At 65.6% G+C, this 178,699-nt stretch carries 156 protein-coding genes, 1 tRNA gene and 1 pseudogene (1 of these 158 only partly in view); 103 read left to right on the forward strand and 55 right to left on the reverse strand.

Annotated elements, in window-relative coordinates; translation table 11 throughout:
• The 3 genes in view from aroC to aroB are tightly spaced (at most 10 nt apart) and all read left to right on the forward strand, a layout consistent with a single transcriptional unit that may run on beyond the window.
• On the forward strand, positions 1-890 hold the 3' portion of the coding sequence (gene aroC, locus ASH04_RS23295) for a chorismate synthase (RefSeq protein ID WP_027496973.1). Its footprint begins 298 nt before the window's first position; 890 of the gene's 1,188 nt are visible here — the last part of the coding sequence; its start codon lies off the left edge, out of view; it ends in the stop codon at positions 888-890.
• Positions 887-1,441 carry a shikimate kinase gene (locus ASH04_RS23300; RefSeq protein ID WP_027496974.1) on the forward strand — a complete coding sequence of 185 codons (555 nt, stop codon included), beginning with the start codon at positions 887-889 and terminating at the stop codon, positions 1,439-1,441. Before aroC ends, ASH04_RS23300 begins: the two co-directional genes overlap by 4 nt.
• 10 nt (positions 1,442-1,451) lie before the next feature.
• Positions 1,452-2,564, forward strand: a complete 1,113-nt coding sequence (gene aroB, locus ASH04_RS23305; protein WP_032365738.1) for a 3-dehydroquinate synthase — start codon at positions 1,452-1,454, stop codon at positions 2,562-2,564.
• Positions 2,565-2,665: 101 nt separating this feature from the next.
• Here aroB and ASH04_RS23310 read toward each other — a convergent pair whose 3' ends face one another.
• Positions 2,666-3,316, reverse strand: coding sequence for a B-4DMT family transporter (locus ASH04_RS23310; protein WP_027496976.1), 651 nt, complete (start codon positions 3,314-3,316; stop codon positions 2,666-2,668).
• A gap of 115 nt (positions 3,317-3,431) precedes the next feature.
• On the opposite strand from ASH04_RS23310, the gene ASH04_RS23315 reads away from it, so the two are divergent.
• The 19 genes from ASH04_RS23315 (at position 3,432) to ASH04_RS23410 (ending at position 24,262) form a co-directional block, all read left to right on the forward strand.
• On the forward strand, positions 3,432-4,523 hold the full coding sequence (locus ASH04_RS23315; protein ID WP_032408286.1) for a M24 family metallopeptidase: 1,092 nt from the start codon (positions 3,432-3,434) through the stop codon (positions 4,521-4,523).
• 76 nt (positions 4,524-4,599) lie between these two features.
• On the forward strand, positions 4,600-5,163 hold the full coding sequence (gene efp, locus ASH04_RS23320; RefSeq protein WP_027496978.1) for an elongation factor P: 564 nt from the start codon (positions 4,600-4,602) through the stop codon (positions 5,161-5,163).
• A 1-nt stretch (position 5,164) separates the two neighbouring features.
• Entirely contained in the window at positions 5,165-5,719 is a 555-nt protein-coding gene (gene nusB / locus ASH04_RS23325) for a transcription antitermination factor NusB (RefSeq protein WP_032365740.1), read from the forward strand.
• A 141-nt stretch (positions 5,720-5,860) separates the two neighbouring features.
• On the forward strand, positions 5,861-6,448 hold the full coding sequence (pyrR, locus tag ASH04_RS23330) for a bifunctional pyr operon transcriptional regulator/uracil phosphoribosyltransferase PyrR (RefSeq protein WP_027496980.1): 588 nt from the start codon (positions 5,861-5,863) through the stop codon (positions 6,446-6,448).
• Positions 6,445-7,413, forward strand: coding sequence for an aspartate carbamoyltransferase catalytic subunit (locus ASH04_RS23335; protein WP_032408284.1), 969 nt, complete (start codon positions 6,445-6,447; stop codon positions 7,411-7,413). The genes pyrR and ASH04_RS23335 overlap by 4 nt, the downstream gene beginning before the upstream one ends.
• Positions 7,410-8,726: a dihydroorotase gene (locus tag ASH04_RS23340; RefSeq protein WP_032408283.1), complete on the forward strand. Its 1,317-nt coding sequence runs from the start codon at positions 7,410-7,412 to the stop codon at positions 8,724-8,726. The genes ASH04_RS23335 and ASH04_RS23340 overlap by 4 nt, the downstream gene beginning before the upstream one ends.
• Positions 8,727-8,730: 4 nt before the next feature.
• The gene (locus ASH04_RS23345; RefSeq protein ID WP_027496983.1) at positions 8,731-9,237 is read left to right on the forward strand and encodes a PH-like domain-containing protein; all 507 of its coding nucleotides are present in this window, start codon (positions 8,731-8,733) and stop codon (positions 9,235-9,237) included.
• Entirely contained in the window at positions 9,123-10,364 is a 1,242-nt protein-coding gene (gene carA / locus ASH04_RS23350) for a glutamine-hydrolyzing carbamoyl-phosphate synthase small subunit (RefSeq protein WP_442971234.1), read from the forward strand. The genes ASH04_RS23345 and carA overlap by 115 nt, the downstream gene beginning before the upstream one ends.
• Complete coding sequence (gene carB, locus ASH04_RS23355) at positions 10,364-13,705, forward strand: carbamoyl-phosphate synthase large subunit (protein ID WP_032365742.1); 3,342 nt, start codon at positions 10,364-10,366, stop codon at positions 13,703-13,705. The genes carA and carB overlap by 1 nt, the downstream gene beginning before the upstream one ends.
• Positions 13,702-14,532 (forward strand): orotidine-5'-phosphate decarboxylase, encoded by an 831-nt coding sequence (gene pyrF / locus ASH04_RS23360; RefSeq protein ID WP_032408281.1) that lies wholly within the window; start codon positions 13,702-13,704, stop codon positions 14,530-14,532. Before carB ends, pyrF begins: the two co-directional genes overlap by 4 nt.
• Positions 14,533-14,737: 205 nt before the next feature.
• Positions 14,738-15,058, forward strand: coding sequence for an integration host factor, actinobacterial type (mihF, locus tag ASH04_RS23365; RefSeq protein ID WP_027496987.1), 321 nt, complete (start codon positions 14,738-14,740; stop codon positions 15,056-15,058).
• 5 nt (positions 15,059-15,063) lie between these two features.
• Positions 15,064-15,675, forward strand: coding sequence for a guanylate kinase (gene gmk, locus ASH04_RS23370; RefSeq protein ID WP_032365744.1), 612 nt, complete (start codon positions 15,064-15,066; stop codon positions 15,673-15,675).
• A gap of 72 nt (positions 15,676-15,747) precedes the next feature.
• Positions 15,748-16,053, forward strand: a complete 306-nt coding sequence (rpoZ, locus tag ASH04_RS23375; protein ID WP_008716576.1) for a DNA-directed RNA polymerase subunit omega — start codon at positions 15,748-15,750, stop codon at positions 16,051-16,053.
• Between the two features lie 23 nt (positions 16,054-16,076).
• Positions 16,077-17,330, forward strand: a complete 1,254-nt coding sequence (coaBC, locus tag ASH04_RS23380) for a bifunctional phosphopantothenoylcysteine decarboxylase/phosphopantothenate--cysteine ligase CoaBC (protein ID WP_032391445.1) — start codon at positions 16,077-16,079, stop codon at positions 17,328-17,330.
• Positions 17,331-17,510: 180 nt separating this feature from the next.
• Complete coding sequence (gene metK / locus ASH04_RS23385) at positions 17,511-18,725, forward strand: methionine adenosyltransferase (protein WP_032365746.1); 1,215 nt, start codon at positions 17,511-17,513, stop codon at positions 18,723-18,725.
• 156 nt (positions 18,726-18,881) lie between these two features.
• Entirely contained in the window at positions 18,882-20,849 is a 1,968-nt protein-coding gene (locus tag ASH04_RS23390) for a primosomal protein N' (RefSeq protein WP_200937362.1), read from the forward strand.
• Positions 20,850-21,365: 516 nt separating this feature from the next.
• Positions 21,366-21,785 carry a PadR family transcriptional regulator gene (locus ASH04_RS27635; RefSeq protein ID WP_032365748.1) on the forward strand — a complete coding sequence of 140 codons (420 nt, stop codon included), beginning with the start codon at positions 21,366-21,368 and terminating at the stop codon, positions 21,783-21,785.
• Positions 21,786-21,872: 87 nt separating this feature from the next.
• Positions 21,873-22,796 carry a methionyl-tRNA formyltransferase gene (gene fmt, locus ASH04_RS23405; protein WP_032372469.1) on the forward strand — a complete coding sequence of 308 codons (924 nt, stop codon included), beginning with the start codon at positions 21,873-21,875 and terminating at the stop codon, positions 22,794-22,796.
• Positions 22,793-24,262 (forward strand): RsmB/NOP family class I SAM-dependent RNA methyltransferase, encoded by a 1,470-nt coding sequence (locus tag ASH04_RS23410; protein ID WP_032388415.1) that lies wholly within the window; start codon positions 22,793-22,795, stop codon positions 24,260-24,262. The genes fmt and ASH04_RS23410 overlap by 4 nt, the downstream gene beginning before the upstream one ends.
• Here ASH04_RS23410 and ASH04_RS23415 read toward each other — a convergent pair whose 3' ends face one another.
• Complete coding sequence (locus tag ASH04_RS23415; protein ID WP_057474691.1) at positions 24,263-24,652, reverse strand: MmcQ/YjbR family DNA-binding protein; 390 nt, start codon at positions 24,650-24,652, stop codon at positions 24,263-24,265.
• 36 nt (positions 24,653-24,688) lie between these two features.
• Here ASH04_RS23415 and rpe point away from each other — a divergent pair, with 36 nt between their 5' ends.
• The 16 genes from rpe to ASH04_RS26725 all read left to right on the forward strand — a co-directional run bounded on the left by rpe (position 24,689) and on the right by ASH04_RS26725 (position 41,136).
• Positions 24,689-25,363 (forward strand): ribulose-phosphate 3-epimerase, encoded by a 675-nt coding sequence (rpe, locus tag ASH04_RS23420; RefSeq protein WP_032365752.1) that lies wholly within the window; start codon positions 24,689-24,691, stop codon positions 25,361-25,363.
• A 38-nt stretch (positions 25,364-25,401) separates the two neighbouring features.
• A complete protein-coding gene (gene ribD, locus ASH04_RS23425) occupies positions 25,402-26,394 on the forward strand; it encodes a bifunctional diaminohydroxyphosphoribosylaminopyrimidine deaminase/5-amino-6-(5-phosphoribosylamino)uracil reductase RibD (protein WP_057474739.1) in 993 nt (330 codons plus the stop codon).
• On the forward strand, positions 26,395-27,006 hold the full coding sequence (locus ASH04_RS23430; protein WP_027496999.1) for a riboflavin synthase: 612 nt from the start codon (positions 26,395-26,397) through the stop codon (positions 27,004-27,006).
• An 87-nt stretch (positions 27,007-27,093) separates the two neighbouring features.
• Positions 27,094-28,416, forward strand: coding sequence for a bifunctional 3,4-dihydroxy-2-butanone-4-phosphate synthase/GTP cyclohydrolase II (locus ASH04_RS23435; protein WP_057474740.1), 1,323 nt, complete (start codon positions 27,094-27,096; stop codon positions 28,414-28,416).
• Complete coding sequence (ribH, locus tag ASH04_RS23440; protein ID WP_032382074.1) at positions 28,413-28,910, forward strand: 6,7-dimethyl-8-ribityllumazine synthase; 498 nt, start codon at positions 28,413-28,415, stop codon at positions 28,908-28,910. Before ASH04_RS23435 ends, ribH begins: the two co-directional genes overlap by 4 nt.
• Positions 28,907-29,380 carry a PH domain-containing protein gene (locus ASH04_RS23445; RefSeq protein ID WP_027497001.1) on the forward strand — a complete coding sequence of 158 codons (474 nt, stop codon included), beginning with the start codon at positions 28,907-28,909 and terminating at the stop codon, positions 29,378-29,380. Before ribH ends, ASH04_RS23445 begins: the two co-directional genes overlap by 4 nt.
• An 80-nt stretch (positions 29,381-29,460) precedes the next feature.
• Positions 29,461-31,554: an excinuclease ABC subunit UvrC gene (gene uvrC / locus ASH04_RS23450; protein WP_048318514.1), complete on the forward strand. Its 2,094-nt coding sequence runs from the start codon at positions 29,461-29,463 to the stop codon at positions 31,552-31,554.
• Between the two features lie 86 nt (positions 31,555-31,640).
• Positions 31,641-32,507, forward strand: a complete 867-nt coding sequence (gene rapZ, locus ASH04_RS23455) for an RNase adapter RapZ (RefSeq protein ID WP_057474741.1) — start codon at positions 31,641-31,643, stop codon at positions 32,505-32,507.
• Positions 32,504-33,532 carry a gluconeogenesis factor YvcK family protein gene (locus ASH04_RS23460; RefSeq protein WP_057474692.1) on the forward strand — a complete coding sequence of 343 codons (1,029 nt, stop codon included), beginning with the start codon at positions 32,504-32,506 and terminating at the stop codon, positions 33,530-33,532. Before rapZ ends, ASH04_RS23460 begins: the two co-directional genes overlap by 4 nt.
• Positions 33,523-34,506, forward strand: coding sequence for a DNA-binding protein WhiA (gene whiA, locus ASH04_RS23465; RefSeq protein WP_027497005.1), 984 nt, complete (start codon positions 33,523-33,525; stop codon positions 34,504-34,506). Before ASH04_RS23460 ends, whiA begins: the two co-directional genes overlap by 10 nt.
• Before the next feature lie 121 nt (positions 34,507-34,627).
• Entirely contained in the window at positions 34,628-35,647 is a 1,020-nt protein-coding gene (gene gap, locus ASH04_RS23470) for a type I glyceraldehyde-3-phosphate dehydrogenase (protein ID WP_008716538.1), read from the forward strand.
• A 5-nt stretch (positions 35,648-35,652) separates the two neighbouring features.
• Positions 35,653-36,864, forward strand: a complete 1,212-nt coding sequence (locus ASH04_RS23475; RefSeq protein ID WP_057474693.1) for a phosphoglycerate kinase — start codon at positions 35,653-35,655, stop codon at positions 36,862-36,864.
• Positions 36,865-36,867: 3 nt separating this feature from the next.
• The gene (gene tpiA / locus ASH04_RS23480; RefSeq protein WP_027497007.1) at positions 36,868-37,653 is read left to right on the forward strand and encodes a triose-phosphate isomerase; all 786 of its coding nucleotides are present in this window, start codon (positions 36,868-36,870) and stop codon (positions 37,651-37,653) included.
• Between the two features lie 119 nt (positions 37,654-37,772).
• The gene (gene secG / locus ASH04_RS23485; protein ID WP_027497008.1) at positions 37,773-38,006 is read left to right on the forward strand and encodes a preprotein translocase subunit SecG; all 234 of its coding nucleotides are present in this window, start codon (positions 37,773-37,775) and stop codon (positions 38,004-38,006) included.
• A 51-nt stretch (positions 38,007-38,057) separates the two neighbouring features.
• Entirely contained in the window at positions 38,058-40,889 is a 2,832-nt protein-coding gene (ppc, locus tag ASH04_RS23490; protein ID WP_057474694.1) for a phosphoenolpyruvate carboxylase, read from the forward strand.
• A gap of 61 nt (positions 40,890-40,950) precedes the next feature.
• On the forward strand, positions 40,951-41,136 hold the full coding sequence (locus ASH04_RS26725) for a hypothetical protein (protein WP_139278435.1): 186 nt from the start codon (positions 40,951-40,953) through the stop codon (positions 41,134-41,136).
• 53 nt (positions 41,137-41,189) lie between these two features.
• Here the strand turns inward: ASH04_RS26725 and pgl are convergent, their stop codons facing one another.
• Genes pgl through tkt form a run of 5 tightly spaced genes read right to left on the reverse strand, consistent with a single transcriptional unit; the run spans position 41,190 to position 47,618 of the window.
• Positions 41,190-41,933: a 6-phosphogluconolactonase gene (pgl, locus tag ASH04_RS23495; RefSeq protein WP_027497010.1), complete on the reverse strand. Its 744-nt coding sequence runs from the start codon at positions 41,931-41,933 to the stop codon at positions 41,190-41,192.
• Entirely contained in the window at positions 41,926-42,834 is a 909-nt protein-coding gene (gene opcA / locus ASH04_RS23500; protein ID WP_027497011.1) for a glucose-6-phosphate dehydrogenase assembly protein OpcA, read from the reverse strand. Before opcA ends, pgl begins: the two co-directional genes overlap by 8 nt.
• The gene (gene zwf, locus ASH04_RS23505) at positions 42,831-44,387 is read right to left on the reverse strand and encodes a glucose-6-phosphate dehydrogenase (RefSeq protein ID WP_027497012.1); all 1,557 of its coding nucleotides are present in this window, start codon (positions 44,385-44,387) and stop codon (positions 42,831-42,833) included. Before zwf ends, opcA begins: the two co-directional genes overlap by 4 nt.
• A gap of 3 nt (positions 44,388-44,390) precedes the next feature.
• Positions 44,391-45,515 carry a transaldolase gene (gene tal, locus ASH04_RS23510; RefSeq protein ID WP_027497013.1) on the reverse strand — a complete coding sequence of 375 codons (1,125 nt, stop codon included), beginning with the start codon at positions 45,513-45,515 and terminating at the stop codon, positions 44,391-44,393.
• Between the two features lie 3 nt (positions 45,516-45,518).
• Complete coding sequence (gene tkt, locus ASH04_RS23515; protein ID WP_057474695.1) at positions 45,519-47,618, reverse strand: transketolase; 2,100 nt, start codon at positions 47,616-47,618, stop codon at positions 45,519-45,521.
• Positions 47,619-48,060: 442 nt separating this feature from the next.
• On the opposite strand from tkt, the gene ASH04_RS23520 reads away from it, so the two are divergent.
• Positions 48,061-49,065: a heme o synthase gene (locus tag ASH04_RS23520; RefSeq protein ID WP_027497015.1), complete on the forward strand. Its 1,005-nt coding sequence runs from the start codon at positions 48,061-48,063 to the stop codon at positions 49,063-49,065.
• A 28-nt stretch (positions 49,066-49,093) separates the two neighbouring features.
• On the opposite strand, the gene ASH04_RS23525 is transcribed toward ASH04_RS23520, so the two are convergent.
• Positions 49,094-50,059, reverse strand: coding sequence for a quinone oxidoreductase family protein (locus tag ASH04_RS23525; protein WP_032372461.1), 966 nt, complete (start codon positions 50,057-50,059; stop codon positions 49,094-49,096).
• A 135-nt stretch (positions 50,060-50,194) separates the two neighbouring features.
• On the opposite strand from ASH04_RS23525, the gene ASH04_RS23530 reads away from it, so the two are divergent.
• Complete coding sequence (locus ASH04_RS23530) at positions 50,195-50,569, forward strand: hypothetical protein (protein ID WP_027497017.1); 375 nt, start codon at positions 50,195-50,197, stop codon at positions 50,567-50,569.
• A gap of 189 nt (positions 50,570-50,758) precedes the next feature.
• On the opposite strand, the gene ASH04_RS23535 is transcribed toward ASH04_RS23530, so the two are convergent.
• The 4 genes from ASH04_RS23535 to mptB all read right to left on the reverse strand — a co-directional run bounded on the left by ASH04_RS23535 (position 50,759) and on the right by mptB (position 55,227).
• Positions 50,759-51,763, reverse strand: coding sequence for a COX15/CtaA family protein (locus ASH04_RS23535; protein ID WP_235580082.1), 1,005 nt, complete (start codon positions 51,761-51,763; stop codon positions 50,759-50,761).
• A gap of 67 nt (positions 51,764-51,830) precedes the next feature.
• A complete protein-coding gene (locus tag ASH04_RS23540; protein ID WP_032365764.1) occupies positions 51,831-52,631 on the reverse strand; it encodes an ABC transporter permease in 801 nt (266 codons plus the stop codon).
• A complete protein-coding gene (locus ASH04_RS23545; protein WP_032365765.1) occupies positions 52,628-53,572 on the reverse strand; it encodes an ABC transporter ATP-binding protein in 945 nt (314 codons plus the stop codon). The genes ASH04_RS23540 and ASH04_RS23545 overlap by 4 nt, the downstream gene beginning before the upstream one ends.
• Complete coding sequence (gene mptB / locus ASH04_RS23550; protein WP_230593504.1) at positions 53,569-55,227, reverse strand: polyprenol phosphomannose-dependent alpha 1,6 mannosyltransferase MptB; 1,659 nt, start codon at positions 55,225-55,227, stop codon at positions 53,569-53,571. Before mptB ends, ASH04_RS23545 begins: the two co-directional genes overlap by 4 nt.
• Positions 55,228-55,399: 172 nt before the next feature.
• Between mptB and ASH04_RS23555 the strand changes: the two genes are divergently transcribed.
• From ASH04_RS23555 to ASH04_RS23585, 7 genes are read left to right on the forward strand one after another with little or no spacing between them, the layout of a single operon-like run.
• Complete coding sequence (locus ASH04_RS23555; RefSeq protein WP_371828537.1) at positions 55,400-56,326, forward strand: helix-turn-helix transcriptional regulator; 927 nt, start codon at positions 55,400-55,402, stop codon at positions 56,324-56,326.
• A complete protein-coding gene (gene sufB / locus ASH04_RS23560; RefSeq protein ID WP_027497021.1) occupies positions 56,323-57,768 on the forward strand; it encodes a Fe-S cluster assembly protein SufB in 1,446 nt (481 codons plus the stop codon). The genes ASH04_RS23555 and sufB overlap by 4 nt, the downstream gene beginning before the upstream one ends.
• A 24-nt stretch (positions 57,769-57,792) precedes the next feature.
• Positions 57,793-58,983 carry a Fe-S cluster assembly protein SufD gene (gene sufD, locus ASH04_RS23565; RefSeq protein WP_156394647.1) on the forward strand — a complete coding sequence of 397 codons (1,191 nt, stop codon included), beginning with the start codon at positions 57,793-57,795 and terminating at the stop codon, positions 58,981-58,983.
• A gap of 39 nt (positions 58,984-59,022) precedes the next feature.
• Positions 59,023-59,799 (forward strand): Fe-S cluster assembly ATPase SufC, encoded by a 777-nt coding sequence (gene sufC, locus ASH04_RS23570; protein ID WP_027497023.1) that lies wholly within the window; start codon positions 59,023-59,025, stop codon positions 59,797-59,799.
• Between the two features lie 2 nt (positions 59,800-59,801).
• Positions 59,802-61,094: a cysteine desulfurase gene (locus tag ASH04_RS23575; RefSeq protein WP_032372457.1), complete on the forward strand. Its 1,293-nt coding sequence runs from the start codon at positions 59,802-59,804 to the stop codon at positions 61,092-61,094.
• The gene (gene sufU / locus ASH04_RS23580) at positions 61,094-61,591 is read left to right on the forward strand and encodes a Fe-S cluster assembly sulfur transfer protein SufU (protein WP_027497025.1); all 498 of its coding nucleotides are present in this window, start codon (positions 61,094-61,096) and stop codon (positions 61,589-61,591) included. The genes ASH04_RS23575 and sufU overlap by 1 nt, the downstream gene beginning before the upstream one ends.
• A complete protein-coding gene (locus ASH04_RS23585) occupies positions 61,588-61,968 on the forward strand; it encodes a metal-sulfur cluster assembly factor (RefSeq protein ID WP_027497026.1) in 381 nt (126 codons plus the stop codon). Before sufU ends, ASH04_RS23585 begins: the two co-directional genes overlap by 4 nt.
• A 21-nt stretch (positions 61,969-61,989) precedes the next feature.
• Here the strand turns inward: ASH04_RS23585 and ku are convergent, their stop codons facing one another.
• From ku to ASH04_RS23600, 3 genes are read right to left on the reverse strand one after another with little or no spacing between them, the layout of a single operon-like run.
• Entirely contained in the window at positions 61,990-62,961 is a 972-nt protein-coding gene (gene ku, locus ASH04_RS23590; protein ID WP_027497027.1) for a non-homologous end joining protein Ku, read from the reverse strand.
• Positions 62,962-63,012: 51 nt separating this feature from the next.
• On the reverse strand, positions 63,013-64,155 hold the full coding sequence (locus tag ASH04_RS23595; protein WP_057474699.1) for a lycopene cyclase family protein: 1,143 nt from the start codon (positions 64,153-64,155) through the stop codon (positions 63,013-63,015).
• Positions 64,152-64,940 (reverse strand): SDR family oxidoreductase, encoded by a 789-nt coding sequence (locus ASH04_RS23600; RefSeq protein ID WP_057474700.1) that lies wholly within the window; start codon positions 64,938-64,940, stop codon positions 64,152-64,154. The genes ASH04_RS23595 and ASH04_RS23600 overlap by 4 nt, the downstream gene beginning before the upstream one ends.
• Positions 64,941-65,096: 156 nt before the next feature.
• Between ASH04_RS23600 and ASH04_RS23605 the strand changes: the two genes are divergently transcribed.
• Complete coding sequence (locus ASH04_RS23605; protein ID WP_027497030.1) at positions 65,097-66,728, forward strand: ABC-F family ATP-binding cassette domain-containing protein; 1,632 nt, start codon at positions 65,097-65,099, stop codon at positions 66,726-66,728.
• Here ASH04_RS23605 and ASH04_RS23610 read toward each other — a convergent pair.
• Entirely contained in the window at positions 66,716-67,297 is a 582-nt protein-coding gene (locus ASH04_RS23610; RefSeq protein WP_027497031.1) for a TetR/AcrR family transcriptional regulator, read from the reverse strand. The genes ASH04_RS23605 and ASH04_RS23610 overlap by 13 nt on opposite strands.
• A 117-nt stretch (positions 67,298-67,414) precedes the next feature.
• Positions 67,415-70,225 carry an aconitate hydratase gene (locus tag ASH04_RS23615; protein WP_027497032.1) on the reverse strand — a complete coding sequence of 937 codons (2,811 nt, stop codon included), beginning with the start codon at positions 70,223-70,225 and terminating at the stop codon, positions 67,415-67,417.
• Between the two features lie 347 nt (positions 70,226-70,572).
• Between ASH04_RS23615 and ASH04_RS23620 the strand changes: the two genes are divergently transcribed.
• From ASH04_RS23620 to ASH04_RS23655, 8 genes are all read left to right on the forward strand, one after another.
• Positions 70,573-71,115: an Rv1476 family membrane protein gene (locus ASH04_RS23620; protein ID WP_057474701.1), complete on the forward strand. Its 543-nt coding sequence runs from the start codon at positions 70,573-70,575 to the stop codon at positions 71,113-71,115.
• 403 nt (positions 71,116-71,518) lie between these two features.
• A complete protein-coding gene (locus tag ASH04_RS23625; protein ID WP_371129002.1) occupies positions 71,519-73,069 on the forward strand; it encodes an NlpC/P60 family protein in 1,551 nt (516 codons plus the stop codon).
• A gap of 266 nt (positions 73,070-73,335) precedes the next feature.
• Positions 73,336-74,673, forward strand: a complete 1,338-nt coding sequence (locus tag ASH04_RS23630; protein ID WP_057474702.1) for an AAA family ATPase — start codon at positions 73,336-73,338, stop codon at positions 74,671-74,673.
• Positions 74,670-75,656: a DUF58 domain-containing protein gene (locus ASH04_RS23635; RefSeq protein ID WP_032365771.1), complete on the forward strand. Its 987-nt coding sequence runs from the start codon at positions 74,670-74,672 to the stop codon at positions 75,654-75,656. Before ASH04_RS23630 ends, ASH04_RS23635 begins: the two co-directional genes overlap by 4 nt.
• Positions 75,653-76,651: a VWA domain-containing protein gene (locus tag ASH04_RS23640; protein WP_027497035.1), complete on the forward strand. Its 999-nt coding sequence runs from the start codon at positions 75,653-75,655 to the stop codon at positions 76,649-76,651. The genes ASH04_RS23635 and ASH04_RS23640 overlap by 4 nt, the downstream gene beginning before the upstream one ends.
• 66 nt (positions 76,652-76,717) lie before the next feature.
• A complete protein-coding gene (gene fabG1, locus ASH04_RS23645) occupies positions 76,718-77,440 on the forward strand; it encodes a 3-oxoacyl-ACP reductase FabG1 (RefSeq protein WP_057474703.1) in 723 nt (240 codons plus the stop codon).
• Between the two features lie 60 nt (positions 77,441-77,500).
• The gene (inhA, locus tag ASH04_RS23650) at positions 77,501-78,325 is read left to right on the forward strand and encodes an NADH-dependent enoyl-ACP reductase InhA (RefSeq protein WP_027497037.1); all 825 of its coding nucleotides are present in this window, start codon (positions 77,501-77,503) and stop codon (positions 78,323-78,325) included.
• Positions 78,326-78,427: 102 nt separating this feature from the next.
• Positions 78,428-79,507: a ferrochelatase gene (locus ASH04_RS23655; RefSeq protein ID WP_032365774.1), complete on the forward strand. Its 1,080-nt coding sequence runs from the start codon at positions 78,428-78,430 to the stop codon at positions 79,505-79,507.
• 63 nt (positions 79,508-79,570) lie between these two features.
• On the opposite strand, the gene ASH04_RS23660 is transcribed toward ASH04_RS23655, so the two are convergent.
• Entirely contained in the window at positions 79,571-80,404 is an 834-nt protein-coding gene (locus ASH04_RS23660; RefSeq protein ID WP_027497039.1) for a hypothetical protein, read from the reverse strand.
• A gap of 76 nt (positions 80,405-80,480) precedes the next feature.
• On the opposite strand from ASH04_RS23660, the gene ASH04_RS23665 reads away from it, so the two are divergent.
• From ASH04_RS23665 to ASH04_RS23675, 3 genes are read left to right on the forward strand one after another with little or no spacing between them, the layout of a single operon-like run.
• Positions 80,481-81,287: a DUF3097 domain-containing protein gene (locus tag ASH04_RS23665; protein ID WP_032365846.1), complete on the forward strand. Its 807-nt coding sequence runs from the start codon at positions 80,481-80,483 to the stop codon at positions 81,285-81,287.
• Between the two features lie 56 nt (positions 81,288-81,343).
• Positions 81,344-81,775 carry an NfeD family protein gene (locus ASH04_RS23670; protein ID WP_027497041.1) on the forward strand — a complete coding sequence of 144 codons (432 nt, stop codon included), beginning with the start codon at positions 81,344-81,346 and terminating at the stop codon, positions 81,773-81,775.
• A gap of 5 nt (positions 81,776-81,780) precedes the next feature.
• A complete protein-coding gene (locus ASH04_RS23675) occupies positions 81,781-82,965 on the forward strand; it encodes an SPFH domain-containing protein (RefSeq protein ID WP_027497042.1) in 1,185 nt (394 codons plus the stop codon).
• Here ASH04_RS23675 and ASH04_RS23680 read toward each other — a convergent pair whose 3' ends face one another.
• The 3 genes from ASH04_RS23680 to ASH04_RS23690 are packed head-to-tail and all read right to left on the reverse strand — an operon-like array spanning position 82,966 to position 84,819.
• On the reverse strand, positions 82,966-83,475 hold the full coding sequence (locus ASH04_RS23680) for a hypothetical protein (RefSeq protein WP_027497043.1): 510 nt from the start codon (positions 83,473-83,475) through the stop codon (positions 82,966-82,968).
• Positions 83,472-84,071 (reverse strand): hypothetical protein, encoded by a 600-nt coding sequence (locus tag ASH04_RS23685; RefSeq protein ID WP_027497044.1) that lies wholly within the window; start codon positions 84,069-84,071, stop codon positions 83,472-83,474. The genes ASH04_RS23680 and ASH04_RS23685 overlap by 4 nt, the downstream gene beginning before the upstream one ends.
• A 31-nt stretch (positions 84,072-84,102) precedes the next feature.
• The gene (locus tag ASH04_RS23690; protein WP_156394641.1) at positions 84,103-84,819 is read right to left on the reverse strand and encodes a TVP38/TMEM64 family protein; all 717 of its coding nucleotides are present in this window, start codon (positions 84,817-84,819) and stop codon (positions 84,103-84,105) included.
• 231 nt (positions 84,820-85,050) lie between these two features.
• Here ASH04_RS23690 and mutA point away from each other — a divergent pair, with 231 nt between their 5' ends.
• From mutA to meaB, 3 genes are read left to right on the forward strand one after another with little or no spacing between them, the layout of a single operon-like run.
• Positions 85,051-86,931, forward strand: a complete 1,881-nt coding sequence (gene mutA, locus ASH04_RS23695; RefSeq protein WP_057474704.1) for a methylmalonyl-CoA mutase small subunit — start codon at positions 85,051-85,053, stop codon at positions 86,929-86,931.
• Positions 86,928-89,198, forward strand: a complete 2,271-nt coding sequence (gene scpA, locus ASH04_RS23700) for a methylmalonyl-CoA mutase (RefSeq protein WP_032365779.1) — start codon at positions 86,928-86,930, stop codon at positions 89,196-89,198. Before mutA ends, scpA begins: the two co-directional genes overlap by 4 nt.
• A gap of 2 nt (positions 89,199-89,200) precedes the next feature.
• On the forward strand, positions 89,201-90,199 hold the full coding sequence (gene meaB, locus ASH04_RS23705) for a methylmalonyl Co-A mutase-associated GTPase MeaB (RefSeq protein WP_032370517.1): 999 nt from the start codon (positions 89,201-89,203) through the stop codon (positions 90,197-90,199).
• A gap of 12 nt (positions 90,200-90,211) precedes the next feature.
• On the opposite strand, the gene ASH04_RS23710 is transcribed toward meaB, so the two are convergent.
• On the reverse strand, positions 90,212-91,249 hold the full coding sequence (locus ASH04_RS23710; RefSeq protein WP_057474705.1) for a nucleoside hydrolase: 1,038 nt from the start codon (positions 91,247-91,249) through the stop codon (positions 90,212-90,214).
• A complete protein-coding gene (locus ASH04_RS23715) occupies positions 91,246-91,716 on the reverse strand; it encodes an OsmC family protein (RefSeq protein ID WP_032370519.1) in 471 nt (156 codons plus the stop codon). The genes ASH04_RS23710 and ASH04_RS23715 overlap by 4 nt, the downstream gene beginning before the upstream one ends.
• A 306-nt stretch (positions 91,717-92,022) precedes the next feature.
• Between ASH04_RS23715 and proP the strand changes: the two genes are divergently transcribed.
• Complete coding sequence (gene proP / locus ASH04_RS23720; protein ID WP_370878783.1) at positions 92,023-93,453, forward strand: glycine betaine/L-proline transporter ProP; 1,431 nt, start codon at positions 92,023-92,025, stop codon at positions 93,451-93,453.
• Here proP and ASH04_RS23725 read toward each other — a convergent pair.
• The 5 genes from ASH04_RS23725 to ASH04_RS23745 form a co-directional block, all read right to left on the reverse strand.
• A complete protein-coding gene (locus ASH04_RS23725; RefSeq protein WP_235580083.1) occupies positions 93,442-94,770 on the reverse strand; it encodes a CoA transferase in 1,329 nt (442 codons plus the stop codon). The genes proP and ASH04_RS23725 overlap by 12 nt on opposite strands.
• 5 nt (positions 94,771-94,775) lie before the next feature.
• Positions 94,776-96,041, reverse strand: a complete 1,266-nt coding sequence (locus ASH04_RS23730; RefSeq protein ID WP_032365784.1) for a saccharopine dehydrogenase family protein — start codon at positions 96,039-96,041, stop codon at positions 94,776-94,778.
• Positions 96,042-96,079: 38 nt separating this feature from the next.
• On the reverse strand, positions 96,080-97,576 hold the full coding sequence (locus ASH04_RS23735) for a glutamate-cysteine ligase family protein (RefSeq protein WP_032370522.1): 1,497 nt from the start codon (positions 97,574-97,576) through the stop codon (positions 96,080-96,082).
• 134 nt (positions 97,577-97,710) lie between these two features.
• On the reverse strand, positions 97,711-99,174 hold the full coding sequence (locus tag ASH04_RS23740; protein WP_032382054.1) for an SDR family NAD(P)-dependent oxidoreductase: 1,464 nt from the start codon (positions 99,172-99,174) through the stop codon (positions 97,711-97,713).
• A 142-nt stretch (positions 99,175-99,316) separates the two neighbouring features.
• Positions 99,317-99,402 (reverse strand) — tRNA-Leu (locus ASH04_RS23745).
• Between the two features lie 193 nt (positions 99,403-99,595).
• Between ASH04_RS23745 and ASH04_RS23750 the strand changes: the two genes are divergently transcribed.
• Positions 99,596-100,954: a M20/M25/M40 family metallo-hydrolase gene (locus ASH04_RS23750; RefSeq protein ID WP_082519407.1), complete on the forward strand. Its 1,359-nt coding sequence runs from the start codon at positions 99,596-99,598 to the stop codon at positions 100,952-100,954.
• A gap of 16 nt (positions 100,955-100,970) precedes the next feature.
• Complete coding sequence (locus tag ASH04_RS23755; protein WP_027497057.1) at positions 100,971-101,498, forward strand: YbhB/YbcL family Raf kinase inhibitor-like protein; 528 nt, start codon at positions 100,971-100,973, stop codon at positions 101,496-101,498.
• Positions 101,499-101,561: 63 nt separating this feature from the next.
• Here ASH04_RS23755 and ASH04_RS23760 read toward each other — a convergent pair whose 3' ends face one another.
• The 3 genes from ASH04_RS23760 to ASH04_RS23770 all read right to left on the reverse strand — a co-directional run bounded on the left by ASH04_RS23760 (position 101,562) and on the right by ASH04_RS23770 (position 104,071).
• Positions 101,562-102,632 carry a quinone-dependent dihydroorotate dehydrogenase gene (locus ASH04_RS23760; protein ID WP_032408488.1) on the reverse strand — a complete coding sequence of 357 codons (1,071 nt, stop codon included), beginning with the start codon at positions 102,630-102,632 and terminating at the stop codon, positions 101,562-101,564.
• A 92-nt stretch (positions 102,633-102,724) separates the two neighbouring features.
• Positions 102,725-102,964 (reverse strand): DUF5703 family protein, encoded by a 240-nt coding sequence (locus ASH04_RS23765; protein WP_027497059.1) that lies wholly within the window; start codon positions 102,962-102,964, stop codon positions 102,725-102,727.
• 81 nt (positions 102,965-103,045) lie between these two features.
• Complete coding sequence (locus ASH04_RS23770; protein ID WP_057474707.1) at positions 103,046-104,071, reverse strand: YncE family protein; 1,026 nt, start codon at positions 104,069-104,071, stop codon at positions 103,046-103,048.
• On the opposite strand from ASH04_RS23770, the gene ASH04_RS23775 reads away from it, so the two are divergent.
• On the forward strand, positions 104,070-104,603 hold the full coding sequence (locus ASH04_RS23775) for a hypothetical protein (protein ID WP_228139215.1): 534 nt from the start codon (positions 104,070-104,072) through the stop codon (positions 104,601-104,603). The two genes, ASH04_RS23770 and ASH04_RS23775, sit on opposite strands and share 2 nt — an antisense overlap.
• A 21-nt stretch (positions 104,604-104,624) precedes the next feature.
• Here ASH04_RS23775 and ASH04_RS23780 read toward each other — a convergent pair whose 3' ends face one another.
• The 4 genes from ASH04_RS23780 to ASH04_RS23795 all read right to left on the reverse strand — a co-directional run bounded on the left by ASH04_RS23780 (position 104,625) and on the right by ASH04_RS23795 (position 108,521).
• Positions 104,625-105,458 (reverse strand): heme ABC transporter ATP-binding protein, encoded by an 834-nt coding sequence (locus ASH04_RS23780; RefSeq protein ID WP_057474708.1) that lies wholly within the window; start codon positions 105,456-105,458, stop codon positions 104,625-104,627.
• A complete protein-coding gene (locus ASH04_RS23785; RefSeq protein WP_057474709.1) occupies positions 105,455-106,522 on the reverse strand; it encodes a FecCD family ABC transporter permease in 1,068 nt (355 codons plus the stop codon). The genes ASH04_RS23780 and ASH04_RS23785 overlap by 4 nt, the downstream gene beginning before the upstream one ends.
• On the reverse strand, positions 106,519-107,484 hold the full coding sequence (locus ASH04_RS23790; protein WP_442971260.1) for a heme/hemin ABC transporter substrate-binding protein: 966 nt from the start codon (positions 107,482-107,484) through the stop codon (positions 106,519-106,521). Before ASH04_RS23790 ends, ASH04_RS23785 begins: the two co-directional genes overlap by 4 nt.
• Positions 107,485-107,588: 104 nt before the next feature.
• Complete coding sequence (locus tag ASH04_RS23795) at positions 107,589-108,521, reverse strand: aldo/keto reductase (RefSeq protein WP_032365792.1); 933 nt, start codon at positions 108,519-108,521, stop codon at positions 107,589-107,591.
• A 244-nt stretch (positions 108,522-108,765) separates the two neighbouring features.
• On the opposite strand from ASH04_RS23795, the gene ASH04_RS23800 reads away from it, so the two are divergent.
• The 5 genes from ASH04_RS23800 (at position 108,766) to mshC (ending at position 113,142) form a co-directional block, all read left to right on the forward strand.
• Entirely contained in the window at positions 108,766-109,596 is an 831-nt protein-coding gene (locus ASH04_RS23800) for an undecaprenyl-diphosphate phosphatase (protein ID WP_057474744.1), read from the forward strand.
• 25 nt (positions 109,597-109,621) lie between these two features.
• Complete coding sequence (locus tag ASH04_RS23805; RefSeq protein WP_027497066.1) at positions 109,622-110,341, forward strand: histidine phosphatase family protein; 720 nt, start codon at positions 109,622-109,624, stop codon at positions 110,339-110,341.
• 135 nt (positions 110,342-110,476) lie between these two features.
• A complete protein-coding gene (locus ASH04_RS23810; protein WP_027497067.1) occupies positions 110,477-111,067 on the forward strand; it encodes a DUF3090 domain-containing protein in 591 nt (196 codons plus the stop codon).
• Positions 111,068-111,102: 35 nt separating this feature from the next.
• Complete coding sequence (locus tag ASH04_RS23815; RefSeq protein WP_167328042.1) at positions 111,103-111,876, forward strand: SCO1664 family protein; 774 nt, start codon at positions 111,103-111,105, stop codon at positions 111,874-111,876.
• A 24-nt stretch (positions 111,877-111,900) separates the two neighbouring features.
• Complete coding sequence (gene mshC, locus ASH04_RS23820) at positions 111,901-113,142, forward strand: cysteine--1-D-myo-inosityl 2-amino-2-deoxy-alpha-D-glucopyranoside ligase (protein ID WP_057474711.1); 1,242 nt, start codon at positions 111,901-111,903, stop codon at positions 113,140-113,142.
• Here mshC and ASH04_RS23825 read toward each other — a convergent pair.
• The 8 genes from ASH04_RS23825 to ASH04_RS23860 all read right to left on the reverse strand — a co-directional run bounded on the left by ASH04_RS23825 (position 113,139) and on the right by ASH04_RS23860 (position 125,880).
• Positions 113,139-114,377, reverse strand: a complete 1,239-nt coding sequence (locus ASH04_RS23825; RefSeq protein ID WP_200937360.1) for a DUF2399 domain-containing protein — start codon at positions 114,375-114,377, stop codon at positions 113,139-113,141. The two genes, mshC and ASH04_RS23825, sit on opposite strands and share 4 nt — an antisense overlap.
• Positions 114,367-118,551 carry a TIGR02680 family protein gene (locus tag ASH04_RS23830; protein ID WP_057474713.1) on the reverse strand — a complete coding sequence of 1,395 codons (4,185 nt, stop codon included), beginning with the start codon at positions 118,549-118,551 and terminating at the stop codon, positions 114,367-114,369. The genes ASH04_RS23825 and ASH04_RS23830 overlap by 11 nt, the downstream gene beginning before the upstream one ends.
• A 4-nt stretch (positions 118,552-118,555) precedes the next feature.
• Positions 118,556-119,971: a DUF2398 family protein gene (locus ASH04_RS23835; RefSeq protein WP_057474714.1), complete on the reverse strand. Its 1,416-nt coding sequence runs from the start codon at positions 119,969-119,971 to the stop codon at positions 118,556-118,558.
• The gene (locus ASH04_RS23840) at positions 119,968-121,443 is read right to left on the reverse strand and encodes a TIGR02677 family protein (protein WP_310181780.1); all 1,476 of its coding nucleotides are present in this window, start codon (positions 121,441-121,443) and stop codon (positions 119,968-119,970) included. The genes ASH04_RS23835 and ASH04_RS23840 overlap by 4 nt, the downstream gene beginning before the upstream one ends.
• Before the next feature lie 222 nt (positions 121,444-121,665).
• Positions 121,666-121,965 carry a Rieske (2Fe-2S) protein gene (locus ASH04_RS23845; RefSeq protein ID WP_048318453.1) on the reverse strand — a complete coding sequence of 100 codons (300 nt, stop codon included), beginning with the start codon at positions 121,963-121,965 and terminating at the stop codon, positions 121,666-121,668.
• Positions 121,962-124,451, reverse strand: coding sequence for a nitrite reductase large subunit NirB (nirB, locus tag ASH04_RS23850; protein ID WP_057474715.1), 2,490 nt, complete (start codon positions 124,449-124,451; stop codon positions 121,962-121,964). The genes ASH04_RS23845 and nirB overlap by 4 nt, the downstream gene beginning before the upstream one ends.
• Positions 124,451-124,798: a hypothetical protein gene (locus ASH04_RS23855; RefSeq protein ID WP_027497076.1), complete on the reverse strand. Its 348-nt coding sequence runs from the start codon at positions 124,796-124,798 to the stop codon at positions 124,451-124,453. The genes nirB and ASH04_RS23855 overlap by 1 nt, the downstream gene beginning before the upstream one ends.
• A gap of 101 nt (positions 124,799-124,899) precedes the next feature.
• Positions 124,900-125,880, reverse strand: a complete 981-nt coding sequence (locus ASH04_RS23860; protein WP_228139408.1) for a PAC2 family protein — start codon at positions 125,878-125,880, stop codon at positions 124,900-124,902.
• Between the two features lie 104 nt (positions 125,881-125,984).
• Here ASH04_RS23860 and metH point away from each other — a divergent pair, with 104 nt between their 5' ends.
• From metH to hisG, 4 genes are read left to right on the forward strand one after another with little or no spacing between them, the layout of a single operon-like run.
• Positions 125,985-129,554: a methionine synthase gene (gene metH, locus ASH04_RS23865; RefSeq protein ID WP_057474716.1), complete on the forward strand. Its 3,570-nt coding sequence runs from the start codon at positions 125,985-125,987 to the stop codon at positions 129,552-129,554.
• Positions 129,547-130,215, forward strand: a complete 669-nt coding sequence (locus ASH04_RS23870; protein WP_032365803.1) for an HAD family hydrolase — start codon at positions 129,547-129,549, stop codon at positions 130,213-130,215. The genes metH and ASH04_RS23870 overlap by 8 nt, the downstream gene beginning before the upstream one ends.
• 59 nt (positions 130,216-130,274) lie before the next feature.
• Positions 130,275-130,538: a phosphoribosyl-ATP diphosphatase gene (locus tag ASH04_RS23875; protein ID WP_027497080.1), complete on the forward strand. Its 264-nt coding sequence runs from the start codon at positions 130,275-130,277 to the stop codon at positions 130,536-130,538.
• Between the two features lie 48 nt (positions 130,539-130,586).
• Entirely contained in the window at positions 130,587-131,438 is an 852-nt protein-coding gene (gene hisG, locus ASH04_RS23880) for an ATP phosphoribosyltransferase (protein WP_048318520.1), read from the forward strand.
• Positions 131,439-131,471: 33 nt separating this feature from the next.
• Here hisG and ASH04_RS23885 read toward each other — a convergent pair whose 3' ends face one another.
• Both ASH04_RS23885 and ASH04_RS23890 read right to left on the reverse strand, forming a co-directional pair.
• The gene (locus ASH04_RS23885; protein WP_048318456.1) at positions 131,472-132,284 is read right to left on the reverse strand and encodes a thioesterase family protein; all 813 of its coding nucleotides are present in this window, start codon (positions 132,282-132,284) and stop codon (positions 131,472-131,474) included.
• Complete coding sequence (locus ASH04_RS23890) at positions 132,281-133,177, reverse strand: RecB family exonuclease (protein WP_371828014.1); 897 nt, start codon at positions 133,175-133,177, stop codon at positions 132,281-132,283. Before ASH04_RS23890 ends, ASH04_RS23885 begins: the two co-directional genes overlap by 4 nt.
• A 357-nt stretch (positions 133,178-133,534) precedes the next feature.
• Here ASH04_RS23890 and ASH04_RS23895 point away from each other — a divergent pair, with 357 nt between their 5' ends.
• Positions 133,535-134,350: a tRNA (adenine-N1)-methyltransferase gene (locus ASH04_RS23895; protein ID WP_045841903.1), complete on the forward strand. Its 816-nt coding sequence runs from the start codon at positions 133,535-133,537 to the stop codon at positions 134,348-134,350.
• 22 nt (positions 134,351-134,372) lie between these two features.
• On the opposite strand, the gene ASH04_RS23900 is transcribed toward ASH04_RS23895, so the two are convergent.
• Positions 134,373-134,858, reverse strand: coding sequence for a hypothetical protein (locus tag ASH04_RS23900; RefSeq protein ID WP_057474717.1), 486 nt, complete (start codon positions 134,856-134,858; stop codon positions 134,373-134,375).
• 184 nt (positions 134,859-135,042) lie between these two features.
• On the opposite strand from ASH04_RS23900, the gene arc reads away from it, so the two are divergent.
• From arc to prcA, 5 genes are all read left to right on the forward strand, one after another.
• Positions 135,043-136,806, forward strand: a complete 1,764-nt coding sequence (arc, locus tag ASH04_RS23905) for a proteasome ATPase (protein WP_032365854.1) — start codon at positions 135,043-135,045, stop codon at positions 136,804-136,806.
• A gap of 81 nt (positions 136,807-136,887) precedes the next feature.
• Positions 136,888-138,387 (forward strand): depupylase/deamidase Dop, encoded by a 1,500-nt coding sequence (gene dop / locus ASH04_RS23910; protein ID WP_027497085.1) that lies wholly within the window; start codon positions 136,888-136,890, stop codon positions 138,385-138,387.
• A gap of 195 nt (positions 138,388-138,582) precedes the next feature.
• On the forward strand, positions 138,583-138,777 hold the full coding sequence (locus ASH04_RS23915) for a ubiquitin-like protein Pup (RefSeq protein ID WP_027497086.1): 195 nt from the start codon (positions 138,583-138,585) through the stop codon (positions 138,775-138,777).
• On the forward strand, positions 138,774-139,715 hold the full coding sequence (gene prcB, locus ASH04_RS23920; protein WP_027497087.1) for a proteasome subunit beta: 942 nt from the start codon (positions 138,774-138,776) through the stop codon (positions 139,713-139,715). Before ASH04_RS23915 ends, prcB begins: the two co-directional genes overlap by 4 nt.
• Complete coding sequence (gene prcA, locus ASH04_RS23925) at positions 139,712-140,485, forward strand: proteasome subunit alpha (protein WP_057474718.1); 774 nt, start codon at positions 139,712-139,714, stop codon at positions 140,483-140,485. The genes prcB and prcA overlap by 4 nt, the downstream gene beginning before the upstream one ends.
• Positions 140,486-140,522: 37 nt before the next feature.
• Here the strand turns inward: prcA and ASH04_RS23930 are convergent, their stop codons facing one another.
• The gene (locus ASH04_RS23930) at positions 140,523-141,992 is read right to left on the reverse strand and encodes a bifunctional phosphatase PAP2/diacylglycerol kinase family protein (protein ID WP_057474719.1); all 1,470 of its coding nucleotides are present in this window, start codon (positions 141,990-141,992) and stop codon (positions 140,523-140,525) included.
• A 76-nt stretch (positions 141,993-142,068) separates the two neighbouring features.
• On the opposite strand from ASH04_RS23930, the gene pafA reads away from it, so the two are divergent.
• From pafA to ASH04_RS23965, 7 genes are all read left to right on the forward strand, one after another.
• Positions 142,069-143,427, forward strand: coding sequence for a Pup--protein ligase (gene pafA / locus ASH04_RS23935; RefSeq protein WP_200937361.1), 1,359 nt, complete (start codon positions 142,069-142,071; stop codon positions 143,425-143,427).
• 93 nt (positions 143,428-143,520) lie between these two features.
• The gene (locus ASH04_RS23940) at positions 143,521-144,513 is read left to right on the forward strand and encodes a helix-turn-helix transcriptional regulator (RefSeq protein ID WP_027497091.1); all 993 of its coding nucleotides are present in this window, start codon (positions 143,521-143,523) and stop codon (positions 144,511-144,513) included.
• Positions 144,510-145,505, forward strand: coding sequence for a helix-turn-helix transcriptional regulator (locus ASH04_RS23945; protein WP_027497092.1), 996 nt, complete (start codon positions 144,510-144,512; stop codon positions 145,503-145,505). Before ASH04_RS23940 ends, ASH04_RS23945 begins: the two co-directional genes overlap by 4 nt.
• A gap of 85 nt (positions 145,506-145,590) precedes the next feature.
• A complete protein-coding gene (tatA, locus tag ASH04_RS23950; protein ID WP_027497093.1) occupies positions 145,591-145,857 on the forward strand; it encodes a Sec-independent protein translocase subunit TatA in 267 nt (88 codons plus the stop codon).
• A 109-nt stretch (positions 145,858-145,966) separates the two neighbouring features.
• Complete coding sequence (gene tatC, locus ASH04_RS23955; RefSeq protein ID WP_027497094.1) at positions 145,967-146,938, forward strand: twin-arginine translocase subunit TatC; 972 nt, start codon at positions 145,967-145,969, stop codon at positions 146,936-146,938.
• 27 nt (positions 146,939-146,965) lie between these two features.
• A complete protein-coding gene (locus tag ASH04_RS23960; protein ID WP_051365148.1) occupies positions 146,966-149,740 on the forward strand; it encodes a DEAD/DEAH box helicase in 2,775 nt (924 codons plus the stop codon).
• A 122-nt stretch (positions 149,741-149,862) separates the two neighbouring features.
• On the forward strand, positions 149,863-150,867 hold the full coding sequence (locus ASH04_RS23965) for a DUF4333 domain-containing protein (RefSeq protein WP_057474721.1): 1,005 nt from the start codon (positions 149,863-149,865) through the stop codon (positions 150,865-150,867).
• 6 nt (positions 150,868-150,873) lie between these two features.
• Here ASH04_RS23965 and ASH04_RS23970 read toward each other — a convergent pair whose 3' ends face one another.
• On the reverse strand, positions 150,874-151,851 hold the full coding sequence (locus ASH04_RS23970; RefSeq protein ID WP_057474745.1) for a 5'-3' exonuclease: 978 nt from the start codon (positions 151,849-151,851) through the stop codon (positions 150,874-150,876).
• Between the two features lie 27 nt (positions 151,852-151,878).
• Between ASH04_RS23970 and ASH04_RS23975 the strand changes: the two genes are divergently transcribed.
• Together ASH04_RS23975 and ASH04_RS23980 are read left to right on the forward strand one after the other, a co-directional pair.
• Complete coding sequence (locus tag ASH04_RS23975; RefSeq protein WP_057474722.1) at positions 151,879-153,009, forward strand: M24 family metallopeptidase; 1,131 nt, start codon at positions 151,879-151,881, stop codon at positions 153,007-153,009.
• A complete protein-coding gene (locus ASH04_RS23980; protein ID WP_057474723.1) occupies positions 153,006-153,593 on the forward strand; it encodes a nucleotidyltransferase family protein in 588 nt (195 codons plus the stop codon). Before ASH04_RS23975 ends, ASH04_RS23980 begins: the two co-directional genes overlap by 4 nt.
• Here the strand turns inward: ASH04_RS23980 and ASH04_RS23985 are convergent.
• Complete coding sequence (locus tag ASH04_RS23985; protein WP_032365855.1) at positions 153,590-154,003, reverse strand: TIGR03618 family F420-dependent PPOX class oxidoreductase; 414 nt, start codon at positions 154,001-154,003, stop codon at positions 153,590-153,592. The two genes, ASH04_RS23980 and ASH04_RS23985, sit on opposite strands and share 4 nt — an antisense overlap.
• 64 nt (positions 154,004-154,067) lie before the next feature.
• Here ASH04_RS23985 and ASH04_RS23990 point away from each other — a divergent pair, with 64 nt between their 5' ends.
• From ASH04_RS23990 to ASH04_RS24000, 3 genes are read left to right on the forward strand one after another with little or no spacing between them, the layout of a single operon-like run.
• Positions 154,068-154,826, forward strand: a complete 759-nt coding sequence (locus tag ASH04_RS23990) for an SDR family NAD(P)-dependent oxidoreductase (RefSeq protein ID WP_057474724.1) — start codon at positions 154,068-154,070, stop codon at positions 154,824-154,826.
• Entirely contained in the window at positions 154,799-156,091 is a 1,293-nt protein-coding gene (gene cbiE, locus ASH04_RS23995; RefSeq protein ID WP_235580084.1) for a precorrin-6y C5,15-methyltransferase (decarboxylating) subunit CbiE, read from the forward strand. Before ASH04_RS23990 ends, cbiE begins: the two co-directional genes overlap by 28 nt.
• Complete coding sequence (locus tag ASH04_RS24000) at positions 156,088-156,834, forward strand: cobalt-precorrin-6A reductase (protein WP_057474725.1); 747 nt, start codon at positions 156,088-156,090, stop codon at positions 156,832-156,834. Before cbiE ends, ASH04_RS24000 begins: the two co-directional genes overlap by 4 nt.
• Here the strand turns inward: ASH04_RS24000 and ASH04_RS24005 are convergent.
• The 3 genes from ASH04_RS24005 to cobG are packed head-to-tail and all read right to left on the reverse strand — an operon-like array spanning position 156,817 to position 160,118.
• A complete protein-coding gene (locus ASH04_RS24005; protein WP_057474726.1) occupies positions 156,817-158,310 on the reverse strand; it encodes a precorrin-2 C(20)-methyltransferase in 1,494 nt (497 codons plus the stop codon). The two genes, ASH04_RS24000 and ASH04_RS24005, sit on opposite strands and share 18 nt — an antisense overlap.
• On the reverse strand, positions 158,307-158,933 hold the full coding sequence (locus tag ASH04_RS24010) for a precorrin-8X methylmutase (protein ID WP_027497104.1): 627 nt from the start codon (positions 158,931-158,933) through the stop codon (positions 158,307-158,309). The genes ASH04_RS24005 and ASH04_RS24010 overlap by 4 nt, the downstream gene beginning before the upstream one ends.
• Positions 158,934-158,987: 54 nt before the next feature.
• On the reverse strand, positions 158,988-160,118 hold the full coding sequence (cobG, locus tag ASH04_RS24015; RefSeq protein WP_057474727.1) for a precorrin-3B synthase: 1,131 nt from the start codon (positions 160,116-160,118) through the stop codon (positions 158,988-158,990).
• A gap of 281 nt (positions 160,119-160,399) precedes the next feature.
• On the opposite strand from cobG, the gene cobN reads away from it, so the two are divergent.
• The 3 genes from cobN to ASH04_RS24030 all read left to right on the forward strand — a co-directional run bounded on the left by cobN (position 160,400) and on the right by ASH04_RS24030 (position 164,918).
• The gene (gene cobN, locus ASH04_RS24020; protein WP_057474728.1) at positions 160,400-164,005 is read left to right on the forward strand and encodes a cobaltochelatase subunit CobN; all 3,606 of its coding nucleotides are present in this window, start codon (positions 160,400-160,402) and stop codon (positions 164,003-164,005) included.
• Between the two features lie 18 nt (positions 164,006-164,023).
• Entirely contained in the window at positions 164,024-164,404 is a 381-nt protein-coding gene (locus ASH04_RS24025) for a PPOX class F420-dependent oxidoreductase (protein WP_027497107.1), read from the forward strand.
• A gap of 88 nt (positions 164,405-164,492) precedes the next feature.
• Positions 164,493-164,918: a VOC family protein gene (locus tag ASH04_RS24030; RefSeq protein ID WP_027497108.1), complete on the forward strand. Its 426-nt coding sequence runs from the start codon at positions 164,493-164,495 to the stop codon at positions 164,916-164,918.
• A 39-nt stretch (positions 164,919-164,957) separates the two neighbouring features.
• Here ASH04_RS24030 and ASH04_RS24035 read toward each other — a convergent pair whose 3' ends face one another.
• The 3 genes from ASH04_RS24035 to ASH04_RS24045 are packed head-to-tail and all read right to left on the reverse strand — an operon-like array spanning position 164,958 to position 168,620.
• The gene (locus ASH04_RS24035) at positions 164,958-166,319 is read right to left on the reverse strand and encodes a metallopeptidase TldD-related protein (protein ID WP_027497109.1); all 1,362 of its coding nucleotides are present in this window, start codon (positions 166,317-166,319) and stop codon (positions 164,958-164,960) included.
• A complete protein-coding gene (locus ASH04_RS24040) occupies positions 166,316-167,842 on the reverse strand; it encodes a TldD/PmbA family protein (RefSeq protein WP_032382028.1) in 1,527 nt (508 codons plus the stop codon). The genes ASH04_RS24035 and ASH04_RS24040 overlap by 4 nt, the downstream gene beginning before the upstream one ends.
• Positions 167,843-167,852: 10 nt before the next feature.
• Positions 167,853-168,620, reverse strand: coding sequence for a TSUP family transporter (locus ASH04_RS24045; RefSeq protein ID WP_032370548.1), 768 nt, complete (start codon positions 168,618-168,620; stop codon positions 167,853-167,855).
• A gap of 17 nt (positions 168,621-168,637) precedes the next feature.
• Between ASH04_RS24045 and ASH04_RS24050 the strand changes: the two genes are divergently transcribed.
• From ASH04_RS24050 to ASH04_RS27645, 7 genes and pseudogenes are all read left to right on the forward strand, one after another.
• A complete protein-coding gene (locus ASH04_RS24050; RefSeq protein ID WP_032370549.1) occupies positions 168,638-169,798 on the forward strand; it encodes a sensor histidine kinase in 1,161 nt (386 codons plus the stop codon).
• A 16-nt stretch (positions 169,799-169,814) separates the two neighbouring features.
• Positions 169,815-170,471: a response regulator gene (locus ASH04_RS24055; RefSeq protein ID WP_027497113.1), complete on the forward strand. Its 657-nt coding sequence runs from the start codon at positions 169,815-169,817 to the stop codon at positions 170,469-170,471.
• An 81-nt stretch (positions 170,472-170,552) separates the two neighbouring features.
• A complete protein-coding gene (locus ASH04_RS24060) occupies positions 170,553-171,089 on the forward strand; it encodes an FxsA family protein (protein ID WP_057474729.1) in 537 nt (178 codons plus the stop codon).
• Positions 171,090-171,106: 17 nt separating this feature from the next.
• On the forward strand, positions 171,107-172,702 hold the full coding sequence (locus ASH04_RS24065; protein ID WP_057474730.1) for an amidohydrolase: 1,596 nt from the start codon (positions 171,107-171,109) through the stop codon (positions 172,700-172,702).
• Complete coding sequence (lnt, locus tag ASH04_RS24070; protein ID WP_057474731.1) at positions 172,692-174,269, forward strand: apolipoprotein N-acyltransferase; 1,578 nt, start codon at positions 172,692-172,694, stop codon at positions 174,267-174,269. The genes ASH04_RS24065 and lnt overlap by 11 nt, the downstream gene beginning before the upstream one ends.
• A gap of 636 nt (positions 174,270-174,905) precedes the next feature.
• Positions 174,906-177,117: condensation domain-containing protein (locus ASH04_RS27640; RefSeq protein ID WP_442971253.1), on the forward strand; the 2,212-nt coding region annotated here is incomplete at its 3' end.
• A 1-nt stretch (position 177,118) separates the two neighbouring features.
• A pseudogene (locus ASH04_RS27645) lies at positions 177,119-178,699 on the forward strand (amino acid adenylation domain-containing protein); the annotation flags it as partial.

A 178,699-nucleotide genomic window follows, 5' to 3' on the forward strand; every position in this document is an offset into this window, starting at 1 on the left:
CCGATCTGGCTCGCAACTCTCCACTGACTCGACCACGACCCGGGCATGCCGACTTCTCCGGGATGCTCAAGTACGGTTTCGACGACGCACGTCCGGTGCTCGAGCGTGCCAGTGCGCGTGAGACCGCGGCGCGGGTGGCGATCGGAACGGTCGCGCGGCTGTTCCTGAAGCAGGCGTTCGGCATCGACGTCGTCTCGCACGTGATCTCCATCGGTGCCTCGGATCCCTACGTCGGCCCGCCGCCCGCGGGCGCGGACATCGATGCCATCGACGAGTCTCCGGTGCGGGCCTTCGACAAGGCCGCCGAGGAGTCCATGATCGCCGAGATCGAAGCCGCCAAGAAAGACGGCGACACCCTCGGCGGCATCGTCGAGGTCGTCGTGCACGGACTGCCGGTCGGCCTCGGCTCGTTCGTCTCGGGTGAACGCAAGCTCGACGCCAGACTGGCGGCTGCGCTGATGGGCATCCAGGCGATCAAGGGTGTCGAGGTGGGCGACGGTTTCGAGACCGCGCGCCGACGCGGCAGTGTCGCACACGACGAGATCAAGCCGGGGCCAGACGGAGTTCTCCGCTCGACGAACCGTGCGGGCGGGATCGAAGGCGGAATGACCAACGGTGAGGCTCTGCGGGTGCGTGCCGCGATGAAGCCCATCTCCACGGTTCCCCGCGCCCTGTCGACGGTGGACATGTCGACCGGCGACGAAGCGGTCGCCATCCACCAGCGCTCGGACGTATGCGCTGTTCCGGCCGCCGGGGTCGTGGCAGAGACGATGGTTGCCCTCGTGCTCGCGCAGGCAGCGTTGGAGAAGTTCGGTGGGGATTCGCTGGCGGAGACGACGAGCAACGTCGACCACTACGTGAAGGGCACCGCCGCCCGACCTCCGCGATGAGCCCGTACGCGGTCCTCGTCGGACCGCCGGGTGCAGGAAAATCGACCATCGGACGGCGACTGGCCCAGGCGTTGAATCTGGATCTGTTCGATACCGACGTGGCCATCGAACGAAAAACCGGGCGAACCATTGCGGATATCTTCTCGCACGACGGTGAGCCTGCATTTCGCGAGATCGAAGAGCGGATCGTCGCCGATGCCCTGGCCTCGCACGACGGCATTCTTTCCCTCGGCGGCGGAGCCGTGTTGTCGGCTGCAACCCGGAAGCTGCTTGCTGCGCACACTGTGGTCTATCTGGAAATCAGTGTGTCGGAGGGGCTTCGGCGAACGGGAGCCAACACGTCTCGGCCACTGCTCGCGGGCCCGGACCCGCGCGCCAAGTACCAGGAATTGATGCGTCACCGCCGCCCCCTCTATCGCTCGGTTGCCACCGTGCGAGTGCGGACGGACAGTCGTAGTCCGGCCCGAGTCGTGAATCAGTTGGTGGCCAAGCTCACTGCTCTCGCACCGGTGCCCGTTCGCGAAGTGAACGACGAAACCCCCAGTAGATGAAGGTGATTCGATGACAGAGCCCGTACGCGTCCAGGTCGAGAGTGCCAACCCGTACCCGGTGATCATCGGCCGAGGCCTGTTGACGGACCTCGTCGACGAGCTCGCCGGAACCGCGACGGTCGCGATCTTCCATCAGCCACCCCTGGCCGAGACGGCCGAAGCAGTGCGAGCAGCATTGGCGGACAAGGGGATCGATGCACACCGCATCGAAATTCCGGACGCCGAGGACGGCAAGGACCTCGCGGTCGCCGGATTCTGCTGGGAGGTGCTGGGACGCATCGGCCTGACCAGAAGTGACGCCATCGTCTCGCTCGGCGGCGGCGCGGCCACCGATCTCGCCGGTTTCGTTGCGGCGACGTGGATGCGCGGCGTTCGAATCGTCCACGTTCCGACGACTCTGCTGGCCATGGTCGATGCCGCCGTCGGTGGAAAGACCGGAATCAACACCGATGCCGGCAAGAACCTGGTCGGCTCGTTCCACGAACCGGCCGCGGTGCTGGTCGACCTCGCGACACTCGAGACAGTGCCGAAGAACGAGATCGTGTCGGGCCTGGCCGAGGTGATCAAGACCGGCTTCATCGCCGACCCGGTGATTCTGGACATCATCGAATCAGACCCCGCTGCGGCGCTCGATCCGACCGGCGACGTACTGCCGGAGCTCATCAGACGGTCCGTGGAAGTCAAGGCCAGGGTTGTGGCCGCCGATCTGCGGGAATCGAATCTACGGGAGATCCTGAACTACGGGCACACCCTCGCCCACGCCATCGAGCGACGCGAGCAGTATCGCTGGCGGCACGGAGCTGCGGTGTCGGTCGGGCTCGTGTTCGCCGCCGAGCTCGGTCGTCTGGCGGGCCGGCTCGACGACGCGACCGCGGACCGCCATCGGGCGATTCTCGAATCGGTCGGGCTGCCGGTGACCTACGACGAGCACGCGTTCGCGGATCTGCTCAAGGGAATGCAGACGGACAAGAAGAACCGCGCAGGTCTGCTTCGATTCGTCGTCCTCGACGGATTGGCCAAGCCCGGTCGACTCGAGGGCCCGGACCCGGCTCTGCTCGTCGCGGCTTTCTCGGCTGTGGGGCGCGAGGCTCCGGCGGCCGGTGGTTCCGCCATCATGTTGTAGATCCAGGTGTTGTACGCCTGCGACACACTTTGAACACACAACGGGCGGTGGTCGATGCATCGGTGCATCGACCACCGCCCGTTGGACGTGTGCCGCGTGGATCAGGAGCCGTCGGCGCTCCCGTGACGGTTGCCGCGCTTGTCCATCCGGGGCTTGCCGTCGGCGTCGACAGCCGAGAACACCTCGGTGTCGGCCTCGCCGTGCTCGGGTGCCCATTGCGGTTCGGCCTGCGACCGTGTGCCCGCCTGGTCCGCCCGCTCGGCCGAGCCCGCGTTCACCAGCTGGCGCTCGTGTGCTCGCTCGGCGTCGGAGGTGGCCAACTTCTTCTTCGCCTCGCGGTTGACGATCTGCCTGCCGACGAACATCGCGATGCTCGCGACGACGAACACCGTCAGGATCGTGAACGCTGCGCCCGAGGTCAGCTCGAAGATCAGTCCGTTCTGGCCCAGGCTGAAGTCGACGAAGAAATCGATGATCCAACTGATCAATCCGGCAAGCAGGCCGCCGACCACAGCAGCCTTCAGCCAGACCATCGTCAGGTCCTCGCCCTTGTCCGGGTCGGGGTTCCTGCGTCGGTCGCGGATCCCGTCGATGCCGGCCCAGACGGCGATGACGAGCACGACGAGGGCATACGCCACCCATCGCAGCGCCGAACCGCTCAGAGGCCACATCGACACCGCTGCCCCCAGCAGCAGTCGAGCGACGACGTTGATCAAAGCCATACCTATGCCACGCACTGCCCACCCAGTCATGCGGCACAGCATATCCGCACGTGGCCGATTGTGTGTCGGGGCCCACAGGTTCGCCGTGGGGGCGGCGCAGCCGAGGCTCCCGATCCGTTGACGGCCGACCAGTAATGTCGGGAACATGTCTGCTGATTTCGGCGCCCGCCGCGGTGCCTTGCGAGAGCTGTTGATCCAGGACGGCCTCGACTCGATTCTGATCACCGACCTGCTCAATGTGCGCTATCTGACCGGCTTCACCGGCTCGAATGCCGCGCTGCTCGTGTCGACCGGAGGTGACGAGCGAACAGTGATCTGCACCGACGGCCGCTACGTCACCCAGGTCGCCGAGCAGGTTCCCGATCTGCGCGCAGAGATCGACCGCGCGTCGGCGCTGCACCTGCTCGGTGCTGGTATTTCCGGTCGCGGCACCCGTGTCGGCTTCGAGAGTCATGTGGTCACGGTCGACGCCCATCGCGCGTGGGCCGAGCTCGACGGCGGCCTCGAACTGGTGCGCGCGCCGGGAGTCGTGGAATCGCTGCGCATGGTCAAGGACGAGTACGAGGTGGGTGTGCTTCGAGACGCGTGCCGCGCCGCCGACGACGCGCTCGCCGAGCTTCTGAGCGGCGGCGGGATTCGCGCGGGCCGGACCGAGCGTGAGGTGGCTCGCGAGCTCGAATCGCTGATGCTCGATCACGGTGCCGACGCCGTCTCGTTCGAGACCATCGTTGCCGCCGGGGCGAACTCCGCGGTGCCGCATCACCGCCCGACCGACGCCGTCCTGGCCGAGGGGGACTTCGTGAAGCTGGACTTCGGCGCGCTGGTGGCCGGGTACCACTCGGATATGACGCGCACCTTCGTCATCGGTGCGCCGGCGCAGTGGCAGCGCGAGCTGTACGACCTGGTGCAGCGGTCGCAGGCTGCAGGCCGAGAGGCGCTGGCACCCGGTATCGAGACCGCTTCGGTCGACGCCGCATCGCGGTCGGTCATCGAGGAGGCAGGGTACGGCGAGTACTTCCTGCACGGGCTCGGTCACGGAGTCGGCCTCGAAATTCACGAAGCGCCGGGAATCGCGAAGTCGAGCACCGGTACACTGCTGAGCGGTGCAGCGGTCACCGTCGAACCGGGTGTCTACTTCTCCGGCCGCGGCGGCGTTCGGATCGAGGACACACTCGTCGTTCGCGACGAGGGTCCGGAACTGCTCACCCTGACAAGCAAGGAACTCACGTCCGTCTAGCGCGCGGGCGGGAGCGAATCCCGCACGTGACCGACGGCGCGTCACGCGCACAAACGATTGAGGAGACGCGAAGCAAGTGGCTTCCACCAGCGATTTCAAGAACGGACTGGTTCTCAACCTGGAGAACCAGCTGTGGTCGATCATCGAATTTCAGCACGTCAAGCCCGGTAAGGGGCCTGCGTTCGTGCGAACCAAGCTCAAGAACGTGCTGTCGGGCAAGGTCGTCGACAAGACGTTCAACGCCGGTGTGAAGGTCGAGACCGCAACGGTCGACCGACGCGACATGACGTACCTCTACCACGACGGTAGCGACTACGTGTTCATGGATGCCGACACCTACGACCAGCTTTCCATCGGTGAGGCGACCGTCGGCGACGGCGCGCGATTCCTGCTCGAGAACCTTCGCGTCCAGGTCGCGATGCACGAGGGCGTCCCGCTGTACGTCGAGCTTCCCGTCACCGTCGAGCTCGAGGTCAAGCACACCGACCCCGGCCTGCAGGGAGACCGCTCGACCGGTGGCACCAAGCCGGCCACGCTCGAGACCGGAGCCGAGATCTCGGTGCCGTTGTTCATCAACACCGGCGACAAGCTCAAGGTCGATTCCCGTGACGGCAACTACCTCGGGCGTGTGAACTCCTAACGTGTCATCGAAGAAGTCGACATCCTCCGGTTCGCAGAACGGCGTCCCCGGCGCGAAGAAGCTGGGTGCGCGCCACAAGGCCCGCAAGCGTGCCGTGGATTTCCTGTTCGAGGCAGAAGCGCGCAACGTCGACCCGGTGAATCTGACCAGCGAACGGATCGAACTCGCGCGCGGCGACGACACGATCGCACCGGTCAGTGAGTACACCTCCACGCTGGTCGAGGGGGTGGCAGAGAACCTGGACCGACTGGACGGCGTGATCGCCGATCATCTCAAGGACTGGACGATCGGTCGCCTGCCCGCAGTCGATCGGGCGATCTTGCGGGTCGCGGTGTGGGAGCTCTTCCACGCCACCGACGTCCCACCGGTCGTTGCTGTCGACGAGGCCGTCGAGCTGGCCAAGCAGCTGTCCACCGACGATTCGCCGGGCTTCGTCAACGGTGTACTCGGCCAGATCGTGCTCGTGGCACCGCAGGTTCGCGCCGCTGCGGCTGCTGTGTCGTCGCGTCCCCAGGCCGCAGGCCCGGACGATGCGACGGTCGACTCCGATCTGTGACACACCCGTCCACGGCAGTGTGACCGAACGCTCTGCGAGCCTGGTGGGTTCGGTTCGCAGAGCGTTGCTAGGCTTTACGCAGTTCTAGTGCCAGACATCCTTTAACGATCCGTCCAGAGAGGCGGAGAAGGAGGTCGTAGTTTGCCTGCGCCCGAAAGTTCATCCGCCGATTCTGCCGTCCGTGAGCTGCTGTCCGCAGCCGATGTAGGTCGGACCATCTCTCGCATGGCTCACCAGATCATCGAGAAGACCGCGCTCGACGCTCCCGACTCGCCGCGTGTCGTGCTACTGGGCATTCCCACTCGCGGTACCACCCTGGCCGAGCGTCTCGCCGAACGTATCGAGGCGTTCTCCGGCGTGCGGCCCCCGCTCGGCTCGCTCGACATCACCCTGTACCGCGACGATCTGCGCAACAAACCGCACCGTCCACTCGAACGCACCTCGGTGCCGACCGGCGGAGTGGACGATGCCCTGGTCGTTCTGGTCGACGACGTGCTGTTCTCCGGCCGTACCGTCCGGTCGGCGCTCGACGCGCTGCGCGATCTCGGACGCCCTCGCGCCGTCCAACTCGCGGTCCTGATCGATCGCGGCCACCGCGAACTTCCCCTCCGGGCGGATTACGTGGGCAAGAACGTGCCCACGGCCCGCTCCGAGGACGTCTCGGTGCTGCTCTCCGAGCACGACGGGCGGGATGGCGTCAGCTTGTCCGAGGGAGGATCGACGCGATGAAACACCTGCTGTCGGTCGCCGACCTCACTGCGGAATCCGCCACCGAACTGCTCGACGAGGCCGAGCGTTTCGAGCAGGCACTGCTCGGTCGCGAGGTCAAGAAGCTGCCGACGTTGCGCGGCCGGACGATCATGACCGTCTTCTTCGAGAACTCCACCCGAACTCGGGTGTCGTTCGAGGTCGCGGGCAAATGGATGAGCGCCGATGTGATCAACGTCAGTGCCAGCAGTTCGTCGGTATCCAAGGGGGAGTCCCTCCGCGACACTGCGATGACCCTGCGCGCGGCCGGTGCCGACGCACTCATCGTTCGCCACCCTGCGTCGGGTGCCGCGCACCAGATCGCCCGGTGGACCGCCGACCAAGGGGCTGGCCTCGATGGTCGTTCCACCGGTGCCGGTCCGGCGGTCATCAATGCGGGCGACGGTACCCACGAACACCCCACACAGGCGTTACTCGATGCCCTGACGGTTCGGCAACGCCTGGGCGATATCTCCGGTCGCCGGATCGCGATCGTCGGCGATGTTCTGCACAGCCGGGTAGCGCGATCGAATGCGATTCTCCTGTCCACCCTCGGAGCCGACGTCGTGCTGGTAGCGCCGCCGACTCTGCTGCCGGTCGGTGTCGAGGGCTGGCCGGTTCGGGTCTCGCACGACATCGACGCCGAGCTACCCGGGTTGGACGCGGTGTTGATGCTTCGGGTGCAGGCCGAGCGGATGAACGGCGGGTTCTTTCCGTCGGCGCGGGAGTACTCGATCACGTACGGACTTTCGCAGCGCCGACTCGACTTGTTGCCCGAGCACGCCGTGGTGCTGCATCCGGGGCCGATGCTGCGCGGTATGGAGATCGCGTCCTCGGTGGCCGACTCACCCAAAACTGCAGTCTTGCAACAGGTTACGAATGGAGTTCACGTGCGGATGGCAGTCCTGTTCCGATTGCTGGTCGGTTCGGACGGGGGAGCATCATGACCGCTCCGGCACCGTCGGTACTGCTGCGTGGAGTCCTGCTGTACGGCGAGGGCCCCGAAACGAACGTCCTGATCACTGGCGAGGAGATCGTCGAGATCGGGCCCGACGTCGACGCCGACGGCGCCGACGTGGTCGAGGCGCGCGGCCAGGTTCTGCTGCCCGGCTTCGTCGACATGCACACCCATCTGCGGGAGCCCGGTCGGGAAGACACCGAGACCATCGAAACCGGCTCCGCCGCAGCCGCTCTGGGTGGGTACACCGCCGTGTTTGCCATGGCCAACACCTCGCCGGTCGCGGATTCGGTCGTCGTGACCGACCATGTGTGGCGCCGCGGACAGGAAGTCGGGCTCGTCGACGTGCACCCCGTCGGGGCCGTCACCGTAGGGCTCGAAGGCAAGCAGTTGGCCGAGATGGCCACGATGGCTGCCGGGGTCGGTCGGGTCAAGATGTTCTCCGACGACGGCCACTGCGTCGACGACCCACTGATCATGCGTCGCGCACTGGAGTACTCGAGTTCGCTCGGAGTGTTGATCGCCCAGCATGCGGAAGAACCGCGATTGACCGTCGGTTCGGTCGCTCACGAGGGTCCCAACGCCGCCCGGCTCGGTCTCACCGGCTGGCCGCGTGCCGCCGAGGAATCGATCGTCGCGCGCGATGCCCTGCTCGCTCGGGACGCGAATGCGCGGGTGCACATCTGCCATGCCTCCACTGCCGGCACCGTCGAGTTGCTGAAATGGGCTCGGGGGCAGGGAATTTCGATCACCGCCGAGGTAACGCCCCATCACCTGCTCCTCGACGACTCGCGTCTGGAGACATACGACGCCGTCAACAAGGTGAACCCGCCGTTGCGCGAGAAGTCCGACGTGGACGCGTTGCGCAAGGGTCTGGCCGACGGCGTGATCGATTGCGTGGCAACCGACCACGCACCGCATGCCGAGCAGGACAAATGCTGTGAGTTCTCCATCGCCCGGCCCGGGATGCTCGGACTGGAGACCGCGCTGTCGATCGTCGTCGACACGATGGTGAACCCGGGTCTGCTGGACTGGCGCGGTGTGGCGAGGGTCATGAGCGAACGTCCGGCCGAGATCGTCGGCCTGGCCGATCAGGGCCGTCCGATCGAGGTGGGCGAAATCGCCAACCTGACGCTGGTCGATCCGAAGGCCGACTGGACGGTGTCGGGCAAGAAGCTCGCCAGCGTCGCACACAACACACCGTTCGAGGACATGAGCTTCTCGTCCAAGGTGACCACCACCGTGTTCCGTGGACGTATCACCGTCCGCGACGGAGTCGTGGCGAACAGGGCAGGGGAGTAGAGCCGTGGACAGAGTTCTCATCGTCATCGGCTTCATCCTGTTCTGGGCGCTGATGATCGCGCTGATCTTCTGGGGTTGGCGCGGGCGTCAGAAGCGTCAGGAAGGACGCATCGGCGAGTTCCCGGCCGTGCCGGACGACCTGGGTGCCAACCGAATCCAGCCGGCCACCGGGCTCTACGTCGGCAGCACCATTGCGCCGAGTTGGCAGGACCGGATCGCCGTGGGCGACATCGGCCACCGCGCCACCGGCGAGCTGTCACGACACGAGAAGGGAATCCTCCTCGATCGGGACGGCGAGTCACCCATCTGGATTCCGAACGAATCGATCCGGGCGATCCGTACCGAGCGCGGACTCGCAGGCAAGGTCATGACCAAGGACGGTCTCCTGGTGATCCGATGGGAGTTGCCGACGGGGACCGAAATAGACACCGGCTTCAGGGCCGACGACAAGCAGATCTACCCGGTGTGGACAGAGGGTTTCACCGGAGAAACCAAGGAGGAAACCGCGTGAGCAGCGCAGTTCTTGTTCTGGAGGACGGCCGGACGTTCCGCGGCACCACGTTCGGGGCCCAGGGGCGCACGCTCGGCGAAGCCGTCTTCTGCACCGGTATGACCGGATACCAGGAGACGCTGACCGATCCGAGCTACCACCGCCAGATCGTGGTGGCCACGGCTCCGCAGATCGGCAACACCGGCTGGAACCAGGAGGACGGCGAGGCGGCCAGTGCCCAGGATCCCAACAAGATCTGGGTCGCCGGTTACGTCGTCCGAGATCCAGCGCGCCGGACGTCGAGCTGGCGCTCGACCGGAACGCTGCAAGACCAGCTCGAGGCGCAGAACGTCGTCGGCATCGCCGGAATCGACACGCGCGCTCTCGTCCGCCACCTGCGTACGCGCGGCTCGATGCGAGCGGGAGTGTTCTCGGGCGACGCACTCGGCACCTCGGACGAGATGCTCGAGCAGGTGACCGGTCAGCGGTCCATGCTCGGCGCGGACCTCGCCGGCGAGGTGACCACCGGTGCCGGGTACACCATCGAACCGACCGGCGACGCTCGATTCACCGTCGTGGCAGTCGATCTCGGCATCAAGACCAACACTCCGCGAATGTTCGCCGAGCGCGGTATCCGCGTGCACGTGGTGCCGTCGAACACCAGCATCGAGCAGGTTCTCGAACTGAACCCGGACGGTGTGTTCCTGTCCAACGGCCCGGGAGACCCGGCCACGGCAGACACGAGTGTCGCGCTGACCAGGCAGGTACTCGAACGAGAGCTGCCGCTGTTCGGCATCTGCTTCGGCAACCAGATCTTCGGGCGGGCACTCGGTCGCGGCACGTACAAGATGAAGTTCGGCCACCGCGGCATGAACATCCCGGTCATCGAGCACACCACCGGTCGCATCGCGATTACCGCGCAGAATCACGGGTTCGCACTCGAAGGTGAAGCAGGCGAGGAATTCGACACCGACTTCGGTCGAGCACGAATCAGCCACACCTGCGCCAACGACGGCACCGTCGAGGGCGTCGAGCTGATCGGCGGCAGCGCCTTCTCGGTGCAGTACCACCCCGAGGCCGCGGCCGGCCCGCACGACGCCGCCTACCTCTTCGACCGTTTCACCAGCGTCCTTCAGGAGAAGAAGTAATGCCACGCCGCACAGACCTGAACCACGTCCTGGTCATCGGATCCGGCCCGATCGTCATCGGCCAGGCCTGCGAGTTCGACTACTCCGGCACCCAGGCGTGTCGAGTGCTTCGTGAGGAAGGACTGCGGGTCAGCCTCGTCAACTCGAACCCGGCCACGATCATGACCGACCCGGAGTTCGCCGACGCGACGTACGTCGAGCCGATCACCGCGGAGTTCATCGAGAAGATCTTCGCTCGCGAGGCCGAGCAGGGCCACCCCATCCAGGCCGTGCTCGCGACCCTGGGCGGACAGACGGCTCTCAATGCAGCTGTCGCTCTGCACGATCAGGGCATTCTCACCAAGTACGGCGTCGAACTGATCGGTGCCGACTTCGACGCGATCCAGCGCGGCGAGGATCGCCAGAAGTTCAAGGACATCGTCGCCAAGGTCGGTGGAGAATCCGCCAAGTCGGCCGTCTGCTACACGATGGACGAGGTACGCGAGACCGTCGCCGAGCTCGGTTTCCCGGTCGTCGTCCGGCCGTCGTTCACGATGGGTGGGCTCGGTTCGGGATTGGCCTACAACGACGAGGATCTGACCCGGATCGCGGGAGGCGGCCTGGCGGCGTCCCCGACGGCCAACGTGCTGATCGAGGAGTCCATCCTCGGCTGGAAGGAATACGAGCTCGAGCTCATGCGTGACGGCCGCGACAACGTGGTCATCGTGTGTTCCATCGAGAACGTGGATCCCGTCGGCGTGCACACCGGCGACTCGGTCACCGTTGCGCCGGCGATGACGCTCACCGACCGCGAGTACCAGAAGATGCGCGACCTCTCCATCGACATCCTGCGTGAGGTGGGCGTCGACACCGGCGGCTGCAACATCCAGTTCGCGATGGATCCGGCCGACGGCCGACTGGTCGTCATCGAGATGAACCCGCGAGTGTCACGCTCGTCGGCTCTGGCGTCCAAGGCCACGGGCTACCCGATCGCCAAGATGGCCGCCAAGCTGGCTATCGGGTACACCCTCGACGAGATCGTCAACGACATCACCAAGGAGACGCCGGCCTGCTTCGAGCCGACGCTGGACTACGTGGTCGTCAAAGCACCGCGATTCGCGTTCGAGAAGTTCCCCGGTGCCGACGGCACACTGACCACGACGATGAAGTCCGTCGGCGAGGCGATGTCCATCGGCCGCAACTTCACCGAGGCCTTCGGCAAGGTGATGCGCTCGCTCGAAACCAAGCGCGCGGGCTACTGGACCGGCCCCGAGGTCGAGGCAGAAAGTCTGGACGCGTTGCTGAAGGACCTGTCCGTACCGCAGGACGGTCGGATGTACGGGATCGAGAAGGCATTCGCTCTCGGTGCCACCCTCGAGCAGCTGTTCGAGGCGACCAAGATCGACCCGTGGTTCCTCGACCAGTTCCAGCAGATCCACGAACTCGGCGTCCAGGTTCGCGAGGCGGCCGAATTCGACGAGGCGCTGCTGCGTCAGGCCAAGTACCACGGTCTGTCCGATCGCCAGATCGCCGCTCTGCGACCCGAACTCGACGGTGAGGACGGAGTGCGGGCGCTGCGCGACGAGCTCGGTGTGCACCCGGTCTACAAGACTGTCGACACCTGTGCGGCGGAGTTCGAGGCCAAGACCCCGTACCACTACGGCACCTACGAGCTCGACCCCGAAGCCGAGACCGAGGTTGCCCCGCAGCCGGACCGGCCCAAGGTCCTGATCCTCGGATCCGGTCCCAACCGCATCGGTCAGGGCATCGAATTCGACTACAGCTGTGTGCATGCGGCGCTGACGCTGTCCGAGGCCGGCTACGAGACGGTCATGGTCAACTGCAACCCCGAGACCGTCTCCACCGACTACGACACCGCCGATCGCCTGTACTTCGAGCCGCTGACGTTCGAGGACGTGCTCGAGGTGTACCGGGCCGAGGCCGCCTCGGGAACGGTGCGCGGGGTCATCGTGCAGCTGGGCGGACAGACCCCGCTCGGTCTGGCGAAGCGACTGAAAGCCGCAGGCGTACCCATCGTCGGAACCTCTCCCGAGGCCATCGACCTCGCCGAGGACCGCGGAGAGTTCGGCAAGGTACTGGACGCGGCAGGACTGCCGGCAGCCAAATACGGCACCGCGACGACGTTCGACGGGGCCCGTGAGATCGCCGCAGGAATCGGTTACCCGGTGCTGGTGCGCCCGTCGTACGTGCTGGGCGGACGCGGTATGGAGATCGTCTACGACGAGGCATCCCTGGCGACCTACATCTCCAATGCGACGGAGATCTCGGACGACCGACCGGTGCTGGTCGACCGGTTCCTGGAAGATGCCGTGGAGATCGACGTCGACGCGCTGTGCGACGGCACCGAGGTGTACATCGGCGGCATCATGGAGCACATCGAGGAGGCCGGCATCCACTCCGGCGACTCCGCATGTGCACTCCCGCCGATCACGCTCGGCAAGACCGACCTGGAGAACGTGCGTCGATCGACCGAAGCCCTCGCGAAGGGAATCGGTGTCCAGGGCCTGCTGAACGTGCAGTACGCCCTCAAGGACGACATTCTGTACGTCCTCGAGGCCAACCCTCGAGCCAGCCGGACGGTGCCGTTCGTGTCCAAGGCGACGGCCGTGCAGCTGGCGAAGGCTTGCGCCCGAGTGATGTTGGGGGAGAGCATCGCCGAACTTCGGACTGCGGGAATCCTGCCGGAGACCGGAGACGGTGGCACCGTCCCGGCGGGTGCGCCCATCGCCGTCAAGGAAGCGGTGTTGCCGTTCAACAGGTTCCGCCGCGCGGACGGAACCGGCGTCGACACACTGCTCAGCCCGGAGATGAAGTCCACCGGTGAGGTGATGGGTATCGACTTCGATTTCGGCACTGCCTTCGCCAAGAGTCAGACCGCCGCGTACGGTTCGCTGCCCGCCGGCGGTGCAGTATTCGTATCGGTGGCGAACAAGGACAAGCGGTCGTTGATCTTCCCGGTGAAACGACTCGCCGATCTCGGGTTCGACATCCTGGCCACCGAAGGAACCGCAGATGTGTTGCGGCGCAACGGAATCAAGTGCGAGCAGGTGTACAAGCAGTCGGGCGAGGATGTCCCGGAGGGTGAGCAGACGATCGTCGACCGAATTCTGGCCGGCGACATCGCGATGGTCATCAATACCCCGTACGGCAACTCCGGTCCCCGCGTCGACGGATACGAGATTCGTAGTGCCGCTGTGGCGCAGAACATTCCGTGCATCACCACGGTGCAGGGTGCGTCGGCCGCAGTGCAGGGCATCGAGGCAGCCATCGCCGGTGGAATCGGTGTTCGTTCCCTGCAGGATCTGCATGCGGGTCTGAAGGAAGGCCTGGTTCTGCCGTGAGTCATCACCACAGTTGGTCGGACCGGCTCCGGGCAGCGGTCGCCGCGCGCGGTCGGCTGTGCGTCGGCATCGATCCGCATCCGGCTCTGCTCCAGGCGTGGGGCCTGCCGCGCTCGGCGGACGGTCTCGAGGTCTTCGCCGAGCTGTGTGTGGAGGCGTTCGTCGGTGAGGTGGCTGTCGTCAAGCCTCAGGTGGCGTTCTTCGAGTCGTACGGTTCGGCCGGCTATGCGGTTCTCGAGCGCACTGTCGGGGTGTTGCGGGACGCAGGCACGTTGGTGATCGCCGATGCCAAGCGCGGCGATATCGGAACGACGATGGATGCGTACGCGCAGGCGTGGCTGGAGCCGGGTTCTCCGTTGTCGTCCGATGCCGTCACGGTGTCGCCGTACCTGGGGTTCGACTCGTTGGGTGCGGCGATCGACCGAGCTGTCGCTCACGACCGCGGTGTGTTCGTCCTTGCCCGGACGTCGAATCCGGAAGGCTCCGCGCTGCAACACGCGTCGATGTCGACGGGTGGGTCCGTTGCGCAGTCGATCGTCGACGCGGCGGCTGCGCGCAACCGTGTCGATGCAGACACGGTCGGCCTGGTGGTCGGGGCCACCCGTGATCACGGCCTCGATCTGTCGGGCTATCGCGGGCCAGTGCTCGCGCCCGGCCTGGGTGCCCAGGGTGCCACGGTGAACGATCTGGCGGAGATCTTCCGTGATTGCCGAGAGCTGCTGTTGCCGAACTCTTCTCGGAGTGTGCTGGCGGCGGGTCCGTCGGTGACGGCGTTGCGTGCGGCGGCGACGCAGTTGCGTGACGAGATCGAAGCGGGTCTCGCATAGTCCATGGTCGCGTCGGCGAGCGTGTGGGGGTGGGTTAGCGGTGAGCGCCCGTCGTCGGTACGGTCGCTAACGCTGCCGACGACAATGCGAATCGACCGGGAATCCCTGCACGGATGGTCCTCGGCAGGCACCTACCGATGAGCGGCGAACCGATCCTGATCGGACCGGTCGCTCGCCCCGAAACGAGAAGACGGAGGAACCGACAGTGGCCCTTCCCCAGTTGACCCCCGAGCAGCGCGCTGCTGCCCTCGAAAAGGCAGCTATCGCCCGCAAGGCTCGCGCCGAGCTCAAGGAGCGCCTCAAGCGCGGCGGCACCGACCTCAAGCAGGTTCTCAAGGACGCCGAGACGGACGAGATTCTCGGCAAGATGAAGGTATCCGCATTGCTCGAGGCGTTGCCGAAGGTGGGCAAGGTCAAGGCCGCGGAGCTGATGACGGAGTTGGAGATCGCGCCCACTCGTCGACTGCGCGGACTCGGGGATCGGCAGCGCAAAGCGCTGTTGACGAAGTTCGATTTCGAGGCCTGACGACGGTGAGTGACACTGCGGCGACGTCCGTGCCGGAGAAGAAGCGGGGCCGGTTGGTGGTGCTGTCCGGCCCTTCCGGCGTCGGCAAGTCCAGTGTCGTTCGGCTCGTGCGCGCGGCGCTACCGGAGCTGGTCTTCAGCGTGTCGGTCACGACGCGATCGCCGCGGCCTGGCGAGGTGGACGGTCAGGACTACCACTTCGTGTCGGCCGAGGAGTTCGACCGGATGATCGCCGACGGCGAGTTGTTGGAGTGGGCGAGTATCCACGGCGGCCTGCAGCGGTCGGGAACTCCTGCTGCCGCAGTGGATGCCGCATTGGAGGCCGGCAGTCCGGTGCTGCTCGAGCTCGACCTGGCCGGGGCACGGGCCGTTCGGGTGTCCAAGCCGGAAGCTCTGCTGGTGTTCATGGCACCGCCGACGTGGGAAGACCTGGTCTCTCGACTGGTCGGTCGAGCGACGGAGGAGAGCGCCGCCACCGAGCGCCGGTTGGAAACGGCAAGGGTGGAATTGGCGGCACAGGACGAGTTCGACACGGTCGTTGTCAATACCGATGTCGACCATTCGTGCGAACAGTTGGTATCCTTGTTGGTCGGTAGGTCGTCGGTCGGTAACAGCTGACCATTTTCACGGCGCACGAGGCCCCGACCAGCTAGTTCGTAGCACCAACGATGCAATTTCAGGAGATCATCAGTGAGCAGCACTTCAGCGGCCGTTTCCGACTTCGACGGACGCAGCGCTCTGCCGGCCTACGACACGCCGCTCGGCATCACCAATCCACCCATCGACGAATTGCTCGCGCGCACCTCGTCGAAGTACGCCCTCGTCATCTACGCGGCAAAGCGTGCACGCCAGATCAACGACTACTACAACCAGCTCGGTGACGGCATCCTCGAATACGTGGGACCGTTGGTCGAGCCCGGTCTGCAGGAAAAGCCGCTGTCCATCGCGCTTCGCGAGATTCACGCAGACCTCCTCGAGCACACCGAAGGCGAATAAGAACCCGACAGGGGACACCTGACGTGCATGTGGTCGTCGGAGTAGGCGGCGGTATCGCCGCCTACAAGAGTTGTGCGCTCATTCGAAAATTCACCGAGAACGGCCATCAGGTTCGAGTGATTCCGACTGCGTCGGCGCTCGAATTCGTCGGCCGCGCAACATTCGAGGCATTGTCCGGCCAGCCGGTGCACACCGGCGTGTTCGCCGATGTGCCCGAGGTGCCGCACGTTCGGCTGGGGCAGGAAGCGGATCTCGTCGTCGTCGCGCCGGCCACCGCGGACCTGATGGCTCGAATCGCGGGCGGGCGGGCGGACGATCTGCTCACCGCGACGTTGCTGACCGCTCGGTGCCCCGTCGTGTTGGCCCCGGCCATGCACACGGAGATGTGGGAACACCCGGCCACTGTTGCGAACGTCACCACGCTCCGATCGCGCGGTACCCAGGTGATCGAGCCTGCGTCCGGCCGGTTGACGGGACGCGACACCGGTTCGGGCCGACTGCCCGAGCCCGAGGAGATCTTCGCTCTCGCCATGCTGCTGACCGAACGTGCGGACGCGATGCCGCGCGATCTCGAGGGACGGCGAATTCTGATCTCGGCCGGTGGTACGCGGGAACCCCTCGATCCCGTTCGTTTTCTGGGGAATCGGAGTTCCGGCAAGCAGGGGTACGCGTTGGCTCGCGTCGCAGCCCAGCGCGGTGCCCACGTGACCTTGATCGCCGGGTACACCAGCGACCTCGAGGCGCCCGCGGCGGTCGATGTGGTCCACGTGAAGACCGCGTCCGATATGCAGGACGCGGTGCGCTCGCATGCGACCGACGTCGACGCAGTGGTGATGGCGGCTGCGGTCGCCGACTTCAGACCCGAGTCCATCGCGAGCAGCAAGATCAAGAAGGGCTCGAACGAACCGTCGTCGATCCCTCTGGTCCGCAACGACGACATCCTCGCCGGTCTCGTGTCGGCTCGGCACAGCGGAGACGTCCGATCGTCGACGGTGATCGTCGGATTCGCCGCCGAGACGGGCGACGCCGACGGTGACGTGCTCACCTACGCGCGAGCCAAGCTCGAACGCAAAGGCTGCGATCTGCTCGTCGTCAATGCGGTGGGTGACGGCAAGGCCTTCGAGGTCGACCACAACGACGGCTGGTTGTTGGGGTCCGACGGCTCCGAGGCCGCGCTGGGGGAGGGCTCGAAAGCTCTGCTCGCCAGCAGGGTGCTGGATTCGGTCGCCCAGATGCTTCGCTCCCGTGATCCGCGGCCCACTTCGGATACCCGCTGATGTCGAGGGTGCACGATCGATGTCGTAGCAGCTAGCGTTCTGGGTACCAGGGCGACAGCGCCGTAAAGGTTTGCGTGGCTCCCACAGGGGCGATAACACCGAGGGAACATCAATTTTCGTGGAGTGCTCGGCCGGCATCAGCCGTCGGGTCGGGCAAGAACATGCGTCGAGAGGAAGTCCGTGAGCAAGTCCGGTAGTCGGCTTTTCACCAGCGAGTCCGTTACAGAAGGTCATCCAGACAAGATCTGTGACGCCATCAGCGATTCCATCCTCGACGCTCTTCTCACCGAGGATCCGCGAGCCCGAGTGGCGGTGGAGACGCTCGTCACCACGGGCCAGGTCCACGTCGCAGGTGAGGTGAACACCACCGCCTACGCCGACATCCCGAAGATCGTGCGCGAGAAGGTGCTCGAGATCGGGTACGACTCGTCCGCCAAGGGATTCGACGGAAACTCCTGTGGTGTGAACGTCGCCATCGGCGCGCAATCACCCGAGATCGCGCAGGGCGTCGACCATTCGCACGAGGCCCGCGTCGAGGGATTGTCCGACGACGAGATCGACCGTCAGGGTGCCGGCGACCAAGGATTGATGTTCGGCTACGCCAACACCGATACACCCGAGTTCATGCCGCTGCCGATTGCGTTGGCACACAGGCTTTCTCGGAGACTGACCGAGGTTCGCAAGAGCGGTGTGCTGCCGTATCTGCGTCCGGACGGCAAGACTCAGGTCACCATCGAGTACGACGGGGACGACGCCGTTCGGCTCGATACCGTCGTGATCTCGACGCAGCATGCAGCAGACATCGACCTCGACAACCTGCTCACTCCCGACATCCGCGAGAAGGTTCTGGGCTCGGTACTCGCAGAGCTGGACGTACCGACTCTCGACACCTCGAACGTCCGGTTGCTGGTCAATCCCACCGGAAAGTTCGTGCTCGGTGGTCCGATGGGAGACGCCGGTCTGACCGGCCGAAAGATCATCGTCGACACGTACGGCGGCATGGCTCGGCACGGCGGCGGAGCATTTTCGGGCAAGGACCCGTCGAAGGTCGACCGCAGCGCCGCATACGCAATGAGGTGGGTCGCCAAGAATGCAGTCGCAGCCGGTCTGGCCGACCGCATCGAGGTGCAGGTGGCCTATGCGATCGGCAAGGCAGCACCGGTCGGTCTGTTCGTCGAGACGTTCGGCACCGAGAAGACCGATCCCGCGCGTATTCAGGCGGCGATCAGCGAGGTCTTCGACCTCCGTCCCGGTGCCATCATCCGCGACCTCGACCTGCTGCGCCCGATCTATGCGCAGACGGCCGCGTACGGTCACTTCGGACGTACCGACATCGATCTTCCGTGGGAATCCACCGATCGCGCCGACAAGCTCCGGGATGCGGCAGGCCTCTAGGTCCCTCCACTCCGGCAGCGATGCTGCCGCACGTACCCTGTTCGCACCGGCTCGGTGCTCCCACGACGAGTGTGGGGTGACGATCGAGAAGGAGGTGCGGTGGCTGGTGTGACGCCGGTAGCGGCAACCGATCTGCCGATCGCGCGCATTCTTCCGATGCTTCCGTTGCCGCACCTCGACCGCGAGTTCGATTACCTCGTTCCCGAGGACGCCAGCGACGATGCCCAGCCCGGTGTGCGGGTACGCGTCCGTTTTGCCGGCCGGCTCGTCGACGGGTTCGTACTCGCCAGGCTGGCCGAGACCGATCATCCCGGTCGTCTCGGCTGGCTCGACCGGGTCGTGTCCGCCGAGCGCGTACTGACTCCCGAGATCGCCGAGTTGGTGTCGGCGGTGGCCGATCGCTACGCAGGAACGCGAGCGGATGTGCTGCGTCTGGCGGTTCCGGCTCGCCACGCACGGGTCGAGGCAGAGCCCCCTCCGGTCGTCGACGAGGCAGCAGAGCCGGTCGTCGATCGCACGGGCTGGGCGGCGTATACCCATGGCTCCAATTTCCTCGATGCCCTCGGCGAGCACCGTGTTCCGCGTGCGGTGTGGCAGGCCCTACCCGGCGAGGTATGGCCCGCTCGATTGGCCGAATTGGCTGCCGTCACCGTGGGGAGCGGACGGTCCGCAGTGGTCGTGGTGCCCGACCAACGGGATCTCGATCGTCTGGAGGGTGCATGCGCCGCGGCAGTCGGGGCCGACCGTGTGGTGGCGCTGTCGGCCGGTTTGGGACCGGCCAAGCGCTACCGGCAGTGGTTGCGCTGTCTGAGGTCGGGCCCCGTTGTCGTGGTGGGCACACGCAGTGCGGTGTTCGCGCCCGTGCCGAACCTCGGCCTGATCGCGATCTGGGACGACGGCGACGACAGTTTCGCCGAACCACGCTCACCGTATCCGCATGCACGTGAGGTGGCGTTGCTCCGCGCGCACGTGTCGGGAGCCGCGGTCGTCGTCGGCGGACATTCCCGGACGGCCGAGGCCGAGGCTCTCGTCGATTCCGGCTGGGCCCACGACCTGGTCGCCCCACGTGAGCTGGTGCGTGAACGGCAACCTCACGTGGTCGCGCTGGCCGACTCGGACCACGCGCTCGCTCGGGATCCGGCAGCCCGGGTCGCGCGGCTACCGGCGATCGCTTTCGAGGCCGCACGTGCGGCGCTGAAAGCGGATACCCCTGTGCTGGTTCAGGTTCCACGCGCCGGTTATGTTCCGTCGCTGGCGTGTGCGAAGTGCCGCCATCCGGCTCGGTGTCGACGCTGCAACGGTCCGCTCGCCCTGCCCTCGGCTCCGGGCAGCGACGGCGCGGGCAGCCCGACGTGTTCCTGGTGCGGAATCGCCGATGCCGCACACCGCTGCACGGTCTGCGGGTCTCGCAACCTGCGCGCCGTGGTGATCGGAGCGGGACGCACGGCCGAGGAGCTCGGCCGCGCCTTCCCTGGCGTGCCGATACACAACTCCGGTGGGGCCACCGTCCTCGATACCGTGCGCCCCGGTGGTTCGCTCGTGGTGTCGACCGTCGGTGCCGAGCCGACCGTGGACGGCGGATACGGCGCCGCGCTGCTGCTCGACGGTTGGGCGCTGCTGGGCCGGGCGGATCTGCGTGCGGCAGAAGAGACACTGCGCCGCTGGATGACGGCTGCGTCGATGGTTCGGCCCGGGGCGGCTGGGGGACGTGTGGTCGTGGTGGCCGAGTCCGAGATCCCCACCGTCCAGGCCCTGGTGCGCTGGGATCCGCTGTGGCACGCGCGCAGTCAGCTGGACGAACGAGTCGAGGTTCGGTTTCCACCGGCCGTTCACGTGGCGGCGATCGACGGGACCACTGACGCGATAACAGCGTTGGTCGACAGTGCAGATCTACCCGAGACGGTCGAGGTACTGGGTCCCGTCGATCTCCCGGACGGTCAACGCGCACCTGCGGGTAGCGGCGAGGACAGGTTGTCCGGAGACGTGCAGCGGCTCCTGATCCGGGTTCCGCGAAGCACCGGAGCAGCGCTGGCGCGAGCGCTGTCGACTGCGCAGGCGTCCCGAAGCGCCAAGAAGCTCGGCGCGGGCGTACGGATTCAGATCGATCCCATTCGGATCGGGTGATGGGCTTTCTCTGTCCTGTTGCGTTCCCGTCGTCCAGATAGAGAGGCAACCTCAGGGCCTTGTCAAAGTTCTATTGCCGATATATCGTCGACTTGTTCAATCGATACGAAGGAGAACGAGATGAACTACGCATTCGAAGGCTTTGCACACGAATTCGGACGCCGCGGAGGTCCCCGAATGGGGTCTTTCGCAGGCAATCGGCACGGAGACCCGCGCCGACGCGGCGCGCCGTTCCAGATGTGGGTTGCGCGGGACGACGAGCACGGCCCGGCAGAAGACGGAGAACCAGACGGCGGAGAACGACACGAGAGAGGTCGGGGAAGGAGAGGTCACGGAGAACACGGCAGACGTCGGGGAGGTCCTGTCGGGCGGGGGCGTGACGGTATGTGGCCCGGTGGTGTCGGGGCCGGCGGTTTCGGGCCGAATGCCGACTTCGGTCGTGGTCGGGGCCGAGGCGGTCGGGGCCGACGTGGCGATGTCCGCGCTGCGATCCTCCTGCTGCTCGAGGACCGGCCGATGCACGGTTACGAACTCATCCAGCAGATCGCCGAGAAGAGCAACGGAACCTGGAAGCCGAGCCCGGGATCGATCTACCCGGCCTTGTCGCAGCTCGAAGACGAGGGCTTGGTGCTGATCGACAAGGTGGCCGGCCGGAAGACGGCAGCACTGACGGCCGAGGGCAGGCGTCATGTCGACGACCATCGAGCAGATCTCGGCAGTCCTTGGGACGACGTAGCCGATTCCGTCGGCATCGATGCGCGTGATCTTCGGGCACTGATCGGACAATTGATGGGAGCGGCCGGTCAGGTGGCCGGAGTCGGAACCGTGCGTCAGGTCGACCAGGCAGCCGAGGTGCTCATCGAGGCACGCCGATCGCTGTATCGCATCCTCGCGGAGGACGCTTCCGACAGTTCCGACAGCACCGACGCGACGTGATCGTCGGTGTGGAATCGTCGCACGCTGCCGTGACTCCCTAGGATGGACAACCGACATCGTTTCGTCCATCCCAGGGAGTTGCCTTCAGTGCGCGTCGTCTTCGCCGGAACACCGGAACCCGCGGTCCCGTCACTCGCGCGACTGGTGGAGTCCGAACGGCACGAGGTGATCGCCGTGGTCACCCGGCCCGACGCCGCAGCCGGCCGTGGACGCAAGACCGTGCGCTCGCCCGTAGGAGTGTTGGCGGACGAGCACGGCATCCCGGTACTCACTCCCGCGAGGCCGTCGGACCCGGAGTTCGTGGCGGCGCTGACCGACCTCGCCCCCGACGTGTGCCCGGTCGTTGCGTACGGCGCGTTGTTGCCGCAACAGGTACTCGACATACCTCGGTACGGCTGGATCAATCTGCACTTCTCACTGTTGCCCGCGTGGCGTGGCGCGGCACCGGTACAGGCCGCGATCGCCGCGGGCGACGACGTCACAGGCGCATCGACGTTCCTTCTCGACGTCGGGATGGACACCGGTCCGGTACTCGGTGTCACCACCGAACGGATTCGGGATTCCGACACCACGGGTGATCTGCTCGGGCGTCTGGCGTCGAGCGGAGCCCACTTGCTCGCCGCGACGTTGGACGCGATCGAGGACGGAACGGCGGCAGCGCTACCGCAATCCGAGGACGGTGTGTCCTACGCGAGCAAAGTGACAGTCGATGCCGCGCGCATCGACTGGACGCGATCCGCGGCATTCGTCGACCGACACATCAGATCTGTCACACCGGCCCCGGGCGCGTGGACGACCATCGGGGATCTCCGCGTCAAGATCGCTCCTGTTCAACTGTCGCCGGACACGTTGGAGCCGGGAACGATCGACGTACGCAAGACCGGTGTACACATCGGAACCGGAACCGGCGCAGTCGTTCTCGGTGATATTCAACCTCAGGGCAAGAAGGTCATGAGGGCACTCGACTGGGCGCGCGGCGCTCGGCTGGACGATACGGCGGTGGCACGATGACAGAGCCCGACAGGCCTCGTAAGCGCGAGTCGAGCCAGCCCCGCAAGTACGTCAAGAAGTCACCGGGGGCACGTGGGCCCAAAGGTAACCGGCCGCCGCAGGGCACCGGACCCCGTGCGGTCGACGCGATCGATCCGGCACGGCGTGCGGCCAGAGACGTGCTCAAAGCGGTGCGGGAGCGCGATGCATACGCGAACCTGGTGCTGCCCGGGTTGCTCCGCGAGCGCAAGTTGGATTCTCGCGATGCCGCGCTGGCCACCGAACTCGCCTACGGCGCATCTCGCGCTCGGGGTGTGCTCGACGCCGTGATCGCACACGCGGCCGGGCGGCCTGCCGCAGAGATCGACGGACCACTGCTCGACATCCTTCGGCTCGGGGCTTATCAGCTGCTGCGCACCCGGGTTGCCCCGCACGCAGCCGTCGCCACGTCGGTGGACCTCGCCCGCTCCGAATTCGGTTCCGGCAAGGCAGGTTTCGTCAATGCCGTGCTGCGACGAGTGTCCGAGCGAACCGCAGCGCAGTGGGTCGACGAGCTGGCACCGGCGACGACGGCGGATCCGGTCGGTCACCTGGCATTCGAATACGCCCATCCCAAGTGGATTGCGCAGGCCTTCGCCGACGCGCTCGGAGCCGATGCCGGCGAACTCGCCGCGGTGCTCGAAGCGGACGACGCGCGTCCCTCGGTCCACCTCGTCGCACGACCGGGAGAGATTTCCGCCGAAGAATTGGCGCTGATCACCGGGGGAGAGGAAGGTCCCTATTCGCCGTACGCGGTGCACCTCGACGGCGGCGACCCCGGCAAGCTCGATGCCGTCCGGGACGGTCTGGCCGGAGTTCAGGACGAGGGCAGTCAGCTCGTCGGCCGCGCGCTGACGTTGGCACCGTTGCTCGGCGACGACGGTGGCAGATGGTTGGACCTGTGCGCCGGTCCGGGCGGCAAGGCCGCCCTGCTCGGTGCCCTGGCGGAGATCGACGGCGCACGGGTCGACGCCGTCGAACCGACCCCGCACCGTGCCGACCTCGTGTCCAAGACCACCAAGGACCTGCCGGTGACGGTGCACATCGTCGACGGCCGCGAGTCCGGACTCGACGCGGGTTACGACCGCGTGCTCGTCGACGCGCCGTGCACCGGTCTAGGAGCGCTGCGTCGTCGCCCCGAAGCGCGGTGGCGTCGCCAACCGTCCGACGTGGCGGCATTGGTCACCCTGCAGAAGGAATTGCTGGCGGCAGCGATCGATCTGGTCCGGCCCGGCGGGGTGGTGCTGTACTCGACGTGCTCGCCGCATCTGTCCGAAACAGCGGCCGTCGTTGCAGACGCCGTACGCCGATACGGCGTCGAACAGCTCGACACCCGCGCGCTCGTGCCGGGAGTACCGCAACTGGGTGACGGCCCGTCGGTGCAACTGTGGCCGCATCGGCACGGTACCGACGCGATGTTCATGGCGGCGCTGCGCAAGCCGGTCTGATCACCCTCCGGCCAGAAACTCCTCGGCCACGTCCGCGGGTGCGTACACCAGCCACCCGTCGACGAGGAGTTCGCGCAGTTCGTCGTCCTCGGCGTTGTCGACGTCGATCAGAACGGCAGAGAACCCGTCGAAGTGCGGGATCGTGAAGCACGAGCGCGGATGTGCGGCGAGGATGGCTTCCTTCTCGTGCAGGTCGGCACTCCTGACGGCCAGGATCGGTCCGCTGGGCGGGGTCTCGTCGCCGAATCGTTTCAGGTCGGCCTTGCTGAACGGTCGTACCCACGCGAACACGTGCTTGCCGATGCCCCAGGCGGGATTCCCGTACCGAACGCTTTCGGTGACTTCGGGCAAATCGGCAAGGACGGCGCTCGCGGAGTCCATGGTGGCCATGTCGGCACGATACCGGCTCGACTAGGCTCACCAGTCGTGGTTTCCCCGATGATCGCTCCCTCGATTCTGTCCGCCGATTTCGCGCGCCTCGCCGCCGAAGCCGATGCCGTCGCGGGGGCCGATTGGCTCCACGTCGACGTCATGGACGCACACTTCGTCCCCAACCTCACCCTCGGGCTACCGGTGGTCGAGAGTCTGCTCAAAGCAACGAGCATTCCCCTCGATTGCCACTTGATGATCGAGGATCCGGCGCGCTGGGCCCCGCCGTATGCCGAGGCCGGGGCATACAACGTCACGTTCCACGCCGAAGCAACGGATGACCCCAGCGCCGTGGCGCGCGACATCAGGGCCGCCGGTGCGAAAGCCGGCCTGTCGGTGAAGCCGGGTACCCCGATCGAGCCCTACCTCGAGATTCTGCGCGATTTCGACACTCTGCTGGTGATGAGTGTGGAGCCCGGTTTCGGCGGGCAGTCGTTCATGCCCGAAGTACTGTCCAAAGCCAAAGCTGTTCGGGCACTTGTCGATTCCGGAGATCTACGCTTGGTGGTCGAGATCGACGGCGGCATCAACTCCGACACCATCGAGCAGGCAGCCGAGGCCGGCATCGATTGCTTCGTGGCCGGTTCGGCCGTGTACAACACCGCCGATCCCGCCGCCGCAGTACGTGATCTCCGCGGCCGTGCCGCCCGTGCATCGCACCACCTGTCGTGACCGACGCCCCGGGCTCGGCCGTGTCGGTCGTCGAGGCGATGGCTCTGGCCGTCGACGCGTCCGAGGCCGCTCGGGGAATCAGCAGCCCCAACCCCGCGGTCGGTGCCGTGATCCTCGACGCCCGCGGCGTCGTCGTGGGCACTGGCTCCACCCGTCCACCCGGCGGTTCGCACGCCGAGATCGTCGCACTCACCGAAGCCGGCGACCGTGCGCGCGGCGGCACCGCGGTGGTGACACTCGAGCCGTGCAACCACACGGGCCGCACCGGACCGTGCTCGCAGGCCCTCGTCGCAGCCGGGGTCGCGTCGGTCGTGTTCGCGGTAGCGGATCCGAACCCGCTCGCGTCCGGCGGGGCAGATGCGCTGCGGAACGCCGGGATTCGCGTCGAACAGGGCGTGGAGACGCGCGAGGTACAGCAGGGGCCACTGCGGGCCTGGCTGCACAAACAACGCACCGGCCGGCCGCACGTCACCTGGAAATACGCCGCGACGCTCGACGGACGCAGCGCGGCTGCCGACGGAACGAGCCAGTGGATCACCGGACCCGAGGCGCGGGCGCACGTGCACGCCGAACGGGCCAAGCTCGACGCCATCGTCGTCGGAACCGGCACCGTACTGGCCGACGATCCACGGCTGACCGCCCGTCGCCCCGACGGCACCCTGGCATCGCATCAACCGGTTCGAGTTGTCGTCGGATCGAGGCCCGTACCGGCGACCGCCGCGATCCGGGGTCCGGAGGCACCGACGGTGTTTCTGGACACACACGACCCGGCTGCGGTGATCGACGCGCTGAGCGAGTACACCGACATCCAGATAGAAGGTGGTCCGACACTGGCCGGCGCGTTCCTCGCCGCCGGTCTCGTGGACCGCGTTGTCGCCTACATCGCACCTGCGGTGTTGGGGACCGGCCCGGCTGCGGTGGAGAATGCGGGGATCGGAACAATTGCCGACGCAATTCGGTTCCGCACGGAGACAGTCACCATGATCGGCAACGACGTTCTTCTGAGTGTCGCGCCCGAAGGAGCGAAGTAGATGTTCACCGGAATCGTCGAAGAGCTGGGCGAGATCGTGGCCAAGGACGAACTGCCCGACGCCGCTCGCTTCACCGTCCGGGGCCCGGTGGTGACCTCCGATGCCGGCCACGGGGATTCCATCGCGGTGAACGGAGTGTGTCTGACCGTCGTCGAAGTACTTCCCGACGGCGGATTCACCGCCGACGTCATGCAGGAGACGTTGAACCGATCGAGCCTCGGCGCTCTGGATGTCGGCAGTCGCGTCAACCTCGAACGCGCAGCGGCACTCGGTAGCAGGCTCGGCGGGCACCTCGTCCAAGGACACGTCGACGGAACCGGCACGGTAGCCGGACGCAGCCCGTCCGAGAACTGGACCGTCGTGCGCATCACGATGCCCACGTCGGTAGCGCGCTACGTCGTCGAGAAAGGATCCATCACGGTCGACGGTGTCTCGCTCACCGTGTCCGGGCTCGGAGTCGACGACGGCGGGCACTGGTTCGAGATCTCGCTGATCCCCACCACCCTCGACCTGACCACACTCGGCACGGCCGAGGTGGGTTCACCGGTCAACCTCGAAGTCGACGTCATCGCCAAGTACGTGGAGCGGCTGCAGGCGATCGACGCACAGTAAGTACTGTTGAAGTGCACGCAGGTAACGGTGCATCGGAGACATTTCCAGGGCGCTGAGCCAGGCCCGAGACCTATGGAGCGCACTTTCGTGACCAGGTTCGACAGTATCGAGCGCGCAGTTGCGGACATCGCTGCGGGCAAAGCAGTGGTGGTCGTCGACGACGAGGACCGCGAGAACGAAGGCGACCTCATCTTCGCCGCCGAGAAGGCCACCCCGGAACTGGTTGCCTTCATGGTCCGCTATACCTCGGGCTACCTCTGTGTCCCGTTGTCCGGTGAGGATTGCGACCGACTCGGCCTGCCGCCGATGTTCGCCACCAACCAGGACAAACACGGAACGGCGTACACCGTCACCGTCGACGCGCGAGAAGGTATCGGAACCGGTATCTCCGCCTCCGACCGAGCAGCCACGATGCGCCTGCTCGCGGACCCCGACACCGGTGCGAACGACTTCACCCGCCCCGGCCATGTCGTCCCGTTGCGCGCCAAGGAAGGCGGCGTACTGCGTCGCCCCGGGCACACCGAGGCGGCCGTGGACCTCGCCCGCATGGCCGACCTCCGCCCCGCCGGAGTCATCTGCGAGATCGTCAGCCAGAAGGACGAGGGAGCGATGGCGCAGACCGACGAGCTGCGGGTGTTCGCCGACGAACACGACCTCGCACTGATCTCGATCGCCGACCTGATCGCGTGGCGTCGTAAGCACGAGAAGCACGTCGTCCGCGTCGCCGACGCGCGAATCCCCACCAGCCACGGCACCTTCCGGGCCGTCGGTTACCAGAGCATCTACGACGAGGTCGAGCACGTCGCGCTGGTGCGCGGCGACATCTCCGGCCCCGACGCCGACGGCAGCGACGTGCTGGTCCGGGTGCACTCCGAATGCCTCACCGGCGACGTCTTCGGATCGCTGCGCTGCGACTGCGGCCCACAGCTCGACGCCGCCCTCGAAATGGTGGCGGCCGAGGACCGGGGAATCGTGCTGTACATGCGAGGACACGAAGGACGCGGAATCGGCCTGCTGCACAAACTCCAGGCCTACCAGCTCCAGGACGCAGGCTCGGACACCGTCGACGCCAACCTGCAGCTCGGTCTGCCCGCAGACTCCCGCGACTACGGAATCGGTGCCCAGATCCTCGTCGACCTCGGGGTCTCGTCCATGCGCCTGCTCACCAACAATCCGGCCAAACGAGTCGGGCTCGACGGCTACGGCCTGCACGTCACCGAACGGGTGCCGATGCCGTTGCGCGCCAACGCCGAGAACCTGACCTACCTGCGCACCAAACGCGACCGCATGGGCCACGACCTGGTCGGCCTGGACGACTTCGAGCAAAACGACTCCACTGGCTCCACTCCTGGTGACAACGGTCATTCCGCAGGCTCCACTCCTGCCCGCGAGAACGGGGTCAACCCATGAGCGGCGACGGCGAACCCACCCTTCAGCTGGCAGGCGCGAGTGATCTGAAGTTGGCTGTCGTGGCCGGTCAGTGGCATCGGACGATCTCCGAGGCGCTGCTCGCCGGTGCGCTCCGCAAAGCCGAGTCCGCCGGGGTACGCGACGTCACGGTCATTCGCGTCGCCGGAGCCATCGAACTACCCGTCGTCGCCCAGGCCCTGGCTCGCACCCACGATGCCGTCGTCGCTCTCGGCGTGGTCATCCGCGGCGGCACACCGCACTTCGAGTACGTCTGCGATGCCGTCACAGCCGGCCTGACACGGGTATCGCTCGACGAGGGCACTCCGGTCACCAACGGGGTGCTCACCACCAACGACGAGCAGCAGGCGCTCGATCGCGCCGGTCTGCCCGACTCGTTCGAGGACAAGGGTGGGCAGGCCACCGCGGCCGCCATCGACACGGCCCTGACCCTCAAGCACCTCCGGCAGCCGTGGACGAATCAGGACTTCCAATGACGCGCGACGAATCCCCGTCCGAATGGGACATGGAAGTGAAGTCCCGTAAGTCGGCCCGGTACGCGATCGCTGCCGCGGTGTTGCTCGTCGTCGCTCACTCGACTGTCGCGGTGCTGCTTCGGGTGTCGCCGACCGGGGTCTATTTCAGGACCGCCGATCAGCTGGCGATGGCGGGAATAGGCGTGTTGCTGGCGGGCCTGGCTCTGCTGCTCACCCGCCCGCGCATTCGCGTCGGTCCGGCAGGTGTGGCGGTCCGAAACGTGTTCTCGGAGCGGATGATCGAGTGGGACCTCGTGCGCGGCCTGTCATTTCCCGACGGGGCGATGTGGGCCAGGGTCGACATCCCCGACGACGAGTTCATCAATGTGATGGCCATCCAGTCCAACGATCGTGAGCACGCCGTCGCGGCCGTCCGAAAGTTCCGTGCGCTCGAGCGCGAGTACGCGCCCGCTCGCGTCGATCAGGACTGACTCTCTGCCGCACGCTCTCGTGCACCGCTGCTGAGCTGGAGATGCGGAGAACGTCGGACCCGACCGCTAACGTGGAAGGCGTGTCCGACCCCGCTACCTATCGTCCGGCCACCGGAACCATCCCGGTGGAACCGGGCGTGTACAAATTCCGCGATCCGCACGGTCGCGTCGTCTACGTAGGCAAGGCCAAGAGCCTGCGCAGTCGCCTCAATTCCTACTTCGCCGACGTGGCCTCGCTGCATCCGAGGACCCGGCAGATGGTCACCACCGCGGCGTCCGTGGAGTGGACGGTGGTCACCACCGAAGTGGAGGCACTCCAGCTCGAGTACAACTGGATCAAGGAATTCGATCCACGCTTCAACGTCCGCTACCGCGACGACAAAAGCTACCCGATGCTCGCGGTGACGATGAACGAGGAATTCCCACGTCTGTTCGTGTACCGCGGACCCCGCCGTAAGGGCGTGCGCTACTTCGGTCCCTACGCTCATGCCTGGGCCATCCGCGAGACGCTCGACCTGCTGCTGCGCGTGTTCCCGGCACGAACGTGCTCGACCGGAGTCTTCAAGCGGCACAACCAGATCGGTCGACCCTGTCTGCTCGGGTACATCGACAAGTGCTCGGCACCGTGCGTGGGACGCGTCAGTGCCGAGGAACACCGCAGTACCGTCGAGGACTTCTGCGACTTCCTGGCCGGCAAGACCGACAAACTCGTGCGACAGCTCGAGAAGAAAATGCAGGCAGCCTCGGAAGATCTCGACTTCGAGACTGCAGCACGGTTACGTGACGACGTGGGCGCGCTGCGTCGGGCGTTGGAGAAGCAGGCCGTGGTGCTCGGTGACGGTACCGACGCAGATCTGGTCGCGTTCGCCACCGACGCCCTCGAAGCCGCCGTTCAGGTCTTCCACGTCCGCGGTGGCCGCGTACGGGGACAGCGCGGGTGGGTGGTCGAGAAGGCGGGTGAGGTGATCGAACGGCAGGACGAGGCCGACCTCCCCGCCCTCGTCGAACAGTTCCTCACCCAGTTCTACGGCGAACAGGCTGCGTTGTCCGCGCAGACCCCGGGCGGCGATGACGGCGGGTCCAACGCGGTTCCGCGTGAGGTACTGGTGCCGGTGTTACCGGACAACGCCGACGAAGTGCAGGTGTGGCTCAGCGAGTTGCGTGGATCCAATGTCACTTTGCGGGTTCCGCAGCGCGGCGACAAGAAGGCACTGGCCGAGACCGTCGAACGCAACGCCAAAGAGGCTCTGCAGCAGCACAAGCTGAAGCGTGCGGGTGATTTCACATCGAGATCTGCTGCGCTGCAAGGTATTCAGGAGGCGCTCGATCTGGATTCGGCACCGCTGAGAATCGAATGCATCGATATCTCGCACGTGCAGGGCACCGATGTGGTCGCGTCACTGGTCGTGTTCGAGGACGGATTGCCGCGCAAGAGCGACTACCGCCACTACGCGATCAAGGAAGCGGCAGGCGACGGGCATTCCGACGACGTCGCCAGCATCGCCGAGGTGACCCGGCGTCGTTTCCTCCGTCATTCTGCAGACGGAGCCAACGCTGTCGGCAGCGGCGGCGATCTGGCTCCCGAAGCCGCGCTCGATCCCCAAACCGGTAGGCCACGCAGGTTCGCTTATCCGCCCAACCTGTTCGTCGTCGACGGCGGTGCACCACAGGTCGCAGCGGCCGCAGCAGTGCTGGACGAACTCGGTGTCACCGACGTCGCCGTCGTCGGGCTCGCCAAACGACTGGAAGAAGTGTGGGTACCGGGGGAGGAGGATCCGGTGATCCTGCCGCGCACGAGTGAATCGCTCTATCTCCTGCAGCGAGTGCGCGACGAGGCGCACCGATTTGCCATCACCTTCCATCGAAGCAAGCGATCGCGCCGTATGACTGCGTCGGCCCTCGACTCGGTGCGCGGTCTCGGCGAGTCGAGGAGAACCGCGCTGGTGGCGCATTTCGGTTCGGTGGCCAATCTCAAGAAGGCAACGGTCGAAGAGATCGTCGAGGTCCCCGGAATCGGCGCGACCACCGCCAAGTCGGTGCTGGCCGCGTTGGGTTCCGACCCGAGCGGGGCCGATGTAGGCGATGATGGCAGCGCAACGGCAACGACACCGGGCGAGAACACGGCCGACCATGCGATCGAACCGCGTGTGGAATCGGCGGGACAGGCTTCGTAGTGAGCGAACACCAGACACAGGCACACCCACCGTCCGAGCCGCACCCCGGAAACCCCGAAGAGCGGGCCGACTCGCCGCACGACGGCATCGAAGTGGCGTTGGTCACGGGCGTGTCCGGCGCCGGGTTGCGCACGGCCGCCAAGATTCTCGAAGATCTGGGTTGGTACGTGGCCGACAACCTGCCGCCCGAGCTCATTTCCAAGATGGTCGATCTCGGGCTGGAGTCGCAGCCCCGTATCGAGCGTCTCGCCTTGGTGATGGACGTGCGCAGCCGCCTGTTCACCGGCGATCTGGGCTGGGTGGTCAAGGAACTCGACTCCAAGGGTGTGCGCAATCGCGTGCTGTTCCTGGATGCGTCCGACGCCGTGCTGGTCCAGCGGTTCGAATCGAATCGGCGCAGTCACCCGTTGCAGAACGACGGCCAGGACGGAACTCTGACCGAGGGGATCACGGCCGAGCGACTACGGCTCGCGCAGGTCAAGGCGGCCGCCGACCTGACCGTCGACACGACCTCGTTGTCGGTGCACCAGCTTCGGCGCAAGATCGAAACGGTCTTCGGGGCCTCCGACACTGTCGGCGTCGGCGTGACGGTCCAGTCCTTCGGCTTCAAGTACGGGCTACCGATGGATGCCGACCTGGTCTGCGACGTGCGTTTTCTGCCCAATCCCCATTGGGTGCCCGAACTGCGCGAACACACCGGTCAGGACGTGGATGTTCGCGACTACGTCCTCGGACAGAACGGGGCGCACGACTACCTGCAGACGTACACGCACCTGTTGAATCTGACCATCGAGGGATACGTGCGGGAAGGCAAGCGATACATGACGGTGGCCGTGGGCTGCACCGGAGGAAAACACCGAAGCGTCGCGATGACGGAGGCCCTGGCCGGTATTCTCGCCGAACAGGGGGACGTATCGGTCCGCGTCCTGCACCGTGATCTGGGCCGCGAATGAGCGATACTCCGCACCGTCCGGTATCGGGTTCGGGTCCCAAGATCGTCGCTCTGGGCGGCGGCCACGGTTTGTACGCGACGCTGTCGGCAGCTCGGCTGCTCAGCAGCGATGTCACTGCGGTCGTGACGGTCGCCGACGACGGCGGGTCCTCGGGTCGTCTGCGGGCAGAACTCGGCGTCATCCCGCCCGGAGATCTGCGGATGGCGCTGGCTGCCCTGGCCCGCTCGGATGCCAGAACCCAGCTGTGGACCGACGTCATTCAGCACCGATTCGGGGGCACCGGTGCCTTGGCCGGCCACTCGGTGGGAAATCTGGTTCTCGCCGGGCTCACCGAAGTACTCGGCGACCCGATAGCCGCCCTCGACGAGATGGTGCACATGCTCGGCATCGACGGACGAGTGCTGCCGATGTCACCGATTGCGCTCGACATCGAAGCCGATGTGTCCGGCCTCGAGGACGACCCACGCGTGAGTCGCGTCATTCGCGGTCAGGTCGCCGTCGCCACGACGCCCGGCAAGGTCCGGCGCGTGCGGCTGTTGCCACCGGATCCGCCTGCGACGCCGCAGGCGCTGGCCGCCATCGCGGCGGCCGACCTGGTCGTGCTCGGTCCCGGATCGTGGTTCTCGAGTGTCATTCCCCACGTTCTGGTGCCGGATCAGCTCGCCGCACTGGCGCACACGAGCGCGCCCAAGGTGCTGGTCCTCAACCTGGCACCGGAGCTGGGGGAGACCACCGGATTCTCCGCCGAGCGCCATGTCCACGTACTCTCCCAACACGCACCTGATTTGGGAATAGACCACGTGTTGGTCGATTCCGCCTCGGTCCCGGAGGGCAGCAACCGCGAGCACGTGGCGCGCGCCGCTGCCCGGCTCGGCGCTGGGGTCGTCTACGTCGACGTTGCCGAAACCGGCACTCACGCACATCATTACGGAAAGCTGGCTGCTGCTCTCGGAGCAATCGTGTCGTCCACCGACGGCTCGGCACCGACAGCGGCGCGCAGAGAGGGGATCGCTTCGTGGCCATGACAGCGGAGGTCAAGGACGAGCTGAGCAGGCTCACCGTCAGTCAGGTCAGCTGCCGCAAGGCCGAGGTGTCCGCCCTGCTGCGTTTCGCCGGCGGGTTGCACATCGTCGCGGGTCGAGTGGTGGTGGAGGCCGAGGTGGATCTCGGCTCCATCGCACGGCGGCTGCGACGCGAGATCTTCGAGCTGTACGGCTACTCCTCGGACGTCCACATGCTCAGTGCCGGAGGCCTGCGCAAGACGTCTCGGTACGTGGTGCGCGTGGCCAAGGACGGTGAGGCTCTGGCCCGCCAGACCGGGCTGCTCGACCTCCGCGGACGTCCCGTGCGTGGCCTGCCCGCTCAGGTCGTGGGCGGCACCGTCGGCGACTCCGAGGCCGCGTGGCGCGGCGCGTTTCTCGCCCACGGCTCGCTCACCGAGCCGGGCCGGTCGTCCGCGCTCGAGATCAGCTGCCCCGGGCCCGAAGCGGCGCTCGCCCTCGTCGGTGCCGCTCGGCGCCTCGGCGTGGCAGCCAAAGCACGTGAGGTGCGCGGCACCGATCGAGTCGTCGTACGAGACGGCGAAGCAATCGGAGCCTTGCTCACGCGCATGGGCGCTCAGGACACCCGGTTGGTGTGGGAGGAGCGCCGGATGCGCCGCGAGGTGCGGGCCACCGCCAACCGTCTGGCCAACTTCGACGACGCCAACCTGCGCCGGTCCGCTCGGGCCGCGGTTGCGGCCGCCGCTCGCGTCGAGCGGGCTCTGCACATTCTCGGCGACGACGTACCCGATCATCTCGCTGCGGCAGGTTCGCTGCGGGTCCAGCACCGCCAGGCCTCGCTGGAGGAACTCGGTCAGTTGGCCGACCCGCCGATGACCAAGGACGCGGTGGCCGGTCGGATCCGGCGTCTGCTGTCCATGGCCGATCGGAAAGCGAAGGAGACCGGGATACCCGACACCGAGTCGGCGGTCACCGCGGAGCTGCTCGACGAGGCGTAGAGCGCCTCGATCGAGTGATGCGCGCGCTCCGCCGGAGCGCACACTAGGGTAGGAACCGCGTGTGGCACCCCGCATGCAGGCACGACCAGACATCTGTTTTCACAACTTTTAGGAGCGAACAGTGACGATCCGGGTAGGCGTCAACGGCTTCGGCCGCATCGGGCGTAACTTCTTCAGGGCTGTCGACGCGCAGAAGGCGCTCGGTACCACCGACATCGAAATCGTTGCTGTCAACGACCTGACCGACAACGCATCGCTCGCACACCTGCTCAAGTACGACTCGATCCTGGGCCGCTTGCCGCACGACGTCTCGCTCGAAGGCGAAGACACCATCGTCGTCGGCGGCCAGAAGATCAAGGCTCTGTCGCTGCGTGAGGGACCGTCCGCACTTCCGTGGGGTGACCTGGGTGTCGACGTCGTCGTCGAGTCCACCGGCATCTTCACCGACGCTGCGAAGGCTCAGGGTCACATCGACGCCGGTGCCAAGAAGGTCATCATCTCCGCGCCTGCCAAGGGCGAGGACATCACCATCGTCATGGGCGTCAACGACGACAAGTACGACGGCAGCCAGAACATCATCTCCAACGCGTCGTGCACCACCAACTGCCTCGGCCCCATCGCCAAGGTTCTCGACGACGAGTTCGGCATCGTCTCGGGTCTCATGACGACCATTCACGCGTACACGCAGGATCAGAACCTGCAGGACGGCCCGCACAGCGATCTGCGTCGTGCACGTGCCGCAGCGCTGAACGTCGTCCCCACCGGTACCGGTGCAGCCAAGGCCATCGGCCTGGTTCTCCCGCAGCTGCTCGGCAAGCTCGACGGCTACGCACTTCGGGTGCCGATCCCCACCGGCTCTGTCACCGACCTGACCGCTCTGCTGAAGAAGAAAGCCAGCGCCGAGGACATCAACGCCGCGATGAAGGCTGCCGCGGAGGGCCCGCTGAAGGGCATCCTGAAGTACAACACCGATCCCATCGTGTCCTCGGACATCGTCACCGATCCGCACTCGTCGATCTTCGACGCGCCGCTGACCAAGGTCATCGACGACCAGGTGAAGATCGTCTCCTGGTACGACAACGAGTGGGGCTACTCCAACCGCCTCGCCGACCTCATCGGTCTCGTCGGCAAGTCCCTCTGACACCGATGGCTGTCAAGACACTGCAGGATCTGCTCGATGCCGGTGTCGAAGGACGTGGCGTCCTCGTGCGATCGGACTTCAACGTCCCGCTCGAGGACGGCACGATCACCGACCCCGGCCGCATCCAGGCGTCGATTCCGACCCTTCGTGCACTGGTCGAAGCCGGTGCGAAGGTCATCGTCACCGCTCACCTCGGTCGCCCCGACGGCAAGCCCGATGCGAAGTACAGTCTGGCTCCGGTCGCTGCCAAGCTCGGCGAACTGCTCGGCCGGCACGTCCAGCTCGCGGGAGACGTGGTGGGTCAGGACGCCGAGGCACGCGCCGAGGGCCTGACCGACGGCGACGTACTGCTGCTCGAGAACATCCGCTTCGATCCGCGTGAGACCAGCAAGGACGAGTCCGAGCGAGCCGCTCTGGCTCGTGCGCTCGTTGCTCTGGCCGGAGACGATGCGGCATTCGTCTCCGACGGATTCGGCGTCGTGCACCGCAAGCAGGCGTCGGTCTACGACGTGGCGCAGCTGCTTCCGCATTACGCGGGCACACTCGTCGCGGCCGAGGTCGAGGTGTTGGCCAAGCTGACCGAGGATGCGGCTCGTCCGTACGCGGTGGTGCTCGGCGGCTCCAAGGTCTCGGACAAGCTCGGCGTCATCGAGGCGTTGGCTCCCAAGGTCGACACCCTCGTCATCGGCGGCGGCATGGCGTTCACTTTCCTTGCCGCCCAGGGTTATTCGGTCGGTAACTCGCTGTTGCAGGAGGATCAGATCGGGGTCTGCAAGGACCTGCTCGAGCGCTTCGGCGACGTGATCCATCTTCCGGTCGACATCGTCGTCGGAGACAAGTTCGCGGCGGACGCCGAGTCCAAGACCGTCAAGGCATCCGAAATTCCGGACGGCTGGATGGGTCTGGACATCGGACCGGATTCGGTCAGTCGTTTCGCCGTCGTGCTGTCCAATGCGAAGACGATCTTCTGGAACGGACCTGCAGGCGTCTTCGAGTTCGACAAGTTCTCGGCCGGTACCAAGGGCATCGCGGAGGCGATCATCGGAGCCACCGAGAAGGGCGCGTTCAGCGTGGTCGGTGGCGGTGATTCCGCGGCTGCGGTACGCACCCTCGGGCTGCCCGATGACGGCTTCTCGCACATCTCCACCGGTGGCGGTGCATCCCTCGAATACCTCGAGGGCAAGCAGCTGCCCGGTCTATCCGTCCTGGAGGCGTAACGCATGGCACGTAAGCCGCTCATCGCGGGCAACTGGAAGATGAACCTCAACCACCTCGAGGCCATCTCGCTGGTGCAGAAGATCGCCTTCTCGCTGCCCGAGAAGTACTTCGACAAGGTGGACGTCACGGTCATTCCGCCGTTCACCGACATCCGCAGCGTCCAGACGCTGATCGAAGGCGACAAGCTCCTGCTCACCTACGGTGCGCAGGACGTCTCCGCCGAGGACAGCGGCGCATTCACGGGCGAGATCAGCGGGTCGATGCTGGCCAAGCTGGGATGCACCTTCGTCGTGGTCGGCCACTCCGAGCGACGCACGTTGCACAGCGAGGACGATGCCGTCGTGCTGGCGAAGACGAAGGCTGCCCTGAAGAACGGGCTCACACCGATCGTGTGCATCGGCGAGGGTCTGAACATTCGTGAGGCCGGTGAGCACGTGGCCTACAACGTGGCTCAGCTCCGCGGTTCGCTCGACGGGCTCTCGGCCGACGACATCGCCAAGGTCGTCATCGCCTACGAGCCGGTATGGGCCATCGGCACGGGACGCGTGGCCTCGGCGTCGGACGCTCAGGAAGTGTGCGGTGCCATTCGGGAGGAATTGAAGGAATTGGCGTCGGCCGAGGTCGCCGCGGGCGTCCGCGTGCTGTACGGCGGTTCGGTCAACGCCAAGAACGTCGGCGAGATCGTCGGTCAGCCCGACGTCGACGGCGCGCTGGTCGGTGGCGCTTCGCTCAAGGCGGACGAGTTCGCCACATTGTCGGCGATTGCCGCAGGCGGACCGTTGCCCTGATCGGCCATCGTCACCGCTGCACAGAACTGGTTTCGGACACCTCGCTTCGGCGGGGTGTCCGAAGTCGTTCGCGGGGCCAGGTAGGCTGCTGAGGGCATCGAATCGAGTTTGAGGTGGACATGGATCTGTTTCTGGATATTCTGCTGGTCATCACCAGCCTGGCGCTGATCTTGCTGATCCTGCTGCATCGCGGCAAGGGTGGCGGTCTGTCCAGCTTGTTCGGTGGCGGCGTGCAGTCCAGCCTGTCCGGCTCCACGGTCGTCGAGAAGAACCTCGACCGCCTCACTGTCTTCACCGGCCTCATCTGGCTCATCGCGATCCTCGGGATCGGTCTCGAGATCAAGTACACCTGATCCGTCCCGGCTCCGAGTGCGAGTTGACGGCCGAGCGACGATACTGGGGGGATGAGCGAATCCTCTTACGAGTCAGTCGGTTCCCCGGCATTCGTCACACCGACAGCTCGCGGGCGAGAGTTGACCGAGCCGCTGCGGGAGGACATCCGCTATCTCGGCGGCATCCTCGGTGAGATCATTCGCGAACACGAGGGCGACGAGGTCTTCGAGCTCATCGAGTCCGCGCGAGTGGAATCCTTCGCAGTGCGCCGCTCGGAGATCGAACGCGACGACTCTGTCGGCCGGTACACCGATGTCGAAGTGGCTCGAGCTGTTCCGTTGATCCGCGCGTTCAGCCACTTCTCGTTGCTCGCGAACCTGGCCGAGGATCTCCACCGCGAGCGTCGACGTGCCATTCATCTGGACAACGGAGACCCGCCGCAGGACAGCAGCCTGGACGCAACGTGGTCGAAGATCGACGCCGCCGCTCCGTCGCGGGAGCAGGTGGCCGCCGCACTGACCGACGCGTTGGTGGCACCGGTCATCACCGCGCACCCCACAGAAACACGTCGTCGAACGGTGTTCGACGTCCAATCGAAGATCACCGCACTGATGCGTCGGCGCGAGGTCGCGTCGGCTGCCCCGGAGGGCAAAGCCGCCGGAGCCGCCAAGGAATTGGCCGCGATCGACGTGCAGATTCGCCGGCAGGTGCTGACTCTGTGGGAAACCGCCCTGATTCGGCTGTCGCGATTGCGCATCCAGGACGAGATCGAGGTGGGTCTCCGCTACTTCGAGTCCTCGCTGTTCGACGTCATGCCCGCCCTCAATGCCGATGTCCGCGCGGCGCTGCGAGCGCGATGGCCGGAGGACGACCTGCTGCCGCGGCCGATACTTCGGCCGGGGTCGTGGATCGGAGGAGACCGCGACGGTAACCCGAACGTCACCGGCGAGGTGGTGCACACGGCCACTCATCAGGCCGGTTACGTGGCGTTCGAGCATTACCTCGACGAACTGGTTGCGCTGGAGAAAGAGTTGTCGATGTCCGCGCGGCTCGTCGCGGTCACCCAGGAACTGGAAGCTCTGGCCGAGGCGTCCGCGGAACCGGACGACCGCCGGGCCGACGAACCGTACCGTGTTGCCGTTGTCGGTATCCGTGCCCGCCTGACAGCAACGGCACGGGCGGTGCTCGACGCGGTTCCGGTGTCCGGAATCGATCTCGGTGCCAACCAGTATGCGAGCCCGCAGGAAGTCCTCGACGATCTCGACACTCTCGACCGCGCGCTCCGGGCCGACGGAGACGGTCTGATCGCCGACGATCGACTGCTTCGACTCCGGCAATCGGTCGAGACGTTCGGATTTCATCTCCAGGCGTTGGACATGCGGCAGAACTCCGAGACCCACGAGGAAGTGGTCGCGGAGCTGTTGGCCTGGGCCGGGGTTCATCAGGACTATCGGTCGCTCGGTGAGGACGAGCGCGTCTCGGTGCTCTCGCACGAACTCGCCACTCGGCGTCCCCTGATCGGGCCCACCGCGCAACTCAGCGACCTCGCTGCGAAGGAACTGGGCATCGTCAGGGCGGCCAAGGAGGCCACCGACCACCTGGGCCCGGACACCGTTCAGAACTACATCATCAGCATGTGTCAGTCCGTCAGTGACATGCTCGAGGCGGCCCTGCTGCTCAAGGAAGCGGGGATCTTCGATCCCGGCGTCGACGGTTCGGCACCCACGTCGACGGTGGGTGTCGTGCCGCTCTTCGAGACAATCGAGGACCTGCAGCAGGGTGCCGCGACGCTGCTCGCCACTCTCGACGTTCCGATCTATCGCGCTCTCGTCGCCGGTCGAGGCATGAACCAGGAGGTCATGCTCGGGTACTCGGACTCGAACAAGGACGGTGGCTATCTCGCGGCCAACTGGGCGCTCTACCGAGCCGAACTCGACCTGCTCGAAGCGTCCCGTAAGACAGGAATTCGGTTGCGGCTCTTCCACGGTCGCGGTGGCACCGTCGGGCGCGGCGGCGGCCCCAGTTACGATGCGATTCTGGCGCAACCGCCCGGCGTGGTGCAGGGATCGCTTCGTCTCACCGAGCAGGGCGAGATCATTGCAGCGAAGTACGCCGAACCGTCGATGGCGCGGCGCAACCTCGAATCGTTGGTCGCGGGCACACTCGAATCGACGCTGCTCGACCTCGAAGGATTGGGTGACGGCGCCGAGGCCGCCTACGACGTTCTGGACGATCTCGCCGCCAAGGCTCGGGCGGCGTACGGTCGGCTGGTGCACGAGGAGCCCGGGTTCGTCGAGTACTTCCGCACGTCCACGCCCGTTGCCGAGGTCGGCGAGCTGAACATCGGGTCGCGTCCGGCGTCGCGCAAGCCGACGAATTCCGTGTACGACCTGCGCGCTATCCCGTGGGTGATGTCGTGGAGTCAGTGCCGCGTCATGCTGCCCGGTTGGTACGGCACCGGATCGGCCTTCGAAGAGTGGGTCGGTGACGACGACTCCAAGCTGGAGGTGCTTGCGGATCTGTATCGGAAGTGGCCGTTCTTCCGCACTGTGCTGTCCAACCTGGCGCAGGTCATGGCCAAGTCCGATCTGGGTATCGCCGCTCGGTATGCGGAACTCGTTCCCGACGCCGACCTCCGCGCACGCATCTTCGGCATGATCGAGGCCGAACACGCCACCACCGTGCGGATGTATCTGAAGATCACCGGTCACAGTCGATTGCTGGAGGACAACCCGGCGCTGGAGCGATCGGTACACAACCGGTTCCCGTACCTGGAACCTCTCAACCAAATGCAGGTCGAGATGTTGCGTCGATACCGCAACGGCGACGACGACGAACGGGTCAAACGAGGAATCCTGCTGACGATGAACGGCCTGGCCACGGCACTACGCAACAGCGGCTAGCACCGTACGTCTCGCTGCGCTGCCGCGGAACCGGTGGCCGACAGTCTGCGTCCAACCGGGTATGAGGACGTGCAGAAACACTCTCGACGCGTGGCGGGACGGGACGGCGTATCGGGTGATCGCTCGATCGCGGTATGCGGACTTCCGAGGCGGACTCGGTGACGACGGCGAGTCCATGCGTGGTTCGGACGGCAGTGCTTCGGACGGCGTCGGTTCGAACGACTACGGCGTCGATTCAGGGGAGTGAATCTCCTGAATCGACGCCGCAGTACGTCTGCTGTCAGCTGTGGCTCGAGCCGATCACCGGTCCAGCTGTGAGGCCGCTGCCTCGTCGACGAACCAGACCGTCGATTCCGCGCCGATGGCACCGGCCGACGGCCAGTCGTCGGACGCTGCTCCGCCGACGGCGGCGGCAACGGCCTCGGCCTTCCCTGCACCGGACACCAGCAACCACACGTGCTTCGCCCTCCGGACAGCGGGCAGGGTGAGTGTGATGCGTACCGGTGGCGGCTTGGGGGAGTCCTCGACGGCCACGACGAAGCGATGTTGCTCGCGCACCGCGTCGGTGTGCGGGAAGAGCGAGTTGATGTGGCCCTCGCCGCCCATGCCCAACAGGTGGATGTCGAAGTCGGGGCATTGACCGTCGTCGGCCCGTGAGTGCAGCGTCTGTGCGTACGCCGCCGCAGCCGTTTCCGGGTCGGAGCCGTAGGCGCCGTCCGACGTCGCCATCGTGAACAGTCGATCCGGGTGCACGTCCACGTGCTTCAGCAGCGCGTCCGATGCCTGGACCTCGTTGCGCTCGGGATCTCCCGAGGGGAGAAAACGCTCGTCACCGAAGTAGATGTCCACCCGTGACCAGTCGATGGCACCGGAATCCGCGCGCAGTGCCTCGAGGAGGGCGATTCCCGTCCCGCCTCCGGTCAACACCACCGACGCGACACCGCGCTCGGCCTGCGCCGCGACGACAACGTCGACGAAGCGAGTGCGGGCGGCATCGACCAGCCCTTGTGCGTCGAGGTATCGGAGGACCGACTGATTACTCATAGCTCACTTTCGACAGACCGTGGAGGGCGAGTTCGTAGATTTCGTCCGTGTCGAGCCGCCGCAGTTCCTCGGCCAGGCACTCGCGGGTGTTGCGACGTGCCAGAGCAACCTGAGCGTCGGGCTGACCGGTACGCCGCAGTGTGGCGGTTTTTCCGGTCTGCGGACGGGTCAGCGAAATACTGCTGTTCTCCCTGGTCAGCTCGACCTTGAGCTCGCCGGCTCGCCGGTAGACCGGCACGTCGAGCTTCGCCGCCAACCAGCCGGCCAGAATGTCGAGTGCCGGCTCCTCTGCCAGTCCCGACACGGTGGCCGAGGTGACGGCCTCGAACGGTGCCTGATCGAGGGCAGTCGCCAGGAGGCCGCGCCAGTAGGTGATTCGGCTCCACGACAGATCCGTATCACCCTCGGTGTAGCTGCTCAGCCGTCCCTTGATCGCTGCGGTGGTATCCGACGAATTGGTGGCATCGGTGATCCGCCTGATCGCCAACCGGCCCAGTGGATCCTTCGCCGGTACCGTCGGTGCCTCGTCCGGCCACCACGCGACGATCGGCGTATCGGGCAGCAGGAAGGGAATGACGACGCTGTGTTCGTGATCGGCGAGCTCGCCGTTCAGTCGTAGTACGACGACCTCGGACGCGCCGGCGTCTCCGCCGACGCGGATCTGGGCGTCGAGACTCGACTCGGCGGACCGATCACCGTGGATGAGGACGATGACGCGACACGGATGTTCCCGGCTCGCCTCGTTCGCGGCATCGATCGCCCGTTCGGCCTTGCTCGCATCACGGCTCGCGACGATCAAGGTCAGCACGCGGCCGATGGTGACCGCGCCACCTGCTTCACGAACCTCGACGAGCTTCTTGCCGACCTCGGCCGTCGTGGTGGCGGGAATGTCGACAATCAAGGCCTTCTCCATTCGCGTCCGGTGCGGTGCATCATCTCGTCACCCGAGGACGGACCCCAGGTGCCGGCCTCGTACGGTTCGGCGGTGCCGCCCGAGGCCCAGTACTCGAGAATCGGGTCGAGAATCTTCCACGACAGTTCCACTTCGGCGTTGACCGGGAACAGTGAGGGCTCACCCAGGAGTACGTCGAGTATCAGTCGCTCGTACGCCTCGGGAGATGACTCGGTGAACGCCTGGCCGTAGCTGAAGTCCATGCTGACGTCGCGCACCTGCATGCTGGACCCGGGAACTTTGGAACCGAAGCGCATCGTGACGCCCTCGTCCGGCTGGACTCGAATGACCAGTGCGTTCTGCCCCAGTTCCTCGGTCATGGTGGCGTCGAACGGCAGATGGGGGGCACGCTTGAACACCATTGCGATCTCGGTGACTCTGCGGCCCAACGCCTTTCCCGTACGCAGATAGAACGGAACTCCACCCCAGCGCCGAGTGTCGACCTCGAGGGTGATGGCGGCGTAGGTTTCGGTGTTCGACTCGGAGTCGAACCCCTCTTCCTCCTTGAGCCCCTTCACTTTCTGGCTGCCCTGCCACCCGGCGGAGTACTGCCCGCGGGCGGACGTGCGATCGAGCGGCTCGGCGAGCTTGGTCGCCGAGAGCACCTTGATCTTCTCGGACTGCAGCTCGGTGGGGTTGAAACTCACCGGCTCCTCCATCGCAGTGATCGCGAGCAACTGGAGGAGATGGTTCTGAATGACGTCGCGGGCTGCCCCGATTCCGTCGTAATAGCCTGCGCGGCCACCCAATCCGATATCCTCGGCCATCGTGATCTGCACGTGGTCCACATAGTGCGCGTTCCAGATCGGATCGAACAACTGGTTGGCGAAGCGCAGCGCGAGAATGTTCTGCACCGTCTCCTTGCCCAGGTAGTGATCGATCCGAAAGACGGTGTCCTCGGGGAACACTCGGTTCACGATCGCGTTGAGCTCCTTCGCGCTCTGCAAATCGTGACCGAACGGCTTCTCGATGACGACGCGTCGCCAGTTGCCGTCCTGCGCCTGGGCCAGTCCGGAGCGTGAAAGTTGTTGCAGTACAACAGGGAACGCGCCGGGTGGGATCGAGAGGTAGAAGGCATGGTTTCCGCCGGTGCCGCGGGTGGTGTCGAGCTCGGTGAGAGTCCGCGACAACTCGTCGAACGCGGCATCGTCGTCGAACGAACCCTGAACGAACCGGAAGCCCTCGGCAAGGGTGTTCCACACCTCTTCGCTGAACGGAGTTCGAGCATGATCGCGTACCGAGTCGTGCACGATCTTCTCGAAATCCTGGTTCTGCCACTCACGGCGAGCGAAGCCGACCAGGGCGAAACCGGGGGGTAGGAGCCCCCGGTTCGCCAGGTCGTACACCGCAGGCATGAGCTTCTTACGCGCGAGGTCACCGGTCACCCCGAAGATGACCATGCTGCACGGCCCGGCGATGCGGGGGAGCCGCTTGTCTCGCGCGTCGCGAAGTGGATTACGCCAGTCCGCGGAATTCAGGTTTTCTGTGTCTGCGGTGGGCACAGGTCAGCTCTTCTGACCTGCTTGGCGGAGCTGCTCCTCGGTAGCTTCGAGCAGCTCGTTCCACGCAGCCTCGAACTTCTGGACGCCCTCGTTCTCCAACGTCAGGAAGACGTCGGTGAGGTCGATTCCCAGGGCGGAGATGCGGTCGAAGATCTCCTGCGACTCCGGTCCCTTACCCGAGACGGTGTCGCCGACGATCTCGCCGTGGTCTGCGACCGCGTCCATGGTCTTCTCCGGCATCGTGTTCACGGTGTTCGGAGAGACGAGCTCGGTGACGTACATGGTGTCCGGGTAGGCGTCGGACTTGACGCCCGTCGAAGCCCACAGTGGCCGCTGCGGACGTGCACCGTTGCCCGCGAGTTCGCGGAACCGAGGAGCCACCTCGAAGACCTGCTGGTACGCCACGTACGCGAGGCGCGCATTGGCCAGCGCGGCCTTGCCCTTGAGGGCCTCGGCGTCGGGGGTGCCGATGGCGTCCAGGCGGGAGTCGATCTCGCTGTCCACGCGGGACACGAAGAACGACGCCACGGAATGGATCTTGTCGAGGTCGTGACCGGCGGCGCGGGCGGCCTCGAGACCCTCGAGGTACGCGTTCATGACCAGCTCGTAGCGCTCGACGGAGAAGATCAGGGTCACGTTGACGCTGATTCCCTCACCGATCACCTTGGCAATGGCGGGGATGCCTTCTTCCGTTGCCGGAATCTTGATGAGGAGATTCGGACGGTCGACGATCTTCCAGAGTTCGACGGCCTGCTCGTACGTCTTGTCCGCGTCGTGCGCCATGCGGGGGTCGACCTCGATCGACACGCGTCCGTCGACGCCCGCGCTGGCCTCGTACTGCGGTACCAGGATGTCGCACGCCTCACGGACGTCGTCGGTGGTGACGGTGCGAATCGTGGTCTCGACATCGGCACCTTCGCCGGCGAGCTTGGTGACCTGCTCGTCGTAAGCATCACCCTTGCTCAATGCGGCCTGGAAGATCGACGGGTTGGTCGTCACGCCGACGACGCTCTTGGTGTCGATCAGGTCCTTGAGGTTGCCCGACCGAATGCGGTCGCGGGACAGGTCGTCCAGCCAGACCGAAATTCCGGCGGCGGACAGCTCGGCAAGGTTTTTGTTCTGGGTCATGAGTTATCCCTTCACGTTGGTGATGGAGCGCTGCGCGGCCGCGACGACGGCGTCGGCCGTGAAGCCGAACTCGCGGAAAAGTGTTGCCGCATCGGCAGATTCGCCGTAGTGCTCGAGCGAGATGATCTCGCCGAAACCGCCGACGATCTTCCACCACGGCATCGCGATGCCGGCCTCGATGGACACCCGCGCCTTGACGGTGGGCGGAACGACCTGGTCGCGGTAGTTCTGGTCCTGGCTCTCGAACCACTCGACACACGGCATCGACACCACGCGTGCCGCGATGCCCTGCGCCTCGAGCAGCTTCTGGGCCTCCACTGCGTACTGCAGTTCGGAACCGGTGCCGATCAGGACGACGTCGGGAGCGGCCTTGGAGGACTCGGAGAGGATGTAGCCACCCTTCGAGACGCCCTCGAAGCTGGTGCCTTCCAGGATCGGGATGCCCTGACGCGTCAGCGCCAGGCCGACGGGCCCGCTGCTGCTCGACCTGGCGAGCACCGACTGCCAGGCGTATGCCGTCTCGTTGGCGTCACCGGGGCGTACGACAGACAGGTTGGGAATCGCACGCAGGGCCGCGAGGTGCTCGACCGGCTGGTGCGTCGGGCCGTCCTCGCCGAGGCCGATGGAGTCGTGGGTCCATACGTAGATGGGATCGATGTCCATCAGCGACGCCAGGCGAACCGACGGCCGCATGTAGTCGCTGAACTGCATGAACGTTCCGCCGTACGCGCGGGTCGGACCGTGCATGACGATGCCCGACAGGATCGCACCCATGGCGTGCTCGCGGATACCAAAGTGCAGCGTGCGGCCGTAGGGCTCGGCGTCCCAGTCGTCGGTGGAGATCGACGTGGGGCCGAAGGACTTCGCACCCTTGATCGTGGTGTTGTTGCTGCCGGCGAGGTCGGCCGAGCCGCCCCACAGTTCCGGAAGAACGGGTCCGACGGCGTTGAGGACCTCGCCCGACGCCGCACGCGTGGCGACGGCCTTGCTGCCGGGCTCCCACGTGGGCAGCACGTCGGTCCAGTTCTCGGGCAGCGTGCCCTGCTGAAGACGGTCGAGCAACTGCTTGCGCTCGGGCTCACGGGCTGCCCAGGCCTCGAACTGCGTCATCCACTCGGTGTGTGCGGCGCGGCCGCGTTCCTGGAGCTTGCGAGTGTGGCCGATGACCTCGTCGCTGACCTCGAACGTCTTGGCCGGGTCGAAGTCCAGGGCCTGCTTGACCTTCGCGACCTCGTCGTCGCCCAGCGCGGCACCGTGGACGGCACCGGTGTTCATCATCGTCGGAGCCGGGAACCCAATGATGGTCCGCAGCACGATGATCGACGGCTTGTCGGTGACGGCCTTGGCGGCCTCGATGGCCTCCTCGATCGCGGTGACGTTCTCGCCGCCCTCGACGACCTGTACGTGCCACCCGTAGGCCTCGTACCGAGCGGCGGTGTTCTCGGACAGGGCGATGTCGGTCGAGTGCTCGATCGAGATCTTGTTGTCGTCGTAGAACAGGATCAGGTTGCCGAGCTGCTGGGTGCCTGCGAGCGACGACGCCTCGGACGTGACGCCTTCTTCGATGTCGCCGTCGGAGGCGATCACGTAGATGAAGTGATCGAACGGGCTCTCGCCGAGCGCAGGTTCGGGATCGAACAGTCCGCGTTCACGGCGCGATGCCATTGCCATTCCCACAGCGGATGCCAGTCCCTGACCGAGAGGGCCGGTGGTGATCTCGACGCCGTCGGTGTGGCGGAACTCGGGGTGCCCCGGGGTCTTGGACTTGTAGGTCCGCAGTGCTTCGATGTCTGCGAGCTCGAGACCGAAACCGCCCAAGTAGAGCTGCAGGTACAGGGTCAGGCTCGAGTGACCGCACGACAGCACGAAACGGTCGCGGCCGATCCAATGGGTGTCGGTGGGGTCGTGGCGCATGGTGCGCTGGAAGAGGGTGTACGCGAGGGGAGCCAAGCTCATCGCGGTTCCGGGGTGGCCGTTGCCGACCTTCTGCACTGCGTCCGCTGCCAGGACACGAACGGTGTCGACCGCCCGGGTGTCCAGGTCCGTCCAGTCGCTGGGGTGGTGCGCCGTGGTGAGGACGTCAATATCGTCTGTGATCGACACGAGCAGAAATCTCCTGACATTCGTTCGAGTTGTGGCTCCGAGGATTCGTCGCTCGGCGGTAACTGCACAGCGCCTGCGTGAGGCGCGAACGTAGTCGATGCCGAAGGACGTCCCCCACCAGCCTAGTTCCGACCGACGCTACTGTCGTGCCTTCCCCCGTCGGAGCACGAACGTGTGTGGCGTCGCCGCATCGTTCTTCGGTTTGGGTGCCCTGCGAATTGGACGTGCAAACCCCGCCGTCTACCATCGTCTGTAGTAGGCGCATGCTCGACGGCTCCCGGGGGCAATTTCCGAACCGGGACCATCCGCGTGCGCGTCGGTGGCCGAGGTCCTCGTGAGGGTTCTCCCAGGATCGGTCGGCCGCCAGGAACGAACCCGCGTGCCCGACGGCGCGTGGCAAGTGGCCGAGCGCCAGAGAACGACAGTCGTGCGAGGAGACGCAGTGCGAATTGGGCAGCAGCCGGGCGGACACGGTTTCGCCGGCGGCCCCGGATTCGGAGCAGACGACCAGGGCGACACCGAACACGCCGCGCCGGCGTCGGCGCCGCGCAGAGCGTGGGCTCTCTTCCTGGCCTATGTCGCGCTGACGAAGCCTCGGGTCATCGAACTACTTCTCGTCACGACCATTCCCGCGATGCTGCTGGCAGATCGCGGTCACGTGGACCCGTGGCTGATTCTCACCACACTGTTCGGTGGAATGCTGGCCGCGGCGAGCGCGAACACCTTGAACATGGTGGTCGACGCAGACATCGACAAGGTGATGAAGCGCACCGAGAAGCGGCCGTTGGCCCGCGGCGCGATGCCTGTGTCGCACGCACTGGTGTTCGGTCTCGTCCTCGGGGTGTTCTCGTTCTTCTGGCTCTGGGCGACGACCAACCTCCTCAGCGGCGTGCTGGCCGTCGTCACGATCTGCTTCTACATCTTCGTCTACACCCTGGTGCTCAAGCGCCGAACTTCGCAGAACGTGGTGTGGGGCGGTGCCGCCGGCTGCATGCCGGTCATGATCGGCTGGTCCGCCGTCACCGGCACGATCGGCTGGCAGGCGCTGGTGATGTTCCTCGTCATCTTCCTGTGGACACCGCCGCACACCTGGGCCTTGATGCTTCGCTACAAGGAGGACTACCAGGCGGCCAACGTCCCGATGCTTCCTGCCGTCGCGTCGGAGACCAAGGTGACCAAGCACATCGTGCTCTACGCGTGGGCCACGGTTGCTGCGACGTTGGCACTGGCCCCGGGCTCCGGCGTCGTCTACGCGGTGATCGCGGTGGCATCGGGAATTTGGTTCCTCGTCGTGGCGCACCGCCTGTACGCAGGCGTGCGGGCGGGAACACCGGTCAAGCCTCTCAAGCTGTTCATCCTGTCCAACGAATACCTGGCGCTGGTGTTCTGCGGCCTCGCCGTCGACTCTGTCCTCGGCTGGCAGACGCTCGCCCAGCTGGTCTCCTGAGCGAGCGCCTCCTCACATCTGCACCCGATCAGGGGACGAGAACGATCGAACCGGTCGTCTTACGTCCTTCCAGGTCCATATGTGCCTGCGCGACATCTTCGAGCGCGTAGCGAGCGCCGACCTCGACCGTCAGAGCGCCGCTCGACAACGCCTCGAACACATCACCCGCACGCCATTCGAGCTCGGCTCGGTCCCGTATGTGATGCGCCAGCGTGGGTCTGGTCAGAAACACCGATCCGGCCCCGTTGAGCCGTTGTGGGTCGAACGGCGGTACCGGTCCGCTCGCAGCACCGAACAGGGCCAGCGTGCCTCTGATGCGCAGCGACGCCAGACTGGCCTCGAACGTGTCGGCTCCGACACCGTCGTAGACGGCATGGACGCCCTCGCCGCCGGTGAGCTCGCGAACCTGGGCCGCAATGTCGTCGTCGTACCGCAGTACGTGGGCGGCACCGGCCTGGGCCGACCGCTCTGCTTTGGCATCGGTGGACACCGTCGTGATGACCCGTACGCCCTTTCCGACCGCCATCTGGGTCAGCAGTAGTCCGACGCCTCCCGCGCCCGCGTGCACGAGGACCGTGTCGCCGCTGCGCGCCGGGTAGGTGGACTCGATCAGGTAATGCGCAGTCATGCCCTGGAGCAGCGCCGACGCCGCCTGATCGGCCGGAACGCCGTCGGGAACGGATATGGCGGACGAGGCGTCCACGACGACGAACTCGGCATAGCTACCCGGCGCGGCCGCCCAGGCGATACGGTCCCCAGGAGCGAACGCGGTGACGTCAGGACCGGCCTCGTGGACAACTCCGGAACCCTCGTCGCCGGGGATGTAGGGCAGGGACCGTGGATACAGGCCGCGGCGGAAGTAGGTGTCGATGTAGTTGATCCCGATGGCGTCGACGCGCACGAGAACCTGCCCCGGTCCGGGCTCGGGAATGGGCACGTCCACGACGACCATGACCTCGGGTCCGCCGGTGTTGTCTACTCGAATGGCACGCATATCCCTGTTCTACACGGGAGCGATGTGAGTTCGAGAGCGGACGCACGCTTCCACGACGGGTGCGACAAGTTACCGATCAGTAGCGATTCGGCGGGCCGATGCCGCCACGGTGGACGACCTCGGTATCGTGTCTGCATGGCTACCGAAATCGACAGTGCGGGCAACGAGAAGGACACGTCCAACGAGGTTCCGAAGGGAACTCTCGCGGCTGTGAAGGCGTTTCTCGCCGATCACGGCAACTCGGCAAGTGTGGTGATCCAACCCATCGGTCGGGCCGGAACCCGGCTCACGCTGGTCGGCGCAGACGGAGTGCTCGGAGATCAGGTGGTTCCGTCCACTGCGGTCGCACACGCGATCGTCGCCAGGTTCGACGAACTGACCGAGGCGGAGTGGGACCGCGAGCTGGTCAGTTCGGTCAATCCGGCACCGGGCCATTACGAGAAGATGGCCGGCTGGGTCGCTCGGCAGAAGAAGTTCCCCAAGGCCCGCAACCAGGCCATCGTCGGGTAGGACGAGAGCCGCAAAGTCTTTTCGACTCGACGGGAACCGTCTCGCAGTCCGATGCGTCGAAGTCAGCGGAGGGGCAGTCGGCCATCTGAGGGGGAGGTCGGCTGCCCCTCCGCTGTGATTCGAAACTGCTGTGCTCGGACACCCGCGTGTCGAGCCTGCTGAGGCCCGGCACCCGAAGACTGCCGGGCCTCAGGACGCTGCGGCGACCCTGTCCACTTCGTCTTCCCGATCGGCAACCGCAGGACCGCGTGTTCTGCACGATGCCCACAGCGCAGCCGTGGCAGCCGTGCAGGCTCCGGCACCGGCAACGTGGAACGCGACGAGTACTGCGGGAACGCCCGTGAAGTACTGCACCAGGCCGATCAGGGACTGGGCCAGCACGATCGCCACCAGAACGTGCAGCCGCTGCTTGACGGCAGTCGGCGCCCCGACCGCGTACAGGGCGAAACCGAGCCCGACGAGCAGCGCGAGATACCCGACCAGGAATTGCGAGTGAGCGTGCACCAGCGTGACGATCTCGATGCCCAGGCGCGGTACCGGCTCGTCGATGCTCTTGTCGCCGGCGTGCGGGCCGGCACCGGTCACCATCGTCCCGGCGATCAGTACGCCGGTCAGCGCGACGCCGGAAAGGGCAGTGAGCCCGCGTAGCGCGGCGGGGACGGTGGGCAGCGACTTCGGCGCGGCGTCGGTTTCACCCACCTTGACGAACAGCAGGGTAGCCAGCCAGACCATTGCCATCGACACCACGAGGTGAATGGCCACTGTCCACCACAGCAGGCCGGTCAGCACGGTGACGCCACCGATGACGGCCTGCACGACGGTTCCCAGCGGCATGAACCACGCGAAGAGCAACACCTCGCGCCGCCGGGCCGCGCGAGTGACAGCGAGAACGACCACCGCAGCGGCGATGACCACCACGAAGGTGAGCAGTCGATTGCCGAACTCGACTGCCTGATGCAGCACCGGAACCTCGGATACTCCGACCGGCGTGAAGCTTCCGGGGAAGCACTGTGGCCAGGTGGGGCACCCGAGCCCGGAGCCGGTCACTCGAACCACCGCACCGGTGACGGCTATGCCGCCCTGGGTGAGGATGGCGATGAATGCCAGCACCCGCTGTACCCGAAGCGAGGGCAGGGGCAGGTAGGCCACGAGGCGCAGGAACACGCCGTAGAGCTTCCGTAGGAGGTAGGGCACTCCACGATGGTAAACGCCGATCAACTACACAGCGTCGTTGGGTAGAGCGACCGGCGGAAACCCTCGCTCAGGTGAATTTGAAGGTTCGGACCGCGAGAGTGCCGCAGACCGCAGCCCAGACGAGCAGCACAGCGATCCCGAAGAGGTCGAACGACGAGGCCACACCGCGGTTGAGCGCCTCGCCGAGTGCGCCGGACGGGACTATCCGTGCGACGTTCTGCAGGCCCTGCGGAATTTGGTCGTCGACGAACACCGCGCTGCCGATCCCGAGCATCACGAACCAGGCGACGTTGGCCAGCGCCAACACGATCTCCGCCCGCAGGGTGCCGCCGAGCAGCAACCCCATCGAGGCGAACGTGACCGTTCCCAAAGCGATGACGACCGCGCCGAGCACCAGGCCTGCCGCACTCGGTCGCCAGCCGAGGGCGACGCCGATCGAGCCCAGCAGAACCGACTGCATGATCACCACGATCACGACGGCTACCGACTTGCCGCCGATGATTCCCCACCGTGGGAGCGGCGTGGCACCGAGTCTCTTGAGGGCGCCGTAGCGTCGATCGAACCCGACGGCGATCGCCTGTCCGGTGAATGCCGTCGACATGATGGCCACCATCATCACCGCCGGCACGACCCGCGCGACGCGGTCGTCGCCGAGCTCACCGAACGGCAGCAGAGTGAGTCCGATCAACAGCGTGATCGGAATGAACATCGTCAACAGCAGCTGCTCGCCGTTGCGCAGCAACAACTTCAGCTCGAGACGCGACTGCGCGAACAGCATCCGAGCGGCCGACGCCGGCTGTGGGCGCGGCGCGAACAGTCCTGTCTCGAAACGGTTGTCGGCGAGCCGGGCTTCTCTGCGCACCGTCACATCCTCAATTCTCTGCCGGTCAGTTCGAGGAAGACGTCCTCGAGCCGCCGCTGATCGACCTGCAACTCCGTCGCCAGCACGTTCTGCTGTGCGCACCACGAGGTGACGACCACCAGGATTTGCGGTTCGATCACTCCGGTGACGACGTACGACCCCGGTGACGTCTCCGACGGTACGTAACCGGAGGGCAGGGCCGCGTCGAGCAGGGACAGATCGAGACCGGGGGGAGCGGAGAAGCGCAACTGTCCCTCGGCTCCCTGCTTGGTGAGCTCGGACGGGGATCCGGAGGCGACGACGCGACCGTTGTCGATGATCGTCAACCGATCCGCCAGCTGCTCGGCCTCGTCCATCAGATGTGTGGTCAGCAGAACGCCGACGCCGTCGCGTCGAAGTGCGTCGATCAATTCCCACACCAGCAGTCGGGCCTGGGCGTCGAGTCCGGCTGTCGGTTCGTCGAGAAACACCAACTCGGGGCGGCCGACGATGGCACAGGCCAACGCCAGTCGCTGCTGCTGGCCTCCGGACAACCGCCGATAGGGTGTGCGGACCGCCGAGGTCAGGCCCAGACAGTCGAGCAGCCACGTCGTGTCGAGAGGGTCGGCAGAGTACGAGGCGACGAGCTCGAGCATTTCGCCCGCCTTGGACCCCGGGTAGGCACCGCCTCCCTGCAGCATGACGCCGATGCGGGGTCGGAGCTGGGCGGACTCGGCGATGGGGTCGAGGCCGAGGATTCTGACCGTGCCGCTGTCGGGTACGACGAAGCCTTCGCACATCTCGACGGTGGTGGTCTTTCCGGCACCGTTCGGGCCGAGCAGCGCGAGAACTTCACCCGCACCGATGCTCAGGCTCAGTCCGTCGACGGCGGTGGTGCCGTCGTAGGACTTGCGCACGTCGGTCAACTGCACGACAGGTTGCGCCGCATTCGAAGTCCCGGAGATCACGAGGACTCAGCGTATTCGTCGGTGTGCCGCTCGGGTGCCGGTGGTCCGCTGCGCGTGGGCCACGGCAGCCGGTTCCGTGTCAGCAGATACAACACGACGATGGTCAGGATGGTCATCACTGCGGCCTGCACGATCTGGAACGGCTGGTATTCGCTGCCGTTCGGCATGAGGATCACGCTGACCAAGGACGAGAAGGCAATGGCGGGACGCCGGAAGGACGGAGTGGTGGCCCATGCTGCCAGCGGGATCACCGCCCACAGCAGGTACCAGGGCTGGACTACCGGGAACAGCAGAACCACTGCTCCCAGCGCCACCCCCAGCGCTCCCACCGAGTGCAGTCGGCCCCTCAGGACAGCGACCAGCATGCGGATCACGATGACGCCGGCGACGACGGCTGCGATCGGCCGAGTGAGACTCAACACAGCGGTGGTGTGATCGCCGAGGCCGAGCAGCACGCCGACGAATCCGGTAGCCAGGCCGAGAATCGTGGGAATCGACATCCAGCTGCGCACCACCCCCGCGGTACCCAGAGTGTGGATCCAACCGAATCCGAGTCCGCTACCCAGGCTCACGGCGACTTGGACGGCGACGGCGATCGCGCCGAGCAGCAGCGCAGCGTAGACGACCGATCTCAGAGTGCCGCCCCACCGTCTCGACAGCGCCATGCCGACGAACCCCAGCGCTATCAGCGAGGGGATCTTGATCGTCGACGAGAGTGCGATCACACCCGCTCCGCCGATGAGGAACGCGATATCGGTGCTGCGCAACGCACCCGGGCGCTCGATCGCACGCAGCGCCAGTTCGGTACCCGCGAGCATGAGCCCGATCATCAGGGCCTCGTTGTGAATTCCGGCGACCAGGTGGAACAGCAACAGCGGGTTCGCTGCACCGAGCCACAGTGCCGTGACCGACGCGACCCCGCAACGGCGTGCGAGACGCGGCAGCGCCCAGACGATCAGCGCGACTCCCGCCAAGGCGAGCAGTCGGTGCAGGAAGATGCCGGCGACGATGTTCTCGCCGGTCAAGTACGTGATCCCGCGCCCCATCCACAGGAACAGCGGACCGTAGGGTGCCGGAGTCTCTCGCCAGATGTTGGGCACCGTCCGGGTCAGGACGTTGTCGGCCCCCAGTGCATCCACGGGGCCGATCTCGTAGGGGTCGAGACCGCGGGCCGTGATCTCGCTCTGGGCCAGGTAGGAGTAGACGTCGCGCGAGAACATAGGCGGTGCGACGCTCAGCGGCAGGATCCACAGCAGCAGAGTTCGGTCCATCTGCGATCGGGACAGGCGGCGGGGAGTCGCGCCCGATCGCGTCCGCCCCAGCGCGAACCTGCCGAGCAGTAGCCACGCGAGGACCACGACGACGGTTCCCGTCATGGTCACCGTCAGAGCCGACGTGGCCATGCGCGACGGCAGGCTCAGTAACCGGACGCCCGCGATCGGGTTCTGCAGTACCGGCTGCGCACCCGCGCCGAGCGCGCCGATCGCCATCAGCAGCGCGCCCGCGGCTCCGAAACGGCGAATGTTGCGTAGTTGAACGGTCTCGGCGGGATCGAGACCGGGTGCCTCCGGCTCGTCGCCGTGCAACGTGGCGACACCGGCACCCGGTGGGGTCGGTTCCAGGCCGAACACGCGCCGAGCAGGGGTGAGAATCATCCTGTGCAGCAGCGTGCCGCGCGCGGATTCGGGGTTCTCGGGATCGGGGGACGAGCTGGCACCGGTCGCGGAAGGCGAGTTCTCGGAACTCTGCTCACTCTCGGTCGATGGCACAGTGGGAGCGTAGCTGTGTCCAATAGCGCGATTCACCCGGTCCTCCGGACTCCGCGGCCTGCGTCGCTCGGCTCGGATTCACCTGAGGGATAGGGCACCCTTGCTGGACCAGGTGAAACAATTCCGTCACACTGGTGTTGTGAAAACAACCGAGAGCTCGCTCGTGCGTCCGGAAAGCGTCGATCCATCGACCGCCGGAGCAGGCGCGTCGTCGGTGCGACCGGCATCGGCCCCCGAGGGGCAGACGCGGGGCGCAGTGGTCACCCTACTGCTCGAAGAGGGCCCCATCACCGCGTCCGATATCGGCACTCGCCTTGGATTGAGCGCGGCCGGTGTCCGGCGCCACCTCGATGCGCTCATCGATGCAGGCGAGGCCAGGATCACCACCCCGGCCGGAGCACGTCAGCGTGGACGCGGGCGACCGGCCAAGCATTTCCAGCTCACCGCAGCCGGCCGCAATCGGCTGGGCCACACCTACGACGATCTGGCCGGAGCCGCCATGCGGCAGCTGCGCAAGATCGGTGGCAACGACGCCATCGAGACGTTCGCGCGGCAACGCGTCAACACCATCGTTGCCGACGTCGAACCCGCGACCGGTTCCGACGCACATGCCGTGGAAACGGCGGCGGGAAGAATTGCCGACGCGTTCAGTGCGGCGGGATTCTCGGCCACCACGCGGCAAGTCGGCAACGGAGTGCAGATCTGCCAACACCATTGCCCGGTGTCGCACGTCGCAGCAGAGTTTCCCGAGCTGTGCGAGGCCGAACAAGCAGCGTTCGCCGAGATCCTCGGCACGCATGTGCAGCGTCTTGCCACCATTGCGAACGGCAACTGCGCTTGCACCACACACGTACCGCTCACCTCGACGCGATCGAGGAGCGGTCGATCCGGTACCGACGTATCGACAGATAGTTCACACAAGATGACGTCCGACACGCAGCCCCGTGTCGGAGAACGCACACGCCTCCGGAAGGAGCCCGCATGACCGTCACACCAGACCAGGTGACACCCGCCGCGCCGCTGACTCAGGACGAGACCATCGCATCGCTCGGCACCTACGGATACGGCTGGGCCGATTCCGACGTGGCCGGCGCGAGCGCCAAGCGCGGCTTGTCCGAGGCTGTCGTCCGTGACATCTCGGCCAAGAAGAGCGAGCCCGAGTGGATGCTCGAAGCCCGTCTGAAGGCTCTCAAGACCTTCGACCGTAAGCCCATGCCCAACTGGGGTTCCGACCTGGACGGCATCGACTTCGACAACATCAAGTACTTCGTGCGGTCCAGCGAGAAGCAGGCCGCCACGTGGGACGACCTGCCCGAGGACATCAAGAACACGTACGACAAGCTCGGCATCCCCGAGGCCGAGAAGCAGCGCCTCGTCTCCGGTGTCGCCGCTCAGTACGAGTCCGAGGTCGTCTACCACTCGATCCGTGAGGACCTCGAGGCGCAGGGTGTGTTGTTCCTCGACACCGACACCGCGCTCAAGGAGCAGCCGGAGCTGTTCCGCGAGTACTTCGGCACCGTCATCCCCGCGGGCGACAACAAGTTCTCCGCCCTGAACACCGCAGTATGGTCCGGTGGATCTTTCATCTACATCCCGCCGGGCGTGCACGTCGACATCCCGCTGCAGGCCTACTTCCGGATCAACACCGAGAACATGGGCCAGTTCGAGCGCACGCTGATCATCGTCGACGAGGGTGCCTACGTGCACTACGTCGAGGGCTGCACCGCGCCGATCTACAAGTCCGATTCGCTGCACTCCGCCGTGGTCGAGATCATCGTCAAGAAGGGTGGTCGTTGCCGGTACACGACCATTCAGAACTGGTCGAACAACGTCTACAACCTGGTCACCAAGCGCGCCAAGGCAGAAGCAGGCGCAACGATGGAGTGGGTCGACGGCAACATCGGCTCCAAGGTCACCATGAAGTACCCGGCTGTGTGGATGACCGGCGAATACGCCAAGGGCGAGGTTCTCTCGGTCGCGTTCGCAGGGCCCGATCAGCACCAGGACACCGGTTCCAAGATGCTGCACCTGGCACCGCACACGTCGTCGAACATCGTCAGCAAGTCCGTCGCCCGTGGCGGTGGACGGACGTCCTACCGCGGTCTGATCCAGATCAACAAGGGCGCGCACGGCTCGCGTTCGACGGTCAAGTGCGACGCCCTGCTGGTCGACACGATCAGTCGGTCCGACACCTACCCGTACGTCGACATCCGTGAGGACGACGTGTCGATGGGTCACGAGGCCACTGTCTCGAAGGTCAGCGACGATCAGTTGTTCTACCTGATGAGCCGTGGCATGACCGAGGACGAAGCGATGGCCATGGTCGTCCGCGGATTCGTCGAGCCCATTGCTCGCGAACTGCCGATGGAGTACGCGCTCGAGCTCAACCGGCTCATCGAGTTGCAGATGGAAGGGTCGGTCGGATAAGTGAACAACCCCCTCACCGGAGTCATGGGTGCCGTGGCATCCGAGAACCCCGATTCCGCCAAGGAAGACAAGTCGAAGCTCGTCGCCAACAAGGGCGCTCAATTCACGTCGTACGACGTGAACGCGTTCGAGGTGCCGTCGGGCCGCGACGAACTGTGGCGCTTCACGCCGCTGCGTCGCCTTCGCGGCCTGCACGACGGTTCGGCAGTCGCCGACGGGACCGCTCAGGTCACCGTCGGGGCTGCGGACCAGGTGGTCGTGGAGACCGTGGGACGCGACGACGATCGACTCGGGAAGGCCGGCGTGCCTGCCGATCGGATTGCTGCACAGGCATATTCGGCCTTCACCGAGGCCACGATCGTCAGCATTCCCAACGAGGTCGAGGTAACGGAGCCGATCGAGATCACGATCGACGGTCCGGGCGTCGACCACGTCGCCTACGGACACGTGCAGATTCTCCTCGGCACGTTTGCTCGCGCCACCGTGGTGATCGATCAGCGCGGCAGCGGCACGTACGCCGAGAACGTCGAGTTCGTGCTGGGTGACAGCTCGCAGTTGCATGTCGTGCTGATCCAGGACTGGCAGTCGGACGCGGTGCACGTGGCCGCCCACCACGCCCTGCTCGGACGTGACTCGGTGTTGCGCCACTACAACGTCAGCCTCGGCGGCGACTTGGTGCGCATCAGCCCGACCGTGCGCTACAGCGCGCCCGGCGGTGACGCGAACATGCTCGGTGTGTACTTCGCCGACGCCGGTCAGCACCTCGAGCAGCGACTGCTCGTCGACCATTCGGCTCCGCATTGCAAGTCGAACGTGATGTACAAGGGCGCGCTCCAGGGCGAGACCGGACCCGGCACCGTCGACGCACACACCGTATGGATCGGCGACGTTCTCATTCGCGCCGAGGCCGAGGGCACCGAGACGTACGAACTGAACCGAAATCTCGTGCTCACCGACGGCGCTCGCGCCGATTCGGTACCGAACCTGGAAATCGAAACCGGCGAGATCGTCGGAGCAGGGCACGCCAGTGCTACCGGCCGATTCGACGACGAGCAGCTGTTCTACCTGCGTGCTCGCGGCATCTCGGAGGAAGTGGCCCGTCGACTGGTCGTCCGCGGCTTCTTCCACGAAATCATCGACAAGATTCCGGTCCCCGCCGTACGCGAGCGTCTCGATGCTGCCATCGAGACCGAACTCGCCGTCGTCGGCGCGTAGGCCCAACCGAACCTTTCTCGACTGCACAAAGGAACTTTGATGTCCACACTCGAAATCCGCGATCTGCACGTCAGCGTCGCCAACACCGACTCGTCCGCCGAGCCGATCGACATCCTCAAAGGTGTCGACCTGACCGTGAAGTCCGGCGAGACGCACGCGATCATGGGACCCAACGGCTCCGGCAAGTCCACCTTGTCGTACGCCATTGCCGGCCACCCGAAGTACACCGTCACCTCCGGCACCATCACCCTCGACGGTGAAGACGTTCTCGAGATGAGCGTCGACGAGCGCGCCCGCGCAGGTCTGTTCCTGGCGATGCAGTACCCGGTGGAGGTGCCCGGAGTGTCGATGTCGAACTTCCTGCGCACCGCCGCCACCGCCGTGCGCGGCGAAGCCCCCAAGCTGCGGCACTGGGTCAAGGAAGCCAAGACCGCGATGAGCGAGCTCGAAATCGAGGCGAACTTCCTCGAGCGCAACGTCAACGAGGGTTTCTCCGGCGGCGAGAAGAAGCGTCACGAGATCCTGCAGCTGGGACTGCTCAAGCCGAAGATCGCCATCCTCGACGAGACCGATTCCGGCCTCGACGTCGACGCTTTGCGCGTGGTGTCCGAGGGCGTGAACAAGTACAAGGAGCGTGAAGACGGGGGAGTGCTTCTGATCACGCACTACACCCGCATTCTGCGCTACATCAAGCCCGACTTCGTGCACGTCTTCGTCAACGGTGAGATCGTCAAATCCGGCGGTGCCGAGCTGGCCGACGAGCTCGAGGCCAACGGCTACGCCGGCTACACGCAGGCCGCGACCACCGGAGCATGAGTATGGCTGCACCGGCAGCTGTGGCGGTAGCGACATCGTTCGATGTCGCTACCGTTCGCCGCGATTTTCCTATCCTCTCGCGCACCGTCCGCGACGGAAAGCCGTTGGTGTATCTGGATTCCGGCGCAACCTCGCAGCGGCCGGTGCAGGTGCTCGACGCCGAACGCGAGTTCCTCACCACCTGTAACGCGGCGGTGCACCGCGGGGCGCACCAGCTGGCCGAGGAAGCCACAGACGCGTACGAGGGAGCCAGGGCGGATATCGCCGCGTTCGTCGGTGCAGACGTCGACGAGATCGTCTTCACCAAGAACGCAACCGAGTCGCTCAACCTCGTGACGTACGTGTTGGCCGATCAACGCTTCGATCGTCATCTCGGACCCGGTGACGAGATCGTCGTCACCGAACTCGAACACCACGCCAATCTCGTTCCGTGGCAAGAGCTTGCGGCCCGTACCGGCGCAACTCTGCGGTGGTACGGGGTGACCGACGACGGTCGAATCGACCTCGACTCGCTGGAATTGTCGTCCGCGGTGAAGGTCGTCGCGTTCACCCACCAGTCGAACGTGACCGGTGCCGTCGCTCCCGTCGAGGAGTTGGTGCGTCGCGCCCGAGCTGTCGGCGCGCTCGTCGTTCTCGACGCGTGCCAATCCGTGCCCCACATGAAGGTCGATTTCCACGACCTCGATGTCGACTACGCAGCGTTTTCCGGCCACAAGATGCTGGGACCCTCGGGTGTCGGAGTGTTGTACGGCAAGGCCGCGCTGCTCGATGCGATGCCGCCGTTCATCACCGGCGGATCGATGATCGAGACGGTCACGATGGAGAAGACGACGTTCGCGCCTCCGCCGCAACGCTTCGAGGCCGGTGTGCCCATGACGTCGCAGGTCATCGGGCTCGGTGCCGCCGTGCGGTACCTCGACAACATCGGTATCGACGCCGTGGCAGCTCACGAAAAGACCTTGGTCGCAGCGACTCTCGCCGAGTTCGCAAAGATCGACGGCGTTAGAGTCATCGGTCCGACGGAGAACGTCGATCGAGGTTCGGCAGTGTCGTTCGTCGTCGACGGTATCCACGCACACGACCTGGGGCAGATTCTCGACGACGAAGGCGTCGCCATTCGCGTCGGTCATCATTGCGCGTGGCCACTGCATCGGCGCTTCGGAGTGGCAGCGACCGCGCGGGCGTCCTTCGCGTTGTACAACACGGTCGAGGAAGTGCAGGTGCTCGCGAACGCGATTCGTCGCGCGCAATCGTTCTTCGGCACCGACCGCAATGGTGAGGAGGGACACGCCTGATGCGAATGGAACAGATGTACCAGGAAGTGATCCTCGATCACTACAAGCATCCGCACGGTCGTGGACTGCGCGAGCCGTTCGGTGCGGAGGTGCACCACGTCAATCCCACCTGCGGCGACGAGGTGACTCTGCGGGTTCACGTCGACAACGGCACCGTTGCGGACGTCTCGTACGACGGCCAGGGTTGCTCGATCAGCCAAGCCGCCACGTCGGTGCTGACCGATCAGGTGGTCGGCTTGTCAGTTCAGGACGCCCTGAAGACCGTGGATTCGTTCAGCGAGATGGTCGGCAGCAGAGGTACCGTCGAGGGAGACGAAGACGTCATCGGCGACGGCATTGCGTTCGCCGGTGTGGCCAAGTATCCGGCTCGCGTGAAATGCGCCTTGCTGGGTTGGATGGCTTTCAAGGATGCGGTTGTTCAAGTAGTGGACGCAGATACGACAGCTACGACGGGCGAGACCGCCCAGTCGGCACTTTCCGGAGGACAGCAATCATGACCGACGCAACAGAGACCACACCGGCTGTGACGACGACGCCGGTGGAACTCACCGCCGACGAGATCAAGGTACTCGAGGACCTCGAAGAAGCGATGCGCGACGTCGTCGACCCCGAGCTGGGAATCAACGTAGTCGATCTCGGTTTGGTCTACGACATCAAGATCGACGCCGAGGACATCGTCACCGTCGACATGACACTGACGTCGGCGGCCTGCCCGTTGACGGACGTCATCGAGGATCAGGCCCGTGGTGCGCTCGTGCGCAGTGGGCTCGCCGCCGACCTCAAGATCAACTGGGTCTGGATGCCGCCGTGGGGACCGGACAAGATCACCGACGACGGACGCGAGCAGCTTCGGGCCCTCGGCTTCACCGTCTGACGGTCCGGTCCGGCTGCCCCGTCACGCACCCTTCGCTTCGTCGGTCGACGGGGCAGCCTTCTTCGCTGCGGCCTTCTTGGCCGGAGCCTTCTTTGCCGGGGTCTTCCGCGCAGTGGTCTTCTTGGCAGCGGCCTTCTTGGCCGGTGTTTTCGACGACGAAGATTTCGAAGATGATGTTGTCGACGAATCGGACCCCGACTTAGCGTTCTTTCCCGCGGCCTCGACGCTGCGCTGGAGGGCGGCGACCAGATCCACGACCTCCGCGTCCTCGCCGTCGTCCTGTGACTCGGCCTCGGTGTGGATGACCTTCTCGCCACCGTTCGCCAGTGTCTCGTCGATCAGTTTGCGCAGTTCGATCTGGTAGTCGTCGGTGTACTCCGTCGGATCGAATTCCGAGGACATGCTCTCGACGAGCGACGTCGCCATCTTCACTTCTTGCGGGCGCGCCGACGGGGCGTCGTCGAGCGACGGGAATTCTGCGGCTCGTACCTCGTCCGGCCACAGCAGAGTCTGGATGACCAGCACGTTGTCACGGACCCTCAAGGCGGCCAGCCGCGTCTTCTGTCGCAGCGTGAAATGGACCAGCGCGGTGCGTTCGGTTTCTTCCAGCGTCTCTCGCAGCAGTACGTACGCCTTGGGCGACGACGAGTCGGGCTCCAGGAAGTAACTCTTGTCGTAGAGGATCGGATCGATCTGCTCGGTCGGAACGAATTCGAGAACGGGGATCTCGTGCTTCTCGGCAGCGGGGAGTTTGTCGAAGTCGTCGTCGGTGAGGATCACGCGCTCGCCGTCGGGCGAGTCGTACGCCTTGTCGATGTCGGCGAACTGGACCGATTTTCCGCATTCCTGGCAGATGCGGTCGTACTTGATTCGTCCGCCGTCCTTTGCGTGCACTTGATGAAACCGGATGTCGTGTTGCTCGGTGGCCGAGTAGACCTTCACCGGAACGTTGACGAGTCCGAAGGCGATCGAGCCTTTCCAAATGCTGCGCATGTGTTCATGATCGCCGACCGGGCGCCTGTGTGTCGACCGTTGCCGAGAAACTCAGCCGCGTCTCGGAGCGTGGACGACGGTGCGCGCGATGGCGAGCCTGGCCGAGACCGGAAGCGTAGGGAACATTCTCAGCATTGCGGTCATGGTCCCCATGGCGTCGTCGTGACCGGACAGGTAGGAGCGTTGCAGTTCGACCGGCAGCGAGAAGAAGCTGGCGAAGAACTGCGGAACCATCTCCGGCTCGAGGCTCAACGCAGTGCGCAGACCCAGATTGCGTAGCTTCTGCACCGTCCAGGTGTGGAGTGCACGTCGGCTCCCCGGCTTGCCGGTGCGAAGTCCGTCGACCAGGTGATCGGCAGACGCCAACGACGCGGCGACGCTGTATCCCGTCGCCGGATGCATCAGATTCGACCGCGACCCGAACAGGACGGGCCCGCTTCGTGGGGTGTGCAGCCGCGAGCGCGGCGGAGGTTCGACCGAAAAGCGCACCCGCTCGACGTCCTCGGTCCCGGTCGGCACGAGATCGCGTCGGGCGAGACGATGATGCAGACGAGTCCGGAGTACATCGAGGTGGAGGGCGGGCCTGCCGACCAGGCACGTTTCTTCGAGCAGAACGCGGTGGTCGTCGAGTGCGACGGCATAGAGAAAACTCGGAACTTCACCGGGTCGTACGCCGTTGTCGGTACGCCAATCCATGAACCAGGCGTCGGAGCCTTCCAGAATGGGCTCGGCGCGTTCCCGCTCGACGACGATTCCGTATGCGGTCTGTTGCGCCAGATCACGCGAGTCGAGCGTTCCTCGCGCATCGACGACGTGGCGAGCCGTGACGACCGTCCCGTCGACGGTGGTGACGCGGGTGCCGGTGACGTCGACTGCGGTGCCCGCGCGCACTCGTACGAGGTCGAGGGACAGCGAGGCTTGCAGGGCATGCGTATCGAGCACGCAGTACGTCCGGTCGATGACGCGATGCCGATCGGTCCACACTGCGGGCCTGCGTGCAGTCGAGGCGATTGCAGACTCCGAGAGCCATGACGGCAATTCGTCCGCCCATGCCGAGTAGGTCGGCGTCCAGGTTCGGGACGGGTGCGGATCGAGTGCGAGAACGTCCATACCCGCGGTCGCGCAGCGGTGGGCGATCGCGCGACCCGCCGGTCCCAGCCCGACCACGGCGACGTCGGCCGACAGGTCGCTCACATTCCGCCGGTGGCGAGCAGGCCACCGTCGACGCGCACCGTCTCGCCGGTGATCCACGAGGACGCGTCCGAGACCAGGAACGCGACGAGCGATGCCACGTCCTCGGGGGTACCGAGTCGCTTCATCGGGTAGCCGGCCGCTGCGGCTTCTTCACCGCCGGCGAACAACGCCTCGGCGAACTTGGTCTTCACCACGCCCGGCGCTACCGCGTTGACGCGGATCTTCGGACCGAGCTGCCATGCCAGCTCCTCGGTGAGCCGAATCAACGCAGCTTTGGATGCGCCGTACGCGGCAATGACTCCGGTGGAGCGGATGCCTGCAACGCTGGCGATGTTGACGACCGCACCGCCGTGTTCGCCCATCCACGCATGGAACGCGTTCTGCACGAAGCCGAGCGTGCCGACGACGTTGGTGTCGAAGATCTTGCTGACACCGACGAGGTCGGCATCCATCAGCGAGCCGTGGACGGGGTTGATACCGGTGTTGTTGACCAGGATGTCCAGCGAACCGAAGGTCTCGACGGTGCGGTCCACTGCGGTGCGTCGGTGTTCCGGGTCGCCCGCGTTACCGTCCAGCGCGAGTACGGAGTCGCCGAGTTCCGCCGCGACGGCCAGCAACGGTTCCCGATTACGCGCAGTGATGGCCACGTTGGCACCGCGCGCGAGCAGTTCTGCGGCGATCGCGCGGCCGATGCCTCGACTACCCCCGGTGACCAGTGCGGTCCGTCCGGTGAGGTCGAGGGGCAGGGCTGGGCGGGCAGTGGCCGTTTCGGTGACGTCGGTCATCGCTCAGACGTTACCGGGGTCACCTGCGTTCCTGGGTGGAGGCACGTGAATGCTGAGCTAAAATGGGGGTTTGCTGTGCCGACCTACGGCGCTTTCATTGCTCGCTCGTCGGTTGACGAGCACTCATCTTGTTCGGCAATCGCTAGGAGCTCACGCGTGATCACCGCCACCGACCTCGAAGTTCGTGCCGGTGTGCGGACCCTTCTGTCCACCGAGGGGCCCGCGCTCCGCGTGCAGGCAGGTGACCGCATCGGGCTGGTCGGCCGCAACGGTGCCGGAAAAACCACCACGCTGCGCATCCTGGCGGGCGAGGGCGAACCTTATGCCGGTGAGGTCGTACGCACCGGAGACCTCGGCTACCTCCCGCAGGATCCCAAAGAGGGCGATCTGGACGTGCTGGCCAAGGACCGGGTGCTGTCGGCCCGCGGGCTGGACACCCTCCTGCACAGTATGGAGAAGCAGCAGGCTCTGATGGCCGAGGTTGCCGATGAGACATTGCTCGACAAAGCCGTCCGTAAGTACGGCGAGCTGGAAGAGCGGTTCGCGTCCCTCGGCGGCTACGAAGCCGAAAGCGAAGCGGCTCGCATCTGCAACAGCCTCGGCTTGGCCGATCGCATCCTCGGTCAACCGCTGCGGACCCTGTCCGGTGGTCAACGTCGACGCGTCGAACTCGCTCGCATTCTGTTCGCCGCATCCGACGGCAGTGGCGGACGCTCGAACACCACATTGCTGCTCGACGAGCCCACCAACCACCTCGACGCCGATTCCATCACCTGGTTGCGCAGTTTCCTGCAGAACCACGAGGGCGGACTCATCGTGATCAGTCACGATGTCGAACTGCTCGGTGATGTCGTGAACAGGGTGTGGTTCCTCGATGCCGTGCGCGGTGAGGCCGACATCTACAACATGAACTGGAAGAAGTACCTCGACGCACGCGCCACGGACGAGCAACGGCGCCGTCGCGAACGCGCGAACGCGGAGAAGAAGGCGGGTGCGCTGCGCGTCCAGGCCGCCAAGATGGGTGCCAAGGCAACCAAAGCCGTTGCGGCACAGAATATGGCGAAGCGAGCAGACAAGTTGATGGCCAACCTCGATGCGGAGCGCGTATCCGACAAGGTTGCGCACATTCGCTTTCCTGAGCCTGCCCCCTGCGGCAAGACACCGTTGATGGCCAAGAACCTGACCAAGATGTACGGGTCGCTGGAGATCTTTGCCGGCGTCGATCTGGCGATCGACCGGGGGAGCCGCGTGGTGGTGCTCGGGCTCAACGGTGCCGGTAAGACGACACTGCTGCGCATTCTGGCCGGAACCGAGAAGGCAGACACCGGAGAGATCGAACCCGGCCACGGCATGCGCGTAGGTTACTTCGCCCAGGAGCACGACACCCTCGACGACATGGCGTCGGTGTGGGAGAACATCCGGCATGCGGCACCCGACACCGGCGAGCAGGAGCTCAGATCGCTACTCGGTGCCTTCATGTTCACCGGACCACAGCTCGAACAGCCCGCAGGAACGCTGTCCGGCGGTGAGAAGACGCGTCTGGCGCTGGCCGGACTGGTGTCTTCGGCTGCGAACGTTCTGCTGCTCGACGAACCGACCAACAACCTCGATCCGATCTCACGCGAGCAGGTTCTCGACGCACTGCGCAGTTACAAGGGTGCTGTCGTTCTGGTGACTCACGATCCGGGTGCCGCCGAGGCGCTCTCACCAGAACGTGTCATCCTCCTTCCCGACGGCACCGAGGACCACTGGTCGCAGGACTACCTGGAACTGATTCAGCTGGCCTGACCCGGGTCGCGCCGGCGTACCGATTCTTCCACCAGATCCAGAATGGCCGACAGGTTCGACCCGCCGTTGCCCGACGCGATTCTGGCGACCAGACCGTCGAGAACGAGGTCCAGGTAGTCGGCCAGAACATCGTTCGGCACGTCGTCCCGAAGTTTCCCTGCCGTCTTCTGGCGCTCGAGTCGGCCGAGCGTCGCATCGGTCAGTTCGGCCGAACGCTCGGCCCAGCTGGTTCGGAAGTCGGCGTCGGTTCGTAGTCGTCGGGTGATCTCGAGCCGCGTTCCCAGCCACTCGAACTGCTCGGGCTGGGCCAGCATGTCTCGCATCACCTGAACCAGACCCTGCGTCGCCGCGACTTCGGCCATACGCCGGGCGTCCTCCTGCGCCAACGCGAGGAAGAGACCGTCCTTGTCCTTGAAGTGGTGGAAGATGGCTCCGCGGGAGAGGCCTGTCGCCTCCTCGAGGCGTCGCACGGTGGCACCCTCGTAGCCGAACTCTCCGAAGCATTTACGCGCACCGTCGAGAATTTCGCTGCGGCGGGCCGCCAGGTGGTCTTCACTGACCTTGGGCACGTGTGAAACTCCTACTTTCCGATGAAGGGGCCCGTACCGATACGGCGATGGGCCCGAAACACGTATCGAGTTCCGGGCCCATCGCTGTGCGTGGCGTTTGTCTACAGTGCCGTGTGACTAGCCTCTGATCATGTTGCGCAGGACGTACTGCAGGATTCCGCCGTTGCGGTAGTAGTCCGCTTCACCGGGGGTATCGATACGGACCACGGCGTCGAACTCGACCTTGGTTCCGTCTTCCTTGGTCGCGGTCACCGCCATCGTCTTCGGGGTGGTGCCCTCGTTCAGCTTCTCGACGCCGATGATGTCGAACGTCTCGGTGCCGTCGAGCTTGAGCGACGCGGCGCTCTCGCCTGCCGGGAACTGCAGCGGAACGACGCCCATGCCGATGAGGTTGGAGCGGTGGATGCGCTCGAACGACTCGGTGATGACCGCCTTGACGCCCAGGAGCGAGGTGCCCTTGGCCGCCCAGTCACGGGAGCTTCCGGAGCCGTACTCCTTGCCGCCAAGCACGACCAGCGGGATGCCGGCCTTCTGGTAGTTCTGCGACGCATCGTAGATGAACGACTGCGGGCCACCGTCCTGGGTGAAGTCGCGGGTGTAGCCACCCGAGACGTCGTCGAGCAGCTGGTTCTTCAGACGGATGTTCGCGAACGTTCCGCGAATCATGACCTCGTGGTTGCCACGACGCGATCCGAGCGAGTTGTAATCCTTGCGCTCCACGCCGTGCGAATCGAGGTACTGAGCGGCAGGCGTACCGGCCTTGATGGGTCCTGCCGGGCTGATGTGGTCGGTGGTGACCGAATCGCCGAGCAGGGCCAGCACGCGGGCACCCTTGATGTCCTCGACCGGAGCCGGGTCCATCGTCATACCGTCGAAGTACGGAGGCTTCCGCACGTACGTCGAGTTGGGATCCCACTCGAACGTGTCGCCCTCGGGGGTCGACAGGTTCTGCCAGCGGCTGTCACCGGCGAAGATCGTCTCGTAGGACTTGCTGAACATGTCCCGGCTGATCGAGGACTTGATCGTGTCCTCGATCTCCTGCGACGACGGCCAGATGTCCTTGAGGTACACCGGGTTGCCCTCGTGGTCGTTACCGAGCGCGTCGGTCTCGAAGTCGAAGTCCATCGTGCCCGCGAGGCCGTAAGCGATGACCAGCGGCGGAGAGGCCAGGTAGTTCATCTTGACGTCGGGGGAGATGCGACCCTCGAAGTTGCGGTTGCCCGACAACACGGCGGTCACCGAAAGATCGTTGTCGTTGATCGCCTTCGAGATCGGCTCGAGCAACGGGCCCGTGTTACCGATGCACGTGGTGCAGCCGTAGCCGCCCAGGAAGTAGCCGAGCTTCTCGAGGTACGGCCACAGGCCGGCCTTCTCGTAGTAGTCGGTCACGACCTGCGAACCGGGTGCCATGTTGGTCTTGACCCACGGCTTGGTGGACAGGCCCTTTTCGACGGCGTTGCGAGCGAGCAGTGCTGCGCCCAGCATGACCGACGGGTTGGAGGTGTTGGTGCAGGAGGTGATACCTGCCACCACGACGGCGCCATGGTCGAGAACGAACTCGCCTGCTTCGTCGGTGATGACACGAACCGGCTTGCTCGGGCGACCTTCGGAGCCGTATGCGGCGGACCGCACGTCGACTGCATCGTCTTCCGCGAAGCTCAGCGACGCGGGATCGCTGGCCGGGAACGACTCGTTGAGGGCCTCGTCCAGCTTGCTGTCACCCTCGTGCGCCGGGTGGTTCTCCTCCACGTAGTTGTGGATGTCCTTGCGGAACGCAACCTTGGACTCGGACAACAGGATTCGGTCCTGCGGGCGCTTCGGGCCTGCGATGGACGGGACGACCGTGTTGAGGTCGAGCTCGATGTACTCGGAGTACACGGCTTCGTTCTTCGGGTCGTGCCACATGCCCTGTTCCTTGGCGTACGCCTCGACGAGAGCGAGCTGCTCGTCGCTGCGGCCGGTGAGGCGCAGGTAGTTGATCGTCTCTTCGTCGATCGGGAAAATGGCTGCGGTGGAGCCGAATTCGGGGCTCATGTTGCCGAGGGTGGCGCGGTTGGCGAGGGGAACCTCGGCCACACCTTCGCCGTAGAACTCAACGAACTTCCCGACGACGCCGTGCTTGCGCAGCATCTCGGTGGCGGTCAGAACGACGTCGGTGGCCGTGACGCCCGGTTGAATCTCGCCCGAGAGCTTGAAGCCGACGACACGGGGGATCAGCATCGACACGGGCTGGCCGAGCATGGCAGCTTCGGCTTCGATTCCGCCGACGCCCCAGCCGAGCACGCCGAGGCCGTTGACCATCGTCGTGTGAGAGTCGGTTCCGACGCAGGTGTCGGGGTACGCCTGGCCCTTGCGGGTCATGACGGTCGGTGCGAGGTACTCGATGTTGACCTGGTGCACGATGCCCATGCCGGGCGGGACGACCTTGAAGTCGTCGAAGGCGCCCTGGCCCCAACGCAGGAACTGGTAACGCTCGCCGTTGCGCTCGTACTCGAGGTCGACGTTGCGCTCGAGTGCATCGGCGCGGCCGAACACGTCGAGGATGACCGAGTGGTCGATGACCATGTCGGCGGGGGAGAGGGGGTTGACCTTGTTGGGGTCGCCGCCGAGGGTGGTCACGGCCTCACGCATGGTGGCGAGGTCCACGACACACGGAACGCCGGTGAAGTCCTGCATGATGACTCGCGCAGGGGTGAACTGGATTTCGATACTCGGGTCGGCCGAGGGATCCCACGACGCGATCGAGCGAATATGGTCGGCGGTGATGTTGGCACCGTCCTCGGTGCGAAGGAGGTTCTCCGCGAGGACCTTCAGTGCATAGGGCAGTTTCTCGGCACCGGGCAAGGCCGACAGCCGAAAGATCTCGTACGAGTTCTCTCCGACTTCGAGGGTGCCCTTTGCACCGAATGAATTGTTACTTGCGGTCACTTCAGCTCCACTCGTCTATGAGGCACACCGCCGACGGGGCTGTGTCGACGGTTGAAGCGAGGCGCTGACCGTGTGTCTCGGCATGGCATCCCGCGTGCGGAGTGCTTGCGGACCCTCGGGCAGTGTCTCGATGGAAGTCTAACAGTACGCTTGTCCTGTGAAAACGTGCGGGTCTGTTTCGCGGTGGACACCGAGAGAACGACCCACGTCACAATCCTCACGTAGTGCTTCGTGCGACGCAATGAAGGGCGGCCTCAGTTGCCGCGTCGGGCATACCTGCCTCCCGAGAATCGACTGCACCGTGACGTAGGGTTCCACGCGACTGGTTCCTACCGACTGGACGAGAGATGACTGAGCCGATCCACGCTGTTTCCCCACTTGCCACCGATATCCCGGCAGGTCTGGACGTCGACAGCATCGTCGCCACGGTCCGCGAGTCGGGAGTCAGCGCTCCTGCGGGCGAGCAGGACGGACTGACTGCCGCCGTGAACCGAGCCGAGGACCACGGAATCGATCTGAGCATCGTGATCGTCCCCGACGAACCGCGTCACGATTCGCAGCTACGCGACCTCGCCACTGCGGTCGGTGCCCGCGAGGGCGGAACGGTGTTGGTGCTGAGCCCGGGGCAGGTCGGAACGTTCAGCGACTCGATCAGCCGAGTGACACTCGAAGCCGGGCAGGATCGCACCTACACCGGAAATCACGTCGTCGCCGCCGACAACTTCGTCGACACCCTCGTCGAGGACCAGACTCCGTGGGGCTTGCTGACGGGTGGGCTGGTGGTGATCGTCGCTGCGGTGGCCGCGTTGACAGCCGCTGTGAAGGTCCGGCGATATCGCGCGCGGTCGGCCACTGCCGACCCGCACGAAGCACAGCCCGTCGAGCGCTGACGTAGCGCGCACATTCGTCATTCGACCGACCGACACCGACGCGCGATTACGCCACCGGACGTCGGTCCGGAAAAAGTCCGAAAAATTGTTTCGGGCAAACACCGAGTTCACGGCATTATGCCTGGTGGAATTACAAATGTGTCATTTGTGACTGGAGTTTCTTTAGTGTGCGAAGTGTCGTACGGTGCCATTGGCACTGCTGGGGAAGGAGTGTCGCAGAAGGCAGGTGTCGTCCGTGGGGAACTCGGGAGGCCACTGCTTCGGGTGTGACTGACGTGGTTCGCACCTGTCGTGTCGCTGCGCGCCACTTTCCCGCCCGGCGAACATGTTCACCGTCACCTGCGATCGGGGTGGGAACGGGGAACGCCTCGACGGCACGACGGTCCTCTCGGGACCCGAGTGAATGCCGGACCCGAGGGAGACATTTGTGAGCCGACGTCCAGTTCGCGGCACGCGCCGCAGAGCGCTCGTCCGTACCCGATTCGTACTGGCAGGTGCCGGTCTGGTTCTCGCGCTGACCGCGACCATGCCCGGGGTCGCCGCCGCGGTACCGCCGCCCCCGCCCAACCCGTCCGATACCGACATCGCCGCGGCCGGCAGCGCCGTCGACTCACGCCTGGGGCAGGTCGGACAGCTGATCGACGCGATCGCATCCGCCAACCAGCAACTCGCACAGCTCGACGACGAGGTCGCCGTGAAGCGAGAAGGCGTCAACAAAGCCCTGGTCGACCTGCAGAACGCACGGGACGCCGCCGACGTGGCCGCAGCAGTCGTAGGAGCAGCGCAGCAGGCGCTCGCCGATGCAGGCACACAGATTCAGGCAGCCCAGCGCAAGTTCGACGAATTCGCCAAATCGAGCTACACCCAGGGCTCGGGCGTCGCCTCGATGGCGTCGTTCCTCGGTTCGAGCGGACCGGACGACGTTCTCGACCGCGCCCAGGTCCTGAAGGTGCTGTCCAACAGCCAGAATGCCGTGCTCGACAGCCTCCAGCGGGCCCGAACCGAGCAGGCGAACCGGGACTCGGCCGCCCGCGAATCCAAGCAGCAGGCGGACGCGGCAGCGTCCGAAGCCGAATCCAAGAAGGCCGAGGCCGAGCAGGCCATCGCTGCAGCGCAGGCGGCGTTGCAAGCCGAGGCCGATCAGAAAGCCGCTATCGAGTCCCAGCGAGACGCCGCTCAGACCGAGCTCGACGCAGCCCGAAGCAATGTGGCCGGCCTCCAGGGTCAACGAGCCGCATACAGCGACTGGGAGGCGCAGAAGGCAGCAGAGGACGCAGCAATAGCAGCAGCCGCAGCTGCCGCTCGTGAGGCCGCGGTTCAGGCGGCGGCCCGGGTCTCGGCCAACCTGGCCGCACAACAGCGAGCCGCTGCGATCGCCGAGGGCCAACGCTCGCACGTCGATGTCGACGACGACTCGAGTTCGTCCACCGACTCCGACAGTTCGAGCGGAACCACGACTCCGACCCAGCCCACACCCAGCAAGCCCACTCCCAGCAAGCCCAAGCCCTCGACCACACCGTCGGTCACGGGCAGTGCTGCCGTGGAATTGGCGATCGACCGCGGGATGAGCCAGCTCGGTGTTCCGTATTCCTGGGGCGGCGGCGACGAGAACGGGCCGACCAAGGGAATCCGAGACGGCGGAGTCGCAGACAGTTACGGCGACTACAACAAGGTCGGCTTCGACTGCTCCGGCCTCATGATCTACGCATTCGCAGGTCTGGGTATCTCTCTGCCCCACTACACCGGCTACCAGTACACGGCAGGCAAGCAGGTTCCGTCGTCGCAGATGAAGCGTGGCGACATGATCTTCTACGGACCGAACGCCAGTCAGCACGTCGCGCTCTACCTCGGCGACGGGAAGATGCTCGAGGCTCCGCAATCCGGATCGGTGGTCAAGGTCTCCGACGTCAGATACAGCGGTATGACGCCGTACGCCGTGCGCATGGTGTCCTGAGCTCGCTGTCGCTCCCGAGGTCGCTGTTCGGTACTTCTGCGTCGTTCCGCAGGCTCCACTCCGGCGCGCGGGTCAGGGGTGGGTTTCGGCGCGCGCGAGCATCACCTGGAATAGTTGATCTCGGCGGTATGGAACGTGCCCGACGATGATCGACTGAAAGCGGTGAATTCTTGGTGACATCACGTGACGGCCGGATTTCGAACGACGAGGAGCCGACACAGATCGGGTCTTCGAGTCCGAATCCTCGGGGTGGGGAGCCGGAGCGGGTGGACAGTCCCGATCTCGCCGAGGACGTTCGGCTTCTCGAGAAGGCCGTGTACGAGGTCAAAAGGGTGATCGTCGGTCAGGATCGTCTGGTCGAGCGCATTCTGGTCGGCTTGTTGGCCCGTGGGCATGTGCTGCTGGAAGGCGTTCCCGGCGTGGCGAAGACCCTCGCAGTGGAGACGTTCGCCCGCGTGGTCGGTGGCTCGTTCTCCCGCGTCCAGTTCACCCCGGACCTGGTGCCCACCGACCTGGTCGGAACCCGCATCTACCGTCAGGGCCGCGAAGAGTTCGACACCGAACTCGGCCCGGTCGTCGCGAACTTCGTCCTTGCCGACGAGATCAACCGAGCACCGGCGAAGGTCCAGTCGGCGCTGCTCGAAGTCATGGCCGAGCGGCACGTGACCATCGGTGGCAGGACGTTCCCCATGCCCGATCCTTTCCTGGTGATGGCGACGCAGAACCCCATCGAGAACGAAGGCGTGTACCCGCTCCCGGAAGCCCAGCGCGACCGCTTCCTGTTCAAGATCGTCGTCGACTACCCGACGGTGGAGGAAGAACGCGAGATCGTCTACCGCATGGGGATCAAGGCCCCCGAGCCCAAGCAGATACTCGACCCTGTCGAGTTGGTCCGTCTGCAGAACCTGGCCAGTTCGGTGTTCGTGCACCACGCGCTCGTCGACTACGTGGTTCGGGTCATCGCCGCCACCCGCACGCCCGAACAGTTCGGGTTGGACGATGTCGGCAGCTGGATCGCATACGGGGCCTCCCCGCGTGCGACCCTCGGCATCATCGCTGCGTCCCGCGCCCTCGCCCTGCTGCGAGGCCGCGACTACGTCGTTCCTCAGGACGTGCTCGAGGTGATTCCCGACGTGCTCCGGCATCGGCTGGTGCTCTCCTACGACGCCCTCGCCGACGAAGTGACGCCCGAGACCGTGATCTCCCGCATTTTGCAGACCGTCGGACTACCGCAGGTGTCGCCGCAGGCGGTTCCGATGTCGCAGGACAACGGCACCGCACCCGGTCAGCCCTTCGGTGGCCAACAGGGCACACCGCAGTTTCCGGGAGCGGGGCCGCAGTATCCGGCTCAGGTACCGCATCCGGCCCAGGGGCAGTACCCGGGGCAGGGACAGACTCCGGGACAGGGACAGAATCCGGGGCAGGGACAGAGCCCGACCCAGGGGCAGTACCCGGGTCAGCCGCAGTTCCCCGGGCAAGGGCCCGGCTCGGCACCCCAGCCCGGACCCGAGCAGCGCCCACCGGGCGGTCCGGCCGGCGAACCCGCTCCGTCGCTGCACAAGCCGTCGGGTGATGCATCGTCGACCGGTTCGCCGGGTCAGTGAGCGCAGCCGACAGAGCCGGCCGAGGTGCGGTCTCACGGCCGCCGTCGTTTCGGTCCGGCGAACTGCGTGATCCGAAGCTGGCCGCTGCGCTGCGCACGCTCGAGATAACGGTGCGGAGGCGTCTCGACGGCGTTCTGCACGGCGACCACCTCGGCCTGATACCCGGCCCGGGATCCGAACCGGGGGACGCGCGCGAGTATCAGCCCGGTGACGACGTTCGGCAGATGGACTGGTCGGTCACTGCCCGGACGACACACCCACACGTGCGGCAATCGGTGGCCGATCGCGAACTGGAAACGTGGCTTGTCGTCGATCTGTCGGCCAGCCTCGACTTCGGAACCGCGGGGTGCGAGAAGCGCGATCTCGCGGTCGCGGCCTCGGCCGCCATCACCCACCTGACCGGCGGCGGTGGTAATCGCATCGGAGCTGTCGTGGCCACCGGCGCGACGACGACGCGAATCCCAGCGCGCGGGGGGCGGGTACACAGCCAGTCGATGCTGCGGACGATCGCTACGACACCGTCCGCCGCAGACGGCGTCCGCGGAGATCTTCGCGACGCCGTCGAGGCGCTGCGGCGTCCCGAACGCCGGCGCGGTCTGGCCGTGGTGATCAGCGACTTCCTCGGCCCGATCGACTGGGAGCGATCACTGCGGGCGATCTCTGCCAGACACGACGTACTTGCCGTCGAGGTACTCGATCCGCGAGACCTCGAACTTCCGGATGTGGGAGACGTGGTTCTGCACGACCCGGAGTCCGGCCGCACTCGGGAGTTCGCCGCGACGCCCCGGCTCCGCGCCGACTTCGCGCGAGCAGCCGCAGCACACCGCGACGACGTGGAGAAAGCGTTGCGCCGATGCGGGGCACCGCGTTTGACTCTGCGCACCGACGGTGACTGGATCGCCGATGTCGTCCGCTTCGTCACTGCTCGCAGGCACACCATCGGCTCCGGTTTCACCAATACCGCGAGGGCAGGTTCGCGATGAGCCTCACCGATTTCTCTGCGCCGTGGTGGCTTGCGTTTCTCGTCGTCGTCCTCGCCCTGACGGCGGGGTACGTCTGGATTCAACGCCGCAAGCAGAAGCACGTGCTGCGTTTCTCCAACATGGAGTTGCTCGAGTCGGTCGCGCCGAACCGGCCCAATCGTCTGCGTCATCTCCCGACCGCACTGGTACTGGTCGGGCTGATGTTCCTGACCGTCGCGTTGGCCGGCCCCACTGCCGATCAACGTGTTCCACGCAACCGCGCGACGGTCATGCTCGTCATCGATGTGTCGCTGTCCATGGAAGCGACGGACGTCGAACCCACTCGGCTGGCTGCGGCCCAAGAAGCAGCGAAGTCGTTCGCCGATGGCCTCACACCCGGCATCAACCTCGGTCTCGTCGCATTCGCCGGCACTGCATCGGTATTGGTCTCACCCACGGCCAACCGCGACGCCACCAAGTCGGCAATCGACAAACTGCAGCTCAGCGAGCGGACGGCCACCGGTGAAGCAATCTTCACCTCGCTGCAGTCGATCGACACTCTCGGCGCGATCCTCGGGGGTGGCGACGCGGCACCGCCGGCCCGCATCGTGCTGCTCTCCGACGGTAAGCAAACCGTTCCCCAGAACCTCGACGATCCACGGGGCGGCTACACCGCAGCGCGCGCAGCCAAGGACAAGGGAGTGCCGATCTCGACGATCTCGTTCGGCACCAGCTACGGGTCGGTCGAGATCGAAGACGAAGGTGGAGGCGGGGTCGAGCGCGTCCCCGTTCCGGTCGACGACCCGTCGTTGCGCGAGATCGCGACTCTGTCCGGAGGGAGTTTCTTCACGGCTTCCTCGCTCGAGGGCCTCCGAGACGTCTACGACACCCTGGAGGAGCAGATCGGCTTCGAGATCACCCGCGGGGACGCATCGCGACCCTGGTTGATCCTCGGTGTCCTGTGCATCTCCGCCGGGCTCGGTTCGGCGTTGGTGATGCGGCAACGATTGCCGTGATCGCTGTTATTACTCACCAGTAAGTTTCGCTTTGTCATTCCAGGACGAACAGATAGGTTGCTAGGCATGTCCACACCTGACTTCATCGCGCGATCGGTACTCGTCACCGGAGGTAACCGGGGTATCGGTCTGGCCATCGCCCAACGGCTCAGTGCCGACGGGCACAAGGTGGCCGTCACCCACCGCGGATCCCGGGCACCCGACGGATTGCTCGGGGTCGTCTGCGACGTCACCGACTCCGATTCGGTCGACGCGGCCTTCAAGGAGGTCGAGGAGAAGCACGGACCCGTCGAGGTACTCGTCGCCAACGCGGGCATCACCGACGACACCCTGCTGATGCGTATGACCGAGGAGCAGTTCCAGCGGGTCATCGATGCGAACCTGACCGGAGCCTTCCGAGTGGCCAAGCGCGCCAACCGGGCCATGCTGCGCGCGCGCTGGGGTCGGATGATCTTCCTCAGTTCCGTTGTCGCGATGGCCGGCGGGCCTGGGCAGATCAATTACGCGGCGTCCAAGGCCGGAGTCATCGGCATGGCCCGGTCGATCACGAGGGAGTTGGGTTCGCGGTCCATCACGGCCAACGTCGTCTCACCGGGATTCATCGAAACCGACATGACCGCAGAGTTGTCGGACGACTTGCGCGGCAAGGCGAAGGAATACATTCCACTTCAGCGTCTCGGTCAGCCCGAGGACGTTGCAGCAGTCGTGAGTTTCCTTGCGGGACCGGACTCGTCGTACGTGTCCGGTGCTGTCATTCCCGTCGACGGCGGCATGGGCATGGGGCACTGAGAAACCCTCTCGCACAACGATTTCGATAGAATTTCACCTCCGAATTAAGGACGCAGCATTATGGGCGGATTGCTCGAAGGCAAGACCATTCTCATCACCGGCATCATCACCGACGCGTCGATCGCGTTCCACGCCGCGGCCATGGCGCAGGAGCAGGGTGCCAAGGTGATCATCACCGGGTTCGATCGGCTGCGGCTCATCGACCGCATTGCGCAGCGGCTGCCCAAGGAGGTGCCCCCGGCGATCGAGCTCGACGCCACCAACGAGGAGCACCTCGCCGCGCTGGCGGACCGAATTCGTGAAGTAGCGCCGGAGGGTATCGACGGAGTTCTGCACTCCATCGCATTCGCACCTCGCACCCTGATGGGCCCGGATGCCAAGCCGTTCCTCGACGGCCCCGGCCCCGACGCGGCGAGGGCATTCGAGATCTCGGCGTGGAGCTACGCGTCTCTCGCGCGTGCCGTGCTCCCCGTCATGAACGAGGGTGGCTCGATCGTCGGAATGGACTTCGATCCGCGGACGTCGATGCCGTACTACAACTGGATGGGCGTGGCCAAGGCTGCTCTCGAGTCGGTGAATCGTTACGTGGCACGGGAAGTGGGCGCAGCCAAGCGTATCCGCTCCAATCTCGTTGCAGCAGGGCCGATCAGGACTCTTGCTGCCAAGGCGATTGCGGGCACCGCGACCGGCGATGCGGCCAAGATGGACCAGCTGAACGTGTACTGGGACGGTGCCGCTCCCATCGGATGGGACGTCAACGATCCGACCGTCGTCGCCAAGTCGATCGTTGCGTTGCTGTCGGATTGGCTGCCCGGAACCACCGGGTCGATCGTGTACGTCGACGGCGGAGCGAGCCACAACACGTACCTGCCCGAAAACATGTGACACGTCGGTGAGCGGAGTCCGACGTGGGCTCGCTCACCGTAGGTTTCGTCGACCGATTGTGCCCCTGCCGCAGCCCTGCTGCGACAGGGGCACAATGGATTCATGACCACCCCTGGAGATTTCGACGCACTGTTGGTGCTCTCGTTCGGCGGACCGGAAAAGCCCGCCGACGTTCGCCCGTTTCTCGAGAACGTCACTCGCGGACGTGGTGTGCCGCCCGAGCGTCTCGACGCTGTCGTCGAGCACTACATGCACTTCGGTGGCGTGTCACCGATCAACGAACTCAATCGCGACATCATCGCCGCACTGCAGGCCGAGTTCGATTCGGCCGGAATCGAATTGCCGATCTACTTCGGTAATCGCAATTGGCATCCGATGGTCGAGGACACCGTTGCGACGATGAAGGCGGACGGCGTCCGCTCCGCGCTCGTCTTCCCGACTTCCGCGTGGGGCGGGTATTCCGGGTGCAGGCAGTACCACGAGGACATCGCCAGGGCCCGTGCATCGGTGGGGGACGACGCCCCGCATTTGCTCAAGATCCGTCAGTACTACGACCACCCGTTGATGGTCGAGGCGTTCGCCGAGGCCGTCGATGCCGCGCGCAGGTCTCTGCCGGAGGAGCATCGGGCAGGAGCGCGGCTGGTGTTCACCGCGCATTCCATTCCGTCGGCAGCCGACGCCAATGCAGGCCCACCCGCGGATGGTGGCCACCTGTACAGCCGGCAGGTTGCGGAGGCGTCGCGTCTGGTCGCGGCCGCATCCGGCAGCACCGAATACGATCTGGTGTGGCAGTCTCGTTCCGGACCACCGCAGGTTCCGTGGCTCGACCCCGACATCTGCGATCATCTCGAAGCGCTGTCCGAGAAGTCCGTCGACGCGGTGATCGTGTGCCCGATCGGTTTCGTGTCCGACCACCTCGAAGTGGTGTGGGATCTCGACACCGAAGCCGAGGAGAAGGCCCGTGAACTCGGGATGGCGTTCGCTCGCGCGGGTACGCCCGGTTCCGATGCTCGATTCCCGAAGATGATCAGGGAGCTGGTGGACGAATATCGCGTCGGCGGGACGTGCCGAGGACTCGGCAGCGTTCCCGGCTACGGATCCACCCTCGACGGCAATCGATGTGCCGTCGGATGTTGCGAGCAGCCGACGCGTCCGTCACGGCCTGCGACGGCACCTGCCTGACTGGCGGCTCCTGCCTGTTCGCGTCCCAGCCCCGACAGGACCGCTACGTGTCGGTCCTGTCGGTCATCGGGCCGACTGCATCGAGGCACCGATGCTCGTCGCCACGGCGATGGTCCGGGCCGTGCGCACGGCGGCCCACAGCGGCCGGACGAGTTCTTCTCGGGCGGCCGCTGCGGCGGCAGTCGGTGCCTCCGAGGGAGCCGATCCGGCGGCGACGGTGAGGATGGCCGCGACCCGATCGGCCGATTCGAGCACTCGGAAGGCGCGTTCGGACATCTCGGGGGGATAGCGGTGCCGTGCAGCGTCGGCGATCAGCTCGGCGATGCGAGTGCGCGGGTCGGCCTCGAGAGTGCGGGTGGGGAGCGATTGCATCTGTGCGAGTGCATCCGCCGCGCCGCGCACGGCCTCGCGCATCTCGTACTCGGCCTCACCGAGACCTCGATCTCGGTGGGCGTGAGAGGGAACGTCGATCGAATACACGGTCCAGCGCAGCACGTCGGGGCCCTCGACGACGGGTACCACCCCGATTCCGGCGGAGCCCGGGGTACCGATCATCACCGCCTGCTCGGCACCGATCGCTGCACGAGAGAATTCTGTCCGGGCCGGCAGTTCGGCCACTGCGCCCGCTGCGGGCAGCACCAGACGTATCCGTTCCTCCCCGGCTGCGGGTGAGGGTCCTGCGTTCGCGGCGGTTCGGACCGCGGCGAGCGCCCCGGCGATGCCCTCTGCGTAGCCCGGAAAGCGCAGCCCGTACGTCGTTGCTGCTTCGTTGTCACCGGCACCGACCAGATGCATCGGTGCCCACTCGGACATCGCGTCGATGACGTCGTCCGGCGAACCGGCACCGGCCAGCCAGGAACCGGCCCACAGGGCAAGACTTGCACTCGGAGAACACACGACTCACGAGCATAGGTCGGCGTGGCGAACCGTGCTCGGGACGCCGGTATCGCTAGCGTTGGTCGCCGTGAACGACATGTACGGCGGAGACATTCTCAAAGGGCACAGTCGCATGCGGAAGGTTCCGGCACCGGAGGTGCCGGCCGAGCGCGGCATGGTGGTCGAGGACGCAGGTTCGGGTTATTGCGGTGCTGTGGTCGGCTTCGAGCGCACATACGACGGAGATTTCGTCCGACTCGAGGACGGCGCCCGAACGACGCGACTGTTCGCCCTGCGCGAGGCCGCATTTCTGATCGACGGCCGCCGGGTGACGCTGGTCCGCCCGAAGCCCGCGACCGCGGCCAAACCGACCAGATCGGCGTCCGGATCCACCAAGGTCGAGGGCCTGCGAGCCCGGACGGCTCGTGCCAGCCGTATCTGGGTCGAGGGTGTGCACGACGCGGCCCTGGTGGAAAGCGTGTGGGGACACGACCTTCGAGTGGAGGGCGTGGTCGTCGAACATCTCGAGGGCCTGGACAATCTGGGGGAGCGGTTGGCCGATTTCGGCCCCGGCCCGGGCCGTCGCGTCGGGGTCCTGGTCGACCACCTGGTGACCGGGTCCAAGGAATCGAAGATGACCAGATCGTTGGGCGAACACGTTCTCGTCACCGGCCATCCGTTCATCGACGTGTGGGAGGCCGTCAAGCCGTCGGCGGTCGGCATTGCGGCGTGGCCGAAGATTCCGCGCGGTCAGGACTGGAAGACCGGAATCTGTCGAGAGCTGGGCTGGGGAACTCCGCAGGAAGGATGGCGGCGGGTGTACTCGTCGGTGTCGAGCTTCCGAGATCTGGAGGCTCCACTGATCGGTGCCGTCGAACAGTTGGTCGATTTCGTCACCGAGTAGCTGTTACGACCAGCTGATCCGTCGGCGGATGTCCGATTCGTGCCAGGATGGAGCTTGTGGCAGCGATCTTGTGGCTCATAGCGGCGGTTGTGCTTGCCGGTGCCGAAGCACTGACGGGGGACTTCTTCCTACTGATGATCGCCGGCGGTGCGCTCGGTACCGCCGGGGTGTCGGCGTTGACCGACTTCCCGGTATGGGCAGACGCAATCGTTTTCGGCGTGTTGTCGTTGGCGTTGGTTCTGGGTCTGCGTCCGATCTTGTTGCGGCGCTTCGCACATCCGCCGGACACCCCGATGGGGGTTGCGGCTCTCACCGGTAAGAGCGCAGTCGTGCTCGAACAGGTCACTGCGCACGAAGGCCAGATCAAACTCGGTGGCGAGGTGTGGACCGCGCGTCCGTTGGACGAGACAGAGGTCTACGCCCCCGGTACCACCGTGACCGTGATGGAAATCGACGGTGCCACCGCCGTCGTATGGAAGGGACCGTAAAGCCAGTGGAAGCACTCATAGCACTGGCCGTCATCGTTGCGTTCGTCGCCGTGTTGATGGCCAAGTCCATCTCGATCGTCCCGCAAGCCGAGGCAGCAGTGATCGAAAGACTCGGTCGGTACACGCGTACCGTGTCCGGTCAGCTCACGTTCCTCGTCCCGTTCGTCGATCGCATCCGTGCGAAAGTCGATCTGCGAGAACGGGTCGTCTCGTTCCCGCCGCAGCCGGTCATCACCAAGGACAACCTGACGGTGTCGATCGACACCGTCGTCTATTTTCAGGTGACCAATCCACAGTCGGCCGTGTACGAGATCAACAACTACATCGTCGGTGTCGAGCAGTTGACCACCACCACGCTGCGTAACGTCGTCGGCGGAATGACGTTGGAAGAGACTCTGACGTCCCGTGATTCGATCAACGGTCAGCTCCGAGTGGTGCTGGACGAGGCCACCGGTCGGTGGGGTCTTCGAGTCGCCCGCGTCGAGCTCAAGAGCATCGACCCGCCACCCTCGATTCAGGAATCGATGGAGAAGCAGATGAAGGCCGACCGCGAGAAGCGCGCGACCATTCTCACGGCCGAGGGGCACCGTGAATCGGCGATCAAGACAGCCGAGGGCGACAAGCAGAGTCGAATCCTCGCTGCCGAAGGCGGTAAGCAGGCGGCCATCCTCACTGCCGAGGGTGAGCGGCAGTCCAGAATTCTGCGGGCTCAGGGTGATCGCGCCGCGAAGTACCTCGAGGCGCAGGGGCAGGCGAAGGCCATCGAGAAGGTCTTCGGTGCCATCAAGGCGGGTAAGCCCACTCCAGAACTGTTGGCCTACCAGTACATGCAGACGTTGCCTCAGATGGCGCAGGGCGACGCGAACAAGGTGTGGATGATCCCGAGCGATTTCGGCGACGCTCTCAAAGGGTTCGCCAAGACCCTCGGAGCCCCAGGCGAGGACGGGGTGTTCCGATACGAGCCCAACGAGTCCGCGGGCAACGAGCCGAAACCCGAGGACGACTCGGACGAGGTTGCGGAGTGGTTCGAGACCAAGACCGATCCGGCTGTCGCCGAAGCCGTCAAGGCCGCCGAGGCGGTGGCCCGTAAGCCGGTGGACACGTCGTTGGCCGCATCTCCGGAGCTGTCCAAGGGTATGGACATCGGTGCCCTGTCGGCATCTCCCGAGGCAGAACCGGAAGCGCGCTGATCACGAATTGATCGCGAATCCCACGCCCGCTGCCGCCAGTGCCCACAGAACGCTGGCGAAGGTGCCGATGATGAACTGTTCGGAGGCGTGGGATTCGCGCAGTTCGGGGTAGCGCGCAAGTCCTTTGACCGCCAGTACGATGGCGATTCCCTCGGGCCAGCCGGTGAGAATGGATACCGCAACCGCTACACGTTCGAGAATTCCTATCGTCAACCCTCCACGCAGCGGCTCGACCGGCTCGTCGTCGGTCGAGTCGTTCTGTCGTCTGGCGACGCGAAAGACGCTCGGCACCACGGCGGTGCCGCCGACGGCGGCCACGGCAACGCTCAGGACGACTCCGACTGCATGACCGACGCCGTGTGCCGGCCCGGCGAGCGTGGCAAGCACAGCGGCTGCGGTGAGCAGAGTCGAGGCAGCCACAGTGGGGACCCACAGCCTGATGCGGTCGCCGGCCGGGACGAGGGCGACACCTGCCGTCAGAGCCAGAAGAACGAGGGCGACGACGATCATGACGTGTGACTTCCTGTCGCGTCAGCCGCGTTCAACAACCTCGCGGCAAGGGTGCGGCCGGCATTTTCGACGTGCCAGCCGGCGACGGAAAGTCGTTGCGACATAGCCTGTTTGCTGATACCGAGCCTTTCGGCCGCGTCGGTCTGCGACATTCCCTCTGCCATGAGCGCAACCGCCTCTCGGCCCTGGTCCGAGCGACGAGCGACGAGTATGGCAACCAAGGTCGATGCGGTTTCGGCGTCCTCGGCCGCTTCCGGCTCGGGTCCGGTGACGGCGAGCGCAGCAGGCGCATTCTTCGCTCTGGTGACGGCGTCTCGGGCAGCCTCGAATGCCTGGCCCCGGCCGGCGCGCGTCGTGTCGGGTAACGGAAGCTCGACCGAACCGACGCCGATTCCCACGCTCCAATGTGGCGTCGCCACCAGGTCGAGGGCGATCGCGACGACGGTTGCTGCGTCCTCACAGACGGCCTGGACCTCGTCGCCTGCGGTGCGTTCGAACGGGCGGATCAGATCGAAATCGCGATACCGGTCCAGTAGATCGGGCACGCGATCGATGTCACGTCTGCTGCGACGCTGGTCGACGGTCATCACGAACATGCGACAAGGCTAGAGCGTTGATTTGATCAAGTCAAGCTTCCAGGCTTGATTGTCCCGAATCAAGGTTCTCGCCCTGACGCCTGTTCTCCGGTGCCGATGCGGCCTCACGAGTCCGCGACAAACGCCAGTCGACGAACAACCCGCTCACGCCGATCGCAATGCAGATCCCGGACAGCACCAGCAGTACCGGATGGGTCTGCCCGCCGATTGCTCCACCGATCACCACGATCCCGAGGGTGCCGGGCAGCATGCCGGCGGCAGTGGCCAGAGCGAAGGGGACAAGCCGAACCGCCGACACACCGCAGGCGTAGTTCACCAGAGAGAAAGGCACCGGGGCGATCAATCGCAGAGAGCCGACCGCGAGCCACCCTCGTCGGCGCAGGCTCTCGTCGACAGAGTCGAGAGCTGAATGCGACATTCGCGCCGCCACGGCTTCTCGCCCGATCGCCCGAACCAACAGCAGGGCGAGGACCGCGCTGACCGTAGAGGCGCCGATCGTCACCGCCAGACCGGTGAATGGCCCGAACAGCACTCCGGCGCTCAATGTGAACAGGGTTCTGGGAATGGGTGCAATGGTCACCAGTGCATGGACGGCGAAGAACACGAGCGGAAACGCAGGACCGACCGAGGTGCCCCACTGGCGCATCTGCTCGACACTCGGATGCGGGGCGAACACCGCAACGACAGCCAGGACGACGATCGCCGCCAGTAGCGCGATCAGACGAAGGTCGCGCAGGTGCCGGGTCACGAGAGGCAAGAGTACCGGCGTGAGATGACAGAACGGTTCGGGAGCGGAGCCTGCGGAGTGACCCAGGGGGCGGGAGCGGAGCCTGCGGAGTGACCAGACGGTTCGGGAGCGGAGCCTGCGGCGTGGGTCACCGAACGTGAGGTGATCCTCACGATAGCCTGCACGTAGGTGGGGTTAGCATCACTTCAAGTCGGGTGTAGGACTGCCCGCCGAACCGAGGGAGCAGCACACGTGTCCATCGCGTCGCACGAAGATGCCGCACGCAGTGCCCACGCGGCCTGGCAGCAGGCGGTGGCCGGGGTCCTGGCCAAGTCTCGCCGGGTCGATGTGGCCGATCTGCCTGCCGATCCCGAACATCTTCTCGATTCCACGACGTACGACGGAATCACGGTGTCTCCGCTGTACACCGCGTTCGACGAGCGCCCCGAGGGTCCGTTGCCGGGGCAGTTTCCGTACCTGCGGGGGCGTGATCCGCATCGGGACGTCAACGCGGGCTGGAAGGTGCGCACGCGTCACGGTTCCGACGTTCGTGACGGTGTGCCCGCGCTGAACGGTCAGATCCTCGATTCGCTCGCCAACGGCACCAGTGCGCTCTGGTTGACGGTGGGGTCGCGTGGGTTGGATCCGTCGGATCTGTCGGAGGCTCTCCATGGTGTGCTGCTCGAGCTGGCCCCGTTGACGATCGATGCCCGCAGGGATGTTCGCGCGGCAGCGACGGCACTGTTCGACGTTCTCGATGCGGCAGAGATCGACGATCGCGCCGCCGTCGACGTCAGACTCGGAGTGGACACTCTCACTGCTGCAGTGGCAGGCACGGAATCCATAGAGATGGCCGAGGCGCTCGACCTGGCCCGCGCGTGCATCGACCGCGCCGAGTCGATGCGTGCCATCACCGTCGACGGCACCGTGTTCCACAATCTCGGTGCGTCGGATGCGCAGGAACTGGGTGCGTCGATCGCGGCCGGGCTCGAGTACGTCCGATCGATGACCGAGAACGGTGTGGCAATCTCGGATGCTTTGCGCCAGATCGAGTTTCGATTCGCAGCAACCGACGACCAGTTCCAGACCATCGCCAAGTTTCGCGCTGCTCGCACTCTGTGGGCACGGATTGCGCAGGTGTGCGGTGCGCCCGACGCCGGTGATGCTCCTCAGCATGCGGTGACGTCGGAAGCGATGATGTCGCAGCGCGATCCGTGGGTGAACATGCTGCGTACCACTCTTGCGTCGTTCGGCGCCGGAGTGGGTGGTGCGGATTCGGTGACGGTGCTGCCGTTCGACGCGGCACTGAACGGTGGCGCCGCCGGAGTGTCCAAGACGTTCGCTGCCCGTATCGCGAGAAACACTCAGTTGCTCCTGCTGGAGGAAGCCCATCTGGGTCGGGTTCTGGATCCGGGTTCGGGCTCGTGGTACATCGAGGAACTCACGGCTGCGGTTGCCGCGACGGCGTGGGACTTCTTCCAGACCATCGAAGCGTCGGGCGGATTCGCTGCAGCAACCGCGGACGGTTCGCTGGTCGCCGACATCGAGAAGACCCGTGCAGAGCGCGAGTCCGACATCGCGCATCGCATCACTCCGCTGACCGGTGTCAACGAGTTTCCCAATCTGGCCGAGGCCCCCCTGACTCCCGAGCAGACGCAGCCTGCCGGCTCGGCACCCGTGCATCGGTACGGCCGGGCATTCGAGTCGCTCCGAGATCGATCCGATTCTTATCTGGCCCAGCATGATTCGCGACCCCAGGTGCTACTGGTCCCGTTGGGGACCGTCGCCGAGCACAACGTCCGGACGACCTTCGCGTCCAATCTGTTGGCGTCGGGCGGAATCGAAGCTGTCAACCCCGGCCCCCTGGGCGTCGACGCTGTCGCCGGTGCTGTCGAAGCGTCGGGAGCCTCGATCGCCGTGGTGTGCGGAACCGACAAGCGCTACGGCGACGAAGCCGCTACTGCCGTGGATGCTCTGCGTGCAGCAGGGGTCTCGCGGGTCTTGCTCGCCGGCCCGGAAAAGATCTTCGCCGGCGTCGACGGCCCGTCCCGTCCCGATGGATTCCTGACCGCAAAGGTCGACGCCGTCGCCGTGCTGACCGAACTTCTCGACACGCTGGGAGCCTCGAAGTGAGTACCGACGAGAACCGAATCTCGCACACCATCGGCAGTTTCGCCGACGTACCGCTGGTCGATCCCGACGAGCCGACGCCGTCGCCGCCGTCCGCGGAGGACGTGGCCACACACGTGAAGAACGGTGCCAAGGCCAACTTCTACACCCCTGAGCAGGTGGTGTGGTCCACTCCCGAGGGCATCGACGTCAAGCCGGTGTACACCGAGGCAGACCGGGATGCCGCCGAGGCCGAGGGCTACCCGTTGCACAGCTATCCGGGTGCCCCGCCGTTCCTCCGCGGGCCGTATCCCACGATGTACGTCAACCAACCGTGGACCATTCGCCAGTACGCCGGATTCTCCACCGCAGCCGAGTCCAACGCCTTCTACCGCCGCAACCTCGCGGCCGGGCAGAAAGGCCTGTCGGTGGCGTTCGATCTGGCCACGCACCGGGGCTACGACTCCGATCACCCGCGAGTGCAGGGTGACGTCGGAATGGCCGGTGTGGCAATCGATTCCATCTACGACATGCGACAGCTGTTCGACGGTATCGACCTCGGTAGCGTCTCGGTGTCGATGACGATGAACGGAGCGGTGCTGCCAATTCTGGCGCTGTACGTCGCCGCCGCGGAGGAGCAGGGCGTCGGGCCGGAGAAACTCGCCGGCACCATCCAGAACGACATCCTCAAAGAGTTCATGGTGCGCAACACCTACATCTATCCGCCGAAGCCGTCGATGCGCATCATCTCGGACATCTTTGCGTACACCAGCGAGAAAATGCCGAAGTACAACTCGATCTCCATCTCCGGCTACCACATCCAAGAAGCCGGTGCCACAGCCGATCTCGAACTCGCCTACACCCTCGCGGACGGTGTCGAGTACATCCGAGCCGGCCTGGACGCCGGCATGGACATCGACACGTTCGCGCCGCGACTGTCGTTCTTCTGGGCCATCGGAATGAACTTCTTCATGGAGGTTGCCAAGCTCCGCGCCGGGCGGCTGCTGTGGGCCGAGCTCGTCCAACAATTCGAGCCCAAGAGTGCCAAATCCCGTTCCCTGCGCACTCATTCGCAGACGTCGGGTTGGTCGCTGACCGCACAGGACGTGTTCAACAACGTCGCCCGCACCTGTGTCGAAGCCATGGCCGCGACCCAGGGCCATACGCAGTCCCTGCACACCAACGCGCTCGACGAGGCACTGGCGTTGCCGACCGACTTCTCGGCCCGTATCGCCCGCAACACTCAGCTACTCATCGCGCAGGAATCCAACACCGTTCGGCCGATCGATCCGTGGGGCGGGTCGCACTACGTCGAGTGGCTCACCCATCAGCTGGCGAATCGGGCTCGCGCACACATTGCGGAGGTCGAGGAAGCGGGCGGCATGGCGCAGGCCATCGGCGAAGGCATTCCGAAGTTGCGCATCGAGGAGGCGGCGGCTCGTACCCAGGCGCGCATCGACTCCGGCCGACAGCCGCTGGTGGGCGTCAACAAGTACGTGCCCGACGAGCCCGACACCATCGAGGTACTCAAGGTCGAGAACTCGAAGGTGCGAAAAGAGCAGATCGAGAAGCTCGAGCGTCTTCGTGCCGAGCGGGACACTGCCGAGGTCGAGGCGGCACTGGCGAACCTGACTCGGGCCGCAGCGTCGGACCAGCCGGGCATGGAGAACAATCTGCTGGCTCTCGCCATCGATGCCGCCCGCAAGATGGCCACCGTCGGTGAGATTTCCGACGCCTTGGAGAAGGTCTACGGGCGCCATCAGGCGGAAATCCGGACAATCAGTGGTGTGTACCGCGACGAGGCAGGTAAATCCGAGAACATCACCCGCGCCACCGCGCTGGTCGAACAGTTCGCCGAGGACGAGGGCCGTCGTCCTCGTGTTCTGGTGTGCAAGATGGGGCAGGACGGACACGACCGAGGCCAGAAGGTCATTGCCACGGCGTTCGCCGACATCGGCTTCGACGTCGACGTCGGTCCGTTGTTCCAGACGCCCGAGGAGGTTGCCCGGCAGGCAGCGGACAACGACGTCCATGTCGTCGGAGTGTCGTCACTGGCGGCGGGCCATCTGACGCTGGTGCCCGCCTTGCGACAGGCCTTGGCCGACGTCGGGCGCGAGGACATCATGATCGTCGTCGGTGGCGTCATCCCGCCCGGCGATTTCGACGAGCTCTACGCAGCGGGTGCCGCGGCGATCTTCCCTCCGGGCACCGTCATCGCCGACGCGGCGATCGGTCTGGTGGAGAAGCTGTCCGTTGCGCTCGGGCATGCACCACGCGAGGCCAACGCCTGAATATGAACTCTCCGAACAAGGGCCGCGTCATCGACATCGATGCGGTGGCCGAGTCGGTCCGAGCGAACGAACGATCCGGGCTCGCCCGGGCGATCACGTTGGTCGAATCGACCCGCTCGGATCATCGTGACTTGGCACAGCGGTTGCTGCTTCGGGTGTTGCCCGACGCCGGCGGATCGCACCGGGTGGGCATCACCGGGGTTCCGGGGGTCGGGAAGTCGACGTTCATCGATGCGCTCGGAATGCGGTTGATCGAACAGGGACATCGGGTCGCGGTGCTTGCGGTCGATCCGTCGTCGACGCGGACCGGTGGTTCCATCCTGGGAGACAAAACCCGGATGTCGCGTCTCGCGGTGCAGGAGAACGCGTACATCAGGCCGTCGCCGACCTCGGGAACGTTGGGCGGAGTCGCACGCGCGACGAGAGAGACCATCGTGTTGCTCGAAGCCGCAGGGTTCGACGTGATCCTGGTCGAGACCGTGGGCGTGGGCCAGTCCGAGGTGACGGTCGCGAACATGGTCGACTGCTTCACGTTCCTCACGCTTGCGCGTACCGGGGATCAGTTGCAGGGCATCAAGAAGGGCGTTCTCGAACTCGCAGATCTGGTGGCCGTCAACAAGGCCGACGGCAAGCACGCGACCGACGCGAAGAACGCGGCGCGAGAGTTGGCGGGTGCACTGCGGCTGATTTATCCGCACGATGCGATCTGGAAGCCCCCGGTGTTGACGATGAGTGCCATCGAAGGCACCGGCCTCGACGAGTACTGGAACACGGTGCTCCGCCACCAGCAGGTGCTCCGTGACGCAGGCGAGTTCGCCGAGAAGCGGCGCAAGCAGCAGGTGGACTGGACGTGGACGATGGTCAACGATCAGCTACTGCGTCGGTTGGCTCAGAGCCCGTCGGTGAAGGCAATTCGAGACGACGTGGAATCTCGCGTGCGCGACGGGTCGCTCACGGCGGCGTTGGCCGCTCAGGAGCTACTCGACGCCTTCGATTCCTGACGCCTGCTGTCCCTACTGGGCGGGGTACAGAGTCGCCGCCAGCTCGCCGACGCGTTCGACGAGCTGATCGAAGAACGCCTGAGGATCGGCGTGGGTGGCGATGGCTGCGTTCGGAGGCCTGCCCCACATTCCGCGCCAATCCGCCACCGTCGTTCCGCGAGTGAGGGATCCGACCAGCTCCACGTCCACGGTCGCGTGCCGATAAGTGGCGATACCCGGTTGCACCGCCACTGCTGCGGCGAACGGATCGTGCATGTGGGCCAGGAACCCCTGATCGTGATCGCGATGGAATTCGAAGTAGAAGCGGACCGCGTCCGAGAAATGACGCACGATCGGGTTCGAGGCCGTCGATCGCGCCCCCGGCGCATCGGTCGACGAGATCAGCTCGGCCGGAACGCTTCCGGCGCGTTCACCGAGAAGGCGAATATGCTCGGGTGTCATCTCTATGGTCTCGGTGATGTCGAGTGCGCAGACGATCGGGCGGCGGTCCTCGGGTAGTCCGGAGAAAGCGGCGAAGACCTCCGCTGCAGCCTCGGGGTCCACCGCGATGTTCCACTCGCTCGTCGGCGTCGTGTTGCCCTGATGCTGAAAAGCACCACCCATCAACACCAATCGCTTCAACAGCCGAGGCAACTCGGGGTCTCGGCGAACCGCCAGCGCGAGATTGGTCAGCGGACCGGTGACGAGACCGGTGATCTCACCCGGTCGCGAGCGAACCAACTCGATCCACATCGTGGTGGCATCGCGTGCGGACAGGTCCCGACTCGACACCGGCAGCTCCGCATATCCGATGCCCTGCGGCCCGTGAGTGTCCTCGGTGGTCATCAGTGGTGCCACCAACGGCACCTGCGCACCGAGCGACACTTCGATATCGGCCGCGCGGCACAGGTCGAGCCAGGCCAGGTTGTTCGCGGCGACTTGGTTCACCGGCACGTTACCGGCGGTGGACGCTATGCCGAGGATCTCGGCCTCGTCGGTGGCCAACAGGTAGAGCAGTGCGAGCGAGTCGTCGATCCCGGTGTCGACGTCGACGATCATCGGTACGGTCATGCGTTCACCCGAGTCGTCGGGTTGTGGCGGACCGGGAAGTTGACCGATCGGGCGATGAAGCACTTGGCTGCGGCCTCGGCGTGCAGTTCCTCCGCACGGGTCACCATCGAGGAATCGGCGACCGTCACTACCGGAGCCAGGGTCACCTCGACGAACTGTCCCGAGCCGTCGGATTGCTCGGTCATGACCCCGGTGGGGGAGTCGACGTAGTCGGTGACGGTCACGTGCGACGCGGCGGCCAACCCGAGGTACCACAGCATGTGGCAGCTCGACAGCGACGCCACGAGTAGCTCCTCTGGATTCCACCGCTCGGGATCGCCGCGAAAGCTCGGATCGGAACTGGCCGAGAGATCGGGTTTTCCGGGTGCCGTGACCAAATGATCGCGGTCGTATGCGGCTGCATTCGCCGTCCCGTGTCCGCGATTGCCGGTCCAGCTCACGGCCAGGGCGTAGTCATGGGTGGGCATGGGTCCATCGTGCCAGGCCGCCGTCCACCGTCGTCACGCACGCCGGGGAGTCCTGTCCGTATTGCGATCAATGCGCCAATTGTCTAGGTAGTGGCCAAGATTCGATCGACCGACCTCTACCTGGGGGAATGCACGCTCGTGCGTGCCGATGTCCGTTTCGGTGTTTGTATGCTGGTCATTGCGCTCGCTAACGTTGCTGCAATGACGGTTGCGCAAGGTCCAGAATCGCCCGAGTCGTCACCCCAGATCCCGAAATGGGGCCAGCGCCACGTACAGCGTCTGCGGCGTGACGCATTCTTCAAACGTATGCGTCGCAAGCCGGCGATGTCGGAAGAAAGCATCACGGTCGTGGACCAGCCCATGCTCAAGCGGGCCGTGTCTGCTGCGGCACTGGGCAACACGATGGAATGGTTCGACTTCGGTGTGTACGGCTATCTGGCCGCGACACTGGGCAAGGTGTTCTACCCGGACGCGTCACCCGCAGTCCAGTTGCTGTCGACCTTCGCCACGTTCGCGGCCGCGTTCGTAGTACGGCCACTCGGTGGACTCTTCTTCGGCCCTCTCGGCGACCGCATCGGACGCCAGAAGGTCCTGGCCGCCACCATGATCATGATGTCGATCGGTACGTTGGCCGTCGGACTGATTCCCAGCTACGACTCGATCGGAATCTGGGCTCCCATCCTGCTGCTCGTCGCCCGCTTGGTTCAGGGGTTCTCCACCGGTGGTGAATACGGCGGTGCCACGACCTTCATCGCCGAATATTCACCCGACAAAAGACGAGGTTTCCTCGGCAGTTGGCTCGACTTCGGCACTTTCGTCGGATACGCGATGGGGTCCGGATTAGTGACAATTCTCAATGCGGTACTGGGCGACGCCACCATGATCGAATGGGGCTGGCGCATACCGTTCTTCATTGCTGGGCCGATGGGCATCATCGGTTTGTACCTGCGCCTCAAGCTGGAGGACACCCCCGCGTTCCGCAAGCAACTCGACGAGCACGACTCCAAGGTCAAGGCGCAGGAGACCGGACGCAGCTCGATCGGAAAGATCTTCACGGTCCATTGGAAAGCACTGCTCATCTGCATGGGAATCGTGTTGCTGTACAACGTCACCAACTACATGGTGACCTCGTACCTGCCCACGTACTTCACCGAGGTGGTCGGTCGCAGCCAGCTCAGCGCCGATCTGTTGGTCCTGTCCGCGATGGTCGTGGTCGTGTCCATCATCGTTGCCGTCGGTCGGCTGACCGACCGAATCGGCCGCAAGCCGGTGTTCGTGTTCGGTGCCATCGGACAGATAGTCCTGGCCATCCCATGCTTCCTGCTGATTCAGCGCAGCGGATGGATCGGGCCTCTGATTGCGTGCCTGCTACTGGGAGTGGTGCTGGCGTGCTTCGCCGCACCCAGCGCCTCCACCTTGCCTGCACTGTTCCCGACGCGCGTGCGCTACGCCGCACTGTCGATCGGATTCAACCTGTCGGTGTCGATCTTCGGCGGCACCACACCACTGGTCACCTCGGCCCTGGTCAGTTCCACCGGCAGCACCATGATCCCGGCCTACTACCTGATCATCAGCGGCGTCATCGGTCTGATCGCCGTCGGTTTCCTCCGCGAGTCGGCTACTCAGCCGCTCGATGGTTCTCCGCCCCAGGTGGATTCGACCGAAGAGGCCAAGGATCTGTACACCGAGGCGTCTGCGCTGACCGGGAGTAGCTCCGCAGACCGGTCAGCGCGGTAACCAACCGGCCTCGTCGCTACCCCAGACGTGAGCCGGGTACGCGTAGTCGGAGTAGCAGTCGAACACCGGTCTCGCTGCCGTCACCGAGCCGTGCGTGACCACGCACTCGGGTGGCGGTAGCGCGGCGGGGCCGTGTTCGGGGTCGCGCCCGGGAAGACCGGTCAGCCACGCCGCGGTCGCTGCGAGCGCGACGTCGACCGGTGCCGCAGTGCCCGACCCTTCTACGCGCGCCGCCAGTTCCGAGACGATTCCGGCAGCCAGCAGATAACCGCTCGCATGATCGAGCGCCTGAGCCGGGAGCCGACCGGGCCGACCGTCACGGCCTTCCAGAACAGAGATACCGCAGGCGGCCTGAACGAGGCTGTCGAAGCCCCGCCGCCGCGACCAGGGACCCTCTGTGCCCCATGCGCTGATGCGCCCGTGGACGAGGTCCGCCCGGTCTTCGAGGCCGAAACGATCGAGGGCCCCCGGCCGATACCCGGTGACGAGCACGTCGGCCGAGTCGAGCAGCCCGAGCACCCGATCGAGTCCCTCCGCTGTGTCCAGGTCCAGCAGGGCCGACCGCTTGCCCTGGCCGTTCTCGAGATGCTGCCAGGGCAGTTCCGGGTGCCGGGGCGAATCGACACGGAGCACATCGGCACCGAGAAGTGCGAGAGCGCGCGTAGCGACAGGACCGGCAATCACCCGCGTCAGATCGAGCACCCGGATCCCCGCCAACGGGTATTCGGCACCCCGCGGCCGAAGCGACGGAAGCGGCCGGAACGACGGAATGCGCACTCGGGCAGCCGGATCAGCCGCACCTCGTGTAACGACCGGACCGGAGCTTGCAGCAATACCAGCGGGGTGAGCGGACCATTGTTCTTCCGTGCGCACCCGCACGGCCAGAGCGCCCGACGCCGCGCACAGCTCTTCGAGCTCGAACCCGGACATTCCGCGGAGTCGATCGCCGAACATGTCGATCGACTCCGCCGAGCCGGCGCCACCGAGGCCCACCACACCGAGCAATGCCTTTCGGTGGTGTGGGTAGTTGGCGTGGGTTCTCACCCAACCGTCGGACACCGGGAAGAAGCCGGACAGATCGGCGAAACCCTGCACCGGCTCGCCGTCGATCCGCAACACGGTGTCGCCCATGAACGACGCGGCGATACGCGCCAGGGACGCTGTCGGCGTCACCGCCTCGGATTCCGTCGTCACCGATCCCAGCGCGCTTTGCAACTGGGCGACGGCGGTGCCGAGGGCACCGACCGACTCGGCGGCGAGCGCCGCGACCGGAAGCGTCGATGCGAGATATCCAGTGGTGCCCGGCGTTCCCTGCACCGCAATCAGTTCCGCTTGGCCCAGATCTCCATGCCGGCCGCATTCAGACGGTCCACCAGAACGTCGCCCATGGCGGTTGCGGGAGTGAGAACTCCGCTGGCTTTCGGCAGTGCGTCTCCACCGAGAACCAGCGCGAGTGCGGACTCGGCGAGCATGACCGCCGTCGCCTTGTAGCCGGGGTCGCCGGACGCCTTGACCCGGGCCCGGTATCGCGCCCCGGACGTCGTCAGGGTGTATAGATCGACCGTGAAATGGCCCTTCTCTCGAGCCTTTTCACTGGGGCCGCTACCGGGCTTGGGCAGGATGCGATCGAGCACCTTGCCCGGCAGTACCGTCATGGCCGACACTCCGACGAACAGTCCTGCCGACAGTGCACCGGCGAGCACCGGGCTGACGACGGACGAGCCGACGCTCATCACCTCGCTGTACCGGAACTGCTTTCCGTAGGCCCAGTCTCGAAGTGCATTGGTACGCCGCACGACTCGTGTGTTGTACGAGGCCATCACGAACGGAGCCTTCCACCCGCGCAGGCTCGGATCGATCTTCTTTCCGTCGATGAGCACGGTATCGAGTTGGCGGCCGAGCTGGGGCTCGAGGCTTCGATCGGGGCTCAGCGAATACGGACGGGCCGCGATGCGTCGGGCCCGCTTGTCCTTCTTCATGGCCTCGATCTGACCACGGAGCGAGTCGACGGTACCGCCACTGACCCCGCCCGACATCGAGGTGACCACGAGCGTGGTGTCGGTGAGTTCGCCCGCATTGTCGGCCGTGACGGCCTCGTACAAAGCGTGGACACCGATGTCGGACGGAACCGAGTCGAACCCACACGAGTGGACGATCCTGGCACCGGTACGTTGTGCGATCTCGTGGTTGGTATCGATGCTCTCGCGAGCGAAGAGCACCTCGCCGGTGAGGTCGACATAGTCGGTTCCGGCCTCGGCGCACGCAGTCGCCAGTGGCATGCCGTACTTGGCATACGGGCCGACCGTCGTGATGACGACTCGGGTCGATTCGGCCATGGATCGCAGCGCAGCGGTGTCGGCGGCGTCGGCTTCGATGACGGGCCAGTTCTGGGCGGTGGGTCCCAGTTCCTTTCGCGCTGCCTCGATGCGTCCGGTGGACCTGCCTGCCAGCGCGATACGGGTGTCGGCAGGCGCGTGTTCGGCGAGGTATTTCGCCGTCAGCTTTCCTACGAATCCGGTGACGCCGTAGACGACGATGTCGTGGGTGCGGTCGGGGCCTGAGGTGAAATCCGAGTCGGACGTAGTCATGGTTACGACACTAACGCGGACGCCGCCGGCAGCGTCGGCTAGTGGGTCCAGGTGTGCACGGGTTCTCCCGTGTCCATCCTGTCCACGTAATCTCCCAACATCCCCGCGAGAGCCTGCTCCCGAGTATCGCCGGCCCGTTCGCGCGCGACGACGGCGGCTCGCTGCCACCCCGAACCCGACTGCTTGGCCAGGCACCGCGCTTCGATAATGCCGAGATAGCGGTCACGTACGGCAGAGTCGACGCCGTACGCGGCGAGACCGGCCTCGGCCATCGGAAGCAATCGGCGCAGTACCAGCTCCTGCGGACTCACCCAGCCGACCTCGGGCCAGTAGAGCATCGAATCGAACCCGCCGCGCGCCGCGGAGTGCACGTTCTCCTCGGCGGCATCGAACGACATCTGCGACCACAGGGGCCGATCGGCATCCGCGAGAGCCCGTACGGTGCCGTAGTAGAACGCGGCATCGGCGAGGGTGTCGACGACTGTCGGTCCGGCAGGCAGAACGCGGTTCTCGAGCCGGATGTGGTGCCCGTCGCCGGATCGATCGTAGATCGGCCGGTTCCACCGGTACACGGTTCCGTTGTGCATCCGCAGTTCCGACAGCGACGGTGTATCACCTCGGGCCAGAGCGGCTTTGGGGTCCTCTTCGCTGCACACCGGGAGCAGGGCGGGGAAGTAGCGCGAGTTCTCCTCGAACAGGTCGAAGATCGAGGTGATCCATCGCTCCCCGAACCACACTCGCGGGCGAACTCCCTGGTTCTTGAGTTCCTGCGGCCTCGTATCGGTGGCCTGCTCGAACAACGGTATGCGGGTCTCGTGCCACAGTGCACGCCCGGCGAGGAACGGCGAATTCGCGGCGAGCGCAACCTGAACACCCGACAACGCCTGTGCGGCATTCCAATACGACGCGAACTCGTCAGGGGCGACTTGCAGATGCAGTTGGACGGACGTGCAGGCCGCTTCGGGCAGAATCGTGTCGGTCACGATATCGAGGTTCTCGGCGGCCGCAGACCCGGGCAGACGCACGCCCGCGATCTTCAGTTCGATGTCCTCACCACGGGCGGCGAAGATCTGCTGGTTCAGTAGGTCGTATCGCGGATTCGCCGACAGCCAGCGGTGTTCGAAGTGTTCCTTCGTCAGAGTCGGGAGCATGCCGATCATGGCAAGTCGACTACCCGAGCCACGGGCCCGCTCGTCGGCAGCATTCAGCGATCGCCGCAGATCCGTCTCCAACTCGGCGATCGACGAGCCCCGCAGCGGTCGAGGATCGACGTTGATCTCGATGTTGAACTGGCCCAGCTCGGTCTGATAATCAGGATCGGCGATGGCGTCGAGTACCTCGGCATTGGCCATCGACGGTGCCATGTCCTCGTCTACGAGGTTGAGCTCGATCTCCATGCCGATCTGGGGTTCGCCGACCTGGAACGTCTCGTCGGCCAACATGATGGCCAACGCGTCTAGACAGTCCTGAACCTTCTGCCGAAACTGGTGTCGGTCCTGTCTGGTGAACTTTCGGCGTTCGACATCCTCGCCCATGGTGACCGCCTCACGCTGTGTCTCGGTGCCGTTCGCTCACGCGAGACGGCGTCGTTTCCGAGTATCGCAGCCCGGGGTTGCTCCGGGGCATCCACGTGCAGAATCGCCCGGAGGAACGACCCCGGGGCCGATCGTCACCAGGGCGAGGGCTGGTAATCCTTGAGGAACGAGCCGTACAGATCGACTCCGAGTTCGCCCTGCACGATGGGGTCGTACACCCGCGCAGCACCGTCGACCAGATCCAGCGGCGCGTGGAAGCCCTCGTCGGCCAGCCGCATCTTGGTGGGGTGCGGGCGCTCGTCGGTGATCCATCCGGTGTCGACGGCGGTCATCAGGATGCCGCTCTCCACCATCTCCTTGGCACTGGTGCGGGTCAGCATGTTCAATGCCGCCTTGGCCATGTTGGTGTGCGGATGCCCCGGGCCCTTGTATGCCCGACCGAACTGACCCTCCATGGCAGAAACGTTGACCACGTACTTGCGTCGAGCCTGTGACGCCTCCATCGACGCGCGCAGGCGTGAGACGAGGATGAACGGTGCCACGGAATTGCACAGCTGCACTTCGAGCAACTCGACCGGATCGACCTGCTCGACGGTGTGAATCCAGCTGTTGGTCTCGGCGAGGTCGGGCACCAGGCCGCCCGCGTCGATCGCCAGTCCGTTCTCGATGCGCTCCGCTGTCACCGAACCCGCCACCATCGCCAGAGACGCGACGTCGTCTGCACTCAGAGTCGCCGAGACCTGCTGACCGCCGATCGCCGTGGCCGGCAACGAGCTGGCCAACGACGCAGGGTGGGCGTCGCTGGTCTTGCCGAACGTGATCCGTTGCGGCCCGGCACCGTCGGTCAGTGCCGCGGGCAACGGTTCCGCTTCGGCGTCGGCCAGCGCGCTGTACGAGCCGGGGGAGCGCTTGACCGTCTGCGCAGCATTGTTGATCAGGATGTCGAGCGGTCCCTCGGCGGCGACCGAATCGGCAAGTGCCACAACCTGAGCGGGGTCTCGTAGATCGATACCGACGACGCGCAGGCGGTGCAACCACTGATCGCTGTCGTCCATCGCAGCGAACCGGCGCACGGCATCGTTGGGAAAACGCGTGGTGATCGTCGTGTGTGCGCCGTCGCGGAGCAGCCGAAGGGCGATGTACATGCCGATCTTCGCCCGACCTCCGGTCAGCAGTGCTCGCCGGCCGGACAGGTCGGTTCGTGCGTTGCGTTTGCCGCGGTTGAGCGCCGCGCACTCGGGACACAGCTGGTGGTAGAACGAATCGACATCGGTGTAGCGCTGCTTGCAGATGTAGCACGGGCGCGCCCTGATCAAGGTGCCCGCGATCTCACCCTCGGCGCGCGAGGTGAGGGACAGACCTGCGGTCTCGTCGTCGATACGATCCGGGGATCCGGTCGCCGTGGCCGCCACGACTGCCCGGTCGGCTGCGTTGACGGCGTTGCGTGCGGCAACGCGTCGAGCACGCTTGAGATCTTTGAACATGGCACCGGACGCCCGCTGGACGGCGATGGAATCCGGATGGTTCTTGTCCAGCTCGGCGGCTTGTGCGAGCACCCGCAGACACGTGTCGAGATCGGTGGGGTCGATCGAGTCCATCTTCAGTCTCCTAGCATCGGCCCGGTCGAGCCGTCGACGTGAGAACAACGAAAAAGACCCCGATTCCGAAGAATCAGGGTCAGTTTCGTCTGTCTCAACTCAGATCTTTGAAAATCTTTGTCTGTGAACAACATTCAGACGGTGTCCGAGGGGGGACTTGAACCCCCACGTCCGTTAATAGGACACTAGCACCTCAAGCTAGCGCGTCTGCCATTCCGCCACTCGGACATGTGCGACCGTTGCCGCATATTCTCTTGTTGCTCTCACAGCTGGTCGCTGTGCGCTGCGTAAGATTATCCGACGGGTTCCCGATAACCCAAATCCCCACGTCAGTTCATGCGTCGAGCGGTTTTCGGTGGTGCCCCGACCCCTCGGTGATGGTAGGAACGACGATGTGGCAAACGATTCGAACGATCCCGAAGTGAGCAATGCCCGAAGCCGAGGAGAACGCGCTCCCACCGTCGCTCTCGACGAAGTGGTGGAGCTGGTCAGCTCTCTGATCAGGTTCGACACCTCGAACACCGGCGAACTCGACACCACGGTCGGCGAGAAGGAATGCGCCGAATGGGTGGCGAGCAAGCTCGAAGAGGTGGGGTACGAGACCGAGTACGTCGAATCCGGTGCCCCCGGACGCGGCAACGTCTTCGCCTGGCTGCGCGGTGCCGACTCGTCCCGTGGAGCTCTGCTCGTACACGGACACCTCGACGTCGTCCCGGCCGAGCCGGCCGACTGGAGTGTGCACCCGTTCTCCGGAGCCGTCGAAGACGGCTACGTCTGGGGTCGAGGTGCCGTGGACATGAAGGACATGGTCGGGATGGCACTGGCGCTGGCCCGCCAGTTCAAGTCGAACGGCACGGTTCCGCCCCGCGACATCCTGTTCGCGTTCCTCGCCGACGAGGAGGCAGGCGGCAAGTACGGATCGCACTGGCTGGTCGACAACCGACCGGATCTGTTCGAGGGCGTGACGGAGGCAGTCGGCGAAGTCGGCGGGTTCTCTCTGACGGTCGCTCGACCGGACGGCACCGAGAAGCGGCTGTACATGGTCGAAACCGCCGAGAAGAGTCTGGCGTGGATGCGGCTGACCTCGAAGGCGCGGGCCGGACACGGATCGTTCCTGCACGACGACAACGCCGTGACCTACCTGGCCGAGGCCGTCGCGAAACTGGGCAATCACACATTCCCCCTGGTGCTCACCGAGTCCGTGTCGCAGTTCTTGCAGGCGGTCTCCGAGGAATCCGGACTCGACTTCGATCCGACGTCACCGGACATCGACGGCACGCTGCTCAAACTCGGCAGCATCGCCCGCATCGTCGGCGCGACACTGCGCGACACGGCGAACCCCACGATGCTCTCGGCCGGCTACAAGGCCAACGTGATCCCGCAGACCGCGACGGCCGTGGTGGATTGCCGCGTGCTGCCTGGACGCCAGGCCGCCTTCGAGAAGGAGGTCGACGAACTGATCGGCCCGAATGTCGAACGGGAATGGATCACCAAGCTCGAACCGTACGAGACCACATTCGACGGGGATCTCGTCGACGCGATGAACGACGCGGTCCTCGCGCACGACCCCAACGGCCGCACCGTGCCGTACATGTTGTCCGGCGGCACCGACGCAAAGGCGTTCGCGCGCATCGGAATTCGTTGCTTCGGGTTCGCTCCGCTCAAGCTTCCGCCCGAACTCGATTTCGCGGCGTTGTTTCACGGCATCGACGAACGAGTACCCGTGGAGTCGTTGGAGTTCGGCACACAGGTGCTCGAGCACTTCTTGATGCACAGCTGATACGAAAGGAACCATCGTGGCGTACAACCCATACGACTCGCTTCCGGACCTACCGTCCTTCGAGTTGACGTCCGAGGATGTGCAGGACGGCAAGCCCCTGAAGGCCCAGCAGGTCAGCGGAATCATGGGAGCCGGTGGACACGACAACTCCCCGCAGCTGTCCTGGTCCGGATTTCCCGAGGGCACCAAGAGCTTCGCGGTGACGGTCTACGATCCCGACGCACCGACCGCCTCGGGGTTCTGGCATTGGGCCGTGGCGAACATTCCGGTCGAGACGACGTCGCTGGTCTCGGGAGCAGGCGACGACGGTGGAACCGGGGTGCCCAGTACGGCCGTGACGCTGAAGAACGACGCGGGCCTGTTCCGGTACATCGGTGCTGCCCCACCCGCAGGCCACGGCCCACACCGCTACTTCATCGCGGTGCACGCCGTGGACGTCGATCGGCTCGAGGTCGACGAGACGGCGACCCCGGCGTACCTCGGGTTCAACCTGTTCTCGCACGCCATCGGACGTGCCGTGATCACGGGTACCTACGAGGCCTGATCTGGGTCTCGTCGTGCGCGTTTTGCGTACCTCTGGGTACGCAAAACGCGCACGACGGGGGTGTCAGTGCCTGTTCTCCGAACCCACTGCGTCGGCCAGACGAGCGAATCCGTGCTGCTCGAGTCGGGACAGCAGACCACGGTTGATGTTCCTGATCCACAGCGGTCCGCCGTAGATGAACCCGGTGTATCCCTGCACCAGGGACGCACCGGCAACGATACGTTCCCAGGCCTGCTCTTCCGTTTCGATTCCTCCCACCGAGATCAGCGTCAGCTGCGTCCCGACCCGGCGGTAGAGGCGCCGAATGACGTCCAGCGAGCGAGCCTGCAGTGGAGCACCGGACAGCCCGCCTGCACCGATGGCCGCGACCGCCTCCGCGTCGGTACGGAGTCCGTCGCGAGAGACAGTCGTGTTGGTCGCCACGATGCCGTCGAGGCCGAGTTCGACAGCCAGATCAGCGACGGCGTCGATGTCCTCGTCGGACAGGTCCGGCGCAATCTTGACTAGAACCGGCACCGACACCACCGACTGCACAGCAACCAGAATCGGCCGCAACGACTCGACGGCCTGCAGATCCCGTAGACCCGGCGTGTTGGGGGAGCTGACATTGACGACGACAAAATCTGCCAGAGGGCCTAGCAAGCGGGCGCTGGTGGTGTAATCGGCGGCGGCATCCGCCGGCTCGACGATCTTCGTCTTGCCGATGTTCGCACCGATGGGAATCCGCGTTCTGCGCGAACGCAGTTTCGCGGCCGCGTACTCCGCACCGTGGTTGTTGAAGCCCATCCGATTGATGATCGCGCGGTCGAGAGGCAGCCGGAACAGACGAGGCGTCGGGTTGCCGGGTTGCCCCTGCGCAGTCACGGTGCCGATCTCGGCGAACCCGAACCCCAGCGGGGCCCACGCATCGATGCCATCGGCATTCTTGTCGAACCCGGCCGCAAGCCCGAGGGGTGCCGGAAATTCGATTCCGAATGCCGTCGAACGCAACCGCGGATCGTCGACGACGAACAGTGCACTTGCCAGCTTACGAAGCGGAGGAAGCGCCGCAACAGCCCTGAGAACACCGAACGCGAGGTGATGAATCCTCTCCGGCGATACGAGGAACATCAGGCGCAACAGGACGCGGTACAGACGGTCTCCCACGGTCTTCTTTCCGGTCGGTACTTCAGGGTCGGTACTTCAGGGTCGTTGTTCGGAGTCGATCGATGCTGTCGTCGAGCCGGTCAGATTCCGGGCTCCGGCACATGATGGGCGGTTTTCTTGCGCTTGAGCAACACGCGGCGACTTCCGTCGGTGTACAGACGTACCCGAGACAGCTCCCAGCCGCCGAATTCGGCCTGAATCGCGAGCCGCATCGATGCGGTCACGCGAGTGACGTCCGGTGGCAACCGGAGAGGGACGTACTCCCAGTCGTCGGACGGGGACACCTCCCACCCGACGGGCATCTTCGCTCGGCCCGGCATCGAATTCTCGTGTGCGTTCACGTGCCTCCACCATTCTCGAGGGTCGTTCCTGCGGGTACCGTCCCCTGCCGATTCGGCAGGTCAACGGCCCGCGGCGGGGATGCGCTGCAGCCCGTCCCCGGTCGCCGATCCCACGTACAGATCGCCGGTATCCGCGTCGACGGCAACCGAGTTCGGCTGTCGCACAGTGGGCAACCGTTGCGCCTCGACCGGAATTCCGGTGTCGAGTGTGTACCCGACCACCTCGTTGCGAGCCGGCAAGGTGACCCATGCAATACCGGATTGTTCATCGTAGGCGATCGCCCAGGGCGCGGACCCGACCGGAAACCGTTGCCGCATCAGCAGATCGTGCGAGGTGAAGACCAGCAGCTCGGTGCCGGTCGAGTCGGTGACCAGAAGTCGTCCGTACTCGTCGCTGGTCATCTCGGCGGCGCCTTCGCCCGCGCGCAGGGCCACACCGAGGGTGTCGTCGTCGAGGTTCAGATCGGTGATCGAGGTCTGGCGGCGATCGAGTACCGAGACACCGTCCGGTGTGCTGGCCAACGCGTCGGCCGAGGTCACGCCCGGTCCGGAGACGGTGCTCGTCACCTGTCCGGCGGCGTCGAGAATGCTGATACGCCCGGTGGCGTCACCGACCGCCGTGGTGCCGTCGGGTAGATCGGCAGCCGACAGAGTCCGGCCGTCGACGGCGGTATCGGTGCGCTGACCGTCTGCCACGGTGATCCTCGAGAGAACGCCGTCCATCGGAACCAAGACACTCGAGTCCCGTCCGGCGACCAGCTCTGCAGCGGATCCGCCCAGATCCACCACGCGGGGCTCGCTCGACGCCTCCCCGTCCACCAGGCTCACGGTGGTCGACGCGTCGGTCAGGGCAACCAGAGTGCGCGTTGCAGAATCGAAAGTCAGTGCGTCCACGGGAGCGAAGGCGCGGACGACTCCGGCCGGAGCCACTGCAGTCGCGGGGGACAAGGCAGGCGGCTGCGGCTCGACGGAGATCTCGTCGGCGTTCTCGTCCTCGCTCGAGCAGCCACCCAAACCGACGAGTGTGACGACGGCGAGCGCGGACGCCACTGCCGTCCTGGCCGTACGTGCCGACGGTGTTCGCATGGAACCGAACCTACTTCCTGTGGTGACTGCCCCTGGTAAGGCGCTGCCACATCTGTACCAGCGCGCGTCGACCTCGGCGAAATCGACAGCCCGGGACTCGGTGCCGTTCGTCGGGGGCGCGGAGACGGTAGCGTGTTCGATCGGCATCGAATTCGTGAACGAGCACGACATGGGAGCGGATGTGGGATCCGAAGGAACGCACTTCGTGGTCGAGGAAGTGAATGCGGGTACGCACGCCAACGGCTTCGGCAGAACAGACGACGGACGCGCGTTCGCGTTCAGAGTGCAGCGCAGCACGCTCTACGTGAAGATCTATCGGGCCGATGTCGTGTCGGCCGTGCCGGATCGAACCGAAGTGGACGCCGTCGCCGAACACTCGGTCACCGAGATCGATCTGACCGACGAACGCAGCATCATCGGGGTGGTTCGTGACGCTGTCGCTCATGCTCAGCAGCTGTCGGATGTGTCACTGCGAGACACGGCAGTCCGGGCCTTCTTCAATCGCGTCAACTCTGCGCTGGAGGGTTTCTGAACCCTGGTCGTTCCGCAGGCTTCACTCCTGCCCCCGCTTCGGGATCACCAGTTGCTCACCGGTGACGGGGTGGTCGAAGACATCGACCGGGTGTCGGTAGATCCGGCGGAGCCGCTCGGCGGTGAGAACCTGCCGGGGCGGTCCCGTAGCCACCAGCTCGCCTGCGTCGAGAATCGCGACCCGATCGGCGTAGGCCGCAGCAAGACCCAAATCGTGCAGTACGACAACCACGGCACGACCGGACGCGGCCAGTGAACGCACCACGGCCATCACCGACTCCTGGTGTCCCACATCGAGCGCCGCGGTGGGTTCGTCGAGCATGATCGTGGCGGTGCGCTGTGCCATGACACGGGCCAACGCGACTCGAGACTGCTCGCCGCCGGACAGGGAACCGAACGGACGCCCGGCGAATTCGGACACGTCGCAGGCGGCCATGGCGGCGGCCACCTGCGCGTCGTCCTCGCGTACCGCCGACGTTCCGGTCCACGGAGCTCGGCCCATCCGCACGATCTGCTCGGCGGTGAATGCGAACCCGATCGCGTGCTGTTGCGGGAGCACGGCGCGTCGTCGCGCGAGGTCGACCGGCCGGAAGCGGGACAGTGCTCTCTCGCCGAGCAGTACCGATCCGGAACTGGGCTCGGTGTCTCCGGACAGGACCGACAGCAACGTGGACTTACCCGCCCCGTTCGGGCCCACGAGAGCAAGAATCTCTCCGACGACGACCTCGAGATGCACGTCGTTCAGAACGGCCCGGTCACCGCGGTGTGCGCCGACCCCCACGGCGACCAGGGTGCGTGAACCCGGTGTCGGGTCGGCAGGAATGTCGGAACGGTGTCCACCGAACTTCCCGATCATGCCCAGCCGCCCTGACGAGCCCGGGTGCGGCGCAGCAGCCAGAAGAAGAACGGTGCGCCCGCCAACGAGGTCACCATCCCGAGCGGAAGGTCGACGTTCGCCACGAGCGTCCGCGTGACGAGATCGGCCCCGAGGAGGACCACGCCTCCCGCGAGTGCGCTGGCAGGGATGAGTACCCGGTGCGCCGGACCGAGCACCATGCGCATGGCGTGGGGTACCACCAGACCCACGAACAGGATGATCCCGGTGAACGCCACGCCGGACGCGACGAGCACTGCGACGACCACGATGGCGAACTGTCGCAGGCGCTCGACGTTCACGCCGAGATGGCGCGCCACGTTCTCACCGAGTGCGAGCAGGTCCAGTCGGCGGGCGATCATCGACGACGCTCCGATCCCGACCAAGGCCAGCGGACCGACCACCGCGACCGACTGCCACGTGGCACCGGCGAGGGATCCCAACTGCCAGAAGACGATCTGGTCGCGAGCGGCCGGGCTGGCGACGAACGTGAAGAACGCGATCACACCGCCGGCGAACGCATTGACGGCGACTCCGGTGAGGATGAGGGTCACCACCTCGGTTCGGCCGGCATTGCGAGCCAGGAAGTACACCGCAATCGTGGTGACAAGTCCGCCCACGAAGGCTGCGAGCGCAACGGTCCAGACCCCGGCAAAGCTGCCGCCCAGGACGAAGACCGAGCTCGCACCGACAGCCGCGCCCGACGACACGCCGACGACACCGGGTTCGGCGAGAGGGTTGGCGAACACACCCTGGAGCAGTGCGCCCGCGCATCCCAGACAGGCACCGACGAGCATCGCGAGGGTCAGCCGAGGAAACCGGACCTGCCAGAGGGTCACCTCGCCGCTGGGGTGAGCGGGCATCGGGCCGATGTCGAGGCCCACCCGATGCGTCAGACTCCCCAGAACTTCCGCCGGAGTCGTCGGTACCTGCCCTACGACAGCCGACACCAAGGCCAGAACCATCAGCGCGACCGCCAGCGCGACGAACGTCGAGACCACTCGCGTCGTACCCGACCGCCACCGTGCAGACGACACGTCGCTCATGAGGCAGGTTCGTAGACGGCCTTCGACAATGCAGCCAGCACCTTTCCGGTGTTCGGACCGAAACTGAGAACGGTGCCGTCATCCATGTCGACCACCCGACGCTGCTGGCCGGCGGGCGTCTGCGCGATACCGGGTATCTGCTCGAGCCCGTCGATCCCGCCGATCGATTGCAGCCCCTTCGTCATCATGAGAATCACGTCGGGTGCCGCAGCGATGAGTGCCTCACTGGTCACCGGGACGAACTGTTCGGTCAGACCCGATTCGACCCCTGCATCCCGAGCACCGATCGCCTCGATGAGAGCGTCCGCTCCGGAACCCGGACCGGCGAGCATCTTGATCGCCGGACCACGCATGTACAAGAACGCAACCTTCAGCGGCGCGTCGGATCGAGGCGCGTTCTGTGTCGCGGCGGCAATCTCTTCGGTTGCCCGTTGCGCCAGTGCGGAACCGGCGTCGGGAACCCCGAGAGCCGCCGCAACAGCGTCGATCTGTCCTGCTACCCCGGCCAGAGTTCGAGCGGGGTCGAAGTAGACGACCGGAATTCCCGCGGCCCGAATCTGATCCTGGACAGCGCGCGGGCCGATACTGGTGTCGGTCAGGACGACCGTCGGCGACAGCGCGAGAATGCCTTCGGCACTGAGCGAGTGGCCGGTAGGGGTGACGTCGGGTACGTCTGCTGCCGCGGGAAACGACGCCGAGGTGTCGCGCCCGACGAGATTGTCGCCGAGTCCGAGCGCGAACACCGTTTCGGCGAGGGTGCCGTACTGGTCGGCCGCCACGATCCTGCTGTTGTCCGAAATCGTGACGGGCACGCCGTCGAAACCGGTGACGGTGACCGGTAGTTCGGCAGCCGGATCGACCGCGATGGGCTCCGGATCAGGGTCGTCGACGACGGCGGTGCGGGGGCCGATCGTGCCGGAGTCCGGGACCGCGGAGTTGTTCACCGAACACGACACCAGCAGTCCGGCCGTCAGCAGCGCGGCGGCGAGGCGTTTGACGATCACGACCATAGGTTAGCCTGCCCGACCTTCAGGTGACCTCACCCCAGGCCGAGCAGCACCTGCGATCAACCGCTGACGTCGTCCAGGGCCGACGTGATGGCCGCCGGCAGTTCGAGCTCTTCGGCCATCAGAGCACCCATCAACTGGGCCAGATCGCGGGCACCGACGATCGCACTGCTCACCCCGGGACGATCACGGGCCCACGCAAGAGCGACGACCAGGGGAGAGGTGGCAAGACCATCGGCGGCCGTGACCGCCGCGTCGACGACACCTACCGCCGAGTCGGTCAGGTACGCGTTCACCGCGTCGGCGTGTAGCTCGTCGGCCCCGCGCGAATCGGCCGGAATCCCGTTGCGGTACTTACCCGTCAGGACACCACCCGCCAGGGGAACCGCCGCGAGGATGCCTATGCCGTGGTGCAGGGCGGCGGGAACCAGTTCGTCCTCGATCCCACGGGCCAACAGTGAGTACTCCGCCTGCGTCGACACGATCCGTCCGATACCGGCCGCACCGGCAGCCGTGGCCAACTGCCAGCCCAGATACCCGCGGGCACCGGTGTAGCGAACCCGTCCACTCGAGACGGCGTAGTCGAGTGTCGCCGCCACCTCGTCGACCGGGGTCATCGGATCCCACGTGGCTACCTGCCACAGGTCGAGATAGTCGGTACCGAGCTCACGCAGCGTTGCGTCCAACTGACCGAGCAGTCCGCGCCTCGAGCAATCGACGTGATACCGGCCGTACCGCGAACCGACCCCCGCGGCACTGCTGATCACCAAGTCCTGCCGAGGAACCACATCGTCGAGCAACTCCGCGAGTACTCGCTGAGCTCGACCGTCGCCGTACGCCGGAGACGTATCGACCAAGGTGCCGCCCGCCTCGGCGAACGCCGACAACTGCGCCGCAGCGTCGTCCCCATCGGTCCCGCTGCCCCACCCGAGAGTGCCGAGGCCGAGCCTCGACACCCGAAGTCCGCTGGTGCCGACCGATCTCTGCTTCATATGTGCCGAATGTCCTTTTACCTGTGATCGTCGGGTTCGTACTGGCCTGCCGCCAGTGCACAGTAGTGCGCCGCGCCGCTCGGTGTGAATGTGCCGCGCCGCTTCGCTGTGCTCGGTGCGCAAGTGCCGCGCCGGGTACGGTCGTCCCCGTGAATCGCGAATCCAGGGGGCGGGCACTCGCCCACGCGCCGGCAACAATCGAATCGTCCGCTTCGACGCTGGGACGGGGCGCCGCATGATCGACATGACGTGGCTGCAGGCGATCATCCTCGGCGCAGTCCAGGGACTGACGGAATTCCTTCCCATTTCCTCTTCCGGTCATCTGCGAATCGTGTCGGGGGTGTTCTGGAACGAGGACGCCGGCGCGTCGTTCACCGCGGTGACGCAGCTGGGTACCGAAGCCGCTGTTTTGCTCTTCTTCTGGCGTGACATCGTCAGAATCATCAAGGCCTGGTTCGTCGGATTGCGCAGGAAAGAAGAACGGGGTCTCGATTACCGCATGGGGTGGTACGTGATCATCGCCACCATCCCGATCGGCATTCTGGGTCTGTTGTTCAAGGATCAGATCCGCACCGGTGCGCGCAATCTGTATCTCATCGCGTTCATGCTGATCGCTTTCGCCGTGGTAATCGCCGTCGCGGAGAGGCTGGGTCGCAAGGAACGGCCGATCGAGAAACTCACCACCAGGGACGGCATCGTCATGGGCCTCGCTCAATGCCTGGCGCTGATTCCCGGAGTGTCCCGCTCCGGAGCCACCACCAGCGCTGGTCTGTTCCTCGGACTCGAACGCGAAGCTGCAGTGCGCTTTTCGTTCCTGCTCGCGATCCCGGCCGTCACGGCGTCCGGCTTGTTCTCGCTGCCCGACGCCTTCGAGCCGGTCGGCTCCGGCCTCGCCGCGTCGGGACAACAGCTGCTGGTGGCCACGATCATCGCGTTCGGCCTGGGTTATGCCTCGATCGCCTGGCTGCTCAAGTTCGTCGCGAACCATTCGCTGTACTGGTTCGTCGGTTACCGCATCGTGCTCGGTGTGGTTGTGCTGGGTCTGCTGGCCGGCGGGGTTGTCTCGGCTACGTGAACCGTTCCTCGTTAGGCTCGGAGCAATGACAGTCATCTTGCTTCGCCATGGACGTTCGACGTCGAACACCGCGGGCACGCTCGCAGGTCGGAGCGAAGGGGTGGAGCTCGACGACCGGGGCCGAGAGCAGGCACAGGCGGTTGCCGAACGGCTGGGGGTCCTCCCGGTCGTGGAGATCGTGCGCTCTCCGTTGTTGCGGTGCGAGCAGACCGTGGAACCGCTGGCCACTCGGTTGGGGCTGACTCCGATGGTCGAGGACAGGATCGTCGAGGTCGACTACGGACAATGGACCGGTCGAACCATCAAGGAGCTGCTGGCCGAGCCGCTGTGGAAGGTCGTTCAGCAGCATCCGTCCGCGGCGGTGTTCCCCGAAGGCGAAGGCTTGGCTACGGTGCAGCAACGCGCGGTCCAGGCGATACGGGAGCACGATGCGCGGCTGGCCGCCCACCACGGCCGGGATGTGCTGTGGGTGGCCTGCTCTCACGGGGATGTGATCAAGTCGGTGCTGTCCGATGCGATGGGTGCCCATCTCGATTCTTTCCAGCGGATCGTTGCCGATCCGGCGTCGATCAGCGTCGTGCGCTACACGTCGACTCGGCCGTTCGTGTTGCGGACCAACGACACCGGATCCGACTTGAGCGTGTTCGTGCCGAAGGCGGAAGAGCCGACGTCCGACGAAGCAGGCGCGAAACCCGACGTTGCAGACTCGTCCGATGCAGTGGTGGGCGGCGGCGCGGGCACCTAGAGATGCCGGTTCGCCGCCGATCTCCCGATCGGTGGCAGGCTGGAGGGCGAGCAATACCGTCCACGGTCGATCTGTGGCCGATAATGGAAGTTCGCGATTCGTTTCGCGGAGCTTTTCGAGTCGTTAGGAGGTGCAATGCCGCGCGCCATACACGTTTTTCGCACCCCTGATCGTTTCGTCGCCGGGACCGTAGGTGAGCCGGGTGACCGAACGTTCTTTCTCCAGGCGGTGCACGATGCCCGAGTGGTCTCGGTCGCGTTGGAGAAGCAGCAGGTACAGGTGCTGGCCGATCGAATGGGACTGCTGCTCGAGGAGGTGCAGCGTCGCTTCGGTACCGATGTGCCGACCGAGGAGGCCGAGACACTCGACACCAGCCCGTTGGTGACCCCGATCGACACCGAATTCAGAGTCGGCACGATGGGGTTGGGTTGGGATGCCGACGCCAATGCCGTCGTGGTGGAGTTGTTGGCCGTCAGTGAGGTCGAGGTCGACGAATCCGTCGTGCTCGACGACACCGACGAGGGCCCCGACGCGGTTCGAGTGTTTCTGACACCCGTTCAGGCTCGCGAGTTCGCAGCGCGGTCCGAGCTGGTCGTGGCAGCCGGCCGAGCGCCGTGCCCGCTGTGCGGCCTGCCGCTCGCCCCCGAGGGACACGTCTGCATCAGGACGAACGGCTACCGCCGCGGTGCCACCTTCGGTCCGGTGACAGAGGTCGACGAGTCTTGACCGTCGAACTACCTCCCTTCGAGGGCCGCGAGACCATGGAGACCGGCGAGCTGACTGTCGTCGGCCGGGTGGTTTCGGCGTCCAACGCCACCCTCGTGTGCGAGGCGGGCGACGGCGACTCGGCAGTGCGGTGCGTGTACAAACCCGTGCGCGGAGAGGTGCCGCTCTGGGACTTTCCCGACGGCACCCTCGCCGGGCGGGAGGTGGCGTCGTACGAGATCTCCGAGGCGCTCGGGTGGGGCGTGATTCCGCCCACGGTGCTGCGCGACGGTCCGTTCGGTCCCGGCATGGTGCAGAAGTGGATAGATACTCCCGAGGAGCGGGTCGAGGGCCGCGTGGACCTGGTCGACATCTGCCGTCCCGATCTCGTTCCGGCGGGCTGGATTCCGGTGTTGCAGGCCTACGACGGCGATGGCGAAGAGATCGCTCTGATCCATGCCGACGATCCACGCCTGCAGCGGATGGCGGTTCTCGACGTCATTCTCAACAATGCAGATCGCAAGGGTGGGCATGCCCTCGAAGGTCTCGACGGTTATGTCTACGGGGTGGATCACGGCATCTGCCTGCACGCCGAGAACAAGCTGCGCACGGTTCTCTGGGGGTGGGCAGGCCAGGCGGTCGACGATGCTCTGATGGCCGACGTCGTGCGGTTCGTCGAGACCTTCGACACCGTCATCGCTCCACGGCTGGTCGACAAGATAACGCTGGCCGAAACCATTGCGGTGTTGGATCGGGCCCAGCAGCTGATCGCGCGCCCGGTCATGCCGGAACCTCGATCGAGCAGACCGATACCGTGGCCCGCCTTCTGAACGGGCTCGGATAGGCTCGGCTGCATGCATTCTTGGTCCAGCCCGGAGATCCCGACAATCCCAGGACAGGGTCCAGCGCTTCGGTTGTTCGATACCGCAGATCGCCAGGTCCGTCCGGTCACCCCCGGTTCGACCGCTCGCATGTACGTCTGCGGAATCACCCCGTACGACGCCACCCACCTGGGACATGCGGCAACGTATCTGACGTTCGATCTGATCAACCGCTTGTGGCGTGATGCGGGTATCGACGTGCACTACGTGCAGAACGTCACCGATGTCGACGATCCGCTGTTCGAGCGCGCGAATCGCGACGGTGAGGATTGGCGCGATCTCGGTGCGCGCGAGATCGAGCTGTTCCGCGCCGACATGGAGGCTCTGCGGGTCGTGCCTCCGCACGACTACATCGGTGCCGTCGAGTCGGTGGAGGAGGTCGTCGAACTGGTGGAGAAGCTGGTGGCGTCCGGCGCTGCCTACGTCGTCGACGACGCCGAGTACCCCGACGTGTACTTCCGTGCCGACGCAACCGAGCAGTTCGGCTACGAATCCGGCTACGACCGTCCCACCATGGACACGTTCTTCGCCGAACGCGGCGGAGATCCCGATCGTGCGGGCAAGCGCGATTCACTCGATGCGCTGCTGTGGCGCTCGGTACGTCCCGGCGAACCGTCGTGGCCGTCGCCGTGGGGCCCCGGCCGACCGGGCTGGCACATCGAATGCGCTGCCATTGCACTCAATCGCATCGGAACCGGTTTCGACATCCAGGGCGGCGGAAGCGATCTCATCTTCCCGCACCACGAGTTCTCGGCGGCACACGCCGAGGCGGCAACCGGTGACCCTCGGTTCGCCCGGCACTACGTGCACACGGGAATGATCGGTCTCGACGGCGAGAAGATGTCCAAGAGCCGCGGCAACCTGGTGTTCGTCTCGAAGCTCCGCGCAGAGAACGTCGATCCGGCCGCGGTGCGGCTGGGCCTGCTCGCGGGCCACTACCGGCAGGATCGGCCGTGGTCCGACGAGGTCCTCGAGCGAGCACACACCCGCCTCGCGCTGTGGCGTCGAGCAGCGGCGCTCGAGTCCGCAGCGTCGGCCGACGACGTCGTCAACCGCCTGCGTCAGCATCTGGCCGATGACCTCGACACACCCAAGGCTCTCGACGCCCTCGACGCGTGGGCAAGTTTCGCAGTCGAGCGCGGTGGATCGGATGCGAGCGCACCCGGCACTTTCGCCGATGCGGTCGATGCGCTGCTCGGAGTTCCGCTGCGTTAGTCCGCGGGCCCCAGGCGTAGATCCGTCAGCAGATCCGGGATCAGGCGTTCTTCCATGACCGCTCGTCCCGTATCACGCAGTGCAGCAGCCAGATCCGGGTCCCACGGAGTGTCCGTGGGATGCCCCTTCAGTGGTTCCGAGTTGCGCGCGTCCAGTGCGCGGCGGTACGAGTCGACGTCCATTCGCCACGGCACCGCGTCGTACCGGGCGAGTGCGCGGGTCACCATGTGCATTCCGGCCCAGTCGAAGTCGGCACGCCATTCGATCGTGGTGCCGGGGGCGCGCGCAGCCAGCAGCCGATGCACTGCGGCCGAGGGCTGACCGTCGGTGCAGATCAAGCTGGCACAGTTCGAGCCGAGAGAGCGGGCTGCGGCCGCGAGCACAGCGACGTTCTCGCACACGAACACGGTCGACGAGCTGTTGGTGAGAGGGCCGCGCGCGAGCATGTCCACGGTGACGGGAAAGGGCATGCCCTCGTCGGCTGCTTCGTTGAGCCAGCGAGCCACCGTGTGGGTCTCTGCGACGCGGTAGCCGAGAACCAGTACCCGGCTCGACACGGCGTCGACCGACACTCCGGCCGTTTCCCACAGCGCTCTGATCCCCACTGGATCGACGGGTCGAGGCACGTTCTCGCGCAACGACAATGCATCGAGGACGAGTTTCGCGGCACCGCCGCCCGTGAGGGCCTTGGTATCACCGGTGGCCAGTTCCGCCAGCTCGGTGAGCGACATCCCGTCCACCGGAAGCAGCGCCAGTACTTGCGTTGCGACCCCGAGTGCGTCGACGGCGACGCGGCCGCCGAGGGTGCCGTCCTGATTGAGCAACGACGCGATCCAGTGCTCGATCCACTCGCGATCGGTACCACCGCCGAGCGCCGCACGCGCCCGGTCGAGCGCATCGGCGCGTACCTGAGCCTTGTCGGCCGCAATGCGCTTCTTGTCCTGCAACGGGGCCTGACCGGCGAGGGTGTCGATCAGACCGATACCGCCGTTGAGCGGATGGCTCAGCCATGCGTCGAACCGCTCGAGATCGAGCCGGGTGCTCCGTGCCCGAGAGTGCAGGCTGGAGTTGGACTTCGAGATGGCACTGCACAGACGCCACAGTTCCGGCGCATCACTCAGGTCGACGGTGATGTTACCGCCGACCCGAAGCCAGTTGGACTCCAACTTCTTTCGCGCAGCGTCCAACAGCGCCGCCAATTCGACGCTGCCTCGCCACTCACTGTTACCGGCCAAACTCCAGCCCACCTTCGGTTCGGGTCGGCACCCGGCGGGTCAACGGTGATCCGAGGGCGGCTGCGAGGTCGGTGCCGTCGTGTTCGGCGAACAATTCACCGTTCTCCCACACCAGAAGTGCTGCGCTGACGGTGTTCTCGGCGGTCGAGTGCGCCAAATCGTAGTGTGCGCAACCGGGGACGTCCGCGTAGGTGATCCACAGGTCGTAACCGGTCATGAACAGATCCAGGTCGAATTGCACACTCAGTCCGAGCAATTCGCTACGACCGTTGTCGTCGACACCGGCGAACGCCTCGTCCAGCGCCAGCAGCCGCGGTGAATGCGGATCGGCGGACGAGAGCATCACGTGCGCCGCGGCGAACAGCGGCAAATGCAGCGACACCGATTGCTCACCGCCCGAGAGTGCACTGTGACGAGCGACGGTCAGACGATCCTCGTTGCCGTCGCCGCTGATGAGCGTGAACGCGAACACCCGCCAGCGACGATAGTCCAGTGTCGCGGACAGGATCTCGGGATACGACCGTTCCGGATGCGCCGCACGAGCGATCCTGATCTCCGACGCGAAGTGTGCGCGCATCGCGGCCAGATCGTCCTGGCTCAGCGCCGAGGCATCGCGGTCGAGCAGCTTGGACACTGCCCGCGCCCCGTCGTCGAGGTTGTCCGCGAGCACCCAGTGCACGCCGATCGTATTGCCCGAGGACATACGGCGTTGCTTCATCTCGGCGGACATCTGCGCGATCAGCTCACGCGCGTCGACGGTGCGCTCGTGAATCTGCTGCGCCAACCCGGTCAGCAGCGCGTCTTCGAGAATTCGGCGTTCCTGCTCGGTCAAGAGCAGTTCCTGGTCGGCCCGGGCCGCACCGATGCGGTCGGCGAAGTCTCCGACCGAGGAATAACCCTGCTCGTCCTGCACGCGTACCACCGTCAACCCGTCCGGTGCGTCCCACTGCAGGCGGTAGTCCTGACCGGAAGCGGCCAGTTGCGAGTCGAACTCCTGCAGTGCGCTCGTCAGCGCCGTTCGTGTCGACTTCCGGCTCGAGTCGGTCACTTTCACCGACGCCGTCGCCGTGTCGAGTGCCGAATGCAGCGCGAGCACCACCGGTGGAAGTACCGGGACGTCGTCGTCGGGGCCGGCGGCCTGCTGAACCCGATACAGGATCTGTTCGACCGTCAGCCACGCCGAGTCGCTGGCCGGCCACGTGTACGTCTCGTGCACGCCGAGGATGTGCAGCAGATCCTTGCGGGCGTACGGTGCCAGTCGGACGGCATCACCCAGGGTCTCGGTCACGGCAGCGCGCAGGCTTTCGAGCGCCGTGTTGCATGCACCCTCGGCCTTGCCGGTCGCCTCGCCGGCTTCCTTGTCCGCCTTTCGGGCTGCTCGCTGCTCGGCTCGGCACTTCTCGATGCGATCGCGCGCGTTGTCGAGATCGGTGTTGATCTGTTCGGCCGTGGCACCGAGTTTCTCGCTCAGCAATTCCAGACGCTGCAGCTGTTGCCGATAGCTCTCGTCGGCTATCGCGGCTTCCTCGGCGAGTTCCTCGGCCAGTCCGGTGGCCTCCTCGAGGCGGTTGGTGGCCTCGCGCGCCCGCTCGGTCTCGCGTGCATGGTCGTTGCGTTTACGGATGACCGCTGCGCCCTGATGCTCGAAATGGCGAATCGCTGCGGCGAGGGCATCGACATCGCGGCCCAGGTGCGGGGTGCGATGGGCCACGGCGACGGAGCGCAGTTGTTTCTCTTTCGCGGACAGGTCGGCGATCGCCTGGTCGAATTCTCGATCTGCCGCTGCAGACGCATCTTTCGAGGTGCGCAGCGCGCCTGCGGCTGCCGTGACGGCACGTTGCGCTTTCACGATGGCCGAGACTCGGGGGAGCTGCCTGGCGGCCGCGTTCAACGCCTGCACCAGCTCGCGCGCCGCCAGCTCGGCGGCGGTCGCGGTCGCGAGTTCGGCTGTCGCGGAATCGATCGCAGCACCGAGCTCGGCGATGCGCTGCTCTCGCCGACGCGCCCGCGCCGTCGCGCCGATGTACTCGGCATCCGGTTTTGCGTGGCGACCCTGCTGCACTCCCTGCCAGTACCGACCGTCGACGCCTATCGAGACAGAACTGTCCGAGGGGTCGTTTCGATCCTGCTGCAATGCAATCGAATTCAGTACATCGAGAATTCGCGATTCCTGGACGGCAGTACCGGGCTCGGGTTCCAGCACGGACGCGAGCGTCGAACCGGTCGGCCTCGCGGCCACCGGTAGCGGCGACAGATATTGCTCCGACGTCGCGTCGACGGGGGAGTCTGCGGTCGGATGAATCCACCCGTCGAGCAGGTTCGCGGCCTGCAGCGCGGATTCGATGCCCGCCGCGTCGGTAGGGGAGACCGCATCGGCAAACCGAACCAGTTGCCACAGCGGTGCGCCCGAGAGATCGGCACGGCTGTCGGTGCGCGCTGCGAACGGTGGTGGGGCATCGTCGTGTTCGGCTCGTACCACGGACAGTTCGCCCCGCAGCGCCTTCACCTCGGCCTCGCGCGCGGCCACGTCGACGCGTGCCTGTGCCTGCCGGGCGCGAATCGCGTCGATACCATCCGAGGTCTGCTCGGCGAGCACGGATTCCAGGCTCGGGGCGTCGTCGTCGCCGATGCCTGCCAGGGCTGCGTCGAGGGCCTCGAACACAGCGGAGGTGATGCCCGCGGAGGAGTAGAGCGACGAGTTGCTCGACCACCAGGCCCGCAGGCCCGAAGCGAACTGCGCCTTCTCCAGGTCCACCGTCGCCTCGGCCTCGGTGACGGCAGCCGCGGCTGCTTCGAGCAACTCGCGCGCCTTCGTTGCGGCCTTCTCCGCGCGAGCGCGTTCCGTCGACGCCTTCTCGACGGTGGCCAGCGCCTCACGCACTGCACGTACGTCGCCGTCCCGTTCCTCGGCGTGCCCACGAAGCGCGGTACTGATCTGATCACTGCGCGCCGTGCCGGGCAGCGGTGTCCACACGATGCCCGCGTCCTCGGCCGCAGTCTGCAGCTCGTCCTCCGCGCGAGTCACTCCGGCAACGGAGTCCCGGAGTGCCGAATCCGCCCGGGCTGCCTCGGCCGTGCGCTGCTCCAGTTCTGCTTGCGCTTTGCGTGCGCGATCGGCCTGCTGCGCCGTCGAGACCTCCAGCTTCGCAGCGGATTCGGCGAGATCGTCCAGTTGCTGCTTGCCCTCGTACGCGCTCGAGCGCTGCAGGGTTTCTCGGTCTGCGACGGCCTGATCGAGCGCACGCTCGGCCTCGTCGAACCGCGTCTCTGCGGCCGCCCGTTCCAGCAGACGCCGGTCCTTCAGGGCGGCGGCGGCGAAGTGCGCAGTGGTCGCGTGCGTCACGGCTTCGAGCCGACGCGAGACTTGCTCGACATCCGAACGGGTCTGTACGCGAAGGTATTTGGAGTAGACCGACACGAAGTTCCTGGCCGCCTGATCGGCTTGGGCCAGTCCCTCCAGCGCGCGTCCGACTTCCTCCATGTCGCTGAAGGAACGTGCTGCCTCGAGCACCAGTTGCTCGTCGAGGGGACGCAGACCGTCGGTCAGCGCCTGGGACAACCCTTTCGGATCGAGATTCTTGGCCAACTGCGGACGGCGAAGTGTCAGAATCAAATTGATCAACTGGTCGTACCGTTGCGCGCCGAGCCCGAACATCCGGGCATCGATCGCGGCGCGGTAGTCGACCGGACGATCGGTCAGTGCATCGCTGCCGAGTTGTTCGGCCAATTGCTTCTTCGTCAGCGGCCGGTCGTCGGAGCCCAACAACGAGAAGTCGACGCCCACTCGGCCGTCGGCCACGAAGTACCAGCGGGTCACCTTGTCGTTGTGGCGGCTCGCCCGCATACCGATTCCGACGGTCACCGATTCGGGGTCCTCGCGCGAGCCGCGGCCGAACTCCATCCACACGTACGAATGTGCGCTTTCCTGCCCTCGGTAGAGCAGGTTGGACTTCATCGTTCGTTCTTCACCGGCGAACGGGTTGAGCCGGCGCGGCTCGATCCGGCCGTCGAGGACGAAGGGAAACAGCACTTCGAGCGCTTTGGTCTTGCCGGATCCGTTGGGACCACGCAGCACCAATCGACCGTCGGCGAAAGAGAACTCCTGATCCCGGTAATCCCACAGGTTGACGATTCCGGCGCGCGTGGGCCTAAAGCGATTCGAGTGTGCGGTCATCTACTCAGGCCTCTACTTCGGATGGATCGGTACTGGGGGCTTGTTCGGTGCCGAAGAGCGAGTCCTGCGGGGCTCGGTCACGCACGCTGACCATCACGTCTCGGTACCGAGCGATCACCGGTAGCACCAACACGCCGCCGGATACGCTGTGTATCAAGCGAAGTCGATGCAACAGCGCAATCGCACGGATGCGTAGACCGTCCCGGTCGGTCTGCCACTGCGCCGCGAACGTGCGACCGAATCGGTCCACGAGATCGTCGACGACCGAGACCAGCCAACTGTCCTCGATCAGCGGGTACTGTGTGCGCTCCGCCGAGTTCTCGACCGTCGTCGGATCGGCGGGAAATCCGAATTCGGCCAGGTCGCCGAAGATTCCGCCGCCGGGGATCGCGTCGTCCAGCTGTTCGACGAGTAAGTCGCTCGCAGGCAGCGGATACGTGGACAGTGCCGGAGCATCGGGATCCACGACCCGATCGGAGATTTCTCCCGCGATGAGCAACGCCACCTGAGCGATCGTTCCGGTGCTGGGAAAGCGGTGGTCGGACAACCGTCCCGAGGTGTCGATGAGGGCCACGCCCTCGGCGCGACGCTCGGCAACGAGACCGGTGAGCAACTCGACGTCGGCGACGGTGCGCGAGGCGGTCAGGGCGGTGCGTGCGTCTCCGTCGAGATCGTCGAGATAGACGACGGGGTGTTCGACCAACGCTCGGCGTACCGCACGCAGCGTTTCCTTCGGGTCTGCCTCACGCCCGGACTCGATGTGTCCGAGATCGGAATCCTCGGGATCGATCGGGGCATCCGAGCCGGCCAGCAGGCCACGAATCGAACGCAGGTGCTGCACGGCACGCGGCGGCCGAAACATCGCGACGACCACCGATCGGTCGATGTCGTACAGGGCCTCACCGGCCGTCGGATTGTTCGCCCAGCCCGTGGCGTCGCCGTCGGCCAGCGAGATCGCACCACGCGTGGCCAGCCATCCGATCGCGTCGACGAATGCGTCTCGGTCGCTCGCGCGGTCGGTCGTGAGTTCGACGCCGTCCACCTGACTCGACTCCGTCGCCACGTGATCGGCGAGTTCGGACAGAGTGATCTGGTTTCCGGCCCGACCGAGCGCGGCAAGCGCCAGCGCCAGATACGCGTACCTGCGGCGGTCGAACACCCGCTCGGACGGCGTTCGCGCGGGTTGACTGTCGTCGAGACGATCGATCACGGGGAACAGACGCGCGGTCGTCTCGGTGACCTCGAAGCGGTAGCCGAACAGCTCCAGGAGATCCTCACGCAGTTCGGTTGCCCACCTGCGCAGCAGCGGTAACGCGATTCGATCGGGGTACGTCGCGGTGACCAGGTGGTTGGACAACGCGACTCGGGCAGCGCGCTGGTAGGAATCCAGAGCGAGCGAGGAGATTTCACGTGCTCTCACCGGCGGGCCACCTCACTGACGTCGAGGGCGAGGCGGTCCAGATGCAATCGGCCACGGCTGGTGCGCACGATCGTCGAACGGTCGCTGTCGCTCAGCGTCAGGCGCACGCCACTGTCCGATCCGGACGAGTCCGAGGTGCGTCCGCTCACGCGTACCCGGGCAGTCAACGCGGCGTTGAGCAGGCTCAGCAACACTTCGGTTTCCTGCTCGTTCAGAATGCGGTCGTGGATTCCGGCCGAGGCGAGCGACTGCGCCGCGGCACTGCGTGATCGCTGCGACTCGAGTTGCTGCTCGCGCAGTCGTCTGATGCCGCCGTCGTTGCGCTGTACCCGCCCTGGAACGCCGGGAGTCGGAGTGCGTCCGGTCTCGGCCAGCGTGCGCGAGATTTCGACCGGCGGTGCCTCCCACCATGATCGGGACATGGGGATGATGTCGGCGTCGGGATGGACCATCGACAGGTGCCGGGGTCGGCCGAGGCCGAACACGGCGTGAAACAGAGCATGTGCGCTGTCCTCGGTGGGGGCAGCAGCGAACCAGCCGGCGAGGTGACGCAGTTGGCTCTCGCGACTCACACCGCCCTTCCGAGTTTCGGTGACGCGCCGCAGCAGTGACAGCACAGCAGCGATCGCGCTCATCGTGCCCTCGCGGAGGCGCTCGGATTCGCTGAGCTCGGATTCGGCCGCGACGAACCAGTGCGACAACCCGGCCCATCGGTCGGTCCAGTCCGCTCGCCGTTCGTCGACGGAGAGAAAGACTCGTTCGTCGCTGATCGCGGCACGGTCGACGAGTTCCTCGATGCCGGTGCTCTCGACGAGTGCGATCGCTTCCGCCAACTTGGGGGCATAGCGGGTGAGATCGGAGCTGAACTCACGCATGTGCGTGAGCAGTGCATCCTTGTGCGCCAAGAACGATTCGGGCGTGATCTCGGTGGTGCGCACCAGGTCGCCCAGCACCAGATAGAAGTGGGCGGCGCGGGTCGCCATCTCCGACAACGTCGAATCGAGTCTGCTGAGCTTGCGGTAGATGCGGTCGCCGTCGGCCTGACGGTTCGCCTCGGCCAGCTCGTGCATGTCGGCCAGCAGCTCGGGGAGCACCAGCCGGGACAGCGAGGCGTCGTCCAGGCGCGCACCGAGCACGTCCTCGACCGCGCGGTAGGCCTTGTAGCCGGCCTGACCGAACTGGTAGACGAAGTGCCGGTTGCGGTATTCGGCGAGGGTCGCGGCGCGGGTGCCGTCGTAGCTGCGTTCGAGCAGACCCCAGGCGTGGAGTTGATCGAGCAGGGGTGCGATGTCCAGTGTGGTCAGCGCGTCGTGACGCCCGGGGCTACGAGCGATGAGGTCGGCGACGTCGCCCGAGTGCAGCAACACCACGTAGTTCGCGCGAGCGGTGTCGAACGCCCGCAGTACTGCCAGGTATTCGGATCTTTTCTCGGCGACGGCGAACGAGAAGAGACCGAGACGGTCTTCCTCCACGAACGCATTCGCGGCACCCAGCCGTGCGTCCTCGCCTGATTCGGTCACTGGAACAGGGTAGGGGGTAGGAGTGGAGCCTGCGGAATGACCCTGGTGGGAGGAGTGGAGCCTGCGGAATGACCCTGGTGGGAGGAGTGGAGCCTGCGGAATGACCCTGGTGGGAGGAGTGGAGCCTGCGGAATGACCCTGGGGGTAGGAGTGCCAGTTGTTCAACCGTGCCGGTTACAGCTCCACGGTCACTTTTCCGTTCACCACGGCCGCGGGGTAGGTGCGGACCGACGAGATTCCACTCGGGCAGGTGCCGTCGTCGAGAGAGAAGGCGTATTGGTGAAGTGGGCAGACGACTACGGACCCGTCGATTTGGCCGTCGGCCAGTGGTCCGCCCCGGTGCGGGCAGACGGCGTCCATCGCGCGCACCGAACCGTCACCGAGCAGGAACACCGCCACCTGCTTACCGTCCACGACGTAGGCCCGTCCCTCGCCGGGAGTCAGATCTTCCAACGCTCCCACCGGCACGCTCATCGGACCGGCACCTGTGGCAGCGGGAGCAGTGGCAGCGAGGGTGCGAACTGCGCGGGCGATTTGGGTGCCGTGCGGTCCTGCCATGGGTCCACGTAGCCGTCGACCGATGTTTGCAGTCGCTCGTCGAGTCCGGCGACGATGCCGTCACGGTCGTCGATCAGAACGCTCTGCAGTTCCTCCAAGCCGACGCGCGGAACCCAGGCGTACGTCCGTTCGAGCCACTGCGCGTTCTCCCGATAGTGCTGGATGAATCTGCCTGCCACTGTCATCACCTCCTCGGCTCCTGTCACGGTGGCCAGCAGATCTCCCTTGCGGATGTGAGCCCCGGCCGCGCCGCCGACGTAGATCTCCCACCTGTCCTCGCCGACCGAGACCACGCCGAAGTCCTTGCACAGCGCCTCCGAGCAGTTGCGCGGGCAGCCGGCGACCGCGAGTTTGAGTTTCGCGGGAGTCTCCAACCCTTGGAACCGCTCTTCGAGCGCGATGCCGAGAGCCGTCGAGTCGCCGAGACCGAAGCGGCAGAAGTCGCTGCCCACACAGGTTTTCACCGTGCGCATGCTCTTGCCGTAGGCGAAGCCGGAGGGCATGTCCAGATCGCCCCACACCTTGGGTAGGTCTTCCTTCTTGATCCCGAGGAGGTCGATGCGCTGTCCGCCGGTGACCTTGACCAGCGGGACGTGGTACTTGTCGGCAACGTCGGCGATCTTGCGCAGTTGATCCGGGGTGGTGACGCCACCCTTCATCTGCGGTACCACCGAGAACGTGCCGTCCCGCTGAATGTTGGCGTGCACCCGGTCGTTGATGAACAGTGCGCCGCGCTCGTCCACCCAATCCGGACCCCAGACGGTGCGCAGCAGTGACGCCAGCGGCATCTTGGCGGCGGCGTCCTCGACGCCGTCGGTCGCAAGCTCCGTGAACACCTGCGAGACTGCCCGGAGGTCTCGCGACCTGATCGCTTCGATCAGTTCCGGCTTCGTCATCGGGATACACGGCACGTACCGGTCTGCGGTGGGGTCCGCTTCGACTGCGCCACCGGCTGCGCACGCGATGATGTCTTTCACCAACCCCTTGCAGGACCCACATCCCTTGCCTGCTCGGGTCTGTGCAGTCACATCGCTCAGATTCTTGGCACCGGCGTGCACGCAGGCCACGATGGCGCCCTTGGTGACGCCGTTGCAGTTGCACACCTGAACGTCGTCTGCCAGTTCGGCGGCTCCTGTTGCCGCAGAGGGCGTTCCCATGTCGAAGAGCATGCTGATGCGCTCGTCGGGCAGCGGCACCTTCTCGTCGAACGCCTGGGTGAGAAAGTTGGCCTTGGAGATGTCGCCCAGCAGGGTGGCGCCGACGAGCTTGTTGTTCCGCACGATGACCGATTTGTACGTGCCACTGCGTGGTTCGTAGAACTGAACGAATTCGTCGTCGTCGCGCTCGGGCGCAGTGATCCCCATCGACGCGACGTCGACGCCGGCCACCTTGAGCTTGGTCGTCAGACGCGAACCGTGGTACGCGGCAGCGGGATCGGCACCGGTGAGTACATCGGCCAGGACAGCGGCCTGCTCCCAGAGGGGCGCGACGAGGCCGTACACCTCACCGCGGTGCTGACAGCATTCGCCGACGGCATAGATGGAACCCTCATCCTCGCAACGTAATTGGTCGTCGACGACGATTCCGCGTTCGATGACCAGGCCGCCGGCGCGGGCGAAATCGACACTGGGCCGAATTCCGGCGGTCACGACGACCATGTCGGCGTCCAGCGAGGTGCCGTCGTTGAAACCGACGCCGATGACGGTACCGTCGTCCGACCGCAACACCGAGGTGGTTCTCTTCGAGGTGTGGACACCGACGCCGAGCGACTCGATCTTGTTGCGCAAGACTCGTCCACCGCGCTCGTCGAGCTGCTGGTTCATCAGGTGCCCGGGGGAGTGCACCACGTTCACGTCCAGTCCCTGCGTCCGCAGTCCGTACGCTGCTTCGAGACCGAGCAGTCCGCCGCCGATCACCACCGCCGACACGTCGTCGCGCGACTGCGCCATCTGCAACATGCCGTTGGTGTCGGCGATCGTGCGGAATCCGAACACCCCACGTGCCAGTCTGCCGTCGGACTCGCGCAGACCGTCCATGTTCGGGAAGAACGTGTTGCTACCGGTGGCAATGATCAGTACGTCGTAGTCGACGGACCGACCGCTTTCGCAGACAACCGTTTTGGAGAACCGGTCGAGCGACACCGCTCGATCGCCCACGTGCAACGTCACGCCGTTCTCGCTGTACCAACTCATGGGGTTGAGAACGAGATCCTCGTCGTCGACGGTGGCCTCACCGGACAGCACGTGGGAGAGCATGATGCGGTTGTAATTGCCGTACGGTTCGTCGCCGATCATCGTGATGTCGAACAGCGAGCTGCCGTCTCGCTCGAGGATCTGTTCGACCGTCCGGGCACCGGCCATTCCGTTGCCGATCACCAGCAATCGCTGTTTTCCCGCAGGCATCAGACCAGCACCAGACCGAAGTCGACGACGACCTCTCCGCTGGTTCCGGCGGGGGCCGCGATCACCAGCTCGAGCACGGTATCGGGATCGACGTCCTCGACGACCCGCAACGGAATGTTGACGCCGCTCTTGGCCCCCATCGGGAACATACGCATCGGGCTGCCGTCGCGCAGCAAGGTCACGACCACCAGTTCATCGCTCGAATTACCGCCCCGGAAGTACAGCGGCTGAGCCGTCACCCCCTCGGGGACGACGAAACTCAGGCTGGGATCGATCAACTCGGGCTTGTCCAGACCGTTGCCGGTGAAGGAGAAGACGCCTTGCAGAAATCGCGGTGTGCTGGCCATACCCACGAGGCTCCGGTGTCGGGGTGACGCCACCGCTGCGGTGACGTTACGTCGGCATCAGAAAGACCTCACCGGCTCCCGGCTCCTCGTGTGCGTTCGGGTCAGAGCCCGAAGTTGCCCGGGCCGCGCCGCCGGAGGTACTTCTCGAACTCGGCGGCGATGGCGTCGCCGTCGATCTTGGCGATCGCATCGGACATGTCCACCTCGGCGTCACCACGCTCCTCGAGGCTGCGCACGTACTCGCTGATCTCCTCGTCCTCTTTGGTCATCTCGTTGACCGCCTCCTCCCACTCCTCGGCCTGCGTGGGCAGCTCGCCGAGCGGCACCTCGATGTCGAGTACGTCTTCGACCCGCTGCAGCAACGCCACGGTGGCCTTCGGATTCGGTGGCTGCGACACGTAATGGGGGACAGCAGCCCAGAACGACACGGCCGGCACCCCTGCCTTGACACATTCGTCCTGCAGAACGCCGGTGATACCGGTGGGGCCCTCGTAGCGGGTCTGCTCGAGGTTGAACTGCTCCGCAGACTCGGTGCTGTAGGCAGTGCCAGTGACCGGGACGGGCCTGGTGTGCGGGGTGTCCGCCAGTAGCGCGCCGAGAATGACGACGGTTTCGACGCCCAGCTGCTCGACGAACTCGAGCAGGTCGTCGCAGAAGCTGCGCCACCGCATGTTGGGCTCGATACCGCGCAACAAGACCACGTCACGGTCGCTGCCGGGCGGTGAACACACCGACAATCGAGTCGACGGCCACTCGATCTCGCGGGTGACCCCGTCGACCTGACGAACGGTCGGCCGATTGACCTGGTAGTCGTAGTAGTCCTCGGAGTCCAGCTCGGCCAGTGGGCTGGCGTCCCAGATCAGCTCCAGATGTTCGACCGCGCCGCTCGCCGCATCGCCTGCGTCGTTCCAGCCCTCGAAAGCAGCCACCAGGATGGGGGAGCGCAGCTCGGGAATGTCGTCGTCCAGATCGTCCTCGTCGTAGTCGGCGTCGGCGTCTGTGGCGTTCGCCACAGCATCCTGCACGGCCTCGATCAGCGCGGCGTCCAAGGGGATGTCCGCGTCGGCACCTGATTTGTCCATTTTGTCGGTACCGTCGTCGGGCAGGGACTGATCATCGAGGTTTCGGGGACTCACCACGACAGCCTACGACTCGAGGTAACTGTGGTGCCCACTACTCTGTAGTGATGCCCGATCAACACAAGCCCGGTCTGCTCGATGCGATTTCACGTCGCGTTGTCATCGGCGACGGAGCAATGGGCACGATGCTCCAGGACGCCGACCTCACTCTCGACGACTTTCTCGGCCTCGAGGGATGCAACGAGATTCTGAACCACACCAGGCCCGACGTGCTGCGCGAGATTCATCGCGAGTACTTCGCGGCCGGCGCAGACGCCGTGGAAACGAACACGTTCGGATGCAACCTGCCCAACCTGGCCGATTACGACATCGAGGATCGAATCCGCGAGTTGGCCGAGAAAGGCACCCGGCTCGCCCGCGAGACTGCGGACGAAATGGGACCCGGCCGCGACGGGATGGATCGGTACGTCCTGGGTTCCATGGGCCCCGGAACCAAGCTCCCCACACTCGGCCACGCCCCGTTCGCACGGCTGCGCGATGCGTACACCGAGGCTGCGCTCGGAATGATCGACGGCGGTGCCGACGCCATTCTGGTCGAGACGTGCCAGGACCTGCTGCAGGTCAAGGCCGCGATCATCGGTAGCCAGCACGCCATGGACAAGCTCGGCGTCCGAATCCCGATCATCACCCATGTGACGGTCGAGACGACGGGCGCAATGCTGGTCGGCAGCGAGATCGGTGCAGCCCTCACTGCGCTCGAACCGCTGGGCATCGACATGATCGGACTGAACTGCGCCACCGGCCCCGCCGAGATGAGCGAACACCTGCGCCACCTGTCGAAGCATTCCCGTCTTCCGGTATCGGTGATGCCCAATGCCGGACTGCCCACGTTGGGCGCGAAGGGTGCCGAATATCCACTGACCGCCCCCGAATTGGCCGACGCTCTGAGCGGTTTCGTCCGCGAGTACGGGCTGGCACTCGTCGGCGGATGCTGCGGCACCACCCCCGAGCACATTCGTCAGGTTGCCGACATGGTGCACGGGGCGACGAAGCTGGAACGGAAGCCGGCCCCGGAGCCGGGCGTCTCCTCGCTCTACACCGCCGTGCCGTTCGAGCAGGACGCCAGCATCCTGATGATCGGCGAGCGCACCAACTCCAACGGCTCCAAGGCATTTCGTGACGCGATGCTCGCCGAGGACTACGAGAAGTGCCTCGACATCGCCAAGGATCAGACCCGCGACGGCGCGCACATGTTGGACCTCAACGTCGACTACGTCGGCCGCGACGGTGCCGCCGACATGGCGGCACTCGCCAGCAGATTGGCGACTGCGTCGACGCTGCCGATCATGCTCGATTCCACAGAACCGGCCGTGCTCGAAGCCGGCCTCGAGCACCTCGGTGGACGTAGCGCCGTCAACTCGGTCAACTACGAGGACGGCGACGGTCCCGACTCGCGGTTCCAGAAGATCATGCGTTTGGTGAAGGAACACGGTGCCGCCGTGGTCGCTCTGACCATCGACGAGGAGGGGCAGGCGCGTACTGCCGAATGGAAGGTGCGTGTCGCCGATCGCCTGATCACCGACATCATCGAGAACTGGGGCCTGCGCCACGAGGACATCATCGTCGACACCCTCACCTTCCCGATCTCCACCGGCCAGGAAGAGGTTCGACGCGACGGCATCGAGACCATCGAGGCCATCCGCCAGCTCAAGGAGAAGTATCCGAAGGTGCACACCACCCTCGGGTTGTCGAACATCTCGTTCGGCCTCAACCCTGCTGCCCGACAGGTGCTCAACTCGGTCTTTCTGCACGAGTGCACACAGGCCGGCCTCGACACCGCCATCGTGCACGCGTCGAAGATCCTGCCGATGAACAAGATTCCCGACGAGCAACGCGAGACCGCTCTGGATCTGGTGTACGACCGACGCCGCGAAGGCTACGACCCGCTGCAGAAGCTCATGCAGCTGTTCGAGGGCGTCTCGGCAGCATCGGCCCGGGAATCGCGCGCCGAGGAACTGGGTCGGCTGCCGTTGTTCGAGCGGCTCGAACGCCGCATCGTCGACGGCGAACGCAACGGCCTCGACACAGATCTCGACGCCGCGATGGCCGAGAAGCCGCCTCTCGAGATCATCAACGAGACGTTGCTGTCGGGCATGAAGACCGTCGGCGAGCTGTTCGGTTCCGGCCAGATGCAGTTGCCGTTCGTGCTGGCGTCCGCCGAGGTCATGAAGGCTGCCGTGGCGTACTTGGAGCCACACATGGAAGCGACGGACGACGACGGCAAGGGTCGCATCGTGCTCGGCACCGTCAAGGGCGACGTGCACGACATCGGCAAGAACCTCGTCGACATCATCCTGAGCAACAACGGCTACGAAGTTGTCAATCTCGGTATCAAGCAGCCGATTTCGACCATTCTCGAAGCCGCGTTGGACAAACGCGCAGACGTGATCGGCATGTCCGGGCTACTGGTGAAGTCGACGGTGGTCATGAAGGACAACCTGATCGAGCTCAACTCCCGCGGCGTGGCGGAGCAATTTCCGGTGCTTCTCGGCGGAGCTGCGTTGACGCGGTCATACGTCGAGAACGATCTGCAGGACGTGTACGAAGGCGACGTGCACTATGCGCGGGACGCGTTCGAGGGCCTGCGTTTGATGGACACCATCATGACCACCAAGCGCGGTGGCGGTCCGGCCCCCGACAGTCCGGAGGCACTCGAAGCGAAGGCGAAGGCCGCCGAGCGCAAGGAACGTCACGAGAGGTCCAAGCGCATCGCGGAGAAGCGCAAGGCCGCCGAGGCTCCGGTCGTGGTACCCGAGCGATCCGACGTCGCTGCGGACATCGACATTCCGGTACCACCGTTCTGGGGCACCCGCATCGTCCGAGGCGTATCCCTGGCCGATTATTCGGGGCTGCTCGACGAACGTGCACTGTTCCTGGGGCAGTGGGGCCTACGAGGAGCCCGCAAGGGTGAGGGTGCCACTTACGAGGATCTGGTGGAGTCGGAAGGCAAACCGCGCCTTCGGTATTGGCTGGATCGGCTCAGCACGGACGGCATTCTCGCGCACGCCGCTTTGGTGTACGGATACTTCCCGGCCGTTTCGGAGGGCGACGACGTCGTCGTACTCACCGAGCCCGAACCCGATGCGCCCGAACGCTTTCGGTTCACCTTCCCACGTCAGCACCGCGACCGCTTCCTCTGCATCGCGGACTTCGTCCGATCACGCACTGCGGCAAGGGAATCCGGGCAAGTCGACGTGCTGCCGATGAACCTGGTCACCATGGGGCAGCCCATCGCGGACTTCGCGAACGAATTGTTCGCAGCCGACGCGTACCGCGACTACCTCGAGGTACACGGGATCGGAGTTCAGCTGACCGAGGCTCTCGCCGAATACTGGCATCGTCGAGTGCGCGAGGAACTGAAACTGTCCGACGGCAAATCGGTCGCCGCGGAGGATCCCACCGAGGCCGAGGGGTACTTCAAACTCGAATACCGCGGAGCTCGTTACTCGTTCGGCTACGGGGCATGCCCCGATCTCGAGGACCGGATCAAGCTCGCCGCACTCCTCGAACCTGAGCGAATCGGCGTCAAGCTCTCCGAGGAACTGCAGCTGCACCCCGAACAGTCGACCGATGCGTTCGTACTTCACCACCCGGAGGCCAAGTACTTCAATGTCTAGAACCCACCTGCACGGTGTCCTGTGGGACATGGACGGCACACTGCTCGACTCGGAGAAGATCTGGGACGTGGCCATCGGTGAGTACTCCCGCACACTGGGAACCGAACTCAGCGCGGAAGTACGCGAGAGCACCCTCGGCAATTCGATGCGAGACGCCTTGCGCAAAGTGCTCGCCAATGCGTCGGTTGCGGTCACCGACGACAACCTGGCCGAGGGCCGCGAGTGGTTGACCACGCGCGTCGGCGACATGTTCGCCGAAGGCATTCCGTGGCGGCCCGGTGCCAAGGATGCTCTTGCACTCGTACGCGACATGGGCCTGGCGACCGGATTGGTCACCAACACCGAACGTGGGCTCGTCGAGCGTGCACTGGAGACACTCGGGCGCGACTACTTCGACATCACCGTCAGCGGCGACGAGGTCGAGTTCGGGAAACCGCACCCGGCGCCGTACCTGCGGGGTGCCGCGCTGCTCGGCGTCGACGTCGGTGCCTGCCTTGCAGTGGAGGATTCTCCGACAGGCTCCCTGTCCGCACATACTGCAGGCTGCCCGGTACTGGTCGTCCCGTCTGAGGTGGCTGTTCCGGCAGCGCCGGGATACACCATCCGCGACGGTCTGGTCGGACTGACCGCCGACGACGTCCGGCGGGCCTGGGCGGCCTGACTCCTCGAATCTCGACCGAATTGATTCCGCTGGATACCGACGTGAAAGAATACGAATCCGTGAAGACTTTCGATTCCCTGTTCGCCGAGCTCACCGACCGCGCGAAGACCCGCCCCGAGGGCTCGGGCACCGTCGCTGCGTTGGACGCAGGTGTTCATTTCCAGGGAAAGAAGGTCCTCGAAGAGGCCGGCGAGGTGTGGATCGCCGCCGAACACGAGAGCGACGCTGCACTCGCCGAAGAAATTTCGCAGCTGCTGTACTGGGTTCAGGTCATGATGGTGGGTAGGGGAATCGAGCTCGAGGACGTCTACCGACATCTGTGAGGCAAGGCCCGAACGTCTCCTGTGAACTCACCGATGAAGGAAAACTCCATGCTGCGTGTAGCCGTACCCAACAAGGGCGCGTTGTCCGAATCCGCCGCCGAGATCCTCAGCGAGGCCGGCTACCGGCGTCGGAGCGACTCCAAGGATCTGACCGTCCTCGACCCGGCCAACGGGGTCGAATTCTTCTTTCTCCGTCCCAAGGACATTGCCATCTACGTCGGGTCGGGCCAGCTCGATCTGGGCATCACCGGACGAGACCTGGCTCTCGATTCCGGGGCAGCGGTCGAAGAGCGCCTGGCGCTCGGATTCGGCCGATCGACGTTCCGCTACGCGGCACCCGCGGGCAAGGAATGGGCACCCGAGGACTTGGGCGGACTGCGCATCGCCACCTCGTACCCCAATCTCGTGCGTAAGGACCTGGCCGAGCGCGGCTTGGAGGCCACGGTGATCCGTCTCGACGGGGCCGTGGAGATTTCCATTCAACTCGGTGTCGCCGACGCCATCGCGGACGTGGTCGAGTCGGGTCGCTCACTGCGTCAGAACAATCTCGTCGCGTTCGGCGAGTCATTGTGCGATTCCGAGGGTGTTCTCATCGAGCGCGCCGGCACGCCGGGCACCGACTCCGCACGCAAGCAGTTGATCGCTCGCGTACAGGGCGTCGTCTTCGCTCAGCAGTACCTGATGCTCGACTACGACTGCCCCAAGGCGATCCTCGACGAAGCCGTCAAGATCACCCCCGGCATCGAATCACCTACGCTCGCACCGATGGTCGACGACAACTGGGTTGCCGTGCGCGCCATGGTCTCTCGCAAGGTCCACAACAACGTGATGGACGAGCTCGCGGAACTGGGCGCGAAAGCCATTCTCGCCTCCGACATCAGGTCCTGCCGAGCGTTCTGAGTGCGTGGCGGAACGCCCGTCGTTCCGCCACGATCACGCGCGTCGGCGAACCAGCACTGTTTGCGCGATGCGCCCGACCGGCCCCCGTTCGTCACTGAGGGTGCCTGCGCACATGGCGATGCCGTCCGGACCCGTCGACGTCTCGGCCGACACTCCGATCCAGTCGCCCTGGGGTTCACGGAAGACGTGCACCGTCAGATCGGTGTTCAGGAACGTCCACTGCTCGATCGGCAATTTCGCACCCACACCGTTGGCGATGTCGGCAATCGAGAACAGCCGTTCGAGTGGCGTCATCGACTCACCCTGCACCAGAACGGGAGTCGGCTTCGCCCACACTTCACCGGGCCCCGCTGCGCCGAGCTCGGTGAGGAACTTGAACTCGACCGCGTCGAGGTATCCGGAGGTCCAGAGTCCGCCGAAGGTGCTGTCGACGCCGGCGCTCACCGGTCGCATCACCGGATCGCCCACGTGCACGACGTCGTCGGTGGGCTCGGTACGCATACGCCATGCGCTGCCCCGCGCCACCGCTCGCGCCGGCCCCGCTGATCCTCGAGCCCAGAGTTCGGCGACGACGAGTTCGACATTTGCGCCCGGCCGCGCCGTCCATGCGCGAATCGTGATGTCCGACACAGGAACCGGTCCGAGAATGTCGACGACCACCCGGCTGATTCGAGTATCGGGTCTGGCGTCGACCCGCTCGAGTGCGCGGACCAACAACGCGGACGGCGGAGCGCCGTGCTGCATCGTCGGTGCCCACAGGCTGACGGTGTGCTCGGTGGCGGTGACGATCTCGTAACCGCTGTCGTCGACACCGGCAGGAACGAAGAAGGCGTCCGGACTCGTCACAGCTCCGTCTCCTCCTGCTCCGCAGCCGCCTGCGGCCAACCGGGGTACGGCGGGGGAGTGCCGCCGAACTCGGGGCACAGTGCCCGGTGATCGCACCACTTGCACAGTGCGCCTTTCTTGGCGCGGAAGTCGCCGGTCTCACCGGCCGCCAGAATCGCCTTCCAGATGGCCGAGAGCATGCGCTCGAAGCGCAGCAGCTCACCCTCGTCCGGGGCGTACGTCAGCTCCTGCTTGTCGGCGAGGTACATCAACTTCAGTTGCGCGGGAACGACTCCGCGCATGCGCATGATCATCAGCGCATAGAATTTCATCTGGAACAGAGCCTTGGATTCGGTGAACTCACGCGGCGCACGTCCGGTCTTGTAATCGACGACGCGAATCATTCCGTTGGGTGCGACGTCGATCCGGTCGATGAATCCGCGCAGCGGCGTTCCGTCGTCCAACGCGATCTCGACGCGCTGTTCGCAGGACTCGGGATCGAAGTGCGTGGGATCTTCGAGTTCGTAGTACCCGTCCACCAGGGCACGAGCCCGGTCGAGAAACGCCGGACGGTCGTCCGCCGGAACCAGCGACGCGATGTCGGGTGACTCGGCCACGACCCGATCCCAGGCCGGGTCCACCAGGTCGCGGGCTGTGGTGGGCACTCGATCGCGGGCAGGGAGTGCGTACAGGGCCTCGAGTGCGGCATGCACCACAGTTCCCTTCACCTGTGCCTCGGTGGAGACCTCGGGAAGCCGGTCCACGGCACGGAAGCGATACAACAGTGGGCACTGCTTGAAATCACCTGCGCGAGAAGGAGACAGAGCCGGGGTACTGCGGTTGCCGGACCTCGAACGCGGTACGTCGGCGCTGTCACCGACATCGAGAAGAGGTAAGTCGATGGGGCTCGACACGGAAATACTCACGACTGCGAGACTATGCCGCTGGTCCGACATCTTCGGTGAAGGCCGTAGTCTGGCACGTCGAGTCGTCCCCCGACGCCCGCCGATCGAGGCCGAGCGTCACATCGCAACGAAAGCAGGTCCGCTGTGTCCTCCGGTGATTCCACATCCGCGTCGACCGACGGATTCGAGGCCGACGCCACGGTCGACGCATCGCTGCCCAGTGCGGACGACGTGGTCACTGCCACGACCGACGAGATCGAACTCGACCCGAATGTCACGTCCGGCGCGGAGGCCACTCCAGCTGCCGACGCAACAGCTGCAGACGCACCGGCGGAGACCGGTCCCGCCCGCAGTGGGCCGTTTCGAGTGGGCGATCGAGTTCAGCTCACCGACGGCAAGGGTCGTCACTACACGGTGGTACTGGAAGCCGGTAAGGAATTCCATACTCACCGCGGCGGCATCACTCACGACAAACTGCTCGGTGCCGACGAGGGCAGCGTCGTCACCTCCGTCAACGGCACCCCCTACCTCGCGCTGCGGCCGCTGCTGACCGACTACGTGCTCTCGATGCCCCGCGGCGCCCAGGTGATCTACCCCAAGGACGCGGCGCAGATCGTGCACGAGGGTGACATGTTCCCCGGCGCACGGGTGCTCGAGGCCGGTGCAGGATCCGGCGCTCTGACGTGCTCACTGCTGCGTGCAGTCGGTACAGCAGGAACGGTCATCTCCTACGAGATCCGGCAGGACCACGCCGACTATGCCGTGAAGAACGTCGAGACGTTCTTCGGCGAGCGCCCGTCGAACTGGCACCTGACCGTGGCAGACGTCGACCAGTTCGGTGTCGATCGTCCGGGTGAGCAGGTCGATCGGGTGGTTCTGGACATGCTCGCGCCGTGGGACGCGTTGCCCGCGGTGTCCAAGGCCCTCGTCCCCGGTGGGGTGCTGCTGGTCTACGTGGCCACGGTGACGCAGCTGTCCAAGGTCGTCGAGGCGCTGCGCGCACAGGAGTGCTGGACCGAACCTCGATCGTGGGAGTCGATGGTTCGCGGCTGGCACGTGGTGGGTCTCGCAGTTCGCCCCGAGCACCGCATGCAGGGTCACACGGCATTCCTCGTCAGCGTTCGACGCCTCGCCGAGGGCACCGTGACCCCGAAACCGCAGCGTCGTTCCGGTAAGGGCTGACGCTGCAGGCTCGGCTGTCGACTCAGACGCAGGGTGCCTGGCCCATGGCCAGGATCTGGCACGTGCTGGCGTCCGACAGCTTCCAGATGCCATCGATCATTACCCAGGTCTGCGGTGCCGGAGCCGCGGTCCCGCGTGGGGTGGCGATGGCGACGTCCGCGGTGGACGTCTCGCCGGCGACGGTCGGCTCCGACACCTCGAAGGTGATCGCTCCGTAGTTCGCCAGTGCGGCGGTCATCGTCTCCAGGTTCGTCAGGCGCGCCTGACCGTTCTCGACTGCCGCAGCCTTGGTCGCGGCGTCCACGTCCGGTGCGACCAGCTGCTGCAGCGAGGTCTGCAGCTCGGCGACGGTAGGTGCTGTGACAGCCGGCCCGGCGGTGGTCGTCGGCATGGAGTCGCTGGTCGACGCGGAATTGTGATCGGCGTGATCGGATTCATCGCTCGAACTGCATCCTGCACCCACCAGAGCCACCGCGGCTACTGCGACGCTTGCCGAGAGAATACGCATTTTCACTGGTGAGGCCCCTGATTTCGTCGTCTGTCGATCGTTTGGTCAGGTGAGGCTAACATGAACTGGGATGGCCTTTCGGGGCCGCCGAGCAGAGTGGATGCCGACCCCGTTCGAGGTGTCGGTCCGCATCTCCGCGCCGCTGCCGGTAGCGTTGATAGATCGTCACTGGGAGGAGTCGCTCATGAGCTCAACAGACAATCCGGATGTGGCCGCGGCCAGAGCCGAACTGGACGCCGTGCGAGCCGAAGTCGCGTCGCTACGGCGCCAACTGGGGGAGTCCCCCGAGCAGGTACGCGAGCTCGAGGGCCGGGTCGATTCCTTGTCGCTGCGCAACACGAAGTTGCTCGACACTCTCAAGGAGGCCCGACAACAGCTCATCGCGCTGCGCGAGGAGGTGGACCGTCTCGGTCAACCGCCGAGCGGATACGGCGTCCTGCTGAGCGTGTTCGAGGACGGCACAGTCGACGTGTTCACGTCCGGTCGGAAGATGCGGCTGACGTGCTCACCCAACATCGAGGCCGACACGCTCGCTCCGGGACAGACCGTGCGGTTGAACGAGGCGTTGACCATCGTCGAGGCCTGCACCTTCGATCAGGTCGGCGAGATCAGCACTCTCCGAGAGCTTCTGGGGGATGGATCGCGCGCTCTCGTCGTCGGACATGCCGACGAGGAACGGGTGGTCTGGCTGGCCAAACCGTTGATCGACATGGTCAACGACGACGGACCGGTCGACCCGGACGAGCCGTCACGGAAGCTCCGTCCCGGGGATTCGCTGCTGGTCGACACCAAGGCCGGCTACGCGTTCGAGCGAGTTCCCAAGGCCGAGGTGGAGGATCTCGTCCTCGAGGAGGTTCCGGACGTCGGATACGAGGACATCGGCGGTCTCGGGCGACAGATCGAGCAGATTCGGGACGCCGTAGAGCTGCCGTTCCTGCACAAGGATCTGTTCCGAGAGTACTCACTGCGTCCGCCGAAGGGCGTGCTGCTGTACGGCCCTCCCGGGTGTGGAAAGACGTTGATCGCCAAGGCCGTTGCCAACTCGCTGGCCAAGAAGATCGCCGAGGCACGTGGCCAGGATGCGCGGGAGGCGAAGTCGTTCTTCCTCAACATCAAGGGCCCCGAGCTGCTCAACAAGTTCGTCGGTGAGACCGAGCGTCACATCCGCATGATCTTTCAGAGGGCACGAGAGAAGGCGTCCGAGGGCACCCCGGTCATCGTGTTCTTCGACGAGATGGACTCGATCTTCCGTACCCGCGGCTCCGGCGTCTCGTCCGACGTGGAGACGACGGTCGTTCCGCAGCTGCTCGCCGAGATCGACGGTGTCGAAGGCCTAGAGAACGTCATCGTGATCGGTGCGTCCAATCGCGAGGACATGATCGACCCGGCGATCCTGCGACCCGGCCGACTCGACGTGAAGATCAAGATCGAGCGTCCCGACGCCGAATCGGCACAGGACATCTTCTCGAAGTACCTGACCGATTCGCTTCCGGTCAACGCCGACGACGTCGCCGAGTTCGGCGGCGATCGCGCGGCGTGCATCCGGGGCATGATCGATCGCGTCGTCGAGCGCATGTACGCCGAGAGTGACGACAATCGGTTCCTCGAGGTCACCTACGCCAACGGGGACAAGGAAGTTCTGTATTTCAAGGACTTCAACTCCGGGGCCATGATCCAGAACATCGTCGACCGGGCAAAGAAGTACGCCATCAAGTCGGTTCTCGAAACCGGAAACGCCGGACTGCGGATTCAGCACCTTTTCGATTCCATCGTCGACGAGTTCGCGGAGAACGAAGATCTGCCGAACACCACGAATCCGGACGACTGGGCTCGGATCTCGGGCAAGAAGGGCGAGCGAATCGTCTACATTCGCACGTTGGTCACCGGCAAGAACGCCAGCGCGAGCCGGGCGATCGACACCGAGGCCAATACCGGTCAGTACCTGTAGATCCACCGCTGGGCAGTTTTCGGGGCGCGTCCGCACAGGGCGCGCCCCGAACTGCATCCGTCGGCCGTCTAGGCTCGACTTATGCAGCGCATCATCGGTATCGAGGTCGAGTACGGCATTTCTTCACCGACCGAACCCACCGCCAACCCGATCCTGACGTCCACCCAGGCGGTGTTGGCGTACGCGGCAGCCGCAGGAGTGCCCCGCGCCAAGCGCACCCGCTGGGACTACGAGGTGGAATCACCGCTGCGCGATGCACGAGGCTTCGATCTCGGACGGTTCAGCGGACCGGCTCCGGTCATCGATGCCGACGAGATCGGTGCGGCGAACATGATTCTCACCAACGGTGCCCGCCTGTACGTCGATCACGCACACCCCGAGTACTCGGCCCCGGAGGTGCGGGACCCACTGGACGCGGTGATCTGGGACAAGGCAGGCGAACGCGTCATGGAAGCGGCCGCACGGCACGCGTCGAGCGTCCCAGGGGCTCCGCGCCTGCAGCTGTACAAGAACAACGTCGACGGCAAGGGCGCGTCGTACGGCACGCACGAGAACTATCTGATGTCGCGTGAGACACCGTTCTCGGCGGTGATCGCGGGGCTCTCGCCGTTCTTCGCCTCCAGGCAAGTCATCACCGGCTCCGGGCGAGTCGGTATCGGCCAGTCGGGCGACGAGGCCGGGTTCCAGCTCTCGCAGCGAGCGGACTACATCGAGGTGGAGGTCGGACTGGAGACCACCCTCAAGCGCGGCATCATCAACACCCGGGACGAACCGCACGCAGACGCAGACAAGTACCGACGTCTGCACTGCATCATCGGCGACGCCAACCTGGCGGAGATGTCGACCTACCTCAAGGTGGGAACCACGGCCCTCGTGCTCGACCTCATCGAGGCGGGCGTCGACCTGTCGGATCTGCAGCTGGCCAGGCCGGTCACGGCTGTCCATCAGATCAGCCACGATCCCACCCTGCGCAAGGCCGTGGCACTCGCCGACGGCCGCGAACTGACGGGCCTTGCGCTGCAGCGGATCTACCACCAGCGGGCGGCGAAGTTCGTGGCTGCCGAGGGCAGCGACGACGCACGAGCACTGGACGTGCTCGACAAGTGGGCGATGGTGCTGGACCTGCTCGAGCGCGATCCCATGGAGTGCGCGCATCTGCTGGACTGGCCGGCGAAATTGCGACTGCTCGAAGGGTTCCGACAGCGTGAGGGCCTCGGCTGGTCCGCTCCGCGGCTGCACCTGGTGGACCTGCAGTATTCCGATGTTCGCCTCGACAAGGGGCTCTACAACAGGTTGGTCGCCCGCGGTTCGATGGATCGTCTCGTCACCGAGCAGCAAGTTCTCGATGCGGTCGGCACACCGCCCGACGACACGAGGGCCTACTTCCGCGGCGAATGCCTGCGCAAATTCGGTGCCGACATCGCCGCGGCGAGCTGGGACTCGGTCATCTTCGATCTCGGTGGCGATTCGTTGGTACGGATTCCGACGCTCGAGCCGTTGCGGGGAACGAAATCCCACGTCGGTGCCCTGCTGGAGTCCGTGGACAGTGCAGCGGAACTGGTCGACCAGCTCACCACCTGATCGTCCATGGCATTCGAATGGGTCGTTCGGCGGTGTCTTGCCAACCGGCGAGGTCGGACTGTCGGTAGGGTAAAGGTCCGTGCACTTTCGGCGGAACGTTCGGTAGCACTTGCACATCCACGCCGGTGCGCCTCGGATGACCCGGCGACCGTGCAGTAGATCTGTTTTCTCGATACACAGAGGAGGTCGGCGACTATGGCTCAGGAGCAGACACGGCGCTCGGGCGGCGGCGGCGACGACGAGGTCCCAGGCGACACGGGGGCCGGTGGCCAGGAACGGCGCGAGAAGTTGGCCGAGGAGACCGACGATCTTCTCGACGAGATCGACGACGTTCTCGAGGAGAATGCCGAGGACTTCGTCCGCGCCTACGTTCAGAAGGGCGGCCAGTGACGGTGGATCGTTCGGACCCACGGTCGGCAGGCGACGGACCGGCGATTCCGCTGGGGTCCAGTAGCTCGTCCTTCTCCGACTACCTCCGGCAGCACGCCCCGCACCTGCTGCCGGAGAGCGGCCTCGCCGCGGACCTGGCGTCCCACGCCGCCAACGGCACCACCGACAAGTCCGGCATCGCTCCGCACGGGACGACGATCGTCGCCCTCACCTACGCGGGCGGGGTGCTGATCGCCGGTGATCGGCGCGCCACTCAGGGCAATCTGATCGCCAACCGGGACATGCAGAAGGTCTACGTCACCGACGAGTACTCCGCTGCGGGCATTGCCGGAACTGCGGGTATCGCAATCGAATTGGTTCGTCTGTTCGCTGTCGAACTCGAGCACTACGAGAAGATCGAGGGCGTGCCGCTCACCTTCAACGGCAAGGCCAACAAGTTGTCGTCGATGGTTCGGAGCAATCTGGGTGCGGCGATGCAGGGACTGGCTGCGGTGCCGTTGCTGGTCGGATTCGACATCGACATCTCCGATCCCGACAGAGCCGGACGCATCGTGTCGTACGACGTGGTCGGCGGGCGTTACGAGGAGCGGTCGGGCTATCACGCGGTGGGTTCGGGCTCGTTGTTCGCCAAATCCGCGCTCAAGAAGTTGTATCGCCCCGGAATGTCCGAGGACGAGGCGCTTCGGGCTGCAGTCGAGTCGCTGTACGACGCCGCCGACGACGACTCGGCCACCGGTGGTCCCGATGTCACCCGCGGCATCTACCCGACGGCGGTTGCCATCACGAGCGTCGGTGCGGACGACGTCGCGCACGATCGCATATCGGCTGCGGCCAGATCGGTTCTGGCAGAACGAACCGAGAGCGCAGCACACACCGGCGGCACGGACCACCACACCCGAGCAGGCCAGGAAGTCAGCGAAGGGGGTAGCGCGCTATGACGATGCCGTATTACGCATCTGCCGAACAGATCATGCGCGATCGTTCGGAATTGGCGCGCAAGGGAATCGGCCGCGGCCGCAGCGTCATCGTGCTGGCGTATGCCGACGGGGTCCTGTTCGTCGCCGAGAATCGCTCGACCGCTCTGCACAAGGTCAGTGAGCTCTACGACCGCATCGGTTTCGCTGCCGTCGGCAAGTACAACGAGTTCGAGAACCTACGCAAGGCCGGCATCCAGCACGCAGACATCAAGGGATACACCTACGATCGACGCGATGTCACCGGCCGGTCGTTGGCGAAGACCTACGCCCAGGCACTGGGCACCATCTTCACCGAGCAGCTCAAGCCGTACGAGGTCGAGATCTGCGTCGCCGAGGTGTCCCATCAGGACGAGCCGATGGCCACGCAGCTCTACCGCATCACGTACGACGGCTCCATCGTCGACGAACAGGATTTCGTCGTCATGGGCGGCACCACCGAGCCCATCGTGGCCGCGCTGAAGGATACGTACCGGTCCGGCCTCGGGTTGGCGGACGCAGTTCGTATCGCCGTCGACGCGCTCACCGCCGGTCCGACGTCGCCTGCGACTGCCGGTGCCGAGCCCGAGAAGAAGGTTCTCGAGGTGTCGGCCCTGGAGGTAGCCGTCCTGGATCAGGGGCGACCGCGTCGAGCGTTCCGGCGTATCGCCGGAGCTGCTCTGGCGGACATGTTGCCCGCATCGGCACCGTCCGCGACCGGCGACGGCTCCTCGGAGCCGGAACCTCCGCAGTAGTCCCCACACTTCGGATCGAGGTCGACGGCCTCGTGCTCTATCGCTTCCGGTAGAGCACGAGGCCGTTCTTGTCGCTGCTGAACTGGAATGTCGTGCCGTCTCCGACGACCTCGCCGTCGGCCGCGAGGGCAACCGGGGCACCGTCCACCTCGACGGTCAGTCGTTTCGCCACACTGCGCACGTAGGCAGGCGACGCGCCGAGCGTTCCGGTGATCGTCGCCCACAGCAGTCGTGTTCTCGATGCCTTGGGCTCCGACGGGAGAAAGCGAACATCGAGGGTGCCGGTATGAATGCTGCTGCGCGACATGGGAACTTGATCGATCGGATCGTAGGTACCGTTGCCGACGAAGAGCATCCACACCGAGTGCGGCACCCCGTCGAGTCGAATGTTCAGTGGCTCTGCAGCCGCGAGCACTCGTGTCATCGCAACCGCAGCGGCCGGCCACTTACCGATTCGCTTCTGCAGCTTCTGCCGTAACCGCACCGAGTCGGGGTAACCCCCGAACGTCGCGGTGTTGACGAACGACACACTGCGGCCGTCGACGTCCACCTCGGCGATGTCGACCAGTTCGGCGGTGCCCGCCTCGACGGCGGCGGCGGTGTCCTCGACTGCGGTCAGACCGGTGTCGCGTGCGAAGTGGTTGAGAGTGCCACCCGGAAACGCGGCGAGTGGCAGGCCGTTACGGGCGGCCGAGGCGGCGACGCTGACGACCGTGCCGTCGCCTCCGCACACTCCGAGAGCACGCGGCGTCGTGTCCCGAATTCTCTCTTCGAGTTGCTCGTTGAAGTCCTTCTCGGGATCGGGTACGAACAGGTCGGCGTCGGGGAGCTCGCGGCGGATGGCGTCCGGTACCGCCTCCGAACCGTCACCGGATGCGGGATTGACGAGCACCAACAGTCCCCGTCCGCCCGGCAGTGCCTCGACCTCGACCGGCGAGCCGAGAGCGGCGGGCTTCGCCGACCGTACGGCCCACCAGCGGCGGGTCGACAACGCGATCGCCGAGCCGAGTGCAGCTCCGGCGACGACATCGGTGGGCCAGTGGACTCCGACGTGAACCCGGGAATAGCAGACTGCGGCGGCGACCGGAGCCAGCAGCAATCCTGCCTTCGGTGATTCGATGGCGACCGCGGTGACGAAGGCGGCCGCGGACGCCGAGTGACCGGAGGGAAACGACGAGGACACCGGCGGGGCGAGCACCCGGCGCAGTACGGGAACCAGCTCGGTATCCGGCCTCGACCTCGGGAACACCGGCTTGAGCAGACCGTTCGCCACGGCGCTCGCACCCGCCACGGCGATCAGCCCCCGCACGCCGCCGCGTCGGGCCGAGCCACCGGCCGCGCCGAGAAGTGCGGCGGTGCCGAGCCACAGGCGACTGTGATCGGCGGCCGTGCTCAGCGCGCGAAGACCCGCGTCGGCCCTGCTCGAGCGCAGTGCTGCGCTTCGCGCAACGAGGGACAGGTCCCACGCGTGAACCGAGGCAGCAACAGACGTAGGCGTGGAAGTCATGGGGCCCAGCCTAGGCATGTGCGCCATCGAGGCGCTCCGACACATCCATCGGTGGGTTGCGTTGTAGTGTCGAAGTGTGCAGCGACGAATTATGGGCATCGAGACCGAGTTCGGTGTCACATGTACCTTTCACGGACATCGACGGCTGAGTCCGGACGAGGTGGCCCGCTACCTCTTCCGTCGCGTGGTGTCGTGGGGCCGCAGCTCGAATGTGTTCCTCCGCAACGGCGCTCGCCTCTATCTCGATGTCGGTTCGCATCCCGAGTACGCCACTGCCGAGTGCGACAGCCTGCTGCAGTTGGTCACCCATGACCGCGCGGGCGAGCGGGTACTCGAGGATCTGCTGATCGACGCCGAACAGCGTCTCGCCGAGGAGGGCATCGGCGGAGATATCTACCTGTTCAAGAACAACACCGATTCGGCGGGTAATTCCTACGGTTGCCACGAGAATTTCCTCGTCCAGCGAGCGGGCGAATTCTCGCGCATCTCGGATGTGCTCCTGCCGTTCCTGGTCACCCGCCAATTGATCTGTGGCGCAGGCAAGGTGCTGCAGACACCCAAGGCCGCGACGTTCTGCCTCTCGCAGCGCGCCGAGCACATCTGGGAAGGCGTGTCGTCGGCCACCACTCGCTCGCGGCCGATCATCAACACCCGCGACGAACCGCACGCCGATGCCGAGAAGTATCGCCGGCTCCACGTCATCGTCGGCGATTCCAACATGGCCGAGACTTCGACCATGCTCAAGGTGGGGACGGCCGCACTCGTACTCGAGATGATCGAGGCAGGCGTCTCGTTCCGAGACTTCGCGCTGGACAATCCGATTCGGGCCATTCGCGAGGTCAGCCACGATCTGACCGGCCGTAGGCCGGTCCGCCTCGCCGGCGGTCGTCAGGCCAGCGCACTCGAAATCCAGCGTGAGTACTACGCCAGGGCCGTCGAGCATCTCCAGACGCGGGAGCCGAATGCTCAGGTGACCCAGGTGGTGGACCTGTGGGGACGCACACTCGATGCCATCGAGTCGCAGGACTTCGCCAAGGTCGACACCGAAATCGACTGGGTCATCAAACGCAAGCTGTTCGAGCGATATCAGGACCGCTACTCGATGGAACTTTCCGATCCCAAGATCGCTCAGCTCGATCTTGCGTACCACGACATCAAGCGTGGACGGGGAGTGTTCGACGTGCTGCAGCGCAAGGGTCTGGTCAAGCGAGTCACCGAGGACGAGCAGATCGACGAAGCGGTGAATTTGCCGCCGCAGACGACACGCGCGAAGCTGCGAGGTGAGTTCATCACCGCCGCCCAGGAAGCCGGACGCGACTTCACCGTCGACTGGGTACACCTGAAACTCAACGATCAGGCGCAGCGAACGGTGTTGTGCAAGGACCCGTTCCGTTCGGTCGACGAGCGCGTCGAGCGACTCATCGCATCGATGTAGTGCGAACGCGACTCGGCTGGAGGTCGGGTAGCGATCCAGGCAACTCGGGTCGCTACAGCTCCGGCGGGCGGTGAACAACTAGGCTCGACTGTCGTGGCCACCACCAAAGTCGAACGCCTGATGAACCTGGTCATCTGTCTGTTGTCGACGCGTCAGTTCCTGACCGCGGAGTGGATCCGCGAGAGCGTTGCCGGGTACGACGACTCGACGAGCCTCGAAGCGTTCAGCAGGATGTTCGAGCGTGACAAGAACGAACTGCGCGATCTCGGGGTGCCCCTCGAGACCGGCATCGCCACGCGGTTCGGTGGTGTCGAGGGCTATCGCATCAACCGAGATGCCTACGAGCTGCCGGACATCGATCTCACCAGCGAGGAATCGGCTGCGGTCGCGGTGGCCGTCAAACTGTGGGAATCACCGGAACTGACCTCCGCGGCCCAGAGTGCGCTGCTGAAACTGCGCGCCGCAGGTATTCAGGTCGACCAGAACGAGTCGGCGGCTGCCGTCACGGCCGTTCCGGCCCGAACCCGCGGGTCCGAGCCCGCACTGGGCGCCCTGCTCGCGGCGATCGACGAGGGGAAGTCGGTGCGGTTCGAGCATCGACCCTCGTTGACCGAGCCGTTCGTCACCCGAACCGTCCAGCCGTGGGGCGTTGTGACGTTCCGGGGACGGTGGTATCTCGTGGGACACGACGTGGACCGAGACGACACCCGAACCTTCCGACTGTCCCGGATCGGCGACGACGTCAAAGCCTTCGGATCACCTCAGAGTGTCCGCAAGCCAGACGGTATCGATCTTCAGGACATCGTCCGCCGCGTCGCAGGCACGTCCTCGGTGTCGGGTACCGCGCGAGTGTGGCTCCAGGACGGTCGGGCGACGGAGCTGCGGAGGATGGGCACCGTGGTGGGGGAGCAGACGGTGGGGTCGCGCACCGGAACGGTCGTCGAGGTTCCGGTACGGTCCTGGGATTGGATTTCGCGGCTCATCGCCGGTCACGGTCCCGACGCGATGGTGTTGGCCCCGGCAGAGCTGCGGGCCGATGTCATCTCCACATTGCAGACTGCAGCCGAACTGGAGAACGAACGATGAGCGCGCGTCTGTCGGTGCGGTTGGCCCGCCTGCTCAACATGGTGCCCTTCTTCATGGCCAATCCGGGGTTGAGCGCCGAGGAGGCCGCTCGGGAACTGGGCGTGACCACCGCGACGCTGATGGCCGATCTCAATCAGCTCTGGATGTGCGGTCTGCCCGGGTACGGACCGGGTGACCTCATCGATCTGTCGTTCTCCGAGGAGAGCATCGACGTCACCTTCTCCGCCGGGATCGACCGGCCGCTGCGGTTGACGTCCACCGAGGCCACCGCACTGTTGGTCGCACTTCGGTCGTTGACCTCGATGCCGGGGATGGTCGATCCGTCGGCCGCTCAGCGAGCGATCGCGAAGATCGAGACCGCGGCCGGGTCGGCGGCGGCGAATGTGCCGCTCTCGTCCGACCACGACACGGCCGACGCGGAGGAGGGTCCGGTGTCGAGCACCGTACGGTCTGCGCTCCGAGCCCGGCACGCACTCGAACTCACCTACTATTCGGCGTCGCGAGACGTGCTCACCGAGCGCATCGTCGATCCGATCAGGACCGTGGTGGTCGACGACAACAGCTATCTGCAGGCATGGTGTCGCGGCGCCGAGGGCGTTCGGCTGTTCAGATTCGATCGCATCGATTCGGCCACCGAACTCGACGAACCGTCGTCTCCGCCGGAGTCGGTGCAGGACGAGGACGCGTTCGAAATATTCAACGACGACCCCTCTCTGTCCCAAGCGCGGTTACGCGTCTCACCTGCGTTCACCTGGATCCTGGACTACTACCCGATGACGCAGGTAGCCGCCGATTCGGACGGGTCCATCGAGGTGACCATGCGTTTCGCGACGCTGCAGTGGATGACCCGGCTGACCCTCGGGTTCGGCGGTGGCGTCACCGTACTGGGACCTGAATCCTTGGTGAATTCCGTCCGCGATCGTGCGCGGTCCGCCCTGAATGCCTACGCGGAGCTCGACGCCACCGACACCGATGGCGGCCTCGCAACATGAACGTGAGGTGAAGCGGTGCGCTCCGTTGCCGAGCGCACCGCCCGCCGTCGGGTACGCTCGATTCATCTGATCTCAGGAGGTTCACATGGGATTCACCAGTCCCTGGCACTGGGCCATCGTTGCGGTGGTCGTCATCATTCTGTTCGGTTCCAAGAAGCTGCCCGAGGCTGCGCGTGGACTCGGACGCTCGTTGCGCATCTTCAAGAGCGAGGTCAAGGAGATGCAGAACGACGGCAAATCCGACACCGATACCGCGACTGCACAGCAGCCGGCCGCACCCGCTCAGCTGCCATCGCCGGCACCCGTGGCGCAGACCGAGACCACACCCCAGCACGACGCGAAGTCTGCCTGAGCGACGCCGCTCAGCACACCTTCGGTGCCGCGTCGGCACCGAAGGTTCACTGCTGTCGGTGACGGCCTCGTGCCGCCTGCCGACCGAAGAAGGCTGACCGTAGAACACCATGCGCATTCCGTTCGATCCACGGCGCAGTAAGCGTCGAGTCAATCCCGACGGCACGATGTCGTTGGTCGATCACCTGTACGAGCTGCGAACCCGGCTGCTCTGGTCGCTGCTGGCCATCGCGGTGACCACTGCATTCGGATTCTTCTGGTACTCACACACGATCTTCGGCGTCGAAAGCCTCGGCGATCTGCTCCGAGGCCCGTACTGCACCCTGGACCCGAGCCTGCGTGCGGATCTGAGCAACGACGATCAGTGCCGCCTGCTCGCCACCGGCCCGTTCGACCAGTTCCTGCTGCGGTTCAAGGTGGCGTTCACCGCAGGCGTCGTGCTCGCCTGCCCCATCTGGCTGTACCAGATCTGGGCGTTCATCACTCCCGGCCTGTACGCCAACGAACGCCGTTACGCAGTCTCCTTCGTCACCGGTGCCGCTGCGCTGTTCGTGACCGGAGCGATTCTGGCGTACTTCGTCGTCGCCAAGGGCTTGCACTTTCTGCTGTCGATCGGTGACAACGTCCAGATCACGGCACTGAGCGGCGATCAGTACTTCGGTTTTCTGATCAATCTTCTGATCATCTTCGGTGTCAGCTTCGAAATACCGCTGCTGGTCGTCGGGTTGAACTTCGTCGGTGTTCTCACCTACGAACGCCTGAAGGCGTGGCGTCGCGGGTTGATCTTCGGACTGTTCGTGTTCGCGGCGATCGCAACGCCCGGACAGGATCCCTTCTCGATGCTGGCCTTGGCGTTGGCTCTGACGGTGCTCTTCGAGATGGCAGTGCAGATTGCGCGGATTCACGACAAGCGTAAGTTGCGCAAGAGAAGAGACGAATGGGGTGATGTGTCAGATGACGAAGCAACACGCATCGAAGGCGCAAGTTCTATCCAGGCCCCACACGCTGTCGCACCGACACCGCCGGTGGGCGGTATCGGCACTGCGACCCGAACACAGGCACAGTACGACGACACGATCTGATGTGAGTCCCAGCGACGGGGAGCGACCATGAGCGAGGCTGTTGTCGACACCCGGTCCAGGCCAGAACCCACGGAACTGCAACGGTTTTCCGCGGAGTTGAGTTTTCCGTTGGACCGCTTCCAAGTGGATGCGTGCACTGCATTGGAGAACGGTCACGGGGTGTTGGTCTGCGCCCCGACCGGCGCGGGCAAGACGGTGATCGGCGAGTTCGCGGTGCACCTGGCCCTCGCTGCCGGTCGCAAATGCTTCTACACCACCCCCATCAAGGCGCTCAGCAACCAGAAGTTCGCCGAGTTGACTGCGCGATACGGACGCGAGACGGTCGGTCTGTTGACCGGTGATTCGTCCATCAATCCGGATGCACCCATCGTCATCATGACGACCGAGGTGCTCCGCAACATGCTCTACGCATCCTCCGACGCACTGCGCGGGCTCTCGCACGTGGTGATGGACGAGGTGCACTACCTGGCGGATCGGTTCCGAGGTGCGGTGTGGGAAGAAGTAATCCTGCACCTGTCCGACGACGTGCGTCTGGTGAGCCTGTCCGCAACGGTCAGCAACGCCGAGGAGTTCGGCGCGTGGATGAGTACCGTTCGCGGCGACACCTCGGTCGTCGTGGACGAGAACCGTCCCGTTCCGCTCTCGCAGCACATCATGGTGGGCCGTCGGTTGTTCGATCTCTTCGACACCCGAGCACAGTCACCGGACGGCCACCAGAAGGTCGTCGTGGACCGAGACCTGGTGCGGCACGTCAAGCAGCGTCAGTCGCTGGACTCCATGGATCGGTGGCACGCACCGCACAGTCGAGGACGCGGAGGTCGAAGCGGGGGCGGCGGACGCGGCGGCCACCAGGGAGGCGGAGGTGCCAACCGTCCGCTGGCTCGTCCCGACGTGATCGCCAAGCTGGACGAGGAAGGTCTGCTCCCGGCCATCACGTTCATCTTCAGTCGTGCAGGCTGTGACGGGGCCCTGACTCAGTGCATGCGTTCGCGGCTGGTTCTGACGACGCCTGAGCAGGCCGAGGAGATCAGGTACATCGTCGAGAAGCACACCTCCGAACTCCCGCGCGAGGATCTGGAAGTGCTCGGCTTCTGGGAATGGCGAGATGCGCTCGAACGCGGGTTCGCCGCGCACCACGCCGGAATGCTGCCGGTCTTCCGCCACACCGTCGAGGAGCTGTTCGTCAAGGGATTGGTCAGAGCGGTGTTCGCCACCGAAACTCTGGCTCTCGGAATCAATATGCCTGCCCGAACCGTGGTGCTCGAAAAGCTGGTCAAGTTCAACGGTGAGACGCACGCGGAGCTGACACCGGGGGAGTACACCCAGCTGACCGGCCGGGCCGGGCGACGCGGCATCGACGTCGAGGGTCACGCGGTTGTGCTGTGGCAGCCCGGTACCGAACCGACCGAGGTGGCCGGACTCGCGTCGACGCGAACGTTTCCCCTCCGGAGCTCTTTCGCGCCCGCCTACAACATGTCGATCAATCTGATCGAACAGTTCGGGGCAGCGGATTCACGGCAGTTGCTCGAGCGGTCCTTCGCTCAGTTCCAGGCCGACCGGTCCGTCGTCGGCATGGTCCGCGGTATCGAGAAGAACATGAAGACGTTGGAGGCGCTCGGCGCAACGCTCGGTGGCCCCGACGGGGAGTACTTCGAGTACGCGCGACTGCGCGAGCGTCTGAAGGATCGAGAGAAGACCCTCGAGCGTCAGAACAGGTCCGATCGGCGGGACAAAGCCGTCGACTCGTTGCGTGCGTTGCGCCGCGGCGACGTGATCTCGGTGCCGTCCGGACGGCGCAGCGGACTGGCAGTGGTACTCGAACCGGACGACGATCGCGGCGATCCGCGGCCGCTCGTGCTGACCGAGGACAAATGGGCCGGCCGTCTGTCCGCTGCCGATTTCCCAACGCCGGCAACGCCTCTCGGCTCCATGCGATTGCCACGGTTCGTCGATCACCGCACCGCCAAGACCCGTCGGGATCTGGCGGCGGCATTGGTCACCCGCGGCATATCCCAGCCCTCCGATCGAGTGGGACGAAAGTCGACCGCCGCCGACGACAAGGAGTTGGCAACCCTGCGGCGGGCCATCCGCTCGCATCCGGTGCACAGCCGGCCGGATCGCGAGGAACTCTCTCGAACCGGCGAACGCTACAACCGGCTGGCCCGGGAGACCGAGTCGATGCGGCAGAAGGTGTCGGCCACGACGAACTCGTTGGCCCGAACGTTCGACCGCATTCTGGCTTTGCTGGCGGACCGCGGTTACGTGACCCCGGGCAAGGATCCCAAGGTGACCGACGACGGTGCGCGATTGAGCCGGATCTATTCCGAATCCGATCTTCTGGTCGCGGAATGCCTCCGCGGCGGACTGTGGCAGGGCTTGTCGGCCGCAGAGTTGGCCGCAGTGGTCTCGGCCGTGGTCTACGAGTCCCGCTCCGAGGGAGACATCACCCCACACGGCCCGACCGGACCCATCAGGCACGCGTTGACGGAGACCGTGCGGGTGTGGCACGAGCTGCGGGCCGACGAGGTTCGGCACAAACTGCCACCGACCAGAGAGCCGGACATGGGCTTCGTCAAAGCGATCTACAAGTGGGCTTCCGACCATTCGCTCGTCGACGCACTGGTCGCGGCAGGCGACAACGGCAAGGCGCTGTCCGGTGGCGACTTCGTCCGTTGGTGTCGGCAGGTCATCGACCTGCTCGACCAGGTCCGGCTCGCCGCTCCCGAACCCGAGCTGTCGCGAACCGCCGCCCGTGCCGTCGCTGCGCTGCGACAAGGAGTGGTGGCCGTCGATGCCGCGTGACAGATGCTGCGTGACGGGCGCTGCGTGACGGGCCGAAACCGGACTGCCGGGTCGGTACAGCGGACGCAGCGACAAGCGGGATACTGTACCCCCGACGGATTCGAGATTTCAGTGGAGGCGAGATGAGCGGCCCATACGGTCCGACCGACCCCGACAACAGTTGGTCACGAACGCCGGACCAGGACGGTGCCGCAAAGGACGGGCAGGAAGCTTCCACCGGCGAAGCTGCGGCGACATCCGAATCGCAGACTCCGACTCCGTCGGCGTGGGGACAGTACGCGCCGCCCACCGGCACCCCGACCACGCAGTACGGCGAACCTTCCGGAGGCGCATACGGCCAGTCTCCGCAGGGGCAAACTCCGCAGGGGCACTACCCACAGGGCGGGTATCCCCAGGGGCAATACCCCCAGGGCGCGTATCCGGCCGGGCCCTACCCGCAGCAGGGTCAGAATCCCCAGGTTCAGGGTCCGCAGGGGCAGTACCCGCAGGGCTACAACCCGCAGAATCCCACCGCACAGAACCCCACCGCACAGAACCCGACCGCGCAATACCCGGCGGGACAGCCGTACGGGGCACCGTATCCGGGGACCGGACAGCAGCCTGCCGGTGACGCCGCCTACCAAAACCCCTACGCACCACAACAATTCGGTGGCAGTGGGCAGTACGGTGCCGGCCAGTACGGTCAGCAGCCTCCCTTCGCGGGCGGGCAGAATCCGAATCAGCAGTATCCCGGTCAGCACTATCCCGGACAGCAGTATCCGGGCCAGTACCCCGGGCAGTACCCGGGCCAGCAGCCAGGTCCCGGTCGCAGTGGCGCGCAGTCCAAGAAGCCGCTGATCATCGCGGGCTCCGTCATCGCCGTCGTGGCCGTGGTCGCGGCAGTGCTATACTTCGCGTTCGGGCGCACGACCACCCTCGATACGACGGCCGCTCAGGACGGTATTCGCACGGTGTTGACCGAGTCCTACGGTGCCACGAACGTCTCGGGGGTGTCGTGCCCGCAGAACATCGAAGTCAAGGCCGGCACCAGCGTCGATTGCACGCTGACGGTCGACGGGGCGTTCAAGAAGGTGACGTTGACGTTCCTCAACGACGACGCCGACTACGAGGTCTCACTCCCGAAATAGCCCCGGTCAATTCTGCGACGCCGTGGCCGCCATCGCCGAGACGAGGCGGTCCACGGCGTTTCTGATTGCCAGGGTCTCCGCGAGCTTGTCGAGTGCCTCGAGATCTGCCGGTTCCGCCGGAATCTCGTCCGACCTCGACAGAACGACGTCGGCATCGGTGACGACCCGCACCACCGGCAGTGCCGCATCGAGGTAGTCGCTGGCGTTGGCCAGCTTCGCCCGAATTCCCTTGGCCATGTCCGACTCCGGATCTAGTGCCGCTGCACGCAGGGCCGCGACGGACTCGTACTGCAGCATGAGTGTGGAGGCCGTCTTCTCGCCGACACCCTTGACACCCGGTAGCCCGTCCGACGCGTCACCGCGCAGAAGCGCCAATTCCGCGTAGGCCGCTCCCGCGCGGTGCAACGGGACGCCGTACCGCTCGGCCACTTCGACCGGGCCGAAGAGTTCGGCCTTGGCCAAGCCTCGACCCACGTACAGCACCCGTACCTCGTTCGGTTCGTCCGCCGCCACCTGCAACAGATCTCGGTCGCCGCTGACCACGACGACGGGATCGCGTCGTTCCTGTGCAGCCAAGGTTCCGAGCACGTCGTCGGCCTCGAGGCCGTCGGCCCCCGCGGTGGCAATTCCCAACGCCGCCAGAACGTCCATGATCATGTCCACCTGTGGCGTCAGGGTCTCGGGAACCTCTTCGCTCTCGGCCACATCCGGCGCGGCGTCGGCAACCCGGTGAGCCTTGTACGAGGGAACGAGGTCCACTCGGAACTGTGGACGCCAGTCGAGGTCGAGGCATACAGCCAATCGGCTCGGTTCGGTTCGCGTGATCAGGGCCGAGATCATGTCGAGGAAACCTCGCACGGCATTGACGGGACGGCCGTCGGGCGCCGTAATCGACTCGGGCAGAGCGTAGTAGGCCCTGAACCACAGGCTCGCGCCGTCGAGGAGCAGCAACGGCGACTTTCCGGGGGTGGTCATGGGGCTCATCTTGCCGTACGGCACTAGCCTGGAGGTATGAGTGTCGATTCTTCTCGTTTTCCCAGCGATGTCTACGCCTCCAGACTCGCGCGCGCGGCCCGCCTGACGTCGGACGCAGGCTTGGACGCCCTGCTGATCACTCCGGGCCCGGATCTGCAGTATCTGATCGGGTCCACGGCCAGCTCGTTCGAGCGTCTCATCGCGTTGGTGGTGCCGGCCGACGGCAGCACTCCCAGCATCGTCGTGCCGCGGCTCGAACTCGCCGCGCTGGGTGCCTCCGCCGCCGAGGACCTGTCACTGACGCTCGTCGATTGGGTGGACGGCGTCGATCCGTACGCGCTCGTGGCTGCGGCCGTGCCGGCCGGCAGCAAGACCGCTGTCGCCGACGTAATGCCCGCCCTGCACTTCGTGCCGCTGGCAATGATTTTCGGGACCGTGCCGGTACTGGCGACAGACGTTCTGCGCCAGCTGCGGATGATCAAGGACGACGCCGAGATCGATGCTCTGCGTCGAGCCGGTCATGCCATCGACCGGGTTCACGCCCGGATGGGCGAGTGGCTCCGAGTGGGCCGAACCGAAGCCCAGATCGCGGCAGACATCGCGACGGCGATCGTCGAGGAAGGCCATACCGCACCGGAATTCATCATCGTCGGCTCCGGTCCGCACGGTGCCGATCCGCACCACGAGGTCTCCGATCGTGTCGTCGAGGCCGGCGACGTGGTCGTCGTCGACATCGGTGGACCCGTTGCGCCGGGATACAACTCGGACTCCACTCGCACCTACAGTCTCGGCGAGCCTTCGGCCGAGGTCGCTACCCGGTACGCGGTACTGGAGCGAGCTCAGCAGGCAGCAGTCGACGCTGTGTCGCCGGGAGTCAGCGCGGAGTCCATCGACGCAGCCGCACGCGAGGTGTTGGTCGAAGCAGGTCTGGGAGAGGCGTTCCTGCACCGCACCGGACACGGTATCGGCCTGTCGGTGCACGAGGAGCCGTACATCGTGGCGGGCAACGACATCACTCTCACCGAGGGAATGGCGTTCAGCATCGAACCGGGCATCTATTTCCGTGGGCAGTGGGGTGCCAGGATCGAGGACATCGTCGTCGTGACGGCGGACGGGTGCGAATCGGTCAACCTCCGCCCCCACGGTCTCGCCGTGCTGCCGGTGTGACCGACGGCCGCCGAGCCGAGTTCGTCTCCGTCGTCAGGACGAATCCGATTGTGGCCGAGGTACTTCGGCGTGCGCCGCAGCTCGGGCTTTCGAATTGGTACCTGACGGCGGGCGGTCTGTTCCAAACCGTGTGGAATCACCTCGCCGACCGAGATCTCGGGGCCGGAATTCGCGACTACGACTTCTTCTACTTCGACGACACGGATCTGTCGTACGCCGCCGAGAACGACGTGATCGAGACCGCGGCCGACGTGTTCGCCGACCTCGGGGTCGATGTCGAAGTGCGTAATCAAGCGCGTGTACACCTGTGGTACGAGCAGCATTTCGGAGCGACGTTGGCTCCGTACCGAAGCTCCGAGGATGCCATCGACCACTTCGTGTCGACCACGTGCTGTTTCGGGATCGCCGTGGACTCCCACGGTATGGACCGCGTCTATGCCCCACACGGCTTCGACGACCTGTTCGCCGGGATCGTCCGGCCGAATCCGCGATTGCCGATGCGGCACGTCTACGAGGCGAAGGCCGCGCGGTGGACCACCGAATGGCCGAACCTGACCGTTCTACCCTGGCCGACGGACGACTAGCGTCGCAGCAGCGAGCGGCTGCCCAGTACCCGCCGCACCGCTATCTCGACGACGACGCGGGTCGGATTCTCCCGCGGCACTCGATAGCGTCGGGCATAGCGGTTCTCCGCATCGGCGACCGACTCGTGGTCGTCACGAACGGTGGCCGGACCCTCCAACGTCAGCCAGCGGGCACCGTCGATCTGGGTGACGGCGGCGTAGGCACCGCGGCCGGCGTTGATCGCCTTCTGCGACACGTTGTTGGTGATGACACGGGCGACGTGCGCGTCCGCGTCGTAGGTGAACCCGACGGCGACGACATGGGGCGTGCCGTCCGGACGCAACGTTGTCAGCGTGGCGAGGTGCCGTTCGGTGAGGAATTCGATCGCCTCGTCGGTGAGGGCAGTCGCGTCAGCGGGGGTAGCGGCCATGACTCGACTGTAGTGACGTGCCCCGACTGCCACGAGCGGGGCTCGATCGGAGAGACTGTTCGGCGTGAGCAGACGATCTGAACCCGCCTCGGGAACGTTGTTGTTGCTCGGCGGCCGAAGCGAGATCGGTCTCGAGGTCGCCACTCGGCTGGCACCGGGACGAACCGTCGTACTGGCCGCTCGGCGCAGTTCCGACCTGGCGACGCAACGGTCACGTGTGCTGCAGGCAGGCGCGACGACCGTCGATGCGGTCGAGTTCGACGCGAACGCCATGGCCACCCACGAGGAAATCCTGCGCTCCGTCGTGGAACGGCACGGGCCCATCGGGATCGTGGTGTTGGCGTTCGGGATTCTGGGGGATCAGACGCGCGCCGAGGACGACGCCGGGCATGCGCTGGAGGTGATCACGACCGACTTCCTGGCCCAGGCTTCCGTCCTCACCCACGCCGCGAAGGTACTGCGGGCGCAGAAGAGCGGCGATCTGGTGGTCTTCTCGTCCGTCGCGGGTGTCCGGGTGAGGCGGGCCAACTACGTCTACGGCTCGGCCAAAGCGGGTCTGGACGGCTTCGCCAGCGGACTGAGCGATTCCCTGCACGGCACCGGCGTCCATCTGTTGCTCGCGCGCCCAGGGTTCGTCATCGGTTCGATGACCGAGGGCATGGACCCGGCACCGATGTCCAGCACACCCGATCAGGTGGCCGCCGCGGTGGTGGCTGCGCTGCGCAGCCGGAAGTCGACGGTGTGGATCCCCGGCACTCTTCGCCCGGTGTTCTTCGCGATGCGACTGCTTCCGCAATGGCTGTGGCGCAGGATGCCGCGCTGATGGCGGAGCCCGACCCTCACCCCATCGCAGTGGTGGGAATCGGCGCGGACGGTTGGGACGGACTGTCTGCTGTCGCACGTGTCGTGGTCGAGCAGGCAGATGTCGTCTTCGGGTCGGCGAGGCAGCTTGCCGGCGTGGGGGACAGGTGCGCCGACGCTCGTGAGTGGCCCAGTCCGTTGCTGCCGAGCCTGCGGCCGATGATCGACTCCTGTGACGGCCGCACCGTGTGTGTGCTGGCCAGTGGCGACCCGATGTTTCACGGTATCGGTGTGAGCCTGGCTCGCGAATTCGGCGCCGAACGTCTGAGGGTGTATCCCGCACCGTCGTCGGTTTCGCTCGCCTGTGCGCGTCTGGGCTGGTCGCTCGCGCACACCACGACGGTGTCGCTGGTGAACAGCCCGGTCGAGACCGTCCTCCCGGAACTGGGCCACGGTCGTCGACTTCTCGTACTGAGCCGAGGCAGCTCGACACCGGGTGACGTGTGTGCGCTCCTGCGTGACAACGGTTTCGGTGCCAGCACGGTGAGTGTGCTCGAACAACTCGGCGGCCCGGCCGAACGAGTCACCCGGGGGACGGCGACGGAATCGACGTTCGCCGACGCCGACCCGCTCAACGTCGTCGCGCTCGAATGCGTTCGAGATCGCGGCGCCACCAGACTCACTCGCGTTCCGGGCCTGCCCGATTCGCAGTACACCGGAGACGGTCAGATGACCAAGCAGGAAGTGCGCGCACTGACGCTGTGCGCGTTGGCGCCCGGAGCCGGCGAGGTCCTGTGGGACGTCGGCGGAGGCTCGGGGACGATCGCCATCGAATGGATGCGCACCGATCCATCGTGTCGCGCAGTGACATTCGAGTCGTCCGGGGATCGTCGACACCAGATCACGACCAACGCACAACGGCTCGGGGTGCCCGGGCTGGCCGTGCTCGGCACTGCGCCCGGGGCTTTCGAAGAGGTCCCCGGCAGTGCAGGCGTTCCGGACGCGGTGTTCGTCGGCGGCGGGGCGACCGAGCCGGGCATGATCGAGCGGTGCTGGGCGGCCGTGCGTCCCGGTGGCCGATTGGTCGCCAATTCGGTGACCGCAGAATCGGATTCACTGCTGCTCTCGGCAGCTGCACGATACGGCGGCAGGCTGCGCCGGTTCCAGATCTACCGGGGTGAGCCGTTGGGCTCCTTCACCACCTGGCGACCACAACTGCCGGTCACCCAGTGGTGCGTGACGAAACCCTGGGGCGCGCCCGACGGGGCGGATGCGGACGAGCAGTGAAGGTCCTACTCCTGGGCGGCACGTCCGAATCCAGGCAACTCGCCGCCGCCGTGGCCGGCGTGGCCGGGATCGAGTTGATCACCTCGCTGGCCGGGCGCGTCGCCGAGCCGGCACCGGTGTCGGGCCATACCAGGATCGGCGGTTTCGGCGGTGCCGACGCATTGGCACAGTGGATTCGAGACAACGCCGTCGACGCACTGGTCGACGCGACGCATCCGTTTGCCGCCACCATCACCGCGCATGCCGACTACGCTGCTCGGACAACCGGTGTCGCTCATCTCGTGCTGACCCGGCCACCGTGGATCGCGTCGACGGACGACCAGTGGACCACCGTGGCATCCCTACCCGAGGCGGCCGCATCGATAGAACCGGGTAGTCGGGTGTTCCTCACCATCGGCAGGCAAGGCGTTCACCATTTCGCCGGAGTCGCCGATGCGTGGTTCCTGATTCGTTCGATAGATCCACCGACCGGTGCCGTTCCCCCTCACGCCACCCTCGAGCTCGGCCGCGGGCCGTTCGACCTCGCGCACGAGTCGGCAATGCTCGCCGACAACCGAATAGACCTGCTGGTCACCAAGAACAGCGGCGGCACGATGACCCGCGCCAAGCTCGACGCGGCGCGATCGGCCTCGATTCCCGTTCTGATGATCTCGCGACCCACCGTCGACATCTCGGCATCGACGGTCGACGAGGTCGATGCCGCCGCTCGGTGGTTGATCGAACGCCTACGCGTCACTCACTGACGGGTAGCGCCGCGACGTGAACACTTTCGGACCGCTTCCGGTCTCCACCACCGTCGTCATCGAGGAGCCGATGATGAGCAGGCACCGCATGTCGATCGACTCGGGATCGAGTTCCCCGAGGGTCACGGTGCGCACCGATTCCTGCGCACTGCCTACCGCGCGCCCGATCACCACCGGCGTCTCCGGTGAACGATGTTCGAGCAGAACATCTTTCATGGCCGCGACCTGCCAGGTGCGAGTCTTCGACGCCGGGTTGTAGATCGCGATCGCCATGTCGGCTTCGGCCACTGCCGAGAGCCGTCGGGCCACCACGTCCCAGGGCTTGAGTCGATCGGAAAGGGAGATGACGGCGTAGTCGTGTCCGAGCGGCGCGCCGACGCGGCTGGCAACAGCATTGGCTGCCGTCATTCCCGGGACCACGCGTACCGGTACCGAACTCCACTGCTGTTCGGCTGCAACCTCGATGACCGCTGTCGCCATCGCGAACACACCCGGATCACCCGAGGACACCACAGCGACGCGGCGACCCTGTTTGGCGAGGTCGAGGGCGAATGCCGCGCGCTCGGATTCGACCTTGTTGTCGCTCGCATGCCGAATCTGGCCGGGTCGCTGCGGAACTCGATCGATGTAGGTGATGTATCCGACCAGATCGGTTGCTGCCGCGAGTTCGGCTCGCACTTCGTCCGTCGTCCACACGTCGTCGCCCGGACCGAGACCGACCACGACCACTTCGCCCGTACTGGTGGGAAGTTCGGTTCGATTCGACGGACTCGGCACGACGATCATCGAGAAGTACGGCACGTTGTCCGCGTCGGCGGCATCGAGGACGCGTTGCTCGGCTGTACTGGCCCGCTCGACGTACCGCGCTTCGTCGAGCCTGCCGGATCGTTCCAGTGCATCGAGCACGGTCGGATAGGTTCGACCGAGTTTCATGATGACCGCGGCGTCGGTGCCGCGGAGTCGGCGAGTGAGTTCGTTCACCGGCAAGGTGCCGGGGAGGACGGTGAACACCTCGTCGCGCTCCACCAGTGGAGTCGCCAGCGCGGCCGATGCAGCACTCACCGAGGTCACGCCGGGAACCACCTCGACCTCGAACCGGTGTGCCAGGCGTTTGTGCATGTGCATGTACGAGCTGTAGAACAGTGGATCGCCCTCGGCCAGAAGCACAACCGATCGGCCGGCGTCGAGATGAGCGGCGAGCCGTGCGGCAGCGGACTCGTAGAACTCGTCGATGGCACCCTGGTACCCACCGGGATGAGCCGTCGCCTCGGTGGTCACCGGATACACCAGGTGTTCTTCGATCTGCCCGTCGCGCATGTAACCGGCCGCGAGGGCACGCGAGATGCTGCGACCGTGCCGAGCACTGTGGAACGCGACGACATCGGCCTCGCCGATCACGCGAGCGGCCTTGACGGTCAACAACTCCGGGTCGCCCGGGCCGACGCCCACTCCCCACAACTTTCCGCTGGAGCTCATTCTTGTTCGCTCGCAATGGCATTTACCGCGGCGACGGTGATGGGGCTGCCACCGCGTCTGCCCCGGACGACCAGATATTCCACGCCGAGGTCGGCGGCTATCAGATCTTCCTTCGACTCCGCCGCGCCGATGAATCCGACCGGGCCGCCGACGATGGCTGCGGGCTTCGGAGCTCCGGCCGCGAGCATTTCCATCAGGTGGAACAGGGCGGTCGGCGCGTTTCCGATCGCGACGACGGCACCGCCCAGCTTGTCACCCCACAACTCCAGCGCGGCAGCGGTTCTCGTGGTGCCCATACTCCGAGCCAAATCCGGCACCCGAGGATCGGACAGGGTGCACAGCACCTCGTTGTCGGCCGGCAGACGGCGACGAGTGATACCGGCGGCAACCATGTTGGCGTCGCACAACACGGGTGCCCCTGCGCGCAGGGCAGTTCGGGCGGACTCCACCACGTCGGGCGTGAAGCCGATCGTCTCGGTCAGGTCGATCTCACCGACAGCGTGAATCATGCGCACGACGACCTGGGCGACGTCCGGGGTGAACCGAGACAGATCCGCTTCGGCACGGATGGTTGCGAAAGACTGGCGGTAGATCTCCGCGCCGTCACGGATGTAGTCGTGCATGCGTGTCACGATAGGGGAGAGGGCCCCCTCAGCCGGAAGCCGGTCTCCAGGTGCTCAGGACACCTGGTAGCCGATTCCCGTCGCGATGACGTCGGTCACCTCGCCTTTGGGTCGGCCGCATCGACGCTCGCAACCGGACCAATGCTGCCGCTCGTCCCGTGGCGTCATCCGCGCATCGACCGCGGCCGCGAGGTCGGCTCGGACGTCGGCGAGGGACTTCTCGCAACCGGGCGATCCGGTGCAGGCACTGACTCGGATCCACGGTGACGCGGCGTCGAAGATCAGGCCCATGGGTGCGAGAACTCGAACGACCTGTTCGGCCGGTTCCTCGTCCAGATCACCCACGATCAGCGATCGCCACGGCGTCACGATCAGCGGACGATCGACGGCCGCGAGGAATTCGGCCAACCGCGCGCCGAGGACGCCGTTGGCCAGACCTGCGCCGAGCGCAACGTGGCCATCGTCCTGATCGAGCCAGCCGATCGGTGGCACCTCGACCGGCGCGGGCATGGCCAGTACCGGTCCGGCCTGGAACCCGAGCACGTCGACGATGCGCTCGGCACCGCCGTCCAGTTCCGCCAGTCGCCATTCCTTGTTTCGCAACCGGACGAAGGCATCCGCGCAGTCGAGCAGAGTCGAGACCACGTGCTCGCGGTCGACGCGTACACCGCTGTCGCGTCCTCCCAACAGCACTGCGAACGACCCGTCGGCCTGGGCGTACACCCCGAAGTCGGGTTCGAGTCCGCACAGATCCCCGCGGCCGTCGTCCACGGCGAACAATGTCCGGCCGGGCAGTCCGGCGAGCTCGGGGCGAGCGCACACGGCAGCGTCGAGCTCACCGACGAGACCGCGGACGTCGGTGAGTCCGCCGACCCGGCCCGACAGCGGCGAGGCGAGGATGTTGCGCACGCGCTCGTGCGTCGGAGACGGCAGCAACCCGGCCGCGGCCAACCTGTTCGCGAGCTCGTCCGGGTCCGAGACCGCACGAACCTGGATGTTGCCCCTCGACGTGAGTTCGAGCGAGCCGTCACCGAGCTCGGCCGCGGCCTCGGCCAGGACCTGCATCTGCTCCGGCAGCACGAGGCCGCCCGGGAGCCGGATTCTGGCCAACGGACCGTCCGCCGCGCGGTGCGTCGACAGAGCTCCGGGGCAGCCGTCGGGCACGGACCTACTGGGCGAACTCATGTTCACCAGGCTACAAGTGCGACGGGTGGCCCGATCTCGTCCCGGCACCGGTAGCATTCGATGTTCACGGCTCCGGCCGAGAGGAAACCGGTGAAATCCCGGTACGGTCGCGCCACCGTGACCGCCCTGTAGTTCGTCGAGAGCAGCTCGTCGGGAATGGTTCATGGGACTTGTTCTCGAGGATCGTGCCTTCGGGACGGGGCGGGAGTCGGACCCTCTCACCGACGAGCTCGGACGATTCACCGATCCAGGGGCGCGAAACCCCGAGGAGGGCGTTACCCGTGTTTCTGTTGCTGTCCACATCGGACACCGATCTGCTCAGTGCCCGCGCCAGTGGGGCCGATTTCACGTGGGGCAACCCGTCCCGCCTGCTGGCGGAAGACATCCCGTCGATGGCCGAATCGGCCGAGCTGATCATCGTCCGCATTCTCGGATCGCGTCGCTCGTGGGAGTCGGGAATCGAGGCCGTCCTGGCCACCGGTTTGCCCGTGGTCGTGCTGGGCGGCGAACAGGCCCCGGATGCGGATCTGATGGAGATCTCCACGGTGCCCGCCAACGTCGCCGCCCAAGCGCACAACTATCTGGCCGAGGGCGGCTCGGGCAATCTGCGGCAGCTGTACAACTTTCTGTCCGACACAGTGCTGCTCACCGGTCACGGTTTCGACGCACCTCGACATCTGCCGACGTGGGGCCACCTCGAGCGGAACTCCACCCAGCACTCCGACGGCCCGACCGTGGCGATTCTGTACTACCGCGCTCAGCATCTCGCCGGAAATACCACCTACATCGGTGCCCTCGCCGCCGCAGTCGAGAACGCCGGGGCGAACGCACTGCCGATCTACTGTGCGTCACTGCGCACGGCGGAAGCCGACTTGCTGGAGACGCTGAAGTCGGCGGATGCCTTGATCGTGACCGTGCTGGCTGCAGGCGGCACCAAACCCGCCGGTGCTTCGGCCGGCGGCGACGACGAAGCCTGGGATGTCGCCGAGCTCGCCGCCCTCGACGTTCCGATCCTGCAGGGTCTGTGCCTGACGAGTTCCCGCGCGACGTGGTCGGAGAACGACGACGGACTCTCGCCCCTCGACGTGGCCACGCAGGTCGCTGTCCCGGAATTCGACGGCCGCCTCATCACGGTTCCGTTCTCGTTCAAGGAGATCGACGACGACGGCCTGACCACCTACGTTCCGGACCACGAGCGAGCAGCACGCGTTGCCGGCATCGCCGTCCGCCATGCGCGGCTCCGACACATCCCGGCCGCCGACCGCCGAATCGCCCTGATGTTCTCGGCGTATCCCACCAAACATGCCCGCATCGGCAATGCCGTCGGCCTCGACACTCCCGCCAGCGCGATCGCGTTGATGTCGGACATGCGTGAGGCCGGCTACGACCTCGGACCGCTCGAGGGCCCGGATTCGGTGCCCGGTCTGGCGGCCCGAGACGGCGACGCACTGATCCACGCCTTGATCGCCCGTGGCGGTCAGGACCCCAACTGGCTCACCGACGCCCAGCTCGAGGGCAATCCCATTCGCATTTCGGCGGCCCGGTACCGAACCTGGTTCGAGCAGCTTCCCGACGACCTTCGCGAGGGTGTGATCGAACATTGGGGACCGGCACCGGGTGATCTCTACGTCGATCGTTCCGCTGATCCCGACGGTGAGATCGTCATCGCAGCAATGCAATTCGGCAATGTGGTCATCATGGTTCAGCCGCCGCGCGGATTCGGTGAGAAGCCCGTTGCGATCTATCACGACCCGGATCTGCCGCCGAGTCATCACTATTTGGCCGCCTACCGGTGGATCTCCGCAGCCCGCGAGGACGGCGGCTTCGGGGCCGACGCGATGGTTCATCTCGGTAAGCACGGAAACCTGGAATGGCTCCCCGGCAAGACCCTCGGCATGTCCGCCTCCTGCGGCACCGACGCTGCACTGGGCGACTTGCCGCTGATCTACCCCTTCCTGGTCAACGATCCGGGGGAGGGCACACAGGCCAAGCGGCGAGCCCACGCCACGCTCGTCGATCACCTCATCCCGCCGATGGCGCGAGCGGAGAGCTACGGAGACATCTCTCGGCTCGAACAGCTGCTGGACGAACACGCGAACATTTCGGCTCTCGATCCGGCCAAGCTGCCGGCCATTCGCCAGCAGATCTGGACGCTGATGACCGCGGCACAGATGCACAAGGACCTCGGACTCGACGAGCGTCCCGACGAGGAAGTGTTCGACGACATGCTGCTGCACGTCGACGGATGGCTGTGCGAGATCAAGGACGTGCAGATCCGCGACGGGCTGCACATCCTGGGCCAGGAGCCCGTCGGCGACGCCGAGGTCGAGTTGGTGCTGGCGATGCTGCGCGCTCGGCAGATGTGGGGCGGCGAGCAGACGGTGCCCGGTCTACGCGAAGCTCTCGGGCTCAGCGAGGACGGCGACGAGGAACGCACGCGCGTGGACAGCATCGAGGCCGTCGCGCACGGACTGGTCGCGGCAATGCAAGCGACGCAGTGGAATCCGGCCGAGGCCGAGCGGGTTGCGGGCGAACACGGTGACGTGGTCGCAGAGATTCTGAGGTTCGCCGCCGCCGAGGTGGTACCGCGTCTACGCGGAACTTCCCGCGAGATCGAGCAGGTGTTGCACGCTCTCGACGGCGGGTTCATCGCGGCGGGTCCGAGCGGTTCACCGCTGCGCGGCCTGATCAACGTGCTTCCTACCGGCCGCAATTTCTACTCGGTCGACCCGAAGGCAGTGCCGTCGAAATTGGCGTGGGAGACCGGTCAGGCGATGGCAGAATCCCTGCTCGCTCGCTACCGCCAGGATCACGGAGAGTGGCCGAAGTCGGTCGGTCTCTCGGTGTGGGGCACCTCGGCCATGCGGACCTCGGGCGACGACATCGCCGAGGTGTTCGCTCTGCTCGGAGTCTCCCCGGTGTGGGACGAGGCCTCGCGCCGGGTGACGCGCCTCGAGGTGATCGACCTCGACGAGCTCGGCCGCCCCCGCATCGATGTGACGGTTCGGATCAGTGGATTTTTCCGTGACGCGTTTCCGCACGTGCTCGCCCTTCTCGACGACGCGGTTCGGATGGTGGCTGCGTTGGACGAGGAGCCCGAGCAGAACTACGTACGTGCACACGCGCAGGCCGATCTGGCCGAACACGGTGACGAACGACGTTCTACGACACGCATTTTCGGGTCGAAGCCAGGAACGTACGGTGCCGGGTTGCTTCAGCTGATCGACAGCAAGACGTGGCGCAGCGACGACGACCTTGCTCAGGTGTACACCACCTGGGGCGGCTTCGCCTACGGCCGCGGACTCGACGGAGTACCCGCGTCGGACGACATGCGCACTGCGTACAAGCGTATTGCCGTGGCCGCCAAGAACACCGATACACGTGAGCACGACATCGCCGATTCCGACGACTACTTCCAGTACCACGGCGGCATGGTCGCGACGGTGCGCGCGCTGACCGGAAAGTCGCCCGAGGCATACATCGGTGACAGCACGCGGCCGGAATCGGTTCGCACGCGCACACTCTCGGAAGAAACCGCCCGCGTCTTCCGCGCTCGGGTCGTCAACCCTCGGTGGCTCGAAGCCATGCGCAGGCACGGCTACAAGGGTGCGTTCGAGATGGCGGCGACCGTGGACTACCTGTTCGGTTACGACGCCACCACCGATGTGGTGCAGGACTGGATGTACGAGAAGTTGGCCGAGACCTATGTGCTCGACGAGCAGAACCAGAAGTTCATGCAACAGTCCAATCCCTGGGCACTGCACGGTATCGCCGAACGACTGCTCGAGGCCGCGGAGCGCAAGATGTGGGCCGAGCCGGACAAGCAGGTTCTCGACGGCTTGCGCCAGGTGTACCTGGAAACCGAAGGTGAGCTCGAGGGGGAGTAGCGACGTACCCTTCTCGGTATGACTGCCACCTTCGAGGACATTGCCAAGGGCAAGTACGTACTGCTGACGACGTTCAAGAAGGACGGCACCGCCGTACCGACCCCGCTCTGGGGTGCGCTCGACGGTGATCGTCTGCTCGTGTGGACGGTGTCGGATTCGTGGAAGGTCAAGCGCATTCGCCGTAACTCGAAGGTTCTGCTCGCACCGTGCGACATGCGCGGCAAACCCCAGGGCGACGCGGTCGACGCGACAGCCGAGATCCTCGATGCAGCCGGCACCGAGAAAGCGCGCGCGGCGATAGTGTCGAAGTACGGCATCCTGGGCTGGCTCACCGTGAAGGGCAGCGTTCTTCGAAGGGGCAAGAGCGGCTCGGTCGGGCTCGCGATCACTCCCGCGTAACCGGTCTGCACGACGACACCATCGTTGGTATGCGCAGTTCCGAATGCTTCATGAGGCGGCTTCCCCTGCTGCCGGAACGGAGCACCACGTGCCTATTGCAGTGACCGATTACAACCATGTCCGACTCACCGTCAGTGACATCGACCGATCCCGATCGTTCTACGACTCGGTGTTCGGCTTCGAGGTGGCCTACGCCTGGGATCCCGACGCGGACGAGGAGACCAAGAAAGCCCTGTGGTTCCTCTTCGGCGGCGTGATCTACAAGTTCGGCGGGGGTTTGCTCGGTCTGCGCCCGGTCGCGCCGAGCGACGACACCTTCGCCGAAGATCGTTGTGGGCTGGACCACCTCAGCTTCACCGTCGATACCCGTGCCGCGCTCGAGGATGCAGTCAAGACGCTCGATGAGCTCGGCATCGCGCACGAGGGCATCAAGGACGCAGGGCCCGGACTGTCCATCGTGGAGTTCCGCGACCCCGACAACATCGCTCTCGAGTTGTCCGGACCCGACAAGTAACGGTCGGACGCAGGGCCTGCGGGAACGACCCCGCAGACCCTATTGCGCGGCGCTGACCGAGGACATGTGAAAGTCCGGAATGCGCAGCGGCGGCATTGCCGTGCGAGTGAACCAGTCCTTCCACTCGCGCGGCAGTGTCGCCTCGGTCCGTCCGGCCTCGGTGACACGTCGCAACAGATCCAGAGGACTCTCGTTGAACCGGAAGTTGTTGACGGCTCCGATGATCCGGCCGTCCTCGATGGCGTAGACACCGTCGCGGGTGAGACCCGTGAGCAGCAACGAGGTCGGATCGACCTCTCGGATGTACCACAGTGTCGTCAGTAACAGCCCGCGCTCGGTCGACGCGACCATCGCGTCGATCCCGGTGTCGCTGCCGCCGGTGAGGATCAGATTCTCCCCGGGGACGGCAACGGGTACCTCGAACTTCCGGGCTCCGGCGCGTGTATAGGCCAGTGCTGCGATCGCGCCGTCCCGGATCCAATCGACCCGGTCGATGCCGAGACCGTTGTCGAACACCGACACCGCATCACTGGAGGAGCCCGCCGCGACGAACGGCGCGTACCCGAGACCGGGCTCGCGAGGGTCGGAGTGCAGCGTCAGCGGCAGCTCGGTGAGCTTCTCGCCGACTCGGGTGCCACCGGCCCGCGAGAGTGCGGTGCGCCCCTCCTGGGCCCCGCGCCCCTCCATGGTCCACATCAGGTAGATCATCAGATCGGCCACGGCGGAGGGCGGCAACACCGTGTCGTACCGACCGGCGGGACGCTCCACGGTGTTCTGCGCCCAGCCCAGCCTGGTGGACAATTCTCCGAGCATCGATGCCGCCGACACGTCGCGGAAATCGGCTGTACCTTTTCCCACCCAGGCACTCGCCCCGGACCGCTTTCCGTTGATCTCGATCGACCCGGTCGGCTGTGTGAACGTGCGTCGCACTCCGGTCGAGGTTCCGAGCCACACGTTGTCGACGCGATGCTCGGCGAATCCGTACAACGTGTCTCGGCCGTCGAATCCGACGTTCAGTTCCGTTGCCAGCGAACCGAACACGTCGATCGACGTGGCCTGCGCGTGTCGATCCCAGCCGTCCGGCTCGGAATCGGGGGTCAGCAGCGGCATCGCGTCGTCCGCAGGCTCGGCGGCGCGGGCCGCTGCTTCACTGGCACGCACGACGTCCGCGATCTCGCTCGGATCGACACTGGTGGACGACACCGAACCCACCCGCGCCACGTCCCCGTTCCGGACGATGGACACCACCACCCACTGCCTCGAAGTGGAGACGCCGTTCGTGGTCATCGAATTGCCCGCCCACCGAAGCGTCGCGTCGCTGGAGTCGGTGACGAGGACGACGGTGTCGTCGACGTTCGCACACGCCAACGCACGTTCGATCACCTGCTGCGGCTCGATCATCGACCTGCCTCCGATCGGGTGTTGAGGACGTTGACCCCGCGGAACAGTGCGACCGGGCAACCGTGACTGACCGCGGCGACCTGACCGGGTTGGGCCTTGCCGCAGTTGAATGCCCCACCGAGTTTCCAGGTGGAGCGACCTCCGAGCAGTTCCATCGAACCCCAGAAATCCGTCGTCGTCGCTTGATAGGCGACGTCGCGCACCTGGCCGTCGAGCACACCGTTTCGAATCCGGTAGAAGCGTTGTCCGGTGAACTGGAAGTTGTACCGCTGCATATCGATCGACCACGATTTGTCGCCGACCACGTAGATACCGTCCTCGACCGCGGCGATGACCTCCTCGGTCGACCGGTCGGTGTCGGGATCGGGCTGCAACGACACGTTCGCCATGCGTTGGATCGGAACGTGATGTGCGGAGTCGGCGTAGGAGCATCCGTTGGACCGTTCCAGTCCGAGCCTCGGGGCGAAGACCCGATCGAGTTGGTAGCCGACGAGTGTTCCGTCGCGAACCAGATCCCACTTCTGCGCGGCCACGCCGTCGTCGTCGTAGCCGATACTGGCGAGACCGTTCACCTCGGTCCGGTCTGCGGTGACGTGCATGATGGGTGAGCCGTAGCGCAAGGTTCCGAGCTGATCGGGTGTGGCGAAGGACGTCCCGGCGTAGGCGGCCTCGTACCCGATCGCTCGGTCGTATTCCGTTGCGTGTCCGATGGATTCGTGGATGGTGAGCCACAGGTTGGTGGGATCGATGACGAGATCCGTCGGACCTGCCACCACCGACGGGGCCTTGACCTTCTCGGCCAGCCACTCCGGGATGCGCGCGAGTTCGTCCGCCCAGTCCCACGTGCTGTGTTCACCGAGGTATTCCCAGCCGCGTCCGACGGGCGGTGCCAATGTCCGCATCGAATCGAACGCACCGGCCGCTCGGTCCACGGCAGTGGCCTCGAACTGAGGGTGTAGTCGTACCCGTTGCTGAGTGATCGAGCTGCCCGCCGAATCGGCATAGAACGACTGTTCCTTGACCTGCAGCACCGACGCCGTGACGTGGTCGACGCCGTCGGAGGCGGACAACCTGGCCGAGTACTCGGCCAGCAGCGCCACTTTGTCGGTGGTGGGAACGTCGAACGGGTCGATCTCGTACTGCGAGACCCAGACCGCGTCCGAGTACACCGGTTCGGGCGCGAGTTCGACCCGTTCGCGGTTGAGCACGCGTAACGCCGTCGCCACCTCGGCCGCACGCCGCGCCGTGGTGGCAGCCGCGTCGGTACTCAGCTCGGCGTGAGAGGCGAAACCCCAGGTGCCGTCGACGACCACGCGCACCGCCAACCCGATTTCCCCCGCGTCGACGGCGGATTGCACCGAGCCGTCGCGCAGTGAAATCGACTGGGTCGTCAGCCGCTGCACCCGGAAGTCCGCATGCGAGGCTCCGGCCGTGCGCGCCGCGCTCAGGGCCGCGTCGGCAAGTTCTCGCAGGGGGAGGGCGAGGAAATCGGCGTCGACCGACCGGTCCGATGGTGTCGTCACGACTGTGACGCTAGCCGAATTGTTGCCAGCCGAGGCGTAGGACCATGCCGATCACGACGACGAGCAACACGATCCTGACGAAGCCTGCGCCCCTGGCGACCGCCGTCCTCGAACCGAGTACCGCACCGACGACATTGCAGGCGGCCATCGCAGCACCGAGTTGCCAGTACACACTGCCGGTGAATGCGAAGTAGGTCAGCGCACCGACATTGGAGCCGACGTTGATCACCTTTGCCATCGCGGCGCTGCGGACGAATTCGGTGCCCAGCATCGTCGCGAAGACGATGATGAGGAAGGTGCCGGTGCCGGGTCCGAGAATGCCGTCGTAGAACCCGATGCCGGCTGCGGCGAGGCCGATCACGATCAGAACTTTGCGATGGGTCGGGGGCGACGGTGCCGCGGTACGACCGATGGTCGGTCGGCAGGTCACCAGTACCGCAACGCCGACCAGCACGACCATGATGATCGGCACGAAGAGGTCGCGGTCGATCAACGACACCGCGGCAGCGCCCGCCGCCGAGGTCGTCGCCGCGATCGCGCCGGCAGGAACGAGCACCTTCCAGTCGAGCGAGACCTTGCGGGCGAACGTGACGACGGCGGCGACTGTTCCGAAGACTGCGGTCGCCTTGTTGGTCGCGAGGGCTGCCTGCTGTGTCAGTTGCGGTGCCACGAGCAAGATCGCCGGCAACAGAATGAGACCGCCGCCGCCGACCACGGCGTCGACCCATCCTGCTGCCGTCGCGGCGGCCATCAACAATCCCCAGTCCGCGACAGTCATACGGCAAACTCAATCACATGCGTCGATTCAGCCTGTGGCTCCGTGGCCAACCGTTCGTGGCCGACGCACTGCTCGCCGGTGGGCTTTTCGTCATCGAGATTCTCGTTTTCGTGAGTTCGGCCGACGGCCTGAACGGGCCGTTGTTTCTGGCCTTCTCGGTGGTCCTGACCGTTCCCGTCGCGTGGCGGCGTCGGTTCCCCAGGTCCGTGGCGGCCGTGGCGCTCGTGTCGACGTTCGTCGCCGACGTGTGGGGAGCCATGGTCGGGGATACCTCCAACGGCCATCCGGCCGCACTGGCGTTGCCGATCATGCTCTACACCCTGGTGGCCTACGTCGGCCGCGCACAGGGGGCCGTCTACGCCGCCGGTGTGGCCGCCTACTCGGTGTCGTCGTTGTTGCTCTTCCACCAGCCGTTGTTCACGACGCTGCTGTTCAGCGCTCTGCTGTACGCACTGTCGTGGGTCGCTGCCGAATTCCTCGGTGCCCGACGCGCATACGACGAGGCGATGGAAGCCCGACTGATCGTGGCCGAGTACGACCGGGATCGCCGCGCCGAGGAGGCCGTGCTCATGGAAAGAACACGCATCGCGCGCGAGCTGCACGATGTCGTCGCCCACGGGGTGAGCGTGATGGTGGTCCAGGCCGACGGGGCGTCGTATGCCATCCGGCGCAACCCCGAACGAGCCGAGCAGGCGGTGGCCAACATCTCGGCGACGGGCCGGCAGGCGCTGGCCGAACTGCGTAGGACGGTCGCGCTGCTGCGGACGACCCCCGACGCGGACGACATGCCCGAGTACGGCACGGCCGGTCTGGCCCGCGTCGTGGAAATGATGAGTCGAGCCGGCCTGAACGTCGAGTTGGAACAGACGGGCAATCTCGACGACATCAGCCCGGCGATCAGTCTCGGCGTACACCGACTCGTCCAGGAATCGCTGACGAACGTTCTTCGGCACGCCGGCCATGCCCCACGAGCCGTCGTGCGGGTCGCACGCGAAGCAGACACCGTCACCGTCGAGATCTCCGACAACGGCACCGGCAGTGCGGCGCCACCGACCCGTGGCGGAGGACACGGACTGGTGGGGATGCGGGAGCGAGTCGCGGTGTTGCAGGGCACGTTGCAGGTCGGTCGAACACCCCAGGGCTCCTGGCTCGTGCGGGCGAGACTGCCGATCGAGTAGGCGTTAGGTTGTGTCGGTGCCGATCACCGTTGTAGTCGTGGACGACCAGGAACTGATGCGAATGGGCCTGAACATGGTGCTCGAAGCCCAGGACGACATCGAGGTGATCGGTGAAGCGTCCGACGGCTCCGGTGCCATCGAAGCCGTGGCACGGTTGGCGCCCGCCGTGGTCTTGATGGACGTCCGCATGCCCGGGATCGACGGGGTCTCCGCCACTCGAGCGATCACCGAATCGGGATCGGACACCAGGGTTCTGGTCATGACGACGTTCGATCTCGACGAGCACGTACTCGGTGCGCTCAGGGCAGGAGCCAGTGGATTTCTGCTCAAGGACACACCGCCCGAGGATCTGGTATCCGCGATTCGGAGCGTGGCTGCGGGTGACGCCGTCGTATCACCGAAAGTCACGAAGAGGCTGTTGTCGCGGTTCGTCGAGCGCACCGAGCCGGCCGTCGACCCATCGGTACTGGACGGCCTGACCGGGCGTGAGCGAGAGGTCATGGCGCACCTGGCAACCGGGCTGTCCAATGCCGAGATCGCGACGGTGTTGCACCTGTCCGAGGCGACCATCAAGACCCACATCGGCCGAATACTGACCAAACTGGGAGTACGTGACCGAGTGCAAGCCGTCGTACTCGCCTACGAATCCGGCCTCGTCAGACCCGGATCCTGAGAATCTCCCGGCAAACAGGACGCATCGGGAGAAAAACGACTGTGCCGGACGTTGTACGGACCAAGCGAAGAAAGGACCGTCATGCTCGCTCTGTTCGTGCTCTACGTCGTGGTCGAGGTTGCAGCCCTGGTCGCTGTGGGCAGTGCACTCGGTGTGCTGTGGACCGTGGTGCTGCTCATCGCCGGATCGTTGGTCGGTTCGTTGCTGGTCCGTTCGCAAGGCCGGCGGGTACTGGACGGCCTGCGACGCGCATCGCAGGGTGAACGCTCGGCCGAGGGAGCCGTGGCCGACGGCGCACTCTTCGCTGCAGGGTCGGTGGCCATGTTCGTGCCCGGCCTGGTGACCACGGTGGTAGGTCTGTTGCTGTTGATCCCACCGACTCGCTGGCTGCTCCGGCCTGCCGTGCTGTGGGCGGCCGCGCGGTGGCTGCCCCGAGTCGCGGCGTCCACTCGACGCATGCGCCCCACGGTCATCGACGGTGAGGTACTCGACGACCGTACGGCCGGCGAGAATCGCGGACCACGAACCACCGGACCGTCGCTCGTTCTCGAGGGTGAGGTGATCGACCCGGGCCGCGTCGATCCCGCTGCCGGGGATTTCCCCAAGCCCCACCGGTAGGGGCAGACTGGTCGCTCGTGACCACCGAATTGTTCTGCGGCGGACGGATCTACAGTCCTTCGGCTCCCGATGCCACCGCCATGGCCGTGACCGACGGAATCATCAGCTGGATCGGTGAGGATCGCACCGGAAGAGCCTTGCACCCCGGCGTTCCCATCACCGATCTGGCCGGTTCTTTCGTTGCTCCGGCGTTCGTGGACACGCACGTTCACGTGACCGACCTCGGACTGTCGCTGATCGGCCTGGACCTGAGCCGGTCCACGTCGGTCGAGGACTGCCTGCGCATGGTGCGAGAACATGCGGCATCCTCGGAAGACGACCTGATCTGGGGTCACGGTTGGGACGAGTCCACCTGGTCCGAACAACGTCCTCCCACCACCGCCGAACTCGATGCGGCTGCTCCCGGACGAGCGGTGTACCTCACCCGAGTCGACTCGCACTCGGCCGCCGTATCCACCCGGTTGCGGTTCGCCGCGTCCGCTGCCGACGCGACCTCCGGCTACTCCGAACAGTCTCCACTGACCGCAGACGCGCACCATCGTGCTCGGCAGACCGCTCGCTCGCTGCTCACCGCCGACACCCGACGCCGGGCCAGGGCTGCTGCGCTCGATGCAGCAGCGGCGCACGGGATCGTCGCGGTTCACGAATGTGCAGGACCGGTGGTGTCGGGCATCGTCGATTTCCGCGAACTCATGAACACCGAGCACGGCGTCGAAGTACGCGGCTACTGGGGCGAGCTGGCAGATACCGCCGAACGCGCCCGCGAATTGCTCGAAGAGACCGGTGCCCACGGATTGGCAGGCGATATCTTCGTCGACGGATCTCTCGGGTCGCACACCGCATGGTTGAGCTCGCCGTACGCCGATGGTCCCGGAACCGGGGTGTCGTACGCAGATGTCGACGCGATAGCTGCACACATCGCCGCCTGCACGACGGCCGGAATTCAGGCCGGCTTCCACGTCATCGGCGACGCCGCGGTGTCGGCCGCCGTCACGGCATTCGGCCGGGTGGTCGCCGATCTGGGCACGCCCGCCGTCGCGTCCTGCGGACACCGGCTCGAGCACGTGGCGATGGTGTCCGCGCAGCAAGCCGACCTGTTGGCGTCATGGGGCGTCATCGCCAGCATGCAGCCGGCGTTCGACGCGGCGTGGGGCGGAGCCGACGGCCTCTACGCCGCGCGTCTGGGTGCCGAGCGCGCTGCCGAACTCCACCCGTTCGCACGCCTGGCGTCTGCGGGAGTCTCGCTGGCGTTCGGCTCCGATGCGCCGGTGACGTCCCTCGATCCGTGGGCGACGGTCCGCGCTGCGGCGAACCACCGCACTCCGGGGAGCTCGGTGTCGCCCCGTGCGGCGTTCTCGGCTGCGACGCGCGGTGCATGGCGGGCGGGGGGAGTGCGCGACGGTTTGGCCGGAACACTGGTGCCGGGCGCCCCCGCGTCCTTTGCGGTGTGGGACGTGGACGAGCTCGTCGTGCGAGCACCGAAGGACAGCGTTCAACGGTGGTCGACCGACCCCCGTGCGGGCGTGGCACCGCTGCCCAGCCTCGAGGCGTCGTCCGTCGGTCCCCGCTGCTCGATGACGGTGCACCGTGGACGGGTCGTTCATGAGCAGTGAGAACCCCTCGACCGCGCGACTGACCCGGCTGTACGGGCCTGCGCTGTCGACCGTCCTGGCTGCCGTTGCCGGCGCGCTCGTCTTCGCCAGTTTTCCGCCGCGAACGCTCTGGTTTCTGGCACCCATCGGCATCGCAGTACTGGCCCTGGTTCTGACGGGGTTCGGCGGTCGGCGATCGGTGTCGTTGAAAGGCGGATTCGGATACGGCTACGTGGCCGGCCTCGCCTTCTTCGTTCCTCTGCTCCCGTGGATCGGCGTCTACGTCGGCCCGGTGCCGTGGCTCGCGCTGGCCGCAGCCGAATCGGTATTCCTCGGTCTGTTCGGTATGACGGCCGTGCTGGTTGCGCGGAGCGCGTGGTGGCCGCTGTCGATGGCCCTGATGTGGAGCGCCGCCGAGTGGCTTCGGTCGAGCGTTCCTTTCGGAGGGTTTCCGTGGGGCCGGCTGGCGTTCGGACAACCCGAGGGCTGGTTGCTTCCGTTGGCGAGCATCGGAGGCGCACCGCTGCTCAGTTTCGGGGTCGCGCTCACCGGTACCGGACTGGCCGCGCTGGTGCTGACACTCACGCGTCGCGTCACCGCCCGATCGCTCGTCGGACCGGTCGTGACCACGGCGATCGCATCGATCACTGCGGTGTCGCTGATCCCGACTCTGCACACGAACGACATCGGGGACGGCGATCGCACGGCGACGATCGCTGCCATTCAGGGCAGTGTTCCTCGCCTGGGGCTGGACTTCAACGCGCAGCGACGCGCGGTACTGGACAACCATGTGCGCGAGACGATGGCGCTGGCCGCCGATGTCGACGCGGGCAGGCAACCCGCGCCGGATCTCGTCGTGTGGCCGGAGAACGCGTCGGATATCGACCCGCTGCGCAACTCCGACGCTGCGACGCTCATCACGCAGGCGTCGGTTGCCGTCGGTGCGCCGATCCTCGTGGGCACCGTCCTGGTCAACGCGAACAACACGAACACCAATTCCGTCATCGCATGGAACGGTGCCGACGGACCAGGGGAGCGGCACGACAAGAAGATCATTCAGCCCTTCGGTGAATACTTGCCGTACCGAAGTTTTTTTCGGCTGTTTTCGGAATACGCCGATCGAGCGGGCTATTTCGTTCCTGGAAATGGAAACGGTGTCGTACACGCTGCAGGAATAGCGGCCGGAATAGCCACGTGCTACGAAGTCGCATTCGATCGGGCCCTCGACGAGTCCGTTCGTTCGGGTGCGCAATTCATCGCGATCCCTACCAACAACGCAACGTTCGGCGATACGGAAATGACGTATCAACAGCTGGCGATGTCGCGGGTGCGAGCCGTCGAACACGGACGCACCGTCGTGGTTGCGGCGACGAGCGGCGTCAGTGCTGTAGTCGGACCCGAGGGGAACGTCCTGCAGCAAACCCCGCTGTTCGAGCCCGATGTACTGGTATCGACGGTCGAACTGCGGAGCTCGCTCACACCGGCGACACGCATCGGTTTCGGCGCGGAGCTGGCGCTGATTCTGGCCGCGGCAGTGGGGTTGATCGCGACGCTCGTCGACGTCCGACGTCGACGGCTTCGTGAATGAAACAATCGTCAAGTTCGTTCGGGTCGGTATTCGGCGCATCGACGGTCCGAATCACTATCATTCGTTCGATGTAAAAACGGCGGTCGGGTGGCGCACACAAGCGATCCTGTAACAAGCTTCCCCGAACAATCGATGCCCACTAGGACTACCGCACAAAAGAACTTCGCCGATGTTGTATCTTTGTAAGCCGCTGGAGGTGTTGGAGGTCCAGGATGCGGCCGCCGTCGTACCCCCGAACGCCGCCTCGGTCACGATGTCAGGGGAGCGAACAATCGGCATCGATGCCGCGTCCGGATCGAGCGCCTGACAGGGAGGGGGAACCGTGTTCCTGAGTTCACGGACACCGTCGATCGACTCTACTTCGCGTGAGGTTCCCGCGATGCAGCCCGCCCGGTGAAAACGGGGTTCTTCCCTGTTTCAATCCGGCAAGCTCCAGGCGACGAATCCAAACAGCCCCACAACCGCCATCGAGTGTGTGTGGACCGATACGAACGCAGACCAGAACGGACGCCAGAATTGCTCAATCGCGCGCAGACGCCGCCGCGGCCGGAGATCTCTCACCAGGCCGAAGGCTCCGATTCCACGGGTTCGACGTCGGCTTTTGCCGGTGCCTCCGTCCCGCCGAAAGGCAAGTGAATGCGCGCAGTGACCACCGGTGGCTCTCAGGTCCCGCCGACCGGAACAGGGTTCGACAATTCCTTCCCGTTGTCCTCAGCGCAGCGCGGAATGTGGTTTGCGCAACAACTCGCGCCTGACGTCGCTGTCTGTATCGCCCAATACGTCGATCTGCGCGGACCACTCGACATAGCGGTTCTCCAGGAGGCGTCGGCCCGCGCCGGCCACGAGTTTCAGTCGGCCTACCTGCGCCTGGCCCAGGTCGACGGGGAGCCGGTTCAGACGGTCGACCACGGCATAGATCAGTCGGTGCACTACCTGGATCTTCGCGGCGAAGACGATCCGATGGCGTCGGCGCTGGCGTGGATAGACGAGAACTACGTCAAGCCGGTCGACATGGAGAACGATCCGCTCGTCGACAGCTGGATTCTTCAGGTCGAGGACGAACGCAACCTCTGGTACAGCAAGATCCACCACGTCGCCCTCGACGGCTACGGTGCCATGACACTGGTCCAGCGCACCGCCGCGCTCTACACCGCAGCGGTCGAGAATGTCGAACCCGAGCCGAACAAGGCAGCCGAACTTCGGCGACTGTACGACCTCGATCAGGAGTACCGGACGTCCACTCGTTTCGAGACGGACAAGGAGTACTGGACATCGAGGGCCGCGGGCATCCACGACGGTGCCACGCTGTCCAACACACCCGGTCGTACCATCGCGGCCAGCAAGCTGCGCAGTGTCGCACTGCCCGATGACGTCGTCACCGAACTCGAAGCGTCGGACTCGACGAAGGGCGGGACGGCCGCCGCGGTGTTCATCGCTGCATTCGGCTGTTACCTCTCGCGCATGACCGGGCGAGAAGACGTCCTGGTCAATATCCCCGTGTCCGCGCGCACCACGGCCCTCCTCCGTCGATCCGGCGGAATGTTGGTCAACGTCGCACCCATTCCGATGCGCGTCTCCGAGAAGGCCACCGTCGGTGAACTCGTACAGCAGGTACAGCTCGAACTGATGGGTGCGTTGCGGCACCAGAGGTTCAGCATCGAAGACATCCGGCGCGAGTTGGCAGCCACGGGAAGCGACAAACAACTCGCCGGCCCGATGGTCAACATGATGCTGTTCCATCAGCAGATTCAGCTCGGCTCGATCGTCGGCGAATTCAACATCGTCACGTCCGGCCCGGTCGAGGACCTCCTCGTCAACGTATACCAGAGTGGTACTCCCGCACGAACATTCGTCGATTTCCGGGCAAACCCCAACCGCTACGACGACAACGACCTGACGACGCATCACTCCAGTTTCGTCGACATGGTCACCGAATTCATCGCGTCCGGCCCGGACGTGCCCGTCCTGCAAGTTCATCCGGACAGCGCCCTCGAAGGTCGCCGCCGCCGCCGCGCTGCGGCGCACGTAGCCCACTGGGTCGATCGACTGGCCGATGCACCGGACCTGCTCGCGCTGCCGACCGACCGCCCCCGGCCTTCGCGCATCGGGCATGTTCGCGCATCGCACGAGGTTGCCCTCGGGTCCGCAGCGTGGGATGCCGTGAGCCGACTCGCCGACGACAGCTCGACCACCCCGTTCGTCGTGCTCGAATCCGCTGTGGCCGTTCTTCTTTCGCGTCTCGCATCCACCGACGACGTCTCGATCGCAGTACCCTCCGGCCGTGGCGAGACGGTTGTTCTGCGCACCCGCCCCGACGGCCGTCAGTCGTTCTCGGACTTCGTCGGCACCACCGCGGCAGAGTTCGTCGATGCGTCGGCCCACGCCGATGCCACCTTCGCCGAGATAGCCCAAGCACTCGGCTCGGCCGAAACCGGCTCGCACAACCCCCTCGCCCAGGTCGCGCTCCGCTTCGGGGAGTCTCCGCTTCCGCGCGACGGAATAGATTTCGATCTCGTCGTCACGGTTCACGAGTCCGAATCTCCGCATGTCGTCATCGATTACGCCACAGAACTGTTCGATGCCGGCAGTGTCGCTCAGATCGGTCGTCGTCTGGTGCGCATCGTCGACGCACTGACGAGTGACCCACAGCGTGCCGTCGGTGACGTGGAGTTGCTCTCCACCGCCGAACGTGCGCGCCTGGCTCCGGTTCGTGGTCCGCGTTCTGTTGCGGGTGTGGTGTTGCCGGAGTTGTTGGCTGGTGCGGTCGGTGTTGCTGGTGTCGGTGGTGTTGCGGTGGTGTCGGGTTCGCGGGTGCTCCTGTGCTGTGCACGCCGTGTGCAGCGGTTCANCGACGACGGCGGCTATGCGCGTCTCGTCGCCGCGATTGCCGAACGTGCGCGCCTGGCTCCGGTTCGTGGTCCGCGTTCTGTTGCGGGTGTGGTGTTGCCGGAGTTGTTGGCTGGTGCGGTCGGTGTTGCTGGTGTCGGTGGTGTTGCGGTGGTGTCGGGTTCGCGGGTGCTCTCGTATGGGGAGTTGGATGCGGCGTCGTCGCGTGTGGCGCGGGTGTTGATGTCGTGTGGTGTGGGTCCGGGGTCGTTCGTGGCGTTGGCGTTGTCGCGGTCGGTGGAGTCTGTGGTGGCGGTGTGGGCGGTGGCGAAGGCCGGTGGTGCGTTCTTGCCGGTGGATCCGAATTATCCGGTGGATCGGATCGAGCACATGTTGGTCGATTCCGGTGCTGTGGTGGGTGTGACGTTGGGTGCGCATCTGGATGCGGTTGCGGGTGTGGGTGGGGTGTCGTGGGTGGTGCTCGACGATGCCGATGTGGTGGCGGATCTGGCGTTCGCTTCGCCTGCTCCGGTGTTGGATGCCGAGCGTTCGGGTGTGTTGCGTCTCGATGATGCGGCGTATCTGATCTATACCTCGGGGTCCACGGGTGTGCCCAAGGGTGTGGTGGTCACTCATCGTGGTGTGGGGAACTTGGCTGCCGAGGAGCGGGTTCGGTTCGGTGTGGGGCCGTCGTCTCGGGTGTTGGCGTTCGCGTCGCCGAGTTTCGATGCGTCGATTCTCGAGTTCGTGTTGGCGTTCTCGGGTGGGGCGACGATGGTGATTGCGCCGGCGATGGTGTTCGGTGGGGTGGAGTTGGCGTCGTTGCTCGCCGAGGAGCGGGTCACGCATGCGTTCGTGACTCCGGCGGCGTTGGCGTCGGTGGATCCGGTGGGGTTGGATTCGGTGGAGGTCGTGGTCACCGGTGGTGATGTGTGTGCGCCGGAGTTGGTGGCGCGGTGGGCGCCGGGTCGGCGGATGTTCAATGCGTACGGTCCGACGGAGGCGACGATTTTCTCGTCGATTTCGTCGGCGTTGGTGGTGGGGGAGTCGGTCGATATCGGTTCGCCGACGATCGGTTTCGCGGAGGTGGTGTTGGATGCGCGGTTGAATCCGGTGCCCGTCGGTGTTGTGGGTGAGTTGTATCTGGCGGGTCCGGCGTTGGCTCGTGGGTATCACGCGCGGTCGGGGTTGTCGGCGGAGCGGTTCGTGGCCAATCCGTTCGGTGGTGCGGGTTCGCGGATGTATCGCACCGGTGATGTGGTGCGGTGGAATGCCTCGGGTGCGTTGGAGTATGTGGGGCGCAGCGATTTTCAGGTGAAGGTGCGTGGTTTCCGCATCGAGTTGGGTGAGATCGATTCGGTGTTGGCGGCTGTGTCGGGTGTCGATTTCGTGGTCACTGTCGGGCGTGAGTCCGCGGCGGGGTCGACGGTGTTGGTGTCGTATGTGTTGCCGGTGGCCGGTGCGTCGTTCGATGCCGGTGTGCTGCGTGATCATGCGGCGTCGGTGCTACCTGCGCACATGGTGCCCTCGGCGTTCGTGATGTTGGAGTCGATCCCGTTGACTCCGGCCGGCAAACTCGACCGCAAAGCCCTCCCCGAACCCGA

It is taken from the genome of Rhodococcus sp. Leaf233, assembly GCF_001426165.1.
GTDB classification, from domain to species: domain Bacteria; phylum Actinomycetota; class Actinomycetes; order Mycobacteriales; family Mycobacteriaceae; genus Rhodococcoides; species Rhodococcoides fascians.

What these genes read in the sequence shown, in the direction of transcription:
- ASH04_RS23335 (WP_032408284.1), top strand. Translation starts at nt 6,445, where the DNA reads ATGAAACACCTGCTGTCGGTCGCCGACCTCACTGCGGAATCCGCCACC.
- ribH (WP_032382074.1), top strand. Translation starts at nt 28,413, where the DNA reads ATGAGCGGCGACGGCGAACCCACCCTTCAGCTGGCAGGCGCGAGTGAT.
- ASH04_RS23810 (WP_027497067.1), top strand. Translation starts at nt 110,477, where the DNA reads ATGCCGCGCGCCATACACGTTTTTCGCACCCCTGATCGTTTCGTCGCC.
- ASH04_RS27635 (WP_032365748.1), top strand. Translation starts at nt 21,366, where the DNA reads ATGCACGGTTACGAACTCATCCAGCAGATCGCCGAGAAGAGCAACGGA.
- ASH04_RS23620 (WP_057474701.1), top strand. Translation starts at nt 70,573, where the DNA reads ATGACTGAGCCGATCCACGCTGTTTCCCCACTTGCCACCGATATCCCG.
- ASH04_RS23340 (WP_032408283.1), top strand. Translation starts at nt 7,410, where the DNA reads ATGACCGCTCCGGCACCGTCGGTACTGCTGCGTGGAGTCCTGCTGTAC.
- ASH04_RS23415 (WP_057474691.1), bottom strand. Translation starts at nt 24,652, where the DNA reads ATGGCCACCATGGACTCCGCGAGCGCCGTCCTTGCCGATTTGCCCGAA.
- ASH04_RS23655 (WP_032365774.1), top strand. Translation starts at nt 78,428, where the DNA reads ATGACCACCCCTGGAGATTTCGACGCACTGTTGGTGCTCTCGTTCGGC.
- ASH04_RS23930 (WP_057474719.1), bottom strand. Translation starts at nt 141,992, where the DNA reads ATGACTTCCACGCCTACGTCTGTTGCTGCCTCGGTTCACGCGTGGGAC.
- ASH04_RS23740 (WP_032382054.1), bottom strand. Translation starts at nt 99,174, where the DNA reads ATGGACTCGATCGACCCCACCGATCTCGACACGTGTCTGCGGGTGCTC.
- ASH04_RS23855 (WP_027497076.1), bottom strand. Translation starts at nt 124,798, where the DNA reads ATGGCCAGCACACCGCGATTTCTGCAAGGCGTCTTCTCCTTCACCGGC.
- ASH04_RS23900 (WP_057474717.1), bottom strand. Translation starts at nt 134,858, where the DNA reads ATGCGTATTCTCTCGGCAAGCGTCGCAGTAGCCGCGGTGGCTCTGGTG.
- arc (WP_032365854.1), top strand. Translation starts at nt 135,043, where the DNA reads ATGAGCTCAACAGACAATCCGGATGTGGCCGCGGCCAGAGCCGAACTG.
- ASH04_RS23300 (WP_027496974.1), top strand. Translation starts at nt 887, where the DNA reads ATGAGCCCGTACGCGGTCCTCGTCGGACCGCCGGGTGCAGGAAAATCG.
- ASH04_RS23785 (WP_057474709.1), bottom strand. Translation starts at nt 106,522, where the DNA reads ATGAGCGACGTGTCGTCTGCACGGTGGCGGTCGGGTACGACGCGAGTG.
- ASH04_RS24060 (WP_057474729.1), top strand. Translation starts at nt 170,553, where the DNA reads ATGCTCGCTCTGTTCGTGCTCTACGTCGTGGTCGAGGTTGCAGCCCTG.
- dop (WP_027497085.1), top strand. Translation starts at nt 136,888, where the DNA reads ATGCAGCGCATCATCGGTATCGAGGTCGAGTACGGCATTTCTTCACCG.
- carB (WP_032365742.1), top strand. Translation starts at nt 10,364, where the DNA reads ATGCCACGCCGCACAGACCTGAACCACGTCCTGGTCATCGGATCCGGC.
- ASH04_RS23795 (WP_032365792.1), bottom strand. Translation starts at nt 108,521, where the DNA reads ATGAAGCAGAGATCGGTCGGCACCAGCGGACTTCGGGTGTCGAGGCTC.
- aroB (WP_032365738.1), top strand. Translation starts at nt 1,452, where the DNA reads ATGACAGAGCCCGTACGCGTCCAGGTCGAGAGTGCCAACCCGTACCCG.
- ASH04_RS23310 (WP_027496976.1), bottom strand. Translation starts at nt 3,316, where the DNA reads ATGACTGGGTGGGCAGTGCGTGGCATAGGTATGGCTTTGATCAACGTC.
- mptB (WP_230593504.1), bottom strand. Translation starts at nt 55,227, where the DNA reads ATGATTCTCACCCCTGCTCGGCGCGTGTTCGGCCTGGAACCGACCCCA.
- cobG (WP_057474727.1), bottom strand. Translation starts at nt 160,118, where the DNA reads ATGAGTTCGCCCAGTAGGTCCGTGCCCGACGGCTGCCCCGGAGCTCTG.
- ASH04_RS23430 (WP_027496999.1), top strand. Translation starts at nt 26,395, where the DNA reads ATGTTCACCGGAATCGTCGAAGAGCTGGGCGAGATCGTGGCCAAGGAC.
- ASH04_RS23530 (WP_027497017.1), top strand. Translation starts at nt 50,195, where the DNA reads ATGGCTACCGAAATCGACAGTGCGGGCAACGAGAAGGACACGTCCAAC.
- ASH04_RS23970 (WP_057474745.1), bottom strand. Translation starts at nt 151,851, where the DNA reads ATGAGCCCCATGACCACCCCCGGAAAGTCGCCGTTGCTGCTCCTCGAC.
- ASH04_RS23575 (WP_032372457.1), top strand. Translation starts at nt 59,802, where the DNA reads ATGGCTGCACCGGCAGCTGTGGCGGTAGCGACATCGTTCGATGTCGCT.
- ASH04_RS23315 (WP_032408286.1), top strand. Translation starts at nt 3,432, where the DNA reads ATGTCTGCTGATTTCGGCGCCCGCCGCGGTGCCTTGCGAGAGCTGTTG.
- sufU (WP_027497025.1), top strand. Translation starts at nt 61,094, where the DNA reads ATGCGAATGGAACAGATGTACCAGGAAGTGATCCTCGATCACTACAAG.
- ASH04_RS24005 (WP_057474726.1), bottom strand. Translation starts at nt 158,310, where the DNA reads ATGAGCTCCAGCGGAAAGTTGTGGGGAGTGGGCGTCGGCCCGGGCGAC.
- ASH04_RS24010 (WP_027497104.1), bottom strand. Translation starts at nt 158,933, where the DNA reads ATGCACGACTACATCCGTGACGGCGCGGAGATCTACCGCCAGTCTTTC.
- ppc (WP_057474694.1), top strand. Translation starts at nt 38,058, where the DNA reads ATGAGCGAATCCTCTTACGAGTCAGTCGGTTCCCCGGCATTCGTCACA.
- ASH04_RS23975 (WP_057474722.1), top strand. Translation starts at nt 151,879, where the DNA reads ATGAGTGTCGATTCTTCTCGTTTTCCCAGCGATGTCTACGCCTCCAGA.
- pgl (WP_027497010.1), bottom strand. Translation starts at nt 41,933, where the DNA reads ATGAGTAATCAGTCGGTCCTCCGATACCTCGACGCACAAGGGCTGGTC.
- ASH04_RS23775 (WP_228139215.1), top strand. Translation starts at nt 104,070, where the DNA reads ATGGAACCGAACCTACTTCCTGTGGTGACTGCCCCTGGTAAGGCGCTG.
- ASH04_RS23665 (WP_032365846.1), top strand. Translation starts at nt 80,481, where the DNA reads ATGTACGGCGGAGACATTCTCAAAGGGCACAGTCGCATGCGGAAGGTT.
- tatC (WP_027497094.1), top strand. Translation starts at nt 145,967, where the DNA reads ATGCGCATTCCGTTCGATCCACGGCGCAGTAAGCGTCGAGTCAATCCC.
- ASH04_RS26725 (WP_139278435.1), top strand. Translation starts at nt 40,951, where the DNA reads ATGAGGACGTGCAGAAACACTCTCGACGCGTGGCGGGACGGGACGGCG.
- ASH04_RS23830 (WP_057474713.1), bottom strand. Translation starts at nt 118,551, where the DNA reads ATGACCGCACACTCGAATCGCTTTAGGCCCACGCGCGCCGGAATCGTC.
- ASH04_RS23710 (WP_057474705.1), bottom strand. Translation starts at nt 91,249, where the DNA reads ATGACCGTACCGATGATCGTCGACGTCGACACCGGGATCGACGACTCG.
- mshC (WP_057474711.1), top strand. Translation starts at nt 111,901, where the DNA reads ATGCATTCTTGGTCCAGCCCGGAGATCCCGACAATCCCAGGACAGGGT.
- ASH04_RS23680 (WP_027497043.1), bottom strand. Translation starts at nt 83,475, where the DNA reads ATGATCGTCGTCGCCCTCGTTCTTCTGGCTCTGACGGCAGGTGTCGCC.
- ASH04_RS23800 (WP_057474744.1), top strand. Translation starts at nt 108,766, where the DNA reads ATGACGTGGCTGCAGGCGATCATCCTCGGCGCAGTCCAGGGACTGACG.
- ASH04_RS23770 (WP_057474707.1), bottom strand. Translation starts at nt 104,071, where the DNA reads ATGCGAACACCGTCGGCACGTACGGCCAGGACGGCAGTGGCGTCCGCG.
- ASH04_RS23640 (WP_027497035.1), top strand. Translation starts at nt 75,653, where the DNA reads ATGAGCCTCACCGATTTCTCTGCGCCGTGGTGGCTTGCGTTTCTCGTC.
- ASH04_RS23815 (WP_167328042.1), top strand. Translation starts at nt 111,103, where the DNA reads ATGGAGACCGGCGAGCTGACTGTCGTCGGCCGGGTGGTTTCGGCGTCC.
- inhA (WP_027497037.1), top strand. Translation starts at nt 77,501, where the DNA reads ATGGGCGGATTGCTCGAAGGCAAGACCATTCTCATCACCGGCATCATC.
- ASH04_RS23845 (WP_048318453.1), bottom strand. Translation starts at nt 121,965, where the DNA reads ATGAGCGTGCCGGTGGGAGCGTTGGAAGATCTGACTCCCGGCGAGGGA.
- ASH04_RS24050 (WP_032370549.1), top strand. Translation starts at nt 168,638, where the DNA reads ATGCGTCGATTCAGCCTGTGGCTCCGTGGCCAACCGTTCGTGGCCGAC.
- tpiA (WP_027497007.1), top strand. Translation starts at nt 36,868, where the DNA reads ATGGCACGTAAGCCGCTCATCGCGGGCAACTGGAAGATGAACCTCAAC.
- tatA (WP_027497093.1), top strand. Translation starts at nt 145,591, where the DNA reads ATGGGATTCACCAGTCCCTGGCACTGGGCCATCGTTGCGGTGGTCGTC.
- sufD (WP_156394647.1), top strand. Translation starts at nt 57,793, where the DNA reads ATGGGTGCCGTGGCATCCGAGAACCCCGATTCCGCCAAGGAAGACAAG.
- nirB (WP_057474715.1), bottom strand. Translation starts at nt 124,451, where the DNA reads ATGCCTGCGGGAAAACAGCGATTGCTGGTGATCGGCAACGGAATGGCC.
- ribD (WP_057474739.1), top strand. Translation starts at nt 25,402, where the DNA reads ATGGCTCTGGCCGTCGACGCGTCCGAGGCCGCTCGGGGAATCAGCAGC.
- ASH04_RS23625 (WP_371129002.1), top strand. Translation starts at nt 71,519, where the DNA reads ATGCCGGACCCGAGGGAGACATTTGTGAGCCGACGTCCAGTTCGCGGC.
- hisG (WP_048318520.1), top strand. Translation starts at nt 130,587, where the DNA reads ATGCTGCGTGTAGCCGTACCCAACAAGGGCGCGTTGTCCGAATCCGCC.
- ASH04_RS23460 (WP_057474692.1), top strand. Translation starts at nt 32,504, where the DNA reads ATGAGCGATACTCCGCACCGTCCGGTATCGGGTTCGGGTCCCAAGATC.
- ASH04_RS24045 (WP_032370548.1), bottom strand. Translation starts at nt 168,620, where the DNA reads ATGACTGTCGCGGACTGGGGATTGTTGATGGCCGCCGCGACGGCAGCA.
- lnt (WP_057474731.1), top strand. Translation starts at nt 172,692, where the DNA reads ATGAGCAGTGAGAACCCCTCGACCGCGCGACTGACCCGGCTGTACGGG.
- tal (WP_027497013.1), bottom strand. Translation starts at nt 45,515, where the DNA reads ATGACCCAGAACAAAAACCTTGCCGAGCTGTCCGCCGCCGGAATTTCG.
- ASH04_RS23715 (WP_032370519.1), bottom strand. Translation starts at nt 91,716, where the DNA reads ATGCCCACCCATGACTACGCCCTGGCCGTGAGCTGGACCGGCAATCGC.
- ASH04_RS23390 (WP_200937362.1), top strand. Translation starts at nt 18,882, where the DNA reads ATGCTTCCGTTGCCGCACCTCGACCGCGAGTTCGATTACCTCGTTCCC.
- ASH04_RS24025 (WP_027497107.1), top strand. Translation starts at nt 164,024, where the DNA reads ATGACTGCCACCTTCGAGGACATTGCCAAGGGCAAGTACGTACTGCTG.
- ASH04_RS23780 (WP_057474708.1), bottom strand. Translation starts at nt 105,458, where the DNA reads ATGATCGGGAAGTTCGGTGGACACCGTTCCGACATTCCTGCCGACCCG.
- cbiE (WP_235580084.1), top strand. Translation starts at nt 154,799, where the DNA reads ATGGCTGTGGCGCAGGATGCCGCGCTGATGGCGGAGCCCGACCCTCAC.
- ASH04_RS23410 (WP_032388415.1), top strand. Translation starts at nt 22,793, where the DNA reads ATGACAGAGCCCGACAGGCCTCGTAAGCGCGAGTCGAGCCAGCCCCGC.
- proP (WP_370878783.1), top strand. Translation starts at nt 92,023, where the DNA reads ATGCGTCGCAAGCCGGCGATGTCGGAAGAAAGCATCACGGTCGTGGAC.
- ASH04_RS23685 (WP_027497044.1), bottom strand. Translation starts at nt 84,071, where the DNA reads ATGTTCGTGATGACCGTCGACCAGCGTCGCAGCAGACGTGACATCGAT.
- ASH04_RS23525 (WP_032372461.1), bottom strand. Translation starts at nt 50,059, where the DNA reads ATGCGTGCCATTCGAGTAGACAACACCGGCGGACCCGAGGTCATGGTC.
- fabG1 (WP_057474703.1), top strand. Translation starts at nt 76,718, where the DNA reads ATGTCCACACCTGACTTCATCGCGCGATCGGTACTCGTCACCGGAGGT.
- sufB (WP_027497021.1), top strand. Translation starts at nt 56,323, where the DNA reads ATGACCGTCACACCAGACCAGGTGACACCCGCCGCGCCGCTGACTCAG.
- ASH04_RS23475 (WP_057474693.1), top strand. Translation starts at nt 35,653, where the DNA reads ATGGCTGTCAAGACACTGCAGGATCTGCTCGATGCCGGTGTCGAAGGA.
- ASH04_RS23600 (WP_057474700.1), bottom strand. Translation starts at nt 64,940, where the DNA reads ATGACCGACGTCACCGAAACGGCCACTGCCCGCCCAGCCCTGCCCCTC.
- ASH04_RS23805 (WP_027497066.1), top strand. Translation starts at nt 109,622, where the DNA reads ATGACAGTCATCTTGCTTCGCCATGGACGTTCGACGTCGAACACCGCG.
- ASH04_RS23945 (WP_027497092.1), top strand. Translation starts at nt 144,510, where the DNA reads ATGAGCGCGCGTCTGTCGGTGCGGTTGGCCCGCCTGCTCAACATGGTG.
- sufC (WP_027497023.1), top strand. Translation starts at nt 59,023, where the DNA reads ATGTCCACACTCGAAATCCGCGATCTGCACGTCAGCGTCGCCAACACC.
- ASH04_RS23730 (WP_032365784.1), bottom strand. Translation starts at nt 96,041, where the DNA reads ATGACTACGTCCGACTCGGATTTCACCTCAGGCCCCGACCGCACCCAC.
- metH (WP_057474716.1), top strand. Translation starts at nt 125,985, where the DNA reads ATGCCCGATCAACACAAGCCCGGTCTGCTCGATGCGATTTCACGTCGC.
- ASH04_RS23735 (WP_032370522.1), bottom strand. Translation starts at nt 97,576, where the DNA reads ATGGGCGAGGATGTCGAACGCCGAAAGTTCACCAGACAGGACCGACAC.
- ASH04_RS23765 (WP_027497059.1), bottom strand. Translation starts at nt 102,964, where the DNA reads ATGCCGGGCCGAGCGAAGATGCCCGTCGGGTGGGAGGTGTCCCCGTCC.
- ASH04_RS23445 (WP_027497001.1), top strand. Translation starts at nt 28,907, where the DNA reads ATGACGCGCGACGAATCCCCGTCCGAATGGGACATGGAAGTGAAGTCC.
- ASH04_RS23860 (WP_228139408.1), bottom strand. Translation starts at nt 125,880, where the DNA reads ATGGACAAATCAGGTGCCGACGCGGACATCCCCTTGGACGCCGCGCTG.
- secG (WP_027497008.1), top strand. Translation starts at nt 37,773, where the DNA reads ATGGATCTGTTTCTGGATATTCTGCTGGTCATCACCAGCCTGGCGCTG.
- carA (WP_442971234.1), top strand. Translation starts at nt 9,123, where the DNA reads ATGGGAGTTGCCGACGGGGACCGAAATAGACACCGGCTTCAGGGCCGA.
- ASH04_RS23960 (WP_051365148.1), top strand. Translation starts at nt 146,966, where the DNA reads ATGAGCGAGGCTGTTGTCGACACCCGGTCCAGGCCAGAACCCACGGAA.
- ASH04_RS24035 (WP_027497109.1), bottom strand. Translation starts at nt 166,319, where the DNA reads ATGATCGAGCCGCAGCAGGTGATCGAACGTGCGTTGGCGTGTGCGAAC.
- ASH04_RS23870 (WP_032365803.1), top strand. Translation starts at nt 129,547, where the DNA reads ATGTCTAGAACCCACCTGCACGGTGTCCTGTGGGACATGGACGGCACA.
- ASH04_RS23585 (WP_027497026.1), top strand. Translation starts at nt 61,588, where the DNA reads ATGACCGACGCAACAGAGACCACACCGGCTGTGACGACGACGCCGGTG.
- ku (WP_027497027.1), bottom strand. Translation starts at nt 62,961, where the DNA reads ATGCGCAGCATTTGGAAAGGCTCGATCGCCTTCGGACTCGTCAACGTT.
- ASH04_RS23915 (WP_027497086.1), top strand. Translation starts at nt 138,583, where the DNA reads ATGGCTCAGGAGCAGACACGGCGCTCGGGCGGCGGCGGCGACGACGAG.
- ASH04_RS23965 (WP_057474721.1), top strand. Translation starts at nt 149,863, where the DNA reads ATGAGCGGCCCATACGGTCCGACCGACCCCGACAACAGTTGGTCACGA.
- prcA (WP_057474718.1), top strand. Translation starts at nt 139,712, where the DNA reads ATGACGATGCCGTATTACGCATCTGCCGAACAGATCATGCGCGATCGT.
- ASH04_RS23985 (WP_032365855.1), bottom strand. Translation starts at nt 154,003, where the DNA reads ATGGCCGCTACCCCCGCTGACGCGACTGCCCTCACCGACGAGGCGATC.
- meaB (WP_032370517.1), top strand. Translation starts at nt 89,201, where the DNA reads ATGAACTCTCCGAACAAGGGCCGCGTCATCGACATCGATGCGGTGGCC.